We start from the raw sequence: 226459 nt of genomic DNA on the forward strand, positions 1-226459 counted from the left end.
TTTCGACCGAGAAGATCGAACCGTTAATAGAGCCAAACAACCTTGCCCTACCAACTCCTTCGGGGCTTCGATGAACTGAAGCCGTTCGCTGCCTAATTCTGCGTAACTTCTTGTTTACCAAGGAGTTTTCAGTTTCGACTGCGCCGGAAGTGGGGCGAATTATAGACAGATATAATTCGCCGTCAACACTTAATTTAACTTAACTATAAAACAGCTCGAACGCCCATTCCGTTCTATAGAGAGCCAGGCAAATTTGAGCAATATATTGCCCAACAGCAAACAGTTAAGCATCATAGCGCCTTCTGCCTATCTACCAAGACCTCGGACAAACACCCAATGACCACCTCACACCGCAGCCTGGCCTCGGCATTGTTTCCTGTCGGCCTGCTGTTGATCGCCATGGCCTCCATTCAGTCCGGTGCATCGTTGGCAAAAAGCATGTTCCCTATCGTCGGCGCGCAAGGCACAACCACCCTGCGTCTGATTTTCGCCAGTGTGATCATGCTGCTTCTATTACGCCCATGGCGTGCCAAGCTGACGGCCAAGTCTCTGCGTACTGTCATCATTTACGGGATGGCATTGGGCGGCATGAACTTCCTCTTCTATATGTCCTTGCGCACCGTCCCCCTGGGCATTGCAGTGGCCCTCGAATTTACGGGTCCGCTCGCTGTAGCTATCTACGCATCTCGCCGAGCGGTGGACTTTCTATGGATCGGCCTCGCGATCACCGGCCTTCTACTATTGATCCCAACGAGTGAGGCCAGCAGCGGCATCGACCTGACCGGTGCAGCCTATGCACTGGGCGCCGGTATCTGCTGGGCGCTGTACATTTTGTTTGGCCAGAAGGCGGGTAACGATAACGGCGTCCAAACCGCAGCCCTTGGTGTAATGATTGCCGCACTGTTCGTTGCGCCGATCGGTATTGTCCACGCAGGCACCGCGCTACTGACACCGGCGTTGATTCCTGTCGCCCTCGGCGTCGCAATCCTATCCACCGCCTTGCCTTATACCTTGGAAATGGTCGCGCTCACGCGCCTTCCCGCCCGCACCTTCGGTACCCTGATGAGCATCGAACCCGCTTTCGGTGCACTTTCCGGCCTGTTCTTCCTGCATGAGCACTTGTCCCTGGCGCAATGGCTTGCCATCAGTTGCATCATCCTGGCTTCCGTAGGCGCCACGTTGACGATGCGCAACGACTCCAAACCGTTGGTGCCGGCCGATTGATCCGCTCAAAAGGTAGCTCTGGTATTTACCGTTCATTTAGGCCATGTTTAGCCGGCAAACAAATGTCATCTATGGAGAATTTCGACAAGGACAGCCTGAACGCTACAATCGAGAGCGAGTAAAGCCTGCATCGAGCCTTTTTCGAAGCGGCTATAAGGATAGGAATGAAACGAATTTTGATACTGTTAGTGATCGTCGGCATAGCTGGCTGTGCTGCGACCACCAAGACAGAAGTGAAACGGGGCAAAAAAGGGCTGCATATCAACTGTTCCGGCCTGTCCTCCTCCTGGGACCAGTGCTACACCAGTGCATCCAATTCATGCGGCGCCAAGGGCTATCGGATCATTGCCAAATCCGGTGACAACTCCGAAGAGCCGGGGGATTATCCCTTCGGAATCAACCCGGCCGGCTATACCAGCCGTAGCATGATTGTGATCTGCAAGTAACGCCCCGAGCAGTCCCACGTCGACTGCTCTTATTAAATTCCTGTCACGACCCTGCCCCTTCGCACGCTGCGTCTAAACTCCTGCTCGCCCCCTTGAGCCAACGGAGTTCTCATGACGCACAACAAGAAAATCGTATTGGTAGTAGGCGCCGGCGACGCCACTGGCGGCGCCATTGCCAAACGCTTCGCCAAAGAAGGCTACGTGGCCTGCGTCACCCGTCGAAGCGCCGACAAACTACAGCCTCTGGTAGACAGCATCCGCTCCACGGGCGGTGAAGCCCACGGCTTTGCCTGCGATGCGCGCAAGGAAGAAGACGTTATCGCACTGGTCGAACAGATCGAAACCGAGCTGGGGCCTATCGAAGCGTTCGTCTTCAACATCGGCGCCAACGTGCCTTGCAGTATCCTGGAAGAAACCGCGCGCAAGTACTTCAAGATCTGGGAGATGGCGTGCTTCTCCGGCTTCCTGAATGCCCGCGAAGTGGCCAAGCGCATGGTGACCCGCAACCGCGGCACGATCCTGTTCACCGGAGCTACCGCCGGTTTGCGCGGAGGCGCCGGGTTTGCCGCATTCGCCGGCGCCAAGCACGGCATCCGGGCGCTCGCGCAGAGTATGGCGCGTGAACTGGGCCCCAGGAATATCCATGTTGCCCACGTCGTAGTAGATGGTGCTATCGACACTGACTTCATTCGCGAGAATTTCCCACAGAAGTACGCGCTTAAAGATCAGGACGGCATCCTCAACCCTGAGCACATCGCCGACAATTATTGGTACCTGCACAGCCAACCAAGGGATGCCTGGACGTTCGAACTGGACCTGCGCCCCTGGAATGAACCCTGGTAAGCACGCCCCATAACTACAAACAGCGAGCCTCGACCATGAGTAAAACCCTGGAGTTCTTCTTTGACCTCGGCAGCCCCGCCACCTACCTGGCCTACACCCAACTGCCCGCGCTGTGCACCGACACCGCTACGCAACTGGTGTATCAACCGATGCTGCTGGGTGCTGTGTTCAAAGCCACGGGCAACGCGTCGCCGATTACCGTCCCCGCCAAAGGTCGCTATATGCTTGATGACCTGGCCCGATACGCCAAGCGCTACAACGTGCCGCTTAAGTTCAACCCGCACTTCCCGATCAACACCCTGGTATTGATGCGCGCAATTACCGGCATACAAATGCGCCACCCCCAACACTTTCAGACCTTTATTGACTGCCTGTTCCGTGCTCTGTGGGTGGAAGGCCAGCACTTGGGCGATCCCGCCGTCGTAGCGCGGGTACTCACCGAACACGGTTTTGATGCAGAGGAGGTGCTGGCCCTGGCCAACGATGAGGAAGTTAAAGCTGCCCTCAAGAACAAAACCGAACAGGCCATTCAGCGCGGCGTGTTCGGTGCGCCCAGCATGTTTGTAGGCAACCAGTTGTTCTTCGGTCAGGACCGTCTGGAATTTGTACGCGAAGCCCTCAGCTAGAACTCAACCGCCAGCCTCGGGGCGAGGCGTTGGTCGACTGCATCGCCGACGCTTTACCCAGCCCCGCGAACCGCAGCCGCTCAAATAGCGGCTGTACGTACCCGTAGCCACTCCAACGCGGCACCACTGAGCAGTGGGCTCAAGCGCTCACGCACTTCAGCGTGATAGGCGTTGAACCATTCACGCTCGTCCGCCGTCAGCAACGACGGTTCCAGGCAACGGGTGTCGATCGGGCATAAGGTCAGGGTTTCAAACTTGAGGAACTCACCAAACTCAGTCTTGCCCGCTTCACGGTTCAACACCAGATTCTCGATGCGCACGCCCCAACGACCTGGTCGATAAGTACCCGGCTCGATCGAAGTAATCATGCCCGGCTGCATAGCCGTTTGCGGTGCAGTGGCGGCTTGGTAGGCGATCACTTGCGGGCCTTCATGCACATTCAGGAAATACCCTACGCCGTGCCCCGTGCCGTGACCGTAGTCCACACCCTCGGCCCAGATCGGCGCACGCGCGATCGCATCCAGCAATGGCGACAGAATGCCCTTGGGAAAGTGCGCCCGCGACAAGGCGATCACGCCCTTGAGCACGCGCGTGCAATCACGCTTCTGCTCATCGCTCGGCGTGCCGATCGGGACCATTCGCGTGATGTCCGTGGTGCCGCCCAGGTACTGGCCGCCCGAATCGATCAGCAGCAGGCCATCACCTTCAATGACTGCATGCTCCTCTTCGGTCGCATGGTAATGGGGCATGGCGCCATTGCCATTGAATGCAGCGATGGTGTTAAAGCTGAGCGACACATAATCCGGACGGCGGGTGCGCGCAGCCGTCAGGTGTTCATCAATGGTCAACTCGGTAATACGTTCGCGACCCAGTGCGCTATCGAGCCAGGCGAAGAATTCGCACAGTGCAGCGCCGTCCTGCTCCATGGCTCGGCGGATATGCTCCGCGTCGGCCAGGCTCTTGCGAGACTTGGCCAAGGTGGTCGGGTTCAGACCCTCCACCAGCTTGACGCCAGCATCGAGGTTTTCCAGCAAACCGGCGGTCACGCGCGCCGGATCAATGAGCAGGCTTGCCCCCGACGGCACGGCACGCAGCGCTTGCGACACTTCGCTGTAGTCGCGCAGCGTCACGCCATCCTGCGCCAGTACCGCACGCAGCTCGTCATCGACCTTGTCCAGCGCAACAAACAATGTGGCCTGCACTTGGTTGATCAAGGCAAAAGACACAAATACCGGGTTAAACGACACATCGCCGCCGCGCAGGTTGAATAACCAAGCGATGTCATCCAGGGTGGCGATGAAATGCCAATCGGCACCCTTTTCCTTCAAGCTGGCGCGAAGCGCCGCGAGTTTTTCGCCACGGCTGACGGTGGCTTGCGGCGGCAAGTGGGGGTAGAGCGGCTGGTTCGGCAGCGCTGGGCGGTCTTTCCAGACTTCATTCAGAAGGTCTATATCCGTGCGCAAGCGCGCGCCCCGCTCTGCCAGCTTTGCGCTCAACGTCCGCGCCGAGGCCACGGCCATAACCGCGCCATCCACCGCCACCACACCGCCTTCCGGGGTCTGCTCGGCGAGCCATTCCAATGGGCCGGGTTGGCCTGGCTGCAACTTCACCAGTTCAATGCCACTGCCCTTGAGCTCCTTGGTCGCCTGTTCCCAATACCGGCTATCGGCCCAGACACCGGCAAAATCCGCCGTGACAATCAATGTTCCCACCGAACCATGGAAGCCGGACAGCCATTGGCGCCCCTGCCAGTAACCCGGCAAGTATTCGGACAAGTGCGGGTCAGCCGACGGCACCAGCAAAGCATGAATGCCCTCGCGGCTCATCAGTTCACGGGTATGCGCCAGGCGCTGGGGAACCGTTCCATGGGTCAAAGGCTGCGTACTCATTGTGTCTCCTGCTAACCACTAATAATTGTTATGTGAATCAAACCGCCCAAAACGCGGGTGCGCTGGCAAGGGCTGCCTTAATCAGTTGCACGGCCGCGTCGATATCCTGCTCGGTGGTGAACCGCCCCAGGCTCAAGCGAATCGTGCGACCGGCGCTGCGAGCGTCATGGCCCAGCGCCAGGAGCACGTGAGAGGGCGCATTGCTTGCCGAATTGCATGCCGAGGTTGCCGAAAATGCGATGCCCGCACTCAATGCACCTGGGTTGAACTCCCCTTCAGTGAAGGTAAGGCTGAGTGTATGGGGAATGCGCTGTGTCGGGCTGCCATTGAGGCGCACGCCTGCAACAGATGCCAATTGGTCGAGCAGACGCTGACGCAACGCGACGATCAGGTTTTTTTCTTCAACAAAGGACTGCGCAGCCAACGCGAACGCCGCCCCCATCCCCGCAATCTGGTGAGTCGCCAGCGTGCCGGAGCGCAAGCCACCCTCGTGGCCACCGCCGTGAATCTGCGCCAACACTTTCTGCTGCGCACGCGGGCCGACATACAACGCGCCGATACCTTTAGGGCCGTAGAGTTTGTGCGCGGAAAACGACATCAGGTCCACCGGCCAATCAGCCAGGTCAATGGCGACCTTACCGGCGCCCTGCGCCGCATCCACATGCAACAGCGCGCCATGTTCACGGACGCGCGCGCCGATGGCTGGAATGTCGTTCATGGTGCCCAGTTCATTGTTTACCAGCATCAGCGACACCAGAAAGGTGTCCTCGCGTAGCGCTTCACTCACTGCATCGGCGCTGATCAAGCCCTCTGCATCCGGCACCAGGTAGGTCACGGCCACCCCGGCTTCCTGCAACTGCCGCGCGGTGTCCAGCGTAGCCTTGTGCTCGATCTGGCTGGTAATGATATGCCCACCCGCCACGCCGCGCGCCTGGGCCACGCCCTTGATCGCGAGGTTGTTGGATTCGGTGGCACCGGAGGTCCAGACGATCTGCTCAGGGCTGGCACCGACCAAATCAGCCACTTGGCCACGCGCCAGTTCAACCGTTCGCCGGGCCGCCTGGCCGAACGCATGGGAACTGGACGCCGGATTGCCGAAATTGGCATGGAAACCCAGACACTCGACCATCACCTGGATAACCCGCTCATCCACCGGCGTGGTAGCGGCGTAGTCGAAATACAACGGACGTTTATTCATGACGTTAAAGACTCGCAGAGCGTGTTCCCGAGAACAACGTCTCAGGGGCATCGATGGGAACAGAGGTCGTCAGGTTTAACCGATCGAATGCCATTGAAGAAGGATCACTGTAGGCAAATGTGCGTAGGAACGCTCCTGAAATCCAGCTTAACAGGCTGAAGTGACGTCATGGCAAACAAAAAGCCCGAGGTTCCTTGTGGGAAACCTCGGGCTTTTTGCCACTGGGCGCGGGCTCAACTGGGACGACCATGCAGGGTCACGGCGCGCTCGGCATTCATTTCGCCCTGGCGGTCAAAGCCGAAGGGCTTCTGTGGTTGGCCAGTCAAAGCGGCACGCTGCTGTTGATATTCATCAAACGACAGGCCGCGACGGCTCAGTGCTTCCAAGGCCAACTCCTTGCTCTCCTCGGCAGTGTACGGGCGCAGCTCAGGCGAAGGATGAGTCGCACAACCGGCGAGCACGGAGCTGACAACCAATAAGCAAACAGCGAGTAAACGGTTCATGGCGGAGGTCCTGGGAAGAGGTTTCAAGTCGATGAACACAGGCTACTCCCGCCCTTGCACGGTTAAAAATCATCGCCCGTGATAGTCGCTATCAGCCATTCAGACACCTTCGATAGCATGCGTAGATTATTCAATATAGCTATATAAATATGGAAATACGTTCGTTTACGGAATAACAAACACCCTCTATAAATGACTGCACAGCGTCACCAAACTGTTCGCCAGGCAACTGTTGCCCAGGCAACAGCCATTCAACAAAACATCAGGCACACAACAGTTTCGTTTTCAGCAGCGTGGCCGCAGCCCTTGCTCCTCAAGGCTTGCAGCCGTTGGTACAGCTCTTGCTCAAACCATCGCACTGCCCCGAACCTCGTTGAAAAAGGAACTTGCTCATGACCCGTCCCCTGAATGTCGTCGCCCTGTCCGGTGGAACCTGGCGTCCGTCCCGTACCCTGGTGCTGACACGAGCCCTGCTGGACGAACTCGCCACTTTGCTGCCGATCCAGACCACCCTGATTGAACTGGGCGACATTGCCCGACCGTTAGGCGGTGCGCTGTCGCGTGATGAATTGCCGGCCGAGGTCGAATCCCAACTGTTGGCCATCGAACAGGCCGACCTGCTGATCGTCGCCGCGCCGGTCTATCGCGGCTCCTATCCGGGATTGCTCAAGCACCTGTTCGATCTGGTCGGCCTCAATGCGCTGATCAACACGCCCATCCTGCTCGCCGCCACTGGCGGCAGTGAACGTCACGCACTGGTCCTCGATCACCAACTACGCCCGTTGTTCAGCTTCTTCCAGGCGTTGACTCTGCCGATTGGCGTGTACGCCACCGAAGCAGACTTCACCGACTACCACATCACCAGCGAGCCGTTGAAAGATCGCATCCGCCTTGCCGCAGAACGCGCAGCGCCTTTGTTCGCCGCCCACGCTCCTTCTCTGCTGAAAATCGCCTAAGGAGTGGTCATGGACGTTTTCTGGTTTCTACCGACCCACGGCGACGGCCACTACCTGGGCACCACCCAGGGTGCTCGCCCCGTCACGCTCAACTATCTGAAGCAAGTCGCCCAGGCCGCCGACAGCCTGGGTTACCACGGCGTGCTGATTCCTACCGGGCGCTCGTGTGAAGACTCCTGGGTCATTGCCTCGGCGCTGGTGCCACTGACCGAGCGCTTGCGTTATCTGGTGGCGATTCGCCCGGGCATCATCTCGCCCACGGTCTCCGCGCGCATGGCAGCCACCCTGGATCGCCTATCCAATGGCCGCCTGCTGATCAACGTGGTCACCGGCGGCGATCCTGATGAGAACCGAGGCGATGGCAGCTTCCTCAATCACAGCGAACGCTATGAAGTCTCCGACGAATTCCTCAGAATCTGGCGCCGCGTGTTGCAGGGCGAATCGGTAGATTTTGAAGGCAAGCACCTGCGCGTGCAAAACGCCAAGGCCCTTTACCCACCGGTGCAGAAGCCTTATCCGCCGCTGTACTTCGGCGGCTCATCCGACGCCGCCCACGACCTGGCGGCCGAGCAAGTGGACGTTTACCTGACCTGGGGCGAGCCGCCTGCCGCCGTCGCGGAAAAACTCGCGGATGTGCGGGAACGTGCCGCCCGTCATGGCCGTACCCTGAAGTTCGGTATTCGTCTGCACGTGATCGTGCGTGAAACCGAAGAAGACGCCTGGAAGGCCGCCGACAAACTGATCGAACACATCAGCGACGAGACCATCGCCGCCGCGCAAAAATCCTTCTCGCGCTTTGACTCCGAAGGCCAGCGCCGCATGGCTGCCTTGCATGGCGGACGCCGCGACAACCTGGAAATCGCCCCCAACCTGTGGGCCGGCGTCGGCCTGGTACGCGGCGGCGCCGGGACCGCATTAGTGGGCAACCCCCAGCAAGTGGCCGAGCGCATCAAGGAATACGCCGACCTGGGGATCGACAGTTTCATCTTCTCTGGCTATCCGCATCTGGAAGAGGCTTATCGCTTTGCCGAATTGGTATTCCCGTTGCTGCCGCAACCTTATGCCAGCCTCGCCGGGCGCGGCGTCACCAACCTCACGGGGCCGTTTGGCGAAATGATTGCCAACGATGTATTGCCCGCCAAAGCCTGAAGACGATGCGTTCGACTTTGCGCCTCATTGCAGAAAAATTGAGGAATACCGTGTGACAGCCAAACCCCACAGCGTCCTGCCCTCCCCCTTGCAGACCGCCAAGTTGCTGGCCGCCGAATTCGCCCTCACCGCTGTCGAGCGAGACGAACGCGGCGGCACGCCCAAAACCGAACGTGATGCCTTGCGTCAGAGCGGCTTGCTCGCAGTGAGCATTCCCACCCAATACGGCGGCCTCGGCGCACGCTGGAGTGAAACCCTGGGGATCGTGCGCGAATTCGCCAAGGTCGACAGTTCCATCGCCCATGTCTTCGGCTTTCACCATTTAATGCTCGCCACCGTGCGCCTGTTTGCCCGCCCAGACCAATGGCAACCCTGGTTCGAACAGACCGCGCGCAAAAGCTGGTTCTGGGGTAATGCCCTCAATCCTCTGGACACTCGCACGGTGGTCAAGGATTTCGGCGGCTGGCGAGAATTCTCCGGTAAGAAAAGCTTCTGCTCCGGCGCCAGCGATTCCGAAATGCTGATTGCCTCGGCGGTGGATGAAAGCGCCGGGGGCAAGCTGCTGATTGCCGCCATCCCCAGCGGGCGCAGCGGCATCACGCTGCATAATGACTGGAACAATATCGGCCAGCGCCAGACCGACAGCGGCAGCGCCAGCTTCGAGCGGGTGCGCGTCGAGGAGTCGGAGCTGCTGCTCGACCCCGGGCCGCTGAGCACACCGTTCGCCTGCCTGCGCCCGCTGATCGCCCAGTTGACCTTCACCTATATGTTCCTTGGCATTGCCGAAGGCGCCTTTGAAGAAGCACGTCATTACACCCTCACCGAAACCCGGTCGTGGCACAAATCCACAGCCGACGACGTGCGCCAGGATCCTTACGTACTGCATCACTACGGCGATTTCTGGGTGGCGCTGGAAGGTGTACGCCTGCTGGTGGAGCGCGCCGGCGAGTTGCTCGACCAGGCCTGGGCCAAAGGCCCCAGTCTGAGCGAACACGAGCGCGGCCAATTGGCCATTGCGATTGCCACCGCCAAGGTCGCCACCACTCGCCAGGGCCTGGATTTGTGCAGCCGCCTGTTCGAAGTCACCGGCGCGCGGTCGACCCACGCCTCGCTACGCCTGGACCGCCACTGGCGCAACCTGCGCACCCAGACCCTGCACGACCCGGTGGACTACAAACTCCATGAACTGGGGGACTGGGCATTGAACCAGTCCCTGCCGATTCCGACGTTCTACTCCTGAGAGAGGTGCCCATGCAGCTTTTAACCCTACCGCCCTCGCCCGCCCTCGCGACCTCGATCCGCGCCACGGCCCAGGTCTTCGAAGACCCCAAATCCCAGGCGCTGCTCGACCACATCCAGCAAGTCGCCCCCAGTGAAGCCAGCGTGTTGATTATCGGCGAGACCGGCACCGGTAAAGAGCTGGTGGCGCGGCATATCCATAACCTCAGCGCACGGCGCAACCGGCCGTTCGTGGCGGTGAACTGCGGGGCGTTCTCCGAATCCCTGGTGGAAGCCGAACTGTTCGGCCACGAAAAAGGCGCGTTTACCGGCGCTCTCAGCGCCAAGGCCGGCTGGTTCGAGGAGGCCGACGGCGGCACCTTGTTCCTAGATGAAATCGGCGATTTGCCGATGGCGATCCAGGTCAAGCTGTTGCGCGTCCTGCAAGAGCGCGAAGTCGTACGCCTGGGCTCGCGCAAGAGTATTCCGATTGACGTGCGCGTACTCGCCGCGACCAATGTGCAATTGGAAAAAGCCATAAATGCCGGGCATTTCCGCGAAGACCTCTATTATCGCCTCGACGTGGTCAGCCTGGAACTCAGCCCGTTGCGCGAGCGCCCCGGAGATATCCTTCCGCTGACCCGACATTTCATCGAAGCCTACAGCCAGCGCCTGGGCTACGGCCCGATCACCATCAGCCGCGAGGCCGAGTACAAGCTCAAGAGCTACAGTTGGCCGGGCAATATCCGTGAACTGGAGAACGTGATTCATCACACACTGCTGATATGCCGTAACGGCGTGATCGAGCGTGACGATTTGCGCCTGTCGAACATGCGCATCGAGCGCCAGGACGACAGCCAGCATGCCACCGACAACAGCGCCAACGCGCTGCTGGAACGCGCTTTCCAAAAACTCTTCGAGGAGCAGGCCGGCGCGCTGCATGAGAAAGTCGAAGACGCTCTGCTGCGCGCCGCCTACCGTTTCAGCCATTACAACCAAGTACACACCGCGAACTTGCTGGGCCTGAGCCGCAACGTCACGCGCACACGCCTGATCAAGATCGGCGAACTGGCGGTGAACAAGCGCCGCCCGGGGGAAAATGTACAGGGCGAGCGGATGCTGCACCTATCCATTTAAACGGCAATGCAAGGCGTCGTCGTGGCTACGCTCGAAGCTGCGCAACACCTGGAACGAACCGAAGGTCACCGCCGTGGCCTGATGGGCGCGGATCAATGTCCAGAAATCCTCTTCGCCGTGCTCAAAACACTTGAACGCCGCCTCGCCGTCTTCCCGCGAGCGCCACTGCAGGTAATTGAGCACTCGCCGCCCATCGTCACTGACTTGCACACTCGCATTGATAAAGCCGCCATGGCGCTGGGCCAGGCGCTCGCTCTGAGTGGACAAGGCCGCCACCAGGGCGAGTTGTTGCCGGGGTTCGATCTGAAATTCGATCAATTGAGTGAAGCTGCGATTCTTCTCTGATACCTGCATGAACACTCCCCTTTCTCTGTAGGCAGAATCTTGCGATTAGATGTCCCGCAGGGTAAAACCTCTAGTTAGGTCAAGGTCAAGCGCGAATTCGGAGATTGTCATGCTCAACAAAGAACTCACCGTCGGCCAGTTGGCCGCCCGCAGCGGCGTGGCCGTCACGGCCTTGCACTTCTACGAGACCAAGGGGCTGATCACGAGCAATCGCAATGCCGGCAACCAACGGCGTTACCCAAGGGATGTGTTGCGGCGTGTGGTGGTAATCAAGATCGCCCAACGCCTGGGCATTCCGCTGGCGACGATTGGCGAAGCGCTGCAAACCTTACCCAACGGGCGTACGCCCACCGCCGAGGATTGGGAACGTTTGTCGGCGTTGTGGCGGGAGGACCTGGATGAGCGCATCAACAAACTGATGCTGCTGCGGGACAAACTCAGTGGCTGTATTGGCTGCGGGTGTTTGTCGCTGCAGGCGTGCCCGCTGCGCAATCAGGACGACAAGCTCGGTGAGTGCGGCCCGGGCGCTCAATTGCTGGAGCCCACGCCCTGAGCCTTAGAGAGTGGACGCGGGGCGTGGAGGTCGGCAATTCCACGCCAATCGGCCGTTCACCCTTGCCTGGCCGACATCTCGTCGGTTGACCGCAGGCCACGGTTGGCGTGGCCTATAGTGAAACAGCCGTACCTCCCTGAACCACCACCTGAGGAGAACGAGATGAGCGTTAAACCTATTCCTGAGGGTTTTCATACCCTCACCCCCTACCTGGGCGTCGAAAAAGCCGCCGAAGCCATTGAGTTCTACAAGAAAGCATTCAACGCCACTCAAGTCATGCGTCTGGATATGCCCGATGGCAGGGTTGGCCATGCTGAACTACGCATTGGCGACTCGCCGATTATGCTCGGCTCGCCGTGCGATGAAAGTCCCTTCGGTAGCCCGCGTGACGGCTACACCAGCGTCGGCCTGCATTTATATGTGAACAATGTCGACGCGCAGTACAAACAAGCCATCGCCGCCGGCGGTATTGCAGTCTCCGAACCCAAGGACCAGTTTTATGGCGACCGCAGCGGCACGCTGAAAGACCCGTTCGGTCATATCTGGTTTCTGGCCACGCACAAAGAAGACCTCACCGAAGCGCAAATCCGCCAACGCGCCGAAGAACTGTTCAAGCAAAGCTGAGCCCGCAGGAGCGAGCTTGCTCGCTCCTGAATCACACTTCATGAACACCCCCTCCACGTTTTCCTCCTTGCCCCGGGCGCGGTGTGATTCCAGGATGCAGGCAATCATCACAAGGAGTCACTCCATGTTCGCCGGATTCCAAAAAGACCAGCGCCACGTCAACGGCGTCAACATCAGTTACCGCAAAGGCGGTAGCGGTCCCGGCCTGCTCCTGCTGCACGGGCACCCGCAAACCCATGTGATCTGGCACAAAGTCGCCGAACAGCTGGCCGCGCATTTCACCGTGGTGGCCGCCGACCTGCGCGGTTATGGCGACAGCAGCAAGCCGCCCGCCAACGAAGGGCACACCCACTATTCAAAACGGGAAATGGCCCGGGACGGCGTTGAGCTGATGCAGGCGTTGGGCTTCGACACCTTCTCGGTGCTGGCCCATGATCGTGGCGCCCGTGTCGCCCATCGCCTGGCGCTGGACCATCCCCAGGCAGTGCAGCGCATGGTGCTGCTGGACATCGCACCCACCCTGTCGATGTACGCACAAACCGATGAAGCCTTCGCCCGCGCCTACTGGCACTGGTTCTTCCTGATCCGCCCGGCGCCACTGCCGGAAGCGCTGATCGTGAGCAATCCCGAGCTGTACCTGCGCAGCGTGATGGGCAGCCGCAGCGCCGGGCTCAAGCCATTCACCGATGAAGCCTTCGCTGAATACCTGCGCTGCCTGAAGCTGCCCGGCAGCGCCACCGGCATTTGCGAAGACTACCGCGCCGCCGCCGGTATCGACCTTGAGCATGACCAGGCCGACATCGACGCCGGCAACCACCTGAACCTGCCATTGCTGGTGATGTGGGGCGCCGAAGGCACTGTCGGACGTTGTTTCGAGCCGCTCAAGGAATGGCGCAAAGTCGCTACCGATGTACGCGGCAAGGCTCTGCCGGCCGGCCATTACATCGCCGAAGAAGCGCCTGAATTATTGCTGGGCGAAGTCCTGACCTTCCTTCGCTGAAGCCCTGATCCCCCCCCCACGCAGGCGCGCCAACGCCTGCGACGGGGTCTGCTTGCCCAAAAAAGACCGCGAGATAATAACAATGACAATCAGAAAACTGCTGGGAACCCTGTATGTGCAGGTGCTCATCGCCATCGCGCTGGGCGTGTTGATCGGCCATGTATGGCCACAGATCGGTATCGACCTCAAGCCGTTGGGCGACGGGTTTATCAAGCTGATCAAAATGATCATCGGCCCGATCATCTTCTGCACCGTGGTCAGCGGCATCACCAGCATGCACGACGTGAAGCAGGTGGGCCGGGTCGGTGGCAAGGCGTTGCTGTACTTCGAGATCGTCTCCACCATCGCCCTGCTGATCGGTATTCTGGCCGCACACCTGTTGCACCCGGGCGCGGGCTTCAACATTGATGTAAAGACCCTCGACAGCTCGGCTATCGCAGGGTTTGTCGGCCAGGCCGAACATGGCGAAGGCATCACCGGGTTTCTGCTGAACGTGGTCCCCACGACGTTCTTCGACGCATTCTCCAAGGGGGAAATCCTGCCCGTGCTGTTCGTCTCCGTGCTGTTCGGCATTGGCCTGGTGATGGTCGGCGAAAAGGGACGGCCACTGGTCGGCGTGATCAATCAGGCCAGCGAAGTATTTTTCCGCATCGTGGGCATCATCAGCCGCGTAGCGCCCATCGGTGCCTTCGGCGCCATTGCCTTCACCATCGGCAAATACGGCGTGGGTTCGCTGCTGCCGCTGCTCAAGCTGGTGGGCACTTTCTATGTCACCGCGTTTTTCTTTGTCACCGTGGTGCTGGGCAGTATTGCCCGCTACGCCGGGTTCAGCATTTTCAAACTGCTGGGCTATATCAAGTCGGAGTTGTTGATCGTGCTCGGCACCAGCTCTTCGGAGTCGGCGCTGCCGCAATTGATCCAGAAGCTCGAAAGCCTGGGCGCGTCCAAGGGTGTGGTGGGTATCGTGGTGCCGACCGGCTACACCTTCAACCTGGACGGTACCAACATCTATATGACCTTGGCGGTGCTGTTCCTGGCGCAGGCCACCAACATCCACCTGCCGCTGGAACAACAGCTGACCCTGCTCGCGGTCGCCATGCTGACGTCCAAGGGCGCCGGCGCGGTGGTCGGCGCGGGCTTTGTGGCGCTGGCGGCAAGCCTGGCGGTGGTACCGACCGTGCCAGTGGCGGCGATGGTGCTGATTCTCGGTGTCGACCGCTTCATGGCCGAATGCCGTTCGCTGACCAATATCATCGGCAACGCAGTCGCCGCCCTGGTGGTGGCTGCCTGGGAGGGTGAGCTGGATCGCGACAAGATGGCGCCGATTGCCCTCAAGCATGGCCGCCATGCCCGGGCTACAGCACGGGCGAAAATCGCCGCCGAGTAAGCGGTGCTATTCTGGCGGCTCATGCCGCCAGGTCTGTTTTTTGATGACTCATAAGAAAGATACCGTGCCCCTACCCGAAGACCTGCGGGTGTTCCTGACCGTCATCCGCAAGGCCGGCTTCGCCGCTGCCGCCGATGAGCTTGGGCTGTCGCCGGCGTATGTCAGCAAACGCATCCAGATCCTCGAAACCACCCTGGCCACCCGCCTGCTGCACCGCACCAGCCGCCGCATCGCCCTGACCGAAGACGGCGAGCGGGTACAGCGCTGGGCCGTACGCATCCTCGAAGATTTCCAGCAATTGTCCGATGAGCTGTCCGACGCCCACGGCAGCCCCCGCGGCCATCTGCATCTGTGCAGCAGCTTCGGCTTTGGCCGCAACCATGTGGCCCCCGCCCTGTCGTTGCTGGCCGAGCAGTACCCGGACCTGGAAGTCCGCCTGGACGTATTCGACCGCGTGGTGGATATCGTCAGCGAAGGTTTCGACCTGGAGATTCGTGTCGGCGATGACATTCCCGGCCAACACATCGGCCGGCGGCTGGTAAGCAATCGCCGCGTACTCTGCGCCGCGCCCGCCTACCTGGAACGCCGAGGCACGCCGCAACACTTGAGTGACCTGGAGCAACACGACTGCCTGGTCCTCAAGGAGCGCGACAACCCGTTCGGTATCTGGAGCCTGGAGCGCGACGGCAGCCATGAAAGCGTGCGCGTACGCGGGCCGTTGTCCTCCAACAGTGGCGAAATCGTGTTGCAGTGGGCATTGGATGGGCGCGGGGTGCTGCTGCGCTCGATGTGGGATGTGAAACCGTTGCTGGAACAAGGCAAGCTGGTGCACGTGCTGCACGGCTACACCCAGAGCGCCAACGTGTGGGCGGTGTACCCGACACGGTTGGCTTACTCCGGAAAGTTGAGGGCGTGTGTAGAGTTTTTAGAGGAGCACTTCAAGGATCTTTCGATCTAAATACGCCGTGTGCCCCCACCAAACAATGTGGCAGCTCAGTTGAGCCAGGGGTTGGCCGCGAGGTGTCGGCGTTCGAAAGCCTTGATCTCATCACTGCGCTGCAACGTACTGCCGATTGCATCCAGCCCCAGCAACAACGCCGTCTTGCGCAGGCTGTCGATCTGGAACGGGATCACCTGGCCGCCGGCCAAGCCGATCTCTTGGGTTTCAAGGTTGACGCTGATCTGCGCCTGATCGGGATGGCTGACGATTTGCCCGAGTTTCTGTAACACCGCAGCTTCCAGGGTAATCAGCAATACCCCGTTGCGCTGGCAGTTGTCATAGAAAATCCCGGCAAAGCTGCTGCCGATGAGCGCACGAATGCCCATCTGCTTCAGGCCCCACACGGCGTGCTCACGGCTGGAGCCGCAGCCGAAATTCGGCCCCACGACCATGAAGCGTGCGCCCTGCCAGGCCGGTTGGTTGAGCACAAACTCAGGGTTGGGTTCGCCGGACGCCAGAAAGCGCAAATCGAAAAACAGCCCTCGGTCCAGGCCGCTGCGGTCGATGCCCTTGAGAAACTGCTTGGGCATGATCACATCGGTGTCGATATTTGCCGCCAGCATGGGCGCTGCCTTGCCGGTGATCAGGGTGAACGGTTGCAGGCTCATAGACTATCTCCAAAGTGACGTATATCGGTGAGGCGGCCGGTGACGGCGGCGGCGGCGACCATCGCCGGGCTCATCAGGTGGGTGCGTGCGCCGGCCCCCTGGCGGCCTTCGAAATTGCGGTTGGTGCTGGAGGCGCAGCGGTCGCCGGGGGCCAGCACGTCGTCGTTCATGGCCAGGCACATCGAGCAGCCCGACTGACGCCATTCGAAACCTGCCGCGATAAAAATCGCCGCCAGCCCTTCGGCTTCGGCCTGGTCGCGTACTTCAGTGGAGCCCGGCACAATCATCGCCCGCACGTGCTCGGCCACGTGTTTGCCACGCACCACGCGGGCCGCGTCGCGCAGGTCTTCAATACGGGCGTTGGTGCAGGAACCGATAAACGCATGGCTGATCACGATATCGCTCAACGGCATGCCGGCCTGCAGGCCCATGTAGCTGAGGGCACGGCGCATGTCCTGGCGCAAGATCGGGTCGCTGATGTCTTGCGGGTCGGGCACGCGGGCGCCGATGGGCGCGGCCTGGTCGGGGCTGGTGCCCCAGGTGACCATGGGTTCCAGCGTGCCGGCATCCAACTGCACTTCCTGATCGAACACGGCGTCGGCGTCCGAATACAGCTGGCGCCAGCTCACCAGCGCCTGTTCCCACAATTCGCCCTTGGGTGCGCGGGGTTTGTCTTTGAGGTAGGCGAAGACTTTTTCGTCCGGCGCCATGAATGCGCCGCGTGCGCCCGCCTCCACGGCCATGTTGCAGATAGTCATGCGCGCTTCGACGCTTAATGCATCGAGGGTGGAACCGCAAAACTCAATGGCGTAACCGCTGGCGCCGGAGGCGCCGATCTTGCCGATCAACGCCATGATCACATCCTTGGACGTCAGGCCCGCGCCCAACGTACCGTCGACGGTCACCCGCATGCTTTTCAGGCGTTTGTAGACCAGCGTCTGCGAGGCCAGCAGGTGCTCGATTTCAGAGGTGCCGATACCAAAGCCGAACGCGCCCAGCGCTCCGTAGGTGGTGGTATGGCTGTCACCGGCGGCAATCACCATGCCCGGCAGGATAAAGCCCTGCTCCGGCGCGATAACGTGTTCGATGCCCTGGCGCTTATCGAGAATGTCCAGCAACTCGATGCCGAAGTCCCGGCAATTTTGCGCCAGGTAAGACACTTGCCGCGCACCGCCCGCATCCGGCATCGCCGCAATGCGCTTGGGCGTGGTGGGGTTGACGTGGTCGACCACCGCCAGCGCCGTGCCCGGGCGCCACACGGTGCGCCCGGCCTCGCGCAGACCGCTGAACGCCTGGGGGCTGGTGTATTCGTTGATCACTTGACGGTCGATATACAGCAGGACATGGCCCTGATCATCCAGGGCACACACCGTATGGGCGTCGATGTGTTTGTCGTAGAGGGTTCTGGCAGTCATTTTTCTCAAGGCTCACTCAACGGTATACGCCCATCCTACGCAGCGCCCGGGCCCCATCAATGGCAACCGGGTGATGGCTGGGAACATGTTTCGTGTTCAATCCGCGCTTGAATACGCAGGAAATTCGAACCAGAAACATTTTCTTTCATTTCCCGCTTAGGGATTTCCCATTCTCATCCGTCTTAACTTAGATACAGCCCGTCGCGTCAGCAAAAGCTACGACCGGCCTTTTCCGGGCCTCCTTTGCCCCTCCGTTCAAGACCCGCATTCACATGTCGAAGAAGTCACGCTCAAAACTCTGGTTTCTCGTACACAGCTGGCTGGCATTGCCCATCTGGTTCTTTGTGCTGATCGTCTGCGTCACCGGCACCCTGGCGGTGGTCAGCCAGGAGATCGTATGGCTGGCCAACCCGGATATCCGCGCGAGCAAACCGTCGGATGACGCCCAACTGCTGAACTTCGACCAGGTGATCGCCGCGATCAAACAGGCCGAACCCCGGGTTATCGTGCAGTCGATCATCCGCCCGGATGAATCGCACTTCGCCCTGAGCGTCGGCCTCACCTACCCCGACGGGCGCTCGGTGGAGGCCTACGTCAACCCATATTCCGGGGCAATCCAGGGCCTCAGTCCGTCATTCGACTTCAAGCAATTCACCCGCGCCCTGCATGGCTGGTGGCTGGTGCCGTTCACCAACGGCTACAGCTGGGGCTGGTACCTGGTGTCGCTGCTCGGCCTGCCGCTGCTGGCCTCACTGGTCACCGGGCTGGTGGTGTACAAGCGTTTCTGGAAGGGTTTTCTCAAACCGACCCTGCGCATCCGCCACGGCGCGCGGATCTTCTGGGGCGACTTCCACCGCCTGAGCGGGATCTGGTCGATCTGGTTCATTGCGGTCATTTCCATCACCGGCACCTGGTTCCTGATCCAGGCGATCCTGGCTGACAACCAGATTTCCATCTCCAGCGAACCTATCGTGCCAGTGATTGCCCGCGAGAAAGTGCCGCTGTCGGCCCCCGGCGTGCCGGCGCCCATGATCACTCTGGACGACGCCATCAGGATTGCCGGCGAGCGTATCCCGGGGCTGGACGCCACCTTTGTGTTCCTGCCCAGCAATGCCTACAGCCACCTGCAGATCGGCGGGCGCGGCTGGTACCCCTTGATGTTCCAGACCGCACAGTTGAATCCCTATAACGGTGACATCGGCGTCTCGCACCAGTTGTCCGACCGCACCGCGCTGGAGTTCGTCACCGAATCCATGCGCCCGCTGCATACCGGCGACTTCGGCGGCCTGTGGATCAAACTGATCTGGGCGTTCTTCGGCCTGGTGCTGAGCATGATGGTGTTGAGCGGCCTGCTGATCTGGACCAAACGCACGGCCCTGGCCACCCTCAATGCCCTCAGGCGCGAGGCCAAGGCCCCGCGACGATCGGCGCCCATTCGAGCGTTGCAGGCTGAAACCACGGAGGGCAACTGATGAGCAAGACCGTCCCAGCCGCACCGCCTTCGCCACTGCGGGCCCTTTGGCTGAAATGGCGCTTCCATATCAACATTCTGCTGATCCTCGTGCCGCTGGGGTTCATGCCCCGCTACTTTTCCGAAGCGGCCCTGTTTCGCGGAGACGCCGGTATCGGCGAGCGAGTGGCCGCAGACGTGCAGGTCGGCCCCTGGAGCCTGACCCTCGCCGAATTTCGCAACGAAGGCCCGCGACCGGACCCGGCCGGCCCGATGAAACTGTTCAACGCCGCCCTGTGCGCCACGTGCATCGAGCAGGTCAAGGCCACCTACCTGCGCATCGGCAAACCGCGCAGCCTGCGCGCCGCCGGGGTGATCTTCTTCGGCACGCCCTACCGCATGGGCGCGCTGTTGCCGGTGCCGGAACGCACGCCGCCCGACGCCGAACTGTGGATCACCATGGAAGGCTGGGACGGCAGCATGCACCAGGGTTCCATCCCGCTGAGCCAGGCCTCGCCTGCCACCATTGCCTGGCTGAACAAGCAAGGAGTCAAACCATGATTTTGAAGCGCCTATCCCACGCAGTGCTGGTGCTCTGCGCCGGTTTCAGTAGCGTGGCCCTGGCCCACAACCCGATGTGCGAATGCAAGGAAATCCCCGGCGAGCAGATCCAGTGCACGGGTGGTTTTTCTGACGGCAGCGGCGCCCCGGGCGTGACCCTGGACGTGATCGGCTACGACGAAACCATCCTGCTGCCCGGCAAGCTTGGCCAGGACTCGACCCTGACCTTCAAGAAGCCCTCCGCCGAGTTCTACGTGCTGTTTGACGCCGGCCCCGGTCACGTCGTGGAAATCGACCAAGCGGACATCCAGCCACAATGAGTACCACACAGGTTGTACGCCCCGCCGGGGCCGGCCACGAAACCCTTTACGTGTTGCTGCTGTGCCTGATCATCCTCGCAGTGGCCGGCACGGTGGTGTCCCTGCATGGCGAAACCCAGGAGATTGCCGCAGTGCCCAGCCACCAGTTGGATGCCCGTCGCGACCTGAGCGCCGCCGAACAAGGCATCTACGCCGACCTGCGGGTGACCCTCGATGAAATCCAACTGCTGCAGCAAGAGCAGAACGCCCTGCCGACGCCCGAACACCTGGCCGAAGAAGGTTTTGCGCCATTTGCCCAGGACGCCAGCTCGGTCAGCCGCGGCGGTCATCGCTGGCAATTGCTTGAGCCGGCAGCCTATCTGGGCTTGAGCCAGGTGCCCGGCACCAGTGGTTCATTGTTGATGCGTGTGCACGGCGCCGAGCCGGATGTGTGGATCAACCGTCAAGCCAATCTTGCCGCCCCTACCGACCTGACCGACCCGGCCCTGATTGCCGCCGGTTGGCGGCAGGTAGTCACGCAATTCGATGCCGGCGTGACCCGCCAGCACCGTCACTGAACGAGAAGACCGATTACCCATGTCTATTTCATCGCCCCTGTTGCGCCTGTTGCTGGTTGGCCTGTTGAGCCTGATGCTTGCTCCATTGGCCAACGCCGAGGCAGCCAAACGTCTGCGCGTCGGCATCACCCTGCACCCTTATTACAGCTACGTGGCCAATATCGTCGGCGACAAGGCCGACGTAGTGCCGTTGATCCCGGCCGGTTTCAACCCCCACGCCTACGAGCCGCGCGCCGAAGACATCAAGCGAATCGGCACCCTGGACGTGATCGTACTCAACGGCGTCGGCCATGACGATTTCGCCGATCGCATGATCGCCACCAGCGAGCGCCCCGACATCCCGGTGATCGAAGCCAACGCCAACGTACCGTTGCTGGCCGCCACCGGTAACGCGGCACGTGGCGCCGGCAAGGTGGTCAACCCGCACACTTTCCTGTCGATCAGCGCGTCGATTGCCCAGGTCAACAACATCGCCCGCGAGCTGGGCAAACTCGACCCGGACAACGCCAAGACCTACACCCAGAACGCCCGTGCCTACGGCAAACGCCTGCGCCAGATGCGTGCAGACGCGCTGGCCAAGCTGACCAGCGCGCCCAACCCGGACCTGCGCGTGGCTACGGTGCACGCGGCCTACGACTACCTGTTGCGCGAATTCGGCCTGGAAGTCACCGCCGTGGTCGAACCGGCGCACGGCATCGAGCCCAGCCCCAGCCAGTTGAAAAAAACCATCGACGAACTGCGCGCCCTGGATGTGAAGGTGATCTTCTCGGAGATGGATTTCCCGTCCACCTACGTCGAGACCATCCAGAGGGAATCCGGGGTGAAGCTGTACCCGCTGTCGCACATTTCCTACGGTGAATACACACCTGAAAAGTACGAAGTGGAGATGACCGGCAACCTCAACACCGTGGTGCGGGCGATCCAGGAGTCCGGGGCATGACGGCGGCGGAGCAATTGAAGGTGGCCAGCATCGGCCCGACCCTCGATTTCGACAAGGTGTCGTTGACCCTGGGCCGCACCACGATTCTTGACGGTGTGAGCTTCCAGGTGCAGCCAGGCAGCATTCATGCGTTGGTCGGCCCGAACGGCGGTGGCAAGAGTTCGCTGATCAAGACCCTGCTGGGGCAAACCCCGCACCAGGGCCAATTGCGCCTGCACTGGCCGACCACGCCCGGCACCGTCGGCTATGTGCCCCAAGCCCTGGAGTTCGACCGGGGCTTGCCGATGACCGTCGATGACTTCATGGCCGCCATGTGTCAGCGGCGTCCGGCGTTTCTCGGCCTGTCCCGGCATTATGCCGGCGCGATAGGCGAAGCTCTGCAACGGGTGGGCATGCAGGACAAACGCAAACGGCGCATGGGCGCACTCTCCGGCGGTGAGCGCCAACGTGTGCTGCTGGCCCAAGGGCTGATCCCGGCGCCGCAATTGCTGGTGCTGGATGAACCGATGTCGGCGCTTGATGAAGCGGGTATCCAGGTATTCGAACGCCTGCTCAATGACTGGCGCCTGGCCGGTATCACGGTGTTGTGGATCGAACATGACCTTGAAGCCGTGGGCCGCCTGGCCGACCGCGTCACTGGCCTGAACCGGCGTGTGCTGTTCGACGCCTCGCCCAAAGAAGCGCTGACCCCGGATCGCCTGCTGACCCTGTTCTCCACTCACCCTCGGAGCGCGGCGCAATGAGTTATGAAGCTTTTCGCTTGATGGTCCAGGGCTGGGCCTCTTCCGGGTATCTGCCGGAAGCGCTGGCCTACGGTTTCGTGGTCAACGCCTTGCTTGCCGGTTTGTTGATAGGCCCGGTGTTGGGCGGCCTGGGCACGCTGGTGGTGGTCAAACGCTTTGCATTTTTCTCCGAAGCCGTCGGCCACGCCGCCCTGACGGGTGTGGCCGTGGGCATCCTGTTGGGCGAGCCCTACACCGGGCCCTACGGTGCGCTGTTCGGCTACTGCCTGTTGTTCGGCATCCTGCTCAACTACCTGCGCAACCGCACCGGCCTGGCGCCGGATACCCTGATCGGGGTGTTCCTCTCGGTGTCGCTGGCGTTGGGGGCGAGCTTGCTGCTGATCCTGGCGGGCAAGATCAACGTGCACATTCTTGAAAACGTATTGTTCGGTTCAGTGCTGACCGTCAATGGCAATGATTTGCTGGTGCTGGCAGTGGTCGGCGCACTGGTCATGGCCCTGGCGTTGCCGTTGTACAACCGCATGATGCTGGCCAGCTTCAACCCTCAGCTGGCAGCGGTACGCGGGGTGGCGGTGAAGACCCTGGATTACCTGTTCGTGATCCTGGTGACACTGATCACCGTGGCGGCGGTCAAGGTCATCGGCGCGATTCTGGTGGGTGCGCTGTTGGTGATTCCGGCCGCAGCGGCGCGCCTGCTGAGCCAGTCGCTCAAAGGGTTCTTCTGGGTCTCCGTGGCGATCGCCACGGTGAGCACGCTGTGCGGCATCCTGTTGCCGATCATCTTCGACCTGCCCATCCCATCCGGTGCCGCGATCATTTTGACGGCCGGCACCGCCTTTGCCTTTGCCGCCGTCGCGCGCGGCACTGTGCCCAGCCTCAAAGGGAATCTTGGATAATGCACCCTGCCTTTCGTCCACTGGCCTTGGCCATCGCGTGTTTGATCAGCACCTCGGTATCGGCAGCCGTCGATGGCGTCGAGCCCAGGCACGTCAAAGTCAACCAGGGCCTCGGCCAGGCCGCCCAGACCCAGGCCCAGAAGCCGGTCAAGGTCCTGGCTTCACTGCCGATTACCTACGGTTTGGCCGACGTGCTGCTCAAAGGCTCCGATGTGCAGCTCGAGCGCGCCGCGCCGGCCAACCTGCCCGGCTCGCGGCAAGTGTCGTATTTCACCGGCCGCGGCGCACAGGCGTTGAACGCCCTGGCCCAGGACGCCGACGCCGCCATCGGCCTGCGCTCACTGTGGGCAGATGATCCGCTCTATCCCGTGGCGCGACGCAGCAACATCCGCATCGTCGAAATCGACGCCGCACGTCCGGTGGACGGCGGTTTGCCAGGTATCGCCGTACAGCCTGGCGCCACCGATGGCCTGAACAGCCAGCCGTGGCAGTCGAGTAACAACATGGGGCGCATGGCTGATGTGATGGCCGCCGACCTGAGCCGTCTGGCACCTGCCGCCAAGCCGAAAATCGACGCCAACCTCGCCGCCCTCAAGCAGCGCCTGCTCAAGCTCACCGCCGACAGCGAGGCAAGATTGGCCAAGGCGGACAACTTGAGCGTGTTCAGCCTGAGCGATCACTTCGGATATCTGGTCAGCAGCCTGAACCTGGAAGCACTCGGCACCGATGCACGGCCTGATACAGAGTGGACGCCCGAAGCCTTGCAGCAATTAAGTGCCAGCTTGAAGGACGGCGATGTGGCTGTCGTGCTGCATCACCGCCAGCCCAGTGACGCAGTGAAAGCAGCAGTGATGGCAGGGGGTGCGCAGCTGCTGGTATTGAACGTTGATGGCACAGACCCGGTGGCGGAGTTGGAAACCAATGTGGATCAGGTGATCAAGACGCTGACCCCATGACATCCACCCCCACGTGAATCGCATCGTGCCGCCAGAACTCCAGGTCGCAGTCGATCAACCGCTGATGCTGGTCATAGTTGACCCGGGCAATCCGCAGGCCCGGGCTGCCCACCGATACGCGCAACGCGGCGGCGGCTTCCACCGGCAACGAGGTGGGTACGATCTCGAAGCGCACGCGGCCGTAATGCAGGTCGTACTTGCGCGCGTACAGCTCGGTCATTGACTGGTTCAGGTCACACGCCAGGATCCCAGGGAAGTACTGCGGGTTCAGGTAGTGCTCCACATACAGCACCAAACGCCCATCAATGCGTCTACCCCGGCAGATCTGGATCACGCTGGACAGCGCCGGCAACTGCAACCACGCACACACGGCTGCCGAGGCCGGTTGCAAGCGGGCAGAAATCACTTCGGTGGACGCCACCCGCCCCTGGTCGCCAACCATCGCGTGAAAGTGGCTGCGCTGCATCAGGTTGTAGGCCAGCCTCGGCGGCGAGACAAACCAGCCACGGCGCTCCTCACGATAGATCTGCCCCTGGGCTTCCAGCTGTAACAAGGCTTCCCGCACGGTAATGCGGGTGGTACCAAACAACTCGCTGAGCTTGCGCTCGGCGGGCAATTTACTCGCGGGCGCCAACAAGCCATGGTCGATCTGCTCTTGCAGCGCCAGGCCGATGGATGTCACCGCCTTGATTGCCTCATCACGCATCAACGTTACCTATCTGGACTAGACCAGCACCGTTCAGGTGCACAAACCGTGCTGTATTTGGGCTTCCACTGTTGCCTGTCAGCGTAGGCACTGCAGATGACCGGCAGATGACAGCCCGCGCCCACCCCTGGTCCATACCCTGCAATACATCGGCCAAGTCCAAGGCCAGCGGGCACTTGAGCATGGTCTACGCTGAGTCTGAAGTGAGCGACATCCACGATGTAAAAACGACATCGACATGAAACTGTCATCCAGTACGCCTAGATTGGCTCAGGTATTGCTGACCTAGACCAACACCACCGCAAACGTCGATAAAAAACGCAGCGTTGAAAACGCCCAAAGGAGCTTCGGATGAAACAGCTTTTCCTGGCATCACTGTTAGGCTCGACCATTGCCATGTGCACCGCCGCCATGGCAGCTGATACCGATTTGAAAACCTTGGAAGCCGCCGCGAAAGCGGAAGGCGCCGTCAACAGCGTCGGCATGCCCGATGACTGGGCCAACTGGAAAGGCACCTGGGATGACCTGGCCAAGACCTACGGCCTCAAGCACATCGACACAGACATGAGTTCGGCCCAGGAAATCGCCAAGTTCGCCGCCGAAAAAGACAATGCCAGCGCTGATATCGGTGATGTCGGCGCCGCCTTCGGCCCGATTGCGGTGAAACAGGGTGTGACCCAACCTTACAAACCCACCACCTGGGACCAAGTCCCGGATTGGGCGAAAGACAAAGACGGCAACTGGGCACTGGCCTACACCGGTACCATCGCCTTCATCGTCAACAAGAAGCTGCTGCACGGCTCCGAAGCCCCCAAAAGCTGGGCTGACCTGAAGACCGGTAAATACAAGGTTTCCATTGGTGACGTCAGCACCGCCGCACAGGCCGCCAACGGCGTATTGGCTGCAGCCCTGGCCAACGGTGGCGACGAAAAGAACATCCAGCCTGCGCTGCTGATGTTCGCTGAGATCGCCAAGCAGGGTCGCCTGTCGCTGGCCAACCCGACCATCGCCACCATGGAAAAAGGTGAAGTGGAAGTCGGCGTGGTCTGGGACTTCAACGGCTTGAGCTACAAAGCCAAGATGGCCAACCCGGATGATTACACCGTATTGATCCCATCGGACGGCTCGGTGATTTCCGGCTACACCACCATCATCAACAAATACGCCAAGCACCCGAACGCCGCCAAGCTGACTCGCGAATACATCTTCAGCGATGCCGGCCAGACCAACCTGGCGCGCGGCAACGCACGTCCGATCCGTGCAGAGCACCTGACCCTGCCCGCCGAGGTTCAGGCCAAGTTGCTGCCGAACGAGCAGTACAAAAAAGTCACGCCGATCAAAGACGCCGATGCGTGGGAGAAGACTTCCAAGGCACTGCCGCAGAAGTGGCAGGAAGAAGTCATCATCAATATGCAGTAAGGCTTCAGCCCACATTGGATGTCCACCGGAGATCCAATGTGGGAGGGGCTTGCGTGGAAGGGGGCTGGCTCCCGATAGCGGTGTGTCATTGAACACCCACACTGGCTGATCCTCCGCTATCGGGAGCCAGCCCCCTCCCGCACGTTTATCCCGTTTTACAGGCATACCCATCCAAGCCCATCGGAGCTCCAGTCCCTATGAAGCACAACGTCATCCTTGTGGTGCTTGATGGCCTGAACTACGAGGTTGCCCGACATGCCATGGGGCACCTCCAGGCCTACATCGGCGCAGGACGCGCAGCGCTCTACAAACTGGAATGTGAATTACCGTCGCTCTCGCGGCCCCTGTATGAATGCATCCTCACCGGCGTACCACCGGTCGACAGCGGCGTCGTGCACAACAACGTTTCACGCCTGTCCAATCAACGCAGCATTTTCCATTACGCCACTGACGCCGGGCTCACCACAGCGGCGGCGGCTTACCATTGGGTCAGCGAGTTGTATAACCGCACGCCCTTCGTCGCCTCCCGTGATCGTCATACCGACGACAAGGCGCTGGCGATCCAGCACGGGCATTTCTACTGGAATGACCACTACCCCGATTCCCACCTGTTTGCCGACGCGGAAAGCCTGCGCTGCAAGCACACACCGAATTTCCTGGTGGTGCACCCGATGAACATTGATGACGCTGGCCACAAACACGGCCTCGACACCGCGCAGTACCGCAACAGCGCACGCACGGCCGACATTATCCTCGCCGATTACCTGCAAGGCTGGCTCGACGCCGGCTACCAGGTGCTGGTGACTGCCGACCACGGCATGAACAACGATCGCTCACACAACGGCCTGCTGCCGGAAGAACGGGAAGTGCCGCTGTTCGTACTGGGTTCGGCCTTCAATTTCAGCCCCACTGCGCGCCCGAGGCAAACCGAACTGTGCGGCACCGTCTGCGAACTGCTCGGCGTGCCCCACGACAAACCTGTATGCCGGGAGCTGCTGAAGTGAACGCCCTGACACGCGGCAAATGGCTGGCGATCCTGTGCCTGATGCCGTTTGCACTGTTCTTCATCGTGTTTGAAATCGCACCGCTGGTGTGGGTAATGATCAATAGCCTGCAGTCGGAGGAGTTCGGCTGGGGCCTGGCCAACTTCAGCAAAATCTTCAGTTCGAAGTTCTACCTGCAGGCCATCCAGTACAGCCTGGAGATCAGCTTCTACTCCAGCGTGTTCGGGATCATCATTTCGGTGCTTGGCAGCTATTCGTTGCGCCGCGTGGACTCGCCCCTGCGCAACTTCGTGACGGCGTTCGCCAACATGACGAGCAACTTTGCCGGCGTGCCCCTGGCCTTCGCGTTCATCATCCTGCTGGGTTTCAACGGCAGCATCACGATCATGCTCAAGCAGGCCGGGATCATTCAGGACTTCAACCTGTACTCCAAGACCGGCCTGATCATTCTCTATACCTACTTCCAGATTCCGCTGGGCGTGCTGCTGCTCTACCCGGCCTTCGATGCATTACGTGAAGACTGGCGCGAATCGGCCTCGCTGCTCGGCGCCAGCGGCTGGCAGTTCTGGCGGCACATCGGCCTGCCGGTACTCACCCCGGCGCTGCTGGGCACCTTCGTGATCCTGCTGGCCAACGCCCTCGGCGCCTATGCCACGGTGTACGCACTGACCACCGGCAACTTCAACGTGCTGCCGATTCGTATCGCAGCGATGGTTTCCGGCGACATCTCCCTGGACCCCAACATGGCCAGCGCCCTGGCCGTGGTGCTGGTGGCGCTGATGACCGTAGTCACCGTGGTCCATCAATTGCTGCTCAAGAGGAGCTACCATGTCTCGCGCTGAAGCCGGCCCGGCCTCTCTCTACCATCGGGTCGTGGTGTACCTGCTGTTTGCGATCCTGGTGCTGCCGCTGGTGGGCACCTTTGTCTACTCCATCGCCAGCAGTTGGTCGGCGACGATCCTGCCCGCCGGGTTTACCGTGAAATGGTATGTGCAACTGTGGAGCGACCCGCGTTTCCTGGCGGCCTTCGGCCAGTCGTTGTTGGTGTGCGTGGGCGCGCTGATCCTGTCGGTGGTGCTGATTCTACCGCTGCTGTTCGTGGTGCATTACCACTTCCCCAAGCTCGACGCATTGATGAACATCCTGATCCTGCTGCCCTTCGCGGTGCCACCGGTGGTGTCCTCGGTGGGTTTGCTGCAACTCTACGGCTCGGGACCGATGGCGATGGTGGGCACGCCGTGGATCCTGATCGGTTGCTACTTCACCGTGGCGCTGCCTTTCATGTATCGGGCGATCACCAACAACCTGCAAGCCATCAACCTGCGTGACCTGATGGACGCCTCCCAACTGCTCGGCGCCAGCACCTGGCAGGCGGCAATCCTGGTGGTGCTGCCGAACCTGCGCAAAGGCCTGATGGTGGCGTTGCTGCTGTCGTTCTCATTCCTGTTCGGTGAGTTCGTGTTCGCCAATATCCTGGTGGGCACCCGCTACGAGACCCTGCAGGTGTACCTGAACAACATGCGCAACAGCAGCGGTCACTTCACCAGCGCCGTCGTCATTTCCTATTTCTTCTTTGTGCTGGTGCTGACCTGGGCCGCCAATATCTTGAACAAGGACAAAAGCCAATGAGCTTCGTCAGCGTCCAACATCTGCAAAAAGGCTACGCCGGCACTCCGGTGTTCAGTGACATCAACTGCGAGATCGCCAAGGGCGAGTTCGTCACCCTGCTCGGCCCGTCCGGTTGCGGCAAATCGACCTTGCTGCGCTGCATCGCCGGGCTGACCTCAGTGGACAGTGGGAAAATCCTGCTGGACGGACAGGACATCGTCCCGCTGAGCCCGCAGAAGCGAAACATCGGCATGGTGTTCCAAAGCTATGCGCTGTTTCCCAACATGACCGTGGAACAGAACGTCGCCTTCGGCCTGCGCATGCAAAAGGTCAACGCCGATGACAGCCACAAGCGTGTGCAGGAAGTGCTGCAACTGGTGGAACTCAAGGACCTCGCCAGCCGCTACCCGCACCAGATGTCCGGCGGGCAATGCCAGCGTGTGGCCCTGGCTCGCTCCCTGGTGACCCGCCCGCGCCTGTTGCTGCTGGACGAACCACTGTCGGCACTGGATGCACGGATTCGCAAGCACCTGCGCGAGCAGATCCGTCAGATCCAGCGCGAACTGGGCCTGACCACGATCTTCGTGACCCATGACCAGGAAGAAGCACTGACCATGTCGGACCGCATCTTTCTGATGAACCAGGGCAAGATCGTGCAAAGTGGCGACGCCGAAACCCTCTACACCGCACCGGTGGACGTATTCGCCGCCGGCTTTATCGGCAACTACAACCTGCTCGACGCCGACAAGGCCAGCCAGCTGCTGCAACGCCCGATCAAAGGGCGCATCGCGATTCGCCCCGAAGCCATCGAACTGAGCCGCAGCGGCGAGCTGGACGCCATGGTGCGCAGCCACAGCCTGTTGGGCAACGTGATTCGCTATCGCATTGAAGCGCGTGGCGTGGAGCTGGTTGTGGACGTACTCAACCGCTCGGCCGACGACCTGCACCCGGACGGGCAACGCCTGGCACTTTCCATCGACCCCAGTGCGTTGTGTGAAGTAGCCTGATGCAACGATTTACCTGAGAGAGTGTAACGGATGGCATTGGTAATTTTTGATCTGGACGACACCTTGATCCACGGCGACTGCGCCACCCTATGGAGCGAACAGATGGGCCGCCTGGGCTGGGTCGACCCTGAGCCCTTCATGCGCAAGAACAACGAACTGATGGACGCCTATAGCCAGGGCAAGCTGTTGATGGAAGATTTCATGAAATTCAGCCTGGAGCCGATGATCGGCCGCACGCCGGAAGAAATCGAGCATCTGGTGGAGCCGTGGGTCGAAGACGTGATCGAACCGCTGATCTACAGCGATGCCACCAAGACCATCGCCCGCCACCGCGCGCAAGGCGACCGGATTCTGGTGATTTCGGCATCGGGCACACATCTGGTGAGGCCGATTGCGGCCCGCATCGGTATCGATGAAGTGCTGGGGATCGATCTGGACATCAGCCATGGCGTGTACAGCGGCCAGACCGTGGGTGTGCTGACCTATCGCGAAGGCAAGATCACACGCTTGCTGGCCTGGCTGGAACAGACAGGCGAAACATTGGAGGGCGCGTACTTCTACTCGGATTCGCGCAATGATCTGCCGTTGTTGAGCAAGGTCGAGTTCCCGCAGGCGGTCAATCCCGACCCGGTGCTGCGGGCCCATGCCGAACAGGCAGGCTGGCCGATCCATCATTGGATCTGATGGCGGGTTTTCTGGATTAAAAACCCATCACCTGTGAGCGCATTCCAATTGGGGCCTGATTTTCATCAACCCGGGACAAACGCTCGAAAACGTCGCTATTGAGTCGTACAAATGCGAACTTGGCCTACGTTACGGGTAGGACCGGGCCCCTATAACCACGCCACATGACCTCCAACGCCTTGCAATGCTTTCACAGTGCCTCCATAGTGAGTCCGGACTGAGCCCGTAGCAGTAGCGCCGGGCTTTTTGCATTATGCGACCGGCCCATATGGAACCGGCGACTTCAAAGACGGCCTAATATGCGTTATCAATTGCCCCCGCGTCGAATCAGCATGAAGCATTTGTTCCCCAGCACCGCCCTCGCTTTTTTCATTGGTCTCGGCTTCGCGTCGATGTCGACCAATACGTTCGCAGCCAACAGCTGGGACAATCTTCAGCCTGATCGCGATGAGGTGATTGCCAGCCTTAACGTCGTCGAGTTGCTCAAGCGCCATCACTACAGCAAGCCGCCGTTGGATGACGCTCGCTCGGTGATCATCTACGACAGCTACCTCAAGCTGCTGGATCCATCGCGCAGCTACTTCCTGGCCAGCGATATCGCTGAGTTCGACAAGTGGAAGACGCAGTTCGACGACTTCCTCAAGAGCGGCGACCTGCAGCCCGGCTTTACCATCTACAAGCGTTACCTGGACCGCGTCAAAGCGCGTCTGGACTTCGCCTTGTCAGAGCTGAACAAAGGCATCGACAAGCTCGACTTCACCCAGAAGGAAACCCTTCTGGTGGACCGCAAGGACGCGCCTTGGCTGACCAGCACCGCCGCTCTCGACGACCTGTGGCGCAAACGCGTCAAGGATGAAGTGCTGCGCTTGAAGATCGCCGGGAAAGATCCAAAGGCCATCCAAGAGCTGTTGACCAAGCGCTACAAGAATCAGCTGGCACGTCTGGATCAGACCCGTGCCGAAGATATCTTCCAGGCCTATATCAATACCTTTGCGATGTCCTACGACCCGCACACCAATTATCTGTCGCCGGATAACGCAGAAAACTTTGATATCAACATGAGTCTGTCGCTGGAAGGCATCGGTGCCGTCCTGCAAAGCGACAATGACCAGGTCAAGATCGTGCGTCTGGTGCCGGCAGGCCCGGCGGACAAGACCAAGCAGGTCGCTCCGGCCGACAAGATCATCGGCGTGGCCCAGGCCGACAAGGAGATGGTCGACGTGGTCGGCTGGCGCCTGGACGAAGTGGTGAAACTGATCCGTGGGCCGAAAGGCAGCGTGGTGCGCCTGGAAGTAATTCCGCACACCAATGCACCGAACGATCAGACCAGCAAGATTGTGTCGATCACCCGTGAAGCGGTGAAGCTCGAAGACCAGGCCGTACAGAAGAAAATCCTCAAGCTCAAGCAGGATGGCAAGGATTACAAGCTGGGTGTGATTGAAATCCCGGCCTTCTACCTGGACTTCAAAGCTTTTCGAGCTGGCGATCCGGACTACAAGAGCACCACCCGCGACGTTAAGAAAATCCTGACGGAACTGCAGAAAGATAAAGTCGACGGCGTGGTCATCGACCTGCGCAACAACGGCGGCGGTTCTCTGCAGGAAGCGACCGAGCTGACCAGCCTGTTCATCGACAAAGGCCCGACCGTGTTGGTACGCAACGCCGATGGCCGTGTCGACGTACTGGAAGACGAGAACCCGGGTGCCTTCTACAAAGGACCGATGGCGTTGTTGGTCAACCGTCTTTCGGCGTCGGCTTCGGAGATTTTCGCCGGCGCCATGCAGGACTACCACCGCGCGATGATCATTGGCGGCCAGACCTTCGGTAAAGGCACCGTGCAGACTATCCAGCCGCTGAACCATGGCGAGCTCAAGCTGACGCTGGCCAAGTTCTACCGTGTTTCCGGGCAAAGCACCCAGCATCAGGGCGTGCTGCCGGATATCGATTTCCCGTCGATTATCGACACCAAGGAAATCGGCGAGAGCGCCCTGCCCGAAGCCATGCCGTGGGACACCATCCGCCCTGCCATCAAGCCGGCGTCGGACCCGTTCAAACCGTACCTGGCGCAGTTGAAGGCTGACCATGATGCTCGTTCCGCCAAGGATGCCGAGTTCGTGTTCATTCGCGACAAGCTGGCTCTGGCCAAGAAGCTGATGGAAGAAAAAACCGTCAGCCTCAACGAAGCGGATCGTCGTGCGCAGCACACCGACATCGAGAATCAGCAACTTGCACTGGAAAACGCCCGCCGCAAGGCCAAAGGCGAAGACCCGCTCAAGGAACTGAAGAAAGAAGATGAAGATGCACTGCCGGCCGAAGCGGAAAAAACCAAACCGGAAGACGATGCTTATCTGGCCGAAACCGGCAGGATCCTGCTGGATTACCTCAAGCTCAGCAAGCAGGTAGCCAAGCAGTAAATGATAGCGATTTAATATGATCACTCCCTAGAGTGTCATCATATAGACATCATTCTGTCGTGAAATAAAGGACCGCAGGCTCAGCCTGCGGTCCTTTTTTTTCGATCGAGATCGCCATGACCATGACCGAACAGCTGAATGCATTGGGCTCTATTCTCGCTCATGGCAGTTTGCACAGCTTGTTCCAACCTATCATCTGCCTGTCCGAACGGCGCATCCTCGGTTATGAAGCCCTCAGCCGTGGGCCCTCCAATAGCCCATTGCACTCCCCCGTCGCCCTGTTCTCGGTGGCCAGCCAAGCGGGGCGCCTCAGTGACCTGGAAATGGCCTGCCGCGAAAGTGCATGTCGACGCTTCAGCGAGCAGAAGCTGCCGGGCAAGCTGTTCCTGAATATCTCGCCGGAATCCTTGATGGAAACTGCGCACCAGCCGGGACGTACCCTGCAACTGCTGCGCGACTTCGGCATTCCACCCAGCCAGGTCGTCATCGAACTGACCGAGCAGACCCCTACCAACGACTTCGCCCTCCTGCAAACCGCCCTGCACCATTACCGCCACATGGGCTTCGCCATTGCGCTGGACGACTTGGGCGCCGGGTATTCCAGCCTGCGCCTGTGGTCGGAACTGCGCCCGGACTACGTGAAGATCGACCGGCACTTTATCGACGGCATTCACCAGGACGCACTCAAGCGCGAGTTCGTCGGCTCCATCCTGCAAATCGCCAAGGCGTCCCATGCCCAGGTCATCGCCGAGGGTATTGAACTGCCTGAAGAGCTGGCGGTGTTAACGGAGATGGGCGTCGACCTGGTTCAAGGCTATCTGCTCTGCCGGCCGCAGGAACAACCGCCGCAGGAAGCGCGCTTGATGCTACCCAAGCACGACAGCGCCAATACCGTTCTCAGCGAAGAAGGCAGCGACCTCAGCGCCTTGCTCAATGAACAACCGGCCGTGGATCAGGACACGGCCACTGCCCAGGTGCTGGAGTCCTTTCGCCGCCAGGCCAACTTGAACTCGCTGGCCGTGCTGGACCGGCGCGGCCACCCGGTCGGCATTGTGCATCGACACTCGCTGTCCGATGCGTTGCTCAAGCCCTTCGCTACCGACCTGTTCGCACGAAAGCCCATCAGTCGCTTGATGAGCGATGACTTTCTGGCCGTGGAGTTGAGCCAATCGCTTCAGCAAGTCAGCCGCTTATTGACCAGCCGCGCGCGCCAACGCATTGAAGAAGATTTCATCATTACGCTCAATGGAGATTACTTGGGCCTGGGCCGGGTGATTGATGTGCTCAAGCTCATCACCGAGCTGAAAATCCAACAAGCACGCTACGCCAACCCGCTGACCCTGCTACCGGGCAACGTGCCAATCCAGCAGTGCCTGACGCGGTTGTTGCAGCAACAGCGTGAGTCCGTGATTTGCTACGTGGATATCGACAGCTTCAAGCCGTTCAATGATATCTACGGCTACGGACGCGGGGATGAGGTGCTGCTGTGCCTGGCGCAGTGCCTGAACGACCGGATCGACCCCAGCCGGGACTTCGTCGGACATATTGGCGGTGATGACTTTTTGCTGGTGCTCGGTCCGCAGGATTGGCGCAAGCGGCTCAACCAGTTACTGGATGATTTTCACACCCAGTGCCGACGCTTCTATCGCACCGAACACCTCGAGGCCGGCTGCTTCGTGGCGTTGAACCGCCAGGGCATAAGGCAGGAGTTTGCGTTGCTGTCGTTATCCATCGGCGTGGTGCATCTGTATCCGCAGGCATGTGGGCAACTGGATGCCAGCCAGTTGGCGGAACTGGCCTCCCAGGCCAAACACCATGCCAAGAATGTGGCCGGCTACAGCATCCATGTGATCGACAGCGCGGATATGCTGCCCCAGGCGCTTTAAGCTTCGGCGGATTCCGGGTATTCGTATTCGAACACCCGCACTACCTCCGAGGCGTGCCAGGAGGCTGCGGCCACGCCGTCGGAGGGGCCACTGAACCGTCCCAGGCGCTCCACACACTCAAAGAAACCGGTGCGTGGCAAGCGGCTGGCCCCCTGGCTGATCACCAGGGAGCTGCGCAGTGGCTGCTCGGCCTTGGCATCCAACGCCGCCAGGTGTTCGAGTGCGGCAGCCAAGGTTTGCATGGCGGGTGTAGGAAACTGCAGGCGCTCCAACAGCGCGCGGTAAGTCAGCAGGTGGCGCTGGCGGCGCGCCTGGTCCAGCTCGTTGAGTAATCCATCCCAGTGTTGACGGCTGATACGTAGGCTCAAGATTCATCCCTCCAACCTGCAACGCCCAATTCCCAGGCCAGGCTGCGGCGGATAGCGGCATCCGGCTGGCGCTCACCACTTTCAATCAATCCAAGGTACGAAGGGCTGATACCCACCGTGCGGGCCAGGGCTTCGATGGCCAGGCCCTTGCCCTCACGCAAGCCACGCAGCTCGGCGAGCGCGCGCAACGCGTGATCGGGAGCCACCTGGGCGGCAGAAGACAGAGTCGGAGCGGGTTGTTGCTGGCCGGCAGCTTTAAGCAGCGCCTGGTACTGGTCCCATGGCAACACCGCGTATTCGGGTTCGCCATCGCGTGAAATGATCTGAATATCCATGACTGCCCCGTAGGATAACAACACTTACTAAGTAAGTTCTTTCCTTAGAAGTGTAATCCTAACAGCCACAAAGTCGCAGAGGGATATAAACGCCGTCAGTTTTTTTGCGGGTTCTCCTGGGCCAGCAGCGAAGGCGTCGCCGGCAGGCGCTCAACCACCGCCAGCTTTTCCGGGCGCTGGGCGTCGCGCCAGGCACGAAAAGCGCTGAGTTCGCCGTCCAGGGTCTTCATGATCCATGCCAGCACGGCGATGTCGTCCAGCATGCCGAATACGGGGATAAAATCCGGGATCGCGTCAATCGGGCTCAGGAAGTACATCAGCCCCGCCACCACGGATACGAGTGCCTTCGGGCTGATCGCGCGGTATTCGCCACGCCAGTAGGCCAGGCAGAGGGCCTGGAGCAGCTTGAAATCATCCTTGAGCTTGCCGAGGCGATTGCCCTGGCTTGAGCCCTTGGCAGCCACGGCAAACAGCAACGTGGGCAAGCGACCACGACCGAGCAGGCGCGCGGCCATGGGCAGGAAACGGGTGAAATTGAAGGGTGGTTTCATTCGTCACTCCAGTTCCAGATGACAGAAAAGGTTATCCACACAAATTGTGGATAACCTTGTGAACAGAGCCTTTTTTCATGGCTGAAACCCGCTGTCTACAAGGCTTTCAGTTAGATCGGGCGTTTTTTGCGCACCTAAAAAACCCCAAGATTTCATTGACTTGACGCTGATGTGCGGCTAGCCACGCTCGAGTCTTTCATCAGACTGCGCTGCACAACAGGCGTTCGATCAGATTAACGGCAGGCGTGAGGGTTCGCGTTTCAACAATATGCAGATACAACAACGCCCCGTCAAAGCGGGGCGTTGTATGTTCAGGCGCCGAATTACTTCTTGGCGGCTGGTGCAGCAGGTGCGTCAGGGGCTTCAGCCTTGGCTGGGTCCTTGATGCCCAGCAGCTCCAAGTCGAATACCAGCACGGAGTTGGCTGGAATCGCCGGGCTCGGGCTCTGTGCGCCGTAGGCCAGGTCCGACGGGATGTACAGCTCGACCTTCTCACCCACATGCATCAATTGCAGGCCTTCGACCCAACCCGGGATCACGCCGCTGACCGGCAGGTCAATCGGGCTGCCGCGTTCCACGGAGCTGTCGAAGGTGGTGCCATTGGTGAGCTTGCCGGTGTAGTGAACAGTCACTACGTCGGTCGGCTTAGGCTGAGCACCGTCGGCCTTCTTCACGATCTTGTACTGCAGACCGGAAGCAGTGGTGACAACGCCTTCTTTCTTGGCGTTTTCTTCGAGGAATTTCTTGCCGGCGGCTGCCGACTCTTCACTCATTTTAGTCATGCGTTCTTCAGCACGCTTTTGCAGTGCGGCAAACGCTTCGACCAGTTCGTCGTCTTTCAGCTTCTGTTCTTTCTTGCCGACGGCATCTTCGATACCTTGGGCTACCGCTTTGGAGTCCAGGTCATCCATGCCTTCTTGAGCAAGGCTTTTGCCCATGTTCAGGCCGATACCGTAGGAAGCTTTCTGCGCCGGGGTTTTCAGCTCTACGCTGGTTTGCGAATCACAACCCGCAAGTACCAGGCTAACCAGGGCCACCGCCGCCGCCAACCGATGCTGTTTCATGCTATTTCCTTGTTCATGCGCCAAAAGGGCAATCGAATTAAAGTCGCGAGCTTATCAGGCGGCCACGACCAATGGCTACCGGCATCTGAGCGGGAAACGTCGGATAAGTTCACGTGTTTAAAAGCATTTTCATTCATTATGGGGGTCCGCGAAGGATCGCGGGACCACCTGTAACCGTGCTCATGGCCACTTGCCGCCCCCGTGGGGTGATGGCATAAGAGCGCTACCACTCGACAAGGATAGTTATCTTGCGCATTTTTTCCCGTGCTTTACTCCTGATACTCGTTGCCCTGGGCGTGCTCCTCGCCGTGGTGCTCTATTACACCGCCAATCCCAAGTTGCCGGACTACGTACCCGTGGAGCAGGTGCACTACCAGGACCAATGGAGTGCCGCCGACCGCCAGACCTACTACTTCACGCCCCAGGGCACCCAGGTAAAAGGCCTGCATTACAAGTGGTTCACGGCCCTGGAGTTGCCCTTCTCGGAGCAACGCTTCGCCACGCCGGAATACCTGGCACGCTTTGGTTTTCTGGTCGATCCCAAGCAAGTTCGCACCGCGCAGAATCCCGGCAACCTGCCCGTGGGGTTCGCCCGGCATCAGAACGCCGACAGCAAAGTTGAATACCTGGATATCACCTGCGCCGCCTGTCACACCGGCGAGCTGCACTTCAAAGGCCAGGCCCTGCGTATCGACGGAGGCTCGGCGCAACATGTGTTGCCTTCCAGCGTGCCCACCTTGCGCGGCGGCAGTTTCGGCCAGGCACTGGTGGCCAGCCTTGCCGCCACGTATTACAACCCGTGGAAGTTCGAACGCTTTGCCCGTGAAGTGCTCGGTTTCGATTACGACGACAACAACAAAAAACAGCTGCGTGTGGACTTCAAGCAGTCCCTGGACCAGTTCCTCAAAGTTGCCTGGAACGATACCCACCGTGGCCTCTACCCTACCGAAGAAGGCCCCGGCCGCACCGATGCATTTGGCCGTATTGCCAACGCCAGTTTTGGCGACGCGATTTCGCCGGACAATTACCGCATCGCCAACGCCCCCGTGGACTACCCGCATCTGTGGGATATCTGGACCTTTGACTGGGTGCAATGGAACGGCTCAGCCCAGCAACCCATGGCGCGCAATATCGGCGAAGCCCTCGGCGTCGGCGCTACCCTGAATTTCTTCGACAACGCCGGCCAGCCGCTTCAGGGCGATGCCCGCTACCCCTCCAGCGTTCGCGTGCGTGACCTGAACCTGATTGAAGAGACCCTGCAGCGCCTCAAGCCGCCGACCTGGCCGGAAGACCTGTTCGGTGCCATCGACAAGCCTCTCGCAGCCCAGGGCCGCGTCCTGTTCGCCGAGAACTGCGCCGCCTGCCATGTGCCCGCCGTCAGCCAGGAAAATGGTCGCCCGGTGCAGCAACTGAAAATGCTTGCGGTAGAGTACATCGGCACCGACCCAGGCGCAGCGAGCAACATTGCCGACCACCGTTATGACCTGAGCGCCCTGCACTGGGACCCGGTGGAACTGGCCAAGCTCAATGTCCAACTGCACCCGACACCGACCGAGCCGCTGGACCTGAAAAAAATGTCCGTGGCCCAGGGCCTGGCCTACGTCACCGCCTTCGTCGAAGAGCACGCCTACCGCGCCGCCGGTGTGACCCCGGCCGAACGCCCAGGCCTGGACGGCTTCGGCCTGCCCATCGGCGTGCGTGAACTGCGTGCCTACAAGGCACGTCCGCTGGCCGGCGTCTGGGCCACCCCGCCGTTCCTGCACAACGGTTCGGTGCCGACGATCTACCAACTGCTCTCACCCCAGGACGAGCGCAGTACCACGTTCTATAAAGGCACCTTCAACTACGACCCGCGTCACCTGGGCTTTGAAACCGGCGCGTTCAAGAACGCCTTCCTGTTCGATACCAAAATCACCGGCAATCACAACAGCGGCCATGAGTTCCGCGCCGGCAAACGCGGCAACGGTGTGGTCGGCCGCAGCCTGCAACCACAAGAACGCTGGGCGCTGCTGGAATACCTTAAAGTGCTGGGCGGCCCGCTGGAGCAACAACTGCCATGATGATTCGATCCCAATACAACGAACGCTCCCTGCTCGCTCGTCTCTGGCTGCGCCTGGGCCGTTTTCTCGGCAAAACCCTGTTGTGGCTGATCGGCCTGGGCTTGCTCGGCTGGCTGCTAGCCACCGCGTGGTTCGCCTGGCAGCACAGCGGCCCGGTGTCGCCGGACGAGCAGATCCCCCCCGATGAAGCGGCCATGACCCAGGGCATCATCCAGACGGCGGTACGGATCGTCGACCAGCACCGCGAAGGCACACGCTACCTGCGCGATGCCCACGCCAAGGCCCACGGCTGCGTGAAGGCCGAAGTCAGCGTGCTGGCGGACCTCGACCCGGCCTTGCGCCAGGGCGTGTTCGCCGAGCCGGGCAAGACCTGGCAGGCGCAGATGCGGCTGTCCAACGGCAATGCCTATCCGCAGTTCGACAGCATTCGCGATGCCCGGGGCATGGCGCTCAAGCTGCTGGATGTACCGGGCAAACAGCTGATGGCGGACCAGCAAGCGCGCACGGAGCAAGACTTCGTGATGTTCAGCCATCCGAATTTCTTCGTCAGCAATGTGGCGGAATATGCACAGAACATCGGCGCCCAGGCGGACGGCAAGAAGGTTCTGGCATTCTTCCCGACAGTCGACCCACGCAGCTGGCAAGTACGCCATCTGTTTATCGCCCTGGCGACCTTGGCACCGGCACCGACGAGTCCGACGCAGGCGACCTACTTTTCAGTTTCACCCTACAAATTCGGCGCGGCCAATGCCAAATTCCGTGTCGCACCCGACCCACAAAGCTGCCCGGAATATGTGATACCCAAGCAGAACCAGGACCTGCCGAATTTCCTGCGCAGCGCCTTGAACCAGCAACTGTCTACCGACCGTGTGCCTGCCTGTTTCGTGTTGCAGGTTCAGCGACAAAACCCGCAGAAATTCATGCCGATCGAAGACACCAGCATCGAGTGGAAGGAAAGCGATGCTCCCTATGAAACCGTGGCCAAGGTGCGGATTCCTGCGCAGGACTTCGATACGCCTGCCTTGAATCTTGCCTGCGATAACCAGTCGTTCAACCCCTGGTTCGGGCTGGAGGCACATCGGCCGATTGGAGGGATCAACCGGTTGCGTAAAGCAGTGTATGAGGCGGTCAGCGACTATCGGCATAGTCGTAACCTGTAATCTTCTTTGGGGGGGTACATATCCGTTGCCTCAATAACGGATATGTACACGACAACCCGTAAAGAATACGTATGGATCGCCCTCCCACCATAAAGACTACGTCGTGCCTATTGAGCGTCGAACCCGCACATCCTACCGTCACTTCCTACCCACAACTCCTGTAGGAAGTCATCATGGAAAGCTCAACTCTAGGCATGGTCGTGCTGTCGTTGATTGCGCTCTTCGGTACCGCCGCGTTTTGCTTTGAACACCTTGCCACCCGCGACGAGAAGAAAAAGAAAGCCAAACAAGCTGATCGCTGAAATCAGCAGCCCCCGGGCATCAGGTGATCCCTTTTTTCGTTCGCCCCGCCAACGCCAATCCATATACGCCTCGATGGCGACTCTGCAACAACGCCGGAAGGCAGCCCACCACGCAGCCGTGGCAATTCATCGCCCAATTGCAGATGGGCTGGCGGTTGATGGGCTTGTGAACAGGTGTGCGGCGGCAGAGTACTCGCTCAGCACGGTTTCCAGCCGTTGCCTGCAATGGCTGGCAGCACTCACCTTGCTCACGGCGACGGTTGCTTTCGTATTCCTGAGCCGGAGGGACATTGCGTCGATAGCGGATCAGCAAATCGTTAAATCACTGAGCTGAATTGCAGGCACAAAAAAACCCGCTCGATGAGCGGGCTTCGTGTGGCGACCTGGCGTTCAGTGTTCCAGGTTACCGAATATGGCGCAGCGGACGGGACTCGAACCCGCGACCCCCGGCGTGACAGGCCGGTATTCTAACCGACTGAACTACCGCTGCGCGTAACACATGAAGCGAATGGTGGGTGATGACGGGATCGAACCGCCGACCCTCTGCTTGTAAGGCAGATGCTCTCCCAGCTGAGCTAATCACCCTTCGTTTCGGTGTGGGCGCATCATACACCAAAAAATCGTAATGTCTTGATTTAAATGCAATTTATTTAAAAAAAGTTTATCCCACGATTTTTTGCCATATTTTGGACAGAAAAAAGCCCGCTCAATGAGCGGGCTTTTTCTGGTGACCTGGCGTTCAGTGTTCCAGGTTACCGAATATGGCGCAGCGGACGGGACTCGAACCCGCGACCCCCGGCGTGACAGGCCGGTATTCTAACCGACTGAACTACCGCTGCGCGTAACACTTGAAGCGAATGGTGGGTGATGACGGGATCGAACCGCCGACCCTCTGCTTGTAAGGCAGATGCTCTCCCAGCTGAGCTAATCACCCTTCGTTTCGGTGTGGCGCGCATTCTACGGAGCGACCCAAGGTCTGGCAAGCACTTTCTTAAATCTTTTTTTGAGCCCTTCCAATGGCTTAGGCAGGGTTGGCCTGGGACGCTATCAAGAGAATAATGCCCTCCTTTGTATAAAGGAGAGACTCGCCCCATGTGGTTCAAGAACCTGCTTATCTATCGCCTGACCCAAGATCTGCCTGTTGATGCCGAGGCGTTGGAAGCGGCCATGGCCACCAAACTGGCGCGCCCTTGTGCAAGCCAGGAGTTGACCACTTACGGTTTCGTCGCGCCTTTCGGTAAAGGCGAAGACGCTCCTCTGGTGCACATCAGCGGTGACTTCCTGCTGGTCGCCGCGCGCAAGGAAGAACGCATCCTGCCGGGTAGCGTGGTACGCGACGCAGTCAAAGAGAAAGTCGAAGAAATCGAGGCCGAGCAAATGCGCAAGGTCTATAAGAAGGAACGGGACCAGATCAAGGATGAAATCATCCAGGCCTTCCTGCCGCGCGCCTTTATCCGTCGCTCGTCGACATTCGCCGCTATCGCGCCGAAGCAGGGCCTGATCCTGGTGAACTCGGCAAGCCCCAAGCGCGCCGAAGACCTGCTATCGACCCTGCGTGAAGTGATCGGCACTTTGCCGGTTCGCCCGCTCACCGTTAAAACCGCGCCAACCGCAATCATGACCGACTGGGTCACCACCCAGAAACCGGCCGATGACTTCTTCGTCCTCGACGAATGCGAACTGCGCGACACCCACGAAGATGGTGGCATCGTGCGCTGCAAGCGCCAGGACCTGACCAGCGAAGAAATCCAGCTGCACCTGAGCACCGGCAAAGTCGTGACCCAATTGGCGCTGGCATGGCAGGACAAGCTGTCCTTCATGCTCGACGACAAGATGACGGTCAAGCGCCTGAAGTTCGAAGACCTGCTGCAGGACCAGGCAGAACAGGACGGTGGCGACGAGGCACTGGGGCAACTGGATGCCAGCTTTACCCTGATGATGCTGACGTTTGGCGATTTCCTGCCGGCGTTGGTTGAGGCACTGGGCGGCGAAGAGACTCCGCAGGGCATCTAAGCCCTGTGAAGTTCAAAAAGTGCGAGGGGGCTTGCTCCCGATTGCAACGTGGCCAGCCAATGCCTATCGGCTGAGCCACCGCAATCGGGAGCAAGCCCCTCTCCCATTTGATCGTATTGCAACTCAAAATCTAACAACAAAGGCCCTTCCCTATGCGCGCACTCGCCGCCTTGAGCCGTTTCGTCGGCAATACCTTCGCCTACTGGGTGTTGATATTCGCCGTGCTCGCCTTCCTCGAGCCCAGTTGGTTCATCGGCCTCAAAGGTGCCATCGTCCCGCTGCTGGGCCTGGTGATGTTCGGCATGGGCCTGACCCTCAAACTTGAAGACTTCGCCGAGGTCGCCCGCCATCCCTGGCGCGTGGCTCTGGGCGTGGTTGCGCACTTTGTGATCATGCCGGGTGTGGCCTGGCTCTTGTGCCAGGCCTTCCACCTGCCGCCGGAGATAGCCGTCGGCGTGATCCTGGTCGGCTGCTGCCCAAGCGGCACATCGTCCAACGTAATGACCTGGCTGGCCCGCGGCGACCTGGCGCTGTCGGTGGCCATTGCCGCCGTCACTACACTCCTCGCCCCGCTGCTCACCCCCGCGCTGATCTGGTTACTGGCCTCGGCCTGGTTGCCGGTGTCGTTCATGGAGTTGTTCTGGTCGATCCTGCAAGTGGTGCTGCTGCCCATCGTGCTTGGCGTGGTGGCACAGCGCGTACTGGGCGAACGGGTGCGCCATGCGGTAGAGGTGCTGCCGTTGGTGTCGGTGGTCAGCATCGTGATCATCGTCGCGGCGGTGGTTGCGGCGAGCCAGGCGAAGATCGCCGAATCCGGCCTGCTGATCATGGCCGTGGTGATGTTGCACAACAGCTTCGGTTACCTGTTGGGGTACTTCACCGGACGCTTGTTCAAATTGCCATTGGCGCAGCGCAAATCACTGGCGCTGGAAGTGGGTATGCAGAACTCCGGGCTGGGTGCTGCGTTAGCCAGCGCGCACTTTTCGCCGTTGGCAGCTGTGCCGAGTGCGCTGTTCAGTGTCTGGCACAACATCTCTGGAGCGTTGCTTTCGACTTATTTCCGTCGCATGAGCGAGAAGGAAGACCGCCGCGCATTGGAAACCAAGCCGAAAACTTGATAGCCCAGTCCATTTTCGGCAGTCTATCGAGCTTCGCGGGGACGACCTCGCGACGCGTTAAAGCGCTCAACAAGGGGACGACCCCACCTATAGATGGGAGATCAACATGTCCTGGGTCATTTTATTTTTTGCCGGCTTGTTCGAAGTCGGCTGGGCCGTCGGTTTGAAGTACACCGACGGTTTCAGCAAACCGATGCCTACTGCGCTGACCATTGCCGCCATGGCCTTCAGCCTCGGTTTGCTGGGTTTGGCCATGAAGGAACTGCCGTTGGGCACTGCCTATGCGATCTGGACCGGCGTAGGGGCAGTGGGTACGGTGATTGCCGGGATTATCCTGTTTGGCGAATCCATGGCGTTGTTTCGGCTGGTCAGTGTGGCGCTGATCATCTGCGGGCTCGTCGGGCTCAAGATCAGCGCGTAGGCCACTGCCGTCAGCGCAAACAAGGCCCCTCCCACAGGCTGGAATGCATTCCAACCGTGGGAGGAAGCTTGCTGGTGAGGCCAGTATTCCAACCCCAAGCTACCTGACATTCCCCCGCAACACGCCCACCACTTCCTGCAACCGCGCGGGCGTCGCCGCTTCCACCGCCACCGGCTGACCCGCGACCAACACCACCCGCGACCAGATCCGATGAAAGAACCCCTTGTTCGGATCGCGACTGAAGAAGCTCCCCCACAACCCCTGCAATGCCATTGGAATCACCGGAACCGGCGTCTCCTCCAGAATGCGCGTCAGCCCGCCACGGAACTCATTCATTTCACCATCAGCCGTCAACTTGCCTTCCGGGAAGATGCACACCAACTCCCCATCCTTCAGATACTGGGCAATCCGCGTGAAGGCTTTTTCGTAGATCTGGATATCTTCATTACGACCCGCAATCGGAATCGCCCCGGCAGTGCGGAAGATAAAATTCAGCACCGGCAAGCGGTAGATCTTGTAGTACGTCACGAAGCGAATCGGCCGACGCACCGCGCCGCCAATCAGCAGCGCATCGACAAACGACACGTGGTTGCACACCAGCAACGCCGCACCTTCATCCGGAATGGCTTCCAGGTTGCGATGCTCGACGCGGTACATGGAATGGCTGAGCAGCCAGATCATGAAACGCATGGTGAACTCGGGGACGATCCTGAAGATGTAGGTGTTGACCGCGATGTTGAGCAGCGACACCACCAGGAACAACTCGGGGATCGACAGCTTGGCCACGCTCAACAGCAGGATCGACACAATCGCCGACACCACCATGAACAGTGCGTTGAGAATGTTGTTGGCCGCGATCACCCGGGCGCGCTCGTTCTCGGCAGTGCGCGACTGGATCAGCGCGTACAGCGGCACGATATAAAAGCCACCGAATACGCCGAGGCCGAGGATATCGAACAACACCCACCACGCCTGGCCGTAACCGAGCACGGCCAACCAGTCGTTGGCCTGCACGTTCTGCGCAAAGCCGCCGGAGTGCCACCACAGCAGCAAGCCAAACACCGTCAGGCCAAATGAACCGAACGGCACCAGACCGATTTCGACCTTACGCCCGGAGAGTTTTTCGCAGAGCATCGACCCCAGCGCGATGCCCACCGAGAACACCGTGAGAATCAGCGTCACCACGGTTTCATCGCCGTACAGCCACTCCTTGGCGTAGGCCGGGATCTGCGTCAGGTAGATCGCGCCGACAAACCAGAACCACGAGTTGCCGACGATGGAACGCGACACTGCCGGCGTCTGCCCCAGGCCCAGGCGCAATGTGGCCCACGACTCGCTGAAGATATTCCAGTTCAAGCGCAACCCTGGCGTAGAAGCCGCTGCCCGCGGAATGCTGCGGCTGGCCAGATAACCCAGCACTGCCACGCCGACGATCGCCACCGACACCACCGGCGCGTACTGGGTGGACGACATTATGATGCCGGCGCCGATGGTGCCGGCCAGGATCGCCAGGAACGTGCCCATTTCCACCAGGCCGTTGCCACCGACCAACTCATCTTCATGCAGGGCCTGGGGCATGATCGAGTACTTCACCGGACCGAACAGTGCCGAGTGCGTGCCCATGGCAAACAGCGCCAGCAGCATCAGTTCCAGATGATTGAACAGAAAGCCCGTGGCGCCCACGGTCATGATCACGATCTCCCCCACCTTGATCGCGCGGATCAACGCATCCTTGTTGAATTTCTCGCCAAACTGCCCAGCCAATGCCGAGAACAGGAAGAACGGCAGGATGAACAGCAGCGCACAGAGGTTGACCCAAATGGAGCGGTCACCCTCGATAGTGAGTTTGTAGAGAATGGCGAGGATCAGCGATTGCTTGAAGATGTTGTCGTTGAAGGCACCCAGCAACTGGGTGACAAAAAAAGGCAAGAAGCGCCGCGTGCGCAGCAAGGTGAATTGCGAGGTGTGGCTCATCGTCCGTGTTCCTGCGTGGCCTAATCGTTATCAGGCCACGACTTTACCTAAACCCGCTTACTTATTCGCTAGTCCTGCAATGCACGGTGAAACAAAAAGTTCGCCTTTATAGGCGCCCTGCACGGTGCGCTTGGCGACGATCAGCCACATCAGCGCCAAAGCCAGCACCAGCACGCTGCCAAATACGCTGAAGAACCCGAGATGCAACACGTTCGCCAGCTTCAGTGTGGCCAGCGCATAAACCCCCAAGGGAAAGGTAAAGCCCCACCAGCCGAGGTTGAATGGAATGCCAGCGCGCAGGTAACGCAGGGTGATCAACACCGCTATCAGCATCCACCACAAGCCGAAGCCCCACAACGTGATGCCCGCCACCAGGCCCAGGCCGTTGGCCATCTCGCCGACACCGGGCAAGCCATTGGCCGCAAAGATCGCCGGCGCATCACCGCCCAGCAGCAACATGCCGAGTGCGCCGGTACCGATAGGGCCAAGGGCCAGCCAGCTCGACGCAGCCATGTTGGCGTGCGGCAACTTATGCAAAGCCATGCGCAGCATCAGGATGGTCAAGATGCTGAATGCCACCGGCAGCGAAAATGCCCACAACACGTAGCTCGTCACCAGCATCACCAGTTGCCCATGGGCGTCGACCAGGTGCGGCGCCAGCAGACCACCGCTGGCGGCGGCAACTTCGGCCGCCACTACCGGCAGCAGCCATACGGCAGTCATCTGGTCGATGCTGTGTTCCTGACGGGTAAACATCATGAACGGAATCAGCACACCGCAAGCCAGGGCCATCGCCACGTCCAACCACCACAGGGCTTGCGCCAAAGGCACCACATCACTGCCCCAGCGCGGCAGGCCGAACAACAGCAAACCGTTGAGAATGGTCGCCAGGCCCATCGGAATGGTGCCGAAGAACATCGAAACCGTAGAGTGGCCGAAGATTCGCCGCGCCTCGTGGAAAAACATGACCCAGCGCGTGGCGTACAACACGCTGAACACCACAAACAGGCCGATGGTAAACATCCACAGCCCTTCGGCGACGGCATGCAGACCCGGCACACTGATCGGCAGCTGTGCCAGCGCAAGCGCCAGCACGCCGGTGCCCATGGTCGCGGCAAACCAGTTGGGCGTGAATTGACGAATCACTTCCCGAGGTCGGGTCAGGTGGCTGAAAGGTTTGTAGCTAGGGGTATTCGCGCACGTCATGGTGGTCATCCTCTTCCTCATATGAGGTTGAAGCCATCATAGAACCTGATCGAATATCTATATAACGGGTAATATCTCTATCTGTTATCTATTTCGCCAATACAAGGATATCAGCTACACCGCTGGCCTGGTCCGCGCCGTCGCCTGCCATAGCAATCCGGCCAATGCACCGAGGGCCAAAACGATGAGCACGGCACCGTAGCCGTCGGTAGTGGCGATCAAGCCATAGACCCGGCTCAGGTTACCCGCAAGCAGCGCCGGCAGGCAGAACGCCAGGTAGCTCAACACATAGAACGCCGACATCAGACCCGCCCGTTCATGGGGCAACGCCAAGCCGACGATACTGCGCACACTGCCCATGAACCCGCCGCCGAAACCGAAGCCGGCAATCACACTGGCGACGAAGAACAGCCACAGGCTGGCGCTCTGCACCGCCACCAACAACAGTGCCACCCCGGTGGCCAACAATGCTGCCGACAGGCGCATGACGTTATCTGCCGGGCGGTCACGCAGGCTGTAGATCATCACCGCACCACTGAGCGTTACCACCGCCACCAGCCCACCACCGATCAGGTGCGAGGTCGACCCCGTTGCAGCCCGTACCAGCGAAGGCGCCAGGGAGGAAAAGAAACCACCCAATGCCCATACCGCCACATTCAATGGCATCGCCAGCCACAAGGCACGACGCGCCTGTTGGGGGACGTGCAGGGTCGGCGCCAGCGACTTCAAGGCACCCGATATGCGGCTGACGGTTTCCGGCAAGCGCCATACATACAGCGCCTGCAGCAGCATCAGTGCCAGCATCGCGAAATAAATCAATTGGGTCGGCCGTGGTGCAAATTCCACCAGCAGGCCACTGCCCAAACCACCACTGGCCATACCCAGCAGCGGCGCAAGGCTATTGAGCATCGGGCCACGGGTACGGTCGGTGTCGAGCAAGGTCGCACTCAATACCGCTGTCGCCATGCCAGTGGCGAAACCTTGCAGAGCGCGGGCGGCAATCAGGTACGCGGTGCTGTCAGCATTGATAAACAGCAGCATCGCCAGCATATTCAGGATCAATGCCGCGAAAATCACCGGTTTTCGTCCCAGGTAATCCGACAGCGACCCCACAGTCAGCAACGCTGCCAGCAGACTCACGGCATACACGCCGAAGACCACCGTCAACATGGCCGCCGAGAAATGCAGGTTGTCTTGATACACCTGATACAACGGCGTGGGTGCGCTGGACGCAGCGAGAAAGGTCAGTATCGTCACCACCAGGAACGCCAGATTGGAACGATGGGAAGTAAGGCTGGACATGGGCACGCTCCGCTAAAGCTAATATTTTGCTTTTTCGGAGTGTGCTACCAGAAAGCGCTTAAAGCAAATTCTTTGTGTTAAGGTTTTACACATGGCGATAAAAGAAGGCCTTCGCCCGGGAGGCCGTAGTGCCCGGGTCCAAGAATCAGTGCACAGCGCTGCCCGCCAATTGCTGGAAGCCCATGAGCGCTCCAGCGTTACCGTGCCGATGATTGCGGCACGGGCAGGCGTCACGCCGTCCACCATTTACCGGCGTTGGGGTGACCTGTCCGCCCTGCTCGCCGACGTGGCCCTGGAACGCCTGCGCCCTGACGGCGAACCCGCCAACACCGGTACCCTGCGCGGCGACTTGCGCGCCTGGGGCGAACAATACCTGGATGAAATGAGTTCGGAGCTGGGGCGCAATATGATGCGCGACGTGCAGTGCAGCCATCCCAGGGACTATTGCAGCAACATTCTGATGGGCCAGTTGCAGATCATTCTTGATCGTTACCAAAACACCGCCGCCCCACTACCGACCCTGGACAGGTTGCTGAACCTGATTGCCGCGCCGACGGTGTATCGCAGCCTGTTTTCCAGCGCACCGCTGCCGGTTGAAGAACTGCATGAGCTGATCGAACTGGCTCTGCAAGCCTGAAGCCCTGCAAAACCAAATGTAAAAGGGGGCGTGCGCCCGATGCCAGTGTGTCAGTCAGTGAATAAGGACTGAACCACCACCATCGGGGCACGCCCCCTCTCACATTTTACTGCCGGCATTCAGTCAGTCAGGTGCGCATCCCGCGCCCGCTCACCAGCAACCGCGCGCAACCGATATACAGCACCACGGTTGCGATCAGCATGAAGGTGATCGCCACGCTGATCTTGATATCCGACACGCCCAGGATGCCGTAGCGAAACGCGTTGACCATATGCAGAACCGGGTTGGCCAGCGACACGGTCTGCCAGAACGGCGGCAGCAGGGTGATGGAGTAGAACACCCCGCCCAGGTAGGTCAGCGGCGTCAGCACGAAGGTCGGGATGATCGAAATATCATCGAAGTTGCGTGCAAATACGGCGTTGATAAACCCCAGCAGCGAGAAAATCGTCGCCGTCAGCACCACCACCAACAGGGTGACCCCAAGGTGATGCACCTGCAGGTGGGTGAAGAACAACGACAGCAAGGTCACGATCACCCCGACCATCAAGCCCCGCAGAACGCCGCCCAGGGTGTAGCCGATCAGAATGGTGTGGGGCGATACCGGCGATACCATCAGCTCTTCGATGGAGCGCTGGAATTTGCTACCGAAGAAACTCGAGACCACGTTACCGTAGGAGTTGGTGATCACCGACATCATGATCAGCCCGGGCACGATGTACTCCATGTAGGTAAAACCACCCATGTCGCCGATCTGGCGGCCGATCAGGTTACCGAAGATCACGAAGTACAGGACCATGGTGATCGCCGGCGGCAGCAGGGTCTGCGGCCAGATCCGGGTAAAGCGCTTCACTTCGCGATAGACGATGGTTTGCAGGGCAACGAGGTTGGGTTGCAGTTCGGAACTCATACCGCCACCTTCGCCAGATTTTTCTCCACCAGGGACACGAACAACTCCTCAAGGCGATTGGTTTTGTTACGCAGGCTCAGCACTTCAATGTTCTGAGTCGCCAATTGGGTGAACAGCGCGGTGATGCCCATGGCCTTGTCCACCTGGACTTCCAGGGTGTGGCCATCGACCAGCCGGCTTGGGTAACCAAGCAACTGCGGCGGCGCCGACAGGTTGTTTTTCAGGTCCAGCAGGAAGGTTTCCACATGCAACTGGCCCAGCAGGTTACGCATGCTGGTGTTCTCGACGATGGTGCCGTGGTCGATGATGCCGATGTTGCGGCACAGTTGCTCAGCCTCTTCCAGGTAATGGGTAGTGAGGATGATGGTAATGCCCTGCTCGTTCAGCTCGGTGAGAAAGGTCCACATCGAGCGACGCAGTTCGATGTCCACGCCTGCGGTCGGTTCATCGAGGATCAGCAGGCGTGGTTGATGAACCAGCGCACGGGCAATCATCAAGCGGCGCTTCATACCCCCGGACAGCGAGCGCGATGGCACGTCGCGCTTGTCCCACAAGCCCAATTGGGTGAGGTACTGCTCGGCGCGCTCCTTGGCGACTTTGGCCGGGATGCCGTAGTAGCCGGCCTGGGTCACGACGATGTCGAAGGTCTTTTCGAACTGGTTGAAATTGAACTCCTGGGGTACCACGCCGATGGAGCGCTTGAGCGCCGCCGGGGATTTGTCCAGGTCATGACCAAAGATATTCACGGTGCCGCTGGTCTTGTTGACCAGGGTCGAGAGAATACCGATGGTGGTGGACTTGCCGGCGCCGTTGGGGCCGAGCAAGGCGAAGAAGTCACCTTCGGCAACGTCCAGATCGATACCACTCAAGGCCTGGAAACCGTTGCCGTAGGTTTTGGTTAGCTGCCGGATGGACAGAGCGGAACTCATATCGGATTACGCACCAAAGAAGGGAATAGAAGAAATAGATGAGGGCGCATCGCAGGTAGTTCAACCCGCGATGCACGGGCATGGTGCGTGCCCACGTCGCACAAGTACAGTCACCCGTATTAATAGTAGGTATTAAGTCAACGCGGTCATCACCGCTTTGCGGTAGGCCGGGCGTTGCTGCAAACGCTGGTACCAGGCTTCCAGATGGGGCATTGCAGGGCGCTCGATAGGCATTTCGAACCAGGCATAAACGAAGCAGCCCAGGGGAATATCGCCCATGCCGAATGCGTCGCCGGACAGGTAAGGCTGTTCGGCCAGGGCCTTGTCCACGGTAGCCAATGCATCGATACAGGCCTGGCGCCCCGCGTTGATGCTGTCCCAGTTCTGTTTTTCCGCCGGGGTACGCACGATGCCCCAGAACACTGCCTTGAACGGCTCGGCGAGGGTCGACGTGGTCCAGTCCATCCACTTTTCGGCATTGGCGCGGGCTTGCAGGTCGCTCGGGTAAAACGCCGACGCATGCTTGGCGCACAGGTAACGCACGATGGTGTTGGATTCCCACAGCACAAAGTCACCATCTTCGATCACCGGCACCCGGCCATTGGGATTCATTGCCCGGTATTGCGGCGTGTCGACCACACCAAAAGCCCCGCCCGCATCAATTGCCTCATAGTCCAGGCCGAGCTCCTCGGCACACCACAGTGCTTTCCTGACATTTGATGAATTTTTACGACCCCAGATTTTCAGCATGACCGCGCCTTATCGTGAATGAACATGGCTTGATGAATGCAGCAGCATACGCCGGTTCACCCGCGGCTTAAATCGCTGTGCATATCGCCCAGCAGGGTCGGCATGTCCCCGGTAAACAGGTGTGGGTAACACTGCTGAATGTGGGCGAAGAAAAGCGCTTCGGGCACGTCGGCAAACTGCCCGTGGTCCAGCACGTATTCCATCGAACGCCGGCCCTGGCGGTTGAATGCGTGGAACACGCTGTCGTGAAGGCCATCGAACTCCAGCGGCGGTACATCGAACAACTCGCACAGTTGCTGGTTGAACGCCGGCGTCGCCTTGACCCAGCGGCCACGCAGGTACAACTCGGTGTAGCCATGCATGGCGAACACATCACTCTTGAGCAGTGCGATCAGGCGGGGGGTCGACAGATGATTGCGCACATCCGCCAGGCCGATGCGCGCCGGGATACCGCAGTGGCGGGCACAGGCGGCAAGCAAGGTGGCCTTGGGCACGCAGTAGCTCTCGCCGGCGGCCAGGGCGAAGCTGGCCTTGAGGCTGTCAGGATCATGGCTGAATGTGTAAGGGTTATAGCGAATCGCCTCACGCACGGCGTAGTAAAGACTGACTGCCTGGTCACATAAATCCGCGCTGGGACCGCGATGTTTTTCGGCGAACTCCACCACTGCGGGGTGGTCACTATCGATGAAGCGGCTGGGACGCAGGTACGTATCCATAAGCGTTATCTCCGAGACAAGCCTGGAGTCTAACGACAGGGCTGCCCTGGCAATAACGACGATTCGGCCAAATGTCGGCGCCTGGTGAGGGTGCTCCCAGTACAACTCGTTACACCCTGATCACCGCGCTTTTTCGGATGCCGACTAAGCTCCAAGGTGGTTTCGCCCCTGGTTTCACGGAGGATTGAATATGCTGTTGTTGTGGATACTGGTTCTAGTGCTCGGTATTGCCTACCTGGCACACCGTCGCACCGCGCCCCTGCCCGCCTTGGGCGTGGTCGCCGTTTACCTGCTGGCGATGGGCGCCTGGAGCCATGCACCGGGCTGGCTGCTGCTGATCTTCTGGGTGCTGATCGCGGCCGTGGCCGCGCCTCTGCTGCTGCCCGACCTGCGCCGCCAATACTTCACCAAGCCGCTGTTCAACTGGTTCCAGAAAGTCCTGCCGCCGATGTCCGAGACCGAGCGCGATGCGATCGATGCCGGCACCGTGTGGTGGGATGGCGAACTGTTCAGCGGCCGCCCCGACTGGGACAAGTTGCTGGCTTATCCCAAGGCGCAGCTGACTGAAGAAGAACAGGCGTTCATCGACGGCCCCACCGAAGAACTCTGCGCCATGGTCAGTGACTGGGAAATCGGCCAGGCCATGGACCTGCCGCCCGCCGCCTGGGAGCACATCAAGACTCATGGCTTCTTCGCGCTGATCATCCCCAAGGAGTACGGCGGCAAAGGCTTCTCTGCCTATGCCCACTCCCAGGTGGCGATGAAGCTGGCCACCCGCAGCGGCGACCTCGCCTCGACCGTGATGGTGCCCAACTCCCTCGGCCCGGCCGAGTTGCTGCTGCATTACGGCACCGACGAACAACGCAACCACTACCTGCCGCGCCTGGCGCGTGGCGATGATATTCCCTGCTTCGCCCTGACTGGCCCGTTGGCCGGCTCCGATGCGGGCGCGATGCCCGACACCGGTGTGATCTGCAAGGGCGAATGGGAAGGCAAGGAAACACTCGGCCTGCGCCTGAATTGGGAAAAACGCTACATCACCCTCGGCCCGGTCGCAACGCTGCTCGGCCTGGCCTTCAAGGCTCATGACCCGGACCATCTGCTGGGTGAAGAAGAAGACCTGGGTATCAGCCTCGCGCTGATCCCCACCGACACTCCGGGCGTGGAAATCGGCCGCCGCCACCTGCCCCTGGGTGCCGCGTTCATGAACGGCCCGAACTCCGGCAAGGATGTGTTCATCCCGCTGGAATTCCTCATCGGTGGCCGGGAAATGCTCGGCAAAGGCTGGATGATGCTGATGAATTGCCTGTCGGTAGGCCGTTCGATTTCGCTGCCTGCCGTGGGCACCGGCGCCGCCAAGTTCACCAGCCTGGTGACCGGCCAGTACGCTCAGGTACGCGAACAGTTCAACGTACCGCTGTCGGCCTTCGAAGGTATCCAGGAAGCCCTGGCGCGCATCGGCGGCAACGCCTGGCTGATGGACAGCGCACGCATGCTTACCGCCAACGCCGTGGACCTAGGGGAAAAACCGTCGGTGCTGTCGGCGATCCTCAAGTACCACCTTACCGAACGCGGTCGCGAGTGCATCAGCCACGCCATGGATGTGCACGGCGGCAAGGGCATCATCATGGGCCCGAACAACTACCTGGGCCGTAACTGGCAGGGCGCGCCGATTTTCATCACCGTCGAAGGCGCGAACATCCTGTCGCGTAACCTGATGATCTTCGGCCAGGGCGCCATTCGCTGCCATCCGTTCGTGCTCAAGGAAATGGCCCTGGCCGGTCGCGAAGACCATGACCAGGCACTCAAGGAGTTCGATGGCCTGCTGCTGCAGCACATCGGTTTCGCCGTGAGCAACGCCGCCAGCACGCTGGTCCTGAACCTCGGTGCAGGGCATTTCGAGAAAGCCCCGGGCAACCGCTTGAGCCAGGGTTACTTCCGCGCCTTGAACCGCCAGGCCGCTGCGTTCGCCCTGCTCGCCGACTTGAGCATGATGCTGCTCGGCGGCGAATTGAAACGTCGTGAACGCCTCTCGGCACGCCTGGGCGATGTGCTGAGCCATATGTACCTGGCATCGGCCGCGCTCAAGCGTTATCACGACCTGGATTCGCCGGACCACCTGGAGCCGCTGTTCGCCTGGGCCATGGAAGAAAGCCTCGGCAAGTCGGAGCGTGCACTGGATGAACTGTTGAGCAACTTCCCGAACAAAGTACTCGGTTGCCTGTTGCGGGTGATCGTATTCCCGTTCGGGCGTCGCCATACCGGGCCGTCCGATGCGCTGGATGCCGAAGTGGCCGCAGTGATCGGCCGTGCCAAGGGCGATCCGACCCTGGAGGAGTTGCTGGCCGGCTGCTACCGCCCGCAATCGGCGGACGATCCGGTGGGCGCACTGCAACACGCCTACGACCTGCTCGGTGCCAGCCATCCATTGCAGAAAAAACTGCACGCTGCACTCAAAAGCGGCCAGGTCAGGCCGACTGCGGGCGAACACGTCATCGATGCCGCGCTGGACGCGGGTGCGCTGCAGGCCGCCGAAGCGCAGACGCTGCGTGAGGCTGAAGCCGCACGGCGCAAGGTGATCGACGTGGACGACTTCAGCAAGGAAGAACTGGCCAAGGCTGAGGGTAAAGTCCGCTGAGTCGAGCGGTCATATAATTACGGGCGCTTGAGCTATATACTCTCGCGCCCGTTTTTGCTTTAGAGGACTTATCTCGTGTCCAACGCCGTTGCCGATCATCTCGTCTTGCTCGACCACCTGCGCAGCATCCTGGTTGCCGTCGGCGAAGCCGAACAGGTACCCGAGGAAAGCCATGCGCTGTTCCTTGAGCGTTTCGACGAACTGCGCGCCCTGCTGCCGGTCGACCCAATCGAAAGCCAGTACCTGGGCCAGGACCTGATGAGCCAGGTCATCCTGCGTTACCCGCAAATTGCCCATCTGGTGCCGCGCGACCTGCTGTGGTTCTTTGGCGGCGATTGCCTGCATTTCATGCCGGACGAAGAGCTGGAGATGTACCAGGCCCTGGAAGAGCGTCGCTATGAGGCCGAACAGAACGACGAACCGTTCGACTGGAACCAGGAAAAGCAACTGCTGGCCATGCCGGATGACCAAAGCAAGCACTGAGGCCGTCACAGAATGCATGCGTAAGGGGTTTGCCCTCTTACGCATTTCCAACCGCGCTTCTAGCGTCGACGCAATGTCGGCTCAGTCGCCATGCACTCCACCAGGTAATCAATAAACACGCGCAATTTCGGCGGCAGATAGCGCGTCGGCGAATGCAGCAACCACGCCTCGCCGTGGTAGGACGCAATAAAATCCCACTCCGGCAGTACCTGTACCAAACGCCCCTCCTCCATGGCATGCCGCGCAGTGAAGTACGGCAAGCTGCCAATACCCACATGCTGCAACACCGCATCCAGCCGCACCCCGGTATGGTTCGCCGCGTAACGCCCACGCACCCCTACGGTCACGGTTTTGCTGCCCTGGCGGAATTTCCAGCGGGAATCTCCCGGGGTCTCACCCAGGTAAATGCAACTGTGCTCCAGCAAATCATGGGGATGCAGGGGCGTACCCTGCTCGGCCAAATAGTCCGGCGTCGCGCACAATAAATGCTCGATGGGCAACAACTGCCGGCCCACCAGGCCCGGCGGCGGGCTGTCGGTGATGCGGATGCTCAGGTCGACGTTGTCATCAATCATATCGACATGCCGATCCTCCAGGATCAGTTGCACATCCACCTTGGGGTAGCGCCGCAAAAACTCCGGCATGTGCGGATGTACCACAAACCGCCCCACCGCCTTCGGCACGCTGACCCGCACCAGGCCCTCGGCTTCATGGGTGAATTGACCGCTGATTTCCATCACCGAACGCGCCGCGCTCACCATCTCGCGGCAGCGCTTGAACACTTCCTCGCCCCCCTCGCTCAAGCGCAACTTGCGTGTGGTGCGTTGCAACAGCCGCGTGGCCAGGGCCTGTTCCAGGCGCGAGATGCTGCGGCTCACTGCCGAGGGCGAAACGCTCAGTTGCCGCGCGGCCTCGGAGAAGCTGCCGGTTTCCACCACCTTGACGAAAATCGCCATTTCACCCAGCAGCGGCAAAGGAAGATTGATGCTCATGACGCACAGGTCCATTGATATTTGAACGGATTATCACTCATCTACGCACTATTTATACTGCTGCTAGAACCCTGATGCGGATGTAACCCGATGACCGAGCGCCTGTTCTTTACCCACGACCACCTGACAGCCGAACTTGAAGTGCTCGCCTGCACACCGCACGAGGATCGGTTTGCAGTCACCTTGCATTCGACGATCTTTCATCCCCAAGGTGGCGGGCAGCCCTCCGACACCGGTTGGCTCGGTGAAAGCAACGTACTGCATGTGACCCAGGAAGCCGACCGCCTCGTTCACTACGTGGACAAGCCAGTTGCGCTGGGGACCGTCACCGCACGGGTCGACGAACGACGCCGCGCCCTCTACACCCGCCTGCATTCTGCCGGGCACCTGATCGGTAATGCCGGGGAAAACCTGGGCTGGATGCCGATCAAGGCGCATCACTGGCCGGGCGAAGGCAAAATCACATTTATCCGCGGGGAAACAGCACAAGCCATAGATGCCGGGGTAATCCAGCAGCAGATCGATCAATGGGTCGCCGCTGACTATTCGCGTTACATGACGTTGGAAGACGGTAAGCGGGAGGTCGGGTTCGGCGCGTTGCCGGCGTATGCCTGCGGCGGCACACACGTGCAATGGCTGAGCGAATTGGGCCAGGTAACGATCCTGGCCCTGTCGGAGAAAAAAGGCACGCTGTCGGTGCGCTACAGCCTGGATTAAAGCGCAATCGCCCCCGCTCGCCCCGCCTCCACCACAAATGTCTTGAGGGTCGATACCGTGGCGGTGGGGTCTCGCGGGTCGCTAATCACCCGGAAGCTCGTCAACATTTTCTGCTCCTCCAGCGCCACCGACACATAGCCGCGCTGACGGCTGTCGAAGAACTTCACATGGGGGTTGAGCGGCAGGATCTGGGTGAAGGCGTCAAACGGCGGGCCGTCGGACGTCACTGAAGTGCCGACGAATTCGGTCGCGACAACGGGTGAGTCCAGGTCACCGGCGTCAGCGTGCAGATCCGTGGTCCAGAACGAGTGGATATCGCCGCCCCAGAACACCGGGTTTTTCACCTGTCGATGCTGGATCGACGCCAACATGCGCTCGCGGTTGGCCATATAGCCGTCCCACCCATCGGTCCAGCGCCCAGGCTTGTGGTTGGTCAGATCGCGTTGAGTCAGCGGTGCCACTAACAGGTCCTGGGCGATGACATTCCACTGCGCCTTTGATTCGGCGAACCCTCGGTCCAGCCAGGCCTCCTGCTCCCAGCCGAGCATCGTGCGGTTGGGCGCGCGCAAGTCGGTGCAGGTAGTGTCGGCGACATGCCCCTGGTGACTGCCGTTGGGGAGAATGCACGGCTGTTCCGAACGGTATTGGCGCCCGTCCAGTACATGGAAGCGCGCTAGTCGGCCGTAGTCCAGGCGCCGATAGATGCGCATATCCGGTCCTCTCGGCACGCTGCCCGCGCGCAGTGGCATATGCTCGTAAAAGGCTTGGTAGGCTGCCGCCCGTTGCTGCAGGAATTGCTTCACCGATACTTTCGGGTCCTGGGACCAGCGATTGGCGTAGTCGTTCTGTACCTCGTGGTCATCCCAGGTCGCCACGCTGGGCGCGGCGGCGTGCAAGGCCTGCAGGTCCGGGTCGGTTTTGTACAACGCGTAACGGTTGCGATAGTCGCTCAGGCTCACTGCGTTGCCACTGCCGTGCGGGCGAATGATCTTGCCGGAGTCAACCGCGTAGGAACTGTCGTAGATGTAGTCGCCAAGGAAAAACACCAAGTCGGGCTGCTCTGACGCGAGGTGACGGTAGGCGCTGAAATACCCGCGCTCCCAATGCGAGCACGATACAAACCCCACCCTCGCCGATGCCATTGCATGCAATGGCGGCGCGGTGCTTACCCGCCCCACCGGGCTCTGTGCCCCGAGCCCTTCGAACTGGTACCAATATGGCCTGCCTGAATCCAGCCCGGCCACCTCGATATGCACCGAATGGGCAAACCGTTCGGTCGCCATCACCTCGCCTTGCTTGACGAGGCGCGTCATCGCCGCATCACTGGCCACCCGCCAACGCACTGGCACCGCACGGTTCAACCCACCGCGTCCATCCGCGGCATTGAACAGTGGCGCCAGGCGCGTCCAGATCACAAAACCATCCGGCAATGGGTCGCCCGATGCCACACCGAGGGTAAACGGATAGTCCACCCCGGCACTGCGGGCAAAAGGGCTGAGGATCGAAAACGCCGTCGCTAACGCAATGCCGGAGAGCACCCGGCGGCGGCCATGGTCCACTGCGCCGCTCACAACCGGCGCGCCCAGTCGTCACGCACCGTGGCAAACCCGAGCAAGTCCTCATACACGCCATTTTTGAGAAACGCCTGACGCAGGCAGCCTTCATAGCGCAGGCCGATTTTTTCCATGACCCGTGCCGATTCCTTGTTGCGGCCAAAACACTGGCTGCCCACCCGCTGCAACCCCAGTTCGGTGAAGCCGAAGTCCGTCATTGCGCTCGCTGCTTCAGCGGCATAAACCTGATTGCGACAGTGCGCCGCCACCCAACCGCCGAGGTGGCCGTAGTGATGTCGAGTGCTGAGACGCAGGCTGATGATCCCCACCAATTCGCCGGTTGCATGCACATGCATGCCCAGGCTCAGCAACTCGCCTGCACGATATTTTTCTGCGATGGCGGCAATAAAAACCTGCGCCGTTTCCAAGGTGTAGGGCTCTGGAATATTGGCGGTGTTATCCGCGATTTTCGGCCCGTTGGCGAGTGTAAAGAGTACCTCGGCCTGGTCCGGCTCCAGTGGCCGCAGCAGTAAACGCGGTGTGGACAAGTGAGGCAGTTCAGTCGACATGCGGGGCGGCTCTCAAAATAAATGCATCAAGAGTGTACGGCCTTCGTGTCAATTTCATTACGTCATGAAAATGCACGGTGACACTTCTGAAAGATGCGTCCTAGAGCCTTTAAACCGTAAATTATTGTTAACCAATCGGTCATTTTTGGTTGGTAGCGTGTCGCCCCTAATTCAATGACGGGGCAACAGAATGAGAACCTGGGATGAACCCAAGAAACGCAAGGCACACATCGAATTGATTCCGATGATCGACGTGATGATGTTCCTCCTGGTGTTTTTCGTACTGGTGAGTCTGAACGTGATTCCGGCACTCGGCATGAAGACACAGTTGCCCAGCGCCAGCACTTCGCAACAGCTCAAGCCGCAGAACAAATTCATCCTGACGCTGGGCCTGGAAGGCCAGTTGCAGCTCGACGGTAAAGACCTCACGGTCGATGCGTTGGTCCCCACTCTGAAGGCTGCGGAAAAGCCCGACACCAAGTCGACAATCATCGTCAACAGCGACAAGGGCGTTGAGGTTTCGCGCCTGGTGGAAGTGATGGACACCCTGCGCCAGGGTGGCTTTACCTCCGTCTCTATCGCCACGCGTAAGTCCTGACCATGTATGTATTGTTTCGTACCCGTCAGCTGCTGGGCAGTGTCCCGGCCCTGATCGCCCTGGTGCTGATTGCCCTGGGTATCCAGTCCCAGCCGCTGAAAATCCAGCCTCAGTACGATGAGTCGGCGGTTGAACTTGCCTTAGTCGAACCAGAGCCCGAAGTGGTGCCTGACCCCGTAGTGGAACAAGAGCCGCCACCGCCGGTGATTGAGGATGAAGAGGCCGAGCCGGCCCCTCCGCCACCGCCGCCCAAGCCGCTGCCCAAACCTGAACCCAAGCCCAAGCCGGTGCCCAAACCCAAACCCGTGGTAGCCGCCAAGCCGACACCTGCACTCGCGCCAGTGGCCCCCGTCGCCGCCAAGCCGGTGCAGGCCGCCGTCGCCCCGACGCCCGCACCGCCCGCGCCACCGGCACCGCCCAAAGTGGATGGCCAGGCGCTGGAGGGTGGTTACCTCAAAGGTCTGCGCAACGAGCTGGATACTTACAAGCAATACCCCACCGGGCGCCAGGCGTCCCTCGAGCGCCCCAGTGGCGAGGTGGTGGTCTGGTTGATGGTGGATCGACAAGGCCGTGTCCTCGACTCCGGGATCCAGACCCCGGCGCCGAGCATGCTGCTCAATCGGGCCGCTACCAATAGCCTGCGCCGCATCAAGCAGGTCAAGCCGTTCCCCGAACAAGCCTTCGGTGGACGCAACGAGCAACGCTTCACCGCCACCTTCAACTACAGCGTGCAATAAGCACCCCGACACCAGGACGACAGTGATGAGGTTCACACGGATTCATCTGGCACTCGTTGCCGCGACGAGCATGACTCAAGGAATGGTCATGGCAGCTTCCAGCGACAGTGACGTCGGGACGATTGGCGTACAGGGCAAGGCGACCTCCGGGGGCGGTTACATGGTCCCGGAAGAAAGCATCAAGGGCCGCTCGACCATCACCAAGGAAGCGTTGGACAAGCAGACCGCTACCGGCAATGCCATCGACAAGCTCAAGTACACGCCGGGGTTGAATATCTCCAGCGAAGACAACACCGGGCTCTCGGGTTTCCGCTTCACCCTGCGCGGCATGAACTCCGACCAGGTCGGTATGTCGGTAGACGGCATGCCGATCAACGACTCCGGCAACTACGCGCTGTACTCCAACCTGCTGGGCGACCCGGAAAACATCGATCAGATCTTCGTCACCCAGGGTTCCTCGGAAGCGGACGGCCCGCATATCGGTTCCAGCGGCGGCAACATCGGTATCGTGACGATCCGCCCGACCAAGGAGACCGGTGCGTTCGTCAAACAGGTGGTGGGCAGCAACGCCACGCGCAAGACCTTCGCCCGCATCAATACAGGTGAGGTCAATGGCCTGAGCAACTGGCTCTCGGTGTCCCACACCGAAGGTGATATGTGGCGTGGGTCGGGTGCCGTGCGTGCCGACAAAGTGGAGTGGAACAGCTTCTTCGACGCCGGTAACGGCAACACCGCGAACCTGATCCTCAAGTACCACGAGCAGGACAACAACAGTTACAGCCAGCTGACCAAGGCGCAGTTCCAGCAGTACGGCCGCAAATACGACCCGTATGCCGCGACGCCGGCCCTGGGCAACAACGGCAAGGTCAACAACTACTACGCCCTGGCGCAGAACCCGTTCCAGACCTTCACCGGCGTACTCAATACCCAGTTCAAGCTGGCCGACAACCTGTCGCTTTCAGTCATCCCGTATTACTACTGGGGTAACGGCAGCGGTGTAGGTTCCTCTTCGTACGCGCTGAACCGTGGTTCCAACCAGGGCGGCATTTTCGATTTGGGCAACCTGCCGACCGCCGCCCAGTACAACGCCGACGGTTCCTCGACCACCGGCGTGTACTACCGCCCTTCGCGCACCCAGACCTGGCGTCCGGGCATCACCACCAAGCTGAACTGGGACCTGGGCGACCACAGCCTGCAATTCGGCTACTGGTACGAACGCGCGCGCCAGAGCCAGACCCAACCGTTCATTGCCCTCAAGAACAACGGCAAGCCGAGCGACACCTGGCCGGACGGCACGTCCGTGGTCGACGCCAACGGCAACACCGTGCAAGGCCGCGACCGCTTCACCGTGACCCCGGCACAAAAAGTCTGGGCCCAGGACACCTGGTTCATCAATTCGGACTGGACCCTGGTGGCCGGCCTGGCCTACATGAACGTCGAGCGCGACGGCACCAACAACGGCAGCCTCACCGAGCAACCGGAAAAGCGTAACCAGACCTACAACAAGCTGCTGCCCAACGCGGGCCTGAAATACCAGCTCGATGAGCGTGACCAGTTGTTCTACAGCCTGTCGCGCAACATGCGCGTGCCGCAGAACTACGTGCTGTACGACAAAGGTGCCAACTCGATCGACTCCAAGCCGGAAACCAGCTGGAACCATGAACTGGGCTGGCGCTACACCGCCGACGACATGACCCTGGCCGCCACCCTGTTCTACATGGAGTTCAAGAACCGCCAGGTGTCGTCCAAGGACATCAACGGCGACTTCGCCGACATCAACGCCGGTGCCGTCACCAACAAGGGTCTGGAATTGGAATGGAGCGGCCTGCTGCCTAACCATTTCAACTACTACACCTCCTACACCTACACCAAGGCCGAGCAGCAAGATGACCTGACCGTCTACAACGCCGGCAAAGCCATCCTGCTGCCCACCAGCGGCAAGCAGTTCGCCAACGTGCCGAAAAACATGCTGGCCGCAAATATCGGCTATGACGACGGGCGCTTCTACGGCACCTTCGGCGGCAAATACACCAGCCGGTTGTTCGGCGACCTGACCAACGACGAAGCCATCTCCGGCCGCACCGTGTTCAACCTCGGCGCCGGTATCTACCTGCCGGTGGACAAGAAAGTGGTCAAGGACGCGACCCTGCGCCTGAACGTCGACAACCTGTTCGACAAGAAGTACCTGGACGGTGTGTACACCACCAAGACCAACGCGGCGAGCTACAGCGGCTTCCGCGATGGCGACCCGGCCTACATCGTTGGCCTGGACCGTACCGTCACGGTTTCCCTGGAAGCGAATTTCTAACTGCGAGGCTATAGATCATGGACATGAACCTGCTTCACGCCATCACCTTTTATGTGATGTACGCCGCCATGGCGATTGCGATCTTTATCGCCATCGAACGCGGCATTTACTTCGCCTATGTGCGTCGCCAGGCGCGCGCCTTGACCGAAGTGCTGGGTGCCAATGTGCACAGCGAACGTGACCTGCCTGAGGCCCTGACCCGCCGCGACAGCCTGCCGCTGAACATGGTGCTGCCGATCCTGGCGCAGAAAGCCGCCCATGGTTCGCGCAAAGACCTGGATGACGAAATCGACACCCAGTACCTCAAGACCCGCGCGCCGCTGTCCCGCAGCCTGTGGATCATCGAGACCATCACCACCGCCGCGCCGTTGTTGGGCCTGCTGGGTACCATCCTCGGCATCATCGACACCTTCAAGGCCCTGGCGTCGGCCGGTGTATCCGACCCAGGCCAGATCTCCGGTGGTATCGGTACGGCCTTGTTCGCTACCGGCCTGGGTATCGCCATTGCGCTGTTCTGCGTGGTATTCCACAACTTCTTCCAGGACAGCCTGGAGCGCATCAACGACCAGTTGAAGATCCTGCTGATCCGCGCCGCTAGCGGCGCCCGTGTCCAGGGTGAAGTACCGCATCTGGTGCCGACGCCGCTGCACACCCGCACAGCATGACTTTCAGGGCGGACGCTGGATGCGTCCGCTGTTCTTTTTGCCCGATGAGACGCCCATGCACCTATCAATGAAATTGCGTATCGCAGGCCTCGCCGGTTTGCTCCTCAGTCCGCTTGCCCAAGCGGACTTTTCAATTCCAGGGTTTGAACTGGTGCACACCGTACCGGTGGATACCACGTTAGGCACTGCTGATTTGCGTCAGCCTGGCCCGGTCTGGATAGAGTTGTTCGACGGTGCCACAAGCACCATTGATATCGGCCAGTTCTACGCCGCCGACCATCCCGGCTCGGTGATGGACCAAGTGATCCAGCACCTGGAAGCCGCCGGCAAACGCGGTGTGAAGATCCGCTTCCTGCTCGAAGAAAAAGGCATCAAGTTGTCGGAAGCCTCCACCCTGGAGCGCCTGCGCGCCATCCCCAACCTGACCTTCCGCGTGTTGCCCTATGGGCAATTGAGCGGCGGCATCATCCACGCCAAATACCTGGTGGTCGATGGTAAACAGGCGTTTGTCGGCAGCCAGAATTTCGATTGGCGCTCCCTGGAACATATCCACGAAACAGGCTTGCGCATCAGCGACTCGACCGTGGTGAGCCAGGTCCAGGCGATCTTCAACCAGGACTGGACAGCCCAGGCGGCCCTCACCGACAACAAACCCGTGCCGCTGCCCGTCACCGGTCAGGCGCCTGCGCGCACCGGCAACTATCTGGTGGCCAGCCCGCAGCGCTACAACCCGCCGGGCGTGGGTGACTCCCAACTGGAGCTGCCGCGCCTGCTGGGCGAGGCAAAAAAGCAAGTGCGCGTGCAACTGCTGGACTATGCGCCGCTGTCCTACGGACCGGATCGCACCCGTCCTTACTACGCGGTGATTGACAACGCTGTACGCGCCGCCGCTGCACGTGGGGTGTCAATCAAATTGATGGTGTCCAACTGGAACACCGACGCACTGGAACTGCCCTACCTGAAAAGCCTGGCCGTACTGCCGAACGTCGAGATCAGGATCGTCACCCTGCCCGAAGCCAAACAAGGCTTTATCCCCTATGCACGGGTGATCCACAGCAAGACGATGGAAATCGATGGACAGGTGGCGTGGGTGGGTACCAGCAACTGGCTCGGTGGCTATTTCGACAATTCGCGCAACCTGGAAGTGGTGATGCACGACAACGCGATGGCCAAGCGTATCGGCGAGTTGCATGAGCAGTTGTGGGATGGGCCGTATGCCACGGCGCTCGATGTAGCGGCACAGTACCCAGACCCGCACCCTGGCAAGCCTTGACCTGAAATGTGATTCAACACCCAAAACAAATCCCCTGCGGGAGGGGGCAAGCCCCCTCCCCCATTTGAGTCTTTATTGTCCTGACACCTGAGTACGATATTTCCCACACCAAGGCCTCCCTATAGCAACCTTGGTGATGGTAGTGTGTAGAAATGTTTCTGACTTATTGATCAGAAACCTCTTACTCACTATCTGCAAAGGAATGCCTCTAACAATGCACTTCCCACTCAAAAAACTGGCTGCCGCCACGCTGTTCGCCGCCAGCCTCTGCGCCGTCGCCAGCCCGGCATTCGCCAACCTCAGCGCCGAACAGAGCGCGAAGATCATCAAGCATTTCAACGAAGCGCCGGCCACCGATTTCCGTGGTTTCCTCGGCACCCTGTCCAAGGGTGACCTGGCGAAAACCGATGATGTCGGCCCAGCCATTGATACGTTCCTGGCCAACAACCCCCTGAGCGCCGACCAGCAGAACGAAATCAATCGTCTGCTCGGCATTTACACGCGGGTGAAGTACGGCAAGGCCGCCCTGGAAACCCTGCGCGAGCTGGTGGAAATCCCGACGTTCAATGTGGATGGCCTGCCGCAGTACAAGAACCCGGAATTCCTCAAGATCGCCGACAAGATCCAAAGCCTGGCCAAAGCGTTCAATCTGAACTTCCGTAACGTCGACAACCGCGTCTATGAAATCACCCTGGAAGGCAGCGGTGACGAAGTGGTGGGCATCCACGCCCACGCCGACGTGGTGCCCGTAACGCCGGAGAACTGGGTGCTCAAGGACGGCACCAAGCTCGACCCATTCAAGGTCACGCTGATCGGCGACCGCATGTATGGTCGTGGCACCGAGGATGACAAGAACGGCATCGTAGTGGCGATGTACGCCATGAAGGTGATCAAGGAAGAAAAGCTGCCGCTGGCGCGTCACTTCAAGTTGTTGGTGGACACCACCGAGGAGACCTCTGGCGACGCAATTCCTTACTACTTCGAACACAACCCGACCCCGCAATACAACCTGGCGCTGGATGGCGGCTACCCGGTAGTGATTGCCGAAAAAGGCTACGGCACGGTGATGGCGACCTTCCCGGTACGCAAAGGCGAAGGCAAAGGCGCGGAAATCATTTCGATGACCGGTGGCATGGCCACCAACCAGATTCCTTCGGTATCGGTGGCCACTCTGGTCAGCGACAAACCGGCTGAACTAGCGGCCAGCCTGGAAAAAGCCGGCGTTGAATACGCCAAGCAGAATGGCGGCGACTTCGAAGTGGCCGCCAAAGTGGTCGGCAACGAGGTCAAGCTGACGGTGACCGGCGTTTCCGCTCACTCCTCTGAACCGGAATCCGGTGTGAACCCGGTGGCGCGCATGCTGGTGCTGATCCACAGCCTGGACGGCAAGATTGCCCTCAAACACAACCACATTACCGACGCTGCACGGTATGCCGCCGACAACTGGGGCCTGGATTACCTGGGCGGCAAATTGGGCGTGGGCTTCTCCGACGCCTTCATGGGGCCGCTGACCACCTCGCTGACATTTGTCGGCCAGGATGCCAAAGCCTTCAAACTGGCGGTGAACCTGCGCGTGCCGAAGGGCAAGACCCCGGAAGTGCTCAAAGCCGAAATCGCCGACAAGCTCAGCGCCTGGGATAAGCAATCCAAGGTCAAGGTGGACTTTACCTACTCGGTGGCCGAGCCGATGTACCGCAACCCTGAAGGCGAATGGGTGAAAGCCTTGCTCGCCGTGGCCAGCGAAAACCTGGGCATGGAACACAAGTTCGGCACTTCGGCCGGCGCAACCTCCGTGCACGAATTGCCCAATGGCGTGCAATTCGGCCTGGCGCGCCCGGAAGTCAAATACACCGGGCACACGGACGGCGAGTTCAAGAGCGTCGACCAGTTCCTGCTGGACCTGCAGATCGTCACGGAAATGATCGGACGCGTCGGGCAATTGCCCAAGCTCTGAGGCCACGTGAGCCCGCCGCAACGGCGGGCTCAACGCATCAGGATATCTTCGAAGAACCCACCGATTGGCAGCACGGGGTGACAAAGCTGGATCTCCAGCACCCACACCATTTCGCTGGGGGTGATATCCAGGTCAGCCAATTCCTTGCTACCGAACAACGCATGGGGAAAATCCGCAATGCGGTGGCCTGCCAGGTTACGTGATAGCCGCCAGCCTTTCGCCATGGCGCGGTCTTCGGCAAAGTCATACAGTTCAACACCGGTCATGCCTCGCAGCCAGGCTTCGCGGGTTTCATCGAAGACTTCATGCAGCACCTTATGGCAGTCCAGGTGCAACGGCGCCTCGCCGAAGACGAAAGTGTCGCCGTAGTCCCCTTCGTAGCCGTCCCAGACCGGGCCAAGGTCCACTACCACAATGTCGCTGGGGCGTAATGTACGTGACGGATCGATCCCTTCCCGCGGCGGACGCACCGTATCATCGCCAAAGCGGATGTAGGTGGGGTGCCAGGTATGTGAGGCGCCCATGGCCTGCAATTGCCGGGCGGCCATTTCGAGGGCAGCCCCTGTGGTCATGCCAACCTTCAGTTGGCTGGCAATCGATGCCAGCGCGCGCACGCTTTTCTCACGTGCCGCCAGCATGCCATCGAGCGAATACCGCGGCCCGACTTTTTCCCAGGTTTCATCCAATGAGTTAAGCAATGTGTCGACGCTCGACGGGCCACTGGGCACAAAGGCTTCCGCGACAAAACGATGGACCGGCAAGCCCGCCTCGAGGCAACCCGCGCGCGCCTGGTTGATCATCCCGCCGTTGCCGCAGGCATACACCTGCGCCTCTTCCCAGCGGTGCCCATGGCTCAGCGCAACGTCCTGCACCCTGCCCTCCGATGCCAGCACCGGGTGCCAGTGGAAACGGGGACAGTCGATGACCGATTGGTCCAGGAAGGCGCGGTCGTAAAAATCTGCCGCCTGTGCGCCACCCCAGTAAAACGTCACCTCGACACCACGTTTCAAGGCGGTCAGCAGGATCGGCTTGATCCCCGCATAGCCAGTGCCGGTGGCGAACAAGACGACAGGCGCCACGTCATCGTCCTGCCAGGTGCAGGCACCAAAAGGCCCTTCCACGTGCAATAGATCGCCGACGTCAAGGTCGCCGAGCAGGGTCTCGGAAAACAGCCCGCCGCTCACCCGACGAATCTGAAAAATCAGGCGTCCATCGCCATCGGCCGGCAGGTTGGCGATAGAAAAGCAGCGCGAGTCACCGTCGACCAGGCGGAACTTGAGGTACTGGCCCGCCCGCGCCGCCAAGGGCATATCCGGCATCACGACCAACTCGATGATGTCGGGGCTGAGTGCGCGCTTGCTCAGCACTGTCGCCTCAACAACCAACGCGGGCGCGTCCAGGGACCAGCCGGGAATCTCCAAGCGCATATCGGCACAGGCATGGCTCTGGCACAGCAGCATTTCATTGGCCGCCAGGGGATAGCTGGGAGAAGGAGTGCCCGGCGCCAGGCGCTTGGCACGGTACTGCCCCTGGGCGACCACGACCTTGCACGAACCGCACGCTCCACGCCGGCAGGAGAACGGCACAGGCAGGCCGCTGGCGAGCATCGCGTCGAGCAACAGTTCGTCACCGGCTTCAAAGGTTTTCCCCGATGGGGAGAGTTCGATGACATGGCGTGTGTTCATAAGGACCTCGGGGGGAGTGAGGCTTGATTGTTGCGCTAGACTAGGCCCATTAAAACCTCCAGTTTTGGATAGTTCAGATGGTCCAGATGCGCAAATGGCGCCCGTTGCTCAAATTGGATGAGAGCACTCAACAAGCTTCCTATCGCAAGATCGCCGATGGCCTCGTGTCTGCGATCGTCGAGGGGCGCCTACCTCCAGGCACACTGCTGCCGGGCACGCGGGAAATGGCGCAGGTACTCAACGTCAACCGCAAGACGGTCATCCTGGCCTACGAAGAAGCCCTGACCAAAGGCTGGCTGATCAGCGAGCCGCGACGCGGGACGTTCGTCAATGCGCAACTGGTGCCCGCTCCAGCGCCCAATCGCGCACAACAGTCCTTTGCCCCGCCGTTGCTGGCGCAGGCGGTCGTCCCGTATTTCACCCAGAACGCCCAGGTGATCGCCCTGCAACATCGGCATGACGCACTGTTTTTCGATAACGGCGCCTGCGACCACCGCTTGCTGCCGCAGGCTGTGTTGCATCGCTACTACCGCAACGCCCTGCGCAACAGCTTTGCATCCAATTCGGTGCGTTATGGCAGTGAGGGCACCGGCTATGAATTGCGGTGCGCGCTGGCGGAAATGCTGCGCAACAACCGTGGGCTGACGGCAAACGCGGAGAATATCTGCCTGACCCCAGGCACACAGGTGTCCCTGTTCCTGACCGCCAGCCTGCTGATCAAACCCGGCGACGTGGTGCTGGTGGAACGCCTGAGCTACCCACCGGCGTGGGAGATTTTCCGCAAGCTGGGTGCGCAATTGGTCATGGTCGATATGGATGAGGAAGGCTGTCGCACGGACCACATCGAACGGTTATGCCATAGGCACGACGTCAGGATGATTTACCTCACGCCGCACCATCAGTTCCCCACCACCGTGAGCCTGCACGCAGCGCGCAGACAGCACCTGCTGGCGCTGGCGGAGCTGCACGACTTTTGCGTGATCGAAGAAGACTACGACCACGAATACCATTTCAACGGGCGGCCGTACCTGCCGCTGGCCAGTGATAACGCGCAACGCCACGTGATCTATATTGGCTCGTTATCCAAGGCACTGGGCTCAACCTTTCGTTGCAGCTACGTGGTTGCCCCCGCCAGTGTGATTGAAGTGCTCCAGAGGAGCGCGGCGTTGGTGGTGGGGGACAGCGACGCGGTCGCGCAGAAGATGCTGGCGGACCTGATCAATCAGGGGGAATTGAAGAAACACCTGCGCCGCGTTTCAAAAGAATACGCAGCGCGTCGGGAAGTGCTGCAGAGCTGCCTGCAACAGTCATTTGGTGATCGGATACGGGTACGCGAGCCTGAAGGTGGCCTGGCGCTCTGGGTGCGTTTCCAGGATGAAACCGATGTGGATCAACTGGTAAAGGCCGCTCAAGAACAGGGCGTGATAGTACGCAGCGCGTGTCAGTTTTCGCCGATGAACCTGCCCGAAAATGCCTTGCGCCTGGGTTTTGCCTCACTTGATCGGGATGAGATCCGTCAGGCCACGCTGCGCCTGGCACGGGCGCTGAACACACACAAATAAAAACGCCGATCATCACTGATCGGCGTTCTCATTAAATATGGAGCGGGAAACGAGACTCGAACTCGCGACCCCGACCTTGGCAAGGTCGTGCTCTACCAACTGAGCTATTCCCGCAAATGGCGTCCCCTAGGGGACTCGAACCCCTGTTACCGCCGTGAAAGGGCGGTGTCCTAGGCCACTAGACGAAGGGGACACGCTACTGAAACACATGGTGTGTATTCCAGTGCCCAGAGGCCTTGTCCGTAGACTTGGCCCTGGTTTCACTCAATGCCGCCCGAAGGCAACACTGCTTAAATTGGAGCGGGAAACGAGACTCGAACTCGCGACCCCGACCTTGGCAAGGTCGTGCTCTACCAACTGAGCTATTCCCGCAAATGGCGTCCCCTAGGGGACTCGAACCCCTGTTACCGCCGTGAAAGGGCGGTGTCCTAGGCCACTAGACGAAGGGGACACGCTACTGAAACACATGGTGTGTATTCCAGTGCCCAGAGGCCTTGTCCGCAGACTTGGCCCTGGTTTCACTCAATGCCGCCCTAAGGCAGCACTGCTTAAAATCTGGAGCGGGAAACGAGACTCGAACTCGCGACCCCGACCTTGGCAAGGTCGTGCTCTACCAACTGAGCTATTCCCGCATATTGGCGTCCCCTAGGGGACTCGAACCCCTGTTACCGCCGTGAAAGGGCGGTGTCCTAGGCCACTAGACGAAGGGGACACACGTACAACATTCACTTCCTAGCGCGTTTCGCGGTGTGCTTTACGCGTTAAGTGGCGCGCATTCTATGGATGGATTGAAAGGTCGTCAACCCCCAAGGATAAATTTATTAAAATCAATGACTTCGCCCTGCTTTCCAGGCCTGTAGGCGGATTTTGCTCGTCTGGGTCTTGGCGCCTATATTCTGGCGCCCGACAAGACGTTATAGTTCGCCCCAGCAGATGATAGCAATGTGCATCTATGCAAAAACATTTTACCTATATAGAAGCATCTACCCGAGCAACTGGTCGATCAGTCCTATCCGCCAGATAGCGCAGTCACTACACTCCATTAAGTAAACCCAATAAAGAGGCCACACCGGTGACACCACTCATGATCACCCTGCTGGTAATAGCCGGGATCGTAATACTGATCGCCATTGGCTACATGAACCATGTGGTGGAAAACAACAAGCTGGAAAAGAAGCGCACCGAGATCGAGCTCAATGATCGGTTGCGTCGCTGCGGTGAAATCACCGAGACCTTCCCTGGCCAGTTGATGACCCCGGCGCTTAAATTGTTGCTGACCCGCCTGGAACTCAACGTCAACCAGCGCCTGCTGCACCTCAACAAATCCAGCGCACCGATCAAGGCACGCATCACCGAGCTGAATGCGCTGATCGCCCAGGGGGAGTCGATCCCCGTGACCAACCCGCCCGCGCCGATCCAGACCGAAGCCAAGGCCAAGGACGTGCGGTTCCTGCTTGAAGCCTTGCACGGTCAAGTCACCCGTGCCGCCCAGGACGGTTTCCTGCCCACCAATGAAGCCAAGCACTGGATCAAGGAAATTCGCCATATCCTGGTGCTGCTGCATATCGAGTTTTTCAACAACCTGGGCCAGCACGCCCTGCAGCAAGGCCAGCCCGGCCAAGCGCGCCTGGCGTTCGAGCGCGGCGTGCAATACCTGCGCAAGCAGCCGGAACCGGTGATCTACAGTGCACAGTTGCAACTGCTGGAGTCGCAGTTGGCCCGTGCCAACTCCACGGTGCTCACCAATAGCCAACCCGCCGAAGACGAGGTCAATGAATTGACCGAAGGCCTGAAAGTCGTCGACGCCGACGCCGAGTGGAAAAAGAAAGCCATCTACGACTGATGGTCTTCCAAGTGGGTGAGCCTGTAGTGAGCAGGCTTGCCCGGCTCACTGCGATAATTCCTCCTACTCACGGCCTCCAGTAGCCCCACCGTCACCGAATGCCATCAATTTGCACCTATCCCCCTACTCCCGACTAGCGTAAAAAAGCCCTCCTCACTCCACGAAATGAGAGGCTCGCTATGCCCGTTGCCGTGATTGATGGACAACCGCTGCACTATCTCGACCAAGGCAGCGGCCCGGCTGTCCTGCTGGGCTCCAGTTACCTGTGGGACCGTCACATGTGGGCGCCGCAGATCGAGGCCCTGTCGCAACAGTACCGTGTAATCGTCCCTGAGCTGTGGGGTCATGGTGAATCGGGGCCGTTACCGGCTCACACCCACTCTCTGGATGATTTGGCGCGCCAGGCCCTGGCCCTGCTGGACCAGTTGGACATCGACCGGATCAACCTGGTAGGTCTGTCGGTCGGCGGCATGTGGGGCGCACGCCTGGCATTGAGCGCACCGGCGCGGGTCAACAGCCTGATGCTGATGGACACCTACCTGGGTGCAGAGCCCGAGGCCACGCGCCAGTATTATTTCTCGCTGTTCAAGATGATCGAAGACGCTGGCGCCATCCCTGAGCCATTGCTGGATGTGATCGCACCGATCTTCTTCCGTCCGGGTATCGACCGGGAATCAGCGCTGTATCAGGATTTTCGCCAGGCGCTGCAGGGGTTTTCCAAGGAGCGCCTGCTGCAAAGCATTGTGCCCCTGGGCCGGCAGATCTTCAGTCGCACCGACCTGCTGGAGCAACTGCCTCAGTTGGACGCCGACACTACCTTGATCCTGTGCGGCGAGCAGGACAAACCCCGACCACCTGCCGAGTCTCGGGAAATGGCTGGGCTGATCGGGTGCGACCTGATCCTGATTCCAGACGCAGGGCATATCTCTGCCCGGGAAAATCCGGACTTCGTCAACGAAGCACTGCTGACCTTCCTCGCCAACAACGCCTGATCGCCCTCCTCCTTGATCGCGGCCTTCGCGCTGCGATCAAAGGCGGAAATGCCCGACCATCCCCTTGAGTTCCGCGCCCAATTGCGCCAGCTGAATGCTCGACGCTGCGCTGCCTTGCATGCTCAGCGCCGATTGATCGGCACTGGCGCGGATACTGGTGACGCTACGGTTGATCTCTTCAGCGACCGAACTCTGCTCCTCGGCGGCGGCGGCAATCTGCTGGTTCATCTGCTGAATCAATGACACCGCCACGGCGATACTCCCCAGCGCACTTTCAGTTTCCAGGGCATCGCTGACGGCCAGCTTCACCAGCTCGCCACTCTGCTGGATCTGCTGCACCGACGACTGCGCCGCGTTGCGCAGCGTGCTGACCAGCCGCTCGATTTCCTCGGTCGATTGCTGAGTGCGCTTGGCCAGTGCCCGTACCTCATCGGCCACCACCGCGAAGCCACGGCCCTGCTCACCCGCGCGTGCCGCTTCGATGGCGGCGTTGAGGGCAAGCAAATTGGTTTGCTCGGCGACACTTTTGATCACACTCAATACGGTGCCGATATTCTGGATTTCCGTGCTCAGACTTTCGATGCTGGCGCTGGCACTGGTGCTGGAGGCGGCGAGCAACTCGATACGCTGCAAGCTCTGGCGTACTACCTGCTGGCCACTGTCGACCTTGTCATCCGCCGTCTGCGCCGCTTGAGCGGCCTCTTCGGCGTTGCGAGCCACATCGTGTACCGTGGCGGTCATCTGGTTCATCGCCGTGGCAACCTGCTCGGTCTCCTCTTTTTGACTGCTGACTTCGACATTGGTCTGTTCCGTCACGCTGGACAGTGAATGCGCCGAACTGGCCAGCTGTGCGATACCTGCCTGCAGGCCGCTGACCATATGGCTCAAGCCACTGCCCATCTGCTGCATGGCTTGCATCAGTTGGCCCATTTCATCACGGCGGCTGACCTCCATGCGCCCGCTCAGGTCGCCCGAGGCAATCTGCTGGGCCACCGCGATCACACTGCGCAGCGGCGCAACAATCAGGCGCGTAATGACCCAGGCCGCAATCAAGCCCACCAGCAACGCCAGGGCCGACGAGCCGATAATCAGCATTGCGCTTTTCTTCAATTGCTCCTGCATCGACTGGTCTTCGGCGGCATATGCCTGGTTGACCCGGCTGACCACTTGGTCGGCCCTGTCGTGCAACTGCTTATAGACCAGCTTTTCCTGGGCCAGCAGGCCGGTGTATTCGCCGAGCTTCTCGCTGAACGCGGCGATATGCCCGGACACTTCGTTGAGGACGGTCTGATAACCCGCATCCTTGACCGCAGTTTTCAGTTGTTCGACCTGAGCCAGGGCCTGGTCCGCCTGTTCGATCTTGCCCTGCTCGGCATTGTCGGCATCCGCCCTGCGGCTTTGGTCCAGGCGCACCCGCGCTTCGTTCATGGCTTGCAGCATCAACCTGGACACTTGGCTGACCTGACCCGCCTGCTCGATAAACTCGGCGCCTTCCTTGCCTTGGCTTTCCTTAAGGCCATAGGTACCGTCGTCCGTCAGTCCCGACTGCAATACATCAAGGTTATTGGCCACACTGGAGACCGACCAACTGGCCATTTCCAGGGCCAGGTCCTTGGTCTGGGTCAGCTCGACAAATTCGTCGAACGCCTTACGATAAGCCGCCAACGCCTGCTCGACGTCAGTCATCTCCGGCACATTGGCAGCGGAGCCGGCTTTGAGGGCGGCCGCCTGGGCTGTCAAGGCGTCGACACTTTCATGCAAGGCGTCGACTGCCTTGGGGTCGGCGTGCAGTGCGTAGTCCTGTTCGATCAGGCGCACCTTGAACAAGCCGCTATTGAGCGAAGACATCGCCTTGAGGCCCTCGAAACGCTGACCCACGGTTTGCAGGGACCACACACCGATTGCCGCCACGAGCGCAGTCAGCAGTAGCACCAAGGTGAAACCCAAGCCCAGTTTTTTTGCCATACCGAGGTTGGCGAAACGTCGTTGCACGGCCGAAATCATCGCACTTGAGTCCTCTTGCAATGGCAGATGCCATCAAGCGTGGTTTTCATGCGGCGAGATTCGCAACCACTCGCCAACGACACAAGATGCTGGCGTCGGAATAATGGCAAAAAGCTACACGCTCGTCGTTTTCAGAATGGTCGAGGTCGATCTGGCACCCACGGCACGGAACAACGCCAGCGCCCGCTGATCTGCAGCATAGGCCACATTGATGCGCAGCCAGTCACTGTGCTCACCGCCCGGGTTGAACAACGCTCCCGGAGACAGGAGCACACCGAGGCGTCGCGCGCAGGCCTGCAGATGGGAATGATCCGTCGCGCCTGGCCGTGCCCACAGGAACATACCGCCGGAGGGCACGGCAAACACCTGCCATTCTTCGTCTTCCAATACCTGCAAGGTTGAGGCCATCTGCGTGTTCAGGCGCTTGCGCAGGCGTTGCACCCACTTACGATACGTACCGTTGGCCAGCAGCGTGGCAACCACTGTTTCAGCAAACCGCGACGTGCCGATGCCGGTCAGCGTCTTGAGGCTGGCTAATTGTGCAATAACCGTAGCGCTGGCACTGAGATAGCCCACTCGCAGGGCACTGCTCAGGGTCTTGGAAAAACTTGAAACGTAGATCACCCGGTCATCATGGGGCAGCGCCGCAAGCCGTGTGCAACTGGCGTGCTGCAGGTCGCCATAGATGTCTTCCTCGATGATCAGGAAATCGCCGCTGCACGCCAATTGCAGCAAGCGCTCGGCAACCTCACGGCACAGGCTGGTACCGGTAGGATTGTGATACAGGCTGTTGATGAACAGGCACTTGGGCCGATGGTTACGCAGCAGCGCTTCCAGCACCGGGATATCCGGGCCGCCGTGGGTGCGTGGCACTTCCAGCAGCGTAACGCCATGGAACGCCAACTGACGATAAAGGTTGCCATAACCCGGCGTCTCGACCACCACCGTATCACCCGCCTTCAACAAGGTGCGTATGAGCAGGTCCTGGGCATGGCTGGCACCATCGGTGGTGAGAATACGGTCAAGGCTGCTGGCGACCTGGATCCGGGTCAGGCGCTTGAGCAGTTGCTCACGCAGCGCCGGCAGCCCCAGGGGCGGGGTGTGATTGAACAGGCCATGGGTGTCGATACGGCTGACTTCACGTACCGCATAAGTGATGTCATCGCTTTCGCGCCAGGTGTCCGGTAGCCAGCCACACCCCAGTTTCAACTCACCCAGCGGTCCGTCGGTAAAGGCGCCCCAGCCTAGCTCCGCACCTTCATACCAATGGTTTTCATGCAAGACCGCAGGCGGGGCCACCACGAATCCCGAGCCCTGCTTCGAGACCAACAGCCCCTGGGCCACCAGCCGATCGAATGCCTCGACCACGCTGGACTGGCTCAGCAGATTATCGAGGGCCAACTGCCGGATAGACGGTAATCGAGTGCCGGGCGTTACTCCACTTCTGCGAATCCATTCCGTCACCGCGCTGACGATTTGCTGCACCACCGGTACAAGGGCTTGTCGATCGATCCCTAAATCCATGCGCCACTCACTTCAACTGTCTGTTATTCAACCCAAAACAGTTAAGCACAGAAGCCCTCTTTGCCTTGCCATGCATTCTTATTAAAGTATTGATTTTATTGACTTATTTACCTTATGACACACATTCAACCAAGGCCATTTGCCAGCCCTGGAAAAACCTCACACCCCATCAAACCTTTTCGAGTACCGGCTCGCATGGATTCCTAGATTGCGGTTGCACCACCGTCCACCGCCAATGCCTGGCCTGTGGTGAAGGCAGCACCGTCGCTGCATAGGTACAACACCGCGCTGGCGATTTCCTCGACCTTGCCAATGCGCCCGACCGGGTGCATGGCGGCAGCGAACTCTGCCTTACGCGGGTCCGCTTCGTAGGCACGACGGAACATGTCGGTATCGATCACCGCCGGGCACACGGCATTGACGCGGATTTTCTTTTTCGCGTACTCGATCGCGGCCGACTTGGTCAGGCCGATGACCGCATGCTTGGACGCGGCATAGATGCTCATCTTAGGGGCCGCCCCCAACCCCGCGACCGATGCAGTATTGACGATCGCCCCGCCGCCCTGCGCCAGCAACAGCGGCAATTGATACTTCATGCACAGCCAGACGCCCTTGACGTTGACCCCCATGATGGCGTCGAACTCGTCCAGACTGCCGTCCGCCAGCTTGCCCTTCTCGATCTCGATCCCGGCGTTGTTGAAGGCATAATCCAGGCGGCCATAGGCGGCGACGGTCTCTGCCATCAATTGCTGCACATCGGTTTCCAGGGTGACGTTGCAACGCACGAACAGCGCCTCGCCACCGGCCTGACGGATCAACGCGACGGTGCCCTCACCGCCGTCCACGTCGAGGTCCGCAACCACGACTTTCAAGCCTTCGGCGGCGAACGCCAGTGCGGTGGCGCGGCCAATACCGGCGGCGGCGCCGGTCACCAGGGCGACTTGGCCGGAAAACGTCATGCTCATGAGGATGTCCTTTGGGAGAAATAGCGGTGGCTCGAGTCTAGCCAACGCCCTGTGCGACGCGTCAGCACTATCAGAAGGCCGGTTGGCGCTGCATGAATGACAGTGATACTTGACCCAGGCTGACTATCAGCCACGCCTATCGCCGTGCATTCGCGCCACTCGGACAACCTTGCTCACTGGCTATTGAGGGTCTATCACTCAAGGTTCATTTCTAAAGAGTCCTTGTCATGACTGCCCAGACCAACCGCCAATTCCTGCTCGCCAAACGTCCGGTCGGTGCCGCCACGCGAGACACCTTCACCTATCAGGAAGTGCCAGTAGGCACGCCTGAAGACGGGCAAGTGCTGGTGCGCAATGAGTACCTGTCTCTGGACCCGGCGATGCGTGGCTGGATGAACGAAGGCAAGTCCTACATTCCGCCCGTCGGTATCGGCGAGGTAATGCGAGCGCTGGGCGTAGGCAAGGTGATTGCTTCGAACAATCCGAAATTCGCGGTGGGGGACTACGTGAATGGTGCCCTGGGGGTGCAGGATTACTTCCTTGGCGAACCGCGTGGTTTCTACAAAGTCGATCCGACACTTGCCCCTCTGCCCCGCTACCTCTCGGCCCTCGGCATGACCGGCATGACCGCCTACTTCGCCTTGCTGGACACCGGCGCGCCCAAGGCTGGCGAAACGGTGGTGATCTCCGGCGCGGCCGGTGCGGTTGGCAGCATTGCCGGGCAGATTGCCAAGCTCAAAGGCTGTCGCGTGGTAGGCATTGCCGGCGGTGCCGACAAGTGCAAATTCCTGGTGGATGAACTGGGCTTCGACGCAGCAATCGACTACAAAAACGAAGACGTGCCCGCCGCGCTCAAGCGCGAGTGCCCCAAAGGGGTGGATGTGTATTTCGATAACGTTGGCGGCGACATTCTCGACGCCGTGCTCAGCCGCCTGGCATTCAAGGCCCGCGTGGTGATCTGCGGTGCGATCAGCCAGTACAACAACAAGGAAGCGGTGAAAGGCCCGGCCAATTACCTGTCATTGCTGGTCAACCGCGCGCGCATGGAGGGTTTTGTGGTGATGGATCACGCGGCCAACTTTGCCGCCGCCGGGCAAGAAATGGGCGGTTGGATGGCGCAGGGCAAGCTCAAGAGCAAGGAAGATATCGTGGAGGGGCTGGAGACGTTCCCGGAGACGCTGATGAAGCTGTTCAACGGTGAGAACTTTGGGAAGTTGGTACTGAAGGTGTAGGAGCCAGCTTGCTCGCGAAAAACGCAAAGGCACTGCGTTCATCAGAAGGCCCGCGTTATCGTCAGCGGCCTTCGCGAGCAAGCTTGCTCCTGCAGGGGTCTATCAGGCGATCTCGGCAACCACCGCCGCCAACGCCTTGGCCGGATCAGCCGCCTGGCTGATCGGACGACCGATCACCAGGTAGTCGGAACCTGCATCCAGAGCCTGGCGTGGGGTCAGGATACGGCGCTGGTCATCCTGGGCACTGCCCGCCGGGCGAATCCCCGGAGTGACCAGTTGCAGCGATGGGTGCGCGGTCTTCAGGGCCTGGGCTTCCAGCGCCGAACAGACCAGACCGTCCAGGCCAGCCTTCTGCGCCAGGGCGGCCAGGCGCAGAACCTGCTCCTGAGGCTCGATATCCAGGCCGATACCGGCCAGGTCTTCGCGCTCCATGCTGGTCAGCACGGTCACACCGATCAACAGTGGCTTGGGGCCGCTGCGCTGTTCCAGCACTTCACGGCAGGCCGTCATCATGCGCAGGCCGCCGGAGCAGTGCACATTGACCATCCACACGCCCATTTCCGCAGCGGCCTTGACCGCCATCGCGGTCGTGTTGGGGATGTCGTGGAATTTCAGGTCGAGGAACACTTCGAACCCTTTGTCACGCAGTGTGCCGACAATTTCCGCGGCGCAACTGGTGAACAGCTCCTTGCCGACCTTGACCCGGCAAAGCTTCGGGTCCAACTGGTCAGCCAGCTTCAGTGCGGCGTCACGGGTGGGGTAATCCAGGGCGACGATGATAGGAGTCTGGCAGACGGACATTGGAATGGGCTCTCAGGCAAGTCGAAATCGGCGCGGATTGTAGCGCAAGCAGCGCCTTTGCGGGATCCGATGATCGGTAAATACTGATCAGCCGTCCATTTCCCGGCATTCGGCGTGATTATGTCGAACCCGATACATTCCCGACATGCCCCCTACACGCCCCACGACTAGCCTCGCCCACATGACCGCCCGTCCAGCACTTCCAGCCATGGAGCTGGGCGCCTATGCTGACAGCACTAACCAGGCAGATGATCGCACCCATGCATACCCCTACCGTCTCTGTAAATGAAGAGCAAAAAGGCGCGGTGATCGCCGAAGACAAGCGCTGGAGCACCCGTGCGCTGATCGTCGATGATGACGTGCCGATTCGTGAACTGCTGATCGATTACCTGGCGCGCTTCAATATTCTCGCCATCGGCGTGACCGACGGCAGCGCCATGCGCCAGGCCATGCAGGCCGAAACCTTTGACGTGGTCGTGCTCGACCTGATGCTGCCGGGTGAAGACGGCCTGTCGCTGTGCCGCTGGCTGCGCGCCGAATCGGATATCCCGATCCTGATGCTCACTGCTCGCTGCGAGCCTACCGACCGCATCATCGGCCTGGAACTGGGCGCCGACGACTATATGTCCAAACCGTTCGAGCCGCGGGAACTGGTGGCGCGCATCCAGACCATCCTGCGTCGTGTACGGGATGACCGCACCGAGCAACGCGCCAACATCCGCTTCGACAATTGGCGGCTGAACAGCGTGTTGCGGCAACTGGTGGCCGACGATGGCCTGGTGGTGCCACTGTCCAACGCCGAGTTCCGACTGCTGTGGGTATTTATCGAACGCCCGCGCCGTGTGCTCAGCCGCGAACAATTGCTGGACGCCGCCCGCGGACGTTCCATCGAAGCCTTTGACCGCAGCATCGACCTGCTGGTCTCGCGCCTGCGGCAAAAACTCGGGGATGACCCGAAAGCCCCGCAACTGATCAAAACCGTACGGGGCGAAGGTTATCTCTTCGACGCTCGGGATATCGGTTGATGCGCGCCACCTTCAATACGTTGTTCGGCAGGCTGTTCGGTGTATTGCTGGTGGCTATTGTACTGGCGCATGTGCTGGCCTTCTTCTGGTTTCACCACTACGGCCCGCCGCCACCGCCGCCCCAGGAAACCTTCGTCGAACAGCCGGACGGCACGATGAAGCCTCTGCCCAAACACCATCGCCCCTGGTTCGGTGGCCCGGTGGTGCCGCTGACGTTCCAGTTCATCTCGCTGATCATTGCCGCCTGGTACGGTGCCAAGCTGCTGAGCCGGCCGATCCAGCGCCTGAGCGCGGCGGCCGAACGCTTGAGCGTCGACCTCGACAGCCCGCCTCTCAACGAGTCCGGGCCACGCGAGGCACGCCAGGCCGCATCGACCTTCAACATGATGCAAAAACGCATCCGCGAGCAGGTCAGTCAACGCGCGCGCATGCTCGCTGCGGTCTCCCATGACCTGCGCACCCCGTTGTCACGCCTCAAACTGCGCCTGGAACAGATCGAAGACACCAAACTGCAAGGTCAGATGCGCCAGGACCTGGACGACATGATCGGCATGCTCGACGCCACCCTGAGCTACCTGCACGAACAACGTACCAGCGAAACCCGGCATTGGCTCGACGTCCAGGCACTGGTCGAATCCCTCAGCGAAAACGCCCAGGATCAAGGCTCCGACGTGCAGTTCGCCGGCACCTGTGCGCCCTTGCAGGTACAGCCAATGGCCCTGCGTTCATGCCTCAACAACCTGATCGACAACGCCCTGCGCTATGCCGGCACCGCACGCGTGGAGTTGGCGGACAGCCGCGAGGCCCTGGTGATCCGTGTGATCGACCACGGCCCCGGGATTGCAGCCGATAAGCGCGAGGCGGTATTCGAACCGTTCTTTCGCCTGGAGGGCTCACGCAACCGTAACTCCGGCGGGGTCGGCCTGGGTATGACGATTGCCAGGGAAGCGGTGGAACGTCTCGGCGGCCACCTCAGCCTGGAAGACACGCCAGGCGGTGGCTTGACCGCCGTGATGTGGTTGCCGAGGGTTTAAAGCCGGTTATCTTCACGGCGCCCCTGAGCCTGGGTCGCGCTCCAATCCGTCAGCAGGCTGTAGGCCACCGCCAATAAGGTCGGGCCGATAAACAAACCGATGAAACCAAACGCAATCAAGCCGCCGAAAACACCCAGCAGCACGATCACCAGCGGCAGGTTGCCGCCCCGGCTGATCAGGTACGGCTTGAGTACGTTGTCTACGCCGCTGATGATGAACGTGCCCCACACACCGAGGAACACCGCGTAGGTGTAATCGCCCTTCCAGGCCAGCCAGGCCGTAGCCGGAATCCACACCAGCGGCGGCCCCATGGGAATCAGGCTGAGCAGGAACGTCACGATGCCCAGCACCAGTGCTCCAGGCACGCCGGCGATCAGGAAACCGATCAGTGCCAGCAGGGCCTGGGCCGCCGCAGTACCGATCACACCGTTGACCACCCGTTGCACGGTGCCCGCCACCAGTTCGATGTAGTAGCCGGCCCGCTCGCCGATCAAACGCTCCAACAGACGATGCACGAACACCGCCAACCGTGGCCCATCACGGTAAAAGAAGAACACGAACACCAGGCTCAGGGTCAGCTCAAGGATGCCGCCGCCGATCTGCGCGCTGCGCGCCAGCAGCCAGTTGCCGACCTGGCCCAGGTAAGGCTTGATGCTGACCATCAGCGCCGCCCCCTGTTGGTCGATACTGTCCCACGTCGTCACCAGGCGCTCGCCGACAAAGGGGATCGAACTCAGCCAAGTCGGCGCGGCAGGCAGGCCATCGACCTGGATATCCTTGATCAGGCCCACGGCATCACGTACATGATCGGCCAGGTTGAAACCCAACCATACCAGCGGCACCGCCACCAGCAGCATCCAGCCCAAGGTCAGGATGCCGGCGGCCAGGGATTCCCGCCCGCCCAGCCAGCGGGTGAGCAAACGCATCAGCGGCCAGCTGGCAAACGCCAGCACCGCGCCCCAGAACAGCGCCGACCAGAACGGCGCCATCACCCAGAAGCTGGCACCAAACAGCACCAGCAGCAGGATTTGCACCAGCAGGCGATCATTATTGAGCATTGGGTATCTCGAGAATAAGGCTGTAGGAAGAGAGCTTAGGCGAACGGCACGGGTCCGTTCGCCTGGTTACGGTCAGCGTATCAGATGCAGGTGCAAACCCTTGGCGTCACCGGTGCCGGTTTCCATGCGCGCGGCGCGCACACCGCTGTCGATCAGGCCTTGGCGCCAGGCTTCGGCCGTGGGCCCGGTCAAACTGACACGCAGGGTGGCGTCCAGGTTCAAGCCACGGGAGATCAAGGTCATCCAGGCGGGATCGGGTTCCCCGCCCAAGGCCGGGAAATCCAGCTCGCCGGTGCTTTTCAGTTCGCGAAGCAAGGTCGCCGACGTGGGCAGCAAGTCACCCAGGGGAGCGTTGGCATCCAACTGTTCCACATGCAGGTAGGCACGGCGGTTGCCACGGGTGATGCCGTAAAGCGCCACCAGGGAATTGTCCTGCGGCGCGGCCAGACGCAACAACAGGTATTCCTGCTGGCCATCGGCACCGACCAGCTTGGCGTTGCCGAATACTTCATTGGCCCACAGGCTGCTTTCGCCGCAATCACGGGCCTGGCACCAGAACAACAGCTGCGCGCCCTTGGCCTGCAACGCTTCGCGGGTCGCGGTAAACGCGGCGCTGGACGTGTGCTCGGCGGGCAACTCATAGGTAATCGCAGTGGCTTGGCCGCGCGCTGTGGCTTGGCCCTCGTAGCGCAACTGGCCGCTGATCTTGCGGATTGCCCCCATGGGGTAGATGCGCTCCTTGGCTTCAGCGGGGCGGTAATCGACGATCTGCGCGTCGACCTGGCGGGACACTGCTGGCAGATCCTGACTGCCCGGCACATCGGCGGCGAACACCAAAGGGCTGAAACAGCACAGCCCGAGGGCACGTATACAGCCTTCACGCAGGCTCATCGGATGATTGAGCCCTGGCCATTGGAGGTTGCAGCAGTTTCAAGATGGTTCATGGTTGACTCCCTTTCAATCCGCCCAGCCTCGGCAGTTGACCCCGCCAAGTCAAGGCGTGGAGAAGAACCGATTGAAACAGTCTGCAACAAGAACAGCGCCGGGCTCGTCATTCAGGTGTAAATGATGGCCGCCGGGCAGCGTGGTCACTGTGAAGGGTAGCTGAGAAAGCAATTCGGAATGTTTCGCCAACATGCCATCCGCCGCGACCACCAGCTGTGTAGGACACGCCACGCGCCGCACAAAAGCCATCGCCTGTTCATCGGTCAGGCGAATCGGTGAGGCCAGGGTCAGTCGACTGTCGGTGCGCCAGGTGTAACCGTCCGGCACGGGCATCAAACCGCGCTGGGCCAGCAGTTCGGCGGCTTCGCGACTGACCGCGACCACACCTTTCATCCGCGCTTCCACCGCTCGATCAAGGGTGCTGTAGACCGGCTTGCGCTTGTCCTGCAGGTTCAATTGCGCCTGCAAGGCCATGCCCAATCGCTCGGCGGCGCTCTCACCGGCGGCGGTCGGCGGGATCACACCGTCGATCAATCCAAGGTGAGTCACCCGCTCCGGCAAAGCGCCCGCCAACACCAGCGAGACGATCGCGCCGAGGGAATGGCCAAGTAATGCAAAACGTTTCCAACCCAGTTGTTCGGCGACTTGCAGCACATCGAAGACGTAATCCCACAAGGCATAACCGGCCCCCGCAGGACGATGCGCCGAATGCCCATGCCCCGCCATATCCAGCGCGACCATGCGTACGCCCTGCAGTTTCGGCGCCAGCCGCGCAAAGCTGTTGGCGTTGTCCAGCCAGCCATGCAGGGCGATCACCGGCAGGCCGTCTTCGGGCCCGGAAAGGTGCGCCGCCAACTCGATGTGCGGCAAGCTGAGGCGCACTTCTTCGACCGGCGTACTCATGCGCAGCTGCGCTCGCGAGCTTCCCAGCGGGAGAACAGGTTCTTGATCAAGGTCGCGGTGTCCTGCGGACGTTCAAGGGGAAACATATGCCCGCCGGGCATCGTGAGCATTTCGCCCATAGGCAGGCGGCCTACGCCGCTGGCATGGTGCCGCATCACTACCCGGCTCTGGCGCCCACGTACCACCGCCAGCGGCACTTTCAACTGCCGCACCTGGCCCGGGCTGGTGTGCGGTACGCCACGATAAATACTGATTTCGGTGGCAGGGTCGAAGCGCAGGCGCAGGCGATCGCCTACCTGTTGCAGGCCATGTTGCAGATAAGCATCAAAACATTCGGGGTCGAACCCACGAAACAGGGTTTTGCCGGCGAAGTAGCTGCGCGCGGCCTCCAGGTCGGCGAACTCTTCACGCCGGCCCAGGGTGCGCCCGGCCGGGGTCAGGCGGTCGATAAAACCGAAGCGTTTGGCGGCGCGGATCACCCAGCGGTCGGCACGGGTCAGCACCGGCGAATCCAGCATCACCACGCCGCGATACAACTGCGGGCAACGCATGGCCGCGTGCAGATGCAACACGCCACCGAGGGAGTGCCCGACGCCCCATACCGGCTCCGGCTGCTGCTCCAGATGGTGGATCAACTCATCTACCAGGTTGCGCCAGTTGTCATCCACCGGAAACCGCGGGTCATGACCATGCTGCGGCAAATGAGCCACCTCGTATTCCGGGGCCAGCGCGGCAAACAACTTGCCGTAGGTGGCCGAAGGAAAGCCATTGGCGTGGGCAAAAAATACGTGTTGCGACATACCGGACTCATCTACAGAAACAGAGGTGGATTGTCACCAGCCCCACGCCGTACAGCAATGACTGTAACTGCCAGGAATGATGACACTCACGCCATGCCTATCGCACGGGCGGGTTCTCGCCCAGCGGCACCACAGCCATGGTCAGGCGCGAGACGCAGTTGGTCTTGCCGTCATCGGCCGTCAGGCGGATGTCCCACACCTGAGTGGTACGGCCGATATGGATCGCCCGCGCCACCGCCGTCACGCGCCCGCTGCGCACGCCACGCAAGTGGTTGGCATTGATCTCCAGGCCCACGCAATAGAATTTGCTCGGATCGATGCACAGGTACGCCGCCATGGAACCGATACTCTCCGCCAGCACCACCGATGCGCCGCCGTGCAGCAGACCATAAGGCTGATGAGTCCGGTGATCGACCACCATGCTGGCAGTGAGTGACTCGTCGTCGAAACTTTCGAAACGAATATCCAGCAATTCACCGATGGTATTTTTCTGAATGGCGTTGAGTTGCTCGATATTGGGTTGGGTGCGCCACAAGCTCATGGGGGTATCCTTATTGATTTTATTACGCTCCTAATCCTGCCACAGAATGGACTCACTGCGCTCGCTCCAGGCATGCAGTTGAGCGCCATAGGTCGATTCGATCACATTGCGTTTTATCTTCAGGGTCGGGGTCAGAAAACCGTTTTCTACCGCCCAACTGTCTTTGACCACCACCAGCTGGCGCAGACGCTCATGCTTATCCAGCGCCTGGTTGACCTGTTCCAGCCAGCACTCCAGCTCTCCCCTCAGTGCCTGCCGGTCCTCGCCCGCCGCCAGCACGCATAAACCTATCGGCGCGCTCAGCCCTTCGCCTACCACGCACACCTGCTCGATGCGTGCATGTTCGGCCAGGCGGTTTTCAATCGGCGCCGGGGCCACGTACTTGCCCTTGCTGGTCTTGAAGATTTCCTTGAGCCGCCCGGTCAGGCGCAGGCGGCCGGCCGCATCCTGTTCACCCTTGTCACCCGTGCGCAGGAACCCGTCATCGGTGAGGGTCTCAGCGGTTTTCTGCGGGTCCTTGAAGTAGCCGAGCATGGTCGCGCCGCTGCGCACCTGCACTTCGCCCAACGGGTCGATGCGCACTTCCACCCCCGGGCATGGCAGGCCGATCCAGCCAAGCGTCTGTTGCCCGGGGCGGCACACATGGGAATAGCCACAGCTTTCAGTCATCCCATACACCTCCAGCACATCCAGCCCCAGGCGCTGATACCAGCGCAGCAGGGCCTCAGGCACCGGCGCTGCGCCGGATAACGCAATACGCAGCGCGTCCAGGCCCAAACCCGCGAGCACCTTGCGGCCCACATGCCGACCAATAAACGGCAGGCGCAACAGCCTGTCCAGGCGCTTTTGCGAGACCTTTGCGTACACACCCATCTGCAGTTTGGTCCAGATCCGTGGGACCCCGAACAACGCGGTCGGCCGCGCCCGGCGCAGGTCAGTCAGAAAGGTATCGAGGCTTTCAGCGAAAAACACCGTTTGCCCGGTATAGATCGACGCCAGCTCGACGAACATCCGCTCTGCCACATGGCACAACGGCAGGTACGACAGCAGCCGGTCGCCCTCCCCCAGGCCAAACAACTCGGTGCCTCGGGTGGCGGCAAAGCCCAGGGCGCCGAATGTTTGCATCACGCCCTTGGGCAACCCAGTGGTGCCGGAGGTGTAGACGATAGTGGCCAGGCTGGAGGCTTCGGCCTCGGGGTTATCCTGAATGGGTGAGCAGACCTGCAGATCGGCCCAAGTGAAATCGAAGTCGCCGGCCGGCCCCAGCGGCAGACGGATGGTCGACAACCCGGCCGGGATGCCGGGCGCCATGGCCGGCCAGTCATCCAACTTGCCGATCAGCGCCAGCGCCGCCTCGGAATGGGTCAGCACATGGGCAACGGAGTCGGCGGTGAGGTTGGGGTATAACGGGACCGAGACATGCCCGGCCATCCAGATCGCCAGGTCGGCGATGATCCAGTGTGCACAGTTTTTCGAGATCAGCGCGATATGCGAGCCCGGGGGCAGTTGCCGAGCACGCAGCCACTGCGCGGCGCAACGGGCCTGATGGCCGACTTCGCCCCAGGTGAGGGTCTGCACCTCGCCCCCACCGATGGGCTGCACGAGAAAGGGTTTGCGCGGATGCCGCGCTTCACGTTCGAAGAAGACCTGCAACGGCAAACGAAAAGCGACGGGCATGGGACGCGCTCCTTTGTGTGATCCGATGATAGCCAACCAAGCACTTGCTTGGTTGACTATATAGCACACAAAGCAGCGACCACTTTTCCTACGGGTTCTTCACGCTGACCAGGCTCATCAGCCCCGCCAGCGGAGAATCACCCTCCAGCTCCGCCAGGCTGGCGGTGTGCATCGGTTGCGGTTGGCGCTGATGACCATGCTGCAAAAAGCTGATCAGGCAACCCACCAAAGGCTGGTGACTGACCAGCAGCACGTTGTCCTCGGTGTCGAGCTTTTCCAGCACCTGCAGCGGGTTGCCTTCGGGTGTCAGCCACGGCACCGTGCAGATCTCGGGCGTGAAACCCAACGCCTCGCGAACCAGCAGCGCTGTCTGCTGCGCCCGCACATAAGGGCTGGCGATGATCGCGCCGAGGGGCTGGCCGATCAGGTGCGCAGCACTGCGCAACACTTCGGCGCGGCCATGCTCGGTGAGGTTGCGCTCGGCGTCGGTGCGCGCAAACCCTTCGGCCTCACCGTGCCGCAAGATCCACAGTTTCACAGTTTGGGCTCTTCATCACGCACCGGATGCGGCGCCGGCGGCACGCTGTGGGCGGCCTCGCCTTCCGGGGCGCGCGGCGTCGGCCAATCAGCGAATGGCCAGGGCTTCTGCTCGGTATGGAAGCTGCCGAAACGGCCGATCTGCGCCAGGAACTGACTGAGGCTGTCACCGAAGTTCATCAGGCCCAGGTTCGGCGCGCTGTAGACCAGGCGATAGATCAGTTGCACCAGCACCAGCGCGCCGAGCAGGAATTGCGCCACCTGCCACACCAGGGCAAACACCAGCATCCACACAATACGCAGGACGATGGACTCGTACTTGGGCGCTTCTTTCGGATCGTTCATGACGCGTTCCTCAGTTGAAACCACTGGTGGAAATAAAGTCGACATCGGTTTTCGGCTCAGCCCGCATCAGCAGCTCGATCACCTGGTTCAAGGTGCGCCCTTCAAACAGGATCGCATGCAGCCCAGCGACCAGCGGCATGTACACGCCGACTTCCTGGGCCTTGGCCTTCAGCACTTTGAGCGTGTTGACGCCCTCGGCCACTTCGCCCAGGCGCGTAACGGCATCCTCCAGGCTCAGGCCCTGGCCCAAGGCAAAACCGACCTGATAGTTACGGCTTTTGGGCGACGAGCAGGTGACGATCAAGTCCCCGACGCCGGCCAGGCCCAGGAACGTCATCGGGTTGGCGCCCTGGTTCACCGCGAAGCGGGTCATCTCGGCCAGTGCACGGGTAATCAGCATGCTTTTGGTGTTCTCGCCCATGCCCAAGGCGACCGCCATGCCTGCGATAATCGCGTAGACGTTTTTAAGCGCACCGCCCAGCTCGACGCCAAAGCGATCGCCACTGGCGTAAACGCGGAACGTACGGCCATGCAGCACGGCCTGCACGCGCTCGCACAACACTTCGTCTTCACTGGCGACTACGGTGGCGGTCAGCGCGTGCTCGGCGACTTCCCGCGCCAGATTCGGCCCGGACAACACGCCGATGCGCGCCTGTGGAGCGATCTCTTCGAGGATTTCGCTCATCAGCTTGAAGGTGTGCGCCTCGATACCCTTGGTCAAGCTGACCAGCAGCTTGCCCGCCAAGCGTTCGGCGTGGGGGGCCAGCACCGAGCGCAAGGCGCTCGATGGCAGCGCGACGAAGCACAGGTCGCAGGCAGTGAGGGTTTCCAGCAGGTCCGTGACCGGTTCCACCGCCGGATGAATCTTGATGCCTTTAAGGTAACGGGGGTTTTCCCGATGCACGCGAATAGCTTCGGCCTGCTCGGGATCGCGCATCCACTGGCGCACCGCATGGCCGTTTTCAGCCAGCAGGTTAGCCACGGCGGTACCAAAACTTCCGCCTCCCAGGACCGCAATAGGGCGCTGTTCAGTCATATGCAATCCGTTAATCCATACCAGTGGCGATAGCGGCATTATACGGAGCGACCCGCTTGCGGCCAGCCCCCGCGTCAATTCACATGCTTGTCGGAAAATGCCACATGTACGTGAAGTAATTGCGAGTTCGACGACTGGCAAATGGCCCCACCTCAGTTAACATGGGCGGCTATTCGTCATTATCAAGGCCGTGCCGTGTATCTGGGCCCTCCTCCTCGCTCATCCCTGTTGTTGATGCTGTTGTGCAGCGCCCCTGCGCTGGCCGACGATCTGTTCCTGGACAGCCAGCCGCTGCCGCAGGTATTGACCGCCACGCGCCTTAAACAATCAGCCGCCGCCGTACCCGGCAGCATGACGGTGATCGACAGCGAGCTGATCAAGGCCAGCGGTGCACGGGACATCGCCGAATTGCTGCGTCTGGTACCCGGGATGATGGTCGGCTATACCACCGGCAACCAGGCGGCGGTGAACTACCACGGCACCAGCGCCCGTGATGCACGGCGCATGCAGGTGTTGATCGACGGGCGTTCGGTGTACCGCGCCGGCCTTGCCACCGTGGACTGGAGCGATATCCCGGTAGCGATGGAAGACATCGAGCGTATCGAGGTGTTCCGCGGCCCCAACACCGTCAGCTATGGTGCCAATGCGCTGATGGCCGTGGTCAACATCCTCACGCGCTCACCGGCCAACAGCCACGGTTCACGGGTTAAAGTCATCCGAGGCGCACGCGGGATCGACGATTTCTACGCCAGCCAGGGCGTCGGATGGGAGACCGGCGACCTGCGCCTGTCGTTGTCCGGGCAACAGGATAATGGATTTGACAGCGATGCCGCCGGTGCCGATCGCCGTGACAGCCGCCGCCTCAGCCGCTTCAGCCTGGCCATGAGCCAGACCCTGAACGCCCAGCAAAGCATCGACTGGCAATTGAATGCCAAGGAAGGGACCAACCAGCGTCCCTATACCTACGCCCCGGTATTCGCCGGGATTACTGAAGGCGGTACCAATTCCGACGTCACAGCCAAGGACTACGCCACCTCATTGCGCTGGAACTTCGATTTCAATCCCGAACACAGCCTGTACATCCAGGGGTCCGCCCAGCAGTGGGACCGCCAGCAGATCTGGAAGGCCTGCGATGCCAAGGTGTCGTTCAGCCCTGAGCTGACCCAGCTATGGCAGCTCAACCCCGACTATGCCGAACTCTTGGCGCGGCACATGGACACTTTCAGCCAAGGCACCGCGCCACCTGGCAGCGCTGCCGAACAAGCCTTGGGCAATCAGGTGCTGGACCAGTGGCGCAATGGCGCCAACCAGAGCGTGTGCGGCGATATCGACCAGAGCACCCGGGAAAGCCGCTATGACCTGGAGATTCAGGACACCTTGAGCCTGTCCGACACCCTGCGCCTGGTCAGCGGCATGAACTATCGCTACGACCGTGCCGACTCCGACACCTATTTCAACGGCACCCTGGACGACACCACCTGGCGCCTGTTCGGTCATCTGGAGTGGCGCGCCAGCGAACACTGGCTGCTGCAAGGTGGAGCGATGTATGAAGACACCCACTTGAGCGGCAACTCGCTGACGCCCCGGGTCGCGGTCAACTACCTGATCAACCCGCGCCACGGCCTGCGAGCGGTGTACTCTGAAGCGATCCGCTCGCCGGACATGTTCGAGAACAACGTCAACTGGAGCTACCGCGTCACCAACCTGAGCGCCCCGGCCTATGGGCAGAATTCCGGGCAATATTTTGTGGTGACACGCGGCCCGGGCAACCTCGATAAAGAGTTGATGCGCTCGCGAGAGCTGGGCTACAACGGCTTCTTTGCCGACCTCGGGCTGAATGTCGACGTGAAACTGTTCTACGACGAAATCACTGACATGATCAGCTCACCGCTGCGCAACAACCAGTACATTGCCAGCAACGCCAACAGCTCGCGGTTCACCGGTGCCGAGTCACAGTTCGATTGGCGCATGAGCAACGCCGACCGCCTGCGGCTCACCTATGCTTACGTCGACGCCAGCGCCAGCAACCCCTCCGACGAGGCACAAACCGCACGTAACAGCGGCTCGGCCGGCTGGCTGCGTGAATGGGGCCACGGCTGGTCCAGCGCGCTGTTCTACTATGGCGACGACGCACTCAACCGATATCGCTTTGAACGGGTCGACCTGCGTGTGGCCAAGCGCATTGCCCTGGGCAAAGCCAACGTGGAGCTGGCCGGCATGCTGCAACAACGCCTCGATAACCAGCCCACCACCTGGGCCGATAACAACTACGACAGTCGCCATGTCCTCTACTTCAGCGCGGAGCTGGAGTTCTGACATGGCCGACCAGTCACGGATGACCCTCTTCTTCTCACGGCTGAGGCGACGCGGCCTGGGCCTGCTGCTGGCGTGCCTGCTGCTGACAACGCCGGCCTGGAGCGCCGACATCCTGCTGACCGCCGCCGAAGACAGTGCCGGGGTTCAAGCGTTCGCCCAGGCTCTGGCGCGGCAACGCCCTGAAGACAACGTGACCTTCACCCCGCTCAAAGACATGCCGGCGCCGAACCTGCTGCCCGCCGCAACTCGCTTGATCCTGCTTGACCTGCCTGGCCTCGACTGGCGCCTCAAGGACACCCAGGGCCCTTCCACCCTGGTACTGCGTATCAGCCGCCTGCAAGCCCGGCAGCGCCTGGGCACCACTCACCCGGCCAAAATAAGCCTGTTGTGGAGCGACCCACCCCTGGAGCGCCAGTTGAATCTGATCGCCCATATTTTGCCCCAGGCACGACGTATCGGCGTGCTCTACGGCATCGACAGCGAATTCCTGCTCCGCGAATTGGCCCAGTACGCAGCGCCCATGGGCCTGGAGATCGTGCCGCAGCTCTGGGACAACATTAATGACAGCCGGCCACTGCAGAACCTGTTCAAGAACAGCGATGTACTGCTGGGTCTCGACGACCCGCAACTGTACAACCCGAAAACCGTGAAAAACCTGTTGCTCAGCAGCTATGCCCAGCAACTGCCGCTGGTGGGTCCCAACGCCGGCTTCGTCAAGGCCGGCAGCCTGGCCAGCACCTACAGCGACCAGAGCGACTGGCTGGATGTACTTGACCGATTGCTGGACCACTCACCGGCCAACTGGCCGCGTTCGCTGTATCCGGAACACTTCAAAGTCGTGGGCAACCCGCAAGTCGCGCGCTCACTGGGCATCGAACAGGTTGACGAAGCCGACGTCGCCGCCCGATTGGCCGAAGGAGAAAAACGCCCATGACCTTGCGTCGTCGCTGGGATATCCATACCCGCACCCAGCTCATCACCTTGGGCCCGGCATTGCTGCTGACCTTGCTGTTGATCAGTTTCTTTACCTTCGTGCGTATCCAGGACCTGCGTCAGGAACTGGACCATACCGGCCAACTGATCGCCAACCAGCTCGCACCGGCGACCGAGTACGGGGTGATTTCCGGCAACAATGACGTACTCGACAGCCTGCTGCGCGCCACTTTGGCCACACCCCATGTGCGTTTCCTGGAGATTCAGGACAGTGCCGAAAACATCCTGGTGTACGTTGAGCAGCCGACGGAGAAACACGACCGCTCGCTGTCGGTGAAGGTGTTCCAGGCGCCGATCCGCCTGCAGCATATCCAGCTGGGCACTGACTTTTTCCAGGACAACCTCAACGAACCCAAGGCGCCACGGGCGGATTACCTTGGCCGGGTGATCGTCGGCATGTCCAACGATGCCTTCAGCCAGCGTCAGCAGGAGATCCTGTTCAAGGCCGGCATCCTCGCCCTCTTCGCCCTGCTGTTCACATTCCTGCTTGCGCGACGCCTGGCCGCCAGTCTGTCGCAGCCGATCAGTGCCATGGGCCACGCGGTCAAAGCCATCCAGCAAGGTGAATACAAGACCCCTCTGCCGATTGTCGATGATTCCGAGCTGGGCGACCTGTCACGCCATATCAACAACCTCGCCGAAGGCCTCAACCAGGCCAGCCGCGAACAACAGCAGGCCATGGCGCAGTTGATCCAGACCCGCGAAGAGGCCGAGCGTGCGAACAATGCCAAATCGGACTTCCTGGCGATGATGAGCCACGAATTGCGCACCCCCATGAACGGTGTGCTGGGCATGCTGCAACTGCTGGAAACCACCGAAATGACCGAGGAGCAGACCGAGTATGCGGCGCTGGCCTCCGAGTCCACCGAGCACCTGCTCAAGGTGATCAACGACATCCTCGACTTCTCGCGCATTGAACGCGCCGCGCTGGAGCTGGAACATATCCCGTTCAACCTGGCAGACCTGATCAGCAGTTGCGCCCAGGCCTTCCAGCACAGCGCCCAGCAGCGCGGCCTGGCATTGGAGCTGCCGATCCCTGCGGGGATGGACTCGCTGCGGGTGCAGGGTGACCCGACGCGCATCCGGCAAATCCTGGTGAACCTGATCGGCAACGCGCTGAAATTCACCGAACACGGCACCGTGACCGTCGAACCGCACTGGCAGACCCTTGATCATGAATTGGTGTGGTTCACCTGCACCGTGCGCGACAGCGGCATCGGGATCTCCCCCGAGCGTCTGGAAATGATGTTCGACGCGTTCCAGCAAGCCGACAGTTCCATTTCAAGGCGTTACGGCGGCACCGGCCTTGGCTTGCCTATCGCCCGTACGCTGGCCGAACGGATGGGGGGCACCTTGCGCGCCCAGAGCGAGGAAGGCCGAGGCTCGGTGTTTACCCTGGAAATTCCATTGGCCATCGATCAGAAAAGCCTGCCGGCGATCACCCCTGACGCCAACGGCAAAGCCAGCGCCGGGGACGGGCAACATGTGTTGCTGGTGGAGGACAACCCGGTCAACCGCACCGTGGTCGAAGCCATGCTGCGCAGCCTGGGTTTTGAAGTCAGCCTGGCCACCGACGGCGCCGAGGCGATCCGCAGTGCCGAGAGCCTGATTTTCACCGCGATCCTGATGGACTGCCGCTTGCCGCTGATCGACGGCTACGAGGCGACCCGACAGATTCGCCAGTTGCCCGGCTGCGCCGACCTGCCAATCATCGCCCTGACGGCCAACGCCTTGCAGGGTGACCGGGAGGCCTGCCTGGCTGCCGGAATGAACGATTACCTCTCCAAGCCATTCAAACGCACGGATTTGCAGCAAATCCTGCAGCGCTGGGTGCAATAGCGCCGCGCCATCAGCCAACTGCGACTGGCGTGAAACACGAAAGTGCGGCAGTCTTAGGCACCCAAACGGGCTGATAAACAGGCTCGGTTTAAAATTTCAGTGAACAAGTGTACATTGAGTGCCTTGACGCTGTGACTTTCACTACAACGCAATAGTCTATGTGTAGGCTGCCGCTATGAGGCATGAACGCTTCATTCGGTTCGGGAAGATTTACCCTGCCCTGCCGCATGGGATTATTGAGGAGCTCGCATGACCAAACAAAACGCCTTTACTCGGGAAGACCTGCTGCGCTGCAGTCGCGGTGAGCTGTTCGGCCCAGGTAACGCGCAACTGCCCGCCCCGAACATGCTGATGGTGGATCGCATCACCCATATCAGCGAAGAGGGCGGCAAGTACGGCAAAGGTGAATTGGTCGCCGAGCTGGATATCACCCCGGACCTGTGGTTCTTCGCCTGTCACTTCGAAGGTGACCCGGTCATGCCGGGATGCCTGGGCCTCGATGCCATGTGGCAACTGGTCGGCTTCTACCTGGGCTGGCAAGGCTTGCCAGGCCGCGGTCGCGCCCTGGGTTCGGGTGAAGTGAAGTTCTTTGGCCAGGTCCTGCCGACCGCCAAGAAAGTCACCTACAACATTCAAATCAAGCGCGTCCTCAAGGGCAAGCTGAACCTGGCCATCGCCGACGGTTCGGTGACTGTCGACGGACGCGAGATCTATACTGCCGAAGGCCTTCGGGTCGGCGTATTCACTTCCACTGACAACTTTTAAGGGTTATCCGCATGCGCCGCGTCGTTATCACTGGTCTGGGCATTGTTTCTTGCCTGGGCAATGACAAAGAGACCGTCACCGCTAACCTGCGTGCAAGTCGCCCTGGCATCCGCTTCAACCCGGAATACGCCGAAATGGGTCTGCGTAGCCAGGTTTCCGGCTCCATCGACCTGCCTCTCGAAGAACTGATCGATCGCAAGATCTATCGCTTCGTCGGCCACGCTGCCGCCTACGCCTACCTGGCCATGAAAGACGCGATCGCCGACTCGGGCCTCAGCGAAGACCAGGTTTCGAACGTACGCACCGGCCTGATCGCCGGCTCCGGCGGCGCATCGACCCTGAACCAGATGGAAGCGCTGGATATCCTGCGCGAAAAAGGCGTGAAGCGCGTTGGCCCGTACCGTGTCACACGGACCATGGGCAGCACCGTTTCCGCCTGCCTGGCCACGCCATTCCAGATCAAGGGCGTGAACTACTCGATCTCGTCCGCTTGCGCCACCAGTGCTCACTGCATCGGTACTGCCGTTGAGCAGATCCAGCTGGGCAAGCAGGACATCGTATTCGCCGGCGGCGGTGAAGAAGAACATTGGAGCCAGTCGTTCCTGTTCGACGCCATGGGCGCGCTGTCCACCCAGTACAACGAAACCCCGGAAAAAGCCTCCCGCGCCTACGACGCCAAGCGTGACGGTTTCGTCATTGCCGGCGGTGGCGGCATGGTGGTGGTCGAGGAGCTGGAACACGCTCTGGCCCGTGGCGCGAAGATCTACGCGGAAATCGTCGGTTACGGCGCCACTTCCGACGGCTACGACATGGTTGCCCCAAGCGGTGAAGGCGCCATCCGTTGCATGCAGATGGCCATGTCCACCGTAGACACCCCAATCGACTACCTGAACACCCACGGCACTTCGACTCCGGTCGGCGACGCCAAGGAAATGGAAGGCGTGCGCGCGGTATTCGGCGACAAGGCCCCGGCCATCAGCTCTACCAAGAGCCTGTCCGGTCACTCCCTGGGCGCCGCCGGCGTTCACGAAGCGATCTACTGCCTGCTGATGATGGAAGGCAACTTCATGGCCGGCTCGGCCAACATCGACGAGATCGACCCAGTCGTCGCAGATATGCCGATCCTGACCAAGACCGTTGAAAACGCCAAGATCGACACCGTGATGAGCAACAGCTTCGGTTTCGGTGGCACCAATGCCACCCTGGTACTGAAACGCTGGCAGGGTCAGTAAGCCCCGCACATTGATCACATTAAAAGCCCCGACTGATCGGGGCTGATGATGGTCACCCCCACACCCTGCGAAGGCTACGCTTTCGCAGGGTGTTTTTTATGGGGGACTAAAAAACTCTGGCGGGCAAGCTCCCTCCCTCGCAAAACGCCCTACCGGCGCGACGCCAGGCCCACCTGGAAAAAACGCGGAACACTCAAGTGCTCGTATGCTCTATAACTGCATGTCCTTCATCCTGCGACCCTGTGAGGTTTGCCATGCCCGTTATCGTAAACACACTGAATACCGACAACTTCCGTCATAGCCTCAACATCGATAACCACGAGTTATTTACCGACCTGCCCAAAAGCCTGGGAGGCGACAATTCGGCGCCCTCCCCCCACGATTATTTCGACGCAGCCTTGGCATCGTGCAAAGCCCTGACGCTCAAGCTTTACGCGCAGAAAAAAGGCATCCCACTCACCGGCGTCACCGTGGAAGTCACCCACGACGCCAGTGAAGAGCAGAAGGGCAAATATCAGCTCAACGTCAAACTCACCCTCAAGGGAGTACTCACCGACGAGCAACGCAATGAACTGCACCGCGTGGCCGATCACTGCCCGGTGCACAAGTTGATGACCACCGCCGAGATCAACATTGACACCCGGTTGTCGGAAGGCGCCTTCAGCCAATAGCGCCAACCTCCCATCGAGCGGGTTATGCTCAGCACCATCCAACCCGCTCAGACTGGGATGCACCATGACCCCCCTCACCGTGATCCACCCTCGCTCCGAAGATGTCGAAGGCCAACCCATCCTGCGCCCACTGCCATCGAGGGAATGCCGCAGCGTCGGACCTTTTGTGTTTTTCGACCATATGTTGCTCACGCACTATGCGCCGGGCAGCGGCATGAACATCCGCCAACACCCGCACATCGGGCTGTCGACCCTAACCTACCTGTTTGAAGGCGCGTTGCAGCACAAGGACAGCCTGGGGTCCGATCAAGTGGTACAGGCCGGGGATGTCAGCTGGATGACCGCCGGCAGTGCGATTGCCCACGTCGAGCGTACGCCCGAGGCGCTCAAGGCCAGCGGATTCAGCCTGCATGGTCTGCAGGTGTGGTTGGCCTCGCCCAAGGACCACGAGACCGGACCGGGGCATTACAGCCATCACCCGGCGGCAAGCCTGCCATTGAGCGACAACCTTGGTGTACAGATCCGCCTGATCGCCGGCAGTGGTTTCTGCCTCAACTCGCCGGTGCCCGTCTTGTCGCCGACCTTGTATGCCGAAGTGAGGATGCAGACAGCCACCGCCTTGCTGATCCCGGATGAACACGAGGAGCGCGCGGTGTATGTACTGAAAGGTGATGCGAAACTCGACGACGAATCGCTGCAAGTACACAGCCTGACGGTGTTGCCGAGCGGCCAGGAGATGACGTTGTCTGCCGAGTCCGAATGCCACCTGGTGGTGTTTGGCGGCGCGCCGCTGGATGGGCCGCGGCGGATCAATTGGAATTTTGTGGCGAGCGATCCGTTGAGGATCGAACAGGCTCGACAGCGCTGGGCGGCCGGGGATTGGCCGACGGTGCCAGGGGAGTCCGAGAGAATTGAATTGCCTGTGAGGTAGGCATCGGGCGCCTATACAAATGACGGCCCTGATACGCTGCTTGCCGTTGCGTTTTTGATCGTGCTTTCGATCTTGGACGCCCCGTTAAACCACGCTGGCCGAACGCAGGCTTGAATCCGTGGATAACCCGGCAGGACGCCGGGTTAGCCACCGTTACCGCAGCAATGGATATGTACGCGCCCCGCAGTTGTGTGTGTACCCACACCCCGACAAGGTCGGAACAGCCCTGCAGATTTACCGCTGGAACACTTCGTCCAGCAAGTTATGCATCGACAGGAAAGCCCGGGCAGCGGTCTTCGCGTCGTACATCATCTTGCCCGGTACATTGGCGTGGGGGTCGGTGAACGAATGCACCGCGCCGCCGTAGCTCAACAGCTGCCAATCCACCCCGGCCGCGTTCATTTCATCTTCGAACGCGGGTAGCTGCTCTTTCGGCACCAACGGGTCAGATGCACCGTGCAACACCAATACCGAGCCCTTGATGTTCTTCGCATCCGCTGGGTTCGGCGTATCGAGGGTGCCGTGGAACGACACGGCCGCCTTCAAAGGCGCACCAGTGCGTGCCAGCTCCAGGGAGCAGCAACCACCGAAGCAGAAACCGAAAGTCGCCAGTTTCGACGTATCCACCGCGGCTTCGGTCTGCCCTTTCAGTTGCTCAAGGGCCGCCTGCATGCGCTTGTTCAGCAGTGGGCGATCATTCTTCAATGGCATCATCGCCGCGCCGGCTTCGTCGCCGTTCGACGGACGCACGGCTTGGCCGTACAAGTCAGCGATCAAGACCACGTAGCCCTTGCTGGCAACGGCTTTAGCGATCTCTTCAGCACCCGCACTCACCCCCATCCAGTTCGGCGCCATCAGCAGGCCCGGCAACGGCCCTTTATGGCTGGCATCGAATGCCAGGCGGCTTTCATAAGACTGGCCATCAATCTGATAGACCACGGAACGCACAGTGACTTGGCTCATCATTTACTCCAGTTGAGATGCAGGAGAACGAAAAAACCCGCCGAAGCGGGTTTTTCTACAACGGTGTTAAACCGACAGTTCAACCAGCAGCTTGTTCAGTCGGCGCACATAGGCTGCCGGGTCTTTCAAGCTGTCACCAGCAGCCAGGGCCGCTTGGTCGAAGAGGATGTGCGACAAGTCGCCAAAACGCTCTTCGCTCTGCTCGCCGTCGAGCTTCTCGATCAGCGGGTGAGCCGGGTTGAATTCGAAGATCGGCTTGGAATCCGGAACCTTCTGACCGCTGGCCTCGAGGATCTGACGCATCTGCAGGCCCAGGTCCTGCTCGCCGATGGCCAGAATCGCAGGGGAGTCGGTCAGACGGTGGGAAACCCGCACTTCGCTGACGGCATCGCCCAGGGCAGTCTTGATTCGCTCAACCAGGCCTTCTTTGGCCTTCGCGACTTCCTCGGCCTCTTTCTTCTCTTCTTCGGAGTCCAGGTTACCCAGGTCCAGGTCACCACGGGCGACATCGACGAAGGTCTTGCCGTCGAACTCGCTGAGGTAGCTCATCAGCCACTCATCGATACGGTCGGTCAGCAGCAGCACTTCGATGCCTTTCTTGCGGAAGACTTCCAGGTGCGGGCTGTTCTTGACCTGGGCGTAGGTTTCGCCGGTCAGGTAGTAGATCTTGTCCTGACCTTCCTTGGCGCGTGCCAGGTACTCGGCCAGGGACACCACTTGCTCGCCGTCTTCACCCTGGGTGGAAGCAAAGCGCAGCAGGCCGGCGATTTTTTCCTTGTTGGCGAAATCTTCAGCCGGACCTTCCTTCATGACCTGGCCGAAGTTTTTCCAGAAGCCCTTGTATTTCTCAGGCTCGTTCTTCGCCAGTTTTTCCAGCATGTCGAGCACACGCTTGGTCAGCGCCGACTTCATGGAATCGATGATCGGGTCTTTCTGCAGGATTTCCCGCGACACGTTCAGCGACAGATCGTTGGAATCGACCACGCCTTTGATGAAACGCAGGTACAGCGGCAGGAAGGACTCCGCCTGATCCATGACGAACACACGCTGCACGTAGAGCTTGAGGCCTTTCGGCGCTTCACGCTGGTACAGGTCGAACGGAGCACGGGCCGGCACATAGAGCAACGAGCTGTATTCCAGCTTGCCTTCGACCTTGTTGTGGCTCCAGCTCAGTGGGTTCTCGTAATCGTGGGCGATGTGCTTGTAGAACTCCTGGTACTCCTCGTCCTTCACTTCGGTACGAGGACGGGTCCACAAGGCGCTGGCACGGTTGACCACTTCCCATTCCTGGGCAGGCTTTTCTTCACCTTCGACAGCTGCTTGTTCTTTCGGCAGCTCGATCGGCAGAGCGATGTGGTCGGAGTACTTCTTGATGATATTGCGCAGGCGATAGCCGTCAGCAAACTCGTCTTCACCCGACTTGAGGTGCAAGACAATGCGAGTGCCGCGATCCGCCTTCTCGATGGTGGCGATTTCAAACTCGCCCTCACCTTTGGAGGACCAGTGCACGCCTTCGCTCGCATCGAGACCGGCGCGACGGCTGAACACTTCAACCTTGTCGGCGACGATGAAGGCCGAGTAGAAGCCCACACCGAACTGGCCGATCAGGTGCGAATCTTTCTTCTGGTCGCCCGACAGGTTCTTCATGAAGTCGGCGGTGCCGGATTTGGCGATGGTCCCCAGGTGAGTGACCGCATCGTCACGGCTCATGCCGATACCGTTGTCTTCGAGGGTGACGGTCTTGGCGTCCTTGTCGAAGCTCACACGGATTTTCAGTTCGGCGCCACCTTCCAGCAACTCCGGCTTGGACAGGGCTTCGAAACGTAATTTGTCGACGGCGTCAGAGGCGTTCGAGATCAATTCGCGAAGGAAAATTTCCTTGTTGGAATACAGCGAATGGATCATGAGGTGCAGCAGTTGCTTCACCTCGGTCTGGAAGCCCAGGGTTTCCTTTTGAGTTTCCACACTCATGGTCATCAAACTCCAATTGGATGGCAGTGGCCGCGCCCTTGAGGGTTGGCGGCGGGTTGTCATCAAAGTTGGGGGCTAAGACCAGGATTTCAAGAGCGCTCCACTTCCTCGATCTTGAAATGTGCCCGAGCGGTGGCAATCGGCTCGGCCGGCGTGCTTTGCCAGGCCGTGATCGCCACATTCGCCACACGTCGGCCCTGGCGCCACACCTGGCACTTGGCGTAAGTATCGCGAAACTGGCCTGCGCGCAGATAATCCAGGGAAAAGTCGATGATTTTCGGCACGCCTGGCGCACCGGTGAATACCAACAGATGCAATGCGGCCGACAGCTCCATAAAGCCGGCAATCACCCCACCGTGCAGCGCCGGTAATATCGGGTTACCAATGTTGTCCTTGTTGGCCGGCAAGCGAAACAGCAACTCGTCTCCCAACCGCGTGCATTCAATGCCGATCAACTTGGCATAGGGAATCAGGTCGAGCAGCGCTTCGTAATCGCCGCGCGCGTGCGCCTGTTCGATACGCGTCTTGAATCGGTGCGTCATGCCTGCTCTCCCTTGATCGCACTGCCCAGCCCTTGGGTGCCCTTGAGGCGCTTGCCCATGCGCATGAAAGTGCCGACTACATGGGCGATTGGCTGCTGCGGGTCGTCCTGATACGCGAAGCCACGGGTGAAAATCACGTCGGTGGTCACCCGGTAGCATTGGGCAAAGCCATACACAGGTTTATGCGGCTCGGCGGGATGCATGTAGTCAACACGCAGGTCCAGAGTCGGGCACACCTCGAACTCGGGCAATACGCACAGCGTGGCCAAGCCGCAGGCAGTGTCCATCAAGGATGTGAGCGCACCGCCATGTATCACGCCAGTGCGGGGATCACCGACGATGTGCGGGCCGTAGGGCAGTATCAGGGTCATGCCTTCCTCGCTGGCAGCATGCACGCTCACACCGAGCACTTGGCAATGGCGCAGCGCTGAAACAAAGCGGGTAGCGCGTGCCGACAAAGGGTTTTCGGTCATTGGGTTCAGACTCTTATTAATGTGGATACGGCGGATGAGGATTCGCGATGAAAGTTCCTTGGAGAAAAGCTTTATATATCTGTGGGATAAAAGGAACTAATGGTGGCCCCTTAGGTTCGAAAGGCCAGTAGATATCTTCAATAAGGAGAAACACCCCATGCGCAAGACTTTAGCTATTTCCATGATGCTGGCCGCTGCTCTCGGCCTCGCTGCCTGCGACAAGAAATCCGAAGACAAAGCCCAAGATGCTGCTGCCCATTCTGAGCAAGCTCAGAAAGACATGGCTAAAGCACAGGATAAAGTGAACGATGCCGCGAAAGAAAACGCCGAAGCTGCCAAAGCTCAGGCTGAATCGAACGCCGCCGCAGCGAAAGAAGCAGCACCTGCCGCACCTGCAGAACCCGCCAAGCAATAATCGTTTGGTTTGAATCAGCAGTGCAGCAATAAAGAAAGCCCGCTTTTATAGCGGGCTTTACTTTGTCTGCTGTTTTTTCCTGACGGTACGCAGTTGAGTCGCGACTACCGGTTAAGACACTGCCTCTTTAGCGACTTCAGGCGTCGCCGTATCGGTCTGGGTATAGACCATCACCTGCAACACGTCTGAATGAAACTCCCGGCGGTACAAGACCAGCACTACCCCGCTGCTCATCAACATGAACAACCAGGGGCTGACAAACCAGGCCAGCATGGTCATACCGAAGTAATAAGAACGCAGGCCGAAGTTGAACTGGTTGGCGGCCATGGAAATCACCCTTGCCGCCCGCAAGGCAAATGCCCTGCGCTCCTGCTCCGACACATCCCGCTCACCGATCATCGGCGCCGACCCTACCAGTACCGCTGCAAAATTGTACTGACGCATGCACCAGCTGAAGGTGAAGAACGCGTAGACGAATACCAGCGCCAGGCACAACAGCTTGATTTCCGACATGCCCTGGGATGCCTGCTGCACCATCGGAATGTCGGCCAACAGCGACACCGCGCGCTCCGAGGCGCCCAGCACGGTAAGAATCCCGGCGAGAATGATCAGGGTACTCGAGGCAAAGAACGAAGCATTGCGCTCCAGATTGCCGATCACGCTGGCATCGGCAATACGGTTGTCCCGCAACAGCATGCGGCGCATCCAATCTTCACGATACAGATGCAGCACGCTGGCCAGACACGCGGTGTCACGGGCCTTCCAGGTGGCGTATCGGGTATAGCCGCCCCAGCACAGGATGAACCAGAGGGCGGCAAGCAAGTGGATCTGATTGGTTTCGATGAACGACATGCGGGTCCTGTTAAACGAGAGAATGTGAAGAGCTCGGTCAAATGTGCAAACGAGCCCGCCCACACTTACCGAGTTTCAACTCTAGAAGGTACTGCCTCACACGTATAAAAAATGCCCCGTATCGATTGATACGGGGCATTTCAGTGCAGCGCGAAACCTGTGGGTCAGGCGATGGCTTCGCTGCGCTTGCCGAGCATGCGGTCAATCACCACAGCCACGACCAGGATCATCACCGACGGCACCAGCCACGCCAGACCTTGCTCACTCAGCGGCAGGTGCGCCAGTTGGGCGGGCATCCAATCCGCCAGGCCTGCACCTTTAAGCGCGTCGATGCAGCCAAAGATGAAGGACACCAGCATCACCGGGCCAACGATACGTCCCTGCTCCTGCCAGAAGCCTTTGCAGAAGCTCAGCGCCACCAACACGATACACGGCGGGTAGATCGCGGTGAGCACTGGAATCGAGAAGGCAATCAGCTTGGTCAGGCCCAGATTCGACACGAACAGCGAGAACAGCGCCAGGATCACGACCAGCGTCTTATAGGACAACGGCAGGATTTTGCTGAAGTACTCGGCGCAGGCGCAGGTCAGGCCCACAGCAGTGACCAGGCAGGCCAGCGAGATCAGCACCGCAAGGAAGCCACTGCCCAGGGAACCGAAGGTGTATTGCACGTAAGCGTGCAGCACCGCAGCACCGTTGCTCGCACCAGCGGCGACGGCATGGCTGCCCGCCCCCAGGCGGAACAGGCTGATGTACACCAGCGCCAGGCCCACGCCGGCAATCAACCCGGCAATGATCGCATAGCGGGTGATCAACTGCGGCGACTGCACCCCACGGGAGCGGATGGCATTGACGATGACGATACCGAACACCAGCGCCCCCAAGGTATCCATGGTCAGGTAACCATTGATGAAACCTTGGGAAAACGGTGCAGCGACGTATTCCGGCGTAGCGACGCCCACATCACCTGCCGGCAAGGCAAACGCGGCGATGCCGAGAATGGCCAGCGCGATGATTTTCAGCGGTGCCAGGAAACGACCCACGGTGTCCAGCAGTCGGCCTGGGTACAGGGAAACGAAGAACACCACCAGGAAATACACCGAGCTGTAGAGGAACAACGCCAGCGGGCTTTCGCCAGTCAACGGTGCCAGGCCTACTTCGAACGAAACGGTCGCGGTGCGCGGCGTAGCGAACAGCGGCCCTACCGCCAGATACGCCGCCGCCGCGAGCAAGCCACCGGCGATCTTGCCGATTGGGCTGCTCAACGCGTCCATGCCGCCGCCAACTTTGGCCAGGGCGATCACGGTGACCACCGGCAAACCCACCGCTGTGATCAGGAAGCCGAGAGCCGCGACCCAGACCCCAGGCCCGGATTGCAAACCGACGATAGGCGGGAAGATGATGTTGCCCGCGCCCACGAACAGGGCAAAGGTCATAAAGCCCAGCGCCAGGATATCCTGGCTTTTCAACACTTTCATTTGAGGAAATACCACACTGCTGAATCGGAATTTAGAGAGGGCTTCCCTATGGATGAGGGAAATGCTGCCGGCCCTTATGGGAGCCGACCGGTCTAGCGCGCAGCTTCCTTTTGGGATACGGACGCATAAAGAGGCGGCTAGAGTACAGAATTAGGCTGACAAGCGCACTGTTGCGGGGCGGACTGTCCGATAAGCGACATTCAAATGTCGCGTTCTTGTAAGAACAGCGGCAGGTGGCAAGCTTCAAGCGGCAAGGAAGAGCGCAGTCTCAGGCTTTGCAGCTTGAAAGCTTGCAACTGCCCTTAAACGCACAAAGGCCACCCGAAGGTGGCCTTTGTGTGGTGAAGCGTCAGCTAAGCGCGAGGCTTACTTGACAGCCCAACCAGTCAGCTCAGCCAGGGCTTTGCCGATGTCTGCCAGCGAACGCACGGTTTTTACACCTGCGTCTTGCAGTGCAGCGAATTTCTCGTCTGCAGTGCCTTTGCCGCCGGAGATGATTGCGCCAGCATGGCCCATGCGCTTGCCAGCAGGGGCAGTCACACCAGCAATGTAGGAAACAACCGGCTTGGTCACGTGTGCCTTGATGTAGGCAGCCGCTTCTTCTTCAGCCGAACCGCCGATCTCACCGATCATCACGATCGCTTCGGTCTTCGGGTCTTCCTGGAACAGCTTCAGGATGTCGATGAAGTTGGAGCCCGGGATCGGGTCACCACCGATGCCGACGCAAGTCGACTGACCGAAACCGGCGTCAGTAGTCTGCTTGACAGCTTCGTAGGTCAGGGTGCCGGAACGGGAAACGATACCGACTTTACCTGGCAAGTGAATGTGACCTGGCATGATGCCGATCTTGCATTCGCCTGGAGTGATCACGCCTGGGCAGTTAGGGCCGATCAGGACTACGCCCAGCTCGTCGCACTTAACTTTAGCGTCCAGCATGTCCAGGGTAGGAATGCCTTCGGTGATGCAGACGATCAGCTTGATGCCGCCGAATGCCGCTTCCAGGATGGAGTCCTTGCAGAAAGGAGCTGGAACGTAGATCACGCTGGCGGTGGCGCCAGTGGCAGCTACAGCGTCTTTCACGGTGTTGAACACTGGCAGGCCCAGGTGCTCGGTACCGCCTTTGCCCGGAGTTACGCCGCCAACCATCTTGGTGCCGTATTCGATGGCTTGCTGGGTGTGGAAACTACCTTGCGAACCGGTAATACCCTGGCAGATAACTTTGGTGTCTTTATTGATCAGGACGCTCATTATTTGCCCTCCGCAGCTTTGACAACTTGTTGAGCAGCGTCGGTCAGGCTGGTAGCCGCGATGATGTTCAAACCGCTTTCTGCCAGTACTTTAGCGCCCAGTTCAGCGTTGTTACCTTCGAGGCGAACAACAACCGGGATTTTAACGCCAACTTCTTTCACTGCACCGATGATGCCTTCGGCAATCATGTCGCAACGAACGATGCCGCCGAAGATGTTGACCAATACTGCAGCGACGTTGGAGTCGGACAGGATGATCTTGAACGCTTCGGTAACGCGCTCTTTGGTAGCACCGCCGCCTACGTCGAGGAAGTTGGCTGGTTTGCCGCCATGCAGGTTGACGATGTCCATGGTACCCATGGCCAGGCCGGCACCGTTGACCATGCAGCCGATGTTACCTTCCAGGGCTACGTAGTTCAGTTCGAACTTGGCAGCGTGCGCTTCGCGCGGATCGTCTTGCGACGGATCGTGGAAAGTCTTCAGCTTAGGCTGACGGTACATGGCGTTGGCGTCGATGTTGATCTTGGCATCCAGGCAGTGCAGATCGCCGTCGGCCTTGATCACCAGCGGGTTCACTTCCAGCAGGGCCAGATCGTGATCCTGGAACAGTTTGGCCAGACCTACGAAGATCTTGGCGAACTGGGCAACTTGCTTGCCTTCCAGGCCCAGCTGGAAAGCCAGCTCACGACCCTGGAATGGCTGAGCGCCAACCAGTGGATCGATAGTGGCTTTCAGAATTTTTTCTGGGGTTTCGTGAGCGATTTTCTCGATGTCCACGCCACCTTCGGTGGAAGCCATGAACACGATGCGACGGCTCGAACGGTCAACGACAGCGCCCAGGTACAGCTCTTTAGCGATATCAGTGCACGATTCAACCAGGATCTTGGTGACTGGCTGGCCATTGGCATCAGTCTGGTAAGTCACCAGACGCTTGCCCAGCCACTGCTGTGCGAAGGCCTTGGCGTCTTCTTTGCTGCGAACCAGCTTAACGCCGCCCGCTTTACCGCGACCACCGGCGTGAACCTGGGCTTTGACAACCCATTCAGTGCCGCCAATTTTGTCGCAAGCTTCTGCTGCTGCTTCCGGGGTGTCTACTGCGTAGCCCTTGGAAACTGGCAGGCCGTATTCAGCGAACAGCTGCTTACCCTGATACTCGTGAAGATTCATGCTTTTTACCGTCTTCGTTAGGTACTGCGCATTCGGCGCTGCGCTCATTATGAGTGCCGCGCCACCTGTGACTGCTGCTTGCACAGCTTGCAGGGCTCAAGGCCCGTAAAGCTGTGCAAGGCTGCGTCCAGCGGATATTCCGCGGTGAGTCTTGCGCGCAAGGCTCACGACGGGCAACTCCGCCGTGGTTTCTTATTATCTCGCTTAACGCTTCTTCTTGTTGGCGATGTGGATGGCGCCGCCATTCACAGCCAACGCTGCTTCGTGCAACGCTTCGGACAGGGTCGGATGGGAGAAGACCATCATGCCCAGGTCCTCGGCACTGGTGCCGAATTCCATACCGATCGCGCCTTGCTGAACCAGTTCTGCAGCGCTCGGGCCAATCACGTGGACGCCCAATACGCGGTCAGTCTTGGCATCAGCGATGACTTTGACGAAACCACCGGTGTCGTTGGCTGCCATGGCACGGCCGGAAGCGGCAAACGGGAAGGTGCCGACGTTAACTTCAACGCCTTCAGCTTTCAACTGCTGTTCGTTCTTGCCGACCCATGCAATTTCCGGGTGGGTGTAGATAACCGATGGGATCAGGTCGTAGTTCATCTGGGTCTTGTGGCCCTTGATGCGCTCGACAACCATGATGCCTTCTTCGGAAGCCTTGTGCGCCAGCATCATGCCGCGAACCACGTCACCGATGGCGTACACGCCAGGTACGGTGGTAGCGCAGTGATCATCAACGTGGATGAAGCCACGCTCGTCAATGTTCACGCCGCTGTCAGCCGCCAGCAGGTCGGTAGTCACCGGACGGCGCCCCACGGCCACGATCAGCTTGTCGAAAGTGATGGTCTTTTCGCCATCCTTGTCGGTGTAGTTGACAACAACTTCTTCGCCGTTGACTTTCGAACCGGTCACGCGAGCGCCCAGCTTGATGTCCAGACCTTGTTTGGTCAGGGTTTTCAGCGCTTCTTTGGACACAGCAGTGTCGGCAGCCAGCAGGAACGTGTCTAGGGCTTCCAGCACAGTCACTTCAGCACCCAGACGGGACCATACCGAACCCAGTTCCAGGCCGATCACGCCAGCGCCGATCACGCCCAGGCGCTTAGGCACAGCTTGGAATTCCAGAGCGCCGGTCGAATCGACGATCACTTTCTGGTCAACCGGAGCCGGTGGAATGTCGATTGGACGCGAACCTGGAGCCAGGATCACGTTCTCGGCTTCGATGACTTCTACCGAGCCGTCCGGCTTGGTGATTTCAACTTTCTTGCCAGCCAGCAACTTGCCGTGGCCTTGCAGGGAAGTCACGCCGTTGGCCTTGAACAAGGTGGCAACGCCGGAAGTCAGGCCTTTGACGATGTTGGCTTTACGGCCGACCATCGCTGGCACGTCCATGGTCACGCCAGCGTGATTGATACCGTGGATCGCGAAGCCATCTTGGGCTTCGTGGAATTTCCAGGAGCTGTCCAGCAGCGCCTTGGAAGGAATGCAACCCACGTTCAGGCAAGTGCCGCCCAGCGCCAGTTTGCCTTCCTTGTCGGTGTATTTTTCGATGCAAGCAGTCGAGAGGCCCAGTTGTGCGGCCTTGATGGCGGCCACATAGCCGCCAGGACCTGCACCAATCACTACCACGTCAAATTTCTGTGTCATAAAAAGGTTCCCATTTTAGCTGCAAGCTACAAGCTGCAAGTCACAAGTTGAAAGCACCGATCGCCCGCTTCGAGCCTGGAGCTTGCAGCTTGAAACTTGCAGCTGCTTTTTAGATATCCAGAAGCAGACGAGCCGGGTCTTCCAGCAGGTTCTTGATGGTCACCAGGAACGTCACGGCTTCTTTACCATCGATCAGGCGGTGATCGTACGACAGCGCCAGGTACATCATCGGGCGGATCACGACTTGGCCGTTGATGGCCATCGGACGCTGGATGATGTTGTGCATGCCCAGGATCGCAGCTTGCGGCGGGTTGACAATCGGGGTCGACATCATCGAACCGAAGGTACCACCGTTGGTGATGGTGAAGGTACCACCGGTCATCTCGTCGATGGACAGCTTGCCGTCACGGGCTTTCTTGCCGAAGGTGGCGATGCCGCCTTCGATTTCAGCCAGGCTCATCAGTTCGGCGTTACGCAGAACCGGAACTACCAGGCCACGGTCGCTGGAAACGGCAACGCCGATGTCCGCGTAGCCGTGGTAAACGATGTCGCTGCCGTCGATCGACGCGTTGACCGCCGGGAAGCGCTTGAGCGCTTCGGTGGCCGCTTTCACGAAGAACGACATGAAGCCCAGGCGTACGCCGTTGTGGGACTTCTCGAACAGGTCCTTGTACTTCGAACGCAGGGCCATGACTTCGGTCATGTCGACTTCGTTGAACGTGGTCAGCATCGCCATGTTCGACTGTGCTTCAACCAGACGCTTGGCCACGGTGGCACGCACGCGGGTCATCGGTACGCGCTTCTCGGTGCGATCGCCGGCAGCGAACACTGGAGCAGCTGCGGCCGGGGCAGCAGCCTTGGCAGGTGCGGCAGCCGGAGCGTTCTTCTTGGCTTCAACAGCAGCAACCACGTCTTCCTTGGTCACACGGCCGTCTTTGCCGGTGCCTTTGAGGGAAGCCAGGTTGATGCCGTTTTCTTCAGCCAGCTGACGCGCAGCCGGTGCAGCGATCGGGTCTTCAGCGCCGGCAGCCGGAGCGGCAGCTGGAGCCGAGGCGGCAGGTGCAGCGGCGGCGGCAGGAGCAGGTGCAGCAGCGCCGCCCTCTTCGATCGAGCCCAGGACCTGGTTCGACAGGACGGTAGCGCCCTCTTCAGCAACGATCGCGCCCAGCACGCCGTCAGCTTCGGCCAACACTTCCAGAACGACTTTGTCGGTCTCGATGTCGACGATCAGGTCGTCACGCTTTACAGCGTCGCCTGGTTTCTTGTGCCAGGTGGCAACGGTGCCATCGGCAACCGATTCCGGGAATGACGGGGCTTTGATTTCGATAGCCATTATCTGTGGGTCCTTAAAATTCGGTTTCAGTCAGCGCGAAGGCGTTAAACAGTGAAAGCATCTTGCAGCAGTTTTTCCTGCTGCTCGGCGTGCATCGACGCATAACCACACGCAGGCGCAGCAGAAGCATCGCGACCGGCGTATTCCAGGCCCAGGGCCTTGTTGTGGTTACCGATGCTGCGACGCAGGTGATGCTGGCTGCTGTACCACGCGCCCTGGTTCATCGGCTCTTCCTGGCACCACACCACATTGGTGAGGTTGGTGTAAGGCGCGATGGCCTCCATCAGGTCGTCTTCCGGGAACGGGTAAAGCTGCTCGATACGCACAATGGCGATGTCTTCGCGGCCTTCGGCACGGCGCTTTTCCAGCAGATCGTAGTAAACCTTGCCACTGCACAGGATCAGGCGAGTGACCTTGGCGGCGTCCAGGGTGTCGATTTCTGGAATCACGGTCTGGAACGAACCATCGGCCAGATCTTCCAGGGTCGAGATGGCCAATTTGTGACGCAACAGCGATTTCGGGGTCAGCACTACCAGCGGCTTGCGCAGCGGGCGGATCACCTGGCGACGCAGCAAGTGGTAGATCTGGGCCGGGGTAGTCGGCACGCACACCTGAATGTTGTGCTCGGCGCACAGCTGCAGGTAACGCTCCAGACGGGCCGAAGAGTGCTCCGGACCCTGACCTTCATAACCGTGTGGCAGCAACATGGTCAGACCGCACAGGCGGCCCCACTTGTGCTCACCGCTGGTGATGAACTGGTCGATCACCACCTGGGCACCGTTGGCGAAGTCACCGAACTGGGCTTCCCAGATCACCAGCGCGTTTGGCGTGGTGGTGGAATAACCGTATTCGAATGCCAGTACGGCCTCTTCGGACAGGAACGAATCGTACAGGTCGAAACGTGGCTGGCCTTCGTACAGGTGCTGCAACGGAATGTAGGTGCCCGCGTCTTTCTGGTTGTGCAATACCGCGTGACGGTGCGAGAACGTACCACGGCCGATGTCCTGGCCGGTCATGCGGATCGGGTGACCTTCGAACGCCAGGGTCGCGTACGCCATGGTCTCAGCGTAACCCCAGTTGATCGGCAGGCCACCGGCTTGCATCTTTTGACGGTCTTCGTAGATCTTCGCAACCTGGCGCTGCACCACGAAGCCTTCCGGGATTTCCAGCAGCTTGGCGGACAGTTCCTGCAGGGTTTTCAGATCAAACGAGGTGTCGTGACGCGCAGTCCAGGCGTGGCCCAGGTACGGACGCCAGTCAACGAACAGTTCTTTGTTCGGCTCTTTGACCAGGCTTTTTACTACATGCAGACCGTTATCCAGCGCGTTGCGGTATTCATCGACTTTCGCCTGAACACGCGCATCGTCGACCACACCGGCCTTGATCAGGCTGTCGGCGTACAGTTCACGGGTGGTGCGCTGCTTGGTGATCTGCTGGTACATCAACGGCTGGGTGCCGCTAGGCTCATCCGCTTCGTTGTGACCGCGACGGCGGTAGCAAACCAAGTCGATGACCACGTCACGCTTGAACTGCATGCGGTAGTCGATCGCGAGCTGGGTCACGAACAGCACGGCTTCCGGATCATCACCATTCACATGGAGGATCGGCGCCTGGATCATCTTGGCAACGTCGGTGGCGTACTCGGTGGAACGCGCGTCCAACGGGTTGCTGATGGTGAAGCCCACCTGGTTGTTGATGACGATGTGAACGGTACCGCCGGTCTTGAAGCCGCGAGTCTGCGACATCTGGAACGTTTCCAGTACCACGCCTTGACCGGCGAATGCCGCGTCACCGTGGATGGAAATCGGCAGGACTTTCTCACCGGTGGAGTCGTTACGACGATCCTGACGGGCGCGCACCGAACCCTCGACCACTGGAGAAACGATTTCCAGGTGGGATGGGTTGAACGCCATGGCCAAGTGAACTTCACCGCCGGTGGTCATTACGTTGGACGAGAAGCCCTGGTGGTATTTAACGTCACCGGAACCCAGCTCGACCTTCTTCTTGCCTTCGAACTCGTCGAACAGCTCACGCGGGTTCTTGCCGAAGGTGTTGACCAACACGTTCAGGCGACCACGGTGAGCCATGCCGATCACGATTTCCTTGGTGCCGTAGGAACCGGAACGCTGGATCAGTTCGTCGAGCATCGGAATCAGGCTTTCGCCGCCTTCCAGGCCGAAGCGCTTGGTGCCTGGGTATTTGGTGCCCAGGTATTTTTCGAGACCTTCAGCTGCGGTCACGCGCTCCAGCAAGTGGCTGCGGACATCGGCGGACAACACCGGACGGCCACGCACACCTTCCAGACGATGCTGGAACCACTGGCGCTGCTCGGAATCGGTGATGTGCGTAAACTCAGCGCCGATGGTGCGGCAATATGTCTGCTGCAACGCTTCGTGAATTTCGCGTAGGCTCGCTTCCTCTTTGCCGATGAACAGGTCGCCGGCACGGAAGGTCGTATCAAGATCGGCATTGGTCAAGCCGTAATGATTGATCGACAGGTCAGCAGGTGCAGGACGCTTCCAGAGCCCCAGCGGGTCAAGCTGGGCCGCCTGGTGGCCACGCATCCGGTAAGCCTGGATCAGTCGCAGTACTTCAACTTGCTTCTTCTCGTGCTCACTGCTCACGCTGCCGGCGGAAACCGGTTGGGCGCGGCGCTGGTTCTTTGCCAGCAGCACAAACTGATCGCGAATTGTTGCATGCGATACATCGGTGGCAGCGTTGCCGTCTGAAGACAACGTCTGAAATTTGGTGCGCCATTCTTCTGGCACAGCGTTAGGGTCGTGCAGGTAGAGCTCATAAAGCTCTTCCACATAGGCAGCGTTACCACCTGAAAGATAGCCGCTGTTCCACATGCGCTGCATCACGCTTTCTTGCATGCTTGGTCACCCTCGGTTAGGGGACACCACCGGCGAAGACACCGAGTCTGCTTGCAAAAGGCCGAGTGCAGCGACCAAAACAAGCCACTTAGGATCACGCTGATAGTCCGGGTACCAACCCGGATGCCCCTGCTTGTCTCATTTCTTCAAAATAAGAGCCGCGACCTTGTAAGTCGCTGCTCAGGTTAAAACTACGGCGCCGGTTGAAGCCTGCGCCGCAGCATCTACGGGCACAACGGTCCTGCTTTGCTACAACGTCGCTTACACGCCGCTTTGCAGCAGCATGTTACGGATGTGACCAATGGCCTTAGTCGGGTTCAGGCCTTTGGGACATACGTTGACGCAGTTCATGATCCCGCGGCAGCGGAATACGCTGAACGGGTCATCCAGTGAAGCCAGACGCTCGGACGTCTTGGTATCACGGCTGTCTGCCAGGAAGCGGTACGCTTGCAGCAGAGCGGCTGGACCCAGGAACTTGTCCGGGTTCCACCAGAAGGACGGGCACGAAGTCGAGCAGCAAGCGCACAGGATGCACTCGTACAGACCGTCGAGCTTTTCACGCTCTTCCGGGGACTGCAGACGCTCGATGGCCGGAGCCGGCGTGTCGTTCTGCAGGAACGGCTTAACTTTCTCGTATTGCTTGTAGAAGATGCTCATATCAACGACCAGGTCACGGATAACCGGCAAACCTGGCAGAGGACGAACGATCAGCTTGTTGCCTTTAACCACGGCGGACAGCGGCGTGATACACGCCAGGCCGTTTTTGCCGTTGATGTTCATGCCGTCGGAACCGCATACACCTTCACGGCAAGAGCGACGATACGAGAAACCTTCGTCCTGCTCTTTGATCAGTGCCAATACATCCAGCACCATCAGGTCTTTACCACCGGTATCGACCTGGAATTCCTGCATGAACGGCGCGGCGTCCTGATCAGGGTTGTAGCGATAAACACTGACTTTCAACATGGCAGCCACCCTTAGTAAGTCCGAATCTTCGGTTCAAACGTCGGAACCGTCTTCGGCGAGAAGTTAACGGCACGCTTGGTTACGCGCTTGTCACCCGGGAAGTACAGGGTGTGGCACAACCAGTTTTCGTCGTCGCGATCTTCGAAGTCTTCACGGGCGTGGGCACCACGGGATTCTTTACGAACCTCGGCGGCGATTGCAGTTGCTTCGGCCACTTCCAACAGGTTTTGCAGCTCAAGGGCTTCGATACGAGCGGTGTTGAACGCCTGGCTCTTATCGTTGATCTTGACGTTGGCGATACGCTTGCGCAGGTCGGCCAACTGGGCAATACCCTTCTGCATGTATTCGCCGGTACGGAATACACCGAAGTAGTTCTGCATGCAGCTTTGCAGCTCGCGACGCAGGGTAGCCACGTCTTCGCCATCGGTACGCGCGTTCAGAGCGTTCAGGCGCGCCAGGGCGGCCTCGATGTTGGCGTCGGTCGCGTCGTCGTACTCGATACCGTCGGTCAGGGCTTTTTCCAGGTGCAGGCCGGCAGCGCGGCCGAATACCACCAGGTCGAGCAGCGAGTTACCGCCCAGGCGGTTGGCACCGTGTACCGATACGCAAGCCACTTCGCCTACGGCGAACAGACCATGGATGATCTCGTCCTGGCCTTCGGCATTCTGGGTGATCGCCTGGCCATGAATGTTGGTCGGCACGCCGCCCATCATATAGTGGCAAGTCGGAACAACCGGAACCGGAGCAACCACCGGGTCAACGTGAGCAAAGGTCTTGGACAGCTCGCAGATACCTGGCAGACGGCTGTGCAGCACTTCTTCACCCAAGTGATCGAGCTTGAGCAGCACGTGGTCGCCATTCGGGCCACAGCCGTTGCCGGCGATGATTTCCTTGACCATCGAGCGAGCAACTACGTCACGACCCGCCAGGTCTTTCGCGTTCGGAGCATAACGCTCCATGAAACGCTCGCCGTGCTTGTTGATCAGGTAACCACCTTCACCACGGCAACCTTCTGTAACCAGTACACCGGCACCGGCGATACCGGTCGGGTGGAACTGCCACATTTCGATGTCTTGCACCGGCACGCCGGCACGCAGCGCCATGCCAACGCCGTCGCCGGTGTTGATCAGTGCGTTGGTGGTCGAAGCGTAGATCCGGCCTGCACCGCCCGTCGCCAGAACAGTCGCCTTGGCGCGGATGTAGGTGGTTTCACCGGTTTCGATGCAGATGGCGATCACGCCAACGAATGCACCGTCGGCGTTCTTGACCAGGTCAACCGCGTAGTACTCGTTCAGGAACGTGGTACCGGCTTTCAGGTTGCCCTGATAAAGGGTGTGCAGCAGCGCGTGACCGGTACGGTCGGAAGCGGCGCAGGTACGGGCAGCCTGCCCGCCTTTACCGTAATCCTTCGACTGACCGCCGAATGGACGCTGGTAGATACGGCCTTGCTCGGTACGGGAGAACGGCAGACCCATGTGGTCCAGTTCGAACACCGCAGCCGGGCCTTCCTGACACATGTACTCGATAGCGTCCTGGTCACCGATGTAGTCGGAACCCTTGACGGTATCGTACATGTGCCAGCGCCAGTCATCGTTCGGGTCGGCGGAAGCGATGGCGCAGGTGATGCCACCCTGGGCCGATACGGTGTGGGAACGGGTCGGGAACACCTTGGTGATCACGGCAGTCTTGTGACCACCCTGGGCCAGTTGCAGCGCTGCGCGCATGCCCGCACCGCCGCCGCCGATAATAATGGCGTCGAAGGAAATAGTTGGAATGTTAGCCATGAATCAGATACCCCAAAGAATCTGCACACCCCAGACGAAGTAAGCGAACATCGCGACGCCGCATACTGCCTGGAAGAGGAAACGTACTGCGGTCGCGGACTTGCCCAGCGCCATCGGCGTCAGGTAGTCGGTCGCGATGGTCCACATGCCGACCCAGGCGTGAGCGCCCAGGGCTACAAGGGCCAGCAGACTGAAGATTCGCATCGCATTGTGGGAAAACAGGCCATGCCATTGCTCATAGCTGATGCCTGGATTCGCGACGAGGTATCCGATCAGAAAAATGAAATAAGCCGCGAGAACGACCGCAGACACACGCTGCGCCATCCAGTCATAGAGGCCCGAACGCGAAAGGTTCGTAACGCTGGTTACCATATCCAAACTCCTGCCAGAACGATCAGCACCACGGAAATGGCGATGATGATTTTCGAGCCCAGGCGGCCGCCTTCCAGCGTCTCACCGATACCCGCATCCATGATCAAGTGGCGCACACCGGCTACCAGGTGATAAAGCAGAGCGGACAGGAGGCCCCATGCTACGAACTTGGCCAGCGGGCTGGTCAAGCATGCCTTCACCTCGGCGTATCCTTCCTCGGAACCCAGGGATTTGCTCAATGCATAAAGCATGATGCCCAAGCCCAGGAACAGGATGATGCCGGAAACACGGTGCAGGAACGACGTAACGCCGGTGATGGGGAGTTTGATGGTCCTTAGGTCTAGGTTTACAGGTCGTTGGCTATTCACGGCTTTTTTTCACACTGAAGAGCCCCTAACAATCAGGGCAAAGTTGTTGGGGAGTGCACTGGTCAGGTAACCACCACCCAGGGATGCGACCCCCATCAAATCAGGCCCAAAAGCCCCTGGCGGTCGGAGGCCGAGTATAGACAGTTAGGTTACTAATGACAACGCGCACTCCTCACCCGAATAGCGCATTGCTTTAACCGGATAAAAGGCGTAAATGGCAGTCAATTTCCACGAAAAAGTACGGTTAAAGCCTTCTGGAGCAAGACTTTAGGCAAATTGACATCTGAATTTATCTCACTATAGTGGTGCGGGCCCTGCGTGGGGGGTCTGTCTGATGATTTGAAGCATAAATAGGAGGCCACATGGCTGACAAAAAAGCGCAGTTGATCATCGAGGGCGCAGCCCCCGTCGAGCTGCCCATTTTAACCGGCACCGTTGGTCCCGATGTAATCGACGTACGGGGCCTGACGGCCACGGGCCGTTTCACATTCGACCCAGGCTTCATGTCGACCGCCTCTTGCGAGTCGAAGATCACCTACATCGATGGGGATAATGGCATCTTGCTGCATCGGGGCTACCCGATCGAGCAACTGGCTGAAAAGTCGGACTACCTGGAAACCTGCTATTTGCTGCTAAATGGCGAATTGCCAACCGCCGAGCAGAAAGCCAAGTTTGTCAGTAACGTCAAGAACCACACCATGGTTCACGAGCAACTGAAGACCTTCTTCAACGGCTTCCGTCGCGATGCCCACCCGATGGCGGTCATGTGCGGTGTGGTCGGCGCCCTGTCGGCCTTCTATCACGACTCCCTGGACATCAATAACCCGCAGCATCGCGAAATCTCCGCGATCCGTCTGGTTGCCAAGATGCCGACCCTGGCAGCGATGGTTTACAAGTACTCCATGGGTCAACCCATGATGTACCCGCGCAACGACTTGTCGTACGCGGAAAACTTCCTGCACATGATGTTCAACACCCCGTGCGAGATCAAACCGATCAGCCCGGTGCTGGCCAAGGCAATGGACCGGATTTTCATCCTCCACGCCGACCACGAGCAGAACGCCTCCACCTCTACCGTACGTCTGGCCGGTTCTTCGGGTGCCAACCCGTTCGCCTGTATCGCCGCCGGTATCGCCGCACTGTGGGGCCCTGCCCACGGCGGTGCGAACGAAGCCGTACTGACCATGCTCGATGAAATCGGCGATGTCTCGAACATCGACAAATTCATCGCCAAGGCCAAGGACAAGAACGATCCGTTCAAGTTGATGGGCTTCGGTCACCGCGTCTACAAGAATCGCGACCCGCGTGCCACCGTGATGAAGCAGACCTGCGACGAAGTATTGAAGGAACTGGGCATCAAGAACGATCCGCAACTCGAACTGGCCATGCGCCTGGAAGAGATTGCCTTGACCGACCCGTACTTCATCGAGCGCTCGCTGTACCCGAACGTCGACTTCTATTCGGGGATCATCCTCAAGGCGATCGGCATCCCAACCAGCATGTTCACCGTGATCTTCGCCCTGGCGCGGACCGTGGGCTGGATCTCCCACTGGAAAGAAATGCTCTCCAGCCCGTACAAGATTGGCCGCCCGCGCCAGCTTTACACCGGCTACGAGTCGCGTGACATTACCAAGCTGGAAGATCGGCACTAAATCCCAGCCCAATAAAACGGCCTCTTGATGAGGCCGTTTTTTTTGGGGCTGGGATTTAGTGAGCTGCAAGCTATGAGCTTCAAGCTTCAAGCTTCAAGCTTCAAGCGAAAAAATACCCCTGCCTCTCGACAGGGGTATTTCCCTAAACTGTGTTGCCTCTACCTTTCAGCTTGTAGCTTGCAGCCGCCTCAATGACTCACCGCCCCACTCGCCCCCAGGCCAGTCTGCGAACGTACAAACTGCGGGAAGAACAGTGCACGCTCTTTTTCTGCCGCCGCCGACTTGTCGGTGATGGAGAAGAACCAGATGCCGATGAACGCGATGATCATCGAGAACAGCGCCGGGTATTCATACGGGAAAATGGCTTTTTCATGGTGCAGGATCGAGACCCAGATGGTCGGGCCCAGGATCATCAGGCCGACAGCACTGATCAGCCCCAGCCACCCACCGATCATCGCGCCACGGGTAGTGAGCTTTTTCCAAAACATGGAAAGCAGCAGTACCGGGAAGTTACAGCTGGCGGCAATGGAGAACGCCAGGCCGACCATGAACGCGATGTTCTGGCTTTCGAACAGGATACCCAGGCCGATCGCTAGGACACCCAGGGCCACCGTGGTGATCTTCGACACGCGAATCTCATCTTTCTCGTTGGCCTTGCCCTTCTTGATCACACTGGCGTAAAGGTCGTGGGACACCGCCGACGCACCGGCCAGGGTCAGACCGGCAACCACTGCCAGGATGGTGGCGAAGGCCACGGCCGAGATGAAGCCCAGGAAGATACTGCCACCCACCGCATTGGCCAGGTGCACCGCCGCCATGTTGTTACCACCCAACAAGGCGCCTGCCGCATCTTTGAACGCCGGGTTGGTGCTGACCAGCAGGATCGCGCCGAAGCCGATGATGAAGGTCAGGATATAGAAGTAGCCGATGAAGCCGGTGGCATAGAGCACACTCTTACGCGCTTCCTTGGCGTCGCTTACAGTGAAGAAGCGCATCAGGATGTGCGGCAGGCCGGCGGTCCCGAACATCAGGGCCAGGCCAAGGGAGAAGGCGGAGATCGGGTCTTTTACCAGGCCGCCGGGGCTCATGATCGCTTCACCTTTGGGGTGAACCTTGATCGCCTCGGAGAACAGTGTATTGAAGTCGAAGTTGACATGCTTCATCACCATCAGCGCCATGAACGAGGCACCGGACAGCAACAGCACCGCCTTGATGATCTGCACCCAGGTGGTCGCCAGCATGCCACCGAACAGCACATACAGGCACATCAGGATACCCACCAGGATCACCGCCACGTGGTAATCCAGGCCGAACAGCAATTGAATCAGCTTGCCCGCGCCCACCATCTGCGCGATCAAGTAGAACGCCACCACCACCAGCGAGCCGCAGGCCGACAGGCTGCGGATCTGGGTTTGGCCCAGGCGATAGGACGCTACGTCGGCAAAGGTGTACTTGCCCAGGTTGCGCAAGCGCTCGGCGATCAGGAACAAAATGATTGGCCAGCCCACGAGGAAGCCGATCGAGTAGATCAGCCCGTCATAACCGGAGGCGTAGACCAGCGCGGAGATGCCCAGGAACGAGGCTGCCGACATATAGTCACCGGCAATCGCCAGGCCATTCTGGAATCCGGTGATCTTGCCGCCGGCCGCGTAGTAGTCCGCCGCCGACTTGTTGCGCTTGGACGCCCAGTAAGTGATACAGAGAGTGGCACCGACAAATGCGATAAACATCACGATGGCCGAGATGTTCAGCGGTTGCTTGTGCACTTCGCCTGTCAGTGCGTCGGCCGCCCAAACAGCCGGAGCAAACAGCGAAGCACCGAATACTGCCAATAGACGCCGGATCATTGCGCAGCCTCCTTGAGAATCGCATTGTTCAGGTCGTCAAATTCGCCATTGGCCCGGCGCACATAGATGCCGGTCAGGATGAAAGCGGACACAATCAAACCGACGCCCAGTGGGATGCCCCAGGTAATCGAGGAACCAGGACTGATCTTGGCCCCCAGTACTTGTGGCCCATAGGCAATCAACAGGATGAAAGCGGAGTAAAGCCCAAGCATGATCGCCGAGAGAATCCAGGCGAACCTTTCCCTTTTTCTCACCAGCTCCTTGAAGCGCGGGCTGTTTTGAATCGAGAGGTAAATGCTGTCGTTCATTGTTTTTATCCTCGCAGCACAGCTTTTTATTATTGGAACGTATCCACTGTATGCGGCTCTGGAACAGGTGCCAGACGACCTTAGTATTAGAGGGAGTGTAGCGAGGGTTTGCGGGGGTGCAGAAAGATTTGCGGGGGTGCGAAATAAATGTGGGAGGAGGCTTGCCCCGGTAGCGGTGGACCCGTCAGATCATCAGCGACTGACATACCGCTATCGGGGCAAGCCCCCTCCCACCGGGGTTGCGTCAAAGAGGGGCGTTATTTACCGGTCCACTCGGCGACACGCTCAGGGTGCTTGGCAACCCAGTCCTTGGCCGCGGCATCAGGCTTGGCACCTTCCTGGATCGCCAGCATGACTTCGCCGATTTCGTCCTTGGAGGCCCACTGGAATTTCTTCAGGAAAGCCGCGACTTCCGGCGCTTTCTTCTCAAGGTCCTTGCTGCCGATGCTGTTGACGGTTTCGGCAGCCCCATAAACGCCTTTTGGATCGTCCAGGAAGCGCAGTTTCCACTTGGCGAACATCCAATGCGGCACCCATCCGGTGACGGCAATGGATTCCTGCTTGTCTTCGGCACGGGTCAGCTCGGCGATCATCGCCGCGCCCGAGCTGGCTTGCAGCTTATAGTCCAGGCCATATTGCTTGATGGCCTCGTCGGTCTTGAGCATCACGCCTGAACCGGCGTCGATGCCGACAATCTTGTTCTTGAAGGTCGTGTCAGTCTTGAGGTCTTCGATGGACTTGGCCTTGACGTACTCCGGTACGATCAGGCCGATCTTCGCATCCTTGAAGTTGGGGCCGTAGTCGACCACCTTGTCTTTGTTCTTCGCCCAGTACTCACCGTGGGTCACAGGCAGCCAGGCTGAGAGCATGGCGTCGAGCTTGCCGGTGGCGACGCCCTGCCACATGATCCCGGTGGCGACAGCCTGCAGTTTCACGTCGTAACCGAGTTTTGCCTTGATCACCTCTGCCGCCACATGGGTAGTGGCAACGCTGTCGGACCAACCGTCCACATAGCCGATGCTCAGGGTTTTGCTGTCGGCGCTGGCCAGTGTGGAGCTCATCGCAACTACCAGAGTGGCAGCTGCGCCCAAGAGTCGTCGCATCTTCATAATACTTCCCCGAAAGTGCTGCGCCCGACGGATGCCGAGCGACATCAACCTGTTGTGTTGTTATGCAGTGCGCCGCGCGCCCTTCACGCGCATCGATCCGGATGTTGCGGCATCAGTGGAGTGCTGACGCTTCGATCATCAACCTGCCGGGGTGTTCGACCTGCTCTGTCAGCGACCTTGTGCAAGCAAGAAACGACATCACATAGCCAGTAGGACGTTTTGTAGTGCTTGGCGTCAAAATCCCGCCCGAACTTTGCATGTCAAAAGTATGCAGCCCACTGGAATGGGCGAAATCGGGGTAAGATGCGCGCCTTTGCTCCCCAGATAAGCTGACCATGCCCGCGACTGCCCGCTTTCCTGCCCTTCCCTATTTTTTCGCTTTGCTCCTCGGCTTGCTTGCCATTGCCGGCTATTGGTATGGCCTTGGTCGGCCCGTGGTGCTGCCGGACGTCGCCAGCGCCAGCCACAAGATGCAATGCGCGTCCTACACCCCGTTCGACAAAGACCAATCGCCCTTCGACCAGCCGTTCACGCTGCGCCCCGAGCGCATGGACGCCGACCTGGCGCTATTGGCCACGCGCTTCGAATGCATCCGCACCTACTCGATGACCGGGCTGGAAGCCCTGCCGGATATGGCGCGCAAGCACGGGCTGAAGTTAATGGCCGGCGCCTGGGTCAGCAGTGACCCGGTGGCCACTGAAAAAGAAATCAATGAGCTGATCAGCGCAGCCAACGCCAACCCCGACGTGGTCACCTCGGTGATCGTCGGCAACGAAGCCCTGCTGCGCAAGGAAGTCACGGCCAAGCAACTGGTCGCGCTGATCCATACAGTCAAAAGCCGGATCAAGCAGCCGGTCACCTATGCCGACGTTTGGGAATTCTGGCTGCAACACCCGGAAATCGCCCCGGCCGTGGACTTCCTGACCATTCACCTGCTGCCGTACTGGGAAGATGACCCTTCCGGCATCGATCAGGCACTCAAGCATGTAGGTGATGTACGCCAGACCTTCGGCAACAAGTTCGCCCCCAAAGATGTGCTGATCGGCGAAACCGGTTGGCCCAGTGAAGGCCGTCAGCGTGAAACGGCAGTGCCGAGCCGGGTCAACGAGGCGAAGTTCATGCGCGGTTTTGTGGCCATGGCCGAGGCCAATGGCTGGCGTTATAACCTGATCGAAGCATTTGACCAGCCGTGGAAGCGCGCCAGTGAAGGCGCGGTCGGCGGTTACTGGGGGTTGTTCGACGCCGATCGCCAGGACAAAGGCATTCTCGCCGGGCCCGTCACCAATGTGCCGTACTGGCCGCTATGGCTGGGCGCCGGCGGGGTCATCCTGCTGGGCACCCTGATCCTGGGTGGGCGCGTCCGCAGCACGCGCTCCGCACTGCTGCTGCCATTGCTCGGTGCCATCGCGGCCTGCTCCATAGGCACCTGGGCGGAACTGACCCGAGTAACCGCGCGCTTCAATGACGAATGGGTGTGGGCAGGCTTGCTGGTGATACTGAACCTGCTGGTACTGGCTCACGCGGCGCTGGCCCTCAGTGCCCGGGAAGGATGGCGCGCCCGTGCGTTCAATTGGTTGGAACAGCGTGCGGGCTGGCTGATGGCAATCGCCGGGTTTGCCGGGGCGGTGATGATGCTGGCGCTGGTCTTCGACCCACGTTATCGCAGCTTTCCGAGTGCGGCACTGGTGGTGCCGGCCCTGGTGTATCTGGCTCGCCCGGTGACCGGGCCGCGCAGGGAGATTGCCCTGCTGGCGTTCATCATCGGAGCCGGCATTGCGCCGCAGCTTTATCGCGAAGGTGTGTTGAACCAGCAGGCTTGGGGTTGGGCCGTGGTCAGCGTGCTGATGGTTGCAGCTCTGTGGCGTTGCTTGCGGGTTCGCCAGGCTTAGGCCCGCTTTCGCGGGCAAGCCGGCCAATAGGGGGTAGCGGGCTTGCTCGCTACCCGCTCTATCAAGCGGCGCGAGATGCCCTGACCAACCGCAGCCCCGCAATCACCACCGCAAATACCGCAAACGTCGTGTTATACAACGCCAACGCCGGCAACCCGAACAGCATTGCCAGCACCGCCAACCCCCACCCCGCGCGACCCGGCACAAAGAACGCGAGCACCGACACCGTCAACGCCGCCCAACCCAACACTTTGAAATGAATCATCAACCCCAGGTTGGAACGCAGCTGGCATTCCCAGCGACTGGCTTCATCGACGCAGATACCCACCCACCGGCCATCCTCCATAAAACCGTAACGGGCACCATAACTGGCGGCCAACCATAACGGCAGGGCAATAAGCAGCAGGATCAGCGGCAAACGACGGGACATGGGGCACTCCGAAAGGCAAAAACGGCGCTCAGCTTAATGCTCCGGCGCCCGTTAGCAAGCTACAAACATACAATTAGTGTTCACCAAGGCATGGCAACGTGTATCGTCTGGCAGCTATACCCCGATTCCGACGTTATTTTCCGGTATTTCGTACCGTATGATGGCACTTCGGCGACAGGGCGGTGGTCATAGCCTGCGATCTTCATTCAGTACGTTTCCTCTTAGGGATTTAGTCATGCTCCGTTCCTTGCGCTGTGTTGCCCTGTTGGGCAGCCTATTTTTGAGTGCGTCAGCACTGGCGGTCGATATCGACCAAGCCACCTATGGCTACCCTTTGACCAATCCGTTCGAAGCGACCATCGCGACCACACCGCCCGACCTTCGGCCAAAGTTGCCGAGCAACGATGAGATCAACCAGTCCGACTACAGCCTGACCATGCGCCCGGAGCGCCAATTCAGCCTTCCGGACAACTTCTGGGCAGTCAAGAAGCTCACTTACCGCATCGCCAAGCAAGACCACGCCGCACCGTTGATCTTCCTGATTTCCGGCACCGGTGCACGCTATGACAGCAGCCTCAACGAATACCTGAAAAAGCTCTATTACCAGGCCGGTTACCACGTGGTGCAGCTCTCCTCGCCCACCAGCTTCGACTTCATTGCGGCCGCCTCGCGCTTCGCCACCCCGGGCATCACCCAGGAAGATGCCGAAGACATGTACCGCGTGATGCAAGCGGTGCGTGCGCAGAACGCGACGCTGCCCGTCACTGACTACTACCTCTCCGGTTATAGCCTGGGCGCACTGGACGCGGCATTCATCAGCAAACTCGACGAGACCCGTCGCAGCTTCAACTTCAAGAAAGTGCTGCTGCTCAACCCGCCGGTCAACCTCTACACCTCGATTACCAACCTCGACAAGCTGGTACAAACCGAGGTCAAGGGCATCAATAACACCACCACCTTCTATGAACTGGTGCTGAACAAGCTGACCCGCTACTTCCAGCAAAAAGGCTACATCGACCTCAACGACGCCCTGCTCTATGACTTCCAGCAATCCAAGCAACACCTGACCAACGAACAGATGGCCATGCTGATCGGCACCTCGTTCCGCTTCTCGGCGGCCGACATCGCGTTTACCTCGGACCTGATCAACCGTCGCGGCCTGATCATCCCGCCGAAATACCCGATCAGCGAAGGCACCAGCCTCACGCCCTTCCTGAAGCGTGCACTGCAATGCGACTTCGATTGCTACCTCACCCAGCAAGTCATCCCGATGTGGCGCGCGCGCACCGATGGCGGCAGCCTGTTGCAGCTGGTCGATCAAGTCAGCCTGTACGCCCTCAAGGATTACCTGCACGACAGCCCGAAAATCGCCGTGATGCACAACGCCGACGACGTGATCCTCGGCCCTGGCGACCTCGGTTTCCTGCGTAAAACCTTCGGCGATCGCTTGACCGTCTACCCGTTGGGCGGCCACTGCGGCAACCTCAATTACCGCGTCAACGCCGACGCCATGCTGGAGTTCTTCCGTGGCTAAATATCTTCTGCTGCTCGCCGCCTTGATGTGCGCGGGCGTGGCCAATGCCGACAACAGCAAGGCCCACGAGCCAACCAAGATTGACGCTGACGGCTTCAAGGAGCCGCTGTCCAAGCTCAAGTTCAACCCAGGCCTGGACCAGCGTGAATTCGAGCGTTCCTCGCTGACCGCGCTCAACGTCTACGACCCGCTGGAGTCGTGGAACCGCCGCGTCTACCACTTCAACTACCGTTTCGACCAATGGGTGTTCCTGCCCGTGGTCGACGGTTACACCTACATCACCCCAAGCTTCCTGCGTACCGGTGTGAGCAACTTCTTCAACAACCTGGGCGACGTGCCCAATCTGTTGAACAGCCTGCTGCAGCTCAAAGGCCACCGTTCCCTGGAAACTACCGGGCGCCTGCTGGTCAACACCACCATCGGTATCGCCGGTCTCTGGGACCCGGCCACGGCCATGGGCCTGCCGCGCCAGAGCGAAGACTTCGGCCAGACCCTGGGCTTCTACGGCGTGCCCGGCGGCGCATACCTGGTGCTGCCTATCTTCGGTCCGTCGAACCTGCGCGACACCACCGGCCTGATCGTCGACTACGGCGCCGAAACCGAGATCAACTTCCTCAACGTGTCCAAGGTCAGCGAAAACCACCCGGAAATCTGGGCCCTGCGCGCGGTCGACAAGCGCTACCAGACCAGCTTCCGGTATGGGCAGATGAACTCGCCATTCGAATACGAGAAGGTGCGCTACATCTATACGGAATCGCGTAAGTTGCAGATTGCGGAGTAACCCGCCCATAAAAAAAGGCCATTCGATTGAATGGCCTTTTTTATTACACTGATTTTACCCACTTACTCATTGTTACCAGGAGGCATACCGTAATCGTTCTCCCCCTTATCGCCTTGAGTGAACAACTGGATGGACACCATTATAAAACCAACGATTGGTATCAAAAACCAGAGTGCATACGCACCAGTCACGTTTACATCATGAAGCCGCCGGAATGTCACTGACACCGCAGGTGGGATCATGAAGAACACGTAAAAACCAAACGGGACGAGAAACCACGGACTCGAAAAGACACCGGCCAGGTTCGATGCTAAAACAGAGCCCCAAATGACCATTATATCCATCACTGCAAACGCCCAGTACTCACGCCTACAGGCTCTCCCACTGAACTTGGCATAGTTTTTTATCGCTTGAAAACACCAGTTCATCCTTAACCCCTTATAGATCCATTTTTTATCGCGCCATTTCATGTGAAGAAGCGCGACGCATCGTATAAATGCCTGGAAATCCGAACTGTAGGATTAAGCTTAAACAGCCTTAAATCAGTTTTTCGCTGCTCGCCACACGTTGCCAAACACTGACACCACCGCCAGTACCACAGCGCCTGCAATAATCCCCGCCACACCATTCAGCAGTGTCGGCACCAACCACGCCGCACCGCCAGCGCCTTGGCTGACGGATTCGATCCAGTGATGCACCACCGGTACGCCATGGGTAAGGATCCCACCGCCCACCAGGAACATCGCCGCCGTACCGATTACCGACAGGCTCTTCATCATGTAAGGCGCCGCGCGCAGGATGGCGCCGCCGATACTGCGCGCCGCCTGGCCAGGCTTCTGGGTGAGCCACAGGCCCAGGTCGTCCAGCTTGACGATACCGGCCACCAACCCATAGACGCCGATGGTCATGACGATGGCAATGCCGGACAACACGACCACCTGCTGCATCAACGGCGCGTCGGCCACGGTGCCGAGGGTGATGGCGATGATTTCGGCGGAAAGGATGAAGTCGGTGCGGATGGCGCCCTTGATCTTGTCTTTTTCAAAGGCCACCAGGTCGGTGGCCGGATCGGCGACGGCGTCGACCAACTGCACATGTTCAGCCTGGTCGTCGGCCTTGCTGTGGAGGAATTTATGCGCGAGCTTCTCGAAACCTTCGAAGCACAGGTAGGCACCGCCGAGCATCAGCAGAGGCGTCACCGCCCATGGCGCAAATGCGCTGATCAGCAAGGCGGCCGGCACCAGGATCAGCTTGTTGACGAACGGACCCTTAGCCACCGCCCACACCACGGGAATTTCCCGCTCCGCGCGGACCCCGGAGACCTGTTGGGCATTGAGCGCCAGGTCATCACCGAGCACGCCGGCGGTCTTTTTTGCCGCCATTTTTGTCATCAGGGCGACGTCATCGAGTACCGCGGCGATATCGTCGATTAAAACCAACAAGCTGCTGCCTGCCATGAATCAGCTTCCATAAGAGAGAGATGAACGGAGCATAACGCGACGTAACGCTTTACGAGCACATTGTTGAGGCACGCGGATACCCGGTGCTACCATGCGCAACCGCCTGTACTGGCAAGGAAACCTCTGGTTTATGAGCACCATTCGCGAGCGCAACAAAGAAAAAATCCTGCGGGCGGCCAGCGAAGAGTTCGCCGACAAAGGCTTCGCCGCGACCAAAACCAGCGACATCGCCGCCAAGGCCGGGCTGCCCAAGCCCAACGTCTATTACTACTTCAAATCCAAGGACAACCTCTACCGCGAGGTGCTCGAAAGTATTATCGAGCCGATCCTGGCCGCTTCCACGCCATTCAACCCGGACGGCGACCCCAAGGAAGTACTGAGCAACTACATCCGCTCGAAAATCCGCATCTCCCGCGACCTGCCCTTTGCCTCCAAAGTGTTCGCCAGCGAAATCATGCACGGCGCCCCGCACCTCAGCGCAGACCAGGTCGAGCAGCTCAACGCGCAGGCCAAGCACAACATTGATTGCATCCAGACTTGGGTCGATCGCGGCCTGATCGCGGCGATTGACCCCAATCACCTGATGTTCAGTATCTGGGCGGCGACGCAGACTTATGCCGACTTCGACTGGCAGATCTCGGCAGTGACCGGCAAGGCCAAACTGGATGAAGCGGATTACGAGGCGGCGGCACAGACGATTATCCGGTTGGTGCTCAAGGGCTGTGAGCCCGACTGAGACACCGAAGCGCCTGCGCCCATCGAAAGCAAGCCCCGACCCACAGGGATTTGGTTTTGCGGCACACATTGTATGAGCGCCGCAAAACCAATGTGGCGGGCTTGCTCGCGAAGAAGCCAGATCAGTCAGCCAGAAATCAGGCTGACACCCCCGCATCCGCCATCAGCCCCACCCCCTCGATCGCCGTGATCGCGCACTGCTCATCGATATCCGAAGTATCCCCACTGATCCCGATCGCCCCCAGCACCACGCCTTCCTGATTTCGAATCAACACCCCACCCGGCGCCGGCACCACGCTGCCCTGCCCCAGGCTGTTCAAGGCAGCGATAAACGCCGGGCGCTGCTGGGCGTCCAGCGCCAACAAGCGTGACCCCTTACCCAGCGCAATCGCGCCCCAGGCCTTGCCAATGGCGATCTGCGGACGAAGCAGGCTCGCGCCGTCTTCGCGTTGCAAGGTGACCAAGTGGCCGCCGCTGTCGAGTACCGCAATGGTCAGCGGCGCGGCCGAAATCGTGCGCCCCGCGGTGAGGGCCTGGCTGGCCAGTTGAGTAGCAATTTTCAAGGTTAAAGCGCTCATGGTGCCGTCCTTCTTTTGTTATTGGGAAAGCGGTGGAGGTCTGCTTGATCAGATGCTCGATCAAACAAATAGAACACAATGAAATTATTTTTTGTATACAATATTTTCTAACAAAGTCTCCACGTGTCGGAAAAAACCCTTCCGACGAGCGTAAAGCACGGTTCATAAAATGCATTGACCTGCGCTGCTCGCCGTGAATACACTTTGACCACTCACCACTTGTATACAATTACAAAACGCAAGAGGCACCAAAACCATGAGCAAAATGAGAGCAATCGAAGCCGCCGTTCTGGTGATGCGTCGTGAAGGCGTGAACACCGCCTTCGGTATCCCGGGCGCAGCGATCAACCCGCTGTATTCGGCCTTGCAGAAAATCGGTGGCATCGATCACGTCCTTGCTCGCCACGTTGAAGGCGCCTCGCACATGGCAGAGGGCTACACGCGTACCAAAGCCGGTAATATCGGCGTGTGCATCGGCACGTCGGGGCCGGCGGGCACCGACATGGTCACCGGCCTGTACAGCGCCTCGGCCGACTCGATCCCCATTCTCTGCATCACCGGCCAGGCCCCCCGTGCCCGCATGCACAAGGAAGACTTCCAGGCCGTCGACATCACCAGCATCGTCAAGCCAGTGACCAAATGGGCAACCACCGTTCTGGAGCCCGGCCAAGTGCCCTACGCGTTCCAGAAAGCTTTTTATGAAATGCGCTCCGGCCGCCCCGGCCCGGTGTTGATCGACCTGCCGTTCGACGTACAGATGGCCGAGATCGAATTCGACATCGACGCCTACCAGCCGCTGCCCCTGGCCAAACCCTTGGCCACGCGTGTGCAAGTGGAGAAAGCCCTGGCGCTGCTGGACCAGGCCGAACGCCCGCTGCTGGTCAGCGGCGGCGGTGTGATCAACGCCGACGCGAGCGAATTGTTGGTGGAGTTCGCCGAGTTGACCGGTATCCCCGTCATTCCAACCTTGATGGGCTGGGGCACAATCCCGGACGATCATCCGCAGATGGTCGGCATGGTCGGCCTGCAAACCTCACACCGTTATGGCAACGCGACCATGCTCAAGTCGGATGTGGTGCTAGGCATCGGCAACCGCTGGGCCAACCGCCATACCGGTTCGGTGGATGTCTACACCGAAGGACGCACGTTCATTCATGTCGACATCGAGCCGACGCAGATTGGCCGCGTGTTCACCCCGGACCTGGGCATCGTCTCCGACGCGGGCAGCGCACTGACGATGTTCATTGAAGTGGCTCGCGAGTGGAAAGCCGCCGGTAAGCTCAAGGACCGCAGCGCCTGGCTGCATGACTGCCAGCAACGCAAGGCCACCCTGCATCGCAAGACCCATTTCGACAATGTGCCGGTCAAGCCGCAACGGGTCTACGAAGAAATGAACCAGGTGTTCGGCAAGGACACCTGCTACGTCAGCACCATCGGCCTGTCGCAGATTGCCGGCGCACAGTTCCTGCACGTCTACAAACCCCGCCACTGGATCAACTGCGGCCAGGCCGGCCCCCTGGGCTGGACCATTCCGGCCGCGCTCGGGGTGGTCAAGGCTGACCCGAGCCGCAAGGTCGTGGCGCTGTCGGGCGATTATGACTTCCAGTTCATGATCGAAGAGTTGGCGGTGGGCGCGCAGTTCAACCTGCCATACATTCACGTGGTGGTGAACAACTCCTACCTCGGCTTGATCCGCCAGGCCCAGCGCGGGTTTGAAATGGACTACTGCGTGCAGTTGTCGTTCGACAACCTCAACGCCCCTGAACTCAACGGGTATGGCGTAGACCACGTGGCCGTCGCCGAGGGCCTGGGTTGCAAGGCGCTGCGGGTGTTCGAACCGGGCCAGATCGCGCCGGCGCTGCGCAAGGCCGAGGCAATGATCGAAGAATTCAAGGTGCCGGTGATCGTTGAGATTATTCTGGAGCGCGTGACCAATATTTCCATGGGCACCGAGATCAACGCCGTCAACGAATTCGAAGATCTGGCCCTGGTCGGCAACGATGCGCCGACCGCCATTTCCCTGCTCGATTAAGGAGAACCCTATGCCGCGTTTTGCCGCCAACCTGTCCATGCTGTTTACCGAGCAGGACTTTCTAGCCCGATTCAAAGCGGCCGCCGACGCCGGTTTCCAGGGGGTCGAGTACCTGTTTCCGTATGAATTCAGTTCGGCAGAAATAAAGGCACAACTCGACGCCAATGGCCTGACCCAAGTGCTGTTCAACCTGCCGGCCGGTGACTGGGCCAAGGGCGAGCGCGGCCTGGCATGCCACCCGGACCGGGTCGAGGAGTTCCGCGCCGGGGTCAAACTGGCCATCGCCTATGCGCAGGTGCTGGGCAATACCCAAGTCAACTGCCTGGCCGGGATTCGTCCCGCTGGAGTGGATGATGAAGTCCTGGAAAAAACCTTCGTCGCCAACCTCAAATACGCCGCCGACAAGCTGCAAGCGGCGGGCATCAAGCTGGTGATGGAGATGATCAACACCCGCGACATTCCGGGCTTCTACCTGAATAACACCGCCCAGGCCCTGTCGATTCGCGAGCAAGTGGGCAGTGACAATCTGTTCCTGCAATACGACATCTACCACATGCAAATCATGGAAGGCGACCTGGCACGCACCCTGGCTGCGCACCTGGGTGAGATCAACCATATCCAGTTGGCCGATAACCCTGGGCGCAATGAGCCGGGGACGGGTGAAATCAACTATCGCTTCCTGTTCGAGCACTTGGATCGCATTGGCTATACGGGGTGGATCGGCTGCGAATACAAGCCGTTGACGACCACCGAAGCGGGTTTGGGTTGGCTCAAAAGCCACAACGCCATCTAATAAAAAGAGGATTTCTTCATGGCTAAAATCGGATTTATCGGCACCGGCATCATGGGCCAACCCATGGCCGCCAACCTGCAGAAAGCCGGCCACCAACTGTTTCTCTCCGAACACCACGGCAAGGCCCCGGCCGAGCTGATCGCAGCCGGTGCCGTGGCGTTGGCCAACCCGCAGCAGGTCGCCCAGGAAGCCGAGTTCATCATCGTGATGGTGCCCGACACCCCGCAGGTCGAGGACGTGCTGTTCCGCGCCGACGGCGTCGCCGCAGGCTTGTCACCGAACAAGGTGGTGATCGACATGAGTTCGATCTCCCCCACTGCCACCAAGGCGTTCGCCGCGAAGATCAACGCCAGCGGCGCACACTATCTGGATGCGCCGGTGTCCGGTGGTGAAGTCGGCGCCAAGGCCGGCAGCCTGAGCATCATGGTCGGGGGTGAGCCGCAGACATTTGAACGCGCACTGCCGCTGTTCCAGAGCATGGGCAAGAACATCACCCTGGTGGGCGGCAATGGCGATGGCCAGACGGCCAAGGTCGCCAACCAGATCATCGTCGCACTGAACATCCAGGCAGTGGCCGAAGCCCTGTTGTTCGCATCGAAAAACGGCGCCGATCCGGCCAAGGTGCGTGAAGCACTGATGGGGGGCTTCGCCTCGTCGAAGATCCTGGAAGTGCATGGCGAACGCATGATCAAGGGCACCTTTGATCCAGGCTTTCGTATCAACTTGCACCAGAAGGACCTGAACCTGGCGCTGGCCGGGGCCAAGGAGCTGGGAATCAACCTGCCGAACACCGCCGGCACCCAACAGGTATTGAGCACTTGCACGGCGATTGGCGGCGGTAATTGGGACCATTCGGCGCTGATCAAGGGCCTGGAACATATGGCGAATTTTTCCATTCGCGATAAATAACCCTCCCCGTTGAACTGCCATCAACTGTGGGTGGGGGCAAGCCGCCTCCCACAGTTGGCCCCCTTCAAGTCTGAAATGGCTGCACCTCTAATAACAAAAATACCGGGAGCCCGCTTTATGTCGGTCGATCCGCAATACCTGCTTCGCGAGCTGTTCGCCACCGCCATCGACGCCGCCCACCCCCGGCAAGTCCTGGAACCTTACCTGCCCGCCGACCGCAGCGGCCGGGTGATCGTGATCGGCGCCGGCAAAGCCGCGGCAGCCATGGCCCTGGTCGTCGAGAACTGCTGGCAGGGCGAAGTCACCGGGCTGGTGGTCACCCGCTACGGCCACGGCGCACCGTGCAAGAAAATCGAAGTGGTCGAAGCCGCCCACCCCGTGCCCGATGCAGCGGGCCTGGCCGTGGCCCAGCGTGTGCTGGCGCTGATCAGCGACCTCGGTGAAGACGACCGAGTGATCTTTCTGCTCTCCGGCGGCGGCTCTGCCTTGCTCGCCCTGCCCGCCGAAGGCATCACCCTGGCCGACAAGCAAGCCATCAACAAGGCCCTGCTCAAATCCGGCGCCACCATTGGCGAGATGAATTGCGTACGCAAGCACCTTTCAGCCATCAAAGGCGGCCGATTGGCGAAAGCGGCATGGCCGGCTACGGTCTACACCTACGCGATTTCCGATGTGCCCGGTGATCAGGCCACGGTGATCGCCTCCGGGCCTACGGTCGGTGATCCCAGCACATCGCAACAGGCCCTCGCGATCCTCAAGCGCTACAACATCGATGCCCCCGCCTCGGTGCGCAGCTGGTTGCAAAACCCGGCCTCGGAAACCGTCAAACCCGGCGACCCGGTGCTTTCGCGCAGCCACTTCCAATTGATCGCGCGCCCGCAGCAATCCCTCGAAGCGGTGGCGGTAAAAGTCCGCCAAGCCGGGTTCAGCCCGTTGATCCTCGGTGACCTGGAAGGCGAAGCACGGGACGTGGCCAAAGTGCACGCCGGTATCGCCCGGCAGATCGTGCAACACGGCCAGCCACTGGCAGCGCCGTGCGTGATCCTCTCCGGCGGCGAAACCACTGTCACCGTACGCGGCAATGGCCGTGGCGGGCGCAATGCCGAATTCCTGCTGAGCCTGACCGACAGCCTCAAGGGCCTGCCCGGTGTATACGCCCTGGCCGGCGACACAGATGGCATCGACGGTTCCGAAGACAATGCCGGCGCGATCATGACCCCCACCAGCTACGCCCGCGCTGAAGCCCTGGGTCTGTCGGCCAGCGATGAGCTGGACAACAACAATGGTTACGGCTATTTCGCCGCGCTCGACGGGCTGGTCGTCACCGAACCGACCCGTACCAACGTCAACGACTTGCGCGCCATCCTGATTCTTGAGACTGCCAAACATGACGCCTGACAAGAAGGTCAAAATCCTCGCCACCCTGGGCCCGGCTACCGACGGTATCGACGACATCCGCGAACTGGTGGAGGCCGGGGTGAATATCTTCCGCCTCAACTTCAGCCACGGTGAGCATGCCGATCATGCCCAGCGCTACCAGTGGATTCGCCAGGTGGAGCGCCAGTTGAATTACCCGCTGGGCATTCTCATGGACCTGCAAGGGCCGAAGTTGCGGGTCGGGCGTTTTGCCGAGGGCAAGGTGCAACTGGTGCGCGGTCAGGCCCTGCGCCTGGACCTGGACCCGACGCCGGGCGACCAGTGCCGGGTCAACCTGCCTCACCCGGAAATCATCGCGGCGCTGGAGCCGGGCATGGACTTGCTGCTGGACGACGGCAAGCTGCGCCTGCGGGTCATCACCAAACATGAAGACGCCATCGACACTACCGTGCTCAATGGCGGCGAGTTATCCGATCGCAAAGGCGTGAATGTCCCACAAGCCCTGCTGGAACTCAGCCCGCTGACCGCCAAGGATCGCCGCGACCTGAGCTTCGGCCTGGAGTTGGGCGTGGACTGGGTGGCGCTGTCATTCGTGCAGCGCCCGGAAGACATCCGCGAAGCCCGTGAACTGATCGGCGACAAGGCGTTTCTGATGGCCAAGATCGAGAAGCCATCGGCTGTGCAGCGCCTGCAGGAAATCGCCGAATTGAGCGACGCGATCATGGTGGCCAGAGGCGACCTGGGTGTGGAAGTGCCGGCCGAGAGCGTGCCGCAAATTCAGAAAGACATCATCAGCACCTGTCGCCAACTGGGTAAACCGGTGGTGGTGGCCACGCAGATGCTTGAATCCATGCGCTTCTCGCCTGCGCCGACCCGCGCCGAAGTCACCGACGTGGCCAATGCAGTGGCCGAAGGGGCGGATGCGGTGATGCTGTCGGCGGAGACCGCCTCGGGCGATTACCCGCTGGAAGCCGTGCAGATGATGAGCAAGATCATCCGCCAGGTGGAAAACGGCCCGGATTACCAGACGCAACTGGACGTCAGCCGGCCCAAGGCGCATGCCACGGTGTCCGACGCGATCAGCTGCGCAATCCGGCGCATCAGCAGCATCCTGCCCGTGGCCGTGCTGGTGAACTACAGCGAGTCGGGCAACTCCAGCCTGCGTGCGGCACGGGAACGGCCGGTGGCGCCGATTCTCAACCTCACGCCGAACCTGTCCACGGCGCGGCGCTTGAGCGTGGCGTGGGGCGTGCACTCGGTGGTCAATGACCGGCTGCGGCAGGTGGACGAGGTGTGTTCCACGGCGCTGGAAATTGCCCAGGCCCAGGGTATGGCGCAGCGCGGGGATACCCTGGTGATTACGGCGGGGGTTCCGTTCGGGCAGCCGGGGTCGACCAATTCCTTGCGTATCGAGACGCTGATCTAGCGTCCACCCGGGCCTCATCGGGAGCAAACCCTCACCCACGTTTGACCGGGTTTAGACATTTGAACCTGTGAACGCAATCAAGTGTGGGAGGGGCTTGCTCCCGATGCGGGGCAACTCGACCTCACTGAATGAACCCACATGCACAACCCAACCTGCCCCGACTGGGCCGAAGCCCTGCTCAACGGCTTCAGCCAGATCTTTCTGCAACGCCAGCCGCTATGCGGCCTGTTGTGCCTGCTGGCCATCCTGATCGGCGCTCCGACCTTGCTCGGCGGGGCGCTGTTGGGGGGTGTGGCAGGTTTGTTGACCGCCCAGCGCCGAGGGTATCCGAAGGCTGAGCGGCAGGCCGGCCTTTATAGCTACAACGGCGTGCTGCTGGGTTTGCTGATCGGCCAGCACTGCGCCTGGTCGGCTTTGCTGCCGCCACTGATTCTGGCATGCGGCGGCTTGAGTGCGATCCTCACACGGCAATGGCTGCAATATGCGCCCCATCCGGACGCCTTGCCCGTCTACACCGCGCCATTTGTCGGCCTTGGCTGGTTGCTGCTGGGCACGCCGCCTGGCAGCCCCTTTGCCCTGAGCGAACCCGACGCATTGTCCATGCTCACCGCCCCCTTTACGGGTCTTGCGCAAATCATGTTGCTGGACCAACCCCTGGCCGGGGCAGTGATCGCCCTGGGCCTGTTGCTGGCCAACCGCCGCGCCGCGTTATGGGCGTTGATCGGCGCCGGCAGTGGCGTGTGCGTCGGTTTGCTGCTGGATGAGCCCGCGAGCACCCTGCTCGGCCTGCACAGCTACAATCCTGCTCTCGCCGCCCTGGCGCTGAGCCAGGCCCGACGCCGCCCCTGGCTGCCGTTGCTCGGCATCGTGTTGGCGATTGCGCTCACGCCCGGTTTCGCCGCGCTGCAACTGCCCGCGCTGACCGCGCCGTTTATCCTCGCGTGCTGGCTGGTGCGCGCCGGCCGCCGGATGCTGCAAACCCGCATGGACAGCCCCTTCGAATCCCCCTAGGCTGGCGCGATATCCGATTCAGGCGACTTCCATGGACAGCAACAACTGGCGTCAACGGCTGTATGTAATGGTGTTTCAAAGTGACACCGTGGCCGGGCGACGTTTCGACAGCACCCTGCTCCTGATCATCCTCGCCAGCCTGGTGATCGTGATCCTCGACAGTATCCAGGAGGTGCACGATAACTATGCCGGCCTGCTGGCCTACATCGAATGGGGCTTCACCGTCATCTTCGCCATCGAGTACGGGCTGCGGCTGTATTGCTCGCCCAAACCGTTGCGCTATGCCTTCAGCTTCTACGGGCTGGTCGATTTGCTGGCCATCGTGCCGGGCATCCTGGCGCTGTACTACAGCGACGCCCAATACCTGCTGATCATTCGCATCATCCGCATGCTGCGGATTTTCCGGGTACTCAAGTTGGCGCCCTACCTCAAGCAAGCCAATTACCTGATGTCGGCGCTGCGGGGCAGCAAACAGAAGATCGTGGTGTTCCTGGTCAGCGTGTGCACCCTGGTCACGGTGTTCGGCACCCTGATGTACGTGATCGAAGGCCCGGCGCACGGGTTTACCAGTATTCCCAAGGGTATTTACTGGGCGATCGTGACCCTGACCACCGTAGGCTTCGGCGATATCGTGCCCAAGACTCCACTGGGCCAGGTGATTTCGTCGCTGGTGATGATCACCGGTTACTCGATCATCGCCGTGCCGACCGGGATTTTCACAGCGGAACTGGCTAACGCCATGCGCGGCGCGCAGTTGCAACACGACTGCCCGGTCTGCCAGAAAAACAGCCACGAGCCCAACGCCGCGTTCTGTTCCCGTTGCGGCAGTGCCCTGTTTAAGAAAGTGGAATAAGCAAAGTTCTTTTTAATCTTTAAGCGACTATGCAGCCCCGGCTATAGTCGCTGGCAAATTGCCTCCCCCTCTTCTCCCGAACAACAAGGAATGAGCAGTGAAAAAAATCCTCAGCGCCTCTCTACTGGCCGCCGGCCTGGCCCTGGTCGGCGCCGCCCAAGCCGCACCGGTGACCCTGCTCAACGTCTCCTACGACGTGATGCGCGATTTCTACAAGGACTACAACGCCGCCTTCCAGAAACACTGGGAAACCGAGCACCCGAACGACAAGCTGACGCTGCAGATGTCCTTTGGTGGGTCGAGCAAACAGGCGCGTTCGGTCATCGATGGCCTGCCGGCCGACGTGATCACCATGAACATGGCGACCGACATCAATGCCTTGGTCGACAACGGCAAACTGGTGCCCGACAACTGGGTCACCCGCCTGCCGAACAACAGCGCACCGTTCACCTCGGCCACGGTGTTTATCGTACGCAAAGGCAACCCCAAGGCCCTGAAGGACTGGCCGGACCTGCTCAAGGATGGCGTACAAGTGATCGTGCCCAACCCGAAAACCTCAGGTAACGGGCGCTACACCTACCTGTCGGCCTGGGGCTATGTGCTGAAGAACGGCGGCGACGAAGACAAGGCCAAGGCGTTTGTCGGCAAGCTGTTCAAACAAGCGCCGGTCCTGGATACCGGTGGCCGCGCCGCCACCACCACCTTCATGACCAACCAGATTGGCGACGTGCTGGTGACCTTTGAGAACGAAGCGGAAATGATCGCCCGTGAATTCGGGCGGGATCAGTTCGAAGTGATCTACCCGAGCGTCTCTGCCGAAGCCGAACCACCGGTGTCGGTGGTCGACAAGGTGGTCGAAAAGAAAGGCACCCGCGCGGCCGCCGAGGATTACCTGAAATATCTGTGGTCGCCGCAAGGCCAGGAGATCGCCGCCAACAACTACTTGCGCCCACGTGATCCGCAGGTGCTGGCCAAGTACACCGACCGTTTCCCGAAAGTGGACTTCCTGTCGGTGGAAAAAACCTTTGGTGACTGGCGCACGGTGCAGAAGACCCACTTCAATGATGGTGGAGTGTTTGACCAGATCTACAACGGTCAGTAACAGAGTCAGTGGCAGGAAGCTTGCCCTATCTGTAGGAGCGAGCTTGCTCGCGAAGAACTTCAACGATAACGCGTGTTGCCTGGATGAACACGGCGCCTTTGAGTTTTTCGCGAGCAAGCTCGCTCCTACAGAAGCACTTACGCTTAACTGACTGGCATCAGGGCTGCTACATGGGTGGCGTTACGCCGTCCTTGCCGGCAGAAATCGCCTGAGCGGTGATCGTTCCATCCGCCCCTTTTGCCGCAAACAACACCACCTTCACCCCGGCCTTGAGCAAACTGCGATCCCCCGGTTCCAGATTGACGATGGGCACATCCTCCGGCACTACGATCTTCTGCTCGCCGCCCTTGTATTTGACGGTCAAGGTGCGCCCGTTGCTGACCACCAGGTCGCCGACGGTGCCGTTGGTCATGCTGCTGCCTTCCTTCAAGTCGAATGCACGGTGCCCGTCGCCGGTGCCGGCCATGGCCGGTGGGAACACATGCACTTCCAGCGCCGTGAGCGTGCCATCGGCATTCGGCATCGCGGCCGAGCCGATGTAGCTGCCGGGCTTGATCTCATCGATCTTTGCCAGCGTGACGGCGCGCACCTGGGTGTCCTTGGTCAGGTTTACGGTGACCTCTTCACCACTGTTGGCCTTGACACGCAGCGCATCACCGTCGACCGCCATGATCGCGCCGCGTACCCCGACACGCGGCGCCTCGGCGGCATGGGCCAACCCCACGGCCATGGCGGCGGCGAGGGTCGAAGCCATGAGCATCCTGTTCAATGTGATCTTCATCGCTATGGGTTTCCTGTTTCGGCAGTTGTGCCTGAATGTATCATCACCCTTCGCGCAGAACGTTAACGATTCAGTTATCAATGCCGGGCATGAGTGATATCACTGTCGGCGGCCTACCCCAGTCACCGTGTTGTCTTTAGGCTCGCCCCACTGTCCTACGCTTTTATGAGAACTCCATGAACGCTACTTCCCACGCTACAACCACCATGACCCGGAGCATGGTGATGCTGTTCGCGTTTTGCTGCGGCGCCATCGTTGCCAATATCTACTACGCACAGCCGATCATCGAACTGATTGCACCGGATATCGGCCTGACTCCGACCATGGCCAGCCTGATCGTGTCCCTGACGCAAATCGGCTACGCCCTCGGCCTGTTCTTCCTGGTACCGCTGGGCGATCTGCTGGAAAACCGCAAGCTGATGATCACCACGACCGTCGTGGCCATTGCCAGCCTGCTGGGCGCAGCGTTTACCGAGCAGCCGAATCTGTTCCTGCTGGTGTCGTTGCTGATCGGTTTCAGTTCGGTCTCGGTGCAGATCCTGATCCCACTGGCCGCACACCTGGCGCCCGCCGAGTCCCGTGGACGTGTGGTCGGCAGCATCATGGGTGGTCTGTTGCTCGGTATCCTGTTGTCCCGGCCAGTGTCCAGCGTGGTGGCCGACCATTTTGGCTGGCGCGCAATGTTCATGGCCGCCGCCGTGCTGATGGCGTTTATCAGTGTGGTACTGCTGCTGACCATCCCCAAGCGTCAACCTGACCACAGTGCCAGTTATGGCCAGTTGTTGCGCTCCCTGGGGACCCTGCTGCGTCAGCAACCGATGCTGCGTCAGCGGGCGTTTTACCAAGGTTGCATGTTCGCTACCTTCAGCCTGTTCTGGACCGCCGCGCCCTTGGAGCTGGCGCGCAACCACGGCCTGAGCCAAAGCGAAATCGCGCTGTTTGCCCTGGTGGGCGCCCTCGGCGCTGTTGCCGCGCCCATCGCCGGTCGCCTGGCCGATGCCGGCCACACCCACCGTGCCTCGCTGCTGGCGATGTTGTTCGCGGCGCTGAGCTTCCTGCCGGCCTTCGTACACCCGCTGTACAGCGTGATCGGCCTTGCCGTCACCGGCGTGGTCCTGGACTTCTGCGTGCAGATGAACATGGTGCTCGGCCAACGCGCCATCTACGCCCTTGACGCCCACAGCCGCAGCCGCCTCAACGCGTTGTATATGACCAGCATCTTCATCGGCGGCGCCTTCGGCTCGGCGATTGCCAGCAGCGTCTATGAACAGGGCGGGTGGTTGGGGGTGATGCTGGTGGGCAGTGCATTCCCGCTGGTGGCGTTGTTGCGCTTCCTGAGTGCGGCACGTGGCGTCTCGGTGGCCACGGCCTGATCGCCCTCCCCCCCTCGGGATACTGTTTCAAAACGCACAAAAGGGCAGGACTTGATCAACCACTGATCAGCCCTGCCCAGCGTTAACCCACTGATGCTACGGCGATCGTTGAAGATACGCCGCCGCCCCCTTAGAGATAACCATCATCCTTGACGTTCAGCCCAATCACGTCTTCCGGGCTTATCATTCGTGTGCTTTTGATCAGGAAGTCCGTCTTGCTGTCCCCGTCCAGGTCTATCGCCAGCAGGTAGCGTCCCGATTGCGGATTGAACTTGATGAGGGTGTCACCCGCCTGACCGGTGTAGGCATTAACGAAGTTAAAGGCAACCTTGCCGTCAATGGCCATTTGCGACAAATCGATCTTGTCCTGGCCGGTGTTGAAGTCCAACAGTAAATCGGCTTGGGTGCGGGTCGAGTCTGTGAAGGCGTTGAACTTGAAGGTATTCCACCCTCCCCCGCCCACCAGGGTGTCTGCCCCCGCGCCGCCGATCATCACATTGTCCGCGCTGTTCCCCACGATCCGGTCATTACCACGGCCCCCGATGGCATTTTCGATCACCGTGTTCTCAGCGATCCTGATGTTCTCCTTCATTCCACCCACGCTGGATCGCGAACCACCCCGCAAGTCGATCGACTGATCCTGCTCGAAACCGGAAAAATCAAATGTATCAACCCCTCGGTCATCCCAGACAGTGAAGTCTGGTTTATCGGAGGCGGACGTGAGGGTCATTTCCGGTTTTCCGGTATTGGAGTTGAAACCGTAGATAGTGTCATCCGACAGGGTTTTAACTCGGGGTTTCGCGTCGGCGGCAGGTTTGGATTCGCCTTGAGGTTTCGCATCAGCGGCGGGTTTGGTTTCGCCTTGAGGCTTCGCATCTGCGGCGGGTTTGGTATCACCTTGAGGTTTCACATCTGCGGCGGGTTTGGTTTCGCCTCGAGGTTTCGCATCTGCGGCGGGTTTGGTTTCGCCTCGAGGTTTCGCATCTGCGGCGGGTTTGGTATCGCCTTTTGGTTTCGTATCAACAGCGGGTTTGGTTTCGCCTCGAGGTTTCGCATCAACAGCGGGCTTGGTTTCGCCTTTGGGTTTTGCATCAACGGTGGGCTTGGTTTCGTCTTTGGGTTTTGCATCAACGGTGGGCTTGGTTTCGCCTTTGGGCTTCGCATCGATGACAGGTTTGGTTTCACCTTGAGGCTTGGGTTCACGAGTCGGCCGGGGTTCATCTCCCTGAGGCATAGGCTCACAGCTGGCAGTCGTCACGTTACCGTTGAACCCGATGATGGCCGAGAACGACAAGTTACTCAGGGCTGTTTCTCCAGGTTGCAACAATTTGGAGGGCACGCCGACATTCTGGCTCGTTCCATAAAGGCGCTGCAGGCTGGAGAGCCCACTTGTCATCGCCATAGACAGGCTGAGCAACTGGGACCCCGTTGAGGACTGCCTGTCAGTAGCCGAATGTTCGTATTGGCCATGGTGACTCGAATGTACAGCAGGTAACGGCTGAGGAGCCACGTGAGTGGATACCTGGAGATTTACAACGGGAGCCTTCACATTAATCATAATGACATCTTCTCTTTAAGTTTAAATAACAACGACCCAACACTTCGCAATAGTAGAACTTACGAATTCTTAAATAGTCATTTCCGGGCAATAGCTCACCCATCCACAAGGCAGTTACGGCGACGCCTTAACTTGCCGAGCACTGACAAAAAACTATTTCCATCAAACTGTTTGCAAACTGATCAGGCGATCAGCGAGAGACTTACATATTCGAATAACAGGCTTACTTAAAAGTATTGCGCGCGTTTTTATTATTCAACGGCTCGACTCGCCATGCCCGCGCAGTAAACGCAGCCCTGTCAAAGGCCGACATCAGCGTCGATCGACGCTCTGCGGATTTGGCACGAAATTTATGAGCTTCGTTAATGTTCCCGGCACTCACTTGCACTTCGCACAGATCAGTTGGAGGAAGTGGACACGGCTCTGGCTTCGGTTCACGGAGGGCCGGTCCCGGATCCTTGGGATTGCACTCAGGCTCGCGTGGGATCGGCTTCGGCTCAGGCGGTTTTGATCGCGGCGCAGGCTCACAGGGATCGGGACGCGGCTGAGGCTCGCACTCATCCGCACGTGGCTGCGGCTTTGGCTCCTTTGGCACAGGGCGCGGCTGCGGCTTTGGCTCTTTCGGATCGGGTGCCGGTGCCGGGTTATCACCCTTTGCGTGGACATCTCCAGCCTTCATCTGACCGATGCTTTTTATCAACAGGTCGGCCTTGCCGTTGCCTGTCAGGTCCAGGGCCAGGCTTCCTTCGCGGCTGCCCTCGTCGTACTTCAGCACGACTTGTCCTGGTTGACCGGTTAAATGATCGACGAACTTGAACGCCTTGATACCTGTGCCTTTCAAAACTGCGGACAGATCAATCGTGTCTGCGCCGCTTTCAAAATCCAGAATCACATCGGGGTTGTCCGGGGCGGAGTCACTGGCCCGGTCATAGACAAAGGTGTCGCCCCCGCCACCGCCTTGCAGACGATCTGCACCGCCGCCACCTTTGAGGCGATTGGCGACCTGATTGCCCACCAGCGTGTCATTCCCGTTACCCCCAACGGCGTTTTCCACCACGACACCCTTGGCGATGGAGACATTGCCCTTTAACTTACCCACATCTGAAAACGACTCGGCATTGAGATTGATCTTCTGGTTCTGTGAAAACCCGGAGAAATCCAGTGTGTCGTTCCCACCGCCGTCCCACACGCAGAAAATAGGATTGTCGTTGGCCGCCTTCAAACTGAGGGCTTCACGGTTCGTGTTGGAATTGAACCCGTACGTGGTGTCGGTATTACGGGTCTTGGTGTTCGCACCGTAGAGCTTCTGGATGGCCGCAATGTCATCCATCATCGGCGCAGAGGGGTTCAACGATTTGAAATCGTGTCCGGGCTGATTTTTCTCCGAGAAGTAGCTCATCACCGAGCGCGCCCGGGTATCCCCCGCATACTCCGCGTGAAGCCCATAGTCGCCAAAACCATCATAACCACCGGGGTGTTCCAACCCGATGGAGTGGCCGATTTCATGGATAAGCACTTCGCGAAAAAAACTGCCTATCTCAGGGGCTGCCCCCACATCCCGGGTGCCAATATTTGCGAACGTTCGATTCATGGATGCATTGGGGAGCGAGGCCACACCAGACGGCGTTCCGGCCATATCATTGATATCGACATGACCGTCAGCTTTTTGCGCATTCTCAGTGAATGTCACATTGGCAACATCTTGCCAGGACTGCAGTGCCTGCCTGGCCTGATCCGCCTGCTGCGGGGTAAAACCCTTGGAAATCCGAAACGACAAGTCAATGTTCTTGTCGCCATCGCGATCATGAAACCGGTAGCCGCCTCGAGTAATTTGCTTTCCAGCCTGCTCTGTCGTTAATACGGCCTTCTTACTGCCCAGGGTGTACGTTTCGATAGGCCGCTCAGGGCTGATACTGCTCCAGGGATCAGGTGCCTTGTTTACACTAACGTCAGTAGCGGGTGGTCCTGGTACTCTCATAAACCAAAGTCCTCATTTAGATCAAACTCGGTGTGAACAATCGCCAAACTCGAGATACCGAACCTGCGCTCTACAAGAGCGGCACTGGTTGTCGGCACACCTTTAAGTTCGCACAGAGTCGCAGAGTGTTCCAGGCACTAATTAATTCACCTCGACACATTCTAAATCCCTATCACACTTTTTCTGATCCTTGCAAAACCCTGAAACCACGCGCGCATCCATTACATAACCTGAACACCTACAACCCACTGACTTTGCAGAAAAAACATAAGATAAAGCACACTGGAAATCAGAATATTTTCATTACATTGCTCATAATCAGATAACACCACCCCCTTCAAAATCCAAACTTGATCACCCACATATCTACAACACCTACATAACTAGCTACCCAGTGCAAAGATCTCAGCATTTAGCTTGAGTGAAAAATTCGACATTTCAATTAAATAGAGTCTTCTCTGTCCCACGACGGTAAGTTAATGCACTACAGCACTCCTTCTACCTGACAAACCAAGTCTTGGGCGTGTGAAGAATAAAAGGAAGGCGCACGCATCAACCGGGTCGACAAGGCGGCCCAATGCACACATTTTTCAGAGAAGTTGAGCAGGAGGGGGGTTCATGCCCTGACGGGCGACGGACGCCTACATGGAGCCTTGAGGCTGCCATACTGACTTCAGAAGCAGGCTTGAACGCGATGCCAGGCGCGTATCAAGCCTGTAAACAGATAAGCGTGAGGCGGGTTGTTATTGCGAAAACAAGATCAGCACCAGGTTTGCGTGCACATCAGCTGAGCGCACGGCTCATGGGTTCAAGACAACCCGATGACATCTTCCGGGCCAAACGGTCGAGTACTCTTTATCAGGAAGTCACTGCGGCGATCACCCGACATATCGACCGCCAGAAAATAGCGTCCGCTGTTTGCATTGTATTTAATGACGGTGTCCCCAGGTCTCCCCGTGAAGCTGTGCACCAGGTTCAGCCTGACACCGGCCGCATTGGCCATGTCGCACAGATCAATCTTGTCCCAACCCGATTTGAAATCCGTGAGCAGGTCGGCATTCGAATAACTGGAATCGGCCGCCGCATTATATTTGAAGACGTTACTTCCGCCGCCGCCACTCAGCGTATCTGCACCTTCCCCCCCGACCAGAACGTTATCTGATGCGTTACCGATTATTCGATCATTGCCTGAACCACCCACGGCATTTTCAATCTTCGAGTTACGGCTGATATAAACATTATTAGCCATCCCACCAACGCTGGAATAAGTACCTGCCCCAAGATTGATAATCTGGTGCTGCTTGAAGCCGGAAAAGTCCAGGGTGTCATTACCCTCTGTATCCTTAACGTTGAACCATGGTTCGTCATAGGCGGATACCAGGGACGTTTGCGTATTCCCGGTATTGGAATTGAATCCATACCGGGTATCGTCTGGAGAATGTTGCGCCGGCTGCGGGCACGGCTCAGGCTTCGGGCTTGGCTTCAGGACAGGCTGCGGACACGGCTCTGGCTTTGAGGCCGGCTCCAGCACAGGCCGCGGACACGGCTCTGGCTTTGGGGCTGGCTCCAGAACAGGCCGCGGACATGGTTCTGGCTCAGGGGCCGGGCATGCCGCCACGGCAGGCTTCGGACTTGGCTTGGGTTCAGGTGCCGGGCGCGGATCAGACCCGGCCCATGGCACGTATCGGGCAAAAGCCTGCTGGAATTCCATGTAGGTCCTGGCGAATAGGCTCATTACATCGCCCATCCGCGCAAAGCCCCCGACACCCTGCTGATTGCCACCGGTGAAGGACAATAGGTTCGCGCTCCCCGGGCCCGCCCATCCTCTGTCGAATACGTTGGGTGCCGGGGCATTTACCGTGGACGGAAAACGACTATTTGCAGAGTAGTTATGCAGGCGGGAGGAACCGGACGTCATCGTCCCACCGGGCCAACTACTCAAAGTGGACTGCTCCGAAGAGCGCGATGAACCATACGCCTGAAAACTGACATTAGAGCCATGAACCTTCATAAACCGACACTCTCCATCCAGAAAAACACTATTAGTACAAACAATGACAATCCATTGCGCAAATCAAACACACATCGAAAACAAATGAGCATTCGACCAAAGCAGCGCTAAATTCTCACGGCAAAAAAAGAGCGACAACATCTTATTTATTTCAGACTAAAACACGCACCACCGCTGACAAAAAGAGCAAGACAAAAAACATTATTGGCAACTTTAAAAAACAATTACCTGCCAAATCGTCTATCAAGCGCAGACAACAGAAAGCTCACATTAAAAAAACTTCATACTCTGTAATGCATTGCTCTTTAACACCCTGCATTCAGCCGCGTAGATTTAAACGGATTTTATTTGAACCATGAAAGAACTCGGTCTACCCACCCCGTGACCACCGTGGACAATTTATTCACCGTTCTTTTAAAGAGCCCCGCCAAGCCGGAAGTGCGCGGAGTCGGATCCGCAACCAAGTCGGGAATCGGGTCGGCCTCAGGGGTCGGCTCGTTAGTCGGTTCTGGTTCAGGACTCGGTTCCGTGTCCGGTGCGACCGTCGGCGCCGCGGCGTTCCAGATCACATCCGTCTGCTTGATCTGGCCATGGCTGAGGATCAGCAGATCAGCCTCGCCGCTGCCCGTCGTATCCACAGCCAGGCGGTAACGATTTGTACTTGAATCATGACTGAGTACGGCGTCGCCGGCCTGGCCGCTGAGCCGCTCGGAGAAGTTCAAGGCCTTGAGGCCCGTAGCCCGAAGCACACCGGAAACGTCGATACGGTCGACGCCGCTGGTGAAGTCCTCAAGGGTGTCGGGCTTTCCTGGGGTCGAGTCACTGACGCGGTCATAAACGAAAGTGTCCGATCCGGCGCCGCCACGCAACTTATCGCTGCCCCTACCGCCTTTAAGGCGGTTATCCCCGTCATTCCCCATCAACGTATCGTCACCGTATCCACCGACGGCATTTTCGATGATCACCCCTTTGGCAATGGAGACGTTTCCCCGTAGCCCCCCGACGTCCGAGAAAGTCTCGGCAGCGAGGTTGATATTCTGGTTATGGGCAAACCCGGAGAAATCCAGCGTATCGTTGCCGGCGCCGTCCCACACCGTAAATACCGGCTTCTCAGTTGCCTGCTTCAGGCTATAGACCTCGCGACCGGCGTTGGAGTTGAAGCCATACGTGGTATCGGTGTTTCGGGTCTTGCTGTTTTTCCCATACAGCCGTTGGACCGCTGCGATATCGTCCATCATGGGCGTGCCCGGGGTTTGGTTGGCGAAGTTGTGCCCTGGTTGATTCGTCTCCTCCCAATAACTCATGACACTGCGCGCTTTGGTGTCTTGCGCATAGACCGCGGAATTGTTGTAGCTGTGACCGAGGCCGTCGTAATCGCCCGGATGACTGAGCCCCAGGGTATGCCCCAGCTCATGGATCGCCAAACCGAGGAAGGCACTGCCTATCGCCGGCTTACGCTCGGCGCCCCCGGTGCCTATATTGGCGGTGACTTGCGATTGAGACCGGTCAGGCATGTACGCATGGCCTGACCAGGAGCCCGGCACGCCATTGACCGTGATATGACCATCAGTATTCGAACCGTTTTCAACGAAGTTGATGTTTGTAACATCCGCCCAGTATTGCAGGGCTTCCCTGATGCGCACCTTCTGAGGCTCGGTAAAACCTCCAACAAGGTTAAACCCGACAACAACTTTATTATCTCCATTGCGATCATAAAACCTGCAACCGTCGCGGGTTATATGCTTGGCCGCCTGGTCCGTGGTAAATGCGCGTTTTGTGCCGGCCCACTTTAAAGCCTTGTTTTCAGCGGCTGGCGGCGGTTCGTAGGAAGAGGAATCGGGGTGCGATAGGAAAGGATGTCTGACGGGGATCTGCATGCCATAAATACTCTGGAGCGTTGAGAGCAATCAGTCCATATATGAATTATCGACGCTGACCAGTCCGTTGCCAGCCCGATAAAACTCCCATATATAAAACACGCCAACCACCCCGACTTTATTGCAAAACCACTGCCTGAACACAGCCAAATACAAAGCCACACGCACCGATATATTTCAAATATTCAACAAGTTGTTTTCAAACGAAAAATACCTGGCAATAAGCCAACCATCACTTCAATTTAAAACATTAAGAAACCCACCCAAATGCACCGGTAAATAGTGGGACACACTCGTTACGCCTGTCTCACTTTCAACACGTCCGATGCCTACATTGCGTCATGAAACGCTGATGTCAGGCGCATGCCAGGTCCCCGTGATCCAGGCAGCACAGCAGGCGCTCAACGGTATGCTCCAGGGGCCCGGAGTTATCCAGCACGAACAACCCCGCACCATTGCCGGTGATCAGCTCCGCGGTGAACCGTGCATTGCGTGCCAGACGCTCTTCAATGTCTGCAAGCGACTCACGCCCACGCGCCATCAAGCGCTCGCGCAACACCGCTTGATCCACCGTCAACAGCAACACCAGCGAGGAGGGATAGCGCTCGCGAGTCTGCGCCAGGTGCGCACGGGAGCCATTGACCAGCACGTCCTCCCCTGCCGCCAGCCAGTCGTCGATTTCCTTGGGGATACCATAAGACAAGCCATTGGCCTGCCAACTGAGGGCAAATGCGCCCTCGCCCTGCATCGCCGCAAACTGCTCCGGGCTTACACCTTGCGCCGCTTCGCCGACTGCCTCCGCCGAACGCGTGATCACGCGGCGCACAATGCGGCAGCCGCGTTCGAGCAAACGTGGGCGAGCGGCATCCAGCAGGCTGTCCTTGCCCGAACCCGATGGCCCGATGAGATAGATCAACCTGCCCGCCATCAACACACCCTCTTCGCTTGTCGCAGACTTATTGAGCCCCGCCGCCTGCTGCAGGCTGGCCGGGTAGCAGTCGCTGGAAAGTATATCCGGCAATCCCTCGGCCGCCAGGCCGGCGGCGGTCACATTACCCGAGCACGCCCCTCCGCGCACTCCATTCGGCGCGTCTATCGGCAGGTTCATGTTCAGTACCCGACGAGGCGTTACAGGGTGAGGCTGCCAGTACGCTTGCAGTGCGCGAACATGAACAAACCCACAGGATTTTTTGTAGCCCCCCCTCCCACTTTTGCCCGGCGGTGATTGGCAGAGTAGCTTTCAACCCCATGAAAAAGGCGACCCGAAGGTCTAATGCCAGTCAGTTAAGCGATAGAGCGGACAACGAGTAACCTGTGGCGAGGGAGCTTGCTCCCGTTGGACTGCGGAGCAGGCCCAGTCTTTTCAAGCCCAAAGCTGGGGCCGCTTCGCGACCCAGCGGGAGCAAGCTCCCTCCCCACAGTGACTATGCTCCTCCGTAACTGACTGGCATTAACCCGAAGGTCGCCTCTTGTCATTGCGCGTACTGCTTGCTCAACCCCGGCGGCACGCCGTGCACGTCGGTTTCTTCCCAGGGGCCGTTCGGGCTGATCGAACGGCTCCAGCCGTTGCTCCAGCGGTAGTAGGTACGCTGGCGATAGAAGGTGTCGGGCTGGTCGTCGAGTACGTAGACCTGCATCTTGCCGTCCCAGTGGCTGGCGGCGCCCGGCGGCGGGGCGAAGGTCGGCGATTTGGTGGGCAAAGGTTTCGGTGCGGGTGTGACCGGACCGGAAGGCTTGGTGCTCGGTTGGGTCGACGGGCCCGACGGCGGGATGGTCGGGCCAGTGGGCGCGGGAGGGGGTCGGTGGACCGCACAGGCGCTCAGGCCAAGTACCAGACTGAGCAGGGTGATGCGTGCAAATGCGGTCATAGGCGTTTCCTCGTATTACTTATCCGGACTGTCGATGGTCAGTTGCTGCACCGCAGCGGTAGTGCTGGCCAACGGTTGACTGCGGCCGATCCACTCGCCAGTGGTCGGAAGACCTGCCCGGGATATGCGCGCAACCAGTTGGACTTCGGGGAAGTTCGACAGTTTCAACTGCGGCATCATGGCGTCGGCGTCGCCCAGTTCGACAGTCACCGGCAGTTCGGCCACGGTGACGCGTTTGGCCGCCAATGGTGCCGGCGGGCCGGAGACGGCGCGGGCAAAGATGAACACGCTGTCGGTGGGCAGGGCCTTGGCCTTCACCTCGGTCGACAAATCCACACGCACTTTCATCACCGCTTTCGGCGCGACGGTGCCACCGCTTTCCTTCAGTTTTTCGGCCGCACGATCAATCCCGCCTTGCAGCGCCACACGGGAGTTGTCCTGCGGTGGCAGTTGCGCCAGCAGACGATTCCAGTAGTCGATCGCTTCCTGATAACGCTGGCCTTCAAAAGCTGCGATACCCAGCAGGCCGAGGCTGGTGACTTCCTTTGGATCCAGCTTCAACGCCTCGTCGGTCAGCGCTTGAACCTTGGGCGACCACTGTTTGTTGTCGGCAAAGTACTGCGCCTGCGCCCACTGGCCGAGCAGTTCCGGCTGGCGACCGGCCAGGGCCACGGTGCGCTCGAAGACTTTAGCGGCATCGGCGGAGCGATCCTGCGCCATATAGGCGCGGCCGAGGAAGTACAGGCCTTCGGCCGAATCCGGTTGGGCGGCGGCGGCGCGCTCCAGGCGCTGGGTCATGTCTTCCATGGACACCGGCGGCTGGGAGAATTCGCGGGTCAGCTCGACCTTGTCGCTGGCGCCGAAGTGCAGGTACAGGCTGATGCCCAATACCGGGACCAGAAGTGCAGCGAGCAATGGCAGCGGCTTGCCCAGGCGCGACTCACGGGGTTTTTCCGCGCCTTCGGTGTCAGCCAGCAACTCACGGGCCGCTTCCGCGCGGCCGGCATCGAGTTGCGCCGCATTGAGCACGCCCTCGTCCTGCTGCACTTGCAGTTCGGCAACACGTTCCTGGTACAGGGCCACGTTCAATGCGGTGCGATCCTCTTCGCGTTGAGCACGGCGGCCGCGCAGTACAGGAATCAACAGGAAACTCAGGGCAATCAGAAGCAGCAAGCCGGCTGCGAGCCAGAAATCAATCATCAGTCTTGGTGTCCAGCAATTGGTCGAGACGTTTACGCTCTTCAGGGGACAGTGCATCGCTGCCATCCGTCGGCGCAGCACGACGACGGCGCACGATCACGGCCATTACCACGACGCCGGTCAGCAGCAGGCCGGCCGGGCCGAACCAGAGCAGCGCGGTCTTGCCGGTGAGGGCCGGTTTGTAACGCACGAAATCTCCGTAGCGATCAACCATGAAGTCGATGATCTGCTGGTTGTCCTTGCCCTCCCCCAGCATGCGGAAGATTTCTTTACGCAGGTCGGCGGCAATCGGTGCGTTGGAGTCGGCGATGTCCTGGTTCTGGCACTTGGGGCAGCGCAGTTCCTTGGTCAGGTCGCGGAAACGCTCGCGCTCGGCGTCATTGGCGAATTCGTAGGTGTCGATGGCAGCGTGGGCCACGCCCGCCAGGCCCAGCGCCAGCACGGCAGCGGTCAACCAACGCTTCATGGCTTGGCCTCATCGACCAGCGCCTGATACTTGGCGGCCAGTTGCTCACGCCATACCACTTCGTCGATCACGCCGACGTATTTGTCGCGGATTACGCCCTTGGCGTCGATAAAGAAGGTTTCCGGGGCGCCGTACACACCGAGGTTCAAACCCAGGTTGCCGTCTTCGTCGCGAATATCCAGCTGGTACGGGTTGTGGAACTCCGCCAGCCACTTCAATGCCGCCGCATTGTCGTCCTTGTAATTGATGCCGTAGATCACCACGCCCTTCTCGGCCAGCTTGTTCAGCACCGGGTGTTCGACGCGGCACGAGATGCACCAGGTGCCCCACACGTTGACCAGCGCCGGCTTGCCCAGCAGGTCGGCCTGGGTCAGGGTCTTGTCGCCCTGCACCGTCGGCAAACTGAACGCCGGGAATGGCTTGCCGATCATGGCCGAGGGCAGCTCGGCCGGGTCCAGGTACAAGCCGCGATAGAGGAACACCGCCACCACCAGAAATGCTGCCAGCGGCAGCACCATCAACCAACGCTTCATACCGCCGCTCCCTGCAGGCCGAGGGCTTCACGCACCCGGCTCTTGACCTTGACCCGATAACGCCGGTCCAGCGCGGCAAGCAAACCACCCAACCCGGTGAGCAGGCCGCCGAACCAGATCCAGCGTACAAACGGCTTCACATGCACGCGTACCGCCCAGGCGCCATCGCCCAGAGGCTCCCCCAGCGCCACATAGAGATCGCGGGTGAAACCGGCGTCGATACCCGCTTCGGTCATCATCGAACTCTGCACGGTATACAAGCGTTTTTCCGGGTGCAGCACGGCCACTTCCCGGCCGTTGCGCACGACGCGCACGGTGCCTTTGTCTGAGGTGAAATTCGGACCTTCGAAGTGCCTGGCGCCTTCGAAAATGAAGTGGTAACCGGCCAGGTCCATGGCCTCGCCCGGCGCCAGGCGCAGGTCGCGCTCGGCGCTGTTCTGGCTGGACAACACCACGCCCAATGCACATACGGCAATGCCGATGTGGGCGATCTGCATGCCCCAATAGCTACGGGTCAACGTCGGCAAGCCTTTGATCAGGCCTTTGTGGCGGGTCTTGTCGAAGATATCGCGCACGCCGGCCAGCAACACCCAGGCTGCAAGCAGGAAGGTGGCGAGCACCGCCCAGTTGAAGTCGCCATACGCGATGCCGGCGATCACCGCCAGGGCCACGCTGCCCAGCAGTACCGGCATCAGCATACCGACCAGCCATTTGACGGGGGTGTCTTTCCAGCGCACCAGCACCCCAACGGCCATCACTACCATCAACAAGCCCATCAATGGGATGAACAACGCATTGAAGTACGGCGGGCCGACGGACAGCTTGGCGCCGCTCAAGGCATCCAGTACCAGTGGGTACAGGGTGCCGAGCAGGATCATCGAAGCGGCCACCACCAACACCAGGTTATTGCCCAGCAGCAGGGTTTCCCGCGACCACAGGTTGAAACCCACCTGGCTCTTGACCACTGGCGCGCGCAGGGCGAACAGGGTGAGTGAACCACCGACCACGAACAGCAGGAAGATCAGGATGAATACGCCGCGCGCAGGGTCGGACGCAAACGCATGCACCGAAGTCAGCACGCCCGAACGAACGAGGAAGGTGCCGAGCAGGCTGAGGGAAAATGCCGCAATCGCCAGCAGCACGGTCCAGCTCTTGAACACACCGCGTTTTTCAGTGACGGCCAGCGAGTGAATCAGCGCCGTGCCCACCAGCCAAGGCATGAAGGAGGCGTTTTCTACCGGGTCCCAGAACCACCAGCCGCCCCAGCCGAGTTCGTAATAGGCCCACCATGACCCGAGGGTGATACCAATGCCGAGGAAGGCCCAGGCCACAATGGTCCATGGCCGCGACCAGCGCGCCCAGGCGGCATCGAGGCGGCCGCCGAGCAAGGCGGCGATGGCGAAGGCGAAGGCCACCGAGAAACCGACGTAACCCATATAGAGCATCGGCGGGTGCACGATCAGGCCGATGTCCTGCAGCAGTGGGTTGAGGTCGCGACCGTCCGCTGGGATCTGCGGAAGGATGCGGCTGAACGGGTTGGAAGTCATGATCAGGAACAGCAGGAAGCCCACGCTGATCATGCCCATCACCGCCAGTACACGGGCCAGCATCACCTGCGGCAGTTGGCGCGAGAACACCGACACGGCGAAGGTCCAGCCGCCGAGGATCAGCGCCCACAGCAGCAGCGAACCTTCGTGGGCGCCCCATACGGCGCTGAACTTGTAGTACCAAGGCAAGGCGCTGTTGGAGTTATTGGCCACATAGGCGACGGAAAAATCGTCGGTCATGAAAGCGTAGGTCAGGCAGCCAAACGCAAACACCAGGAACGCAAACTGGCCCCAGGCGGCCGGCTGCGCCAGGCTCATCCACAGGCGGTCGCCACGCCAGGCCCCGAGCAACGGCACCACCGCCTGCACGACGGCGAAGCAAAGGGCGAGGATCATCGCCAAATGGCCCAGTTCCGGAATAAACAGTGCGGACGTCATCACTTAGCCCTCCTTGGCTGGCGTCGGTGCGGATTGGCCGCTGTCCTTTAACGCTTTGGTCACTTCCGGGGGCATGTATTTCTCATCATGCTTGGCCAGCACTTCATCGGCCACCACCACGCCGTCGGCGTTGAGTTTGCCCAGGGCAACAATACCCTGGCCTTCGCGGAACAGGTCCGGAAGGATGCCGCGGTAGGTAATGGTCACCGCCTTGTTGAAGTCGGTGACCACGAACGTCACGTCCAGGGAGTCGGAGGAGCGTTTCAGCGAGCCTTTCTCCACCATGCCACCGGCGCGGATGCGTGTGTCATGCGGCGCTTCGCCATTGGCGATCTGGGTCGGGGTGTAGAACAGGTTGATGTTCTGCTGCAAGGCACTCAAGGCCAGGGTCACGGCAATGCCGACGCCGGCCAGGATGGCAAGGATGATCAACAGACGTTTTCTACGCAGCGGATTCACTTATCGGTCTCCCGGCGCAGACGACGCGCCTCTTGTTGCAGGTAACGCTTGCGGGCCAGGATCGGCGCGGCGACGTTGAGGGCCAGCACCGCCAGGCAGATGCCATAGGCCGTCCAGACATACAGGCCGTGGTGGCCCATGGCGAGAAAGTCACTGAAAGATGCAAAACTCATCCACGCGCTCCCAGGCAGGCTTGCACTTCGGCCTTGACCCAACTGGCGCGGGCTTCACGCTTAAGCACTTCGAGGCGCATGCGCATCAGGAGCACGGCCCCGAAGAAGCAGTAGAACCCCAGCACCATCAGCAGCAACGGTGCCCACATTTCCACGGGCATCGCCGGTTTTTCGGTGAGGGTGAACGTGGCGCCCTGGTGCAGGGTGTTCCACCACTGCACCGAGTATTTGATGATGGGGATGTTGATCACCCCGACAATCGCCAGCACCGCACAGGCCTTGGCGGCACTCTCACGATTGCTGATCGCGTTACCCAATGCAATCAGACCGAAGTACAGGAACAGCAGGATCAACATGGACGTTAGTCGCGCGTCCCACACCCACCACGAACCCCAGGTCGGTTTGCCCCAGATCGCGCCGGTCACCAGTGCCACGGCGGTCATCCAGGCACCGATGGGCGCGGCGCATTGCAGGGCGACATCGGCCAGCTTCATTTTCCACACCAGCCCGACGATGCCGCACACCGCCAGCATCACGTAGCAGGACTGGGCCAGCATCGCGGCAGGTACGTGGATATAGATGATCCGAAAGCTGTTGCCTTGCTGGTAGTCCGGCGGCGCGAAGGCCAGGCCCCAGACCAGGCCGACGCCGATCAGCAAGAGGGCGGCGATGCTCAACCACGGCAGCAGCTTGCCGCTGATACCATAAAACCATTTGGGCGAGCCGAGCTTGTGAAACCAGGTCCAGTTCATTGCTGTTTCCATCACGGTGGCTTCCCGTCGTAGCGGGACGCTCAGGGGTCTTTACTGGTTAAGGTTATTGCGCTCTCAACCAGACCTCATTATTCGCCGACGCTGATCTTCAGGCCGGCGGCTATAGCAAAGGGTGTCAGGGTTACCGCCAGGGCGGTCAGGCTACCAAGCCACAAGAGGTAACCGGTCGCCGGCATGCCCATGAGCGCGGCTTGCAGAGCACCGCTGCCCAGGATCAACACCGGGATATACAAAGGCAGAATCAACAGGGCCAGCAACAGGCCACCCCGTTTCAAACCGACAGTCAACGCTGCGCCCACGGCCCCCAACAGGCTGAGCACCGGCGTACCGAGCAACAAGGATAGAAGCAATACCGGCAGGCACTCCACGGGCAGCCCCAGCATCATCGCCAACAGTGGGGAGAGCAAGACCAGCGCCAAGCCGGAAAAAAACCAGTGTGCCAGCACCTTGGCCAGTACCAGAAGTGGCAGAGGGTGCGACGAAAGGACCCACTGTTCAAGGGAACCGTCTTCGAAATCACTGCGAAACAGCCCGTCCAGCGAGAGCAGGACGGACAAAAGTGCGGCCACCCACACCAGTCCTGGAGACAAGGTTTGCAACAGTTTAGTCTCGGGGCCAACCGCCAACGGAAACAAGGCAATCACGATGGCGAAGAACACCAGCGGGTTGGCCAGTTCGGCCGGGCGACGGCACAACAACCGCGCTTCACGGGCGACCAGCAGGGCGAACACGCTCATAGCGACCACCGCCCCAGGTCCAGCTCGCGATAACCGGCGGGCAGGCGGGTCAGGGTGTGGTGAGTGGTCAGCAGCACCAGGCCGCCCTGCTCACAGTGCCGGGCCAGGTGTTCTTCAAGTTGAGCGACACCTTGTTTGTCGAGGGCGGTGAAGGGCTCGTCGAGAATCCACAGCGGCGGGCCGGGCAGATATAAACGCGCCAGGGCCACGCGACGCTGCTGGCCGGCAGACAGGGTGTGGCAAGGCACGTCTTCGAAACCCTTGAGGCCGACGGCGGCCAGGGCCTGCCAGATGGCGTCACGGGTCGCGGGATGATGCAGGGCGCTGAGCCAACTGAGGTTTTCTTCAGCGGTGAGCACATCCTTGATGCCGGCGGCGTGGCCGATCCATACGAGGTTGCGTGCAAGCGTGCTGCGTTGTTCGTTGAGGGGCTTGCCGTTGAGGCGGACTTCTCCGGCCGTCGGCTGCATCAGGCCGGCCAGCAGGCGCAGCAAACTGGTCTTGCCGCTGCCATTGGGGCCGCTGATCTGCACCATGTCGCCGCCCGTCAGCCGCAGTTCGAGGTGTTCGAACAGCAGGCGCAGGTCGCGTTCACAGGCAAGCGCTACGGCTTCAAGAAGAGGGCTGGTCAAGAGATCGCGGGCCTTTACGGTTCAAGTCGGCGGTGCAGCGGCCGTTATAGAGAGATGCACAATAACGGCTTTGGCGACCGATTTTAGAGAGCTGGATCAAATAGTTGTGAGGTTTTTACCGCTCTCTTTGCAGACGGGCGGCATTATACATGTGATGCCCTACTCTAAAGAGGGCAATTTCCCCAGAGACGACGCGTACGATGACCGGTGAGATCAACCTTCCTCCTCTGCCTCCAACCCCGGCGCCCGCACCTGCCCCACTGCCTGCGACCGGTGAGTTGCTCAAACTGCTGGAGCCGCAGACGGGGCTGATCGACCCTGGCAAGACCGCGAACGCCGAAGTGCTCGCGCTTAAACAAGGCGGCGACACTTTTCAGCTGTTGCTCAAACTGACCCTGGATGGCGGTCGCCAGACCTTGGTGCAAGCCAGCAGTGCCCAACCTTTGCCATTGGGCAGCAACGTGGTGGTGAGCCAGACACCAACGGGCAACCTGACCCTCTCCTTGCAGCAAGCCATAAGCGCCAACGTCGCGGCCCTTACCCGCATCGATACCACGCAAATGCCCGAGGGCACGCTGCTGCAAGCCAAGGTGCTGACCACCCAGATGCTGCCTCAGGGCACCACGCAGCCAGCGATCTATCGCTCGCTGGTGAGCGTGCTCAACAATGCCCTGGCAGGCGCCACCCTCACGGTGGAGAGCCCACAGCCGCTGCGGGTCGGCAGCTTGCTCAGCGCCGTGGTGCAGAATGCGCAAACCCTGAACTTCGTACCCTTGAGCGGGCTCAAGGATCAGTTGGCCGTCGCGCAGCAACTCTCGACCCAGCAAAGCCGCCAGGGCTCGCTGGATGTGCTCTTCACCGCGCTGCAAAACCTGCCCGCCAGCGACAGCACCTCCGCCGACCTGCGCGCCGCCGCCGACCGATTGCTCGCCGCCCTGCCCGACCTGGCACAAGCCAGTAACCCCAAGGTGCTGGCGCAACTGGTACAGAACAGCGGCGCCTTTCTTGAAGCCAGGTTACTGGCCGGGCAAAACCCGCAGATACCGCCGCTGGACATGAAAGGCGCGCTGCTGCGCCTGGTCGCCGATTTGTTGCCGGCCCTGCCCACCTCAACCAACCTGAAGGCCATCCTTGCCGCCAACACGCTGGCCCAAGTGCTACCGAACTTCGTGCGCAATCCACTGAGCACCCTTGGCCAGATCAGTGCCCGGCAAGCACCCGCCGGTTTTCCGTTACCGGATCGGCTGATGCAGCGCCTGGAAGGCGAAGGCGACCTGGAAAACCTGCTGCGCCTGGCTGCCGCAGCGATCTCTCGGTTGCAAAGCCACCAGCTGTCGAGCCTGGAACAAACCGGCCTCACCGCCGACGGCCGTCTGCAAACCACCTGGCAGTTGGAAATCCCCCTGCGCACCCTGCAGGACATCGTACCGTTGCAGGTCAAGTTCCAGCGTGAAGAGCCTGCGCCGGACAAGGAGCAGCCCGAACGCAAAGAGAAAAAAGACCCCAGGCAGATGCTCTGGCGCGTCGAGTTGGCGTTCGACATGGAGCCGCTGGGGCCGTTGCAGGTCCAGGCCCAACTGAGCCAGGGCAAACTGTCCAGCCAACTGTGGGCGGCCCGGCCATTCACCGCCAGCTTGATCGAAAGCCATTTGGGCAGCCTGCGCGAGCGTTTGGTGACCTCAGGTCTGAATGTCGGTGATCTGGATTGCCACGTCGGTACCCCGCCGCGCGGGCCGCGAACCGGGTTGGAACAGCGCTGGGTGGATGAAACCGCATGAAAAACACTCATCCGCCCCGCCAGGCGATTGCCCTCAAGTACGACGGCCAGCAGGCACCGACCCTGACTGCCAAAGGCGATGATGCGCTGGCTGAAGCGATCCTGAAGTTGGCGCAGGACAATGAAGTCCCGATCTATGAAAACGCCGAGTTGGTGAAGCTGCTGGCGCGCATGGAGTTGGGCGACAGTATTCCTGAGGAGCTTTACCGCACGGTGGCGGAAATCATTGCGTTTGCCTGGTCGTTGAAAGGCAAGTTCCCGGCAGGGTTCGATCCGGATGCGGCGCCAGTGGAACGGGATGTAACGGAGCGTGGCGACGATTACTGAGTTTTAACTGACATGCGTAGATCCAGATGTGGGAGCGGGCAAGCCCACTCCCACAGGGGGATTTGTGTTCAGTTGAGGACTTCGCTCAGCGGGATGAAATTAACGCGATCCCCCGCTTTAAGCGTCGTGCCTTCCACTACCTCTACAAACCCTTCTGCCCACGCCGCGCTGCGCAGCACGCCGGAGCTCTGGTTGCGGTAGATGATCGCCTTGCCCTGTTCGATACGCCCGCGCAGGTACTCGCGGCGGTTGCCCGGCTTGGGCCACTCGAACCCCACCGGCACTTCGAAACGCAGCGGCTCCACATCGGCCACGCCTTGACGCCGCAGGATGTACGGTCGCGCCAAGAGCGCAAACGTCACCAGGGTCGAGGCCGGATTACCGGGCAGGCCGATCACCGGCACGCCACGGAAATGGCCGACGGTCAGCGGTTTGCCCGGCTTGATCGCCAGCTTCCACAGCGCCAGTTCGCCCTCTTCGCGCAGGGCGACCCCGAGGAAGTCCGCTTCGCCCACCGACACACCGCCCGTGGACAGAATCAGATCAACCGCGCTCAAGCCTGCCAGTCGGGAACGGGTCTGCTCCAGGTCATCCGGCAGGATGCCTGCGTCGATGACTTCGCAGCCCATGCGCGCAAGCCAGGCACACAACACGCGACGGTTGCTGTTGTAGATCTGGCCCGGACCGAGCGGCAAGCCGGGTTCGATCAGTTCGTCGCCGGTGGACAACACGGCTACACGCGGGCGGCGGATCACCTCCAGTCGATCACGGCCAAGGGAAGCCGCCAGGCCCAGCTCGATCGGGCCCAGGCGTGTACCGGCAGGGAGCACCAACTCGCCGACGGTGGTTTCCTGGCCCTGAGGGCGGATGTTCTGGTCGGCGTGCAGAGACTCGGTAAAGCTCACGCGTTCATCGGCGTGGACCACAGCGTTTTCCTGCATTTCCACGCAGTCCGCGCCTTCAGGAACCGGAGCTCCGGTGAAGATGCGCGCACAGGTTCCGGCCGCGAGTGGCTGTGGCGCCTGGCCAGCGAAAATACGTTGGCTGACGGCTAACGGTTCACCCGTCCAATCCGACAGACGCAGGGCATAACCGTCCATGGCACTGTTGGGCCATGGCGGCAGGTCGAGGGTGGAGATCAGGTCTTGCGCCAGTACGCGCCCGTCGGCTGCAGCCAGGGGCAACATTTCCGTCTCGCGGATCGGCGTGGCTTCGGCCATGGCCAGCAGTCGCTGCAGAGCTTCTTCCACCGGCATCAGGGCACCGGTCTTGCCGGGCTTATCCACGGGATTCACAGGGCTGGGCCTGCTTTAAATGAGGCACGAAATTGCACGGGCGGTGACGGTTGTCCAACTGCTCGGCGAGGATGCCGTCCCAGCCCGTGCGCACGGCATTGGTGGAGCCCGGCAGGCAGCACACCAGCGTGCCGTTGGCCAGGCCGGCCAAGGCGCGGGATTGCACGGTGGAGGTGCCGATATCCGCCACGGATATCTGGCGGAACAGCTCGCCGAAACCGTCGACCTGCTTGTCCAGCAGGCAACTCACCGCTTCGGGCGTACTGTCACGGCCGGTGAAGCCGGTGCCACCGGTGATCAACACCACCTGCACCACGTCCTCGGCGATCCAGTGGGCCACCTGGGCGCGGATTTTGTACAGGTCGTCCTTGAGCAACACGCGCTCGGCCAGGAAGTGGCCGGCAGCGGTCAGGCGATCAACGAAAACCTGACCCGAGGTGTCGGTGTCCAGGGTGCGGGTGTCGCTGACGGTCAATACAGCGATGTTCAGGGGTACGAAAGGCGCATCAGCCTTGGCTTTCATGGCTCGGTCCGGTTGTCGAAGGAACAGCCCGATGTTATATCACAGGGCCTTATTTACCTGCCGCAGCGAAACCGCCATGCCCGTTGATTATTCGCCCCTGCCCTGTTCGATCCTGCTGTTGGCCGGTGGCCGTGGCCAACGCATGGGCGGCCAGGATAAGGGCCTGCTGCATTGGCGTGGCGCGCCGCTGATCGCGCACTTGCAACGCCTGACTCGGCCGCTGACGGATGACCTGATCATCTCATGCAACCGCAATCATGATCTGTACGCCCCCTATGCGGACCAACTGGTGAGCGACGACAGCGCAGACTTCCCCGGCCCGCTCGCCGGCATCCGTGCGGGCCTGGTCGCCGCACGCCATCAGCACCTGCTGGTACTGCCGTGTGATGTGCCGAACATCGACGCACGATTGCTCGCCGACCTGTGGGAGACATCGCGCAGCAACCCCAGGGTGCCGGTCATGGTACGACAGGGCGAGTTCTGGGAACCCTTGCTCTGCATCATCCCCACCGCCCTCAAAAACCAGGTGGAATACGCCTGGGACGCCGGCGAACGCAGCCCGCGCAATATCTTGCTGCAACTGGGTGGCATCGCCCTGGGATGCCCGGACAATGATCCACGCCTGGCCAACCTTAATACGCCGCAGCTGTTGCACCCTGGAACTAGCGTGTCAGAATGATCGGCGAACAAGGAACTTGGCGACGCCGTGTGCGTCACAGGTTCAGTAATTCAAAAAGTACTCTCTCGGAGACAATCTCATGACTCAACGGACCATCGCCGCTCTCATGCTTGCACTGGGCCTCGCTACCCTCGCTGGTTGCGCCTCGCCAACAGTGATCACCCTGAATGACGGTCGCGAAATCCAGGCCGTCGACACCCCGACTTTCGACAAAGCTTCGGGCTTCTACGAGTTCAAACAGCTTGATGGCAAGGAAACCCGTATCAACAAGGATCAGGTGCGCACCGTTAAAGACCTGTAAGTCTTTACGCTTGCTGCCCAAGGCCCGCCTCGTGCGGGCCTTGTCGTTTCTGCGGGTTACCAGTCGAGGCTGATCCGGCTGCGAAAATCACGCGGCTCCCCCGTGACCGGGTCAATAAAACGTACGCCCTGGGCCAGCAGCTTCAGCGGGTTGGCGTAGTCGTCCTCGGCATCCTTGATCACATCGGGATAGAACGGGTCATTGCAGATACTGGCGCCGAGCGCGGTCATGTGCACGCGTAACTGGTGCTTTTTACCGGTCACGGGGAACAGCCCGTAGCGCCACAAATCGCCGTGTTTTTCGCGCACCTCCACGGCTGTTTCGGTGTTGCTCGCGCCCGGCCCTTCCTGCATGCGGAAGAACGGTTCGCCATCCACCAGGCGGCTTTTATGCACCAGAGGAAAAGCCAGGTGGGGCAGCGCCGGGGCGATGGCTTCGTAGAATTTGTCGATGCGCCGCGTGGGAAACAGTTGTTGGTAGGCCGAACGGCTTTGCGGGTTGGCCGAGAACAACACCAGCCCCGCCGTGTGGCGGTCGATACGATGCAGGGGCACCAGCGAAGGGTTGTCCAGGCGGCGAATCAGGCGACGCAGCAGGGTTTGTTCGACGTACTCACCGGCTGGCGTCACCGGCAGGAAATGGGGTTTGTCAGCCACCACCAGGTGCTCATCGGCATACAGGACGGTTTCCTGTACCGCAATCACCTTCTCATTGGGCACTTCCCGGAAGTAGTAGATGCACAGGCCCTCCTTGTAAGCCAGGCCCAGGCTGATCGGGTGGCCATGGAGATCGAGCACCCGCCCCCGCGCGATACGGTCCAGCCACTGCTCACGGCCGATGGCCGGAAAGTGTTCGCACAGGCAATCCAGCACCGTCGCCCAAGGACCCGGGGGTAGATACAACGTGCTGGCCTGATGCTGGGACGCGGAAAAACCGGAAGTGGTCATGAAGAGGCTCTAAACCTGGAAAAACAGACCGGCATTATCCCGCAAGGAGCGGTATCGAGCCTAGGGCCGATCTCAAGCCTTGGCCAATTGCGTACGCAGGATGGGCGAAGCACTCGCGGCCTCGGTGAACTCCTTGAGCCAGCGCAGCACATCTACCGCTTCCCAGCGGCCGGGATCGTAAAGCGCGTACAGCAAGCCCTGATAACCCACCACATCCAATTGCTTGTGATAACCGGCACGCTGGAACAACGCCTCGATCTCCGCAAAGCAGGTGTTGAAATGCACTTTGTTAAATGGCGTCTTGCCTTCCGTGACCAGGCCGTCGAGGCGCAGCTCGTTCACCGCATCGCGCACGACATCGGCGGACATGCGATTGACGCTGCTTTTCAGTTGTTCAACATTCACCACGGGCGTTCCCTCTATTCAATCGCTGTACAAACATACAGTAACGCAATATTTGGAAACCCGCCATCGCATAAAGGCTAGAGCAAGAATGCCACTACCTGTTCCGTGTCGAACGGCCAATCCAGCTCAGCCCCGGTGTCTACCCGGCGAAGCACCGGAATCCGCAGGCCATAAGCTTCGGTCAGGTCGTCGGGGTCGGCGATATCCACCAGCTCCACCAGCAACCCCCGTTCGACGAGCGGCATGATTTCGGCTTCGGCAAGCTCACAAAGGTGGCAACCCAGCGTGCCGAATAACTGGCATTCAGGAGGCATGATGAATGGACCCGTTCAAAAAACAGGCAACCATTCTAAGCCCGGTGACTGCATGAAGCCCACTCCCGCAAAAAACCTGACCCAGGTCACCATGGCCTATAACTGATTCAGCGACTCTCGCGGCTTTTTGCCCGCCCAGCCTGCAAGGAAGCTTTCCGTGTTTGCCAACCTGCTGATCATTCTGGCCTCATCCCTGGTGGTGATTGCGTTGTTTCGCCGTCTGCAATTGCCGCCCGTGCTGGGTTATCTGTGCGTCGGGCTGGCCGTCGGCCCCACCGCGCTGGACTGGGTAAATGACAGCGAAGAGCTGCCGGACCTCGCCGAACTCGGCGTGGTGTTCCTATTGTTCTCCCTGGGCCTGGAGTTCTCCCTGAGCAAAATGCTCGCTCTGCGTCGAGTGGTATTTGGCCTGGGCAGCCTGCAGGTACTGGGGTGTGGCGTACTACTGGGGGGTGTGCTGATGGGCTTGGGCCTGGCGCCCGGTGTCGCACTGCTATTGGGTGCCGGGTTGGCGTTGTCTTCTACCGCTATCGTCAGCAAGGAGCTGGGCAGCCTCGGGGAAATCTTCAGCAGCCATGGCCAGAATGCGATTGGCGTGCTGCTGTTTCAGGATGTGGTGGCCGTATTGCTGTTGACGTTGGTGCCGGTGTTTGCCGGCAGCAGCACCCAAGCCTGGTACTGGGCACTGCCACTGACACTGGGCAAAACCGTGGTGCTGTTCGTCGGCCTGTTGTGCGCCAGCCGCTGGCTATTACCGCGGTTATTCCATGAAGTGGCCGCGTCCCATTCGGCGGAGCTGTTTGTGTTGCTGGCGCTGGTGATCGTGCTGCTGACCGCCTGGCTGACGCACCTGCTCGGACTCTCCCCCGCCCTCGGCGCGTTCCTGGCCGGCATGCTGCTGGGGGAAAGCCATTACCGGCATCAGATCGAAGCGGATATCCGACCGTTTCGCGACATTTTGCTGGGCTTGTTTTTTGTCAGTATCGGCATGCTTATCGACCTGCAACTCTTCGTCAGCCACAGCCTGTGGATTTTCGGCCTGACCCTCGCCCTGATGCTGGTCAAAGGTTGCGTGGTGGCGGCATTGGTAAAGTGGCGGGGCAGCGACAGCGAAACCGCCTGGCGCAGTGGCCTGGCCCTGGCCCAGGGTGGCGAATTCTGTTTTGCACTGATGGCGCAGATGCAACAAAGCCGGTTGATTCCCGATGAACTCAATGGCCTGCTGCTCGCCGCCACATTCTGCTCGATGCTGCTCACCCCGCTGTTGCTGCGCGCCGCACCGGCGATCGCCCAGCGCCTGCACCGCAAACCCAATCTGCAAGTGCAACTGGAGGAAATCGCCGCGCTCAACGCCCAGTTACGCAGTCATGCGGTGATTTGCGGATATGGCCGGGTCGGGCAATCCATCGGGCGTTTTCTGCGCCGCGAACAGCAGGCGTTCATCGCACTGGATGACGATCCGGAACGGGTACAGGAAGCAGCCACTGAAGACAGCAGCGTGCACTACGGTGACTGTCGCCGAGGCGCCTTGCTGAGTGCTGTCGGGCTGGAACGGGCGCGATTGGTGGTGATCGCTGTGGACAATACGGACGTAGCCCTGGTGGTGCTCAGGGAAGCGCGACGGATCAACCCTGACGTGCCGATCCTGGTGCGTACCCGCGATGACAGCCAACTGGCCGAACTGAAAGCTGCAGGCGCCAGCGAAGTGGTGCCCGAACTGCTGGAGTCGAGCCTGATGCTCGCCTCCCACGCCTTGATCCTGTTGGGCCTGCCGGACCAACACGTACAGGCGCGGGTGGATGAAGTGCGACATAACCGCTATCGCCTGCTGCACGGGTTCTACTCGCAGGCAGAGCCGCCTGTCAGTCCTGACTGACTGCGCCGATTTTGTGGATCGACAGGTCGGCGCCGTAATACTCATCTTCCTGGCTCAGGCGCAGCCCGTGCACGCGCTTGATCAGGCCATAGACCAGCAGGCCGCCGACCAGCGCCACCGCTACGCCAAGGCCTGTACCGATCAGTTGACTGATCAGACTGACACCGCCCAGGCCGCCGAGGGCCGACTGGCCGAAGATGCCGCAGGCGATACCGCCCCAGACGCCACACAGGCCATGCAGCGGCCATACGCCCAGCACGTCGTCGATCTTCCAGCGATCCTGAGACGCAATGAAGAACCACACAAACAGCCCGCCCGCGACAGCGCCGGTGACCAACGCGCCCACCGGGTGCATCAGGTCAGAACCGGCGCAGATCGCCACAAGACCGGCCAGCGGGCCGTTATGCAGGAAGCCCGGGTCATTACGACCAATGATCAGCGCCGCGACCGTCCCACCGACCATCGCCATCAGCGAGTTGACGGCGACGAGGCCGCTGACGCCGCTGAGGGTTTGCGCACTCATCACGTTAAAGCCGAACCAGCCGACGATCAGAATCCACGAGCCCAATGCAAGAAACGGAATGCTCGACGGCGCGAACGCCACCAATCGCCCCTCCCTGTATCGGCCATTACGCGGCCCCAGCAGCAAGACCGCCGCCAATGCCAACCAACCGCCCATGGCGTGCACCACCACGGAACCGGCGAAATCATGGAAGCCGGCACCAAAGGCTGCGAGCAGCCAGGCTTGCAAGCCGAAATTGCCGTTCCACACCATGCCTTCGAAAAACGGGTAAATAAACGCTACGATCAAGGCGGTGGCGCACAGCTGGGGGGCGAACTTCGCGCGCTCGGCAATACCGCCGGAAATAATGGCCGGGATCGCTGCCGCGAACGTCAGCAGAAAGAAGAACTTCACCAGGCCGTAGCCGTGATCGGCGCTGATCACCGCCGCCGGTTGCATGAAGCTCACGCCATAAGAAATCCAATAGCCTATAAAGAAATAGGCCAGGGTGGAAATGGCGAAGTCGCTGAGGATCTTCGACAAGGCATTCACCTGGTTTTTCTGTCGCACAGTGCCGACTTCCAGAAACGCAAAGCCGGCGTGCATGGCCAGTACCATGACCGCACCGATCAGAATGAACAGGGTGTTGGAGCTGTGGACCAAGGTGTCCACCGCACTTTGCAAATTTTCCATGAGCGTTGGCAGGCCTGCATCAAAGGCAAAAAGCACCAAAGCGGTTCAAGCCCAGGTTTCACGCACTAAATTAGCACCACCAGCCCCGCCCCTCTCCAGGGGACGTGAACCGCTTTAGTGCAGCGATCAACACAACAGGCCGTTACCGAAAGGGTTTTTCCGCGAGTTTCAGTTTTTAGGGTAAGGTTTTTGCGGGCTTGAGGCCCGAGCGCCCGGATTCAGCGCAGCCTCTTGGGGCTGCGCACCAAGGAAAAGCAAAAGCTGTACCAGACAATTGCACTGAACCTTCACCGAAGCCGGTGACTCGAAACCGTACGTACCGATCAGCCACTCACGGAGATAACCATGGCCAGAAAAACGGCAAAGACTGCTCAAGAAATACTGATGGAAGATTTTCAAACCCTGGTTGCCGACACCGAGAAGTTGCTGGACGACACTGCGGTGCTGGCCGGCGACCAGGCCGATGAGCTACGCAGCAAGATCCACGAGAGCCTGCTCAAAGCCCGTGAAACCCTGCAACTGACTGAGGAATCCCTGCGTGAACGCGGGCAGGCGGCGGTCGCTGCCACCGAGGATTACGTGCAGGCCAACCCTTGGCAGTCAGTCGGTATTGCCGCTGGCGTGGGCTTTCTGATTGGCCTGCTGGCCACAAGGCGCTAACCATGTCTATCGGCGAAACCGAGTCGTCCAAGGGCGCCAGTTCAACCTCGCGACGCCTGGGCGCGGCCGTTCTAGGCTTGCTGCACAGCCACGTCGAGTTGTTTGGCATCGAACTGCAGGAACAGAAGTCGCGCACCGTCAGCTTGCTGTTGTTTGCCGGCCTCGCGCTGGTGTTTGCCTTGCTGTTACTGGTGGGGCTGTCGGCGCTGCTGATGATTCTGGTGTGGGACACCTACCGTCTCACCGGGATCATCAGCCTCTGCGTGTTTTACATCCTGGCCGCCGCGTTCTGCGGGTTGCGCTTGAAAGCGGCGGTTTTCGATGAATCCACACCTTTCCACGCCACCCTGGAAGAGTTGGCCAATGACCGGGAGCGCCTGCTGCCATGAGCCTGACTGAAATCCCGCCATCCAGCTCACGCCGGGAAATGCGCAAGGCGCTGATCCGCCTGCGCATGGAAATGCATCGCCAGGAGATCCGCCACGAGTCCCAGCAACTGATGGCGCCCCTGCACAAAATGCGCGACATGCGCCATAACTGGCAAGACAGCCTGGGGATCAAGCACGCGCCGCTATGGGGCGTTGCAGCGGTGACGCTGCTCGGCTTTTTTACCGGCAAAGGCGCCAAGGGCGGCAGTATCAGCAGCGTGACGCGCCTGGTGCGATTGGGTGCCGGGTTGATCCCGCTGATCAAACTGGCCATGCAAGGCGCCTCGCGTAGAGGCTGAACCGCACCGGCTGTCTGTTATAGACAGTATCGGCCCGGGCCTCATCAGAAGAGGGCCGGGCCTTTTTTCGCCCCCGCGTTTGAGCAGGCTTGTGATCGATGAGCAACGACTCGCCTGCTTGTAGATTTTCGCTTGCCCAGGCCACGCCGAACCCGGAAGCTGGGCAGATCCTTCACCGAACGGAGAGCACCCGCCTTGGATTGGCCCACCCTGCTGACTCGCGAACGCCTTGGTAAACCCCTGCACAGCCCGGAAGAACTGGGCCGTAGCCCGTTTCATAAAGATCACGACCGCATTATCTTCTCAGGTGCATTCCGGCGCCTGGGCCGCAAGACCCAAGTGCATCCGGTATCGAGCAACGACCATATCCACACGCGCCTGACCCATTCACTGGAAGTCAGTTGCGTTGGCCGCTCCCTTGGCATGCGCGTAGGCGAGACCCTGCGCAACGCCCTGCCCGACTGGTGCGACCCGAGTGACCTGGGCATGGTGGTGCAATCGGCTTGCCTGGCCCATGACATCGGCAACCCGCCTTTCGGGCATTCCGGCGAAGATGCCATTCGCCACTGGTTTCAGCAGGCGGCGGGCCGTGGCTGGCTGGACGACATGACCAGTGCCGAACGCAATGACTTCCTCAATTTCGAAGGCAATGCCCAGGGCTTTCGGGTACTGACCCAGCTGGAATACCACCAGTTCGACGGTGGCACGCGGCTGACCTACGCCACCTTGGGCACCTACCTGAAATACCCCTGGACCGCCCGTCACGCCGACTCGCTGGGCTACAAGAAACACAAGTTCGGCTGTTACCAGAGCGAGCTGCCGATTCTTGAGCAGATCGCCCACAAACTCGGGCTGCCACAACTGGAAGAGCAACGCTGGGCGCGTCACCCACTGGTTTACCTGATGGAAGCCGCGGACGATATCTGCTACGCGCTGATCGACCTGGAAGACGGGCTGGAGATGGACCTGCTGGAGTATGCCGAGGTCGAATCGCTGCTGCTCGACCTTGTGGGCGACGACCTGCCACAGACCTATCGACAGTTGGGCCCGCTGGACTCCCGCCGCCGCAAACTGGCTATCTTGCGCGGCAAGGCGATCGAGCACCTGACCAACGCTGCGGCACGCGCGTTTGTCGAACAGCAGGACGCCCTGCTGGCTGGCACCCTGCCTGGCGATCTGGTCGAGCACATGCATGGGCCTGCCAAGCGTTGCGTACTGGATGCCAAAGACATGGCGCGCAAGAAAATTTTCCAGGACAAGCGCAAGACCTTGCATGAAATCGGGGCCTACACCACCCTGGAAATCCTGTTGAACGCGTTTTGCGGTGCAGCCCTGGAACAACATGGCGGGCGCACGCCGTCGTTCAAGAACCGCCGCATCCTCGACTTGCTGGGCAATAGTGCACCGGACCCTGCCTGGTCATTGCATGCCTCGTTTCTGCGCATGATCGACTTCATCGCCGGCATGACTGACAGTTACGCCACCGAGATGGCACGCGAGATGACTGGCCGTTCCAGCCCTCAATAAGCGTCGAATCCAGCAGCCTGTTCCCTGAAGAGAATTACCCTACGAAGGGAACAGAGCGGCCTGATCGAATTCGTACAGGCACCCGAAGAATAATCACGCGCGTTCCTCGCGGGCCTGGCAAACAATTCCTACACCCCATCGATGCTTGACTCACTGCGTGCTCCCTATGCCCAGACACTCTCTTCGTATTCTTGTGGTGGAAGATCATCCCTTTCAACTCCTGGCCACCCAATGCCTGCTCAAAAGCTTCGGTTTCAGTCAACTGATGCCGGTGGAAAATGCCGAACAAGCCATCCGGACGATGACCCAATCCGAATTACCCTTCGACCTGATGCTCTGCGACCAGTGCCTGCCTGACTTACCCGGGCTCGAATTGATAGAAATAGCCAGCCGTGGCCGTTTTATCAGCAGTGCGATTCTGCTCAGTGGGTTACCTGCCACCGAGTTGAGTAACCTGGCCACACAAGCTGCGCAGCGAGGCCTGCCCGTATTAGGGTATCTGTCCAAGCCATTGAACAAAGATGAACTTGAAAGACTATTAAATCGATAAATGTAGGACGTTAAACATATCAGCTGATGAAAAACGACGCTAAGTGCACCGTAAACTCCCTGCTACCTTCATTCATTGAATTCGCCTGCAAAACTCCCGTCCTCCCATTCACAATCACCCTATAGCTGGTAGGCGCATGCCTTTTTTTATGTAGGATCTTTCTTGTTTTATATCTACGCCGTGGGCATTGATCCTCCTCACCCGTCTTCTGAGCTAATGTGCCCGCTTTATTTGCATCGGCGCGGAGCGTGATTATGAATACGGTTTTTATTATTGACGACCATCCTGTTATACGACTGGCCATTAGAATGCTACTTGAACATGAAGGTTACAAAGTAGTTGGCGAAACAGACAATGGTTGCGATGCCATACAAATGGTCCGCGAGTGTCTCCCGGATCTGGTTATTCTCGATATCAGCATCCCGAAACTTGATGGTCTCGAAGTACTTTGCCGTTTCAACGCAATGAATACTTCGATGAAAACGCTGGTGCTCACGGCCCAGTGCCCTACCTTGTTTGCAACACGCTGCATGCGCTCGGGTGCTGAAGGCTATGTCTGCAAGGAAGGTGACCTCAGCGAGCTGCTGAGTGCGATCCGTGCGGTACTGTCCGGTTACAACTATTTCCCCAGCCAGGCATTGAATGGCAACGGCAGCGAAGGCGTGGACACGCAGGAGTTGGAATTATTCAAAACAGTCAACGATCGAGAGTTGATGGTCTTACAACTTTTTGCCCAAGGGCGAACTAATAAAGAAATAGCCAAAGGCATGTTCTTGAGCAATAAAACAGTCAGCACTTATAAAAAGAGGCTCATGCAGAAGCTCAAAGCCAAATCCTTGGTAGAACTCATCGAGATGGCAAAACGAAACGCGCTAGTGTGAGAAAGCGGATGCCCAGTCGTATAAAGGACTATCTGATTGTAATAAGTGCCGGTTTGTGCTTCAGCACTGCCGTGTTCGCACAATACCAACCCGAGCCGGAACATTTCACTTTATTAAGTCGTGCAGGAACCGTTCAACTCGACATTCAACTGGACAGAGCACAGCGCCAGTGGCTGCAGAACAAGCGAGAGCTGGTGCTGGGCACTTCCGCACCTGACTACCCCCCTTTCGACCTCACTTCCAGCGGCCATGATTATGAAGGCCTCACCGCTGATTACGCCGGGCTGCTGTCCAAGGCTCTCTCCTTGCCGGTCAAGGTCGTGCGCTACGCTTCCCGCAAGGCCTCCATCCAAGCCTTGGAAGCGGGTGACATTGATCTGCTGGGTTCCTCGAACGGCTTTGAGGCCGCAAACCCTAAACTCATCCTGTCCGCGCCGTATGCCGTGGACCAGCCTGTGCTGGTCACTCGCGAGGGTGAAACCCGCAGTCTCAACGATGGCCTGGCGGGACTGCGCCTGAGCCTCGTCTATCATTACCTGCCCCTGAGCGAAGTGGAAAAGCTGTACCCCAACGCGGTCATTCGCGCCTATCCCTCGTATCAAAATGCCTTGAATGCGGTGGCCTTCGACCAGGCGGATGTGTTTCTGGGCGACACCATTTCCACCCATTACATGATCAACAAGGGCTATCTCAAGAATATCCACATGGCTAACTTCGGCAAACATGAGGCCTTCGGTTTCAGCTTTGCACTGCGCCAGGACCAGCACATCCTCTTGAGCATTATCGACTCGGTACTGGCAGCCGTGCCCACCAACGAACGGGACAGCATCGCCAAGCGCTGGAGTGCCGGTAGCGACATCCTGCTGACCGACAAGAAACTGCAACTGACCCAACGCGAGGAACGCTGGCTGAAACAGCATCCCGTGGTGAAGGTCGTGGTGAACGAAACCTTTGCGCCGCTGACTTTCTTCGATGCGGACGGCAACTTCCGCGGCATTACCGCCGACCTCCTGGAGTTGATTCGCTTGCGCACCGGCCTGCGTTTCGTGATCCAGAGCGGGCGCGAAGTCAACAACATGATCGAGCAAGTCACCAGCGGCAAAGTGGATATGATCGGCGCCATCGTGCCCAGCAACGAAAGGGAAACACAGCTCAACTTCAGCCGCCCCTATCTGGAAAACTCCTACGTACTGCTGACACGCAAGGAGCCGGGGGCGCCCTTGAGCCTTGAGCAGATGGCTGGAAAACGCCTGGCCATAACCCAGGGCAACCCGCTGGCCAGCACCTTGAGCAAGGACTTCCCACAGGTCCACCTGGTGGAAACCAGCGACACCTTCAAAGCATCGGAACTGCTCGCACAAGGCCATGTGGACGGCGCCGTGAATTCGCTGGTGATCGCCAACTATTTCCTCTCCTCGCAGGTCTTCCAGGACAAACTGCAGATCAGCAGCACAATAGGCACGGTTCCGGCCACATTCGCCTTGGCCACATCACGCCACGCCACCGAACTGAGTTCAATCCTCGACAAAGCGCTGCTCAGTATCGCCCCGGACGAAATGGGCGTGATCAACAGCCGCTGGCGTGGCTACACCGCTGCGTCCGACAGCTATTGGCGCAACTACCATCAACTGATCGCCCGGATCGTTATCGGCACCGGGTTGTTGCTGTTGATCTCCTTGACCTGGAACGCCTACATGCGCCGCCAGATCAAGCATCGGAAAATGGCCGAGCGCGCCCTCAACGACCAGTTCGAGTTCATGCGTGCATTGGTCAATGAAACCCCGCACCCGATCTACGTACGTGATCGCAAGGGCCTGTTGCAGACCTGCAACGACAGTTACCTCCAGGTGTTCGACGTCAAGCGTGAAGACGTCATCGGCAAGAGCGCGATCCAGATGAGCATGGCCCTTGAATCGGAGGCGGCGCAGTATCACGCCGACTATCAGCGAGTAGTCGCCGAAGGTAACCCGCTGATTCTGGATCGCACGCTGCATATCCACGACAAGAAACTGACCATCTACCACTGGATCCTGCCTTACCGCGACTCCACCGGCGAAGTCCAAGGCATCATCGGTGGCTGGATCGACATCAGTGAACGGCGCCAACTGTTTGATGAACTGCGCGCGGCCAAGGAGCGCGCCGACGAAGCCAACCGCGCCAAGAGCACGTTCCTTGCCACCATGAGCCATGAGATCCGCACGCCGATGAACGCCGTGATCGGTATGCTCGAACTGACACTCAAGCGCGCTGACCAAGGGCATCTGGATCGACCGGCCATCGAAGTGGCGTACAACTCGGCCAAGGACCTGCTGGAACTGATCGGCGATATTCTGGACATCGCACGCATTGAGTCCGGCCGTCTCAGCCTCGCCCCGGAACGCGTCAACCTGCGGGACGTGATTGAGTCCGTGGTACGCGTCTTCGACGGGCTTGCACGCCAGAAAACCCTCAGCCTGTTGCTGGAGTTCAAACCCGACCTGACTGACATCGAGGTCCAGATTGACCCGCTGCGCTTCAAGCAAGTGCTGTCCAACCTGGTGAGCAACGCGATCAAGTTCACCGAACGCGGGCAGGTGAAGATCAAAGTGGAAGTGCTGCCTGCTCAAGCACCGGAACAGGTCGAGCTCAAACTGGTGGTGGAGGACACCGGCATCGGTATCAGCAGGGACGACCAGTTACGCTTGTTCGAACCGTTCGCCCAAGCGGACAACTCGGGGCATCTGGCCAGGAGCGGCGCGGGGCTGGGGTTGGTGATCTGTCGCAGCCTGTGCGCAATGATGGGCGGTCAGTTAAGCCTCAGCAGCGTGCCCATGGTCGGCACCCAGGTGCATGTCAGCCTGAAGATGCCGCGCCTGCACAGGCAGAACCAGGTCGGTGAAATAACGCCGGTGGCGGCCGCCCCTACTCCGGTACTCAACGTGCTGGTGGTGGATGACCACCCGGCCAATCGCTTGCTGATGTGCCAGCAACTGGGTTATCTGGGCCACCAGTTCACCGCCGCCGAACACGGTGCGGCCGGTTTCCAGGCGTGGCGCCAGGAACATTTCGATCTGGTGATCGCCGACTGCAACATGCCCATCATGAATGGCTACGAGTTGAGCCGCTCGATCCGCGAGTACGAACAGCGTGAACAACTGCCGCCCTGCGTGGTATTGGGCTTTACCGCCAATGCTCAACCGGAGGAACGACAACGATGCGTGCAGGCGGGTATGAACGACTGCCTGTTCAAACCCATCAGCCTCACGGTGTTGGAGCGGCAACTGGCGCACATCGCCCCTCAACCTGCAGGCCCGTGTTTGAACCTGGAATGCCTGGAGGCCCTGACCGGCGGCGACCCGCAATTAAGTCGACGCCTGCTGGAGGAGCTGTTGAACAGCAGTCAGCACGACCGCCACGAACTCATGGGCCTGCTGACTCGACAAGCCCCGCGCCAGGACATCATCGAGCAAGCCCACAAAATCAAAGGAGCCGCCCGTATCGTTCAAGCCCATGCACTGGCGGGGCAATGCGAAGCCCTCGAGCAAGCCTGCTCGCGGAGCGAAGATCGCCCCGTGATCGAAGCCGGTATCAAAGCCCTGGAAAAACTGATGCTGGAGCTGGAAAGGATGTTGCAAACGCAACTTCATGACCTGGATCGCCAATAAGAGGCAGGGTTCAGTCAAGCGTAAGTCGCCATCTGCAGGAGCGAGCTTGCTCGCGAAAAACGTCAACGATAACGCGGGTGTCCTGGATGAACGCGGCGCGTATGAGTTTTCGCGAGCTAGCTCGCCTCTACAAAAAAGCCTTGACCTGGCATGGGGGTTCGCCCCCGCCTCGTTTGTTCAGCAATCAGTCAAGCGCAGGAAAATCGCCGCCAACTGTTCAATCCCAACCTGGTCCTGAGGCGTAAAACGGGCCAGCGACGGGCTGTCGAGGTCGAGTACGCCAATCAACCGGTTGTTCTTGACCAGAGGCACCACCAACTCGCTGTTGGAAGCGCTGTCGCACGCAATGTGCCCAGGGAACGCGTGCACATCCTCCACCCGCTGGGTTTGCCGTGAAGCCGCAGCCGCACCACACACACCACGACCGAACGGAATTCGCACACAGGCGATCTGCCCCTGGAAGGGCCCCAGCACCAGCTCTTCATTACGATTGAGGTAGAAACCCGCCCAGTTCAGATCATCCAGCTGGTTGAACAGGAACGCGGAAAACTGCGCACTGTTGGCGATGAAATCACGCTCATCGGCCAACAGCGACTCCAGTTGCGCGCAGAGCATGGCGTAGCCATCAAGGCCGATACCTGCCTGTTGTAAATCGATCATGGTTGACGTTCCAGCAATTTGAGACCTACCCAGTAACGGGCAAATTGATAGGCACACCGGCCATTGCGGTTGCCGCGTCCGGTAGCCCAGCGTACGGCGAGGATATCGAGCGCTTCATCGCGCTGCCACTGCAAACCGGCTTTACTGGCCAGCTCACCGATCCAGTGCTCCACCACATCCAGGAAGTGCTCCTGTGTAAACGGGTAAAACGACAGCCACAAGCCAAAACGGTCAGACAAGGCGATCTTGTCCTCAACGGCCTCGCTCGGGTGCAGCTCGCCGTCTACGCGCTTCCAGTTGTCGTTATCGCTCTGGTTTTCCGGCACCAGATGGCGGCGGTTGGAGGTGGCGTACAGCAACACGTTTTCCGGCGCCTGCTCCAATGAGCCGTCGAGTACGCTTTTGAGCACACGGTAATCACCTTCACCGGCTTCGAACGACAGGTCGTCACAGAACAGGATGAAACGTTGCGGCAGCTTGAGCAGTTGCTCGACCACACGCGGCAGGTCGGCCAGGTGATCGCGCTCGATCTCGATCAGGCGCAAACCCGCCTTGGCGTGGTGGGCCAGCAACGCGCGCACCATGGACGATTTGCCGGTGCCGCGCGAGCCCCACAGCAACGCATGGTTGGCGGGCAGGCCTTCGATAAATTGTTGGGTGTTGCGGGCCAATTGCTCACGTTGCCTGTCAACACCGATCAGATCGGACAGGCGCATGTCCAGGCTGACGTCCAGCGGCAACAGGAAGCCTGTACGGCCCTCACGCTGCCAGCGGGCGGCCAGGCATTGGTTCCAGTCGATCGCTTGGCGTGGCGCGGGCAACAAGGGCTCCAGGCGCGCGAGCACCGCATCGGCCCGTTCAAGAAAGGCATTCAATCGAGAATCCACAATTTTTCCTCTGGCAAGTTCTTGCAAAAGATGGCGTATTGGCAACCCTGCGGGCGACCGCACGAGTCTGCGTAAAAAACGATTTATGCCGGGTAAGCCAGAGCCTGTGGATGTTCAGCTATGCTTGCCGGGCGAAGGGAAACGTGAAGTGGTTCAACACTCGATGGATATCAAGTTCGCCCACCGCTTGTCTTATAAACAAGCCAGATTGACTGTGCTGGTCGGTTTCGTCTTGGGAACCCTGCTCAGCCTGATCCAAATCGGTATTGATTATGCCAGCGAAGACGCATCCATCAACCGTGAAATACGTTCGCTGATCGAAATCAGCCATAACCCCGCCTCACGTATCGCCTACAACATCGATGCCGAGCTCGCCCAGGAGCTGACCCTGGGTCTGTTGCACTCCCCTGCCATCACCCACGCGCAGTTGATCGACAACAACGGTGTGGTGCTGGCAGACGTGGGCCGCCCGCCCAGGGAAAGCAGCTACAGGCCGCTCAGTGATTTTCTGTTTGGCGCCAGTCGTCAGTTCGAAGACCGGTTGTTCCTGAGCCATATGCCCAATGACTCGCTTGGGGTGCTGCGACTGGACGTAGACACCTACGCCTTTGGTAGCCGTTTCCTGCACCGCGCCGAGATCACCCTGCTCAACGGCTTTGCCCGTAGCCTGCTGCTGACCGGCATACTGCTGGCGTTGTTCTATGTCATGTTGACCCAGCCGCTGGTACGCATTATTCGCGCCTTGAGCACCAGTAAGCAGACCCACCTGGAATGCCCGCCCGGGCACGAAAACGACGAAATCGGCGTACTGGTGAATGTCGCCAACCAGCAGTTCGAAAACATGCAGACCGAAATCCAGCAGCGCCGTCACGCTGAAGACCGTCTCACTGAATACCTCGGACAACTGGAAGATATCGTCTCTGCGCGGACCCTTGAACTCAAAGCCAGCAACCAACGCTTGAGCCAATCCAACGATGAACTGGAAGCCGCAAAAATGACCGCCCTGGGCATGGCCCAGGCACGAGCGGCCTTCCTGGCCAATATGAGCCACGAAATCCGCACACCGCTGAACGGCCTGCTGGGGATGATCGCCCTGTCCCTGGACAGCCCGTTGAACGCCGAGCAGCGCCAGCAACTGTCCATCGCCCATGATTCGGGCAAAGTGCTGGTGGAACTGCTCAACGATATCCTCGACCTGTCCAAGTTCGACGCAGGCCAGTTGGAGCTGGAGCACATCCCGTTCGACCTCGGCTCACTGGTGGAAGACACCGCTAACTTGCTGTCGCAGAACGCCGCTCCAAGTGTCGAGCTGACCTGCCTGATCGACCCTCAATTCCCCGCCCAGGTCATTGGCGACCCGACTCGCGTACGCCAAATCGTCAGCAACCTGCTCTCTAACGCGTTGAAGTTCACGCGCTTCGGCCGGGTCGACGTACGCCTGCGCGCCCAAGCAGACCGGGTAAGCATTGAAGTGTGCGACACCGGCATCGGCATTGCCCAGGAAGCACAGGTGAAGATCTTCCAGCCGTTCACTCAGGCGGGCGCCGGCATCACCCGTCAGTTCGGCGGCACCGGGCTGGGCCTGGCATTGACCTACAACCTGTGCGAAGCGATGAAGGGACGCCTGACTATCAGCTCGGAGGTTGGGTTTGGCAGCCAGTTCTGTGCCGATCTTCCGTTACCCACACATTTGCCGGCCACACGCCATGCCCCGCTCACGGGCGAAGTCATTGCCATCACCAACGCGGGCAGCGGCCTGACCGAACTGCTCACCACGCTGCTACCCCACTGGGGACTGACACCGCGCTGCTATTCCCAGGACGATGATATGAGCGGCCAAACCCCGGACCTGCTGATCACGGACTGCCCCGAGTGCCTGTTCCGCCTGCGCCCGACGATCAGTTCGCCGATTCTGGTGGTGACTGCCTATGGCAACTTCATGCCCAGTGAGGAAGTGGCCGCCCTTGCGCCGTTGCAGCAACAGGCACGCCCGTTGAGCCGCAACGCGTTGTACCAGATCCTGCAACGTAACCTGCATTGCGGCACGCCCTTGATCCAGGCCCCGGTCCAGGTGGAAGCCGCCCCTCTTGCTCACCGGGCGCGCATCCTGCTGGTGGAAGACAATCCGGTCAATCAACTGGTGGCCAAGGGCATGCTCAGCAAAATGGGGTGCAAGGTCATCGTCGCCGCCCATGGTGGCGAAGCACTCAAGCTTCTTGAAGATCAGGGCTTCGACATGGTGCTGATGGACTGCAACATGCCGGTGATGGACGGCTACGAGGCGAGTCGGCAGATTCGTCGCAGCGGGCGTTGGCCGGACTTGCCCATCGTCGCCTTGACCGCCAATGCAATGTCCGAAGAGCGCGAGCGTTGCCGGGCAGCGGGGATGAACGACTATCTGGCCAAGCCGTTTCGCCGTGAAGAACTCAACGCATTGCTGGACCTGTGGGTGCCTAAGACGTCGCCCCTTTGAGCTGCGCCAGCAACTGGTCCAGCCCATCGCGCAGGGCATCGGCCTGATTCAGGTCAATGCCACTGTCGCACAGTAAACGGGTTTTCAAGCTCTGGGTCTGGTCACGCAATTGCACACCGGCTTCACTCAGCCTCAGGTGCACTTCCCGCTCATCCTTGGCGCTGCGCTGACGCCTCACCAGTGCAAGCTGCTCAAGCCGCTTGAGCAACGGCGTCAGCGTGCCCGAATCCAGCATCAGTCGTTCACCCAGAGCCTTGACCGTAGGTTGCGCCGGTGCAGCGTCGTGCCATTCCCACAACACCAGCATTACCACGTATTGCGGATAGGTCAGGCCCAACTGCTCCAGCATCGGCTTATAGGCTCGGGTAACCGCCCGTGAGGCGGCGTAGAGTTTGAAACATAACTGGTTGTCCAGGGCCAGGGACACGGCAGGCAAATCGCTCATTTGAGCAACGCTTCGATCTCTTGGGTCAGGTCCTCAGGCTTGGTGGTCGGGGCAAAACGCTTGACCACCTGACCGTTGCGACCGATGAGGAACTTGGTGAAGTTCCACTTGATGCCCTTGGAACCGAGCAGGCCAGGCGCCTGTTTTTTCAGTTGAACAAACAAAGGGTGAGCATCGCTGCCATTGACGTCGATCTTCTTGAACAGCGGGAAACTCACGCCGAAGTTCAACTCGCAAAACTCGGATATTGCCCCTTCGTTGCCCGGCTCCTGCTTGCCGAACTGGTTGCAGGGAAAACCCAGCACCACCAGCCCCAGGTCTTTGTACTGCTGCCAGAGTTGCTCCAACCCTTTGTACTGCGGTGTGAAACCACATTTGCTGGCGGTATTGACCACCAGGATGGCCTTGCCGGCAAAATCGGCCAAGGTCTTCTGCTCGCCCTTGATGGTGGTGCAAGGGATGCTCAGCAGGTTGTCGCTCATGGCTATGCCTCGATTCAAATGGAGAGAGTTAAAACATAGCGGTCAATTAAATTGCGTGCAATTTAATTGACCGTATTGATACCTCTTCATAGGCCGCCCTCGCGAGATTCGCGAGGGCGGTTCAGACGTCAGCGCGGCACCAGATCCAGGCACACCGAGTTGATGCAGTAACGCAGGCCAGTCGGGGGTGGGCCGTCCGGGAACACATGGCCCAGATGGGCATCACATTTGGCGCAGGTGACTTCGGTACGGATCATGCCGTGGCTGACGTCGCGGATCTCGATCATCGCGCTGTCGGCAATCGGCGCGTAGAAGCTCGGCCAGCCGCAGCCCGAATCGAATTTCGTGGTGGAGTCGAACAGCGGCTCATTGCAGCAGATGCAGTGGTATACGCCGTCAGTCTTGGTGCCATTGTATTTGCCGCTGAAAGGTCGCTCGGTGCCCTTGAGACGGCACACGTTGTACTGCTCTGGATCGAGCATCGCCTTCCATTCATCAACGGTTTTCTGCAACTTTTCCATCGGTACACCTCGGCAACTGAAAAACCCTGATCTGTGTCTTTTCCATGGATCAGGCGGCACGTATGATTGCGCCTCTTCAAAACGCCAGTCTGGCACCCACGCTACCGGCATTCAAACGTATTTATGGGTGCGGGCCTCGCTGGATTCACAGTACGGTAGTGTCCACGCCGTCTGGATCGTTCATTTTCAGGATCACATCGCCATGCAGGTCAGCAAATCGAACAAGCTCGCCAACGTCTGCTACGACATTCGCGGCCCAGTGCTCAAGCACGCCAAACGCCTGGAAGAGGAAGGCCATCGCATCCTCAAGCTGAACATTGGCAACCCGGCGCCCTTTGGTTTCGAAGCGCCGGACGAAATTCTCCAGGATGTGATCCGCAACCTGCCGACCGCCCAGGGCTACAGCGACTCCAAGGGTCTGTTCAGCGCACGTAAAGCGGTGATGCAGTACTACCAGCAGAAGCAGGTCGAAGGGGTCGGCATCGAAGACATCTACCTGGGCAACGGGGTGTCCGAGCTGATCGTGATGTCCATGCAGGCCCTGCTCAACAATGGCGACGAAGTGCTGGTGCCGGCGCCGGATTACCCGCTGTGGACCGCCGCCGTGACCCTGGCCGGCGGCCACCCAGTGCACTATCTGTGTGACGAAGGCGCCGACTGGTTCCCGGACCTGGCCGATATCAAGGCCAAGATCACCCCGAACACCAAGGCCCTGGTAATCATCAACCCGAACAACCCTACGGGCGCTGTGTACTCCAGGGAGGTGCTGCTGGGCATGCTTGAGCTGGCACGCCAACATAACCTGGTGGTGTTCTCCGACGAGATCTACGACAAGATCCTCTATGACGACGCCGTGCACGTGTGCACCGCCTCGCTGGCGCCGGACCTGCTGTGCCTGACCTTCAACGGTCTGTCCAAGTCCTACCGCGTAGCCGGTTTCCGTTCCGGCTGGATCGCCATCTCCGGCCCCAAGCACAACGCACAGAGCTACATCGAAGGCATCGACATGCTGGCCAACATGCGTCTATGCGCCAATGTGCCGAGCCAGCATGCGATCCAGACAGCCCTCGGTGGGTATCAGAGCATCAATGACCTGGTGTTGCCCCAAGGCCGCCTGCTGGAGCAACGCAACCGCACCTGGGAGTTGCTCAACGCGATTCCTGGCGTCAGTTGCGTAAAGCCCATGGGAGCGCTGTACGCCTTCCCGCGGATCGACCCGAAAGTGTGCCCGATCCTCAACGACGAGAAGTTCGTGCTCGACCTGTTGCTGTCGGAAAAGCTGCTGGTGGTCCAGGGCACCGCGTTCAACTGGCCATGGCCTGATCACTTCCGCGTGGTGACCTTGCCGCGCGTGGATGACCTGGACATGGCCATTGGTCGCATCGGCAACTTCCTCAAGTCCTATCGCCAGTAACGGTTCTATCGCTGTGCGACCCTCATTCGGTCGTACAGCGAGTATCTGGCAACACTTCTTTGCCCTTCCCCTCCGCCCTCCCCGGGACTGCTCCCAAGGAGTCGGCAAGTCCCTATAATTACGGGGCGGCAGGGCAGAATTGCGGTGATGAGGGCAAGCTTGGCGGGTCGGAAAATCCTTTCAGGGCTCTACATTCAGGCTGTAGGACACAGTTTGAAATAGTCCCTCGGTTGAATCACCCCATCCCGCACCTTATATACCCCGCAGTACGCGACATATTAAGCATGAGGAGAACTCTACAACCATGATGCGCATCCTGCTGTTCTTGGCCACTAACCTGGCGGTCGTGCTGATTGCCAGCATCACCCTGAGCCTTTTCGGCTTCAACGGGTTCATGGCGGCCAACGGGGTTGACCTGAACCTCAATCAGCTGCTGGTTTTCTGTGCGGTCTTTGGTTTCGCCGGCTCGCTGTTCTCGCTGTTCATCTCCAAGTGGATGGCGAAGATGAGCACCAGCACCCAGGTCATCACCCAGCCACGTACCCGGCATGAGCAATGGTTGCTGCAGACCGTGGAGCAACTGTCCCGTGACGCCGGCATCAAGATGCCCGAGGTGGGGATTTTCCCGGCTTACGAGGCCAATGCCTTCGCCACCGGCTGGAACAAGAACGACGCGCTCGTTGCGGTGAGCCAGGGCATGCTGGAACGCTTCTCGTACGACGAAGTGAAAGCGGTGCTGGCCCACGAGATCGGCCACGTGGCCAACGGTGACATGGTCACACTGGCATTGGTGCAAGGGGTGGTGAACACCTTCGTGATGTTCTTTGCGCGAATCATCGGCAACTTTGTCGACAAGGTGATCTTCAAGAACGAAGAAGGCCGTGGCATCGCCTATTACGTGGCGACCATCTTTGCTGAACTGGTACTGGGCTTCCTGGCCAGCGCAATCACAATGTGGTTCTCGCGCAAACGGGAATTCCGTGCAGACGAAGCCGGCGCCCGCCTGGCCGGCACCGGGGCAATGATCGCAGCGCTGCAACACCTGCGCTCCGAACAGGGCCTGCCGGTACACATGCCGGACAGCCTGACCGCATTCGGCATCAACGGGGGCATCAAACAGGGCATGGCTCGCCTGTTCATGAGCCACCCGCCACTGGAAGAGCGTATCGACGCATTGCGCCGTCGCGGCTGATTGCCAGTAACGTAAAAAAGGGGCGATTGTATCGCCCCTTTTTCGTGGCCGCGGTTTATACCTTGGATAACCGATAGGCGCGTTCCTCAAGGCGAGTCACGCCATCCTGCACAAACTTCCAGCTCTCACCCAGGATGTCCTGCTCTTCCAGCACCTCCAGCGTCCATTGCTCACCCAACAGCTCCCGCACCTCCTCATCCGGCACCGCAAACGGCGGCCCGGCCTTTTGCAGTTGATCGTAATCGAGGGTGATCAACAGTCCCTGGCAACCAGGGCGCAGCAAGGTGTTCAGATGCTCGGCGTACTGCGCACGCATCAACGGCGGCAACGCGATCAGTGCGGCACGATCATACAGCGCAGTGCAATCAGCCAGCGGCTCGGCGCCCAAGGCAAAAAAATCGCCACACCAGATCTCGATCGAATCCGCTTGATACACCTTGAACACACCCTGCGCGCTGATGCGCGGGGTCAGGTTCTGCTCGCTGAAAAACGCCTCAACCGCCTGCTCCGACAGCTCCACCCCCAGCACCCGCAACCCTTGGCTCGCCAACCACATCACGTCCAGGCTCTTGCCACACAGCGGCACCAGCACCTTGGAGCCTTCAGCGAGGCCCAATAGTGGCCAGTGCCGTTGCAGATAAGCGTTGACCTGCGGCGAGTGAAAGCCGATCTGATTGTGCGCCCAGCGCTCCCGCCAAAACTTGGGTTCCATGGATCACCCTGAAAATTCGATTAAAAGGGGCTAAAACTTATATTAGATTTAGATCAATGAACTGATTGAAGATGGGCCATGTTAACGCTCAGGACCCCGACTTATGCTGCCTAGCCTGTTTATTTCTCATGGTTCCCCCATGCTTGCCCTGCAACCCGGCGCCAGCGGCCCGGCCCTCCAACGCCTGGCCGCCGAACTGCCGCGACCGAAAGCGATTGTGGTGGTGTCGGCGCACTGGGAAAGCCAAGAGTTGCTGGTCAGTGGCAGTGCTGCCCCGGAAACCTGGCATGACTTCGGCGGCTTCCCGCGCGAGCTATTTGCCGTGCAGTATCCTGCGCCAGGCGACCCGCAATTGGCCAGCCAGATCGTCGAACGGCTGCACGCCGATGGTTTGGTTGCACGCATTGATGAGCGTCGCCCCTATGATCATGGGACATGGGTGCCTTTGTCGTTGATGTATCCGGCGGCGGATATCCCGGTAGTCCAGGTGTCCTTGCCCAGCCACATGGGCCCTGCCTTGCAGACCCGGGTCGGGCATGCCCTCGCCGGCTTGCGTGAACAGGGCATATTGCTGATCGGCTCCGGCAGCATCACCCATAACCTGGGTGAGCTGGACTGGCATGCAGGGCCGCAGAGCATTGAGCCATGGGCGCGGGACTTCCGTGATTGGGTAGTGGACAAGCTTGCCGCCGACGATGAAGCGGCATTGCATGACTACCGCCGTCAGGCACCGAATGCCGTACGCAGCCATCCCAGTGATGAACACCTGCTGCCACTGTACTTTGCGCGCGGCGCCGGAGGTGCATTCAGCGTGGCACACCAAGGCTTCACCATGGGTACGCTGGGCATGGATATCTACCGATTCGGCTGAAGATATAACGGTGGGAGGCTCCCGCTAACGGTGCATCAGTCGCCAACAGGTTGAATGCCCCAGCGCCATCGGGGGCGTGTCAAACCCTCACACCGCCCCGCCCACCGGGCAAAAAAAATCCCCGAACCAGTCGGGGATTTTTTATGTGCGATCAATCAGCCCAGGGGCGGATCAATCTTCGCGGTAGCGACGCAGCTTCAACTGCTTACCGGCAACGCGAGTGTCTTTCAGCTTGGCCAGCAGTTTTTCCAGACCGTCTTCCGGCAGCTCCACGAGGGAGAAGCTGTCACGTACCTGGATACGACCGATCGCTTCACGTGCCAGGCCACCCTCGTTGAGGATAGCGCCCAGCAGGTTCTTGGCAGCGATACCATCACGCGCGCCCAGCGCGGTACGGCAACGAGCACGACCTTCAGCCAATGGAACCGGAGCACGACGCTCACGATCACCACGGTCTGGACGGTCGCCGGTACGCTCTGGACGATCACCGCGTGGCGCGTTGTTCGGCACCAGCGGGCGTTCTTTCTCGATGGCTGCCAGGGTCAGGGCCTGACCGTTGGTTGCTTTACGCAGCAGGGCTGCAGCCAGTGCACGCGGGGTGCAACCGATATCGGCGGTCAGGCGGTCCAGCAGGTCGCCGTGAGTCGATTCAGCATCAGCCACCAGCGGCGACAGGCTGTTGGTCAGCTTCTTGATGCGGGCATCCAGAACAGCCTGGGCATCCGGCAGGCGGACTTCGGCAACTTTCTGGCCGGTTACACGCTCGATGACTTGCAGCATGCGGCGCTCACGTGGAGTCACCAGCAACAGTGCACGGCCTTCGCGACCCGCACGGCCGGTACGGCCAATACGGTGAACGTAGGATTCCGGATCGTACGGCATGTCAACGTTGAACACGTGGGTGATACGTGGAACGTCGAGACCACGGGCAGCCACGTCGGTTGCGACAACGATGTCCAGACGGCCATCCTTGAGGGAGTCGATGACGCGCTCACGTTGGTTCTGGGCGATATCACCGTTCAACGCCGCCGCTTTGTAGCCTTTGGCTTCCAGGGCGCTGGCCAGGTCCAGGGTCGCTTGCTTGGTGCGCACGAACATGATCAGGGCATCGAAGTCTTCGACTTCCAGCAGGCTCAATACAGCCGAGGTCTTCTGGTCAGCGTGAACCAACAGGTGGGCCTGTTCGATCGCGGTAACGGTCTGAGTCTTGGTCTGGATCTTGACGTGCTCCGGATCGCGCAGGTGGCGTTCGGCAATGGCACGGATCGACTGTGGCAGGGTCGCCGAGAACAACACGGTCTGACGGGTTGCAGGCAGTGCCTTGAAGATGACTTCCAGGTCATCCATGAAGCCCAGCTTCAGCATTTCGTCAGCTTCGTCGAGAACCAGGTGGTTCACGGTCGACAATACTTTTTCGTCACGACGCAGGTGGTCGCACAGACGGCCCGGAGTGGCGACAACGATCTGTGCGCCATTACGGATTGCCTTGAGTTGTGGGCCCATAGGCGCGCCGCCGTAAACGGCCACAACGGTTACACCCGGCATTTGCTTGGCGTAGGTTTCAAAGGCGGTTGCTACTTGCAGCGCCAACTCACGAGTTGGCGCCAGGATCAGGGCTTGCGGTTCGCGCTTGGCAGGATCGATGCAATGCAGGATAGGCAGGGCGAAGGCAGCGGTTTTACCGGTACCGGTTTGCGCCTGGCCAATCATGTCTTTGCCGGCCATGATGATCGGGATCGATTGCTGCTGAATCGCCGAAGGCTCTTCGTAGCCGGTCGCTGCGACGGCTGCAAGAATATTCGGGTTAAGATTAAAAGCGGCGAAGCCGCCGGTTTCCTGGGTCATGGGTCTGCCTCTAAGTGCATCCGCAAAGACCCATGCTCCAAAGCTGCGCATGCCGTGTTGAGACTCAAGAGTCGCCCTGGCTGCTTTGTCGGCGGGGATTTGCGAAAACGAATGAATGAAAAAGATTCGTCAAGGAAGAGTCCGCTGTGCGGACGTGCAGCCGAAGCTGACTTCGGGGAATTGCGCTACCTAAACGCGGCCCGGTTAAAGGCCGGCGCGCACTATACCGGAAATACCTGAAAAAGGGAGCTTTTTTTATCGCAAAGCACTGATAAACCGCGCTGTATCACAGCCTTTGCAGATAAGAGCGGCAGGGTCTATTTTTCAAAGGCCCGGCCCTGTTGGTCCAAACACTTAAACGGTTCACCTGCCTATTGAGACCCTTTGGTCTGAAACTCTTCCCTACGCCCGAGGGCACACCGATGAATCAAGCCAGCAGCAGCCGCGTCAGCCGTGCACTCCAGGGTCATGTCCTGCTATTGGGACTGGACCGGGTAGCCAAGCGCAATGCCTTTGACCTGGATCTGCTCAATGAGCTGAGCCTGGCCTATGGCGAATTTGATCGAAATGACGAGGCACGGGTGGCGGTGGTATTCGCCCATGGCGACCACTTCACCGCCGGGCTGGACCTGGCCAATGTCAGCGGTGTGATGGCGGGCGGCTGGCAACCGCCGCTGGGAGGGTGCGATCCCTGGGGCGTGTTCGCAGGCCCCCGCGTGAATAAACCCGTGATCGTCGCCGCCCAGGGTTACTGCCTGACCATCGGTATCGAGTTGATGCTCGCTGCGGATATCAATCTGTGCGCCAGTAACACGCGCTTTGCGCAGATGGAGGTACAACGCGGGATCTTTCCGTTTGGCGGCGCGACACTGCGCTTTCATCAAATCGCCGGATGGGGCAATGCCATGCGCTGGCTGCTCACCGGCGACGAATTCGACGCCCATGAGGCCTTGCGCCTGGGGCTGGTTCAGGAAGTGATGGCCAGCGAAGACCTGCTGCCGCGCGCCATCGAACTCGCCAACCGTATCGCTCGCCAGGCGCCGCTCGGTGTACAGGCCACGTTGATGTCGGCACGCATGGCGCGCAACGAAGGCGAAACCGTTGCGGCCGCTGCGTTACCGCCAATGGTCGAGAAGCTGCTCAACAGCGAAGACGCCAAGGAAGGTGTGCGTGCCATGCTCGAAAAACGCCCCGGCGTGTTCAAGGGTATCTAGTCAGGTCGCCGGTCGAATCATTTTGATCAGCGACTGCAGCGAATAACCCAGGCGCGGCGCCAACGCTTCGGCGCGCGCCGTGAGCGCATTCAGGTCCAGTTCCTGATCCAGCTCCGAAGGCACCAGTAAAATCACATTGCCCTCCTTTACCGGCAACTCCCAGTAATGGCGGTGGTACAACCCACGCAGCAACGCCGCGCCCAGTGGCTTGCCATCGTCCGTGGCCCATTGGTTGATCACCAGCCAACCGCCAGGGTTGAGTTTCTTCTGGCAGTTTTCCAGGAACGTCCAGGCCAGGTGCCCGACGCCCGGACCGACATCGGTGTACAGGTCGACGAAAATCAGGTCGGCCGACTCGGCACTGCCGAGCAATTGCAGGGCGTCGCCAATGCGGATGTACAACCGAGGGTCATCGTCCAACCCCAGGTATTCAATCGCCAGGCGCGGCACATCGGGGCGCAGCTCAATGGCTTCAACATCTTCCAGCGGCAGGAACTTGAGGCACGCCTGGGTCAGCGTACCGGCTCCCAGGCCGAGAAACAGCGCACTCTCCGGCTGCTCATGGCACAGCGCACCGATAAGCATGGCGCGGGTGTAGTCGTACTCCAGCCAGCTCGGGTCGGCGGTGAATACACAGCTTTGCTCGATGGCATCACCAAACTCGAGAAACCGGTAATCGGCCACTTCGAGCACTCGGATCATGCCGAAATCATCATGGACTTCGGCCAACAGGCGCTCGACACGCTCCTCGGTCATCACTACTCCTAAAGGGTCTGCAGCTCGGCAAAGGCGCGATTGTCGACCAAGCGGCAGCAGCAGGTCACGCACTAATTGCTGATAACATCCGTCCTACCGACCACCCACCCAACGAGTTCATGATGAGCCAACCCTGGAGCCCCGACAGCTGGCGCACATTGCCGATCCAGCAACAACCCCAGTACCCGGATGCAGCTCACTTGCTGCAAGTGGAGCAAAACCTGGCGAGCTACCCGCCGCTGGTGTTTGCCGGGGAAGCCCGCGAATTGCGCCGTCAGTTCGCCGAAGTAACCCAGGGCCGCGCCTTCCTGTTGCAAGGCGGCGACTGCGCCGAGAGCTTTGCCGAGTTTTCCGCGGCAAAAATCCGCGACACCTTCAAGGTGCTGCTGCAGATGGCAATCGTGATGACCTTCGCCGCCGGCTGTCCGGTGGTGAAAGTCGGGCGCATGGCCGGGCAGTTCGCCAAGCCGCGCTCGGCCAACGATGAAACCATCGACGCAATCACCCTGCCCGCTTACCGCGGCGATATCGTCAACGGGATCGGTTTTGACGAAAAAAGCCGCGTGCCGGACCCCGACCGTCTGTTGCAGGCCTACCACCAGTCCACCGCCACCTTGAACCTGCTGCGCGCTTTCGCCCAGGGCGGTTTCGCCGACCTGCACCAGGTGCACAAGTGGAACCTGGACTTCATCGCCAACTCCGCCCTGGCCGAGAAATACAGCCAACTGGCCGACCGCATCGACGAGACCCTGGCCTTCATGCGCGCCTGCGGCATGGACAGTTCACCGCAGTTGCGCGAGACCAGCTTCTTCACGGCCCACGAAGCACTGCTGCTCAACTACGAAGAAGCCTTCGTGCGCCGCGACAGCCTGACCAACGACTATTACGACTGTTCGGCCCACATGCTGTGGATCGGCGACCGTACCCGCCAGTTGGACGGCGCCCACGTCGAATTCTTGCGCGGGGTGAACAACCCGATCGGCGTAAAAGTCGGCCCGAGCATGAACCCGGACGACCTGATCCGCCTGATCGACATCCTCAACCCGGACAACGACCCCGGCCGCCTCAACCTGATCGCGCGCATGGGCGCCAACAAGGTCGGTGACCATCTGCCCAATCTGATTGGCGCCGTGCAGCGCGAAGGCAAGCAGGTACTGTGGAGTTGCGACCCGATGCACGGCAACACCATCAAGGCCAGCAGCGGTTACAAGACCCGTGACTTTGCGCAGATCCTTAGTGAAGTGAAGGAGTTTTTCCAGGTTCACCAGGCCGAGGGCAGCTATGCCGGCGGGATTCATATCGAAATGACCGGGCAAAACGTCACCGAATGCATCGGCGGCGCACGGCCGATCACCGAAGATGGCTTGTCGGATCGTTATCACACCCATTGCGACCCACGGATGAACGCCGATCAGTCGCTGGAACTGGCATTCCTGATCGCAGAAACCCTCAAGCAGGTCAAACGCTAGGCAACATGGCCGCCCTCAACCGGGCGGCACTTGGCCGCTGGCAATTGAGCTGGACCTGCTCCAGCCCGAGCCAGTCGGCCATCTGGCGCAAGTTCAGAGCCAGCGCCAACATCCCCTCCTCGTCCAATCCCGGTTCCTCCTCGTGCACCGCATGCACCGCCAACCGACTGTCCGCGCGTTCGGCGCGCAGATCCAAACGCGCCGCTATCCGCTCATTGTGCAGAAACGGCAGCACATAGTAGCCGTACACGCGCTTGTCTTGCGGGGTGTAGATCTCCAGTCGATAACGGAAATCAAACAATCGCTCGGTACGGCTGCGTTCCCAGATCAGCGAATCGAAGGGCGACAGCAACGCACTGGTCGGCACCTTGCGCGGCACTTTGGGCTCGGGCAGGCAATACGCCGGATGCTTCCAGCCTTGTACTCGGCAGGCCAGCAATTGGCCGTCTTCTACCAGTTCCAGCAAGCGACGGCGGCTGTCGGCGGGATCAAGGCGAAAGTAATCGCGCAGGTCCTTTTCGGTGGCAACGCCCAACGCCGTCGCGCTGTGCAGCAGCAAGCCGCGCTGCGCCTGCGCCTCGTCCACTGACGTTTGAAGGATCTCGCCTGGAATAACCCGCTCCGGCAAATCATAGAGCCGTTCAAAACCACGCCGCCCCGCCACGGTGACCAGGCCGGCGGCGAACAGCCATTCCAGCGCGTGCTTTTCATCACTCCAGTCCCACCAGGGGCCGGCGCGCTCCTGGCGCGTCGACAAACTGCCCGCACCCAGCGCGCCTTGCTGCTCGACGGCCTGCAGGACACGCCGGATAGTCGCCTGCTGCTCGCGCCCGAAACGCGCCATCTGCGAATAGATGCCCTGCCCCTGCTTTGCCCGCTCCATGCGCCAGCGCATCAACGGGTACAGCGCCATAGGCAGCAATGACGCTTCATGCCCCCAGTACTCGAACAGGGAACGGCGACGCCCCTGGCTCCAGGCGGCCTGCTCAAGCATCAACGGGGGGTAATTGCCCAGGCGGGAAAACAGCGGCAGATAGTGGGAGCGCACCACCGCATTGACCGAATCGATCTGCAACACACCCAGGCGCTGGATCAATCGATTGAGGTGCGTTGCCTTGATCAGAGCAGGCGCCTGGCGCCCGGAAAAACCCTGGGCCGCCAGCGCCATGCGTCGAGCTTGCTTGAGTGAGAACGACAGGTCGGCGGGCATGGGAATCTCCATAGGAACTCGCCCACCACCCTACTGCATCCTGGCTCATTTTCGCAGCGGATCCTCCCAAAAGGGCAAGTGACGCTCTTGCTCCACGTCGGCACGATTAAGCCCAATGTCCTTGAGCGCATCATCACTCAGGCTCGCCAGCAACTGACGCTCCCGATACAGCACCTGCCACCGCGCCACGGTATGAAACAGCCCGGAAAACGGACGTTTCGTCATCAACACAAAACCGGTTTGGCCTTTCATCTTTGCGCCCTCCTGTGGGGATGACGAAAGTGTGGCCTTGGCACTATGATCAATCCAACGAATGTTTCTTATGCAATACATCTCGGAGATTGATCAATTGTCCAGCTACCCGAGTATCGACACGGAAGTGCTGCGCACCTTCGTCGCCATTGCCGACCAAGGCGGATTCACGCGTGCAGCAGAATTGATCAACCGTACGCAATCGGCGGTGAGCATGCAGATGAAGCGCCTGGAGGACGACGTGCTGCAGCGCAAGTTGTTCGAGCGTGACGGCCGCCAGGTGCGGCTGACACCTGAAGGCCAGGTACTGCTGGGCTACGCCCGACGCATCCTGAAACTGCACAGCGAAGTGTTCAACACCCTGCGTGAACCGCATATGGTGGGGCTGGTGCGCATCGGCACACCGGACGATTACGTGATGCGCTTCCTGCCGGGAATTCTCAAGCAATTTTCCAAGGCGTATCCGCTGATTCAGATCGAGATGCACTGCGAGTCGTCGATGGTGCTGATGCAGCGACGGGACCTGGCGTTGACCGTGGTCAGCCGCGAACCGGGCAACGAAATCGGCGAACTGTTGCGTACTGAGCGCATGGTATGGGCGGCATCACCGTGCTTCTGCATGGACGAGCACGATGCCCTGCCTCTGGCGATGTCCGGCACCGACTGCCTCTACACGCAGTGGGCCCGCTCGGCACTGGATGCAGCCGGAAGGGATTATCGCCTGGCCTACCACAGCTCCAATGTGTCGGCGATCCAGGCGGTGGTCAACGCCGGCCTGGCGGTCATGGTCAGCATGGAAAGCCTGGTGACCGAAGACCTGCGGGTACTGGGCAAGGATGAGGGCTTTCCGCCACTGCCTTCGATGAATCTGCACTTATTGCGCAACCCGCAGATGACCTCGCCCATCACTGAATGCCTGGCCGACTACATCCTCGAAGGCTTCAGAGTTTAAAGGTCAGCATCACCGCACACACCGCGAGGAAGGCACAGAACAAGCCGCGCAGCACGCGCTCCGGCAGTGCGTGGGCGACCTTCACCCCCCAACTGATACTGAGCAGGCCGCCGATTGCCAATGGTACGCCGATCATCCAATCCACTTCGTGGTGCCAGGCGTAAGTCACCAGGGTCACGCTGGTGCTGGGCAACGCCAAGGCCAGGGATAGACCCTGCGCGACCACCTGAGTAGTACCGAACAGACTGGTCAGCACCGGCGTGGCAACCACCGCGCCACCGACACCAAACAACCCGCCCATGGATCCGGAGACGGCACCGAGCACGCCCAGCCACGGCCAGGAATAACGCATCTGTGCCGTCGGCGGCGCATTGCGGGTGAACATGCGCAGCAGGTTATACGCCGAGAGTGTCAGCAAGAAAGCGATAAAACCTATACGCATGGCGCCGGCGTCGAGACCGACCGCCCAGATTGAACCGAGCCAGGCGAAGCTGAAGCCCATGACTCCCAAGGGCAACGCGTGGCGTAACTCGATGCGATTGCGCTGGTGGTAGCGCCACAGAGCCAGCATCACATTCGGCACCACCATCACCAACGCCGTGCCTTGGGCGATCTGCTGATCCAGGCCGAACAACACGCCAAGCACCGGAATTGCAATCAGCCCGCCACCAATGCCAAAGAGGCCGCCCACCGTACCGAGGGCCGCGCCCAAGACCAAATACATTGCCAAATCCAGCACCGCCATCCCCTCCACACTCCCAGGCTGTGCATGCTACGCAGTCGGCTCTGGCGTGGAAACGCACAGCAACGCACAATGGCTTTGCCAATCTCGCATAAGCGCCAAGTGATGAATCCCAATACGCTCACCGATCAACTGAGCCTGTTCCTCGATGTATTGGAGACGGGCAGTTTTTCCGCCGCCGCACGCCGTCATCCACTGACGCCCTCAGCGGTCGCCCGGCGTATCGACAGCCTGGAGCGCTCCGTGGGCAGCCGTTTGTTCCAGCGCAGCACTCACGCGGTGGTACCGACACCCGCCGGCCTGGCCTTTGCCGAACGGGCGCGACGGATCGTCGGCGAGTTGCAATTGGCACGGGCCGAGGCCGTGTCCTTGAGCCATGCGCCGGAAGGCCTGATTCGCGTGGACGCGCCAGCCGCCTTTGGGCGACGGCACTTGGCTCCGGTGATTGCGGACTTTTTGAATGTATACCCGGGGCTGGACGTACACCTGCATCTGATCGACAGTTTTGTCGATATGCAGGGTGCGCACTTGGGCAAGGTCGACCTGGTGCTGCGGGCGGGGCATATCGTCGACACCCGCCTGATCGCCACCCCTCTGGCCAGCATTGTACGCATTGCCTGCGCCAGCCCGGCCTATCTGAAGGCCCGCGGCACGCCAACCCACCCCCGGGAACTGAGCGAGCACGACGGTCTGGACTGGGACGGCCTGGCGCCGATGTTCGCCTGGCGCTTCGAATTGGACGGGCGCCGCGCCACCTATCGCCCGCAGCGCATCCGCATGAGTGCCAACAATGCCGAAGCCCTGCTGTCCGGCGCACTGGCCGGGCTGGGTATTGCCCACTTGCCCACCTGGCTGGCCAGTGAATACCTGGTACGTGGCGAATTGTTGCCCCTGTTTTGCGAAAACGGTCTGCCCAGCCCGGAAACCGCCGGAATCTATGCGCTGCGCCTGGAACAACAGGCCAGTGCCCGCAGCCGTTTATTGCTCGAATACCTCAAGGCCCGCTTCAGCCCGGTGCCACCTTGGGATCTGGCACTGCAAAGCGGCTTGGGTTGACCGCTTGGTTAGAATTGCCTGGCGCATTAAACATTTGCCCGCTAGATTCCATCCCAGACACGCTTTTTTAAGAGACTGCCATGAGCAAAAACCCTGATCCTTGCCAATCCCTGATGCTGGACAACCAGCTGTGCTTCGCCCTGCACTCCACCTCATTGCTGATGACCAAGGTCTATAAGCCGCTGCTGCAAGCCCTCGGCCTGACCTATCCGCAATACCTGGCCATGATGGTGCTGTGGGAAGAGGACGGTTTGACCGTCGGTGAAATCAGCAACCGCCTGCTGACCGATCCGGGCTCGCTCACCCCGCTGCTCAAGCGCCTGGAAGCCGAAGGCGTGCTAAGCCGTACCCGCAGTCGCGAAGATGAACGGGTAGTCGTCGTAGAGCTGACCGATGCCGGCCGTGCCCTGCAGGAGAAAGCCATGGGGATTCCCCAATGCATTCTCGGCGCAAGCGGTTTGGAACTGGACCAACTGCGCAAGCTGCAGGCTGATTTGATCGCCTTACGCGGTAACCTGCAAAACGCCATCTGAAACCAACGACGCCTTGAAATGTGGAAGCACGCCCCATTCCACATTGATTTTCAGCCATTCGGAAAATAATTTATAAATTTATCTTGCGTGCAAAACATTAGCGCTATACATTCGCCTCACCAACTACTTAGCGCGCAAATAATTGGCGCTAACAGCAGAGAGGAAACATCATGCAAACGCTCTATACCGCAGTAGCTACCGCCACCGGCGGCCGTGATGGCCGTGCTGTCTCCAGCGACAACATCCTCGACGTCAAACTTTCCACCCCCAAGGAACTGGGCGGCGCTGGCGGCCAAGCCACTAACCCTGAGCAATTGTTCGCCGCCGGCTACTCGGCCTGCTTCATCGGCGCACTGAAGTTCGTCGCCAGCCAGACCAAGCGCAAGATTCCGGATGACGCTTCGATCACTGCGCATGTCGGCATCGGTCAAATCCCCGGTGGATTCGGCCTGGATATCGACCTGCACATCAGCCTGCCGGGCCTGGCCCAGGACGACGCGCAAAGCCTGGTCGACGCCGCGCACCAAGTCTGCCCGTACTCCAACGCCACCCGTGGCAACGTCGATGTACGCCTGCACGTAACCGTCTAAATGACCTCGGCTGCCTTTGGAGAGAGACATGAACACAATCGGTAAAGCGCTCACCGGCACCCTGCTCGCCCTGTCCATCACCAACGCCTTCGCTGCAACCGGTGATGTCGAGCACAACACCCAGGCCTTCCTGGATGTGTTGAACGCAGGCACCGGCAAACCAATGGAGCAACTGACGCCCAAGGACGCCCGTGCCGTACTGACTGGCGCCCAGGCCGGCGTGAAGCTGACCTTGCCCAAGGCGGACGTGAGCCAGAAGACCATCCAGGTCGACGGCAAGCCGCTGTCCCTGACCATCGTGCGACCGGCCGGGGCCAAGGGCGTATTGCCCGTGTTCATGTTCTTTCACGGCGGCGGCTGGGTGCTCGGAGACTATCCGACCCACGAACGCCTGGTGCGGGATCTGGTCGCCGGTTCGGGGGCGGCAGCGGTATTCGTCAACTACACACCTTCGCCGGAAGCGCACTACCCGGTGGCGATCAACCAGGCCTACGGCGCTACACAGTGGGTGGCCGAACACGGTGAAGAGATCAACGTCGATGGCAAGCGCCTGGCAGTCGCGGGCAACAGTGTCGGCGGCAACATGGCAGCGGTGGTCAGCCTGATGGCCAAGGACAAGGGCACGCCGGCGATCAAGTTCCAACTGCTGCTGTGGCCAGTGACCGACGCCAACTTCGACACCGGGTCCTACAACCAGTACGCCGAAGGGCATTTCCTCACCAGGAACATGATGAAGTGGTTCTGGGACAACTACACCACCGACGCCAACCAACGCGCCGAGATCTACGCCTCGCCGCTGCGGGCGACGACTGAGCAGCTCAAGGGCCTGCCGCCTGCGCTGGTTCAGACAGCCGGTGCCGACGTGCTGCGCGATGAAGGCGAAGCCTATGCCCGCAAGCTGGATGCCGCCGGTGTACCGGTGACCGCCGTGCGCTACAACGGCATGATCCACGACTACGGTTTGCTCAATGTGGTCAGCCAGGTGCCGGCAGTACGTTCAGCCTTGCTCCAGGCCTCGGATGAGCTGAAGCAACACCTGAAGTAAAACCTGACGCCCACAAAAAACCCGACTCGAAGTCGGGTTTTTTCGTATCGACGTAGCCAGAATTACTTCTTGGCGCGGCCTTTGTACGAACCACCTTCACGGGTGTCGATCTCGATCAGGTCGTCGATTTCGATGAAATCGGCTACTTGCAGTTCGGTACCGTTGGACAGCTTGGCAGGTTTCATTACCTTGCCGGAAGTGTCACCGCGAGCGGAACCTTCGGTGTAGGCAACCTTACGCACGATAGTGGTCGGCAGCTCTACGGAAACCAGACGCTCTTCAAAGAAGATCGCTTCGCAGACGTCTTCCATGCCTTCTTCGATGAACGGCAGAACGGCTTCGATATCTTCAGCGTTCAGCTCGTACATGGTGTAGTCGGTGGTGTCCATGAACGTGTAGGTGTCGCCGCTGATGAAGGACAGGGAAGCTTCTTTGCGGTCGAGAATCACGTCGTCCAGTTTGTCGTCGGCGCTGTAGACGGTTTCAGTCTTGTAACCGGTCAGCAGGTTCTTCAGCTTGGTCTTCATGATTGCGCTGTTACGACCAGACTTGGTGAACTCAGCTTTCTGAACCAACCAAGGGTCGTTGTCGATACGGATCACGGTACCGGGTTTCAGTTCTTTACCAGTTTTCATTGCATATATCCGAAATTTGGATGGGATTTACAAAATTCAAGGTGGCGTATCATATCCAACTTTCATAAAACTGTACCAGCGCCGTCGCAAGATCGGCCTGCAAGCCTTGTTCCAGACACCACGTCTGCGCGTGCCGGCTCACCTCCGGCCAGTGCTCCAGCAGCATTTTCCAGGACTGCGCCATATCGCCATCAGCGTTCCAGGCTTGCCAGAGTGTTACCACGGCGGTTCTGGCCGCCGGTGACAACGCGGCGGTGTACAGCTGCAGGAAGGCGTCGAGCTTGTCCAGGTGGATGTCTTCGTCCTGACGGTAGATGTGCCATAGCATTGGCCGCCCCGCCCACTGGGCCCGTACGAACGAGTCTTCGCCGCGCACCGCGTTGAAGTCGCAGCACCACAGCAGGCGATCATATTGTTCCTGGCGCACGAACGGCAGCACCTGCACGGTCAGGGCTGCACGCTGATGAACCTCCCCTGCCGCCAACCGCTCCACCCCCAGCCAGCGTTGCACATCGCCCAGGATGCGGCCCTCCGGCACCAACAGATGAGTGGCACGCCCGTCCGTCGCCAGCACGTCCAACCAACTGGCCAACCCGGCATTTTCATAGGCGAACAGCGACATCAATCGGGCATCAGTTGCCGGAAAAACTCCCAGGGTCTGCAGGAATTGTCGTTGCTCTGCCGCATCGTGTTGAAAAGCCTGGCGCTGTTCCAGCAACCCTGCCTCACGCAGAAGACCACCGGTGCCCGGGCGAAAACCGGGGAAGAAGAAATACTTCTGTACGCCCTTGAACTTCACCGACGGCAGGCGATGGCAGCCCACCACCCATTCTTCGGCGCTGAGGTAATCCAGGTTCATCCACAGCGGCGCGCGTTCGCGCCGGGCCATGGCTTCCATGTAAGCCGGCGGCAATTGGCAGGCAAAGGCCGCGATCACCACATCGGCAGACGGCACACCGGGCCAGTCAGCCGGCCAGTGGCGCACATCGACCCCTTCCTGCCATTGCTGCGGCAACCGCACATCAATCTCAGGGCACATGCGCTCGAAGGCACGCAGGTCGTCCACCCACAAACACACTTCGCACCCGTGCTCCACCACCAATTGCCGGGCCAGGCGCCAGGTCACGCCGATGTCGCCGTAGTTGTCGACGACGCTGCAAAAAATATCCCAGCGGGCTTTCATTCCGGGCTCCAACGATCAAAGGCTCGATTGTCCGCATAAATGCGCCCATGCAGAAGGCTTGATCGTGATTATTCTGCACAGTGGCTGTGCGACAATCGTCACTACGTCATCAATGCTCGCCAGGAGGCCATCATGTCTGATCGTTCGCTGCCGCTGTTCAAACTCAGTGTCGCCATCGCGTTTGGCGTATGGCTGGGGTTTGTCGCCATCGTGCTGACGAGCTGGCTGGCGTCGCACTATCTGTTCCCGCAAAGCCTGGCGCCGGTCGCCCAGGCCGTTCAACAATTGGGCAAGCCCGCCGTCGTCACGCCCGAGCCGCCGAACCGCATGTTCGAGCAGTACACCGATAACCTGCGCAAACAGGAACAGCAACAATCGCTGGACCAGGCCCGCAACAATGCGCGCAACCTGAACAACCCCAAATGCCAGTTCTGGTTGCAGCAAGACCAGAACGCCCCCAATGAAAAGAGCCGGGCGAATGTCCTGCAGTTTTGCGAATGACCCCACCCACCATGAATAAACATGCCGTCCACTCGTTGATCCTGGAAAAACTCAGCGTCGATCTCGACATTGCCCAGCGCGCTGCGCAAACCGCCTACGAAACCGCGACCCACGAAGAAAACATCGCCGAAAACAAATACGACACACTCGGGCTGGAGGCCTCCTACCTGGCCGCTGGCCAAGCCAGGCGCGTCGAGGAAATCAAGCAGGCGCTGACGCTGTGTCAGAACATGCCACTGCGGGCCTATGACGAACAGCGTGGCATCGAGATTGGCGCGTTACTGGGCCTGGAAGACGAGAACGATCGCCAGCAATGGCTGTTCCTGGCGCCGGATGGAGCAGGCCTGAAGGTGGATGTAGTAGGGCAACCGGTGACCGTCATCACCCCGCGCTCACCCTTGGGCAAAAGCCTGCTGGGCAAGTTCGAAGGGGATGAGGTGGAGATTCTGGTGGCGGGCGCTCGGCAACACTTTACGGTTACCGAGGCCAAATAGCGGTATCAATGAACCGGTAATTCCACGCCCTCGAACAGCTCTTCCAGTTCCTGCTTGTTATGGCACTGGATCGCCTTGGCCATCACTTCGCGAGTCAAGTGCGGCGCAAACTTCTCGATGAAGTCGCACATAAAGCCACGCAGGAACGTGCCACGACGGAAGCCGATCTTGGTCACGCTGGATTCGAACAACTCGCTGGCGTCGAGTACCACCAGGTCCTTGTCGAGATTGGTATCGACCGCCATCTTGGCGACGATGCCCACGCCCAGGCCCAGGCGGACATAGGTCTTGATGACATCGGCGTCGGCCGCGGTGAACACCACTTTCGGCGTAAGGCCACGATGACTGAAGGCTTCGTCGAGCTTGGAACGGCCGGTAAAGCCAAACACGTAAGTGACGATCGGGTATTCGGCCAGGGCTTCCAGGGTCAGCTTCGGCAGCTTGGCCAGCGGGTGGCCCTGGGGCACGACCACGCAACGGTTCCAGCGGTAGCACGGCATCATCACCAGGTCACCGAACAGCTCCAGGGCTTCGGTGGCGATGGCAAAATCGACGGTGCCGTCAGCGGCCATTTCGGCTATCTGCATGGGCGAACCCTGGTGCATGTGCAGGGCGACGTCGGGGTATTGCTTGATGAAATCGCGGATTACCGGTGGCAGTGCGTAGCGCGCCTGGGTGTGGGTGGTCGCGATCGACAGCGTGCCCTTCTTCTCGTTGGAGAATTCCTGGGCGATCTGCTTGATGCTTTCGACTTTGCGCAGGATCTCGCCGGCGGTGGTGATGATGCGCTCGCCGGCTGGTGTGACGCGGGTCAGGTGCTTGCCGCTGCGCGCGAACACTTCGACGCCCAGCTCGTCTTCGAGCAGGCGGATCTGCTTGCTGATACCGGGTTGCGAGGTGTAAAGGCTTTGAGCAGTAGCGGAAACGTTGAGGTCGTGGTGCGCCACTTCCCAGATGTAGCGCAGTTGTTGAAGCTTCATATGTGTCCCTCAAAGCAGATAGACGCCACGGGTATCAGCGACGGTATATAACTATATTAAAGGCCGGATCGATAAATCTAGAACTTTTTATCATCTTTTACCGATCAATATCATCGCTGCGTCGACGCTGCAGCGACGGCACCAGGTAAACCGGCACTGTCGACAATTGCAGCACCCGTGCAGCGGTTCGCCCAAGGGGTGTGGCCGCCGCGGTTGCATGGCTGTGGCTACCTACGATCAACAGGTCAACGGAAAGTTTACGCAACTGGTCGAGGATCACTTCGCAGGGGTCGCCCTGAATCACTCGAACCGAATGAATCAACTCCAGGTCTTGCTCCCCTTCCCCCAACTCCTCACGAAAACTGTCCAGCACCCGTTGCTCGATGGTCGCCATTACGGTGTTCACTCCCTGGCTCTGCCACTCACTCAGGGCCTGCTCATCAAGGTAGCTCTGCAACACTGATTCGGCGAACAGTCCGATAGGCTCGACCACGTGAATCACATGCAGATCCGCATTGAACGTTCGGGCCAGTGCCAGCGCATGCTGCATTACATAAGGCGCATACAAACCGAGGTCCGTGGCGTACAGCATCGAACGAATCATAGAACCTCCTGGACGACCAGGATGGCGGAGATTGAATGAGCTTAGCAGCGCACGGGGCAGTTCGGCTCAGCTCTCGGTCTGGATTTTCAACTCATTGCTGATGCCATGGGGCACATGCCCGGTGGCTACCACCTCCCTGGCCTTCTCGCAGTGGCCGGCCTGGTCATCGAAAAACACATCGGCGGCGAAGGCCTCCAGAAACGCGGCCTTTTCCAGGCCGCCAAGGAACAGCGATTCGTCCAGGCGGATGTCCCACTCACGCAACGTTCGGATCACCCGCTCATGGGACGGTGCCGAGCGCGCGGTGACCAATGCGGTGCGAATCGGGCAGGCCTCATCGGCAAACTCTCGCTGCAATAAGTTGAGAGCCGCCAGGAAACCCTTGAACGGACCACCATGCAAAGGCTCGCGCGCCGACTCCCGCTCGCTGGCCTGGAAGGCTGCCAGGCCGCCAGCCTGGTAAACGCGTTCGGACTCGTCGGAGAACAGCACCGCGTCACCGTCGAACGCAATCCGCAATTCCTCGCTCGATGCTCGACGCGCGCCGCCCGACAGAATCGTTGCCGCCGCAAACCCGGCCTCGAGGGCACTGCGCACATCCTCTGCATGGGTCGAAAGAAACAGATGGCAACCAAAGGCAGCCAAATAAGGATAGGGACTACGCCCTCCTACGAAAGCGGCGCGGGAAATATCCAAGCCGTAATGCTGGATGGAATTGAATACCCGCAGGCCGGTATCAGCGCTGTTGCGAGACACCAGCACCACCTCGACCCGCGCGCGGCCCAAGCTGGCGTTGAGGCTCAGCAGCTTTTTGACCAGCGGGAAGGCATCGCCGGGCTCAAGGGTTTCTTCCTCATGTTCGATCTGGTACTTGCGGTAAGCCTCCACGCCCTCGGCCAAGTAGACCTTGTGGCTATCGCTCAGGTCGAACAGTGCCCGCGAAGAAATCGCCAGCACCAACTTGTCGCCCATTCCTTTTGCCATGGTGTTTTCTCCCGAATCAGCGGTTGTGCCGATCTATGAAACTCAAGGCCTGGTACAGCGCCTGGATGCGTGGCAATTCGCAGCCTGCCGCCTGTGCCGCCGCCAGCGGCCGGGCGTAAATCGCCGCCAGTTCCAATGGGCGCTTGTGCAGGTGGTCGTGGTACATGCTGGGCAGGTAGTCATCCATGGTTTCGGTCATCGCAAACATCTGGTCGGCGTAACTGGCCGCAATGTCATGACCGCAAGCACGGGCGCCCTGCACCACTTCGGCCATCAAGGCCTGGATCAATTCGCGGCTGGATGGATCGGCCATCATCGCCGTGGTGCCGGTGCCCAACACCACGGAAAGACCGTTATAGGGAATATTCCACACCAGTTTATGCCAGCGCGCCTGGTGCACGTCGGCCATGGCCTGGGACTCGATACCGGCCTGATGGAACAGCCCGGCGCCCTCTTCGACGATGGCTTTTTGGCCAGCTTCATCGTCGGCTGCGCTGCCACTGTGATAACCCAGGTTGACTCGCCCCAACGCCTGATGCTCGACGACGCCAGGGCCGGAGCGATGCACACCGATGTAGCACAGGCCGCCAAGCAGGTGCAGCGACGGCGGCAGGTGCTCGCGCAAACTGTCTTCGACATCAAGACCATTTTGCAGCAGCACAATCCTGGCATCCGGCGCCGCAACCTGGGCGAGCGTCGGCGCCAAGTCCACATTGCCCGTGGACTTGGTGCCCACAAGTAACCAATCGCACGCAGGCATATCTGCAGCGCGGGCATAGGCCTGGACGGGATGCAGGTGCAATTTGCCATGCACCTTGCTGTTGAGGTGCAGGCCATGCTCGCTGACTGCGGCGTATTCACTGCGCAGCAAAAAATGCACATCGAAGCCGGCACGCGCCAGCATCAGGCCGTAGAACCCACCGATAGCGCCGGTGCCGATGATGCCGATACGGGGTGAACGGTGTGCGACTGCTGTCATGGCAAATCCTCTGGAGTGCGGGTAAGCGCTTGTTGTACTGCATCGCAAACGTCATTACGCGTAATACGCGTCTGTATCTGCCCCAGGAACTGACCCTCGCATACCACGAATAACGCGGGCAAATGAAAGATCTGATAGCGCTCGACGGCGCCGCCGTTGTGCGCGGCGTCCACCCAACACACGCGGTCCACCGGTAAGTGCCAACCCGGCAACTGCTGACGTGCCCAGCGACAACTGGAACACCCGACGCTGGTAAACACCACCAGTGAAATTCCCGGCAAGCCCAGCAATTGCTGGTCAATATCCAGGTCGGTCAATTCCAGTTCCTTCACTATACTGCTGCCACTGCCGTCAACGGGACGGCGCTCGGAGTCCGTGTACATGGGTCGTTTTTTACCTCACCCTGATGATGTCGCTGTCGAGTTGATCCAACGTCCCTCTCCTGCCATGTCCCGTTCGCGCCTGCACACTATCGGCCTGGGCGGTGTTGCCTGCAATTGTCCGCGCGCCTGGCGCCAGGGCACAGCGGTTGATTTGCGGATTCCGTCCCTGGGTGCGAACGCCCGCTATCCAGGCTACGTGGCGTGGTGCCGTAAAGTCGAAAATGGTTACCGTATCGGTATCTCGTTTACCGATGAGCACGCCTTGTTCAGTGCACGGATGGGCGAACAAGTGTGCCAGATCGAGCGCTATTGCCGCTTGCACGAAGACGCCGAGCCGACATCTGCGCAACACGAAGCCATGGCCCTCGACTGGGTTTCACGCCATGCCGTCGAATTCTCCCATGAGGCTTTTGTGCAGCCAGTGCTGGATTAAAGCGGGATTTGCCCATTGTCGCGGGCCGGTGATACGCGCTAAGGTTCCTTCCCCCTGCATTCAAATCATGCTGTGCTCCGCCGCACGGGGATGGCTGGCGGCCGGCACCGTGACCCTGACGAGTAACACGATGGCTGATTTACCGATCAACGACCTTAACGTCGAATCCAACGAGACCCTGATCACGCCTGATCAGCTCAAACGCGAAATCCCCCTGAGCGACGCTGCCCTGCAGACCGTCACCAAGGGCCGCGAAGTCATCCGTGACATTCTCGACGGTACCGACCACCGCCTCTTCGTGGTGATCGGCCCGTGCTCGATCCACGATCTCAAGGCTGCCCACGAATACGCCGAGCGCCTCAAAGCGCTCGCGGCGGAAGTGTCCGACACCTTGTATCTGGTGATGCGAGTCTATTTCGAGAAGCCGCGCACCACCGTCGGCTGGAAAGGCTTGATCAACGACCCTTACCTGGATGACTCGTTCAAGATCCAGGACGGCTTGCACATCGGTCGCCAGTTGCTGCTGGACCTGGCTGAAATGGGCCTGCCCACTGCCACCGAAGCCCTCGACCCGATCTCGCCGCAATACTTGCAGGACCTGATCAGCTGGTCGGCCATCGGCGCGCGTACCACCGAGTCCCAGACCCACCGCGAAATGGCGTCCGGCCTTTCCTCGGCCGTGGGCTTCAAGAACGGCACCGACGGCGGCCTGACGGTCGCGATCAACGCGCTGCAGTCGGTCTCCAGCCCCCACCGCTTCCTGGGCATCAACCAGGAAGGTGGCGTGTCCATCGTCACCACCAAGGGCAACGCCTACGGTCACGTGGTACTGCGCGGCGGCAACGGCAAACCCAACTATGACTCGGTCAGCGTCGCCCTGTGCGAACAGGCGCTGAACAAGGCCGGGATCAAGCCGAACATCATGGTCGACTGCAGCCACGCCAACTCCAACAAGGACCCGGCCCTGCAGCCGCTGGTGATGGAAAACGTTGCCAACCAGATTCTTGAAGGCAACCAGTCGATCATCGGCCTGATGGTCGAAAGCCACCTGAACTGGGGTTGCCAGGCGATTCCAAAAGACCTCGCCGACCTGCAGTACGGCGTGTCGATCACCGATGCCTGCATCGACTGGTCCGCCACCGAAACCACCTTGCGCAGCATGCGCGCCAAGCTCAAGGACGTATTGCCCAACCGCAAGCGCACCTGAGCATGACGCACACAAAAACGCCGGGCTAAGCCCGGCGTTTTTCATGGTGCGGTTTTATAGTTCACAGCTTTGCGGCATGGCGCTGGTGGCGCTCCATGTAGCGCTCTACGTAAGAGCACGAAGGGATCACCGTGTAGCCGGCCTCTTCGGCGAACTTCAACGCCTCTTCGGTCAACGCAGCAGCGATGCCCCGCCCCCGCAGCGCGTTGGGCACGAAGGTGCGATAGATATCCAGGGTCTGCTTCCCGAGGTCCATATAGGTCAGATAGGCACGATGACCGTCCACATTGGTCTCGAACTGATGACCAGCCTGGTCATGGTGGATGGACAACGCCTCGCTCATCACTACTCCTCGCGGGTCTGGAATTGCGACCCTACCTTACCGATGTTTTTCCGGCGAAGGAACATCTACGCCACCCCGTGCCGGTTTCGACAGCGAGAAAACCCATAGCGCTCACAACCAGCACGTAGGGAGATAGTAGGCACCAATCCTGCAATTGCTCAAGGCGCACACGTCATCCCCGCGGCGGTGGATATAGAAAGGGCCTCGATCAACCAATGATCGAAAGCCTGAACATTGCCGGCAGTTGAAGCTTGAGACGAACAGGCGCTCTTAAAGTCACCTCTAGATGCGCAAAAGATATCCGGCGGGTTAAAGGCAGCCTGTACAAAAGTGTCACCGTGGATATATATATTTTCATCTGTTCAACCGGCTTAGCACATGCGGGCCGTAGCTTTCAGCCTGGATCCAATCTCAATCACGATGAAGAGAACTGGATAGTTTTTATGCAGATTTCAAAAAGGTTAGCCAAAATAGATGCAGCTCAAGATTTTTTTTTGCTTCTTGCGCTACGTCAGTTTACTTACTACAAGTAATGGGTAGTATGTACGCCGGCTATCAGCTCACTCTGAGAACGTAGCCATTTAATAGAAAGTCCTTGAAGGGGAACACGATGAACAACGTTCTGAAATTCTCTGCTCTGGCTCTGGCCGCAGTTCTGGCTACCGGTTGCAGCAGCGTCTCCAAAGAAACCGAAGCTCGTCTGACTGCTACTGAAGACGCAGCAGCTCGCTCCCAGGCTCGTGCAGACGAAGCCTACCGTAAAGCTGATGAAGCTCTGGCTGCTGCTCAAAAAGCACAACAGACTGCTGACGAAGCTAACGAGCGCGCTCTGCGCATGCTTGAAAAAGCAAGCCGCAAGTAATAATCCTTCGGGGTTGTTATCAAGCCGACCCATTCTTGGGTCGGCTTTTTTATTGCCTGGAATTCGGTCCGCAATCCCAGACAATAAAAAGCCCGCCACGGCGCAAGGGCCGTGGCGGGCTGCCAAGAGGCTTACTGCTGTAAATCAATCGGTGCGCTGGAGGCAACCGGCGCGGTGCCAGGTACACCGATTTCAGTTGGCAGGCCATCTTCGGCGGCGACCACATCCCGCACTTGATCCCAGTTGACCCGCAGGTTGTTGGCCAAGTCTTCGCGCTTGAGCAAGGCGTTGATGACCGCAGTATGTTTGTCGACCACCGAAGGCGTGCCATCATCGTTCAGCGGCGTATGCGCTTCGAGGTAGACCTTGCCGCCGCTGCTGCCGAACTTGTAGGCATCGTTGATGATGCGCACCGAGGTACCTACCGGCACCATGCTGGCCATTTCCAATACGTTGTTGTTGAACATGCGGAAGCAGCCATGGCTTGTACGCGTGCCGATACCAAATTTCATGTTCGAGCCGTGGATCAGATAGCCCGGCGTGCCCAGCGTGAACTTGAACGGACCCAGCGGGTTGTCCGGCCCGGCGGGCACCACGTTGGGCAGCGGATCACCATTGGCGGCGTGTTCAGCCTTGATTGAAGCGGGAGGTGTCCAGGTCGGGTTCGGCGTCTTGGCGATGATGCTGGTATGGGCGATCGGCGAGCCCCAGCCTTCACGGCCAATCCCCAGTGGAAAGGTGTAGACAACGTTCTGCCCTTTGGGGAAGTAGTAGAGCCGGTACTCCGCCAGGTTGATCACGATGCCTTCACGGGGGCCGGGCGGCAGGATGAACCGCGTAGGCAGCACAATCTCGGTGCCCGCGCCAGGCAACCAGGCGTCCACGCCTGGGTTGGCCGCGACCATTTCCGAATAGCCCAGGTCATAGGTAGTGCCCAGGTCGGCAAAGGTATCTTCGTATTTGGCCTTGATGACCTGGACCTGACCAACGATGTCCTCACCGGGCGGTGGCAAGGGCAACTGCAAGGCTGCCGACGGCCCCGCCGCACAAAGAGCAGCGAGAGACAGGCAGCAGGTGACGACGGAAAGGCGCGACAACATCCGGAAAATCCTTCGCAGAACGACGGGTAGGTTAAAAGCGAACCACAAGCCTCAAGCTTTCAGCCATAAGCTTACAGCTTAAAACCCACAGCTTGAAGCTTATAGCTTGAAGCTTGAAGCTTGAAGCTGCTTCTATAACTCAAATCGCAACTCCGGCCAGATCGGCGGCGTGCCGCGCTTTTGCGATTCGAGAATGGCGCGGCACAACGGGCACAGACGCTGATCCTGAAAAATCGAGCGGTCCACCGATGACCAGCGGGGTTGTGCCGGCAACAGCGTGCCGCACAGTGTGCGATCAATCGAGCCGCCCAACTCCAGCTGGCGCGCCACCAGATGCACCCTGACTTCCTGGCAGGCGAACAGATCCAGCTGCTCGTCCGGCTCGATCAGTTGGTAATTAAACAGGGACCAGGCAGGACGCGACATCGAGGGCTCCAAATCGGGGGCGCCACCTTAGCCGAAAGCCTGCCGGTAGAAAAGCGTCATAACAGCGGTTTTAGCGTCGGCCAGACATTTTCCAGCAATTTGCCCTGGGCACCGACCGCCGGGTGAAGTTGATCCGCCTGCATCAGCTCAGGATGCCCCCCCACGCCGTCGAGAAAAAACGGCACCAACGGGATGTTTTTCTCCTTGGCCAACACGCCGTACACCTCAGCGAATGCCGTGGTGTAACGCGGGCCGTAATTGGGCGGTAATTGCATCCCTAACAACAGCACCTTGGCACCACCGGCTTTGGACTGGTCGATTATCGATGCAAGATTTTGTTTCAATTGCGCTGGAGGCTGGCCACGCAAGCCGTCATTACCACCCAGCTCGATGACCACTACATCCGGCTTATGCTCTGCAAGCGCCGCCGGCAGCCGTGCCAGGCCTCCTGCACTGGTGTCGCCGCTGATGGAGGCATTGACCACTTTATCGTCAAAACCTTCCTGCCTGAGCCGTTGTTCCAGCAACGCGACCCATCCTTTGCTGGTATCCAGGCCGAAACCGGCACTGATACTATCGCCGACGATCAGGACTGTACCCGCCGCTGCGTTCTGGGCCATGCACATCAAGGCCAGGCCAGCACTCAAAAACCACATTCGCATCGGATTCTCCATGGGCGCAAGCATTCTCACCGCGCGGAACCTTAGCAAAGTGGTTCCCAGCGCGGAAGGTGAACTGACTATCCTGCACGAACTGAGCCTGGAACTGAACAAAGGTGACAGCCTGGCTATCGTCGGCAGTTCCGGCTCCGGCAAATCCACCCTCCTCGGCCTGCTCGCCGGCCTCGACCTGCCGAGCAGCGGCGAAGTCACCCTGGCCGGCCAGGCGTTGAGCCAGCTCGATGAAGACCAGCGTGCGCGCATCCGTGCCGAGCATGTGGGCTTTGTATTCCAGTCCTTCCAACTGCTCGACAGCCTCAACGCGCTGGAAAACGTCATGCTGCCGCTGGAACTGGACGGCCGTAAGGACGCCCGCGAGCGCGCCACGCACCTGCTGGAACGCGTCGGCCTGGGCCAGCGTCTGACCCACTCGCCACGCCAGCTTTCCGGTGGCGAACAGCAGCGGGTGGCCATCGCACGCGCCTTCGCGGCCGAACCCGACGTGCTGTTTGCCGATGAGCCCACCGGCAACCTCGACAGTCACACCGGCGAGCGCATCAGTGACTTGCTGTTCGAACTCAACAAAGAGAGCGGCACGACCCTGGTGCTGGTCACTCACGATGAACGCCTGGCTCACCGTTGCCGGCGTTTGATTCGCCTCGAAGCCGGCCTGATGGTCGCGCCCCTGGAGCCTTGATGGCACGTTTGCCGCTATTGCGCCTGTTCAGCCTTGCCATGCGTCAACTGCTGCGCGATGCCCGCGCCGGCGAATTGCGTGTGCTGTTCTTCGCCCTGCTGGTGGCCGTCACCGCCAGCACCGCCATCGGCTACTTCGGTGCACGCCTCAACGGCGCCATGTTGTTGCGCGCCACTGAGTTTCTCGGTGCCGACCTGGTACTCGAAGGCAGCTCGCCGGCCCGCCCCGAGCAAATACAGACCGGGACCGAATTGGGCCTGGATCACGCACGCATCGTGGAGTTCTCCAGCGTTATCGCCACGGATAACGGTATCCAGCTCTCGAGCATCAAGGCGGTCAACGAGCAATACCCGCTGCGCGGCGAACTTAAAAGTACAGCAGAGCCCTTCGGGGTCGAAACAGCAGGAGGCGGCCCGAAGTCCGGCGAAGCCTGGGTGGAGGCACGGCTGCTGACAGCGCTGGATTTGAAGGTTGGCGACAACATCGATGTCGGCCTGAAGACCCTGCACCTGACGCGCATACTGACCTATGAGCCCGACCGTGCCGGCAACTTCTATAGCCTCACGCCCCGGGTGATGATCAACCTGGCGGACCTGGATGCCACCGGCGTGGTCCAGCCCGGCAGCCGCGTCAGTTACCGCGAACTGTGGCGCGCGCCCCAAGGCAGTACGGCGCTGCAAACCTATCGTGACCTGGTCAAGCCGGGGCTCGCCGCCAACCAGCGCCTGCAGGATTCTCGCGACGGCAATCAGCAGATCGGCGGCGCCCTGGGCAAGGCCGAGCGCTACCTGAACATGGCCAGCCTGGTGGCGGTGCTGCTGGCCGGCGTAGCGGTGGCATTGTCGGCGAATCGCTTTGCCAGCCGACGCTTCGATGCCAGTGCACTGTTGCGCTGCCTGGGCCTCTCAAGGCGCGAAGCGATGCTGCTGTTCAGCCTGCAACTGAGTGTACTGGGGTTGCTGGCCAGCCTGACCGGCGCCCTGCTCGGCTGGCTGGCGCAGTTTGGCTTGTTCTATTTCCTGCACGACCTGCTGCCGGCGGACGTGCCGCCCGGTGGGTTGCTACCTGCGGCCGCGGGTATTGGCACCGGGCTGGTGGCCCTCGCCGGCTTCGCCCTGCCGCCGTTGGCGGCCCTGGGCCGCGTTCCACCGCTGCGAGTACTGCGCCGCGACCTGCTACCTATTCCGTCCGGCACCTGGATGGTCTACGGCGCAGCGTTGTTCGCGCTCGGCCTGATCATGTGGCGCCTGAGCCTTGACCTGGTGCTGACCTTTGCGTTGCTGGGCGGTGGCGTAGTGGCGGCGCTGATCCTCGGCGGCTTGCTTCTACTGCTGCTGCAAAGCCTGCGCCGGTTGTTGGCGCGTGCCTCGCTGCCTTGGCGCCTGGGCCTTGGCCAATTGCTGCGTCATCCATTGGCGGCGGCAGGCCAGTCACTGGTCTTTGGCTTGATCCTGTTATCCATGGGGCTGATCGCCCTGCTGCGGGGCGAATTGCTCGACACCTGGCAGAACCAGTTGCCCAAGGATGCCCCCAACTATTTTGCGCTGAACATCCTGCCGGCCGACAAAGACGCCTTTGGCGAGCGGCTGCTGCAGGTACAGGCTCAATCCGCGCCGTTATATCCGGTGGTGCCAGGCCGGCTGATCAGCATCAATGGCGAACCGGTGCAACAGCTTGTCAGCAAGGACTCCAGCGGCGACCGTGCAATACAGCGCGACTTGAGCCTGACCTGGGCCGCCGATTTGCCACCTGGCAATGTCCTGACCGCAGGTTCCTGGTGGTCGTCGCAACCGAGCGATGACATCCCCGGGGTATCGGTAGAAGCCAAAGTTGCCGAAAGCCTGAAGCTCAAGCTCAACGATCACCTGGTGTTCACGGTAGGCGGCGAAAATCGCGAGGCCCGGGTGACTAGCCTGCGCACGATCAACTGGGATAATTTCCAACCCAATTTCTTCATGATCTTCCAGCCGGGCACATTGAAGGACCTGCCCGCGACCTACCTGACCAGCTTTTATCTCGCGCCGGGGCACGACCAACAGATCGTTGACCTGTCCAGGGCCTTCCCGGCCGTGACCATCCTGCAGGTCGAGGCGCTGCTGGAGCAGTTGCGCAGCATCCTCGCCCAAGTGACCCTGGCGGTGGAGTATGTCCTGCTGTTTGTACTGGCGGCGGGAATGGCCGTGCTGCTCTCCGGCTTGCAGGCCACGCTGGATGAGCGAATTCGCCAAGGTGCGCTGCTGCGTGCGCTAGGTGCCGAACGTACGTTGCTGGTCAAAGCACGGCGCATTGAGTTCGGCCTGCTGGGTGCGGTCAGTGGCCTGCTGGCCGCACTCGGCACAGAGCTGGTGACCTGGGTGCTGTATCGCTACGCTTTCGACCTTGCCTGGCGCCCTCATCCGTGGTTGTTGCTGTTGCCGGTGATAGGTGCCGTGCTCATTGCTGGCGCCGGGGTATTCGGTACGCGCCGCGCCTTGAACACCAGCCCGCTGACCGTACTGCGCGAAAGCTGAAACACAGATGGCCTGCGCTCTACCCAGGGCGCAGGCCATCATTGTCTACTTCACATATTCGATCTTGGTGATCCACCAGCACACCTCACCGTTTGGGGTCTGCACAATCGCCTCGTCGTCCACTTCCTTGCGAAGCAGCGCGCGCGCCATGGGCGAGTCGATGGAGATGTAATCCATGCGGTCGTAGATCTCGTCATAACCCACGATTCGAAAGCGCTTGGTCTCACCCTGTTCGTTTTCGATATCCACCCATGCACCGAAAAACACCCTCCCCTCCTGCTCGGGCATGTACTCCACCACGCGCATGTCTTCCAGGCGTTTGCGCAGGTAGCGCACCCGCCGGTCGATTTCACGCAGCAGCTTCTTGTTGTACTGGTAGTCCGCGTTTTCGCTGCGGTCTCCGAGGGAAGCGGCCCATGTCACCTTGCGAGTGGTATCCGGGCGCTTCTCACGCCACAGATAGTCCAGCTCCTTCTTCAGCGCTTCATGACCTTCTTTGGTAATCAGCTTGGTACTCAAACCCTTGCATCCCCAGACAATGTCCAATGGTGCCGATACGTCACGGCATCATGCCCTGGCGTCGGCTGGCTGGAGCTGATGATAAATGAACCCTGCAAAGTAGCCAGAGCGGCGGGCGGATCAATTCATCTCTGTCGCCTCCAGGACCTGGTCCAATTCAAGCAGCGTGGTGTGCAGGCGCTGCCGCATGGCTGATAGCTGCGACATCATCAGCGTCAGCTTTTCGGCTTTTCGGCCAACACCCAACGCCTCTTCCTGCAGGTGCCTGTGGCGCTGCTCCACCTCGCGGTTTTTCTCATCCAGCTGACCCTGCTGATGCTGCAGGCGAACTTGCCACTGTTCAAGCATCTCTTCTCGCTCGATGGCCGCGTGCTTTTTTTGCGTCAGCTCTTGGACGACGCGGGCAAGATTAGCCAGTGTGCTGTCCACCTCAAGCAACGTAGCGTGCTCCTGATGGGCTGGCCGTTTCGCAGGCGCAGCCTCGCTCGCTTCAAACTCAACCGGCAGTGCACCCGGCCCGGCCGGCACGAATGTCTCGGGTACCGCGGCCACCGAATGCGAAGGTTCTTCAGCGGTGTATTTATCCGGCAACTGAGTGGCGGTCTTCGGAGGGCTCATCTCCTTCGGCGATGCAACCATTTGTGACGAAAAGCGAATGTTCGGCACGATGACGGTATTACTTTCAATCGCGGGCAATGCGGGCGCGGACATGCCTAAGGTAATCACCTTCATCACCAGCGCTTTCTTGATAATGACCGAGTGATGATCCTCCGGCCTGGCAGGCGGCAACCTGCAACCTTTCAAATCGACAAAATGAAAGGGAGTCTGGGCTTCACCGGCGCCACTTGTCTTTGCGCCAGATGCGGCCATGAGGATCTGCTTGAAGACCTGCATCGCCACTTGCAGATCTTCCTTGGAGTCCACTCCGCCCAGGAAATACCGTTCGAGTTTTTTACGCAATGCAGCGATATAAACCCTTGAGTGACCGGGTTCGGCCTCTTCATCTAGGCTATATACAAGAAAGTTTGACTCGATCTGGGCGACAGCAAACCCACAGAGCAGTGCACCGTTGACCGGTGCCTCTTCGCCACTGCGTTCAAGAACAAGGGTACGTAGAAGCATCATGACAATCAGACCTCATCACAAAAAAGGAAACTTTATATAAACATCAGATAAACATCCGAGCATTAATAAACCCTCAAGCAAAACAATTGTTTCAGTGAGTTATCAAACCGGGCGTAGGACTTTTCTTATTAATCCAACCGCGCGTTCCCAAGCGCAACCATTGAACGTACCCTTTTTAAAGCCCTAATCGCTATTCATACACCCTGCCAAACTTATTCGGTAAGCCCATGATCGAGATAAGCAACCTGACGAAAAAACTTGGCAGAAAAAATGTCATCACCCAACTTTCATTCTGCGTCAAGCGCGGGGAATGCGTGGGTCTTTTTGGAGAGCGGGGCTCCGGTAAAACAACGCTGCTGAATTTGATCGCGGGTGTGCTAAAACCGACCTCCGGGTACATCAATATCCAGGGCTTAAACACCCAGACCCATTCCATCCAGACGAAGAACGCCATTGGCTATCAACTCCACGACGTTCCCAGTCACACAGTGATGACCGTCAAAAGCCTACTGAACTTTATTGCCGCCGTTCGGGGATTCAGCGGTGCCGAAAAACGCAGAAGAGTCAATCAAGTCGTTACGCGCCTGGAACTGTTGTCCGTGTCCAACTACCCGATCGATACGCTCCCCCTCGGCATAAAGCGCAAAGTTGCCATTGCCCAAGCCATTGTGCATTCGCCCGACCTGCTTTTACTGGACGAACCATTGGAGGATCTTGCCCCTGATGAGTGGCTCAAGCTCAGGACCCTTATCCAGTCCTTGAGCGAGGAAATGACGCTCATCATCGCCTCCCGTCATGGCGACGCACTGTCTGATCTCTGCAGCCGGGCGTTGGTTATCGCGGGGGGTCGCCTGAAGGCCGACACGGCGTTGGTGGATTTGCAGCGTAGCTCAAGGCACTACCAAGCCGTGACCCTCGCCGCCGATACGCCTGTGGATTTGCTGGCCCTTGCCGTATTACCTGGCGTCGCCGGCATCGAAGAAGACCGGGATGCACCCGGCACCGTGACGGTTCTGGCCATGCCTGGCCACTCCATTTTTCCCTCCATCAATGCGCTCATCACCCACCGCGGCTGGAAGGTCACGTCCATGCACTTGGAACCAGGACGCTTGAACGACGTGATTCACCATCTCAGTGAAGAGGTTTCCCCTTGAAACTGCTAACCGTCATTTTCAAACGCCAGCTCGCCAGTTATGCCTCCTCACCCGGTACTTATTTGAGCGTGGCGGTGTTCCTGGCGCTGTGTGCCACGCTGGGATTGCACGCTCAGCAATGGATGGAGCGAAACAGCAGCGACTTGCAGGCCTTCTTCGAGTTTCACCCTTGGCTGTATCTTCTGCTGATTCCCACGCTATCGACGCAGTTATGGTCGGATGAACACAGTGCGAGCTTTTCCAACATGATGAAAACCTTGCCTGTCACCTCGATGGAACGCGTTATCGGAAAGTTCATGGCGGCGTGGGTCGTGTGCGGCCTTGCCGTACTTTTAAACTTCCCGATAGTGATCGCCGCCAACTATCTCGGCACAGCCGATAACGCCGTAATCGCCTCACAGTTCTTCGCCAGCTGGTTACTGGCAGGCAGTTATCTGGCCGTTGGTTGTTTTGTATGTGCACTGACTCACCAGCGCATTGTAATTTTCTTATTGACACTGGGCCTGCTACTGACGATCAGCGGTGTTTCATCCGTTCTGGATGCGCTTGAACATCAAACCCCGATATGGGTGATCGACAGTTTGATATCGCTCAATCCCATCTTGCGTTTCAGTACGATGGACAGCGGAAAACTGACACTTCATGACGTTTTTTACTTCACCAGCATCATCTTTGTTTTTCTTGCAGCGACGACCGTCACACTCAACTACAAAAACCGCTGAGAAGGAAAGCCACTGATGCGATCCGCTCTTCGTACCGGTATGACACTCATGGTTATATCGCTGTTGTTTCTCGCCTTTAATCTGGTCTGGGTAAAAAAGCTACCTGACATTCGCTGGGATTTTTCACAGGAGAAGAAACACACTTTATTACCGGCCACGCGGCATTTTCTTACAACACTCGAAGGCCCGCTGGACTTGTATTACTTCAACTCAATCAATGATCCCAAGAAAAACCAGCTATTGAAACGCTATGGTCAACGGGTGGAGGACATGCTCAAGGAGTTTGAAAAAGCAGCCAGGGGCTTGATCAACCTGCACGTTATCGACCCAACTCCATTTTCCGAAGAAGCCTACAAGGCCAGTTTATTCGGACTGGATGATACGCAAGGATTCCTGGGGCTCATCGGCACACGTGCCGGTCAGAGCACACGGCGCATCGAAGCGTTCAACCCGGACCACGCCCCCTTGCTTGAGTACGAAATCAGCCATCTGATCCTTGAACTGATGCAGCCTGAGCGTCCGACTGTCGGCTTGCTGTCAGGGCTCGCGTCAAGCGCTTCCACGGGAGAACTCCTGGCGCACATGCGTGGGCATTTCAACCTGGTGGAACTGAGCACCAACATCGCCCAGGTACCGTCATCAATCGATACGTTGATGGTTGTGCATCCGCGCACCCTGCCCGAACACGCTTTGTATGCGATTGAGCAGCACGTATTGAAGGGTGCCAAGTTGATGATCTTCATCGATCCGGTGAGCGAAATGGACACGAATGCCGCTTCGCCAGACTCCAGGCTGGAGGGGCTGCTGGCGGCTTGGGGTGTACAGATGCCAACGGACAAGCTGTTGGTGGATGACCTCTATGCCACATCGGCTACCCTCGGCCCCGCAAGTCCAACGGTGTTGCACCCGGCCAGGCTGGAGCTGCCACGACAGGCCATGAGCGCCACCGATATCAGCAGTTGGAAACTGAGTTCAGTGATCGTGTCGAGCAGCGGTGCACTTTTCCGCCCTCTGAAAAGCCGCATGACATTCACGCCGCTGCTGCAGAGCTCGCGGCAATCGGTGCTGCTCGACGCGGGGCATTTCGCTTTAGCGACGACGTTCGACTCACTCACCGATGAAGCCACCGCGCCCAGGCAGGCACACGTGATTGCTGCTCGCCTTGAAGGCCCCGCCTTCTCGGTGTTCCCCGAGGGCCTTGACGGGCAACCGCCCGGTTTGCAGAAGGCTGCACAGATCCATGTGGTGGTGGTTGCCGACACGGATATGCTCGCAGACACCATCATCCGTTCGGCCCCCAACAGCAACGTGCAGTTCATCTTGAATACGTTGGATAACCTGGCCGCTCCCCCAGCGCTTGCGGACATTCGACCACGCGCCATAAACAGTCAGCCCCTGCATACGCTCGAACACCTGCGCGACACGGCGGCACAGGCATATCGGGAAAGCGCGCGCGAGCTGGAACGACGCCTTGAGCGCACTGAACAAGAATGGCGACGTTTGAGCCCACAGAACGGGGGGCTTGGTGCTCAGGCCGTGGGTGCCAATGCTCCGTTACAAGCGCTCAACAAGGAGCGCCTGCGACTCCCCATGGAACTGAACGCACTGAAAGTCAACGCTTACGCGCCTGTGCGTCAGTTCGAACACGGCCTGAAGCTGCTGCTGATTGCGACCGTGCCGCTGCTGTTATGCCTGGTCGCCTGGGTGCTTGCTCTCTGCCTGCGCCGACGCCGGTCGCTCTCTTGCGCGGCTTGTCGCTGAGGACTCAGCGGCGGGTAATCAGGCCCTGTCGGGCAATACGCGTGAGTTGGCGGATCACTTCATCGGCATCGCTGGCGCTGGGCGCCTGTATCACCGCGAGGTCGAAACTGTTGCTGGCAAAGCGGGCCAGGGAATCGCCATCTTCAACAAACTGAATCAGAAACGCCGAAGGCCGCCCGGTGCGACGAGGCCAGCCGTCAAGGTAACGCAACAGCGTCGGCTGGTGCTTGCCGCCAAGAAGGATCTTTGGATTGCGTTGAGTCAGGCCCGCAGTGATCGGGGCCAGGCGAATCAGGGGGTGTAGTGCATTCATCGTGTCGTGGTCTCTGCCTCAAAAGTCTGCGGGCAGGTGAGAGGCAACACCGAACCAGCGCTTTAGCGGTATTTCGAAGTGTGCTCTGCATGGGAGAACATACTTCTGTCGGGCTGCATCGAGTCCCAGTGGCGCCCCGCAATTAGCTGTTTAAATCGGCGCATGGACGGCATCCTAGAGAAGCCTGCAGGCCAGTGTCAAGAATCCCGGGCAACGAAAAAGCCCGCCTATGGCGGGCTTTTTGGGGACGTACCCAGGGATCAGCGACTGATAGCGCCGTCGGCCGACAGTTTGCCGGCGCCTTCCAGCAGCACCGCCAGCGAGCCGCCCAGCAGGGCCAGTGCGAACTCATAACCGTTGTTGGCCATAAACAGGCCGTTATGGATATGCACCGAGAAAATCGCCACCAGCGACAGGATGGTCAAACCCAATGCCGCAGGGCGTGCCAACAGGCCGATGATCAGCGCCAGGCCGGCGAAGAACTCGGTACCGCCTGACAACACAGCCATCAGAGTGCCCGGAGCCAGGCCGATACTTTCCATCCATTGCGCCGTGCCGGCCAGACCGTAACCGCCAAACCAGCCGAAGAGCTTTTGCGAACCGTGAGCGGCGAAGACAATGCCGACGACGATACGCAGAATCGTCAGGCCATACCCGGCGCGGGTGGACAAAATGCTTTTGATCAGTGGGCTCATCGGGGGTAATCCTTTTCTAAGTAGAGGGGGTTGGCCGCTATATTAATCAGATTAGGCAATGATAAAAGCCGAAAATATGCCTAATCATTATCGATTAAATCGATTATTTACGTGAAACAATCTTTGGCCCCGCCGGCTCCAGGGACTCCCGCTCCCGATTGAACGCCAAGTAATATTTGTTCACGCTATTAACATAGCTGACGCCGCTCATACCCACCTGCTCCATGGCAATGCGTTCAACCTGGAAGAACCACTGATTCGGATTGAGCCCACGCCGACGCGCCTCCGCACGCATGCCCTGCACCCGCTCCGGCCCCATGTTGTACGCCGCCAGCACAAAGGCCATGCGCTCTCTTTCATTGAGCTTGGGGCTTGCGAAAAACTTTCGACGGATCATCGACAGGTAACGCGCGCCCGCCTGCACATTGCTATCAAGGCTCTCGATACTGTTCACCCCGACCCGTTGCGCCGCCGAAGGGGTGATCTGCATCAATCCCGTGGGGCCACCGCTGTTGCGCGCTCCGGGGTCGAGTGCGGATTCCTTGAACGCCAACGCGGCCAGGTTCAACCAGTCCATGCCCTGCTCCCGGGCATATTTTTGCAGGACCGGCCGCAGCTTCTCCAGACGCTGGCGGTCGGCGCGGGCCAGTGGGTTGCGCACCTGATAGAGGCGTCGGTAGATGCGTTGGAATGCCACATCCTGATCGGACGGGGTTCGATAAGTCTTGAGAAAGCGATCGATACTGGCCCGCAGCATTGAAGCATCCTGGCGCACGAACCAATATTCGTCAGCTGGCTCGCTGATCACTACCTGTTTATCAAAGCGAAGCTTGGGCAGGATTTTCGACCAGCGTTCGGCAATGGGCTTCTCAACGATGGTCAAGTGGAAGATCCCGGCCTGGACCATCTCCAGCACATCTTCCACCGCCAACGTGGGATCGACCCATTCCACCTTCACCGGCGGTAGTTTGTGCAGCGCCAGCTTCTGATTGACCTGGCTGATGGCATCCGCCGCAGCACTGCCGGCAGTCAGCGACAACGTGCGCCCTGACAACTGTTCAAGCCTGGTAAACCGCCGCTCCCCTTTCACACCCACCAGCCATAACGGCACATTGCTGACGATCGGATCGCTGGTGCTGAGCTTGTGCGCAGCCTTCACATCCAACAGTTCACCCGGGGCCACCAGATCACCTTCGCCACGGGCCAACGCACCAAGCAACTGGTCCTTGGCCTTGGGAATGATCTTGAGGTTGATTTCTTCACCGTCACGGGCATGGCCGTTCAAGTACTGCTCGAAGGCGCGCAAACGGTGGTATTCGACACCGATGGCCTGGCCCTGAATTTCGCCAGAGCTGTTGCGGCTCTGATTGACCAGCACGCGCAAGGTGCGGCTGGAACGAATTTGCGCCAGGTCTCGCACCTTGCCGGGCTTGGTCACTTCCACCGGGCCGTCCAGACGTGCCGCCGCCGTCATGGGCAGCAACAACGTCAGGCACAACATAAGCAACGCCGAGTGTCGGATCATCCGCTCTCCGCAAAGAATACTGGCCAGCACCACCGTGAAAGGTAAGGGCTGGGGGTCAGAAACAGAGCGCTTTAAGCGCTGGCAAGGCGCGCAACGGCGGCATGGGGGAAGGCGTTCGGCCAACCACAATGTCACTTGCGACGTTCAAAGACAGCTTTAACTCGTTGTAGTTCTTCGTTTTTCTTATAAATCTACAGCTCTGATATGCTTTCCGACCGCAGGCGGAGATAGCACCATGCAACTCATTGATATCGGCGTCAACCTGACCAACCCCAGTTTCGACGAGAGGCACCAAGCCGTTCTTGACCGCGCCTATGCCGCCGGCGTGCAGCAATTGGTGCTTACCGGCACCAGTGTCGACGGCAGCGAACAGGCCCTGGAACTGTGCGTAAAACTCGATGACGGCGGCCAGCACCTATTCAGCACGGCCGGCATCCACCCGCATTCCGCCAGCGACTGGAACGGCGACAGCGCACAGCGTTTACGCAACTTGCTCGGCGAAAGCCGCGTGCGTGCAGTGGGCGAATGCGGGCTGGACTTCAACCGGGACTTCTCCCCACGCCCTCAGCAGGAAAAAGTCCTCGAAGAACACCTGGCCCTGGCGGTCGAATTGAAACTGCCGGTGTTTCTCCACGAACGCGATGCCAACCAGCGGCTGCTGGAGATCCTCAAGGATTACCGCGACCACCTGACCGCCGCCGTTGTGCATTGCTTCACCGGTGAGCAACACGCGCTCTTCAGCTACCTCGACCTTGATTTGCATATCGGTATCACCGGCTGGATCTGCGACGAACGTCGTGGGACACACCTGCATCCACTGGTCAGGGAAATCCCCCGTGGCCGTCTGATGCTGGAAAGCGATGCGCCGTACCTGCTGCCGCGCACGCTGCGACCGAAGCCGAAAAATGGCCGCAATGAACCGGCCTATTTGCCGGAAGTGTTGCGTGAAGCCGCACTGCACCGTAATGAAACCCTGGAAGACCTGGCCGAGCACAGCACCGCCTGCGCCCGCGCCTTTTTTGGGCTGCCCCGCCTGGATTGATACAACGGGGTTAATGCGGCGCATTGACCCACGTCAAAACCGGTTTTCTGAATAGCGGCACAATAATGGCACCTTGCCAATGCTGTTTCCGCTATCAGAGAAAACCTTCCATGGGTGCCTGGCTTAGCAACATCTCGCTGAAATACAAATTCTGGGCCGTCAACGCGGTCGCCTTCATCACCACCCTCTTGCTGGTGCTGTACGCCGTGCAGCTCGAACAACAGGCGCGCAGCGATGCGTCGCAAACCTCGGCACAAGCGCAAGCGCGATTGCTCGCGGCCTGGCCTGCCGACAAGGCGCTGCCGAAGGGTGAACATTGGCTCACGTTTGCCCGGGGTCAGGTTCCACAATTGGCAGGCCAGGATCTGTCAGCGCTCAGCAACGCCAGCGGCTGGGTCGAGCTTGACCGGATGCCCTTGTTCGGTGAAAACCCGCTGATCGGTGCAGACGTTATCGCTCGCGCCGACGGGCAACAGATCGCCGTGCTGGCCTACGGACGCAGCCTGAGCCAGGTATTCGCCGAACGCTTCGTCAACTACGCCGTGGCCGTGCTTATCCTGATGCTGGCAATGCTCGGCGCCTCACAACTGCTGATTCGCTTCCTGCTCAGCCAACTCAATACCCTCAAGGATGTAATGCTGCACGTTGAGAAAACCGGCGATCTGTCGGCCCGCGTGCCCCTGGCGTGCAAAGACGAAGTCGGCCAGATGGCCAGCGCGTTCAACGCCATGCAGGCCGGTTACCAGCGGGTGGTCAACACCGTGGCGTCCACCGCCCGGCAACTGGACGAGGGGGCCGCGCGGCTGGCCAGCAGCATGAACGAGGTGCAACACGGCATGCTCGGCCAGCAGAGCGAAACCGACCAGGCCGCCACCGCTATCAATGAGATGACCGCCACCGTCCACCACATCGCCCAGCACGCCGGCGCCACCCGCGACCTGTCCCAGACCGCCGACGCCCTCGCCGGCAGCGGCCAGGAGGTGGTCGCCCGGGTGCAACACTCGATTGCCGGGCTGTCCACCGGCGTGCAACAAACCGCTGAAATGATCCAGAAACTCGCCGAGGACAGCCAGAAAATCAACGGCGTGGTCAGCGTGATCCACAGCATCGCCGAACAGACCAACCTGCTCGCACTCAACGCCGCCATCGAAGCCGCTCGCGCCGGGGAAATGGGCCGTGGCTTTGCCGTGGTCGCCGACGAAGTACGCAACCTCGCCAAGCGCGTGCAAAGCTCCACCGACGAAATCACCCGCATGGTCTCGGCACTGCAAGCCGGCACGCGCGATGCGGTGGATTTCATGCAGGAAAGCTCATTCAAGGCCGATGACTGCGTGCAGCAGGCCCAGGAAGCCGGCGCCGCACTGGCCGAAATTACCGGCGCCGTGGCACAGATGCGCGAGAGCAACACCCAGATCGCCGTGGCCGCCGAACAGCAAAGCCATGTCGCCGAAGAAATGAACCGGGCGGTGGTGAGTATTCGTGATGTGACAGAAAACACCGTGCAACAGACCATCGGCTCAGCCAGCACCAGCAATGAACTGGCCACGCTGGCAGGAGAGTTGAGCAAGGCGATCGGGCAGTTGAAGCTGTAGGGCTGTTCAACCTGTAATCCTGTGCCTACAACAGAACCTCGGGTTAACCGAGGTTTTGCCGGAACGTCCGGGTCTTCCCGGCGAATAACACCGACGTCTTTTTCCTACCCAACGCTCCAACGCATCCGGGACATCGACAACGCGCAGGTTTGCCACAAATAGCCTTCTATCGCCGTCATAGCCAGCCCCAATTCGCCTCCCCGACGTCCCCCGCCTAGACTCTCTCCATGTTGTTTCAACGGACAGAGGATTCACCATCATGGGCAAACGTCATCCCAATCTCCCCGCCTGGCAATGGCGTAACTACCCGCAGAACCATCAACACCCGACCAACCTGGCACTGCACTTGATTGCCGTGCCGCTGTTTATCATCGGGTTCCTGTTGATCGTATCCGGGGTATTCAGCCTGAGCCTGGCCAGCGTGGCCGTGGGTGTTATCGGTATCCTGGCCGGCCTGGCGTTGCAACGCCATGGCCATAGCCTGGAAGCCCAGGCCAGCGAGCCCTTCAGTGATCGTAAAGATGCGGTACAACGCCTGGTGGTCGAGCAGTTCGTGACTTTCCCGCGTTTTGTATTGAGCGGTGGCTGGTGGCGTGCCTGGCGACAGCGCCACAGGCATTGAAGTCAGGCGAAGACCACCACGCTCTGGCGGCTGATGGCGATCAACTCACCGCTCGGGCCCCAGAGTGCGGCGGCGGCATGGCCGTAGCCATCGCGGGCGTATTCGATATTGACGTAGTACTGGCACCAGTCGAGGGTGCTCAGCTGTTGCAACGGCTGGATAAACTCAATGGTCCAGGTCAAGGTGCTGCCCGGCGCAGGTTTTGTAAGGTGCGGCAGCAAGGCCGGCGGCCAGGCGTCAACTAGGGCCAGAATATGTGCCTCGGTCAATGCCTCTTCCTTCACATCGCCGCGCAGGCGCACCCAGCCGCCCATATCGCGTGATTTATTGCCGGTGAACGGCAGCCCGCCGACGCTCCATCGCATCGCCAGATGCCGCATGAACTCGGGGGTGACCCCTTTGATATACGGCAACTCCTGGCAATCATCCCAGTGCTTGAAAGCCGGTGCAGGTTCGCTCGCTACATCAATCTGCGATTCACGGGCCGCGCCAAAACTGGCCTGGACCACCGTGGCGACTTCGCCGTTCTGCACCACACGGCCGAGTAACTGGCTGACGGCCTTGCCTTCGCGCAGTACCTCCACGTGGTAACCGGCGGGCACGTCAGGCTCAACCGGGCCGACGAAGGTGATCGCCAGTGAGCGCAATGGACGATCCGCCGGCACTTGAGCACGCAGGGCTTCGTATTGCAAGGCGGCGACCAAACCACCAAACGTCGCACGGCCCTGGCCCCATTCGGCAGGAATGGTGACATCCAGCGGGTTGCTACGGGCGGCATCGAGCAAATCACTAAAGCGCATGGGGACCTCACATCGGGAACACGGATTGGGCGATCTTAACCACCGTGTGATGACTGCACAGCGCCCATACCGGCCAAAAACCGGACCGGTTCAGAAACAATCGGCGCTGAGTTTATCCAGCACCCGATCCGCCTGCCCTTCTGCCTTGGCCATGGTGCGATGCCATACCGCAACGCAGGGTTGCAAATCCGCTTGATGTTCGGCCTGGGCCAGCCACTGCCAGCAGTCGTGCCAGTCGCCCAAGGCGCCTTGGGCGCTCTTGAGACGGGAGATGGCTTTGGCGGGGAGTTTGTCCAGCTTGGGGTAGGCCTCGGCAGCGTAGCGCACTCGCTTGATCAGCAAGCGCAGGCGATGACGGTCATGGCCGGGTTCCTTCAAGGCATCGCCGAGTTTTTCCCATTGCTTGGCGAGACGTTTTTCGATGCGTGGGCGCAAGCCCTTGAGCAGTTTCTGACGCTCAGATGCACGAATAAAACGTGGGAAAGCGTCGAGGATCAACAACAGGTGGGCCACCTCCGGGCTTTGCGCAACGTCCCGATAAGCATCGGGTTGCAAGCGCAAACGCCGCGCGGCGGCCTCGTGATAACCCTGCTGGAGCAGGTAAGCGGCCAGCACCTCTCGATCCCGCAGCGGCGTGGTCAACTGGCCGACCGCCTTGGCGGCCAATTCAAGCTGCTCCACTCCGGGCAGGCCGCGCAGAGGACGTAACAGGCTGCGCAGGCGGCGCACAGTAGTGCGCAGATCATGCAGGGCTTCATCATCGGTAACGGCAGCGAGACGAGCCTGGCAGCTCAATAATCCTACTTCCAGGCCAATGACCTGAACGACTAACTGATCGACCAAGGCTGACATCCCTTCCTCCGCTGACGATGAAACTCTCTGCCAACTGCTACGGTTTAACGGCCGGCGCGCGACTCACGAATATAGAACCGGGCCTTCTCGGCCTTGTTGGAGCAACCCTCAAAAGCTTCGAATTGCTGCTGGGTCTTGGCGCCAGTCAACAGGGACAGCGCTTTGGAGTAACTGACAGTCCCAGCGAATCCCTCGGCCTTGGCCAGGTCCAGCTCATGCCAGGCGGCATCCAGTTGCGTGCCACAGCTATCACGGTACGCAGTTTTCCCGGCACAACCGGCCAGAGCCAACACGATCACAGGCACACACATCCAGGCTTTCATCGATGACACCTCAAAATAAACAGAAACAGTCGTAGCCTGTAGACGTTGCCTACAGGGAAAAGTGCCTTGTCCGGCTACCCGAAAGCAAAACTGACTATAGCCAGAGCATACCCGAGCGCCCTGGCTAATCAGGAAAAATATTCCGCACATCGACGAAGATTGAGCCGCCACTCGGATGAGCGCATTGTGGTCAACTGTTTTGCGAAGGATCAGCTCATGAAGAAACGTGTGGCCTTGGTACTGGGCTCCGGGGGGGCTCGGGGATACGCTCATATTGGCGTGATCGAAGAAATCGAACGGCGCGGTTATGACATCGCCTGTATCGCCGGTTGTTCCATGGGCGCGGTGGTGGGCGGGATCTACGCAGCCGGCAAATTGGATGAGTATCGAAACTGGATTGAAAGCCTCGACTACCTCGACGTGCTGCGCCTGGTGGATGTGAGCTTTCGCCTGGGTGCCATTCGTGGCGAGAAAGTCTTCGGGCAGATCCGCAAGATCGTTGGCGAACTCAATATCGAAGAGCTGCGCATTCCCTACACCGCCGTCGCCACCGACCTGACCAACCAACAGGAAATCTGGTTTCAGGAGGGCTGCCTGCACCAGGCCATGCGTGCCTCAGCGGCGATTCCCAGTCTGTTCACCCCGGTGATGCAGGGCAACCGCATGCTGGTGGACGGAGGCCTGCTCAACCCATTGCCGATCGTGCCGGTGGTGTCGAGCCATTGCGACTTGATCATCGCGGTCAACCTCAATGCCACCAACCAAAAGCACTACCACTTGCCGGTGATCCAACGCCCGCCCGCGTTCAAGAGTCGCTTCAACAACCTGGCGAGATCCCTGGGCTCGCACCTGCCCTTTCGACGCAAACAAGCTGAACAATTAATGAAGCTGGAACAGGAGGCCTTGCAGGCCGAAGCGGCAGAGATCAACCCATGGCTGGAATCGGCAGAACCCGAAGCCCAGCAGCCCGCGGCGGCACCGGAACAAGAAGGCGCACCGAAGTCCGCGACCGGTTCGTTCATCATCGATAACGTCGGCCCGGCGTCGCTGCTGGATCTGATCAACCAGAGTTTCGAAGTGATGCAAACGTCACTGGCGCAGTACAAGATTGCCGGTTACCCGCCCGATGTGCTGATCAACGTACCGAAGCGGGTGTGCCGGTTTTTCGAGTTCTACAAGGCGCCGGAGCTGATCGCCCTGGGGCGGCAAATCGCCAGCGATACCCTGGACCGGTATGAGAGTGAGCAGCACTGACGTTGGTGTGGTGCTGATGGCCGCATCGTCAGCCGGCCCTTCTCATCGGTGACCGGGTTCTCGTCAGAATCTAAGCATTCAACAATCGATACCCCACACCCGCCTCGGTCACGATGAACCTGGGCTGAGTGGGGTCATCCGCCAGCTTCTGCCGCAAGTGGCCCACGACGATGCGCAGGTAGTGGCTGTCCTCGGTATGGGTAGGCCCCCAGATATCCTTGAGCAGTTGCTGCTGGGTAATCACCCGTCCCGGATGCCGCGCCAACTGTGCCAGTACCGCGTACTCCTTGCGGGTGAGCGCCACTTCGGCACCGTCCAGCAGGACGCGACGATAGGCCAGGTCCACCGTCAGAGGGCCGAAATTCAAGGCAGCTTCCTGGGCCTCGCCCGCCGGCGCCTGGCGCAGCAATGCACGCACGCGGGCGAGAAACTCCTGAATACCGAACGGCTTGGTCACGTAGTCATTGGCGCCACCGTCGAGGGCCTCGACCTTCTGGCCTTCGCTGGCCCGCACCGACAGCACCAGGACCGGCACCGTCGACCACTCGCGAAACTCTCGCAGCACTTGCTGGCCGTCCATGTCGGGCAGGCCAAGGTCAAGTACCAGCAAGTCCGGCTTGCTCAGTGCCGCTTGGGCCAAGCCCTCGTTGCCGGTGCCGGCTTCGATCACTTTATAGCCCTGGGAGGCCAGGCTGATGCGCAAAAACTTGCGGATCTGCGGTTCG

220 protein-coding genes, 10 tRNA genes and 1 pseudogene (1 of these 231 cut by a window edge) are annotated in these 226459 nt (G+C 59.8%); 110 read left to right on the forward strand and 121 right to left on the reverse strand.

Annotation, left to right across the window (positions count from 1 at the left end; translation table 11 throughout):
* Positions 1-336 precede the first annotated feature (336 nt).
* From rhtA to EXW71_RS16050, 4 genes are all read left to right on the forward strand, one after another.
* Positions 337-1224 carry a threonine/homoserine exporter RhtA gene (rhtA, locus tag EXW71_RS16035; RefSeq protein WP_134660016.1) on the forward strand — a complete coding sequence of 296 codons (888 nt, stop codon included), beginning with the start codon at positions 337-339 and terminating at the stop codon, positions 1222-1224.
* A gap of 164 nt (positions 1225-1388) precedes the next feature.
* Positions 1389-1670, forward strand: coding sequence for a hypothetical protein (locus EXW71_RS16040; protein ID WP_123714386.1), 282 nt, complete (start codon positions 1389-1391; stop codon positions 1668-1670).
* 111 nt (positions 1671-1781) lie between these two features.
* Entirely contained in the window at positions 1782-2513 is a 732-nt protein-coding gene (locus EXW71_RS16045; RefSeq protein ID WP_134660015.1) for an SDR family oxidoreductase, read from the forward strand.
* 35 nt (positions 2514-2548) lie between these two features.
* Positions 2549-3139, forward strand: coding sequence for a 2-hydroxychromene-2-carboxylate isomerase (locus EXW71_RS16050; protein WP_134660014.1), 591 nt, complete (start codon positions 2549-2551; stop codon positions 3137-3139).
* An 80-nt stretch (positions 3140-3219) separates the two neighbouring features.
* Here EXW71_RS16050 and EXW71_RS16055 read toward each other — a convergent pair whose 3' ends face one another.
* From EXW71_RS16055 to EXW71_RS16065, 3 genes are all read right to left on the reverse strand, one after another.
* On the reverse strand, positions 3220-5028 hold the full coding sequence (locus EXW71_RS16055; protein WP_134660013.1) for an aminopeptidase P family protein: 1809 nt from the start codon (positions 5026-5028) through the stop codon (positions 3220-3222).
* A 37-nt stretch (positions 5029-5065) separates the two neighbouring features.
* Entirely contained in the window at positions 5066-6226 is a 1161-nt protein-coding gene (locus tag EXW71_RS16060; protein ID WP_134660012.1) for a cysteine desulfurase family protein, read from the reverse strand.
* A gap of 233 nt (positions 6227-6459) precedes the next feature.
* Complete coding sequence (locus EXW71_RS16065) at positions 6460-6729, reverse strand: hypothetical protein (RefSeq protein ID WP_123714381.1); 270 nt, start codon at positions 6727-6729, stop codon at positions 6460-6462.
* Between the two features lie 392 nt (positions 6730-7121).
* On the opposite strand from EXW71_RS16065, the gene msuE reads away from it, so the two are divergent.
* The 4 genes from msuE to EXW71_RS16085 are packed head-to-tail and all read left to right on the forward strand — an operon-like array spanning position 7122 to position 11189.
* Positions 7122-7685, forward strand: coding sequence for an FMN reductase (gene msuE / locus EXW71_RS16070; protein WP_134660011.1), 564 nt, complete (start codon positions 7122-7124; stop codon positions 7683-7685).
* Between the two features lie 9 nt (positions 7686-7694).
* Positions 7695-8834, forward strand: coding sequence for an FMNH2-dependent alkanesulfonate monooxygenase (ssuD, locus tag EXW71_RS16075; protein ID WP_134660010.1), 1140 nt, complete (start codon positions 7695-7697; stop codon positions 8832-8834).
* Positions 8835-8886: 52 nt separating this feature from the next.
* On the forward strand, positions 8887-10074 hold the full coding sequence (locus tag EXW71_RS16080) for an acyl-CoA dehydrogenase family protein (protein WP_134660009.1): 1188 nt from the start codon (positions 8887-8889) through the stop codon (positions 10072-10074).
* Between the two features lie 11 nt (positions 10075-10085).
* Positions 10086-11189 (forward strand): sigma-54-dependent Fis family transcriptional regulator, encoded by a 1104-nt coding sequence (locus EXW71_RS16085; RefSeq protein WP_134660008.1) that lies wholly within the window; start codon positions 10086-10088, stop codon positions 11187-11189.
* On the opposite strand, the gene EXW71_RS16090 is transcribed toward EXW71_RS16085, so the two are convergent.
* Positions 11178-11543, reverse strand: coding sequence for an antibiotic biosynthesis monooxygenase (locus EXW71_RS16090; protein ID WP_123714377.1), 366 nt, complete (start codon positions 11541-11543; stop codon positions 11178-11180). The genes EXW71_RS16085 and EXW71_RS16090 overlap by 12 nt on opposite strands.
* A 100-nt stretch (positions 11544-11643) precedes the next feature.
* Between EXW71_RS16090 and soxR the strand changes: the two genes are divergently transcribed.
* The 5 genes from soxR (at position 11644) to EXW71_RS16115 (ending at position 16056) form a co-directional block, all read left to right on the forward strand.
* Positions 11644-12087, forward strand: coding sequence for a redox-sensitive transcriptional activator SoxR (soxR, locus tag EXW71_RS16095; RefSeq protein ID WP_134660007.1), 444 nt, complete (start codon positions 11644-11646; stop codon positions 12085-12087).
* Between the two features lie 162 nt (positions 12088-12249).
* Complete coding sequence (locus tag EXW71_RS16100) at positions 12250-12711, forward strand: VOC family protein (RefSeq protein WP_134660006.1); 462 nt, start codon at positions 12250-12252, stop codon at positions 12709-12711.
* Positions 12712-12835: 124 nt separating this feature from the next.
* Positions 12836-13711 (forward strand): alpha/beta fold hydrolase, encoded by an 876-nt coding sequence (locus tag EXW71_RS16105; protein ID WP_134660005.1) that lies wholly within the window; start codon positions 12836-12838, stop codon positions 13709-13711.
* A gap of 82 nt (positions 13712-13793) precedes the next feature.
* Positions 13794-15098 (forward strand): dicarboxylate/amino acid:cation symporter, encoded by a 1305-nt coding sequence (locus tag EXW71_RS16110; protein WP_134660004.1) that lies wholly within the window; start codon positions 13794-13796, stop codon positions 15096-15098.
* 43 nt (positions 15099-15141) lie between these two features.
* Positions 15142-16056, forward strand: coding sequence for a LysR substrate-binding domain-containing protein (locus tag EXW71_RS16115; protein ID WP_134660003.1), 915 nt, complete (start codon positions 15142-15144; stop codon positions 16054-16056).
* 35 nt (positions 16057-16091) lie between these two features.
* On the opposite strand, the gene leuD is transcribed toward EXW71_RS16115, so the two are convergent.
* Both leuD and leuC read right to left on the reverse strand, forming a co-directional pair.
* Positions 16092-16706 carry a 3-isopropylmalate dehydratase small subunit gene (leuD, locus tag EXW71_RS16120; RefSeq protein ID WP_134660002.1) on the reverse strand — a complete coding sequence of 205 codons (615 nt, stop codon included), beginning with the start codon at positions 16704-16706 and terminating at the stop codon, positions 16092-16094.
* Positions 16703-18121 carry a 3-isopropylmalate dehydratase large subunit gene (gene leuC / locus EXW71_RS16125; protein ID WP_134660001.1) on the reverse strand — a complete coding sequence of 473 codons (1419 nt, stop codon included), beginning with the start codon at positions 18119-18121 and terminating at the stop codon, positions 16703-16705. Before leuC ends, leuD begins: the two co-directional genes overlap by 4 nt.
* 272 nt (positions 18122-18393) lie before the next feature.
* On the opposite strand from leuC, the gene EXW71_RS16130 reads away from it, so the two are divergent.
* The 8 genes from EXW71_RS16130 to EXW71_RS16165 are packed head-to-tail and all read left to right on the forward strand — an operon-like array spanning position 18394 to position 24544.
* Positions 18394-19593 (forward strand): PepSY domain-containing protein, encoded by a 1200-nt coding sequence (locus EXW71_RS16130; RefSeq protein WP_134660000.1) that lies wholly within the window; start codon positions 18394-18396, stop codon positions 19591-19593.
* Entirely contained in the window at positions 19593-20132 is a 540-nt protein-coding gene (locus tag EXW71_RS16135) for a thiamine pyrophosphate-binding protein (RefSeq protein WP_134659999.1), read from the forward strand. Before EXW71_RS16130 ends, EXW71_RS16135 begins: the two co-directional genes overlap by 1 nt.
* Positions 20129-20452 carry a hypothetical protein gene (locus EXW71_RS16140; protein WP_123714368.1) on the forward strand — a complete coding sequence of 108 codons (324 nt, stop codon included), beginning with the start codon at positions 20129-20131 and terminating at the stop codon, positions 20450-20452. The genes EXW71_RS16135 and EXW71_RS16140 overlap by 4 nt, the downstream gene beginning before the upstream one ends.
* Positions 20449-21009 (forward strand): DUF6162 family protein, encoded by a 561-nt coding sequence (locus EXW71_RS16145; protein ID WP_134659998.1) that lies wholly within the window; start codon positions 20449-20451, stop codon positions 21007-21009. Before EXW71_RS16140 ends, EXW71_RS16145 begins: the two co-directional genes overlap by 4 nt.
* Before the next feature lie 19 nt (positions 21010-21028).
* Positions 21029-21949 carry a metal ABC transporter substrate-binding protein gene (locus EXW71_RS16150; protein WP_123714366.1) on the forward strand — a complete coding sequence of 307 codons (921 nt, stop codon included), beginning with the start codon at positions 21029-21031 and terminating at the stop codon, positions 21947-21949.
* Positions 21946-22692, forward strand: coding sequence for a metal ABC transporter ATP-binding protein (locus tag EXW71_RS16155; protein ID WP_134659997.1), 747 nt, complete (start codon positions 21946-21948; stop codon positions 22690-22692). Before EXW71_RS16150 ends, EXW71_RS16155 begins: the two co-directional genes overlap by 4 nt.
* Positions 22689-23588 carry a metal ABC transporter permease gene (locus EXW71_RS16160; RefSeq protein ID WP_134659996.1) on the forward strand — a complete coding sequence of 300 codons (900 nt, stop codon included), beginning with the start codon at positions 22689-22691 and terminating at the stop codon, positions 23586-23588. The genes EXW71_RS16155 and EXW71_RS16160 overlap by 4 nt, the downstream gene beginning before the upstream one ends.
* Complete coding sequence (locus tag EXW71_RS16165) at positions 23588-24544, forward strand: metal ABC transporter solute-binding protein, Zn/Mn family (protein WP_134659995.1); 957 nt, start codon at positions 23588-23590, stop codon at positions 24542-24544. The genes EXW71_RS16160 and EXW71_RS16165 overlap by 1 nt, the downstream gene beginning before the upstream one ends.
* Here EXW71_RS16165 and EXW71_RS16170 read toward each other — a convergent pair.
* Entirely contained in the window at positions 24525-25250 is a 726-nt protein-coding gene (locus EXW71_RS16170; protein ID WP_123714362.1) for a UTRA domain-containing protein, read from the reverse strand. The two genes, EXW71_RS16165 and EXW71_RS16170, sit on opposite strands and share 20 nt — an antisense overlap.
* Before the next feature lie 351 nt (positions 25251-25601).
* Here EXW71_RS16170 and EXW71_RS16175 point away from each other — a divergent pair, with 351 nt between their 5' ends.
* The 8 genes from EXW71_RS16175 (at position 25602) to EXW71_RS16210 (ending at position 35272) form a co-directional block, all read left to right on the forward strand.
* Positions 25602-26669: an ABC transporter substrate-binding protein gene (locus EXW71_RS16175; protein WP_123714361.1), complete on the forward strand. Its 1068-nt coding sequence runs from the start codon at positions 25602-25604 to the stop codon at positions 26667-26669.
* Positions 26670-26866: 197 nt separating this feature from the next.
* Positions 26867-27673 carry an alkaline phosphatase family protein gene (locus EXW71_RS16180; protein WP_134659994.1) on the forward strand — a complete coding sequence of 269 codons (807 nt, stop codon included), beginning with the start codon at positions 26867-26869 and terminating at the stop codon, positions 27671-27673.
* Positions 27652-28515 (forward strand): ABC transporter permease subunit, encoded by an 864-nt coding sequence (locus EXW71_RS16185; RefSeq protein WP_167659657.1) that lies wholly within the window; start codon positions 27652-27654, stop codon positions 28513-28515. The genes EXW71_RS16180 and EXW71_RS16185 overlap by 22 nt, the downstream gene beginning before the upstream one ends.
* Positions 28502-29302: an ABC transporter permease gene (locus EXW71_RS16190; protein WP_123714358.1), complete on the forward strand. Its 801-nt coding sequence runs from the start codon at positions 28502-28504 to the stop codon at positions 29300-29302. Before EXW71_RS16185 ends, EXW71_RS16190 begins: the two co-directional genes overlap by 14 nt.
* Positions 29299-30288, forward strand: a complete 990-nt coding sequence (locus EXW71_RS16195; RefSeq protein WP_134659993.1) for an ABC transporter ATP-binding protein — start codon at positions 29299-29301, stop codon at positions 30286-30288. The genes EXW71_RS16190 and EXW71_RS16195 overlap by 4 nt, the downstream gene beginning before the upstream one ends.
* A 30-nt stretch (positions 30289-30318) precedes the next feature.
* Positions 30319-30972: an HAD family phosphatase gene (locus EXW71_RS16200; RefSeq protein ID WP_134659992.1), complete on the forward strand. Its 654-nt coding sequence runs from the start codon at positions 30319-30321 to the stop codon at positions 30970-30972.
* Between the two features lie 332 nt (positions 30973-31304).
* Positions 31305-33386 carry a carboxy terminal-processing peptidase gene (locus tag EXW71_RS16205; protein ID WP_248730888.1) on the forward strand — a complete coding sequence of 694 codons (2082 nt, stop codon included), beginning with the start codon at positions 31305-31307 and terminating at the stop codon, positions 33384-33386.
* A 116-nt stretch (positions 33387-33502) separates the two neighbouring features.
* The gene (locus EXW71_RS16210; protein WP_134659990.1) at positions 33503-35272 is read left to right on the forward strand and encodes a bifunctional diguanylate cyclase/phosphodiesterase; all 1770 of its coding nucleotides are present in this window, start codon (positions 33503-33505) and stop codon (positions 35270-35272) included.
* On the opposite strand, the gene EXW71_RS16215 is transcribed toward EXW71_RS16210, so the two are convergent.
* The 4 genes from EXW71_RS16215 to EXW71_RS16230 all read right to left on the reverse strand — a co-directional run bounded on the left by EXW71_RS16215 (position 35269) and on the right by EXW71_RS16230 (position 37590).
* The gene (locus tag EXW71_RS16215) at positions 35269-35640 is read right to left on the reverse strand and encodes a hypothetical protein (RefSeq protein WP_005786715.1); all 372 of its coding nucleotides are present in this window, start codon (positions 35638-35640) and stop codon (positions 35269-35271) included. The genes EXW71_RS16210 and EXW71_RS16215 overlap by 4 nt on opposite strands.
* A complete protein-coding gene (locus EXW71_RS16220; protein ID WP_134659989.1) occupies positions 35637-35975 on the reverse strand; it encodes a helix-turn-helix domain-containing protein in 339 nt (112 codons plus the stop codon). The genes EXW71_RS16215 and EXW71_RS16220 overlap by 4 nt, the downstream gene beginning before the upstream one ends.
* A 95-nt stretch (positions 35976-36070) precedes the next feature.
* Entirely contained in the window at positions 36071-36526 is a 456-nt protein-coding gene (locus EXW71_RS16225) for a YkvA family protein (RefSeq protein ID WP_123714352.1), read from the reverse strand.
* Positions 36527-36849: 323 nt separating this feature from the next.
* Positions 36850-37590 carry an FKBP-type peptidyl-prolyl cis-trans isomerase gene (locus tag EXW71_RS16230; protein WP_123714351.1) on the reverse strand — a complete coding sequence of 247 codons (741 nt, stop codon included), beginning with the start codon at positions 37588-37590 and terminating at the stop codon, positions 36850-36852.
* 248 nt (positions 37591-37838) lie between these two features.
* On the opposite strand from EXW71_RS16230, the gene EXW71_RS16235 reads away from it, so the two are divergent.
* The 3 genes from EXW71_RS16235 to EXW71_RS29070 all read left to right on the forward strand — a co-directional run bounded on the left by EXW71_RS16235 (position 37839) and on the right by EXW71_RS29070 (position 41112).
* Entirely contained in the window at positions 37839-39650 is a 1812-nt protein-coding gene (locus tag EXW71_RS16235) for a di-heme-cytochrome C peroxidase (RefSeq protein ID WP_134659988.1), read from the forward strand.
* Positions 39647-40810 carry a catalase family protein gene (locus EXW71_RS16240; RefSeq protein WP_134659987.1) on the forward strand — a complete coding sequence of 388 codons (1164 nt, stop codon included), beginning with the start codon at positions 39647-39649 and terminating at the stop codon, positions 40808-40810. Before EXW71_RS16235 ends, EXW71_RS16240 begins: the two co-directional genes overlap by 4 nt.
* Before the next feature lie 173 nt (positions 40811-40983).
* Positions 40984-41112, forward strand: a complete 129-nt coding sequence (locus tag EXW71_RS29070; protein ID WP_256657100.1) for a hypothetical protein — start codon at positions 40984-40986, stop codon at positions 41110-41112.
* A gap of 413 nt (positions 41113-41525) precedes the next feature.
* Here the strand turns inward: EXW71_RS29070 and EXW71_RS16250 are convergent.
* From EXW71_RS16250 to EXW71_RS16265, 4 genes are all read right to left on the reverse strand, one after another.
* Positions 41526-41602: transfer RNA gene (locus EXW71_RS16250), tRNA-Asp, on the reverse strand.
* 19 nt (positions 41603-41621) lie between these two features.
* Positions 41622-41697 (reverse strand) — tRNA-Val (locus tag EXW71_RS16255).
* Between the two features lie 177 nt (positions 41698-41874).
* A tRNA-Asp gene (locus tag EXW71_RS16260) sits at positions 41875-41951 on the reverse strand.
* A gap of 19 nt (positions 41952-41970) precedes the next feature.
* A tRNA-Val gene (locus tag EXW71_RS16265) sits at positions 41971-42046 on the reverse strand.
* A 158-nt stretch (positions 42047-42204) separates the two neighbouring features.
* On the opposite strand from EXW71_RS16265, the gene rdgC reads away from it, so the two are divergent.
* The 3 genes from rdgC (at position 42205) to sugE (ending at position 44664) form a co-directional block, all read left to right on the forward strand.
* Entirely contained in the window at positions 42205-43125 is a 921-nt protein-coding gene (gene rdgC, locus EXW71_RS16270; protein ID WP_123716854.1) for a recombination-associated protein RdgC, read from the forward strand.
* Positions 43126-43277: 152 nt separating this feature from the next.
* The gene (locus EXW71_RS16275) at positions 43278-44243 is read left to right on the forward strand and encodes a bile acid:sodium symporter family protein (protein ID WP_134659985.1); all 966 of its coding nucleotides are present in this window, start codon (positions 43278-43280) and stop codon (positions 44241-44243) included.
* Positions 44244-44349: 106 nt separating this feature from the next.
* The gene (sugE, locus tag EXW71_RS16280; protein ID WP_123716852.1) at positions 44350-44664 is read left to right on the forward strand and encodes a quaternary ammonium compound efflux SMR transporter SugE; all 315 of its coding nucleotides are present in this window, start codon (positions 44350-44352) and stop codon (positions 44662-44664) included.
* A 99-nt stretch (positions 44665-44763) separates the two neighbouring features.
* Here the strand turns inward: sugE and EXW71_RS16285 are convergent, their stop codons facing one another.
* From EXW71_RS16285 to EXW71_RS16295, 3 genes are all read right to left on the reverse strand, one after another.
* Positions 44764-46638, reverse strand: a complete 1875-nt coding sequence (locus EXW71_RS16285) for an MFS transporter (protein WP_134659984.1) — start codon at positions 46636-46638, stop codon at positions 44764-44766.
* Positions 46639-46695: 57 nt separating this feature from the next.
* A complete protein-coding gene (locus EXW71_RS16290; protein WP_134659983.1) occupies positions 46696-47844 on the reverse strand; it encodes a TDT family transporter in 1149 nt (382 codons plus the stop codon).
* 114 nt (positions 47845-47958) lie between these two features.
* Positions 47959-49146: an MFS transporter gene (locus EXW71_RS16295; protein WP_134659982.1), complete on the reverse strand. Its 1188-nt coding sequence runs from the start codon at positions 49144-49146 to the stop codon at positions 47959-47961.
* 91 nt (positions 49147-49237) lie between these two features.
* Between EXW71_RS16295 and EXW71_RS16300 the strand changes: the two genes are divergently transcribed.
* Complete coding sequence (locus EXW71_RS16300; protein ID WP_134659981.1) at positions 49238-49783, forward strand: TetR/AcrR family transcriptional regulator; 546 nt, start codon at positions 49238-49240, stop codon at positions 49781-49783.
* Between the two features lie 127 nt (positions 49784-49910).
* On the opposite strand, the gene EXW71_RS16305 is transcribed toward EXW71_RS16300, so the two are convergent.
* The 4 genes from EXW71_RS16305 to EXW71_RS16320 form a co-directional block, all read right to left on the reverse strand.
* Positions 49911-50690 (reverse strand): ABC transporter permease, encoded by a 780-nt coding sequence (locus tag EXW71_RS16305; protein ID WP_060756954.1) that lies wholly within the window; start codon positions 50688-50690, stop codon positions 49911-49913.
* Entirely contained in the window at positions 50687-51619 is a 933-nt protein-coding gene (locus EXW71_RS16310; protein ID WP_123716847.1) for an ABC transporter ATP-binding protein, read from the reverse strand. The genes EXW71_RS16305 and EXW71_RS16310 overlap by 4 nt, the downstream gene beginning before the upstream one ends.
* 132 nt (positions 51620-51751) lie before the next feature.
* A complete protein-coding gene (locus tag EXW71_RS16315) occupies positions 51752-52369 on the reverse strand; it encodes a glutathione S-transferase family protein (RefSeq protein WP_123716846.1) in 618 nt (205 codons plus the stop codon).
* 56 nt (positions 52370-52425) lie between these two features.
* Positions 52426-53085: a transglutaminase family protein gene (locus EXW71_RS16320; RefSeq protein WP_134659980.1), complete on the reverse strand. Its 660-nt coding sequence runs from the start codon at positions 53083-53085 to the stop codon at positions 52426-52428.
* 190 nt (positions 53086-53275) lie between these two features.
* Between EXW71_RS16320 and EXW71_RS16325 the strand changes: the two genes are divergently transcribed.
* The gene (locus EXW71_RS16325; RefSeq protein ID WP_134659979.1) at positions 53276-55723 is read left to right on the forward strand and encodes an acyl-CoA dehydrogenase; all 2448 of its coding nucleotides are present in this window, start codon (positions 53276-53278) and stop codon (positions 55721-55723) included.
* A 75-nt stretch (positions 55724-55798) separates the two neighbouring features.
* Entirely contained in the window at positions 55799-56206 is a 408-nt protein-coding gene (locus EXW71_RS16330) for a PA2817 family protein (protein ID WP_134659978.1), read from the forward strand.
* A gap of 59 nt (positions 56207-56265) precedes the next feature.
* On the opposite strand, the gene EXW71_RS16335 is transcribed toward EXW71_RS16330, so the two are convergent.
* The gene (locus EXW71_RS16335; protein ID WP_134659977.1) at positions 56266-57198 is read right to left on the reverse strand and encodes a LysR family transcriptional regulator; all 933 of its coding nucleotides are present in this window, start codon (positions 57196-57198) and stop codon (positions 56266-56268) included.
* Positions 57199-57288: 90 nt separating this feature from the next.
* On the opposite strand from EXW71_RS16335, the gene EXW71_RS16340 reads away from it, so the two are divergent.
* A complete protein-coding gene (locus EXW71_RS16340) occupies positions 57289-57915 on the forward strand; it encodes an alanyl-tRNA editing protein (RefSeq protein WP_134659976.1) in 627 nt (208 codons plus the stop codon).
* On the opposite strand, the gene EXW71_RS16345 is transcribed toward EXW71_RS16340, so the two are convergent.
* Together EXW71_RS16345 and EXW71_RS16350 are read right to left on the reverse strand one after the other, a co-directional pair.
* Entirely contained in the window at positions 57912-59486 is a 1575-nt protein-coding gene (locus tag EXW71_RS16345; protein ID WP_134659975.1) for an alkaline phosphatase, read from the reverse strand. The two genes, EXW71_RS16340 and EXW71_RS16345, sit on opposite strands and share 4 nt — an antisense overlap.
* Positions 59483-60037 carry a GNAT family N-acetyltransferase gene (locus tag EXW71_RS16350; protein WP_134659974.1) on the reverse strand — a complete coding sequence of 185 codons (555 nt, stop codon included), beginning with the start codon at positions 60035-60037 and terminating at the stop codon, positions 59483-59485. Before EXW71_RS16350 ends, EXW71_RS16345 begins: the two co-directional genes overlap by 4 nt.
* Positions 60038-60227: 190 nt before the next feature.
* Between EXW71_RS16350 and EXW71_RS16355 the strand changes: the two genes are divergently transcribed.
* The 6 genes from EXW71_RS16355 to EXW71_RS16380 all read left to right on the forward strand — a co-directional run bounded on the left by EXW71_RS16355 (position 60228) and on the right by EXW71_RS16380 (position 67572).
* On the forward strand, positions 60228-60635 hold the full coding sequence (locus EXW71_RS16355; RefSeq protein ID WP_134659972.1) for a biopolymer transporter ExbD: 408 nt from the start codon (positions 60228-60230) through the stop codon (positions 60633-60635).
* A gap of 2 nt (positions 60636-60637) precedes the next feature.
* Entirely contained in the window at positions 60638-61372 is a 735-nt protein-coding gene (locus EXW71_RS16360; RefSeq protein WP_134659970.1) for an energy transducer TonB, read from the forward strand.
* Positions 61373-61397: 25 nt separating this feature from the next.
* The gene (locus EXW71_RS16365) at positions 61398-63680 is read left to right on the forward strand and encodes a TonB-dependent receptor (protein ID WP_134659968.1); all 2283 of its coding nucleotides are present in this window, start codon (positions 61398-61400) and stop codon (positions 63678-63680) included.
* Between the two features lie 17 nt (positions 63681-63697).
* A complete protein-coding gene (locus tag EXW71_RS16370) occupies positions 63698-64345 on the forward strand; it encodes a MotA/TolQ/ExbB proton channel family protein (RefSeq protein ID WP_123716825.1) in 648 nt (215 codons plus the stop codon).
* Between the two features lie 55 nt (positions 64346-64400).
* The gene (locus EXW71_RS16375) at positions 64401-65618 is read left to right on the forward strand and encodes a phospholipase D-like domain-containing protein (protein ID WP_134659966.1); all 1218 of its coding nucleotides are present in this window, start codon (positions 64401-64403) and stop codon (positions 65616-65618) included.
* A gap of 214 nt (positions 65619-65832) precedes the next feature.
* The gene (locus EXW71_RS16380; protein WP_134659964.1) at positions 65833-67572 is read left to right on the forward strand and encodes a dipeptidase; all 1740 of its coding nucleotides are present in this window, start codon (positions 65833-65835) and stop codon (positions 67570-67572) included.
* Between the two features lie 29 nt (positions 67573-67601).
* Here EXW71_RS16380 and EXW71_RS16385 read toward each other — a convergent pair whose 3' ends face one another.
* Positions 67602-69257, reverse strand: coding sequence for an NAD(P)H dependent flavin oxidoreductase family protein (locus EXW71_RS16385; RefSeq protein ID WP_134659962.1), 1656 nt, complete (start codon positions 69255-69257; stop codon positions 67602-67604).
* Between the two features lie 77 nt (positions 69258-69334).
* On the opposite strand from EXW71_RS16385, the gene EXW71_RS16390 reads away from it, so the two are divergent.
* A complete protein-coding gene (locus EXW71_RS16390) occupies positions 69335-70819 on the forward strand; it encodes a PLP-dependent aminotransferase family protein (RefSeq protein ID WP_134659960.1) in 1485 nt (494 codons plus the stop codon).
* Between the two features lie 38 nt (positions 70820-70857).
* Here the strand turns inward: EXW71_RS16390 and EXW71_RS16395 are convergent.
* The 6 genes from EXW71_RS16395 to EXW71_RS16420 all read right to left on the reverse strand — a co-directional run bounded on the left by EXW71_RS16395 (position 70858) and on the right by EXW71_RS16420 (position 71531).
* Positions 70858-70933 (reverse strand) — tRNA-Gly (locus EXW71_RS16395).
* 3 nt (positions 70934-70936) lie between these two features.
* Positions 70937-71012 (reverse strand) — tRNA-Glu (locus EXW71_RS16400).
* Between the two features lie 103 nt (positions 71013-71115).
* A tRNA-Gly gene (locus tag EXW71_RS16405) sits at positions 71116-71191 on the reverse strand.
* 3 nt (positions 71192-71194) lie between these two features.
* A tRNA-Glu gene (locus EXW71_RS16410) sits at positions 71195-71270 on the reverse strand.
* Between the two features lie 105 nt (positions 71271-71375).
* Positions 71376-71451: transfer RNA gene (locus EXW71_RS16415), tRNA-Gly, on the reverse strand.
* 4 nt (positions 71452-71455) lie between these two features.
* A tRNA-Glu gene (locus EXW71_RS16420) sits at positions 71456-71531 on the reverse strand.
* Positions 71532-71903: 372 nt separating this feature from the next.
* On the opposite strand from EXW71_RS16420, the gene EXW71_RS16425 reads away from it, so the two are divergent.
* Both EXW71_RS16425 and EXW71_RS16430 read left to right on the forward strand, forming a co-directional pair.
* Positions 71904-72662 (forward strand): hypothetical protein, encoded by a 759-nt coding sequence (locus tag EXW71_RS16425; protein WP_123716819.1) that lies wholly within the window; start codon positions 71904-71906, stop codon positions 72660-72662.
* A gap of 179 nt (positions 72663-72841) precedes the next feature.
* The gene (locus EXW71_RS16430; RefSeq protein ID WP_134659957.1) at positions 72842-73654 is read left to right on the forward strand and encodes an alpha/beta fold hydrolase; all 813 of its coding nucleotides are present in this window, start codon (positions 72842-72844) and stop codon (positions 73652-73654) included.
* 36 nt (positions 73655-73690) lie between these two features.
* Here EXW71_RS16430 and EXW71_RS29405 read toward each other — a convergent pair whose 3' ends face one another.
* The 4 genes and pseudogenes from EXW71_RS29405 to EXW71_RS16445 all read right to left on the reverse strand — a co-directional run bounded on the left by EXW71_RS29405 (position 73691) and on the right by EXW71_RS16445 (position 78147).
* The gene (locus tag EXW71_RS29405) at positions 73691-74572 is read right to left on the reverse strand and encodes a methyl-accepting chemotaxis protein (protein WP_372241332.1); all 882 of its coding nucleotides are present in this window, start codon (positions 74570-74572) and stop codon (positions 73691-73693) included.
* Positions 74552-75658: pseudogene (locus EXW71_RS29410) on the reverse strand (HAMP domain-containing protein); the annotation flags it as partial. The pseudogene EXW71_RS29410 and the gene EXW71_RS29405, both read right to left, overlap by 21 nt.
* 114 nt (positions 75659-75772) lie before the next feature.
* Positions 75773-77182: a PLP-dependent aminotransferase family protein gene (locus tag EXW71_RS16440; RefSeq protein ID WP_134659953.1), complete on the reverse strand. Its 1410-nt coding sequence runs from the start codon at positions 77180-77182 to the stop codon at positions 75773-75775.
* Between the two features lie 203 nt (positions 77183-77385).
* The gene (locus tag EXW71_RS16445) at positions 77386-78147 is read right to left on the reverse strand and encodes an SDR family oxidoreductase (RefSeq protein ID WP_123716815.1); all 762 of its coding nucleotides are present in this window, start codon (positions 78145-78147) and stop codon (positions 77386-77388) included.
* A 227-nt stretch (positions 78148-78374) separates the two neighbouring features.
* Between EXW71_RS16445 and EXW71_RS16450 the strand changes: the two genes are divergently transcribed.
* A complete protein-coding gene (locus EXW71_RS16450) occupies positions 78375-79379 on the forward strand; it encodes an NADP-dependent oxidoreductase (protein ID WP_134659951.1) in 1005 nt (334 codons plus the stop codon).
* Between the two features lie 102 nt (positions 79380-79481).
* Here EXW71_RS16450 and pyrF read toward each other — a convergent pair whose 3' ends face one another.
* Positions 79482-80180, reverse strand: coding sequence for an orotidine-5'-phosphate decarboxylase (gene pyrF / locus EXW71_RS16455; RefSeq protein WP_017734306.1), 699 nt, complete (start codon positions 80178-80180; stop codon positions 79482-79484).
* Between the two features lie 248 nt (positions 80181-80428).
* Between pyrF and EXW71_RS16460 the strand changes: the two genes are divergently transcribed.
* Together EXW71_RS16460 and EXW71_RS16465 are read left to right on the forward strand one after the other, a co-directional pair.
* Positions 80429-81205 (forward strand): response regulator, encoded by a 777-nt coding sequence (locus EXW71_RS16460; RefSeq protein ID WP_123716813.1) that lies wholly within the window; start codon positions 80429-80431, stop codon positions 81203-81205.
* The gene (locus EXW71_RS16465) at positions 81205-82239 is read left to right on the forward strand and encodes an ATP-binding protein (RefSeq protein ID WP_123716812.1); all 1035 of its coding nucleotides are present in this window, start codon (positions 81205-81207) and stop codon (positions 82237-82239) included. Before EXW71_RS16460 ends, EXW71_RS16465 begins: the two co-directional genes overlap by 1 nt.
* On the opposite strand, the gene EXW71_RS16470 is transcribed toward EXW71_RS16465, so the two are convergent.
* From EXW71_RS16470 to EXW71_RS16510, 9 genes are all read right to left on the reverse strand, one after another.
* A complete protein-coding gene (locus EXW71_RS16470) occupies positions 82236-83297 on the reverse strand; it encodes an AI-2E family transporter (RefSeq protein ID WP_123716811.1) in 1062 nt (353 codons plus the stop codon). The two genes, EXW71_RS16465 and EXW71_RS16470, sit on opposite strands and share 4 nt — an antisense overlap.
* 72 nt (positions 83298-83369) lie before the next feature.
* Positions 83370-84188: a DUF4892 domain-containing protein gene (locus EXW71_RS16475; RefSeq protein ID WP_134659949.1), complete on the reverse strand. Its 819-nt coding sequence runs from the start codon at positions 84186-84188 to the stop codon at positions 83370-83372.
* Between the two features lie 102 nt (positions 84189-84290).
* Positions 84291-85145 (reverse strand): alpha/beta hydrolase, encoded by an 855-nt coding sequence (locus EXW71_RS16480; RefSeq protein ID WP_134659947.1) that lies wholly within the window; start codon positions 85143-85145, stop codon positions 84291-84293.
* Positions 85142-85945: an alpha/beta fold hydrolase gene (locus EXW71_RS16485; protein WP_134659945.1), complete on the reverse strand. Its 804-nt coding sequence runs from the start codon at positions 85943-85945 to the stop codon at positions 85142-85144. Before EXW71_RS16485 ends, EXW71_RS16480 begins: the two co-directional genes overlap by 4 nt.
* 97 nt (positions 85946-86042) lie before the next feature.
* Positions 86043-86486, reverse strand: a complete 444-nt coding sequence (locus tag EXW71_RS16490) for a hotdog fold thioesterase (RefSeq protein WP_134659943.1) — start codon at positions 86484-86486, stop codon at positions 86043-86045.
* Between the two features lie 30 nt (positions 86487-86516).
* Positions 86517-88163 carry an AMP-binding protein gene (locus EXW71_RS16495; protein WP_134659941.1) on the reverse strand — a complete coding sequence of 549 codons (1647 nt, stop codon included), beginning with the start codon at positions 88161-88163 and terminating at the stop codon, positions 86517-86519.
* Positions 88164-88251: 88 nt separating this feature from the next.
* On the reverse strand, positions 88252-88701 hold the full coding sequence (gene sixA / locus EXW71_RS16500) for a phosphohistidine phosphatase SixA (protein WP_134659939.1): 450 nt from the start codon (positions 88699-88701) through the stop codon (positions 88252-88254).
* Entirely contained in the window at positions 88698-89045 is a 348-nt protein-coding gene (locus EXW71_RS16505) for a DUF4389 domain-containing protein (RefSeq protein WP_123716804.1), read from the reverse strand. The genes sixA and EXW71_RS16505 overlap by 4 nt, the downstream gene beginning before the upstream one ends.
* A 10-nt stretch (positions 89046-89055) precedes the next feature.
* Positions 89056-90081, reverse strand: a complete 1026-nt coding sequence (locus EXW71_RS16510; protein ID WP_134659937.1) for an NAD(P)H-dependent glycerol-3-phosphate dehydrogenase — start codon at positions 90079-90081, stop codon at positions 89056-89058.
* Positions 90082-90276: 195 nt separating this feature from the next.
* Between EXW71_RS16510 and EXW71_RS16515 the strand changes: the two genes are divergently transcribed.
* From EXW71_RS16515 to EXW71_RS16545, 7 genes are all read left to right on the forward strand, one after another.
* Positions 90277-92397 carry a TonB-dependent receptor plug domain-containing protein gene (locus EXW71_RS16515; RefSeq protein ID WP_372241327.1) on the forward strand — a complete coding sequence of 707 codons (2121 nt, stop codon included), beginning with the start codon at positions 90277-90279 and terminating at the stop codon, positions 92395-92397.
* Position 92398: 1 nt separating this feature from the next.
* Complete coding sequence (locus EXW71_RS16520) at positions 92399-93331, forward strand: ABC transporter substrate-binding protein (RefSeq protein ID WP_134659935.1); 933 nt, start codon at positions 92399-92401, stop codon at positions 93329-93331.
* On the forward strand, positions 93328-95229 hold the full coding sequence (locus tag EXW71_RS16525) for an ATP-binding protein (RefSeq protein WP_134659932.1): 1902 nt from the start codon (positions 93328-93330) through the stop codon (positions 95227-95229). Before EXW71_RS16520 ends, EXW71_RS16525 begins: the two co-directional genes overlap by 4 nt.
* A gap of 249 nt (positions 95230-95478) precedes the next feature.
* Entirely contained in the window at positions 95479-95994 is a 516-nt protein-coding gene (fabA, locus tag EXW71_RS16530) for a 3-hydroxyacyl-[acyl-carrier-protein] dehydratase FabA (RefSeq protein WP_003210552.1), read from the forward strand.
* 11 nt (positions 95995-96005) lie between these two features.
* Positions 96006-97226, forward strand: coding sequence for a beta-ketoacyl-ACP synthase I (gene fabB / locus EXW71_RS16535; RefSeq protein WP_016979549.1), 1221 nt, complete (start codon positions 96006-96008; stop codon positions 97224-97226).
* A 254-nt stretch (positions 97227-97480) separates the two neighbouring features.
* Positions 97481-97897 carry an OsmC family protein gene (locus EXW71_RS16540; RefSeq protein ID WP_134659930.1) on the forward strand — a complete coding sequence of 139 codons (417 nt, stop codon included), beginning with the start codon at positions 97481-97483 and terminating at the stop codon, positions 97895-97897.
* Positions 97898-97961: 64 nt separating this feature from the next.
* The gene (locus EXW71_RS16545) at positions 97962-98828 is read left to right on the forward strand and encodes a pirin family protein (protein WP_134659928.1); all 867 of its coding nucleotides are present in this window, start codon (positions 97962-97964) and stop codon (positions 98826-98828) included.
* 234 nt (positions 98829-99062) lie between these two features.
* Here the strand turns inward: EXW71_RS16545 and EXW71_RS16550 are convergent, their stop codons facing one another.
* From EXW71_RS16550 to EXW71_RS16565, 4 genes are all read right to left on the reverse strand, one after another.
* Positions 99063-99791 (reverse strand): dienelactone hydrolase family protein, encoded by a 729-nt coding sequence (locus tag EXW71_RS16550; protein WP_134659926.1) that lies wholly within the window; start codon positions 99789-99791, stop codon positions 99063-99065.
* Between the two features lie 66 nt (positions 99792-99857).
* Positions 99858-101762, reverse strand: a complete 1905-nt coding sequence (htpG, locus tag EXW71_RS16555; RefSeq protein WP_134659924.1) for a molecular chaperone HtpG — start codon at positions 101760-101762, stop codon at positions 99858-99860.
* A gap of 89 nt (positions 101763-101851) precedes the next feature.
* On the reverse strand, positions 101852-102304 hold the full coding sequence (locus EXW71_RS16560) for a PaaI family thioesterase (protein WP_134659922.1): 453 nt from the start codon (positions 102302-102304) through the stop codon (positions 101852-101854).
* Complete coding sequence (locus EXW71_RS16565; RefSeq protein WP_134659920.1) at positions 102301-102777, reverse strand: PaaI family thioesterase; 477 nt, start codon at positions 102775-102777, stop codon at positions 102301-102303. The genes EXW71_RS16560 and EXW71_RS16565 overlap by 4 nt, the downstream gene beginning before the upstream one ends.
* Before the next feature lie 157 nt (positions 102778-102934).
* Here EXW71_RS16565 and EXW71_RS16570 point away from each other — a divergent pair, with 157 nt between their 5' ends.
* Positions 102935-103192 (forward strand): hypothetical protein, encoded by a 258-nt coding sequence (locus EXW71_RS16570; RefSeq protein WP_123716794.1) that lies wholly within the window; start codon positions 102935-102937, stop codon positions 103190-103192.
* 111 nt (positions 103193-103303) lie between these two features.
* Here the strand turns inward: EXW71_RS16570 and EXW71_RS16575 are convergent, their stop codons facing one another.
* From EXW71_RS16575 to sdhC, 11 genes are all read right to left on the reverse strand, one after another.
* Positions 103304-104044: a DUF599 domain-containing protein gene (locus tag EXW71_RS16575; RefSeq protein ID WP_134659918.1), complete on the reverse strand. Its 741-nt coding sequence runs from the start codon at positions 104042-104044 to the stop codon at positions 103304-103306.
* A gap of 164 nt (positions 104045-104208) precedes the next feature.
* Positions 104209-105522, reverse strand: a complete 1314-nt coding sequence (gene brnQ, locus EXW71_RS16580; protein ID WP_123716792.1) for a branched-chain amino acid transport system II carrier protein — start codon at positions 105520-105522, stop codon at positions 104209-104211.
* Positions 105523-105888: 366 nt separating this feature from the next.
* The gene (gene sucD / locus EXW71_RS16585) at positions 105889-106770 is read right to left on the reverse strand and encodes a succinate--CoA ligase subunit alpha (protein ID WP_003172813.1); all 882 of its coding nucleotides are present in this window, start codon (positions 106768-106770) and stop codon (positions 105889-105891) included.
* The gene (sucC, locus tag EXW71_RS16590) at positions 106770-107936 is read right to left on the reverse strand and encodes an ADP-forming succinate--CoA ligase subunit beta (protein WP_003233235.1); all 1167 of its coding nucleotides are present in this window, start codon (positions 107934-107936) and stop codon (positions 106770-106772) included. The genes sucD and sucC overlap by 1 nt, the downstream gene beginning before the upstream one ends.
* Positions 107937-108140: 204 nt before the next feature.
* Positions 108141-109577, reverse strand: coding sequence for a dihydrolipoyl dehydrogenase (lpdA, locus tag EXW71_RS16595; protein ID WP_123716791.1), 1437 nt, complete (start codon positions 109575-109577; stop codon positions 108141-108143).
* Positions 109578-109686: 109 nt separating this feature from the next.
* Entirely contained in the window at positions 109687-110910 is a 1224-nt protein-coding gene (gene odhB / locus EXW71_RS16600; RefSeq protein ID WP_134659916.1) for a 2-oxoglutarate dehydrogenase complex dihydrolipoyllysine-residue succinyltransferase, read from the reverse strand.
* 44 nt (positions 110911-110954) lie between these two features.
* Entirely contained in the window at positions 110955-113786 is a 2832-nt protein-coding gene (locus EXW71_RS16605; RefSeq protein WP_134659914.1) for a 2-oxoglutarate dehydrogenase E1 component, read from the reverse strand.
* Between the two features lie 261 nt (positions 113787-114047).
* Positions 114048-114752: a succinate dehydrogenase iron-sulfur subunit gene (locus EXW71_RS16610; protein ID WP_003172807.1), complete on the reverse strand. Its 705-nt coding sequence runs from the start codon at positions 114750-114752 to the stop codon at positions 114048-114050.
* Between the two features lie 11 nt (positions 114753-114763).
* Positions 114764-116536, reverse strand: coding sequence for a succinate dehydrogenase flavoprotein subunit (gene sdhA, locus EXW71_RS16615; RefSeq protein WP_123716788.1), 1773 nt, complete (start codon positions 116534-116536; stop codon positions 114764-114766).
* A 3-nt stretch (positions 116537-116539) separates the two neighbouring features.
* Positions 116540-116908, reverse strand: a complete 369-nt coding sequence (sdhD, locus tag EXW71_RS16620; protein WP_016974690.1) for a succinate dehydrogenase, hydrophobic membrane anchor protein — start codon at positions 116906-116908, stop codon at positions 116540-116542.
* Positions 116902-117276, reverse strand: a complete 375-nt coding sequence (gene sdhC / locus EXW71_RS16625; protein WP_016979564.1) for a succinate dehydrogenase, cytochrome b556 subunit — start codon at positions 117274-117276, stop codon at positions 116902-116904. The genes sdhD and sdhC overlap by 7 nt, the downstream gene beginning before the upstream one ends.
* Positions 117277-117638: 362 nt before the next feature.
* Here sdhC and gltA point away from each other — a divergent pair, with 362 nt between their 5' ends.
* Complete coding sequence (gene gltA, locus EXW71_RS16630; RefSeq protein WP_123716786.1) at positions 117639-118928, forward strand: citrate synthase; 1290 nt, start codon at positions 117639-117641, stop codon at positions 118926-118928.
* A gap of 188 nt (positions 118929-119116) precedes the next feature.
* On the opposite strand, the gene EXW71_RS16635 is transcribed toward gltA, so the two are convergent.
* From EXW71_RS16635 to EXW71_RS16645, 3 genes are all read right to left on the reverse strand, one after another.
* Complete coding sequence (locus EXW71_RS16635; protein WP_134659912.1) at positions 119117-120775, reverse strand: cation acetate symporter; 1659 nt, start codon at positions 120773-120775, stop codon at positions 119117-119119.
* Positions 120772-121083, reverse strand: a complete 312-nt coding sequence (locus tag EXW71_RS16640; protein WP_003190001.1) for a DUF485 domain-containing protein — start codon at positions 121081-121083, stop codon at positions 120772-120774. Before EXW71_RS16640 ends, EXW71_RS16635 begins: the two co-directional genes overlap by 4 nt.
* Before the next feature lie 257 nt (positions 121084-121340).
* The gene (locus EXW71_RS16645; RefSeq protein WP_123716784.1) at positions 121341-122192 is read right to left on the reverse strand and encodes a glycine betaine ABC transporter substrate-binding protein; all 852 of its coding nucleotides are present in this window, start codon (positions 122190-122192) and stop codon (positions 121341-121343) included.
* A 335-nt stretch (positions 122193-122527) separates the two neighbouring features.
* Between EXW71_RS16645 and EXW71_RS16650 the strand changes: the two genes are divergently transcribed.
* Positions 122528-124081: a glycosyl hydrolase family 17 protein gene (locus tag EXW71_RS16650; RefSeq protein WP_123716783.1), complete on the forward strand. Its 1554-nt coding sequence runs from the start codon at positions 122528-122530 to the stop codon at positions 124079-124081.
* Between the two features lie 61 nt (positions 124082-124142).
* On the opposite strand, the gene EXW71_RS16655 is transcribed toward EXW71_RS16650, so the two are convergent.
* Positions 124143-124511 (reverse strand): hypothetical protein, encoded by a 369-nt coding sequence (locus tag EXW71_RS16655; RefSeq protein WP_123716782.1) that lies wholly within the window; start codon positions 124509-124511, stop codon positions 124143-124145.
* A 235-nt stretch (positions 124512-124746) separates the two neighbouring features.
* Here EXW71_RS16655 and EXW71_RS16660 point away from each other — a divergent pair, with 235 nt between their 5' ends.
* Positions 124747-126045 carry a serine/threonine protein kinase gene (locus EXW71_RS16660; protein WP_134659910.1) on the forward strand — a complete coding sequence of 433 codons (1299 nt, stop codon included), beginning with the start codon at positions 124747-124749 and terminating at the stop codon, positions 126043-126045.
* On the forward strand, positions 126038-126826 hold the full coding sequence (locus tag EXW71_RS16665; protein ID WP_123716780.1) for a VacJ family lipoprotein: 789 nt from the start codon (positions 126038-126040) through the stop codon (positions 126824-126826). The genes EXW71_RS16660 and EXW71_RS16665 overlap by 8 nt, the downstream gene beginning before the upstream one ends.
* A 62-nt stretch (positions 126827-126888) precedes the next feature.
* On the opposite strand, the gene EXW71_RS16670 is transcribed toward EXW71_RS16665, so the two are convergent.
* Positions 126889-127296, reverse strand: coding sequence for a DUF805 domain-containing protein (locus tag EXW71_RS16670; protein ID WP_305955832.1), 408 nt, complete (start codon positions 127294-127296; stop codon positions 126889-126891).
* Positions 127297-127368: 72 nt separating this feature from the next.
* Positions 127369-128283, reverse strand: coding sequence for a DUF808 domain-containing protein (locus EXW71_RS16675; protein WP_134659908.1), 915 nt, complete (start codon positions 128281-128283; stop codon positions 127369-127371).
* A 133-nt stretch (positions 128284-128416) separates the two neighbouring features.
* Here EXW71_RS16675 and EXW71_RS16680 point away from each other — a divergent pair, with 133 nt between their 5' ends.
* Positions 128417-129022, forward strand: coding sequence for a TetR/AcrR family transcriptional regulator (locus EXW71_RS16680; RefSeq protein WP_134659906.1), 606 nt, complete (start codon positions 128417-128419; stop codon positions 129020-129022).
* 136 nt (positions 129023-129158) lie between these two features.
* Here the strand turns inward: EXW71_RS16680 and EXW71_RS16685 are convergent, their stop codons facing one another.
* Positions 129159-129599, reverse strand: coding sequence for a heme-binding protein (locus EXW71_RS16685; protein WP_134659904.1), 441 nt, complete (start codon positions 129597-129599; stop codon positions 129159-129161).
* 256 nt (positions 129600-129855) lie between these two features.
* On the opposite strand from EXW71_RS16685, the gene gcl reads away from it, so the two are divergent.
* The 8 genes from gcl (at position 129856) to EXW71_RS16725 (ending at position 139102) form a co-directional block, all read left to right on the forward strand.
* Positions 129856-131631, forward strand: coding sequence for a glyoxylate carboligase (gene gcl, locus EXW71_RS16690; protein ID WP_134659902.1), 1776 nt, complete (start codon positions 129856-129858; stop codon positions 131629-131631).
* A gap of 10 nt (positions 131632-131641) precedes the next feature.
* Positions 131642-132424, forward strand: a complete 783-nt coding sequence (gene hyi, locus EXW71_RS16695; RefSeq protein ID WP_123716776.1) for a hydroxypyruvate isomerase — start codon at positions 131642-131644, stop codon at positions 132422-132424.
* A gap of 18 nt (positions 132425-132442) precedes the next feature.
* On the forward strand, positions 132443-133333 hold the full coding sequence (locus EXW71_RS16700; protein WP_134659900.1) for a 2-hydroxy-3-oxopropionate reductase: 891 nt from the start codon (positions 132443-132445) through the stop codon (positions 133331-133333).
* A gap of 117 nt (positions 133334-133450) precedes the next feature.
* Positions 133451-134731: a glycerate kinase gene (locus EXW71_RS16705; protein ID WP_134659898.1), complete on the forward strand. Its 1281-nt coding sequence runs from the start codon at positions 133451-133453 to the stop codon at positions 134729-134731.
* Entirely contained in the window at positions 134721-136136 is a 1416-nt protein-coding gene (gene pyk, locus EXW71_RS16710) for a pyruvate kinase (protein WP_123716773.1), read from the forward strand. The genes EXW71_RS16705 and pyk overlap by 11 nt, the downstream gene beginning before the upstream one ends.
* 138 nt (positions 136137-136274) lie before the next feature.
* Positions 136275-137147 carry an urea transporter gene (locus EXW71_RS16715; protein WP_134659896.1) on the forward strand — a complete coding sequence of 291 codons (873 nt, stop codon included), beginning with the start codon at positions 136275-136277 and terminating at the stop codon, positions 137145-137147.
* Positions 137148-137178: 31 nt separating this feature from the next.
* Entirely contained in the window at positions 137179-138000 is an 822-nt protein-coding gene (locus EXW71_RS16720) for an ion transporter (RefSeq protein ID WP_123716771.1), read from the forward strand.
* Between the two features lie 97 nt (positions 138001-138097).
* Positions 138098-139102, forward strand: coding sequence for a sulfate ABC transporter substrate-binding protein (locus tag EXW71_RS16725; protein ID WP_134659894.1), 1005 nt, complete (start codon positions 138098-138100; stop codon positions 139100-139102).
* 166 nt (positions 139103-139268) lie between these two features.
* Here EXW71_RS16725 and EXW71_RS16730 read toward each other — a convergent pair whose 3' ends face one another.
* Positions 139269-139883, reverse strand: coding sequence for a DUF5666 domain-containing protein (locus tag EXW71_RS16730; RefSeq protein WP_134659892.1), 615 nt, complete (start codon positions 139881-139883; stop codon positions 139269-139271).
* A 176-nt stretch (positions 139884-140059) separates the two neighbouring features.
* Between EXW71_RS16730 and EXW71_RS16735 the strand changes: the two genes are divergently transcribed.
* Entirely contained in the window at positions 140060-141256 is a 1197-nt protein-coding gene (locus EXW71_RS16735; protein ID WP_123716768.1) for an MFS transporter, read from the forward strand.
* 130 nt (positions 141257-141386) lie between these two features.
* Here EXW71_RS16735 and EXW71_RS16740 read toward each other — a convergent pair whose 3' ends face one another.
* From EXW71_RS16740 to ccmA, 15 genes are all read right to left on the reverse strand, one after another.
* A complete protein-coding gene (locus EXW71_RS16740) occupies positions 141387-142673 on the reverse strand; it encodes a M10 family metallopeptidase C-terminal domain-containing protein (protein WP_256657099.1) in 1287 nt (428 codons plus the stop codon).
* 364 nt (positions 142674-143037) lie between these two features.
* Positions 143038-144792, reverse strand: coding sequence for a M10 family metallopeptidase C-terminal domain-containing protein (locus tag EXW71_RS16745; protein WP_134659888.1), 1755 nt, complete (start codon positions 144790-144792; stop codon positions 143038-143040).
* Between the two features lie 808 nt (positions 144793-145600).
* Positions 145601-146587 carry a M10 family metallopeptidase C-terminal domain-containing protein gene (locus EXW71_RS16750; RefSeq protein WP_256657098.1) on the reverse strand — a complete coding sequence of 329 codons (987 nt, stop codon included), beginning with the start codon at positions 146585-146587 and terminating at the stop codon, positions 145601-145603.
* A gap of 560 nt (positions 146588-147147) precedes the next feature.
* Positions 147148-148680 (reverse strand): M10 family metallopeptidase C-terminal domain-containing protein, encoded by a 1533-nt coding sequence (locus EXW71_RS16755; RefSeq protein WP_134659884.1) that lies wholly within the window; start codon positions 148678-148680, stop codon positions 147148-147150.
* A gap of 355 nt (positions 148681-149035) precedes the next feature.
* Positions 149036-149608 carry a phosphonate metabolism protein/1,5-bisphosphokinase (PRPP-forming) PhnN gene (gene phnN, locus EXW71_RS16760; protein WP_123716015.1) on the reverse strand — a complete coding sequence of 191 codons (573 nt, stop codon included), beginning with the start codon at positions 149606-149608 and terminating at the stop codon, positions 149036-149038.
* A 544-nt stretch (positions 149609-150152) separates the two neighbouring features.
* Positions 150153-150548 (reverse strand): hypothetical protein, encoded by a 396-nt coding sequence (locus EXW71_RS16765; RefSeq protein WP_123716013.1) that lies wholly within the window; start codon positions 150546-150548, stop codon positions 150153-150155.
* Positions 150549-150563: 15 nt separating this feature from the next.
* Positions 150564-151748 (reverse strand): c-type cytochrome biogenesis protein CcmI, encoded by a 1185-nt coding sequence (gene ccmI / locus EXW71_RS16770; RefSeq protein WP_123716012.1) that lies wholly within the window; start codon positions 151746-151748, stop codon positions 150564-150566.
* On the reverse strand, positions 151741-152214 hold the full coding sequence (locus EXW71_RS16775; RefSeq protein WP_134659882.1) for a cytochrome c-type biogenesis protein: 474 nt from the start codon (positions 152212-152214) through the stop codon (positions 151741-151743). The genes ccmI and EXW71_RS16775 overlap by 8 nt, the downstream gene beginning before the upstream one ends.
* Positions 152211-152747 (reverse strand): DsbE family thiol:disulfide interchange protein, encoded by a 537-nt coding sequence (locus EXW71_RS16780; protein ID WP_008434782.1) that lies wholly within the window; start codon positions 152745-152747, stop codon positions 152211-152213. The genes EXW71_RS16775 and EXW71_RS16780 overlap by 4 nt, the downstream gene beginning before the upstream one ends.
* Complete coding sequence (locus EXW71_RS16785; protein ID WP_123716009.1) at positions 152744-154732, reverse strand: heme lyase CcmF/NrfE family subunit; 1989 nt, start codon at positions 154730-154732, stop codon at positions 152744-152746. The genes EXW71_RS16780 and EXW71_RS16785 overlap by 4 nt, the downstream gene beginning before the upstream one ends.
* A gap of 3 nt (positions 154733-154735) precedes the next feature.
* On the reverse strand, positions 154736-155191 hold the full coding sequence (gene ccmE, locus EXW71_RS16790) for a cytochrome c maturation protein CcmE (RefSeq protein ID WP_123716008.1): 456 nt from the start codon (positions 155189-155191) through the stop codon (positions 154736-154738).
* Positions 155188-155364: a heme exporter protein CcmD gene (gene ccmD / locus EXW71_RS16795; RefSeq protein WP_071487711.1), complete on the reverse strand. Its 177-nt coding sequence runs from the start codon at positions 155362-155364 to the stop codon at positions 155188-155190. The genes ccmE and ccmD overlap by 4 nt, the downstream gene beginning before the upstream one ends.
* Positions 155361-156116 (reverse strand): heme ABC transporter permease, encoded by a 756-nt coding sequence (gene ccmC, locus EXW71_RS16800; protein WP_134659879.1) that lies wholly within the window; start codon positions 156114-156116, stop codon positions 155361-155363. The genes ccmD and ccmC overlap by 4 nt, the downstream gene beginning before the upstream one ends.
* 89 nt (positions 156117-156205) lie before the next feature.
* The gene (gene ccmB, locus EXW71_RS16805) at positions 156206-156874 is read right to left on the reverse strand and encodes a heme exporter protein CcmB (RefSeq protein WP_123716006.1); all 669 of its coding nucleotides are present in this window, start codon (positions 156872-156874) and stop codon (positions 156206-156208) included.
* The gene (ccmA, locus tag EXW71_RS16810; protein WP_134659877.1) at positions 156871-157506 is read right to left on the reverse strand and encodes a cytochrome c biogenesis heme-transporting ATPase CcmA; all 636 of its coding nucleotides are present in this window, start codon (positions 157504-157506) and stop codon (positions 156871-156873) included. Before ccmA ends, ccmB begins: the two co-directional genes overlap by 4 nt.
* Positions 157507-157706: 200 nt before the next feature.
* Between ccmA and EXW71_RS16815 the strand changes: the two genes are divergently transcribed.
* Both EXW71_RS16815 and EXW71_RS16820 read left to right on the forward strand, forming a co-directional pair.
* Entirely contained in the window at positions 157707-159284 is a 1578-nt protein-coding gene (locus EXW71_RS16815) for a flagellar hook-length control protein FliK (RefSeq protein WP_134659875.1), read from the forward strand.
* Positions 159281-159610, forward strand: a complete 330-nt coding sequence (locus EXW71_RS16820; protein ID WP_123716003.1) for an EscU/YscU/HrcU family type III secretion system export apparatus switch protein — start codon at positions 159281-159283, stop codon at positions 159608-159610. Before EXW71_RS16815 ends, EXW71_RS16820 begins: the two co-directional genes overlap by 4 nt.
* 68 nt (positions 159611-159678) lie before the next feature.
* Here the strand turns inward: EXW71_RS16820 and glp are convergent, their stop codons facing one another.
* Entirely contained in the window at positions 159679-160905 is a 1227-nt protein-coding gene (gene glp / locus EXW71_RS16825; protein ID WP_134659873.1) for a gephyrin-like molybdotransferase Glp, read from the reverse strand.
* Positions 160889-161428 (reverse strand): molybdenum cofactor biosynthesis protein B, encoded by a 540-nt coding sequence (gene moaB / locus EXW71_RS16830; RefSeq protein WP_123716001.1) that lies wholly within the window; start codon positions 161426-161428, stop codon positions 160889-160891. The genes glp and moaB overlap by 17 nt, the downstream gene beginning before the upstream one ends.
* A gap of 76 nt (positions 161429-161504) precedes the next feature.
* On the opposite strand from moaB, the gene mobA reads away from it, so the two are divergent.
* Both mobA and EXW71_RS16840 read left to right on the forward strand, forming a co-directional pair.
* Positions 161505-162107 (forward strand): molybdenum cofactor guanylyltransferase MobA, encoded by a 603-nt coding sequence (mobA, locus tag EXW71_RS16835; protein WP_134659871.1) that lies wholly within the window; start codon positions 161505-161507, stop codon positions 162105-162107.
* A 79-nt stretch (positions 162108-162186) separates the two neighbouring features.
* Complete coding sequence (locus EXW71_RS16840; protein ID WP_123716000.1) at positions 162187-162408, forward strand: YgdI/YgdR family lipoprotein; 222 nt, start codon at positions 162187-162189, stop codon at positions 162406-162408.
* Positions 162409-162464: 56 nt separating this feature from the next.
* On the opposite strand, the gene EXW71_RS16845 is transcribed toward EXW71_RS16840, so the two are convergent.
* The 3 genes from EXW71_RS16845 to EXW71_RS16855 all read right to left on the reverse strand — a co-directional run bounded on the left by EXW71_RS16845 (position 162465) and on the right by EXW71_RS16855 (position 164074).
* Positions 162465-163355, reverse strand: coding sequence for a pseudouridine synthase (locus EXW71_RS16845; protein ID WP_134659869.1), 891 nt, complete (start codon positions 163353-163355; stop codon positions 162465-162467).
* A gap of 72 nt (positions 163356-163427) precedes the next feature.
* The gene (locus EXW71_RS16850) at positions 163428-163763 is read right to left on the reverse strand and encodes a hypothetical protein (protein WP_032889084.1); all 336 of its coding nucleotides are present in this window, start codon (positions 163761-163763) and stop codon (positions 163428-163430) included.
* Positions 163764-163837: 74 nt separating this feature from the next.
* Positions 163838-164074 carry a glutaredoxin family protein gene (locus tag EXW71_RS16855; RefSeq protein WP_134659866.1) on the reverse strand — a complete coding sequence of 79 codons (237 nt, stop codon included), beginning with the start codon at positions 164072-164074 and terminating at the stop codon, positions 163838-163840.
* Between the two features lie 157 nt (positions 164075-164231).
* Between EXW71_RS16855 and EXW71_RS16860 the strand changes: the two genes are divergently transcribed.
* Positions 164232-165950 (forward strand): monovalent cation:proton antiporter-2 (CPA2) family protein, encoded by a 1719-nt coding sequence (locus EXW71_RS16860; protein WP_134659864.1) that lies wholly within the window; start codon positions 164232-164234, stop codon positions 165948-165950.
* Here EXW71_RS16860 and EXW71_RS16865 read toward each other — a convergent pair.
* The gene (locus EXW71_RS16865; RefSeq protein WP_123715986.1) at positions 165937-167145 is read right to left on the reverse strand and encodes an ammonium transporter; all 1209 of its coding nucleotides are present in this window, start codon (positions 167143-167145) and stop codon (positions 165937-165939) included. The two genes, EXW71_RS16860 and EXW71_RS16865, sit on opposite strands and share 14 nt — an antisense overlap.
* 345 nt (positions 167146-167490) lie before the next feature.
* Between EXW71_RS16865 and EXW71_RS16870 the strand changes: the two genes are divergently transcribed.
* From EXW71_RS16870 to EXW71_RS16900, 7 genes are all read left to right on the forward strand, one after another.
* A complete protein-coding gene (locus EXW71_RS16870; protein WP_123715985.1) occupies positions 167491-167805 on the forward strand; it encodes a YqjD family protein in 315 nt (104 codons plus the stop codon).
* Positions 167806-167807: 2 nt separating this feature from the next.
* On the forward strand, positions 167808-168194 hold the full coding sequence (locus tag EXW71_RS16875; RefSeq protein WP_123715984.1) for a phage holin family protein: 387 nt from the start codon (positions 167808-167810) through the stop codon (positions 168192-168194).
* Positions 168191-168532 carry a hypothetical protein gene (locus EXW71_RS16880; protein WP_134659862.1) on the forward strand — a complete coding sequence of 114 codons (342 nt, stop codon included), beginning with the start codon at positions 168191-168193 and terminating at the stop codon, positions 168530-168532. The genes EXW71_RS16875 and EXW71_RS16880 overlap by 4 nt, the downstream gene beginning before the upstream one ends.
* A 195-nt stretch (positions 168533-168727) precedes the next feature.
* Positions 168728-170059 carry a deoxyguanosinetriphosphate triphosphohydrolase gene (locus EXW71_RS16885; protein WP_134659860.1) on the forward strand — a complete coding sequence of 444 codons (1332 nt, stop codon included), beginning with the start codon at positions 168728-168730 and terminating at the stop codon, positions 170057-170059.
* Between the two features lie 166 nt (positions 170060-170225).
* Positions 170226-170609, forward strand: a complete 384-nt coding sequence (locus tag EXW71_RS16890) for a response regulator (protein WP_134659858.1) — start codon at positions 170226-170228, stop codon at positions 170607-170609.
* Between the two features lie 254 nt (positions 170610-170863).
* A complete protein-coding gene (locus EXW71_RS16895; RefSeq protein WP_123715980.1) occupies positions 170864-171490 on the forward strand; it encodes a response regulator transcription factor in 627 nt (208 codons plus the stop codon).
* A gap of 8 nt (positions 171491-171498) precedes the next feature.
* Complete coding sequence (locus EXW71_RS16900) at positions 171499-175134, forward strand: transporter substrate-binding domain-containing protein (protein ID WP_134659856.1); 3636 nt, start codon at positions 171499-171501, stop codon at positions 175132-175134.
* 177 nt (positions 175135-175311) lie between these two features.
* Here the strand turns inward: EXW71_RS16900 and EXW71_RS16910 are convergent, their stop codons facing one another.
* Both EXW71_RS16910 and EXW71_RS16915 read right to left on the reverse strand, forming a co-directional pair.
* A complete protein-coding gene (locus EXW71_RS16910; RefSeq protein WP_134659852.1) occupies positions 175312-175794 on the reverse strand; it encodes a GAF domain-containing protein in 483 nt (160 codons plus the stop codon).
* Positions 175791-176681, reverse strand: coding sequence for an ATP-binding protein (locus EXW71_RS16915; RefSeq protein ID WP_134659850.1), 891 nt, complete (start codon positions 176679-176681; stop codon positions 175791-175793). The genes EXW71_RS16910 and EXW71_RS16915 overlap by 4 nt, the downstream gene beginning before the upstream one ends.
* Positions 176682-176844: 163 nt before the next feature.
* Here EXW71_RS16915 and EXW71_RS16920 point away from each other — a divergent pair, with 163 nt between their 5' ends.
* Positions 176845-179154, forward strand: a complete 2310-nt coding sequence (locus EXW71_RS16920; protein ID WP_134660025.1) for a response regulator — start codon at positions 176845-176847, stop codon at positions 179152-179154.
* On the opposite strand, the gene EXW71_RS16925 is transcribed toward EXW71_RS16920, so the two are convergent.
* The 3 genes from EXW71_RS16925 to msrB all read right to left on the reverse strand — a co-directional run bounded on the left by EXW71_RS16925 (position 179135) and on the right by msrB (position 180602).
* Complete coding sequence (locus EXW71_RS16925) at positions 179135-179599, reverse strand: MarR family winged helix-turn-helix transcriptional regulator (RefSeq protein ID WP_134659848.1); 465 nt, start codon at positions 179597-179599, stop codon at positions 179135-179137. The genes EXW71_RS16920 and EXW71_RS16925 overlap by 20 nt on opposite strands.
* A complete protein-coding gene (locus EXW71_RS16930) occupies positions 179596-180081 on the reverse strand; it encodes a glutathione peroxidase (protein ID WP_134659846.1) in 486 nt (161 codons plus the stop codon). The genes EXW71_RS16925 and EXW71_RS16930 overlap by 4 nt, the downstream gene beginning before the upstream one ends.
* Before the next feature lie 128 nt (positions 180082-180209).
* A complete protein-coding gene (gene msrB, locus EXW71_RS16935; protein ID WP_123715975.1) occupies positions 180210-180602 on the reverse strand; it encodes a peptide-methionine (R)-S-oxide reductase MsrB in 393 nt (130 codons plus the stop codon).
* A 202-nt stretch (positions 180603-180804) separates the two neighbouring features.
* Here msrB and EXW71_RS16940 point away from each other — a divergent pair, with 202 nt between their 5' ends.
* On the forward strand, positions 180805-182016 hold the full coding sequence (locus tag EXW71_RS16940) for a pyridoxal phosphate-dependent aminotransferase (RefSeq protein ID WP_025857865.1): 1212 nt from the start codon (positions 180805-180807) through the stop codon (positions 182014-182016).
* 304 nt (positions 182017-182320) lie between these two features.
* A complete protein-coding gene (gene htpX, locus EXW71_RS16945; protein ID WP_060753271.1) occupies positions 182321-183208 on the forward strand; it encodes a protease HtpX in 888 nt (295 codons plus the stop codon).
* A 55-nt stretch (positions 183209-183263) separates the two neighbouring features.
* Here htpX and EXW71_RS16950 read toward each other — a convergent pair whose 3' ends face one another.
* A complete protein-coding gene (locus EXW71_RS16950; protein ID WP_134659844.1) occupies positions 183264-183920 on the reverse strand; it encodes a thiopurine S-methyltransferase in 657 nt (218 codons plus the stop codon).
* 103 nt (positions 183921-184023) lie between these two features.
* Here EXW71_RS16950 and EXW71_RS16955 point away from each other — a divergent pair, with 103 nt between their 5' ends.
* Positions 184024-184791 (forward strand): class III extradiol ring-cleavage dioxygenase, encoded by a 768-nt coding sequence (locus tag EXW71_RS16955; protein WP_134659841.1) that lies wholly within the window; start codon positions 184024-184026, stop codon positions 184789-184791.
* A gap of 171 nt (positions 184792-184962) precedes the next feature.
* On the opposite strand, the gene EXW71_RS16960 is transcribed toward EXW71_RS16955, so the two are convergent.
* Positions 184963-186636 carry a DEAD/DEAH box helicase gene (locus tag EXW71_RS16960; protein WP_134659839.1) on the reverse strand — a complete coding sequence of 558 codons (1674 nt, stop codon included), beginning with the start codon at positions 186634-186636 and terminating at the stop codon, positions 184963-184965.
* Positions 186637-187058: 422 nt separating this feature from the next.
* Between EXW71_RS16960 and EXW71_RS16970 the strand changes: the two genes are divergently transcribed.
* Entirely contained in the window at positions 187059-187850 is a 792-nt protein-coding gene (locus tag EXW71_RS16970; protein ID WP_134659837.1) for a crotonase/enoyl-CoA hydratase family protein, read from the forward strand.
* Here the strand turns inward: EXW71_RS16970 and EXW71_RS16975 are convergent, their stop codons facing one another.
* Entirely contained in the window at positions 187851-188606 is a 756-nt protein-coding gene (locus EXW71_RS16975) for a spermidine synthase (protein ID WP_134659835.1), read from the reverse strand.
* 122 nt (positions 188607-188728) lie between these two features.
* On the opposite strand from EXW71_RS16975, the gene EXW71_RS16980 reads away from it, so the two are divergent.
* On the forward strand, positions 188729-190075 hold the full coding sequence (locus EXW71_RS16980; protein WP_123715969.1) for a class II 3-deoxy-7-phosphoheptulonate synthase: 1347 nt from the start codon (positions 188729-188731) through the stop codon (positions 190073-190075).
* Here the strand turns inward: EXW71_RS16980 and EXW71_RS16985 are convergent.
* The gene (locus EXW71_RS16985; RefSeq protein WP_134659833.1) at positions 190065-191285 is read right to left on the reverse strand and encodes a winged helix-turn-helix domain-containing protein; all 1221 of its coding nucleotides are present in this window, start codon (positions 191283-191285) and stop codon (positions 190065-190067) included. The genes EXW71_RS16980 and EXW71_RS16985 overlap by 11 nt on opposite strands.
* Positions 191286-191330: 45 nt before the next feature.
* Entirely contained in the window at positions 191331-191537 is a 207-nt protein-coding gene (locus EXW71_RS16990; RefSeq protein ID WP_248730818.1) for a DUF1127 domain-containing protein, read from the reverse strand.
* A gap of 70 nt (positions 191538-191607) precedes the next feature.
* Between EXW71_RS16990 and EXW71_RS16995 the strand changes: the two genes are divergently transcribed.
* Positions 191608-192489 carry a LysR family transcriptional regulator gene (locus EXW71_RS16995; RefSeq protein WP_134659829.1) on the forward strand — a complete coding sequence of 294 codons (882 nt, stop codon included), beginning with the start codon at positions 191608-191610 and terminating at the stop codon, positions 192487-192489.
* Here EXW71_RS16995 and EXW71_RS17000 read toward each other — a convergent pair.
* Positions 192479-193228 carry a sulfite exporter TauE/SafE family protein gene (locus EXW71_RS17000; protein ID WP_134660024.1) on the reverse strand — a complete coding sequence of 250 codons (750 nt, stop codon included), beginning with the start codon at positions 193226-193228 and terminating at the stop codon, positions 192479-192481. The two genes, EXW71_RS16995 and EXW71_RS17000, sit on opposite strands and share 11 nt — an antisense overlap.
* A 108-nt stretch (positions 193229-193336) precedes the next feature.
* On the opposite strand from EXW71_RS17000, the gene EXW71_RS17005 reads away from it, so the two are divergent.
* From EXW71_RS17005 to EXW71_RS17020, 4 genes are all read left to right on the forward strand, one after another.
* A complete protein-coding gene (locus EXW71_RS17005; protein WP_134659827.1) occupies positions 193337-194287 on the forward strand; it encodes a LysR family transcriptional regulator in 951 nt (316 codons plus the stop codon).
* An 80-nt stretch (positions 194288-194367) separates the two neighbouring features.
* Positions 194368-194820 (forward strand): MarR family winged helix-turn-helix transcriptional regulator, encoded by a 453-nt coding sequence (locus EXW71_RS17010; RefSeq protein WP_123715966.1) that lies wholly within the window; start codon positions 194368-194370, stop codon positions 194818-194820.
* Between the two features lie 170 nt (positions 194821-194990).
* Positions 194991-195410, forward strand: coding sequence for an organic hydroperoxide resistance protein (locus tag EXW71_RS17015; RefSeq protein ID WP_010176159.1), 420 nt, complete (start codon positions 194991-194993; stop codon positions 195408-195410).
* Positions 195411-195438: 28 nt separating this feature from the next.
* The gene (locus EXW71_RS17020) at positions 195439-196455 is read left to right on the forward strand and encodes an alpha/beta hydrolase (protein ID WP_134659825.1); all 1017 of its coding nucleotides are present in this window, start codon (positions 195439-195441) and stop codon (positions 196453-196455) included.
* 62 nt (positions 196456-196517) lie between these two features.
* On the opposite strand, the gene EXW71_RS17025 is transcribed toward EXW71_RS17020, so the two are convergent.
* Together EXW71_RS17025 and earP are read right to left on the reverse strand one after the other, a co-directional pair.
* On the reverse strand, positions 196518-197090 hold the full coding sequence (locus tag EXW71_RS17025) for an elongation factor P (protein WP_123715964.1): 573 nt from the start codon (positions 197088-197090) through the stop codon (positions 196518-196520).
* Positions 197091-197139: 49 nt separating this feature from the next.
* Positions 197140-198273, reverse strand: coding sequence for an elongation factor P maturation arginine rhamnosyltransferase EarP (earP, locus tag EXW71_RS17030; protein WP_134659823.1), 1134 nt, complete (start codon positions 198271-198273; stop codon positions 197140-197142).
* A gap of 132 nt (positions 198274-198405) precedes the next feature.
* Here earP and EXW71_RS17035 point away from each other — a divergent pair, with 132 nt between their 5' ends.
* Positions 198406-198774, forward strand: a complete 369-nt coding sequence (locus EXW71_RS17035; RefSeq protein WP_123715962.1) for a hypothetical protein — start codon at positions 198406-198408, stop codon at positions 198772-198774.
* A gap of 11 nt (positions 198775-198785) precedes the next feature.
* Complete coding sequence (locus tag EXW71_RS17040; RefSeq protein ID WP_134659821.1) at positions 198786-199268, forward strand: GreA/GreB family elongation factor; 483 nt, start codon at positions 198786-198788, stop codon at positions 199266-199268.
* A gap of 5 nt (positions 199269-199273) precedes the next feature.
* Here the strand turns inward: EXW71_RS17040 and cysB are convergent, their stop codons facing one another.
* The 5 genes from cysB to EXW71_RS17065 all read right to left on the reverse strand — a co-directional run bounded on the left by cysB (position 199274) and on the right by EXW71_RS17065 (position 203198).
* Positions 199274-200248: an HTH-type transcriptional regulator CysB gene (cysB, locus tag EXW71_RS17045; protein ID WP_017734418.1), complete on the reverse strand. Its 975-nt coding sequence runs from the start codon at positions 200246-200248 to the stop codon at positions 199274-199276.
* Between the two features lie 97 nt (positions 200249-200345).
* Entirely contained in the window at positions 200346-200852 is a 507-nt protein-coding gene (locus tag EXW71_RS17050; RefSeq protein ID WP_123715200.1) for a universal stress protein, read from the reverse strand.
* Between the two features lie 66 nt (positions 200853-200918).
* Positions 200919-201836 carry a 5'-nucleotidase gene (locus tag EXW71_RS17055; protein ID WP_134659819.1) on the reverse strand — a complete coding sequence of 306 codons (918 nt, stop codon included), beginning with the start codon at positions 201834-201836 and terminating at the stop codon, positions 200919-200921.
* A 16-nt stretch (positions 201837-201852) separates the two neighbouring features.
* Positions 201853-202815 carry a putative 2-dehydropantoate 2-reductase gene (locus tag EXW71_RS17060; protein WP_134659817.1) on the reverse strand — a complete coding sequence of 321 codons (963 nt, stop codon included), beginning with the start codon at positions 202813-202815 and terminating at the stop codon, positions 201853-201855.
* Positions 202812-203198 (reverse strand): thioredoxin, encoded by a 387-nt coding sequence (locus EXW71_RS17065; RefSeq protein ID WP_123715197.1) that lies wholly within the window; start codon positions 203196-203198, stop codon positions 202812-202814. The genes EXW71_RS17060 and EXW71_RS17065 overlap by 4 nt, the downstream gene beginning before the upstream one ends.
* Here EXW71_RS17065 and EXW71_RS17070 point away from each other — a divergent pair.
* Complete coding sequence (locus EXW71_RS17070; protein WP_123715196.1) at positions 203197-203631, forward strand: PilZ domain-containing protein; 435 nt, start codon at positions 203197-203199, stop codon at positions 203629-203631. The genes EXW71_RS17065 and EXW71_RS17070 overlap by 2 nt on opposite strands.
* Before the next feature lie 130 nt (positions 203632-203761).
* The gene (locus tag EXW71_RS17075) at positions 203762-204838 is read left to right on the forward strand and encodes a 3-deoxy-7-phosphoheptulonate synthase (protein ID WP_134659814.1); all 1077 of its coding nucleotides are present in this window, start codon (positions 203762-203764) and stop codon (positions 204836-204838) included.
* A gap of 61 nt (positions 204839-204899) precedes the next feature.
* Here the strand turns inward: EXW71_RS17075 and EXW71_RS17080 are convergent, their stop codons facing one another.
* Positions 204900-205181: a GNAT family N-acetyltransferase gene (locus EXW71_RS17080; RefSeq protein WP_003189869.1), complete on the reverse strand. Its 282-nt coding sequence runs from the start codon at positions 205179-205181 to the stop codon at positions 204900-204902.
* Positions 205182-205791: 610 nt separating this feature from the next.
* Here EXW71_RS17080 and oprI point away from each other — a divergent pair.
* On the forward strand, positions 205792-206043 hold the full coding sequence (gene oprI / locus EXW71_RS17085) for an outer membrane lipoprotei OprI (RefSeq protein WP_003172710.1): 252 nt from the start codon (positions 205792-205794) through the stop codon (positions 206041-206043).
* A 131-nt stretch (positions 206044-206174) separates the two neighbouring features.
* Here the strand turns inward: oprI and EXW71_RS17090 are convergent, their stop codons facing one another.
* From EXW71_RS17090 to EXW71_RS17100, 3 genes are all read right to left on the reverse strand, one after another.
* Positions 206175-207143 (reverse strand): L,D-transpeptidase family protein, encoded by a 969-nt coding sequence (locus tag EXW71_RS17090; protein ID WP_123715195.1) that lies wholly within the window; start codon positions 207141-207143, stop codon positions 206175-206177.
* Positions 207144-207275: 132 nt separating this feature from the next.
* Positions 207276-207569: a hypothetical protein gene (locus EXW71_RS17095; protein ID WP_016972348.1), complete on the reverse strand. Its 294-nt coding sequence runs from the start codon at positions 207567-207569 to the stop codon at positions 207276-207278.
* Positions 207570-207625: 56 nt separating this feature from the next.
* Positions 207626-208231, reverse strand: coding sequence for an arylesterase (locus EXW71_RS17100; protein ID WP_134659812.1), 606 nt, complete (start codon positions 208229-208231; stop codon positions 207626-207628).
* Between the two features lie 10 nt (positions 208232-208241).
* Between EXW71_RS17100 and EXW71_RS17105 the strand changes: the two genes are divergently transcribed.
* Together EXW71_RS17105 and EXW71_RS17110 are read left to right on the forward strand one after the other, a co-directional pair.
* Positions 208242-208925 carry an ABC transporter ATP-binding protein gene (locus EXW71_RS17105; RefSeq protein WP_134659810.1) on the forward strand — a complete coding sequence of 228 codons (684 nt, stop codon included), beginning with the start codon at positions 208242-208244 and terminating at the stop codon, positions 208923-208925.
* Complete coding sequence (locus EXW71_RS17110; protein WP_134659808.1) at positions 208925-211435, forward strand: ABC transporter permease; 2511 nt, start codon at positions 208925-208927, stop codon at positions 211433-211435. The genes EXW71_RS17105 and EXW71_RS17110 overlap by 1 nt, the downstream gene beginning before the upstream one ends.
* Before the next feature lie 45 nt (positions 211436-211480).
* Here the strand turns inward: EXW71_RS17110 and greB are convergent, their stop codons facing one another.
* Positions 211481-211954, reverse strand: a complete 474-nt coding sequence (gene greB / locus EXW71_RS17115) for a transcription elongation factor GreB (RefSeq protein WP_134659806.1) — start codon at positions 211952-211954, stop codon at positions 211481-211483.
* A gap of 120 nt (positions 211955-212074) precedes the next feature.
* Entirely contained in the window at positions 212075-213079 is a 1005-nt protein-coding gene (locus EXW71_RS17120; RefSeq protein WP_134659804.1) for a hypothetical protein, read from the reverse strand.
* A gap of 227 nt (positions 213080-213306) precedes the next feature.
* On the opposite strand from EXW71_RS17120, the gene EXW71_RS17125 reads away from it, so the two are divergent.
* From EXW71_RS17125 to EXW71_RS17135, 3 genes are read left to right on the forward strand one after another with little or no spacing between them, the layout of a single operon-like run.
* Positions 213307-214233 carry an ATP-binding cassette domain-containing protein gene (locus EXW71_RS17125; protein ID WP_134659802.1) on the forward strand — a complete coding sequence of 309 codons (927 nt, stop codon included), beginning with the start codon at positions 213307-213309 and terminating at the stop codon, positions 214231-214233.
* Entirely contained in the window at positions 214230-214955 is a 726-nt protein-coding gene (locus tag EXW71_RS17130; RefSeq protein ID WP_134659796.1) for an ABC transporter permease, read from the forward strand. Before EXW71_RS17125 ends, EXW71_RS17130 begins: the two co-directional genes overlap by 4 nt.
* Positions 214956-214970: 15 nt before the next feature.
* A complete protein-coding gene (locus EXW71_RS17135; RefSeq protein WP_134659794.1) occupies positions 214971-216716 on the forward strand; it encodes a Gldg family protein in 1746 nt (581 codons plus the stop codon).
* A 4-nt stretch (positions 216717-216720) separates the two neighbouring features.
* Here EXW71_RS17135 and EXW71_RS17140 read toward each other — a convergent pair whose 3' ends face one another.
* From EXW71_RS17140 to EXW71_RS17150, 3 genes are all read right to left on the reverse strand, one after another.
* On the reverse strand, positions 216721-217029 hold the full coding sequence (locus EXW71_RS17140) for a class I SAM-dependent methyltransferase (RefSeq protein ID WP_123715188.1): 309 nt from the start codon (positions 217027-217029) through the stop codon (positions 216721-216723).
* Between the two features lie 260 nt (positions 217030-217289).
* The gene (locus EXW71_RS17145; protein WP_134659792.1) at positions 217290-217724 is read right to left on the reverse strand and encodes a DoxX family protein; all 435 of its coding nucleotides are present in this window, start codon (positions 217722-217724) and stop codon (positions 217290-217292) included.
* Between the two features lie 103 nt (positions 217725-217827).
* Positions 217828-219249, reverse strand: a complete 1422-nt coding sequence (locus EXW71_RS17150) for a transglycosylase SLT domain-containing protein (protein ID WP_134659790.1) — start codon at positions 219247-219249, stop codon at positions 217828-217830.
* 235 nt (positions 219250-219484) lie between these two features.
* On the opposite strand from EXW71_RS17150, the gene EXW71_RS17155 reads away from it, so the two are divergent.
* From EXW71_RS17155 to EXW71_RS17165, 3 genes are all read left to right on the forward strand, one after another.
* Entirely contained in the window at positions 219485-220291 is an 807-nt protein-coding gene (locus tag EXW71_RS17155) for a TatD family hydrolase (RefSeq protein ID WP_134659788.1), read from the forward strand.
* Positions 220292-220401: 110 nt separating this feature from the next.
* Positions 220402-221883 carry a methyl-accepting chemotaxis protein gene (locus tag EXW71_RS17160; RefSeq protein WP_134659786.1) on the forward strand — a complete coding sequence of 494 codons (1482 nt, stop codon included), beginning with the start codon at positions 220402-220404 and terminating at the stop codon, positions 221881-221883.
* A 259-nt stretch (positions 221884-222142) separates the two neighbouring features.
* Complete coding sequence (locus tag EXW71_RS17165) at positions 222143-222505, forward strand: Mpo1-like protein (protein ID WP_123715183.1); 363 nt, start codon at positions 222143-222145, stop codon at positions 222503-222505.
* A 2-nt stretch (positions 222506-222507) separates the two neighbouring features.
* On the opposite strand, the gene EXW71_RS17170 is transcribed toward EXW71_RS17165, so the two are convergent.
* The 3 genes from EXW71_RS17170 to EXW71_RS17180 form a co-directional block, all read right to left on the reverse strand.
* Positions 222508-223305, reverse strand: coding sequence for an acyl-CoA thioesterase II (locus EXW71_RS17170; protein WP_134659784.1), 798 nt, complete (start codon positions 223303-223305; stop codon positions 222508-222510).
* Between the two features lie 90 nt (positions 223306-223395).
* Positions 223396-224157, reverse strand: coding sequence for a CHAD domain-containing protein (locus EXW71_RS17175; protein ID WP_134659782.1), 762 nt, complete (start codon positions 224155-224157; stop codon positions 223396-223398).
* 44 nt (positions 224158-224201) lie between these two features.
* On the reverse strand, positions 224202-224480 hold the full coding sequence (locus EXW71_RS17180) for a hypothetical protein (protein WP_010176194.1): 279 nt from the start codon (positions 224478-224480) through the stop codon (positions 224202-224204).
* A 216-nt stretch (positions 224481-224696) separates the two neighbouring features.
* On the opposite strand from EXW71_RS17180, the gene EXW71_RS17185 reads away from it, so the two are divergent.
* Entirely contained in the window at positions 224697-225734 is a 1038-nt protein-coding gene (locus EXW71_RS17185) for a patatin-like phospholipase family protein (RefSeq protein WP_134659780.1), read from the forward strand.
* 70 nt (positions 225735-225804) lie between these two features.
* On the opposite strand, the gene EXW71_RS17190 is transcribed toward EXW71_RS17185, so the two are convergent.
* Positions 225805-226459, reverse strand: the 3' portion of a protein-coding gene (locus EXW71_RS17190; RefSeq protein ID WP_134659778.1) for a response regulator. 35 nt of this gene lie beyond the right edge of the window; only the last 655 of its 690 coding nucleotides appear in the window; the start codon falls outside the window, past its right edge — the gene reads right to left on this strand; the stop codon is at positions 225805-225807.

The organism is Pseudomonas sp. BCA17 (assembly GCF_004519405.1).
In the GTDB taxonomy this organism is placed as follows: domain Bacteria; phylum Pseudomonadota; class Gammaproteobacteria; order Pseudomonadales; family Pseudomonadaceae; genus Aquipseudomonas.

Excerpts from the sequence above, each read along its gene's own strand:
- rhtA (WP_134660016.1), top strand. The coding sequence starts at position 337 with ATGACCACCTCACACCGCAGCCTGGCCTCGGCATTGTTTCCTGTCGGC.
- EXW71_RS16040 (WP_123714386.1), top strand. The coding sequence starts at position 1,389 with ATGAAACGAATTTTGATACTGTTAGTGATCGTCGGCATAGCTGGCTGT.
- EXW71_RS16045 (WP_134660015.1), top strand. The coding sequence starts at position 1,782 with ATGACGCACAACAAGAAAATCGTATTGGTAGTAGGCGCCGGCGACGCC.
- EXW71_RS16050 (WP_134660014.1), top strand. The coding sequence starts at position 2,549 with ATGAGTAAAACCCTGGAGTTCTTCTTTGACCTCGGCAGCCCCGCCACC.
- EXW71_RS16055 (WP_134660013.1), bottom strand. The coding sequence starts at position 5,028 with ATGAGTACGCAGCCTTTGACCCATGGAACGGTTCCCCAGCGCCTGGCG.
- EXW71_RS16060 (WP_134660012.1), bottom strand. The coding sequence starts at position 6,226 with ATGAATAAACGTCCGTTGTATTTCGACTACGCCGCTACCACGCCGGTG.
- EXW71_RS16065 (WP_123714381.1), bottom strand. The coding sequence starts at position 6,729 with ATGAACCGTTTACTCGCTGTTTGCTTATTGGTTGTCAGCTCCGTGCTC.
- msuE (WP_134660011.1), top strand. The coding sequence starts at position 7,122 with ATGACCCGTCCCCTGAATGTCGTCGCCCTGTCCGGTGGAACCTGGCGT.
- ssuD (WP_134660010.1), top strand. The coding sequence starts at position 7,695 with ATGGACGTTTTCTGGTTTCTACCGACCCACGGCGACGGCCACTACCTG.
- EXW71_RS16085 (WP_134660008.1), top strand. The coding sequence starts at position 10,086 with ATGCAGCTTTTAACCCTACCGCCCTCGCCCGCCCTCGCGACCTCGATC.
- EXW71_RS16090 (WP_123714377.1), bottom strand. The coding sequence starts at position 11,543 with ATGCAGGTATCAGAGAAGAATCGCAGCTTCACTCAATTGATCGAATTT.
- soxR (WP_134660007.1), top strand. The coding sequence starts at position 11,644 with ATGCTCAACAAAGAACTCACCGTCGGCCAGTTGGCCGCCCGCAGCGGC.
- EXW71_RS16100 (WP_134660006.1), top strand. The coding sequence starts at position 12,250 with ATGAGCGTTAAACCTATTCCTGAGGGTTTTCATACCCTCACCCCCTAC.
- EXW71_RS16105 (WP_134660005.1), top strand. The coding sequence starts at position 12,836 with ATGTTCGCCGGATTCCAAAAAGACCAGCGCCACGTCAACGGCGTCAAC.
- EXW71_RS16110 (WP_134660004.1), top strand. The coding sequence starts at position 13,794 with ATGACAATCAGAAAACTGCTGGGAACCCTGTATGTGCAGGTGCTCATC.
- EXW71_RS16115 (WP_134660003.1), top strand. The coding sequence starts at position 15,142 with ATGACTCATAAGAAAGATACCGTGCCCCTACCCGAAGACCTGCGGGTG.
- leuD (WP_134660002.1), bottom strand. The coding sequence starts at position 16,706 with ATGAGCCTGCAACCGTTCACCCTGATCACCGGCAAGGCAGCGCCCATG.
- leuC (WP_134660001.1), bottom strand. The coding sequence starts at position 18,121 with ATGACTGCCAGAACCCTCTACGACAAACACATCGACGCCCATACGGTG.
- EXW71_RS16130 (WP_134660000.1), top strand. The coding sequence starts at position 18,394 with ATGTCGAAGAAGTCACGCTCAAAACTCTGGTTTCTCGTACACAGCTGG.
- EXW71_RS16135 (WP_134659999.1), top strand. The coding sequence starts at position 19,593 with ATGAGCAAGACCGTCCCAGCCGCACCGCCTTCGCCACTGCGGGCCCTT.
- EXW71_RS16140 (WP_123714368.1), top strand. The coding sequence starts at position 20,129 with ATGATTTTGAAGCGCCTATCCCACGCAGTGCTGGTGCTCTGCGCCGGT.
- EXW71_RS16145 (WP_134659998.1), top strand. The coding sequence starts at position 20,449 with ATGAGTACCACACAGGTTGTACGCCCCGCCGGGGCCGGCCACGAAACC.
- EXW71_RS16150 (WP_123714366.1), top strand. The coding sequence starts at position 21,029 with ATGTCTATTTCATCGCCCCTGTTGCGCCTGTTGCTGGTTGGCCTGTTG.
- EXW71_RS16155 (WP_134659997.1), top strand. The coding sequence starts at position 21,946 with ATGACGGCGGCGGAGCAATTGAAGGTGGCCAGCATCGGCCCGACCCTC.
- EXW71_RS16160 (WP_134659996.1), top strand. The coding sequence starts at position 22,689 with ATGAGTTATGAAGCTTTTCGCTTGATGGTCCAGGGCTGGGCCTCTTCC.
- EXW71_RS16165 (WP_134659995.1), top strand. The coding sequence starts at position 23,588 with ATGCACCCTGCCTTTCGTCCACTGGCCTTGGCCATCGCGTGTTTGATC.
- EXW71_RS16170 (WP_123714362.1), bottom strand. The coding sequence starts at position 25,250 with ATGCGTGATGAGGCAATCAAGGCGGTGACATCCATCGGCCTGGCGCTG.
- EXW71_RS16175 (WP_123714361.1), top strand. The coding sequence starts at position 25,602 with ATGAAACAGCTTTTCCTGGCATCACTGTTAGGCTCGACCATTGCCATG.
- EXW71_RS16180 (WP_134659994.1), top strand. The coding sequence starts at position 26,867 with ATGAAGCACAACGTCATCCTTGTGGTGCTTGATGGCCTGAACTACGAG.
- EXW71_RS16185 (WP_167659657.1), top strand. The coding sequence starts at position 27,652 with ATGCCGGGAGCTGCTGAAGTGAACGCCCTGACACGCGGCAAATGGCTG.
- EXW71_RS16190 (WP_123714358.1), top strand. The coding sequence starts at position 28,502 with ATGTCTCGCGCTGAAGCCGGCCCGGCCTCTCTCTACCATCGGGTCGTG.
- EXW71_RS16195 (WP_134659993.1), top strand. The coding sequence starts at position 29,299 with ATGAGCTTCGTCAGCGTCCAACATCTGCAAAAAGGCTACGCCGGCACT.
- EXW71_RS16200 (WP_134659992.1), top strand. The coding sequence starts at position 30,319 with ATGGCATTGGTAATTTTTGATCTGGACGACACCTTGATCCACGGCGAC.
- EXW71_RS16205 (WP_248730888.1), top strand. The coding sequence starts at position 31,305 with ATGAAGCATTTGTTCCCCAGCACCGCCCTCGCTTTTTTCATTGGTCTC.
- EXW71_RS16210 (WP_134659990.1), top strand. The coding sequence starts at position 33,503 with ATGACCATGACCGAACAGCTGAATGCATTGGGCTCTATTCTCGCTCAT.
- EXW71_RS16220 (WP_134659989.1), bottom strand. The coding sequence starts at position 35,975 with ATGGATATTCAGATCATTTCACGCGATGGCGAACCCGAATACGCGGTG.
- EXW71_RS16225 (WP_123714352.1), bottom strand. The coding sequence starts at position 36,526 with ATGAAACCACCCTTCAATTTCACCCGTTTCCTGCCCATGGCCGCGCGC.
- EXW71_RS16230 (WP_123714351.1), bottom strand. The coding sequence starts at position 37,590 with ATGAAACAGCATCGGTTGGCGGCGGCGGTGGCCCTGGTTAGCCTGGTA.
- EXW71_RS16240 (WP_134659987.1), top strand. The coding sequence starts at position 39,647 with ATGATGATTCGATCCCAATACAACGAACGCTCCCTGCTCGCTCGTCTC.
- EXW71_RS29070 (WP_256657100.1), top strand. The coding sequence starts at position 40,984 with ATGGAAAGCTCAACTCTAGGCATGGTCGTGCTGTCGTTGATTGCGCTC.
- rdgC (WP_123716854.1), top strand. The coding sequence starts at position 42,205 with ATGTGGTTCAAGAACCTGCTTATCTATCGCCTGACCCAAGATCTGCCT.
- EXW71_RS16275 (WP_134659985.1), top strand. The coding sequence starts at position 43,278 with ATGCGCGCACTCGCCGCCTTGAGCCGTTTCGTCGGCAATACCTTCGCC.
- sugE (WP_123716852.1), top strand. The coding sequence starts at position 44,350 with ATGTCCTGGGTCATTTTATTTTTTGCCGGCTTGTTCGAAGTCGGCTGG.
- EXW71_RS16285 (WP_134659984.1), bottom strand. The coding sequence starts at position 46,638 with ATGAGCCACACCTCGCAATTCACCTTGCTGCGCACGCGGCGCTTCTTG.
- EXW71_RS16290 (WP_134659983.1), bottom strand. The coding sequence starts at position 47,844 with ATGACGTGCGCGAATACCCCTAGCTACAAACCTTTCAGCCACCTGACC.
- EXW71_RS16295 (WP_134659982.1), bottom strand. The coding sequence starts at position 49,146 with ATGTCCAGCCTTACTTCCCATCGTTCCAATCTGGCGTTCCTGGTGGTG.
- EXW71_RS16300 (WP_134659981.1), top strand. The coding sequence starts at position 49,238 with ATGGCGATAAAAGAAGGCCTTCGCCCGGGAGGCCGTAGTGCCCGGGTC.
- EXW71_RS16305 (WP_060756954.1), bottom strand. The coding sequence starts at position 50,690 with ATGAGTTCCGAACTGCAACCCAACCTCGTTGCCCTGCAAACCATCGTC.
- EXW71_RS16310 (WP_123716847.1), bottom strand. The coding sequence starts at position 51,619 with ATGAGTTCCGCTCTGTCCATCCGGCAGCTAACCAAAACCTACGGCAAC.
- EXW71_RS16315 (WP_123716846.1), bottom strand. The coding sequence starts at position 52,369 with ATGCTGAAAATCTGGGGTCGTAAAAATTCATCAAATGTCAGGAAAGCA.
- EXW71_RS16320 (WP_134659980.1), bottom strand. The coding sequence starts at position 53,085 with ATGGATACGTACCTGCGTCCCAGCCGCTTCATCGATAGTGACCACCCC.
- EXW71_RS16325 (WP_134659979.1), top strand. The coding sequence starts at position 53,276 with ATGCTGTTGTTGTGGATACTGGTTCTAGTGCTCGGTATTGCCTACCTG.
- EXW71_RS16335 (WP_134659977.1), bottom strand. The coding sequence starts at position 57,198 with ATGAGCATCAATCTTCCTTTGCCGCTGCTGGGTGAAATGGCGATTTTC.
- EXW71_RS16340 (WP_134659976.1), top strand. The coding sequence starts at position 57,289 with ATGACCGAGCGCCTGTTCTTTACCCACGACCACCTGACAGCCGAACTT.
- EXW71_RS16350 (WP_134659974.1), bottom strand. The coding sequence starts at position 60,037 with ATGTCGACTGAACTGCCTCACTTGTCCACACCGCGTTTACTGCTGCGG.
- EXW71_RS16355 (WP_134659972.1), top strand. The coding sequence starts at position 60,228 with ATGAGAACCTGGGATGAACCCAAGAAACGCAAGGCACACATCGAATTG.
- EXW71_RS16360 (WP_134659970.1), top strand. The coding sequence starts at position 60,638 with ATGTATGTATTGTTTCGTACCCGTCAGCTGCTGGGCAGTGTCCCGGCC.
- EXW71_RS16365 (WP_134659968.1), top strand. The coding sequence starts at position 61,398 with ATGAGGTTCACACGGATTCATCTGGCACTCGTTGCCGCGACGAGCATG.
- EXW71_RS16370 (WP_123716825.1), top strand. The coding sequence starts at position 63,698 with ATGGACATGAACCTGCTTCACGCCATCACCTTTTATGTGATGTACGCC.
- EXW71_RS16375 (WP_134659966.1), top strand. The coding sequence starts at position 64,401 with ATGCACCTATCAATGAAATTGCGTATCGCAGGCCTCGCCGGTTTGCTC.
- EXW71_RS16380 (WP_134659964.1), top strand. The coding sequence starts at position 65,833 with ATGCACTTCCCACTCAAAAAACTGGCTGCCGCCACGCTGTTCGCCGCC.
- EXW71_RS16385 (WP_134659962.1), bottom strand. The coding sequence starts at position 69,257 with ATGAACACACGCCATGTCATCGAACTCTCCCCATCGGGGAAAACCTTT.
- EXW71_RS16390 (WP_134659960.1), top strand. The coding sequence starts at position 69,335 with ATGGTCCAGATGCGCAAATGGCGCCCGTTGCTCAAATTGGATGAGAGC.
- EXW71_RS16425 (WP_123716819.1), top strand. The coding sequence starts at position 71,904 with ATGATCACCCTGCTGGTAATAGCCGGGATCGTAATACTGATCGCCATT.
- EXW71_RS16430 (WP_134659957.1), top strand. The coding sequence starts at position 72,842 with ATGCCCGTTGCCGTGATTGATGGACAACCGCTGCACTATCTCGACCAA.
- EXW71_RS29405 (WP_372241332.1), bottom strand. The coding sequence starts at position 74,572 with ATGCAAGCCATGCAGCAGATGGGCAGTGGCTTGAGCCATATGGTCAGC.
- EXW71_RS16440 (WP_134659953.1), bottom strand. The coding sequence starts at position 77,182 with ATGGATTTAGGGATCGATCGACAAGCCCTTGTACCGGTGGTGCAGCAA.
- EXW71_RS16445 (WP_123716815.1), bottom strand. The coding sequence starts at position 78,147 with ATGAGCATGACGTTTTCCGGCCAAGTCGCCCTGGTGACCGGCGCCGCC.
- EXW71_RS16450 (WP_134659951.1), top strand. The coding sequence starts at position 78,375 with ATGACTGCCCAGACCAACCGCCAATTCCTGCTCGCCAAACGTCCGGTC.
- pyrF (WP_017734306.1), bottom strand. The coding sequence starts at position 80,180 with ATGTCCGTCTGCCAGACTCCTATCATCGTCGCCCTGGATTACCCCACC.
- EXW71_RS16460 (WP_123716813.1), top strand. The coding sequence starts at position 80,429 with ATGATCGCACCCATGCATACCCCTACCGTCTCTGTAAATGAAGAGCAA.
- EXW71_RS16465 (WP_123716812.1), top strand. The coding sequence starts at position 81,205 with ATGCGCGCCACCTTCAATACGTTGTTCGGCAGGCTGTTCGGTGTATTG.
- EXW71_RS16470 (WP_123716811.1), bottom strand. The coding sequence starts at position 83,297 with ATGCTCAATAATGATCGCCTGCTGGTGCAAATCCTGCTGCTGGTGCTG.
- EXW71_RS16475 (WP_134659949.1), bottom strand. The coding sequence starts at position 84,188 with ATGAGCCTGCGTGAAGGCTGTATACGTGCCCTCGGGCTGTGCTGTTTC.
- EXW71_RS16480 (WP_134659947.1), bottom strand. The coding sequence starts at position 85,145 with ATGAGTACGCCGGTCGAAGAAGTGCGCCTCAGCTTGCCGCACATCGAG.
- EXW71_RS16485 (WP_134659945.1), bottom strand. The coding sequence starts at position 85,945 with ATGTCGCAACACGTATTTTTTGCCCACGCCAATGGCTTTCCTTCGGCC.
- EXW71_RS16490 (WP_134659943.1), bottom strand. The coding sequence starts at position 86,486 with ATGAGCTTGTGGCGCACCCAACCCAATATCGAGCAACTCAACGCCATT.
- EXW71_RS16495 (WP_134659941.1), bottom strand. The coding sequence starts at position 88,163 with ATGCCCGTCGCTTTTCGTTTGCCGTTGCAGGTCTTCTTCGAACGTGAA.
- EXW71_RS16505 (WP_123716804.1), bottom strand. The coding sequence starts at position 89,045 with ATGAACGATCCGAAAGAAGCGCCCAAGTACGAGTCCATCGTCCTGCGT.
- EXW71_RS16510 (WP_134659937.1), bottom strand. The coding sequence starts at position 90,081 with ATGACTGAACAGCGCCCTATTGCGGTCCTGGGAGGCGGAAGTTTTGGT.
- EXW71_RS16520 (WP_134659935.1), top strand. The coding sequence starts at position 92,399 with ATGGCCGACCAGTCACGGATGACCCTCTTCTTCTCACGGCTGAGGCGA.
- EXW71_RS16525 (WP_134659932.1), top strand. The coding sequence starts at position 93,328 with ATGACCTTGCGTCGTCGCTGGGATATCCATACCCGCACCCAGCTCATC.
- fabA (WP_003210552.1), top strand. The coding sequence starts at position 95,479 with ATGACCAAACAAAACGCCTTTACTCGGGAAGACCTGCTGCGCTGCAGT.
- fabB (WP_016979549.1), top strand. The coding sequence starts at position 96,006 with ATGCGCCGCGTCGTTATCACTGGTCTGGGCATTGTTTCTTGCCTGGGC.
- EXW71_RS16540 (WP_134659930.1), top strand. The coding sequence starts at position 97,481 with ATGCCCGTTATCGTAAACACACTGAATACCGACAACTTCCGTCATAGC.
- EXW71_RS16545 (WP_134659928.1), top strand. The coding sequence starts at position 97,962 with ATGACCCCCCTCACCGTGATCCACCCTCGCTCCGAAGATGTCGAAGGC.
- EXW71_RS16550 (WP_134659926.1), bottom strand. The coding sequence starts at position 99,791 with ATGAGCCAAGTCACTGTGCGTTCCGTGGTCTATCAGATTGATGGCCAG.
- htpG (WP_134659924.1), bottom strand. The coding sequence starts at position 101,762 with ATGAGTGTGGAAACTCAAAAGGAAACCCTGGGCTTCCAGACCGAGGTG.
- EXW71_RS16560 (WP_134659922.1), bottom strand. The coding sequence starts at position 102,304 with ATGACGCACCGATTCAAGACGCGTATCGAACAGGCGCACGCGCGCGGC.
- EXW71_RS16565 (WP_134659920.1), bottom strand. The coding sequence starts at position 102,777 with ATGACCGAAAACCCTTTGTCGGCACGCGCTACCCGCTTTGTTTCAGCG.
- EXW71_RS16570 (WP_123716794.1), top strand. The coding sequence starts at position 102,935 with ATGCGCAAGACTTTAGCTATTTCCATGATGCTGGCCGCTGCTCTCGGC.
- EXW71_RS16575 (WP_134659918.1), bottom strand. The coding sequence starts at position 104,044 with ATGTCGTTCATCGAAACCAATCAGATCCACTTGCTTGCCGCCCTCTGG.
- brnQ (WP_123716792.1), bottom strand. The coding sequence starts at position 105,522 with ATGAAAGTGTTGAAAAGCCAGGATATCCTGGCGCTGGGCTTTATGACC.
- sucD (WP_003172813.1), bottom strand. The coding sequence starts at position 106,770 with ATGAGCGTCCTGATCAATAAAGACACCAAAGTTATCTGCCAGGGTATT.
- sucC (WP_003233235.1), bottom strand. The coding sequence starts at position 107,936 with ATGAATCTTCACGAGTATCAGGGTAAGCAGCTGTTCGCTGAATACGGC.
- lpdA (WP_123716791.1), bottom strand. The coding sequence starts at position 109,577 with ATGACACAGAAATTTGACGTGGTAGTGATTGGTGCAGGTCCTGGCGGC.
- odhB (WP_134659916.1), bottom strand. The coding sequence starts at position 110,910 with ATGGCTATCGAAATCAAAGCCCCGTCATTCCCGGAATCGGTTGCCGAT.
- EXW71_RS16605 (WP_134659914.1), bottom strand. The coding sequence starts at position 113,786 with ATGCAAGAAAGCGTGATGCAGCGCATGTGGAACAGCGGCTATCTTTCA.
- EXW71_RS16610 (WP_003172807.1), bottom strand. The coding sequence starts at position 114,752 with ATGTTGAAAGTCAGTGTTTATCGCTACAACCCTGATCAGGACGCCGCG.
- sdhA (WP_123716788.1), bottom strand. The coding sequence starts at position 116,536 with ATGGCTAACATTCCAACTATTTCCTTCGACGCCATTATTATCGGCGGC.
- sdhD (WP_016974690.1), bottom strand. The coding sequence starts at position 116,908 with ATGGTAACCAGCGTTACGAACCTTTCGCGTTCGGGCCTCTATGACTGG.
- gltA (WP_123716786.1), top strand. The coding sequence starts at position 117,639 with ATGGCTGACAAAAAAGCGCAGTTGATCATCGAGGGCGCAGCCCCCGTC.
- EXW71_RS16635 (WP_134659912.1), bottom strand. The coding sequence starts at position 120,775 with ATGATCCGGCGTCTATTGGCAGTATTCGGTGCTTCGCTGTTTGCTCCG.
- EXW71_RS16640 (WP_003190001.1), bottom strand. The coding sequence starts at position 121,083 with ATGAACGACAGCATTTACCTCTCGATTCAAAACAGCCCGCGCTTCAAG.
- EXW71_RS16645 (WP_123716784.1), bottom strand. The coding sequence starts at position 122,192 with ATGAAGATGCGACGACTCTTGGGCGCAGCTGCCACTCTGGTAGTTGCG.
- EXW71_RS16650 (WP_123716783.1), top strand. The coding sequence starts at position 122,528 with ATGCCCGCGACTGCCCGCTTTCCTGCCCTTCCCTATTTTTTCGCTTTG.
- EXW71_RS16655 (WP_123716782.1), bottom strand. The coding sequence starts at position 124,511 with ATGTCCCGTCGTTTGCCGCTGATCCTGCTGCTTATTGCCCTGCCGTTA.
- EXW71_RS16660 (WP_134659910.1), top strand. The coding sequence starts at position 124,747 with ATGCTCCGTTCCTTGCGCTGTGTTGCCCTGTTGGGCAGCCTATTTTTG.
- EXW71_RS16670 (WP_305955832.1), bottom strand. The coding sequence starts at position 127,296 with ATGAAATGGCGCGATAAAAAATGGATCTATAAGGGGTTAAGGATGAAC.
- EXW71_RS16675 (WP_134659908.1), bottom strand. The coding sequence starts at position 128,283 with ATGGCAGGCAGCAGCTTGTTGGTTTTAATCGACGATATCGCCGCGGTA.
- EXW71_RS16680 (WP_134659906.1), top strand. The coding sequence starts at position 128,417 with ATGAGCACCATTCGCGAGCGCAACAAAGAAAAAATCCTGCGGGCGGCC.
- EXW71_RS16685 (WP_134659904.1), bottom strand. The coding sequence starts at position 129,599 with ATGAGCGCTTTAACCTTGAAAATTGCTACTCAACTGGCCAGCCAGGCC.
- gcl (WP_134659902.1), top strand. The coding sequence starts at position 129,856 with ATGAGCAAAATGAGAGCAATCGAAGCCGCCGTTCTGGTGATGCGTCGT.
- hyi (WP_123716776.1), top strand. The coding sequence starts at position 131,642 with ATGCCGCGTTTTGCCGCCAACCTGTCCATGCTGTTTACCGAGCAGGAC.
- EXW71_RS16700 (WP_134659900.1), top strand. The coding sequence starts at position 132,443 with ATGGCTAAAATCGGATTTATCGGCACCGGCATCATGGGCCAACCCATG.
- EXW71_RS16705 (WP_134659898.1), top strand. The coding sequence starts at position 133,451 with ATGTCGGTCGATCCGCAATACCTGCTTCGCGAGCTGTTCGCCACCGCC.
- pyk (WP_123716773.1), top strand. The coding sequence starts at position 134,721 with ATGACGCCTGACAAGAAGGTCAAAATCCTCGCCACCCTGGGCCCGGCT.
- EXW71_RS16715 (WP_134659896.1), top strand. The coding sequence starts at position 136,275 with ATGCACAACCCAACCTGCCCCGACTGGGCCGAAGCCCTGCTCAACGGC.
- EXW71_RS16720 (WP_123716771.1), top strand. The coding sequence starts at position 137,179 with ATGGACAGCAACAACTGGCGTCAACGGCTGTATGTAATGGTGTTTCAA.
- EXW71_RS16730 (WP_134659892.1), bottom strand. The coding sequence starts at position 139,883 with ATGAAGATCACATTGAACAGGATGCTCATGGCTTCGACCCTCGCCGCC.
- EXW71_RS16735 (WP_123716768.1), top strand. The coding sequence starts at position 140,060 with ATGAACGCTACTTCCCACGCTACAACCACCATGACCCGGAGCATGGTG.
- EXW71_RS16745 (WP_134659888.1), bottom strand. The coding sequence starts at position 144,792 with ATGAGAGTACCAGGACCACCCGCTACTGACGTTAGTGTAAACAAGGCA.
- EXW71_RS16755 (WP_134659884.1), bottom strand. The coding sequence starts at position 148,680 with ATGCAGATCCCCGTCAGACATCCTTTCCTATCGCACCCCGATTCCTCT.
- phnN (WP_123716015.1), bottom strand. The coding sequence starts at position 149,608 with ATGGCGGGCAGGTTGATCTATCTCATCGGGCCATCGGGTTCGGGCAAG.
- EXW71_RS16765 (WP_123716013.1), bottom strand. The coding sequence starts at position 150,548 with ATGACCGCATTTGCACGCATCACCCTGCTCAGTCTGGTACTTGGCCTG.
- ccmI (WP_123716012.1), bottom strand. The coding sequence starts at position 151,748 with ATGATTGATTTCTGGCTCGCAGCCGGCTTGCTGCTTCTGATTGCCCTG.
- EXW71_RS16775 (WP_134659882.1), bottom strand. The coding sequence starts at position 152,214 with ATGAAGCGTTGGTTGACCGCTGCCGTGCTGGCGCTGGGCCTGGCGGGC.
- EXW71_RS16780 (WP_008434782.1), bottom strand. The coding sequence starts at position 152,747 with ATGAAGCGTTGGTTGATGGTGCTGCCGCTGGCAGCATTTCTGGTGGTG.
- EXW71_RS16785 (WP_123716009.1), bottom strand. The coding sequence starts at position 154,732 with ATGACGTCCGCACTGTTTATTCCGGAACTGGGCCATTTGGCGATGATC.
- ccmD (WP_071487711.1), bottom strand. The coding sequence starts at position 155,364 with ATGAGTTTTGCATCTTTCAGTGACTTTCTCGCCATGGGCCACCACGGC.
- ccmC (WP_134659879.1), bottom strand. The coding sequence starts at position 156,116 with ATGAACTGGACCTGGTTTCACAAGCTCGGCTCGCCCAAATGGTTTTAT.
- ccmB (WP_123716006.1), bottom strand. The coding sequence starts at position 156,874 with ATGAGCGTGTTCGCCCTGCTGGTCGCCCGTGAAGCGCGGTTGTTGTGC.
- EXW71_RS16815 (WP_134659875.1), top strand. The coding sequence starts at position 157,707 with ATGACCGGTGAGATCAACCTTCCTCCTCTGCCTCCAACCCCGGCGCCC.
- EXW71_RS16820 (WP_123716003.1), top strand. The coding sequence starts at position 159,281 with ATGAAAAACACTCATCCGCCCCGCCAGGCGATTGCCCTCAAGTACGAC.
- moaB (WP_123716001.1), bottom strand. The coding sequence starts at position 161,428 with ATGAAAGCCAAGGCTGATGCGCCTTTCGTACCCCTGAACATCGCTGTA.
- mobA (WP_134659871.1), top strand. The coding sequence starts at position 161,505 with ATGCCCGTTGATTATTCGCCCCTGCCCTGTTCGATCCTGCTGTTGGCC.
- EXW71_RS16840 (WP_123716000.1), top strand. The coding sequence starts at position 162,187 with ATGACTCAACGGACCATCGCCGCTCTCATGCTTGCACTGGGCCTCGCT.
- EXW71_RS16845 (WP_134659869.1), bottom strand. The coding sequence starts at position 163,355 with ATGACCACTTCCGGTTTTTCCGCGTCCCAGCATCAGGCCAGCACGTTG.
- EXW71_RS16855 (WP_134659866.1), bottom strand. The coding sequence starts at position 164,074 with ATGCCTCCTGAATGCCAGTTATTCGGCACGCTGGGTTGCCACCTTTGT.
- EXW71_RS16865 (WP_123715986.1), bottom strand. The coding sequence starts at position 167,145 with ATGGAAAATTTGCAAAGTGCGGTGGACACCTTGGTCCACAGCTCCAAC.
- EXW71_RS16870 (WP_123715985.1), top strand. The coding sequence starts at position 167,491 with ATGGCCAGAAAAACGGCAAAGACTGCTCAAGAAATACTGATGGAAGAT.
- EXW71_RS16875 (WP_123715984.1), top strand. The coding sequence starts at position 167,808 with ATGTCTATCGGCGAAACCGAGTCGTCCAAGGGCGCCAGTTCAACCTCG.
- EXW71_RS16880 (WP_134659862.1), top strand. The coding sequence starts at position 168,191 with ATGAGCCTGACTGAAATCCCGCCATCCAGCTCACGCCGGGAAATGCGC.
- EXW71_RS16890 (WP_134659858.1), top strand. The coding sequence starts at position 170,226 with ATGCCCAGACACTCTCTTCGTATTCTTGTGGTGGAAGATCATCCCTTT.
- EXW71_RS16895 (WP_123715980.1), top strand. The coding sequence starts at position 170,864 with ATGAATACGGTTTTTATTATTGACGACCATCCTGTTATACGACTGGCC.
- EXW71_RS16900 (WP_134659856.1), top strand. The coding sequence starts at position 171,499 with ATGCCCAGTCGTATAAAGGACTATCTGATTGTAATAAGTGCCGGTTTG.
- EXW71_RS16910 (WP_134659852.1), bottom strand. The coding sequence starts at position 175,794 with ATGATCGATTTACAACAGGCAGGTATCGGCCTTGATGGCTACGCCATG.
- EXW71_RS16920 (WP_134660025.1), top strand. The coding sequence starts at position 176,845 with ATGGATATCAAGTTCGCCCACCGCTTGTCTTATAAACAAGCCAGATTG.
- EXW71_RS16925 (WP_134659848.1), bottom strand. The coding sequence starts at position 179,599 with ATGAGCGATTTGCCTGCCGTGTCCCTGGCCCTGGACAACCAGTTATGT.
- EXW71_RS16930 (WP_134659846.1), bottom strand. The coding sequence starts at position 180,081 with ATGAGCGACAACCTGCTGAGCATCCCTTGCACCACCATCAAGGGCGAG.
- msrB (WP_123715975.1), bottom strand. The coding sequence starts at position 180,602 with ATGGAAAAGTTGCAGAAAACCGTTGATGAATGGAAGGCGATGCTCGAT.
- EXW71_RS16940 (WP_025857865.1), top strand. The coding sequence starts at position 180,805 with ATGCAGGTCAGCAAATCGAACAAGCTCGCCAACGTCTGCTACGACATT.
- htpX (WP_060753271.1), top strand. The coding sequence starts at position 182,321 with ATGATGCGCATCCTGCTGTTCTTGGCCACTAACCTGGCGGTCGTGCTG.
- EXW71_RS16950 (WP_134659844.1), bottom strand. The coding sequence starts at position 183,920 with ATGGAACCCAAGTTTTGGCGGGAGCGCTGGGCGCACAATCAGATCGGC.
- EXW71_RS16955 (WP_134659841.1), top strand. The coding sequence starts at position 184,024 with ATGCTGCCTAGCCTGTTTATTTCTCATGGTTCCCCCATGCTTGCCCTG.
- EXW71_RS16960 (WP_134659839.1), bottom strand. The coding sequence starts at position 186,636 with ATGACCCAGGAAACCGGCGGCTTCGCCGCTTTTAATCTTAACCCGAAT.
- EXW71_RS16970 (WP_134659837.1), top strand. The coding sequence starts at position 187,059 with ATGAATCAAGCCAGCAGCAGCCGCGTCAGCCGTGCACTCCAGGGTCAT.
- EXW71_RS16975 (WP_134659835.1), bottom strand. The coding sequence starts at position 188,606 with ATGACCGAGGAGCGTGTCGAGCGCCTGTTGGCCGAAGTCCATGATGAT.
- EXW71_RS16980 (WP_123715969.1), top strand. The coding sequence starts at position 188,729 with ATGAGCCAACCCTGGAGCCCCGACAGCTGGCGCACATTGCCGATCCAG.
- EXW71_RS16985 (WP_134659833.1), bottom strand. The coding sequence starts at position 191,285 with ATGCCCGCCGACCTGTCGTTCTCACTCAAGCAAGCTCGACGCATGGCG.
- EXW71_RS16990 (WP_248730818.1), bottom strand. The coding sequence starts at position 191,537 with ATGAAAGGCCAAACCGGTTTTGTGTTGATGACGAAACGTCCGTTTTCC.
- EXW71_RS16995 (WP_134659829.1), top strand. The coding sequence starts at position 191,608 with ATGCAATACATCTCGGAGATTGATCAATTGTCCAGCTACCCGAGTATC.
- EXW71_RS17005 (WP_134659827.1), top strand. The coding sequence starts at position 193,337 with ATGAATCCCAATACGCTCACCGATCAACTGAGCCTGTTCCTCGATGTA.
- EXW71_RS17010 (WP_123715966.1), top strand. The coding sequence starts at position 194,368 with ATGAGCAAAAACCCTGATCCTTGCCAATCCCTGATGCTGGACAACCAG.
- EXW71_RS17015 (WP_010176159.1), top strand. The coding sequence starts at position 194,991 with ATGCAAACGCTCTATACCGCAGTAGCTACCGCCACCGGCGGCCGTGAT.
- EXW71_RS17020 (WP_134659825.1), top strand. The coding sequence starts at position 195,439 with ATGAACACAATCGGTAAAGCGCTCACCGGCACCCTGCTCGCCCTGTCC.
- EXW71_RS17025 (WP_123715964.1), bottom strand. The coding sequence starts at position 197,090 with ATGAAAACTGGTAAAGAACTGAAACCCGGTACCGTGATCCGTATCGAC.
- earP (WP_134659823.1), bottom strand. The coding sequence starts at position 198,273 with ATGAAAGCCCGCTGGGATATTTTTTGCAGCGTCGTCGACAACTACGGC.
- EXW71_RS17035 (WP_123715962.1), top strand. The coding sequence starts at position 198,406 with ATGTCTGATCGTTCGCTGCCGCTGTTCAAACTCAGTGTCGCCATCGCG.
- EXW71_RS17040 (WP_134659821.1), top strand. The coding sequence starts at position 198,786 with ATGAATAAACATGCCGTCCACTCGTTGATCCTGGAAAAACTCAGCGTC.
- cysB (WP_017734418.1), bottom strand. The coding sequence starts at position 200,248 with ATGAAGCTTCAACAACTGCGCTACATCTGGGAAGTGGCGCACCACGAC.
- EXW71_RS17050 (WP_123715200.1), bottom strand. The coding sequence starts at position 200,852 with ATGATTCGTTCGATGCTGTACGCCACGGACCTCGGTTTGTATGCGCCT.
- EXW71_RS17055 (WP_134659819.1), bottom strand. The coding sequence starts at position 201,836 with ATGGCAAAAGGAATGGGCGACAAGTTGGTGCTGGCGATTTCTTCGCGG.
- EXW71_RS17060 (WP_134659817.1), bottom strand. The coding sequence starts at position 202,815 with ATGACAGCAGTCGCACACCGTTCACCCCGTATCGGCATCATCGGCACC.
- EXW71_RS17070 (WP_123715196.1), top strand. The coding sequence starts at position 203,197 with ATGGGTCGTTTTTTACCTCACCCTGATGATGTCGCTGTCGAGTTGATC.
- EXW71_RS17065 (WP_123715197.1), bottom strand. The coding sequence starts at position 203,198 with ATGTACACGGACTCCGAGCGCCGTCCCGTTGACGGCAGTGGCAGCAGT.
- EXW71_RS17075 (WP_134659814.1), top strand. The coding sequence starts at position 203,762 with ATGGCTGATTTACCGATCAACGACCTTAACGTCGAATCCAACGAGACC.
- EXW71_RS17080 (WP_003189869.1), bottom strand. The coding sequence starts at position 205,181 with ATGAGCGAGGCGTTGTCCATCCACCATGACCAGGCTGGTCATCAGTTC.
- oprI (WP_003172710.1), top strand. The coding sequence starts at position 205,792 with ATGAACAACGTTCTGAAATTCTCTGCTCTGGCTCTGGCCGCAGTTCTG.
- EXW71_RS17090 (WP_123715195.1), bottom strand. The coding sequence starts at position 207,143 with ATGTTGTCGCGCCTTTCCGTCGTCACCTGCTGCCTGTCTCTCGCTGCT.
- EXW71_RS17095 (WP_016972348.1), bottom strand. The coding sequence starts at position 207,569 with ATGTCGCGTCCTGCCTGGTCCCTGTTTAATTACCAACTGATCGAGCCG.
- EXW71_RS17100 (WP_134659812.1), bottom strand. The coding sequence starts at position 208,231 with ATGCGAATGTGGTTTTTGAGTGCTGGCCTGGCCTTGATGTGCATGGCC.
- EXW71_RS17105 (WP_134659810.1), top strand. The coding sequence starts at position 208,242 with ATGGGCGCAAGCATTCTCACCGCGCGGAACCTTAGCAAAGTGGTTCCC.
- EXW71_RS17110 (WP_134659808.1), top strand. The coding sequence starts at position 208,925 with ATGGCACGTTTGCCGCTATTGCGCCTGTTCAGCCTTGCCATGCGTCAA.
- EXW71_RS17120 (WP_134659804.1), bottom strand. The coding sequence starts at position 213,079 with ATGATGCTTCTACGTACCCTTGTTCTTGAACGCAGTGGCGAAGAGGCA.
- EXW71_RS17125 (WP_134659802.1), top strand. The coding sequence starts at position 213,307 with ATGATCGAGATAAGCAACCTGACGAAAAAACTTGGCAGAAAAAATGTC.
- EXW71_RS17135 (WP_134659794.1), top strand. The coding sequence starts at position 214,971 with ATGCGATCCGCTCTTCGTACCGGTATGACACTCATGGTTATATCGCTG.
- EXW71_RS17140 (WP_123715188.1), bottom strand. The coding sequence starts at position 217,029 with ATGAATGCACTACACCCCCTGATTCGCCTGGCCCCGATCACTGCGGGC.
- EXW71_RS17145 (WP_134659792.1), bottom strand. The coding sequence starts at position 217,724 with ATGAGCCCACTGATCAAAAGCATTTTGTCCACCCGCGCCGGGTATGGC.
- EXW71_RS17150 (WP_134659790.1), bottom strand. The coding sequence starts at position 219,249 with ATGATCCGACACTCGGCGTTGCTTATGTTGTGCCTGACGTTGTTGCTG.
- EXW71_RS17155 (WP_134659788.1), top strand. The coding sequence starts at position 219,485 with ATGCAACTCATTGATATCGGCGTCAACCTGACCAACCCCAGTTTCGAC.
- EXW71_RS17160 (WP_134659786.1), top strand. The coding sequence starts at position 220,402 with ATGGGTGCCTGGCTTAGCAACATCTCGCTGAAATACAAATTCTGGGCC.
- EXW71_RS17165 (WP_123715183.1), top strand. The coding sequence starts at position 222,143 with ATGGGCAAACGTCATCCCAATCTCCCCGCCTGGCAATGGCGTAACTAC.
- EXW71_RS17170 (WP_134659784.1), bottom strand. The coding sequence starts at position 223,305 with ATGCGCTTTAGTGATTTGCTCGATGCCGCCCGTAGCAACCCGCTGGAT.
- EXW71_RS17175 (WP_134659782.1), bottom strand. The coding sequence starts at position 224,157 with ATGTCAGCCTTGGTCGATCAGTTAGTCGTTCAGGTCATTGGCCTGGAA.
- EXW71_RS17180 (WP_010176194.1), bottom strand. The coding sequence starts at position 224,480 with ATGAAAGCCTGGATGTGTGTGCCTGTGATCGTGTTGGCTCTGGCCGGT.
- EXW71_RS17185 (WP_134659780.1), top strand. The coding sequence starts at position 224,697 with ATGAAGAAACGTGTGGCCTTGGTACTGGGCTCCGGGGGGGCTCGGGGA.